Source organism: Rheinheimera muenzenbergensis (assembly GCF_036984005.1).
Classification (GTDB): domain Bacteria; phylum Pseudomonadota; class Gammaproteobacteria; order Enterobacterales; family Alteromonadaceae; genus Alishewanella; species Alishewanella muenzenbergensis.
The window spans coordinates 115,344-340,967 of sequence record NZ_JALAAR010000004.1 but is presented as its reverse complement, the minus strand read 5'-3'; the positions used below and the strand labels follow the sequence as shown (position 1 = coordinate 340,967).

The following is a 225,624-nucleotide window of genomic DNA, read 5'->3' as shown; positions in this document are numbered from 1 at the left end:
TTTCATGCAGAATCTCCTGCGTTTATGTTACGAGAAAATTCTACTTTTGACGTCAGTTATTTTTAGGGGGTATTACCGAAGCCCGTGCCCGCAACACTGGCGGCACTGGTCTGGGCCTGGCGATAGTGAAACATGTACTATCGCGCCATAACAGCCGTTTAATGATCTTTAGCGAGCCGGGTAAAGGCAGCAGTTTTTCTTTTACCCTGCCGGCTGAGCTGGTACTGGGCAGTACGCCGAAGCGGTCACGCAGCTAAGCGTTAGCGCGCTGCGTTCAGGCTCAGGCACATATTTAGCTGGTCGCACAGAAAGCAAAACTGGCGGTAGTCATCCTCATCAATGCTGTTACGCTGTTGCAAGCGCTGCGCACTGATAACGCCTATAACCTTGTCATGAATTTTCACCGCAGTCAGCGCCATAGCGCCGCGTTGCAGCAAGCTTTCAGTTTGTTCATCAACGTATTTGCGCCACTGCGGTTGCGTAGCATCATTTACCAGCACAGCTTGCGCCTGGGTTACCACCAGGCTAAACAGGTTTTGCGCCGGCACTATGCTAACCGAGCGGCGGGCGGTGTTGGGGGCACCGGCACTGTCATAGGCCGAACGCGATTCCAGCCGGCTTTTGTCAGCAGACAAGATCCAGAAGGCGCAGTTATCAAAAGCAAAAATGGCCGCAGATTGTTGCAACATAGCACTGAGTAACTCACTGATATTGCCGCGACGCATGGCTAATTGCTGCAGCTGTTGCATCAGTTGTAACACGGCGCTGTCGCGGTTTAGAGGCTGCACCGGCGTGGCCAGATTTACAAAGTCGGCGTCGGTCGGCAGGGCGCGGATATGGCTTTGCAGTACATCGGCGCCATAGGAGTGCAGCATATTCAGCGCCAGATCACGGCATTGTTTAATCCGCTCTTTTAGTTGCCGTGGCTCTATCTTCATTAGCCGGGCAATATCCTGCAGCAGCTTGTTAAAGGCCGCTTTGTTTGGCGGTGGGGTATGGATTGCCGCGCTTAGCTGGTTTGCCAGACTAATAGTTTGCATTTCCAGCGTGCGGCTTTGTGGTTGATCCAATGCTTTTACCAGCAATTCACCCAGATTCCAGGTTCTGGCTAAGCTGGCGCTGAGTTCAGCAAAATTAATGCCGGTTTCTTCACGGCAATACTGGCTAAATTCTGCCTGTGGCAAGGCGCTGGCTTGACGGATCAGCTCGGCGCACAGCGGTGAGCCGCTACTCCAGAAAGCGGTTTCCCCGATATGGTATAGCATCGCTGCCAGGTAAACCTCTTCTTTGGTATCTTCTTGGTGATCCGGCAGCATCATCCGCGCCAGCAAGCCGGCATAAAACGCATTGGCCATCAACATCAGTAAGCGTTCGTACACCGGCGGCAGTAAATTTTTTGACTGCAGCAACGCATCAAGGATCTTCGAGGTAAGACAAATGTTTTTCACCGCCTGTATACCCAGCACTATAGCCGCACGGGACACCGTATTAACGCGGTTAACCGAGGCGTGATTAATAGTGTTGGCGACCCGGAGCAGGCAGGATGACAGCGCCTGATCATGCAAAATTGTTTGGCTAAGCTGCGGAATGGATGACACATCGTCATTGGCAAACTTGTCCAAAGTACGCGCCATAGAGGTAATAGCGGGCAACTCGTGCTTCACCAGTAACTCGGTCCAGTGCGCTGCGGTCTGCTGCCGGATTTCTGCCATTGCTGTACTGCCATAATTCAGGTTTTCACTGCTAGATCATAGTGCAATACCGCTTAAATGCGAATGTAGCAACATTGTAACTTGTTGTATTAACAGCAAAACCTAATTCAGCAACGGGTCGTGCTAAGGCATAGCGGGCTGCGTCAAGGTTGCAGGCCGGTGCGCTGTCAGCGCCAGTGCGGCAAAGACATAATTTAAGCCGGTGGTGGTTAAATGCTGCTGAAATGTGTCTTTATGTCTGCCGGTGTAAATAGATGTTTTTTAAAGGCTGCCTTTGCGTGAAACTATTTCTATCGCGTTGCTTTTACTGGCATTTGCAGCTTTTTTGACCATACTTGGTCAGGCTTTTCCAGCACGCTATTGGCGTAATAACAGAGCAAAGCAACTCAGGTCATTGTGGATAATCAGGGACTTTTTACCGCACCACCGGCTGCAGATAACACAGTGCTGTCACTTGCCGCACTGCATGCTGGTTTTTGTCTTGGTGAGGTTACGATACTACCGGCTCAGGGCTTTGTGGTGGTGCACGGTGAGCACCGCCATGTGTCTGCCAAAGCGCTGGAGTTACTGCTGCAACTGGCAGTGCAGGCGCAAAATATTGTCAGTCAGCAGCATTTGCTCACCGCTGTTTGGGGTGATGCCAATGCTGCCAAGGTTAATCTTACCCATGCTATTAGTGAACTGCGCCATGTGCTGGGCGATGCCAAAAGCTGTCCGGTATTTATTCAAACTTTGCCCCGGCGCGGTTATCGTCTATTACTGCAACCTGGCCCACTTAACAAAACGGCTGGCCTAGCGCCGCTGGTTGAGCGCCGTGGCCGTGGTGGTGCGGTAACGGCAAAACATCGCTTCTGGTTAATCTCACTCTTTCGCGGCAGTCGTTTGTTTAGTGTCAGCGTGGCGTTTTTGGTCAGTGTCTGGTTATTTATTCAGGTAATGGCCATTACTTTTCCACTGCTCAATATTTCTGCCACCGGTATGAAACTGACGCTGCTTATCCTGCTGATTGTATTCCCGTTGGTATTACTGATCACCTGGATCGTAGATTTGCGCGAGCGGAAAAAGCGCCTGGCACAAGCTGATCATCCGGACAAGCAGCGTTACTGGCGCCGGCAATTGCTGCTTGAACTTGGCTTTTTGTTATTGTCTTTTAGCGCCGTTGGCTTGCTGGCGCATTCGGTTAAATCGGCCATGGAGGCTGACGTAGCGGGGCAGAGCACGGCGGCAATAGTGCCGACAGACAGCGCCGTGATTGCCAATGCGGTGGCAGTGCTGCCATTTCAGTTAACCGCCGGCAGCGAGATTGAAGATTACCTGTTGGACGGTATCCGTCAGGAGTTGTTGTATTCACTGACCCAACTTAACCAGTTTCCGGTGCTGGCCGATCGGGCCATGCAGGCCACTACTGATATCAATAATTATCAGCAACTCGCCGCCCAGCTGCGGGTAGAGTTTCTGGTAGAAGGCCGGCTCAGTACTACTGCAGACCAACTGCAACTGGAAATTTCTGTGATTGAAGCCGCTACCGGCGTACGGCGTTGGTCAAACCGGCTTAGCCATAACCGGCAGGCGTTACCGGCGCTGCAGCAAGAACTGCACCGGCAGGTGCAAAATGCCTTTGCCCTGTTATTGCCGCACAACGGGCCGGCTTATGCCGGTGCCGAATATCGTATTACCGGCAATTTTGCCGCTTTTGATGCTTATATGCAGGCGCAGCAACGGTTAAAAAAATTCGATGATATTGCCAGTTTAGACCAAGCCGAACAGCTGTTGTTACAAGCGCTGCAGGCCGATCCTGATTTTGCGCTGGCGTCTGCCGCGTTATGCAAAGTACATCTTGATAAGTATATGGTCAGCCGCAGTGTGACCGAGTTCGAGCTGGCCCGGCAGGCTTGCCAGCATGCTGGCGGACTGCAGGTTAATCAGGCTGAAGTTGCCGCCATTCTTGGTGATCTTTACCGTGTTAGCGGGCAATACCCCGAAGCCATGGCCCGCTACGAGCAGGCGTTGGCGTTAAACCCACGCTGGGTCGATGCGCTAAGCGGTAAAGCCTTAGTGCTAAAAGCCAGTGGCAATAGTACTGAGGCCGAACAGCAGTTTAAGCGGGCCATCGAGCTGGAGCCCGGCTACTGGCAAAATTATATGCTGTACGGCGGCTTTTTATATGAGGCCGGTCAATTCAGCGCCGCAGCACGTCACTTTGAGCGCGCCGCCCAATTAAAGCCCGGCAGTACTGAGGTGTTAAACAGCCTGGCGGCGGCCTGGTTTTTTAGTGGCCAGTTTGAACAGGCTATTCTGGCCTGGCAGCAGGTAGTGGAGTTATCGCCGGTCGCGCAATCATTCTCTAATCTAGGCACGGCACATTATTTCAATGCCGATTATCAACGGGCAGAGCAGCGTTATCGCCAGGCTTTAAGCAACAGCGGCGATGATTACACCATCTGGACTAATCTTGCCGATGTATTGGCCGTGCAAGCTGGCCGCCGGCACGACGCCTTGCCGCTGTATCAGCAGGCGTTGCAACTGGCGCAGCGTAATCTGGTGGTGGACGCCCAAGCGCCGGCGTTATTGTCACAAATCAGCCGCTTGCAATCTGAGTTACAGCAATGTGATGCCGCGCTGCAAACCGAGCTGCAGGTACAGGCGGCCAATCAGGCCGATTTCTATGTGTTTTACGATCTGGCGATTGCCAACTTCAACTGTGCGCGTAGCGAACAAGGTAGTGCTTATGTGCGGCAAGCGATCAGCCTGGGTTATCCGTCTGAGCTGGTGGCAGTTGATCCAAAAATTCCGCAAGCCGGCTATTAGCCAGCTGGGATAAAAAAGTTGTATACCTATCATTAAAAAGGAGTTTTACGATGAAATTATACCTACTGATACTGAGTTTATCTTGGTCTGGCCTGATTTGGGCAGCAGATAAAGATCAGGCGCTGACCATAGTGGCAGAACAGGTAGACGGCAAACACTGCATTAAAGAAATTGCCGCACCGGCGAACGACAATTGTAAGCAGGCGGACGGCAGTCGTGATAAATGTGACGGCATTAAAAACTGTGTCTGCGGCAAAGCCGATAAGCATATAGAATGGCAAAGTGCCGATATAACTGACTATACGGTGTATTTTTATGCCCAGTCGCCGTTTAAAGACAATTGTAAGTTAACCTCTAACAACAGAGGCAAACTAAAATGCCGCATTAAAGGCGACGCCGAAGGCAGTTACGATTATGGTGTAAAAGTGCCAGGCTGCGCCGATTTTGATCCGCGCATTATCGTTAAACAAAACTAATGATGGCCAGCCTGACAGCGGGTAAAAGCTAGGGTGCTGAGGCGCTGTCAGGGTAAGGAAAGCGTGCTTCAAGCACCTGGCGGGCGTTGCCGATATTAAACCAGAACGCCTCAACCAGTTGTTGGTTTTGCTGATAATACTGCTGATTAAAAACCAAAAACCATTTCTCAACCAATAGGTTATCGCTGCTGGCGGCAATTTTGTCGTCAAGTTGAAGCTGGCGCAGATGATGCATACCAATAAAACGCTCGACGCTGTAGCCATCCAGTTTGCCATCAACCACCATTTGTAGACCGCTATTCAGGGTAAATTTATACGGGCTGAGCCAGCCTTTACTTTTTAACCAGTCTTCAATGATATAACCCAGTGGCGCGCCAATACCGAACTCAGGTTGGTAGTGTTGTAACGAAAACGGTCTGGCAATGAGGCTAAACACCGGATACTGTGCTCGCCACAGATAGCGCTCAGATTGTTGTACGCCGCTTTCTTCATCCGGAAAGCGAAACTGCTGCGCCCGTTGAGCTGACCAAATCATCGCCAGCGTGGCGTTAAGCTGATTTTCTTGTACCATTTTCTGGCATCTGAGCCAGGGAGCCTGTTGAAACTGCAGGTTCATGTTCAATTGCGATGCTGCAAGCCTGAGCATATCAACCAAAATGCCTTTTGGTTGTGTACTGTTACCTGAAGCACTGATAAAGGGAGCTACATCATCGGTTTCATAGCACACAGTCAGCAAGGGTTGGGCCCGGCTTAACCAAGGCAACAGCAATAACAGCACCAGACAAATTTTCATAACTACCAGCCGGTTAAGTCAGGCCATCAACAGTGGCAGCCCGGTTCTAAAATCAGTTTAGCTGGGCTAAGTATTGTTGCCAGTTGGCAACAGCGCAACAAAAAGCGACCAGTACCGTAGCAGTGTAATAGCACTGTTGCAGCCTAAACTTTGTTTTAACAATACCGCGTAATTAAGTAATATAGCCGGGTGAATAAGCCCCCTTGCGTGCTTTTTTGGGGCTCTGGTAGATAATTTGGATTTGGATATAGAGGCGCAATGGACCAGCAATGTCGTAAAGAATGGTTAGTGTCCTTACTCGGTTGGAGTGGGGTGATCGTGTTCTTAAGCCTGATAGACAAGCTGCATGATCTCTGGGTGCCTGAAGACGATAAGCTGAATAATCATCCACTGTGGGCATTGCAGGAGTGGGGTTTATGGTTGCTGTTTACGCCGTTGTTGTTCCGGTTACTAAGCCAGGCTGCTGATAAACACCAGTTAACCAAGCGCCGTTATCTGCAAATTTGCGCACTACTATTTATCAATGCCATGTGGTGTCAGGCACTGTTTGATTTAATAGTGCTTAACGACAGCATTGCTTACAGTCTGTTGTATTTTGCCCCTGTGCATGCGTTGGCTATTTTTAGCTGTGCGTTTATCTGGCAGCGATATCTGGCCTTGCCACAAACGCAGCTGGTACAGGCAGACAACGCAGATTGCCAAATGCTGACTATTGAGCAGCCAGAGGGGGCTATGCAACTGCGCTTCGACGATATTATTCAGATTAACGCTGCCAGTAATTATGTCGAAGTCTGCACTGCTGAGCGTACCTGGCTTAAACGTGCCACGCTAAAAGACATCGAAACTCGATTACCGCAGCAAATGTTTCTTCGTACCCACCGCGCCCATCTGGTCAATATTCAGCATATCGCCCGTGTACGGTTAAAATCTTCCGGCAGTGGCTATGTCGAGCTTAAAAGTGGCCGGGTGGTTGCGCTCAGTAAAGCGCATAAACACAGCGTCAAGGCCCGTCTGCAGCAAGTGGCTTAATGTCGGCGCTGTTGACGCCCGCTTATCCCAGCCGGTTTTGACGGCTGGACGGGTCTGTCCATTCATCCCTAAAACCGCCCAATTACCCCTTTTAGCTTGAGCTTGCAGTTGGTGCTGCATTTAAATTGCGCTGATTGAAACTTAGTCACAGGATGTTTTGTTATGCGTGTTACACCGGGTCCGGCGTTATGTTTGTCACTACTGCTGTTGGCAACCTGGCCTGATATTACGACAGCGAAGGGGCAGGAAGTAAGCCAGTACAGCCAGGCCGATTTGCAACAGATGCCAGGGCAATCGGCGCTGGATATTATCAGCCATGTCGCCGGTTTTCAGTTTATTAACTCGAATAACCAGCGCGGGCTGAGTAATGCTGCCGGTAATATACTGATAAATGGCCTGGCGGCGATGAATAAATCGCAAAGCCTGGACCAAGTGTTGTCTGGTATTGCCATTGGCCAGATAAGTGCAATGCAGGTGTATTTGGCCGGCCACCCCTTTAACGCGGTAAGCCAGCATACCCAGGTGATTAATCTGCAACTGGATACGGCGGCGCAACCGGTTAACTGGCAAATAGCGGCGATGTCGCATGCTGGCCAGCAGCAGCCTGCTGCGCTATCACTGCAAAGCAATGTGCAGTGGCTGGGGTTTTTACACCAGTGGCAGCTGCGCGGTGAAAAAGCACTGTGGCAGTCTGATAGCGATTACTCTGAGCTGACACCTGCCGGGCAGACGTATTTATCGGGTAGCGAGCGTTATCGTGAAGACTATAACGATGCCAGCATTGGCGTTGTATCAGCGAAAACAGTGGCAGGAGCTCAGTGGCAGTTTAGCAGCCAGCTTATGCAGCAGCGGCAAAAGGAGTACTATTTACAATATTGGTCTGAAGCGGGGCAGCATGACAGCGGCCAGCTATACAATCGGAATAACCTACATCAGCTTGAACTGGGGCTGGATTGGCAGCAGCAACGCGACAGTGGCTGGGTGTGGCAAAGCAATGCTTTGTTTCGCCGCGAACTCAGAGCACATCAGGCAGTAAATGGCGGTGCTGCAAGCGGGCAACCTTATATACAGAAAAAACGCTCGACAGAACAAGCGCTGAAAATCAGTGCCAGCGAGCCCGGCTTAGCCTGGCAACCAGAGGTGGGACTGGAGCTGAGCTATAACCGGCTCAGTGCTAATACGGATAACGGGCAATCAGGATACAGTTCAGTAAATGAAATCCGGGCTGAACCTTACCTTGCCGGTAAAGTGCGTCTGGCACCGCAGTGGCAGTTATACAGCCGGCTGACGGCCGAGCAATCACGCTTGCAAAGCCACAGTACTGAGCGTTATCAGAGCAGCAATTTTTATATTAAACCGCTGCTGAAACTAAGCCACCATGGCGCTGGCGGCCTCAATTCTACCTATACTGCGCAGGTTAAAGTTGAACAATTGGATTTTAACGATTTTATGCCAAGCCAGGATGCGTACTACGACAGACAGCAATCAGGTAATGCCCGGCTAAAACCGGAGCACATAGTAGAGCTGCGCTACGAAGCCAGTTATGACGCGGCGAACAGCTGGGCTGCAAATGCTCAGCTACACTGGCAGAAAATCCGCGATACGCACGAATATGTGCAATTTGCCGATGCGAGCTGGGGCATTGCCAATGCTGGCAGCAGCACCGTAACCGGGGCGGATGTTAAGCTCAATCTGGATACCGGCTGGTTAAGTGACGACAGTGAGCTGATAGCCGAGTATGAATTTCGTCATGCACGCTATGCCGATCCACTGACCGGGCATCGCGGTTTATCCTGGATGCCGCGACATGTCGCCGAGGTTGAGTTCAGACAAACCGCTGCTGGCTATGCCTGGGGGCTGGTGGTTAACCTGGCCGAGCGCGAAACCGCGTTTTATCCGGATGAAATTTATCATGAGCAGCGTCTGGAAGCGGTGCAGCTATATCTGGAATTCGCTCTGCCCAACGGCATCAAGCTTGAGCTGGAGGTAGATGATCTGTTTGGCCGTAAGCGGCGCTATAAGCGTGATGTCTATGCCAGTGATCGCAGCGGAGCTTTAGCATACCGGTACTTCAGTCAGGAAAAAAACGGCACCAGCCTACAGCTGACGCTGAGCGGTGCCTTTTAACCGGCTAGCAGGTGCCTTTACGAAAACAATCATTGTGATGGTCATTCACCATACCGCAGGCCTGCATATGGGCGTAGATAATGGTTGAGCCGACAAACTTAAAACCGCGCTTTTTTAAGTCTTTGCTAAAGGCGTCAGACTCGGGGCTGATGGCGCGGTAATCGCTTGGGCCGGCAATGCTGTTTTGCTGCGGTTTGCCACCAACAAACTGCCATTGGTAATTACTGAAGCTACCAAACTCGCGCTGTACTTCCAAAAAACGCGCAGCATTATTAATAGCGGCCGCCACTTTTAAGCGGTTACGGATAATGCCGGGGTTTTGCAGCAATTCTGCCACTTTGGCGTCATCAAAAGCCGCAACCTTTACCGGGTCAAAATTGGCAAAGGCCTGGCGGTAGCTGTCGCGTTTTTTCAGTACCGTATACCAGCTTAAGCCGGCCTGCGCCGCTTCTAAGGTTAAAAACTCAAACAGCTTGTTGTCGTCATGCACCGGCACGCCCCACTCGGTATCGTGGTAGGCAATATAATCCGGTTTGCTTAAATCGACCCAGTGGCAGCGACACGGTGTATTCATCTTTTGTCCTTAATTTTTGCTTAGCTCTTGTTTAGTTCGGGCGGATTGGCTAAGTAATCCAATGCTAAACCGGTGAGCGCCCGTACGCCGTTTACCAGCGCCGCTTCGTTTACATCAAACATCGGCGAATGATTTGGCGGTACTTCACTCAGTGGCTTGCCCTCGGGCGAGATACCGAGAAAGAAAAACACGCCGGGAATTTGCTGCTGATAAAACGAGAAGTCTTCTGCGCCGGTTATCGGCTTAATGGCGGCTACGCCTTTGTCGCCGGCGGCCCACTGCAGGCTTGGCATGGCCCATTCGGTTAACGCCGGATCGTTCCAGGTTACGGCAGCAAAGTTGTGGACATGAAAGTCGGCTTCAGCGCCACTGGCTTTGGCAATATGTTCACTGGTATGCGCCATACGGGCGATTAAATCTTCGCGCATCTCGCTGTCAAAGGTACGAATGGTACCCTCAAGCTTTACGTCATCGGGAATAATGTTCCAGCGAATACCACCATGCACCTGACCAAAGGACACCACCGCCGGTGCTTTGGTGACATCAATTTGCCGCGCCGGGATCAGGTTTATCGCGTTAATCAGCTGGCCGGTGACATTGATAGGGTCGATACCGCGCCACGGGCTGGAGCCATGCACCTGTTTGCCCTTGACGGTGATCTGGAAACTGTCTGCCGCCGCCATAATGCCTTCGGTTTTTACCTGCAACTGGCCGCTCTCGCCGGGCCAGACGTGTAAGCCAAAAATGGCTGACGGGCTGGGGTTAGCAAATAAGCCCTCGGCCAGCATCATCTTAGCGCCGCCTTCTTCACCGGCCGGAGGGCCTTCCTCAGCAGGCTGAAATACAAACATAATGGTACCGGCAAGTTCGGCTTGCTGTTTGGCCAGCACTTCGGCAGCGCCCATCAGCATAGCAACATGGGCATCGTGGCCGCAGGCGTGCATCACACCGGTTTGTTGGCCGTTAAATTCGCTAACCACCTTAGACGCAAACGGCAAGCCGGTTTGTTCGGTTACCGGTAGCGCATCCATATCAGCGCGCAGTGCTACCACAGGGCCGGGTTTGCCGCCTGTTAAAATACCGACCACACCGGTATGGGCGATGCCGGTGCGTACTTCTAAACCGAGTTTTTCCAGGGGCGCTGCTACCTTGGCGGCGGTACGCACCTCACGGTTGGACAATTCCGGGTGCTGGTGAATATCGCGGCGCCAGCTAATCACTTTTGGCATCACCTGTTCTATGTGTTTCGTTAGCTCTGCTCGTGCTTCGGCTGAGACGACGGGGGAATGTAGTAAGGGCAAAAGTGCCAAGCTGACTTTTGCCAAACGTGCTCTTGTCAAACTTACTCTTGTCAAACGTAGAGGTGACCAGCGCATAGTGACTCCGGATGATTGCATTGCGTACTACCATAAGCGCCGTTTAACAAAATGGCAATTGCTGCTGGATAATTGCCGTCAGCTTAGGTAATGTCGGACCAGTTGCTAACGTTAAGGCTTAATGCAAATTAATGCAGTTACATATTCTTAAGGGCTATATTCAAAACGTTTATCTTGCGCAGCAAGGCGACAGCTTACTGCTGCTCGATGGCTGCAGCCGGGCAGATATTGCAACAGTGTGTGATTACATTCAGCAACAATTAGCGTTGCCGTTAACTGCGCTAAAGCTGATTATGGTGACCCATATGCATCCGGACCATGCCGGTGGCGCACATAAACTCAGACGTTTAACCGGAGCCCGCATTGGCTGTCACCCGAAGGCCAGGCGCTGGTATGGCGGCTTACTTGGCCGCACTGCGCATCTAATCGATGTTGGCTTAACCTGGTGGGTAGCCAGCCGGCTGGGCAAACCGAAGCGGCATATCTGGTATAACCCGATTTTAAAGCCAGACTTGTTGCTACTGGATGAGCAACCCCTGCCGGGTTTCCCGGACTGGCAGGTGCTGTATACACCGGGCCATACCGATCATGATATTTCGCTGCTGCATACGCCGACTAAACAGCTGTATATTGCCGATTTAATAGTGTCGGTGAAGAAACGCCTGGTACCGCCGTATCCGGTGTGTCATCCGAATCAATACAAGCAATCGCTGAAACGGGTCAGCGAGCTTGCACCCAACCAGCTGTATTTTGCCCATCTGCCGCCGCGCGCCGCCGACAATATCAACTTTGATGCCATTTTGGCCCAGGCACCGACGTTGCCAAAAAACCACTGGCACTCAATGCGCAACCGCATTGCACATGCGCTGGGTCGGCAAACCCGCTCGCACTGAAATACGATTAGGTTTACCGTCGGTTAGCTGTGGTTAATTGGCTGGTTTTCTGAACTTCAACACCATCTGGTTTACTTCGCCAATGGCAATATACCTGGCTTTATCTTTTTCACCGCCAGCCAGGGTGGGAGGTAAAGACCAGATCCCCGCCGGGTGGTCGGCGCTATCTTGCGGGTTAAGCAGCATATCGCTGCGCGCTTCAAAGCTAAAGCCGGCTTGTTTGGCCAGATCTAACCATAGCTGCTCCGGCACATAGCCCGTTTTTTTCCAGTCGCTATCCAGCAGATGATCCGGCAGTTGTGGTGCCACTACGCCCAGCACGCCGCCCGGTTTCAGCGCCTGATAAAAGTTGGCTAAGGCGTGCTTAATTGAGGTTTCGCCGTCAAAGATGTAAAACTGATTACGGATAGACAACACTACATCGGCGCTGCCAGCCGGGGCGATAGCAATATCGGCCAGCGGCGCAAACTCAGTAACGCTGACATTTTTGTACACCGGGTGTGAGGCCAGTTTATTTTTATAGTCGGAGCGGCCTTTTTGCATATAGTCGGCCGGTAACAGGCTGAACTTGTCAGAAAAATGTGCGGCATACAATTTACCCTGCTCAGCCAGTAGCGGTGCCAGCACCTCGGTATACCAGCCAGCGCCGGGCCACACTTCCACTACAGTGCTTTGCGGTGTTACCTGAAAAAACGCCAGCGTTTGCTCAGGTTTGCGCGCGCCATCGCGTAGTTTATTCGCTTCGGTACGGGCTTCATGTTGCAACGCCTGGCTAATATCAGCGCTGGCAGTAAAGCTGGCCTGGCTTGCCAACAGTAACAAACTTACCCCTAACAGTTTAGTGAGCATCTGCAGTTCCTTTTGTGTGTCTGATCTATGTGAAAGGTAAATAAAATGTAACGTTATAAGCCTGTTTTTAAAAGTGATTTATACACTTGAACACTGCTGCAGGTAGTAATTAAGCATATTGGAACAAGCCCGGCGGGTGCCGGGCTTGGTAAATTTTGCCAACTGGATTAATGGCCCATTAACTTTTCCACATCCGGACGGTTGTGGATAGCAAACTTATCCACCAGGGTAGCGCTGGCTTCGTTTAAGCCAAGTAGCTCTACTTCGGTGCCTTCGCGGCGAAGTTTCAGCACTACCTTATCCAGTGAACTGATGGCAGTAATATCCCAAAAATGTGCTTTGCTGACATCAATAGTCACTTTTTCTACCGCTTCTTTAAAATCAAAAGCGCCGACAAATTGCTCGCTGGAGCTGAAAAACACCTGACCGACCACGTTATAAGTACGCTGCTGATTATTGTCAGACAAGCTTGAGCCAATATATAAAATCTGGCCGATTTTGTTGGCAAAAAACAGCGCACTTAACAGCACACCAACTAACACGCCGTACGCCAGGTTGTGGGTAAATACCACGACGATAACCGTGGCTATCATCACAATGGATGAACTTTTGGGGTTCTTGCGCAAATCTTTTACCGATGACCAGCTGAAGGTACCAATGGACACCATGATCATTACTGCTACCAGCGCTGCCATTGGGATCATGCCGACGTAGTCATCTAAAAACACCACCATCACCAGCAGCAAGCTGCCGGCCAGCAAAGCCGATAAACGGGTGCGGCCACCGGATTTAACGTTGATGACCGACTGGCCTATCATGGCACAACCGGCCATACCGCCAATTAGCCCTGAACCGATATTGGCAATGCCCTGGCCGACACATTCGCGGTTTTTGTCGCTGCTGGTATCGGTAAAATCATCCACTATGGTGGCGGTCATTAATGACTCTAAAATTCCCACTATCGCCAGCGCTAAGGCATAAGGGAAAATAATTTGCAGAGTTTCCAGAGTTAACGGAACGTCCGGCCAGAGGAAAATTGGCAGGCTGTCAGGCAGTTCACCCATATCGGCTACCGTGCGGATATCCAGGCCGAAATATACTGCTATGGCGGTTAGCACCAGAATACACACTAGCGGTGAAGGCACTTTTTTTGTGACATAAGGAAACAGGTAAATAATTGCCAGCCCCAGCGCCGTCATGCCGTACACGGTAGCTGTGCCGTAAGTGCCGCTAAGTTCGGGTAGCTGCGCCATAAAAATCAGTATCGCCAGGGCATTAACAAAGCCGGTTACCACAGAGCGTGAGACAAACCGCATTAAATTGCCAAGCTTAAACAGACCGAAAATAATCTGAATGACACCGGTGAGCAGGGTGGCCGCCAGTAAGTACTCCAGGCCGTGCTGCTTTACCAGCGTAATCATTAACAGCGCCATAGCACCGGTAGCGGCTGAAATCATACCCGGGCGGGCACCGGCAAAGGCGATAATGACACAGATAGCAAAAGAGGCGTACAAGCCAACTTTAGGGTCAACACCGGCAATGATGGAAAACGCAATAGCTTCGGGGATTAACGCCAGGGCAACGACGATGGCAGACAGGATGTCACCGCGCAGGTTAGACAACCAGTGTTGTTTCAGATGGCTTAGCAGCATAGCTTAAAATATCGGCAAATAAAAAGGCTGCGCAGTATACCGATTCAGCCCGGCCTTTGCCAGTAAAGGCCCGGTTAAGCCGGTATTGCGTCGCTAAGGCCCGGGCAATCCAGCACAAAGGCAATTTTTTTCAGGGCTTTTTGCTCCAGCTGTAAATCCGCCGCCAACAGACTTTGCTGTGCCAGCCAGTCGGCCGGCAGTTGTAATTGCAGATATTGATGGCCGGCCGTGGCCAATAAATCCGGCAGTAAATTATCACGCCGCTTCTGGTTTAACAGCACAGCTAAACGCAGTAACACTAACAGGTGTATTACCTGAGGTAACTGATACAAACTAAAGGCCGGTATTTCATCGGCACGTATTTTACGCCGGTGAAACCGCACCAGCGTTGCAATAAGCTGTTGCTGCTCCTGGTTAAAGCCGGGCAAATTAGCATTGTGCAGTATATAGGCCGAATGCTTTTGTACGCCGGACGAATTAATGTGCAGGCCGACTTCGAATAAGGTGGCGGCCCAGCCCAGCAGCATGGCATCTTCGTCGGCGAGCTGCCAGCTGTGGCGTACCTGGCTGAATAATGTCAGCGCGGTATGGCTAACGCGCTCGGCCTGTGCCATATCGACATCATAACGCCGTTGCAGGCTGGCGACGCTGTGCTCGCGAATATCCAGATGCTGCAAACGGTCGCTCATTTCGTACAGCACACCTTCACGCAAAGCGGCGTCGATATAAATCATCTGCTCTATCTGCAGTAAATTAAAGGCAGCAGTTAAAATAGCCAGGCCAGAGCACAACAGCAATTTACGATCGTCGGTTAAGCCTGGCAAATCTAACTGATAGCTGTTTTCCTGCGCCACCAGATGATCTTTTAACGCCAGCAATTGCGACAATTCCAGCGCGTTAGTGCTAAGGCCTAAGCCAACAATAATATCGCGAATGGTTTTAACGGTACCTGAGGTGCCTACTGCTTGCTGCCAACCCGCGGCTTTAAAGCTGCTGACAATAGGCTCAAGCTCTTGTTCGGCCTGCAAAATGGCGCGACTGAAGCGTTTTTCACTGATGCGGCCCTGCGGAAAATGCTGCAACGCATAGCTGACACAACCCATATTGCGGCTGCTTAGCCTAAGCGGGTGCAGGCCTTCGCCAATGGCAAATTCTGTGCTGCCACCACCGATATCCATAACCAGCCGGCGGCCGCTAAAATGCTCAAAATGCGCGACACCCTGATAGATAAAGCGCGCTTCTTCCTGACCGGATATGACTTCTATCGGAAACGGAAACACGGTTTTGGCGCGGCGTAAAAAGGTGGCGGCATTGCGTGCCCGGCGCAGCGTGTAGGTGGCGATAACCCGTACCGATTGCGGTGCAAACGGCGTTAAGGTATCGGCAAACTGCGCCAGTACACTTAAGCCGCGCTCTATCGCTTCTTCGCTCAGTACCAGCTGCTCGTTTAAGCCTTCGGCTAACTGGACTTTTTGCTTTTCACGATGCAGTAGCTGTATATCACCGTCTACCACCCTGGCTATAACCATATGAAAGGAATTGGAGCCAAGATCAACTGCGGCCATATAGGCCTGAGCTGGGTCGATTAATTGCTCTGCTGCATCATTCATTCTTCGGTGCTGTCTATTTGCTGGGTGCCGGGTGTAATACGGGCAAAGTAGTCATATATTTGCTGCTGCGAGCGAATACTGCGCTTATTGCCGCGTTTAACATAAGCATTGCTTTGTTTGGCATCAATGATACGAGCCTTTACGTTATCGCGCCACTGAATATCCAGGGTGTCTAAAATTTGCTGCTTTAACCGCACGGCGTAAATAGGTACACCTACCTCAACCCGCTGATCGATATTGCGCGTCATCCAGTCGGCAGATGATAAATACACATCTGTTTCACCGCCATTGTGGAAGACGTAAATCCGGGCGTGCTCTAAAAAGCGATCCAGTACTGAGATGATCTTAATATTCTGGCTTTTACCACTTAGGCCGGGCATCAGTGAACACATTCCCCGCACAATAATGCGAATTTTTACCCCGGCCTGGCTGGCGCGATACAGCAGGTCAACAATTTGCTGATCAACCAGGTTGTTTACTTTAAGAAAGATCTCGGCTTTGCGTCCGCTTACGGCAAAGTCTATTTCGCGTTGAATCAGCGCTAACAGGCGTGGCCGGCTCCAGGTCGGCGATACAATTAAATGATTAAACTGATAAGGTCGGTAGCTGTATTCAATAAATTCAAATACCTGGTCAATCTCGCTGGTAATTTCCGGATGGCAGGTAAACAAGCTCATATCGGTATAGATGCGGGCGGTTTTTTCGTTAAAGTTGCCGGTGCCAATATGGCCATAATGCATCACTTTACCGCGCTCGAGCCGGCTTATCAGGCACAATTTCGAGTGAATTTTAAGTGTGGTTAAGCCAAACACCACCTGGATGCCGGCTTCAGTCATTTTACGCGCCCAGTTGATGTTGTTTTCTTCATCAAAACGGGCTTTCAGCTCTACCACTACGGTTACTTTTTTACCGTTACGTACCGCATCTAACAGCGAGTGGATCACCCGCGAATGCTTGGCCACCCGGTACATGGTCATTTTTATGTGTGTCACTTTCGGGTCGAACGAGGCCTGGCGCACCCACTCAGTAAAATAACCGAAATTATGGTAAGGGTAATACAGCAGGATATCGCCGGCACGAATGGCATCAAAGCTGGTAGTGTATTGCTCAAACTCCAGGCTTTTCAGTGGCGGCATGGCCGGAAATTCCAGGCTTTGATGGCCAATATTGGGAAAGCCGATAAAGTCTTTAAAATTACGGTAACGGCTGCCAGGGATCAGTGAATCTACTGAGCTGGTGCCGAGTTGTTTGCTTAGTACTTTCAGCATTTGCTCGGGCATAGCAGCATCATATACCAGCCGCACCGGTTCTGATTTTAAGCGCTGGCGAATGCCCTTGGACATTTTGTCTATCAGGCTTTGGTCCAGCGTATCACTGATATTGTATTCGGCATCACGGGTCAGTTTTAACGAGTAAGCCTGGATCTGATCAAATTCAAAAAAGCCGGCAAATAAGTCGGCAATACAATGCACTATGACATCGTCAAGCAGCAGGATCTGACGGCGGTAATGGCCGTTTTTCTTGCGGGTATTTAAATGCAGCGGCAGTTCGATAAAGCGCGATAACTCATTAGTGGGCACCTGCACTATGGCGTATTGCGGCTTGCCGCTACCGGTCATTTCTACCATCAGGTAGGTGGTGTTATCTTCCAGCGCTTTGGGCAGGCTGACTTCTTCACCGGATAAAATCATCGGTGAGATATGTTTAATAACTTCATCGCGAAAATAACTTTTTACCCAGCCGGATTGCAGCTCACCCAGCTTAAAGTTATCAATTAATTCGATATTGTGTTTACGCAGCTCTAACTGAATATCCAGATAGATAGCATTAAAACGTTGGCCCAGTTGCAGCACCTGTTGCTGAATTTCCTGCAGCAGGTCTTCGGCGTCTTCCTGCTCGCTCGGCTGGTATTTTTTTAGCAGGATGCGCCGTTTTACGTCGGCCACCCGCACACGGAAAAACTCATCCATGTTATTGGAGTAAATACCCAGAAAACGCAAGCGCTCTATAGGTGGGTTGCGCTCGTCGGCCGCCTCCTGCAGCACCCTGCCGTTAAATGCCAGCCAGCTAAGTTCACGTGGGTAAGACGGGTATTCATTGACGGTGGTGACTTCGCGTAATTCCATAATCCAGCTCCCTGACTACTACTGGGTATTACTCTATGGCATTTTTATGACAGCAAGATGAATGCTGCCAGCAGCTGGCAGCAATTTACGCTTAGTTACTGTTTTCAACGTCAACGACGATATCGGTGGCAATAGCTTCCAGTGCTTTTACCACTTCGTCGCGGCTAAGACCGGGCGGCAGCTCAACAGTCGCCACCGCATTAAACAGCGGCACGCCCCAGTTAGGTGCGCTTTGTTTGCTACTTTCGAAGTGAATAATATTGGTGCCTTTGTGCTTAATTACCGATGATAACTCGCGTACTATACCTGGCCTGTCGTTGCCGGTAATAACAAACTTAAGTTGTTGCAAAGGATGTTGCTCAGCGGGCAGGCCGTGTTGAATGCGGATGTCCAGCTCATTGATAGACTCCAGCGCTGCCGTTAAGCCGGGTAAATCCTGTTCGGCAACTTCTACCTGCAAGATACCGGCAAAGTAGCCAGCCAGATGACTTAAATTACTCGCCATCCAGTTGCCGTTGTGGCTGCTAATTACTGTGGCCAGTTGTTCAACCAGGCCAGCCTGGTCACGGCCAATTAACGTAAGTACTAACTGCTTCATGTATTATCTTCCTGTAGTGCAACACTTAAGGAGTGCCTTTAGCGCGTTATGTAATAGTAGATGAAACTAACAACAGCAGAGTGTAGACCTGACTGTAACATTTTTAAATCAGTAACCGGCATTATTTGTAAATTTAATGAGTTAAGCGGGACTTTTTCGCTGCTACCAGACAACAGGCCGGGCGCTGGAAAAAAATCATCGCGCTGAGCTTAACTGTAAGTAGTACAGCATGATAGTTTTTGCCTATACTGCAGTTATTAACACTACTGCAGTTGAGTGTAGTGCGTAACCCCCCGGAGAGCCCTGTGGATAAACTAAATTTAACAAAACATATTTCCAGCTCCTTTAATGAAGAAATTGAAGAAGTGCGCAACCATGTCATGGCGATGGGTGGCTTGATTGAGCAGCAGCTAAATAATGCTCTGGCAGCTATTGCCAGTGCCGATGCTGAGCTGGCCCAATTGGTGATCGACACGGATTTAAAAGTTAATGACTGGGAGCTGCAAATCGATAAAGAATGCACCAGCATTATTATTAAACGCCAGCCCGCAGCCAGTGATTTACGCCTGATTATGGCCATTATGAAAACCATTGCCGACTTAGAGCGCATTGGTGACGAAACCCGCCGCATCGCCCGGGTGGCCCTGGAGTCATTTAACAGCGAACAGCAGGATTTACTGGTTAATTTGGATAATCTTGGCCGCCACGTTGGCCAGATGTTGCATGATGTACTGGATGCTTTCGCCCGTATGGATGTCGAAACGGCGGTGGCCGTACACCAGGAAGATAAAAAAGTTGACCGTGAATACGAGGCGATTACGCGGCAACTTATGACCTATATGATTGAAGATCCGCGTTCAATACCGAAAATTATGAATGTGCTCTGGTCGGCCCGTTCACTGGAACGTATAGGTGATCGCTGCAAAAATCTGTCTGAATACATTATCTTTTTTGTCAAAGGTAAGGTCGTGCGTCACAGCAGTGCCGAAAAACTGGAACGCGAAGCACGTAGCTAATTTAACGCCAGCTTTACTGTACATCTTTAACGCCCTGACTAGACTTCTGTGCAGGGCGTTTTCATTGTCGGTTCATTTTTCGTTTTTCTTGCGCTTTGAATGCCGTTACAATGCGCGCCGACTATCGTCAAACCAACTTACGGGGCCAGGCTATGCCAGCTAGTACTTTTTTGTCCGTGTTTGCCAAATCACCTATTAAGCCGATAGAAGAGCATATCCGCAAGGTGCATCAGGCAAGCGAACTGTTATTGCCATTTTTTGACGCTGTATATCAGCAGGACTGGGCAGCAGCTGCGGATGTACGTAAACAAATCGTGGCGTTGGAAAAGGAAGCCGACAAATTAAAACGCGAAATTCGTATCAACCTGCCGCGCGGACTGTTTTTGCCGGTAGATCGTACCGACATTTTAGAGTTAGTGTCGCAGCAAGATAAAATTGCTAATAAAACCAAAGATATTACTGGCCGGGTATTGGGTCGTGAATTGCTGATCCCGGCGAGTTTGCAAGACGGCTTTAAAGCCTATGTACAGCGTTGTATTGATGCTACAGCACTGGCCAGTGAAGTAATTAACGAGCTGGACGAGCTACTGGAAACCGGTTTTCGTGGCCGCGAGGTAGATCTGGTTATTAAAATGGTTGAACAACTGGATACCATTGAAGGCGACACCGATGACATGCAAATTAAACTGCGCAAAGCTTTACGCCTGGCTGAGCAGGAACTGAATCCGATAGACGTGATGTTTTTATATCGCACCCTGGAATGGGTAGGTGACCTGGCCGACGTAGCGCTTAAGGTTGGTTCACGTCTCGAAATCATGCTTGCCCGATAATTATAAAAGGTTTTCCAGATGGATATTTTACAATCATACGGTTTAATTCTGGTTATTATTGCTGCCGTATTCGGTTTTATGATGGCCTATGGTGTGGGTGCTAATGATGTTGCCAATGCCATGGGTACCTCAGTGGGCTCTAAAGCCCTGACGATTAAACAAGCGATATTTATTGCCGCCATTTTTGAGTTTGCCGGTGCTTATTTAGCCGGTGGCTCGGTTACCTCGACTATCCGTGGTGGTATTACCGACGCCAGTTTCTTTGTAGATACGCCGGAACTGATGGCCTACGGCATGATAGCCGCGTTACTGGCAGCCGCTACCTGGCTGATTGTCGCCTCATACTTTGGCTGGCCGGTGTCTACTACCCATTCTATTGTCGGTGCCATTATCGGTTTTGCTGCCGTTGGTGTCGGCATGGAAGCGGTGCACTGGGATAAAGTCGGCGGCATCGTTGGTAGCTGGATAGTTACCCCGATGTTGGCTGGTGTGCTGGCTTATATGTTTTTTATGAGCGCACAGCGGCTGATCTTTGATACCGACAATCCACTGGCCAATGCCAAAAAGTACGTGCCTTTTTACATGGCATTTGCCGCCTTTGTAATGACATTGGTAACGGTACAAAAAGGCTTAAAGCATGTAGGTTTACATATCAGCACGGCTGAAGGCTATTACATTTCGTTGGCGATAGCGCTGGTAATTGGCGTGCTCGGCAAAATGGTGATCAGCAAATTAAAGTTTGACCCGGCAGCCGATAAAAAAATGCAGTTTAATAATGTTGAACGCATTTTCGGTGTGTTAATGATCACTACAGCTTGTTGTATGGCTTTTGCGCATGGTTCTAATGACGTGGCCAATGCCATAGGGCCTTTGGCTGCAGTAGTCAGCGTGGTAAGTAGTGGCGGTGAAATTGCCAGCAAAGCACAGTTAGCCTGGTGGATCTTACCTTTGGGTGCTGTCGGTATTGTTATTGGCCTGGCGACCCTGGGTGCCCGGGTAATTAAAACGGTAGGCACGGCTATTACCCATTTAACGCCAAGCCGTGGTTTTGCTGCTGAGTTATCTGCAGCCTCAACTGTGGTTATTGCTTCAGGCGCTGGTTTGCCCATCTCGACTACTCAAACTCTGGTGGGGGCGGTACTGGGAGTCGGTTTAGCCCGAGGTATCGCAGCACTTAACCTGGGGGTAGTGCGTAATATCTTTATCTCCTGGATCATTACATTGCCGGTTGGTGCCGGTTTGGCAATCATATTCTTCTATATTCTTAAAGCCATATTCAGCGTCTGACGCTGTATGGATTGAGTAAATAAAAAGCCCTCATACCGAGGGCTTTTTTGTGCCTGTAAGTTGCTTAAGGCTGGTATTCACTTACCAGAGTAAGGCCGCTAACCGCGCGGAAGCCATATAATGACATATGCCAGACACCGGCTTGCGGGTTGTTAATGACGCAGGTTTCATTGTTGCCGTTTTTATTTGGCCGGCAATCGTAGCTGCTGCTACTTGGCTGGCTGCCATGCTTGAGGTATAAGTCGGCATCACCTTTGCCACCGCTTATGGTTACGGTTAACTGTGCCATACCGGCCGGTACGTCCAGCGTATAATGCTGCCAGCTGCGGCGCGCTATGCTGATATTGCTGATGGTTTCGCCACCGGCATCAGGCACATCGGGCGCGGTAAAGCTGCCGGTCAGATTAACGTCGGCAAAGTCGGTGTAACCAATCAGTTTGACAAAGTAACTGCCTGCCTGCACCGGATCGATGACACAGCTTTCGTCGTTACCTGCCTCATAAGGCCGGCAATCCCAGTCTGACGCTGTTGGCTCGCTGCCAAACTTAACGTACATATCGGCATCGCCGCTACCGCCATTCATCACGAAAGATAAATTGGTTGCTCCTGCCGGCACGGCCAGCGTGTACAGCAGTTCTTCGCCGCCAGCACCGGCAATACCGCTTTGGGCTTCACCGTTTAGCAGTTCAGTAGCACCCGGTGGTGGTGGTGGATCAACAATATCGCCGTCACAACCAAATTGCGTTAGATAATCGACTGCGGCTTTGCTTTGTACCAGACCGTGGCCATAGGAAGTATCGCGGCCCGGCGTGCCCAAATCTTCAGAGCTGGCTGCCAGTGCACTGCGAATTTGCGCATTAGTACATTGTGGGAAATGGCTCCATACCAGAGCAGCGACAGCGGCTACGTGCGGCGAAGCCATCGAAGTACCGCTCATCAGGCCATAGTTGGCCGCGCCGGAAAACAGACTGGCATTGTTGCCCAACTCGGTCATCAACACTGCACCATCTTCCTGCGATATGCTCACTGCCGCAATGCTGGTAGTAGGGGCATCGCCTAAAGTACCGCTGAAATTGCCAGGTTCATTGTTATAAATAATGGCACCAATGCCGCCACCGGCTTCACAGGATTCGACTTTTTGGCTAAAGGCCACTTCGCCGCGCTGGATCAGGCAAATTTTGTCGGTGACGTCGCTGCAGCTGGTTAAGCCTAAACCGCAATCTGCCAACTCTGCCGTTAAGTCGGCAGTACCTGAGTTTTCCAGCGGATTGGCGCTGTAAGCCATACCGTTAACTGTCAGGCTGGCGTCCAAAGCGGTGCCGGTTGGGTAGGTACTGCGCACATCTACGCCGGGGCCGGCCAGCTCAACCTGAGCATTGCGCTGGGAAAAGTCAGCATGGGTTTTAGTGTCATCAACTGCTGCTACAGAGACCACCGAATCGTACGAGGCCGGGTACGACAGCGAAGTATTACCGTCGTTACCGGCTGCGGCAATCAGCAATACGCCGGCGTCAAAAGCGGCTTGCATCGCATTGCGCTCGGTGGCGTTAGAACCGGCACCACCTAAGCTCATATTGATTACCGTTGAGCCATTTTGCACGCAGGTGTCTACCGCCTGAGCCAGGGTAGAAGAGTAGCCCCAGCCATCATCATTAAACACTTTAACAATATGCAATTTGACGTTGCCATTGGGTAACACACCCAGTACGCCCACATCGTTATTTAATGCCGCTATAGTGCCGGCTACATGGGTACCGTGTGGGCCGCCGGCGTCAAACCAGTTGCCGGTGCCAATATCGTTACTGCCGCTGATGTTGGCGTCGTTAAAATCTTCATGCGGCAAGCCCAGACCAGAGTCAATTACGCAGACCGTCTGGTTGGAAGCGAATTGGTCACTAACCTGATCGGCCTGCACCATGGTGTAGCCGTACGGCACTTGCTGCGCCATCGGAAAGCGTGGTAAATCGGCTTCAATAAAGTCTACTGCTGGATCTGCCTGCAGTTTTTTTAATGCTGCAGCAGGCAGGTCGGCGGCGATAGCATTACGCTGGGTTAAAACATGGTGCACTTTGGCACCCTGCTGGCTTAACTGCAGGCTGATATTTTTCAGTGTGGTTGCTCTGGCCTGCTTAGCGGCGCCGGCCAGCTGAGATTTGCTTTGCTGTTGATCTTTATAAGTCACGATATAGCGATGTTGGCTGGCTTGTTCTGCCGCCTGTTTAACCGTGTCGTTCGCCAATGCCTGATTGACAGACAGTGCCAGCAAACTTAAGCCTGCCAGCAGTAAAGTGTTATGTGTTCCGGACATGTTCACCCTCCAGGTGATTGTTATAGTTGTAGCCAGGGTTCCTGCTGCATGCGTACGGCACGGCTCGCCTGCGTGGAGTGGTTAACTGAAAGGTATACTGCTGAACAGTACCCGCGGTGAGGTTACCGCGATGGGATATGTTGAATACATTTCGGTTATTACGTTATAACAAAAAATTACAGTATTCAAACCTATATTAATTATGTATTTAAAATGGGTTGTTTTGTTAATTTTTAATGTTGCTAAAATGGGTTTCGCTGTCGGCCACCTGTGGCGACTGCTTGCAATCTGCGCTGGCTGCAGGTAGTTTTAACCACTAATTTTAGTTTTAATTCGTATTTTTAATCGGAATAAATAATGAAGCGTCTGCCCAGTATTAAACAGCTGCAGTATCTGTTGGCATTACATGAGTATCAGCATTTTGGCCGCGCAGCCGAGGCCTGCTACATTGGCCAGTCGACACTGAGTGCCGCTATTGCCAATCTGGAAGAAACCATGGCAGCGCAGTTACTGGAGCGCGATCACAAAACCTTTATTTTTACTCCGCTGGGGGAAGATGTCGTCCGCCAGGCCCGCTATATTATTGAGCAGTGTGAAGAGCTTACTGATTTTGCCAAATGTCAGGGCAAGCCGATGGCGGGGCCATTCCGGCTGGGGTGTATTCCTACCATAGCGCCCTTTGTACTGAGTGAAGTGATGGCGCAATGCCGTCAGCAATATCCTGAGCTGCAGTTGTTGTTGCGTGAAGACACCTCAGACAATTCATTACATGCACTGGCCGAAGGCCGGTTGGATATGGTGCTACTGGCGCTGCCGTATGAAACCGGCGCTTTTCATACCGAGGTGCTGGCGCAGGACGCATTTAAACTGGTACTGCATAAAGACTGGCTCGACCGTGGTTTTAATCAGGATATCAGCCAGTGGCCGGATGAAAGTATCTTTTTACTCGAGCGCGAACATTGTTTAACCAACCATGCAGTAAAAGCCTGTGAGCTGGAAGACAGCCGCAAAGTTAACCCGTTTTTCGCCACCAGCCTGCATACGCTGACCCAGATGGTAAACAATAAATTAGGCGTAACCTTTATGCCGCAAATGGCAATTAACAGTGGCGTGCTTGATGGCACTGAATTACTGGCGCAGTCGCCGGGTACCGCGGCCGCCTATCGTGATATAGGTGTGGCCTGGCGACCTACTTCTACTAAGGCCCGCAGTTACCGTTTGATGGCGGATCTTATCGCTGCAGTGCTGGCAAATAAGTGCCGCTGATCTGTACTTTCTGCTAAAATGCCGGCTGTTTTTATACAGCCGTGCCCTCTGGTCGGTAAAGCCAAGGATCCCTCTATGTCAGTAAAAAGTATGCAAGTTAAAGATTTCTCATTTGAGCTGCCTGAGCAGCTGATCGCCCGTTTCCCCAAAGCTGAGCGCTCGTCCAGCCGATTGCTGGCGCTGGATAAACACAGCGGCGCGTTACAACATCATATTTTTAAAGATCTGGCAGACTTTCTGCAGCCTGGAGATTTGCTGGTATTTAACAATACCAAGGTGATACCTGCCCGTTTGTTTGGCCAGAAAGCCTCTGGCGGCAAAGTTGAAGTGCTGGTAGAGCGCATGCTGGATAATAAACGCTTTTTGGCGCACGTGCGGGCCAGCAAGGCGCCTAAGCCCGGCACTGAGTTAGTGCTGGAAGGCGCCGCCAAAGTCATAATGAACCAGCGACATGACGAATTGTTTGAGTTAGAGGTTATCGGCGATGAGCCGGTATTAGACATGCTGGAACGGTTAGGCCATATGCCGTTACCGCCTTATATCGACCGGCCGGACACCGAAGAAGACAAAGCGCGTTACCAGACGGTGTATAACGAAAAGCCAGGTGCGGTAGCGGCACCTACCGCCGGTTTACACTTTGATCAGCCGCTGCTGGATAAGCTAGCAGCCAAAGGCATTGAATTTGCCTATGTTACCTTGCACGTTGGTGCCGGTACCTTTCAGCCGGTACGGGTAGACAACGTACTGGAGCATAAGATGCATGCCGAATATATCGAGGTACCACAACAGGTGGTCGATGCGGTAGCTGCCTGTAAAGCGCGTGGCAATAAAGTTGTGGCTGTGGGCACAACGTCGGTGCGCTCACTGGAGTCTGCCGCACAGCAGGGTGACGGTAAGCTGATTGCTTACAATGGCGATACACAAATTTTTATCTACCCGGGTTACAGCTTTAAGGTGATAGATGCGTTAATCACTAACTTTCACTTGCCGGAATCTACATTGATTATGCTGGTATCTGCATTTAGTAGCCGCGAACATGTAATGAACGCCTATCAAACAGCGATTGCTGAACAGTACCGGTTTTACTCTTATGGCGATGCGATGTTTATTCGCTAACTGGCTAGTTTGATTCAGGTGTAGGCCCTGCGGCCGGGATATGCTAACACGACGTCGACGAAGCCGGTGCCGGGTGTTCTTATGTAGCAGCGGCAGGGATGCCGAGCAGGCTGAGACAGCACAGGGATGTGCTGTTGAAGGCGGCGAAATAAGAATTTCCCGGCACCGGCTTTTGCACCAGGTTAGACACATTCATAGTCGTTTAGCTTATCGCGTTTAAGCTGCTATAATCGCGGCGCAAAAAAGCCGGACTGTTTCTCCGGCGTATGAGGATAGCAATGAAATTTGAATTAGATACCACCGATGGCAAGGCCCGCCGTGGCCGGCTGATATTTGACCGTGGCGTGGTAGAAACGCCAGCCTTTATGCCGGTAGGCACCTATGGCACGGTAAAAGGCATGACACCGGAAGAGCTTGAAGCCACTGGTGCGCAAATTTGCTTAGGCAACACCTTTCACCTGATGCTGCGCCCTGGCACCGAGATCATCAAAAAGCACGGCGATCTGCACGACTTTATGCACTGGCATAAACCTATTCTGACTGACTCGGGCGGTTTTCAGGTATTTAGCCTGGGCGAGCTGCGTAAAATTACCGAAGAAGGCGTTAAATTCCGCTCACCGTTAAACGGCGAGCGCATCATGTTAACACCGGAACGTTCAATGGAAGTGCAGCGCGATTTGGGCTCCGATATCGTGATGATATTCGATGAATGCACGCCGTATCCGGCCACGGAGCAGGAAGCGAAAAAATCAATGGAAATGTCGCTGCGCTGGGCCAAACGCAGTAAAGATGCGCATGGCGATAACCCATCGGCCTTGTTTGGCATTATTCAGGGCGGCATGTACCCGAACCTGCGCGATGTATCATTAACCGGCCTGGAAGACATTGGCTTTGACGGCTACGCCATTGGCGGCTTGTCGGTGGGTGAGCCGAAAGAAGACATGATCCGCATTTTAAACCACACCACCGATAAAATGCCGGCACACAAACCGCGCTATTTAATGGGCGTGGGCAAGCCGGAAGATATCGTCGAAGCGGTGCGGCGTGGCATCGATATGTTCGACTGTGTGATGCCAACCCGTAATGCCCGCAACGGTCATTTATTTGTCAGTACCGGCGTGGTAAAAATCCGCAACGCCAAATACAAAGACGATATTGGCCCATTAGACGCAGAATGCGATTGCTACACTTGTAAAAATTATTCCCGTGCATATTTACACCATCTGGACCGCTGCAATGAAATTCAGGGCGCCCGGCTTAATACCGTGCACAATCTGCATCACTATCAGAAGCTGATGCAAGGATTGCGTGATGCCATAGCCGCTGGTAACTTGGAGCAGTTTGTCGCACAGTTTTATGCTAAGCGTGATATGGCTGTACCGTCATTGCACGCTGTTGATACCAATAAAGAACAACATTAATCACAATTAAGGGGACACTTATGAGTTTATTTATCAATAATGCCTATGCTCAGGCAGCTCCGGGCGCACAACCACAAGGTGGTGGCTGGGATCTTATTATCATGCTGGTGGCCTTCGGTCTGATTTTCTACTTCCTGATCTACCGTCCGCAGGCAAAACGGGTAAAAGAGCACCGTAACCTGATGTCAGCACTGGCAAAAGGCGATGAAGTGTTAACCCAGGGTGGTTTAGTGGGCCGTATCAGTAAAATTGCTGACGATAAAGACTTTGTTGTTATCGCCCTGAACGACACGACTGAAGTTACTGTACAAAAAGCCTCGGTCAGCGCCGTGCTGCCAAAAGGCACGTTAAAATCTCTGTAAGCAGCAAAAGGACCGCAAGGTGTTAAATCAAAACCCGTTGTGGCGTTACTTAGTGGTAATCAGCGTTTTGCTGGTTGCCCTGTTGTATGCGCTGCCCAATTTATATCCGGAAGATCCGGCGCTGAACATCAGCGCTACCCGTGGTGGCGTGGTAAGTGAGCAAGCCCGTACTGAGCTGGCGCAGAGCTTTGCTGCGGCCAATATCGGTGTCAAATCGGTTGAGCTTAATGATGGCCAGATCCTGGCGCGCTTTAGCAGCACTGAAGATCAACTGCAGGCTCGTGAAATTGCCGCGCAAACGCTGGGTGCTAACTATGTTACTGCGTTGAATCTGGCACCGGCAACACCAGACTGGTTAACAGCCATTGGCGCCTCGCCAATGAATCTGGGCCTGGATTTACGCGGTGGTGTGCATTTCCTGATGGCGGTGGATATGAAAGCCGCGCTGGATAAAAACGTCAACGATATGGTGCAAACCTTTCGTGCCGATCTGCGTGAAGATAAAATTCGCTACCGTAGCGTGCAGCCAGATCTGGCCAATAGCCGGGTTATTTTAACCCTGCGTGAAGCTGCCGATGCCGTTGCTGCCGAAGCCGCGTTAAAACAGCGTGATCGCGAACTGGTATTCAGCCAGGGCAGCGATGAGCTGACATTGTTGGTCGGTATCAGTGAAATTCGCTTAAAAGAAATCCGCGAATATGCGCTGGAACAAAACATCACTATTATCCGTAACCGGGTTAATGAAATTGGTGTGGCTGAGCCGTTGGTGCAGCGTCAGGGCGCCGATCGCATCGTCGTGCAACTGCCGGGCGTACAGGATACTGCTACTGCGAAAGAAATTCTCGGTGCTACCGCATCACTGGAGTTTCGTTTAGTAGATGAAGAGGGCGATTTAGCCGCCGCGCTGGAAGGCCGGGTGCCGCCTAATGCCGAGTTGTACTACACCCGTGATGGCCGGCCTTTATTGCTGGAAAAACGCATTATGTTAACCGGTGAGCATATCACTGGCGCTAACTCAGCGTTTGACGAATACAGCCGGCCGCAGGTAAGCATTAAACTGGATGCCAAAGGCGGCAACATGTTGTCGGCGGCGACGCGCGACAGCATTGGCCGACGCATGGCATCGGTGTTTATTGAATATAAACCCGGCACCGAAATTGGTGCAGATGGCAACCCGGTGCTGATTAAGCAGCAGGAAGTGATCAACGACGCCACTATTCAGGCGCGCCTGGGCCGTGATTTCCGCATTACCGGTATCGACTCACCAGGTGAAGCACAAAACCTGGCTACTTTACTACGCGCCGGTGCGCTGATTGCACCAATTCAGATCATAGAAGAACGCACCATAGGCCCGAGCCTGGGTAAAGAAAATATCGATCTTGGTGTAACTGCTATTCAGTGGGGCATGATCGCCGTGCTGGTGTTTATGGTGATTTACTATAAAGCCTTCGGTATGGTTGCTAACCTGGCCCTGGTAGCAAACCTGGTACTGATTGTTGGTGTAATGTCGATGATCCCGGGCGCAACGCTAACCTTACCGGGTATGGCGGGTATTGTCTTAACGGTAGGTATGGCAGTAGACGCTAACGTGCTGATATTCGAGCGTATTCGTGAAGAACTAGCCGAAGGCCGCTCAGTGCAGCAGGCCATACATCAGGGCTATGATCGCGCCTTTGCCACTATTGCCGACTCTAATATCACCACTTTGTTGGTGGCGTTAATTTTGTTTGGTATTGGCACCGGCCCGGTTAAAGGCTTCGCGGTAACACTGGCTATTGGTATTTTAACCTCGATTTTCACGGCAGTAGTGGGTACCCGCTTGCTGGTTAACCTGTTCTGGGGCGGTCGCCGCCTGCAGTCATTGCCGATATAAGGATTTCAGCATGCAAGTATTTTCGTTTACCCAGCCGCTGAACTTTATGCGGTTAAAATGGCCAGCCATAGCGCTGTCTGTGCTGCTGATTATTGGCTCTTTAGTGTCTTTTGCCACCAAAGGCATTAACTGGGGCCTGGATTTTACCGGTGGTACTGTTATTGAAGTCGGCTTTGCCCAACCGGCAGACTTACCGGCTGTGCGCCAGACACTGACAGCCGCCGGCTATGGTGATGCGGTAGTACAGTTGTTTGGTACCAGCCGTGATGTGTTAATCCGGGTGCCGCTGCGTACGGATATTGATCAGTCTACGCTGGGCGATAGCGTCATTAAGGCGTTAAACGCCGCCCAGGCTGAACCGGTGACCATGCGTCGTATTGAGTTTGTTGGCCCCAGTGTTGGTCAGGAACTAAAAGAAGACGGTGGCCTGGCAATGCTGGTGGCACTGATCGGCATCTTGTTATACGTTACGATGCGCTTTGAATGGCGTTTATCGGTGGGTGCAGTAGCGGCGTTGTTTCACGACGTCACGCTGACCATGGGCTTGTTCTCGGTGTTGCAACTGGAATTTGACCTGACAGTGTTAGCGGCAATACTGGCGCTTATTGGTTATTCAATAAACGATACCATCGTGGTGTTTGACCGCATCCGCGAGTGCTTTCGTAAACTGCGTGATACCAGTGTCGACGACACCATTAACGATGCCATTACCGCAACGTTAAACCGTACTGTCATTACCTCTTTAACCACAGTGTTGGTGTTGGTGGTGCTGTTTTACATGGGCGGGGCGCTAATTCATGGTTTTGCTACGGCCTTGCTGTTTGGTATTGCCATTGGTACTTACTCATCGGTGTATGTCGCCAGTGCGATAGCGGAAATTCTCGGCATTAGCCGTGAAGATATGCTGCCACCGCCGCCGATTGAGAAAGAAGGCGAAAATACTGACGCCTTGCTGTAATTACGCGGCTAAAGATGCTAAAAATGCCAGTCACTGACTGGCATTTTTTTTGGATAACGCAGATGAGTAAACAGCACGCCCCCGGTTTTTTAGCCCTGGTAGAGCAAGCCAAAGCGCAGATTAACGAAATTAGCATTACCGAGCTGCAACAGCATAATCAGCCTTATGTGTTGCTGGATATCCGCGAAGATCATGAATGGGCTGCCGGCCATCTGCCAGAGGCAATGCATTTGGGTAAAGGCATTATAGAGCGCGATATCGAGCAAACCGTGGCGGATAAAAAGCAGAAAATCGTGCTGTACTGTGGTGGCGGTTACCGCTCGGCTTTGTCGGCGCAAACGCTGCAGCAGATGGGTTATCAGAATGTGTTTAGCTTAATGGGTGGCTATCGGGAGTGGTGCGAGCGTAAGTTACCGGTAGAAGTGCCAAAGTAATTAGAAAGTCTTGTGGTGCAAAAAAGGCGTGATGCTACACGCCTTTTGCTGTTGCTATAGTCTGGAACCCCGATGCGCAGCCACAGAGTGTCTGAGCAAGCCAGGGATGGCTTGCGAGTTGCTGTGGCGAGCACAGCGGGTGTTGCAGACTATGCGGCCTTACATCAAAACCATCAGGCGTGATTAGCGCGATAAGGCTTCAGTCAGGTGTGGCCGGATACCTTTTAACATCGCTGCCAGTACTTTCGGGCTGGCTGCAACAATATTGCCACTGCGCATCTGGTTGCTGCCACCTACGAAGTCAGATACCAAACCACCGGCTTCACGCACAATCAGCTCGCCGGCAGCAATGTCCCATGGCTTTAAGCCAATTTCAAAGAAACCGTCAAAACGGCCGGCAGCAACATAGGCTAAATCCAGCGCGGCAGAGCCGGTACGACGTACATCGGCCGCATCGGCTAATAAGCTGCTTAACATAGCAGCGTGCGCCGGTAAGTGCGTTTTGTTTTTAAACGGAAAGCCGGTAGCTAAAATAGTGCCTTGCATATCAGCCAGGTTGGTTACCCGAATACGGGTACCGTTTAACTGGGCGCCACGGCCACGGGATGCGGTAAATAGCTCACCGCGCAGTGGATCAAAGATCACTGCCTGGTCTAGTTTACCCTGATGTTTTAACGCGATAGACACCGCAAAGTGCGGAATGCCTTTAACAAAGTTGGTGGTGCCGTCCAATGGGTCAATGATCCATTGAAATTCACTGTCGCTGTTGCCGTAATCACCATGCTCTTCGCCAACAATACCGTGGGTCGGGAACGATTTTTTCAACACCTGAACAATGGCTTGTTCAGCTTCTTTGTCAACGTTGGTGACAAAGTCATTAGTGCCTTTCTGAATTTTCTGAACCATATCTAACTGGCCACAGGCACGAGCGATCACGTTACCCGCGCTACGGGCAGCGCGAACCGCGATGTTTAACATCGGATGCATAGTAATTACCTTATTTGAAAAGAGCAGTGTAAAATTTGGTCAAAACAGCGGCGCACATTGTAGCGGCTACGCAGCAAAAGTAAAGGTAAAAGCAGGCTGCACGGCAAAACAGTGGCATAAAGTTACGCTTGCTTACAAAAATTGCCGCAGCTAAAGCATGCTATTGCTATAACATTGGTGACAATATTCACAGTCCGTTCAGTAAAAAACGCCTAATTTAACGCTATTCACCTGCTATTAAGGATGCCAAACCATGAAAACCTTGCTGATGTCGGCTATTGTTGTTACCACGCTGAGTTTATCCGGCTGTGGCGCCATGCATACCGCAGTGGCCAAGCGTAATTTAGATGTGCAAACCAAGATGAGCAGCTCAATCTTTCTCGATCCGGTCGAACCAGAGCAGCGCACTATTTATGTTGATATTCGCAATACCTCAGATAAACCCGAGTTTGATTTAAAACCGCAAGTCATTCAAAACCTGCAGGCGCGCGGTTATCAGGTAATTGACAGCCCGTCCCGCGCCAATTACTGGCTGCAGGCCAATGTGCTACAAGTGGGCCGAAGCAACGCCCGTGATACCAATGGTGCGCTGGCTGCCGGCCCCGGCATCGCCGGTGGTGCCGTTACCGGCTATGCTATTCACCGGGCTACCGGTGGTAGTTCAGGTGGCGCTGCCATAGGTGCTGCTGTGGGTGGTGCCGTAGTGGGCACAGTGGTGGATGCGATGGTAGAAGACGTGTACTACAGCGTGATAACCGATATTCAGATCATGGAACGTTTTGATGGCAAAGTCAGCGAAAGCTCACAGCATCAGTTATTGCAGGGCGACAGCGGCAGCACGACGTCAAGTTATCAGCGCAGCAGCGACATGCGCAAATATCAGACCCGGGTAGTCAGCTTTGCTAATCAGGCAAATTTAAAGTGGCCTGAAGCCGAGCCGCAACTTACCCAGGGTATGGTAAGGGCACTGGCCGGGTTATTCTAAATGCGGCTATTGCTGTTACTTTGCCTGTGTAGCCTGCTCGGCGCTTGTACTGCTGTACATACGTCGGTAGCCAAGCGCCATTTAGATGTGCAGACCCGCATGAGCCAGACGGTGTATCTGGACCCGGTAGAGCCTGAGCGGCGAACTATTTATTTAGATATCCGCAATACCACGGCCGAATACCAGTTGCCGCTGGCAGAAGATGTACGCCAGTTTATGCAAAGCCGCGGTTACACCCTGACTGACTCGCCGCTGGGCGCGCAATATTGGCTGCAGGTTAATGTGCGCACGGTGTTAAAAGAGCAGCCAGGCAAAGTACTGATGCAGGAATACGGCATGACCGAGCGTGAAGTGCATGAGCTGCTGCAACCTGGCATGGCACCGCCACCGGAGCCGGAAACCGCAGAGCAGCGTACCGAGCGTTATAACCGCAATGCGGCAGTCTTTGTTGATACCAGTATTGCCACCGATTTGGATGGCAAAGACGTGGCCCGCGCGCTGCTGGTGCTGGCGGCTTTTGCCGGCGCCGAGTATATCGGTAATCAGCTGGTGCAGGATAAGTACTACACCATGCTGACCGATATTCAGATCGCCGAACGTATTGCGCCTGACAGTGAACAAAAGGTGCAGGAGTACAGTGAGCACCAGTTGCGACAAGGTGACAGTGGTGCGATAGAGCAGTTATGGCAACGAGATACGGATATGCGCAAATATCAGCTTAAAGTAGTCAGCTTTGCCAATAAGGCCAATTTGCAATGGCAGGATGCCGAGCAGCCACTGCATCAGGGGCTGCTGCGTTCACTGGCCGGTATTTTTTAACCGGCCGGTTTTAGTACCTCACTCAGCGCCCTGACATCCATGCCACTGGGATGTTGATACACCCTTAAGCCAAACTCCGGCAGAATAGCCAGCAAATGGTCAAAGATATCAGACTGAATACCCTCGTATTTCAGCCAGGCGGTGGTATTGGTAAAGCAGTACAGTTCCAGTGGCAGGCCATCGGCAGTTGGCGGTAATTGCCGCGCCATCAGCGTCATATCCTGATGAATACCGGGGTGGCTTTGCAGATAACGTTCGACATAAGCGCGAAAAGTACCAATATTGGTAATACGGCGGGTATTCACCGGCTCTTTACCGGCGTCGGCCAGCTTATCATTCCAGTCGTCAATTTCGCTCTGGCGGCTTTGCAGGTAGTCCTTTAACAACTTAAACCGGCCCAGCCGCTGCTTCTGCTCGGCATCTAAAAAATGCACACTTTGCTGATCCAGTAACAGGCTGCGCTTAATGCGCCGGCCACCCGACTCCTGCATACCTCGCCAGTTTTTAAACGGATCGGTCATAAAACGGCGGGTCGGAATAGTGGTGATAGTTTTATCCCAGTTTTGAATTTTCACCGTATGCAGCGCAATATCTATTACATCGCCGTCAGCATTCAGTTGCGGCATTTCAACCCAGTCGCCAACCCGTAACACATCGTTAGACGATATTTGTACGCTGGCCACCAGCGACAATATCGTGTCCTGAAATATCAACATCAGTACGGCGGCCATCGCACCCAGGCCTGAGAGTAAAATCAGTGGCGAGCGATCAAACAGCGCGGCAATTATCAAAATTAACGCAACGGCATAGATAGCGATTTTTATCACCTGGATATAGCCTTTAATTGGCTTTATCCGCGCATCAGGCCGCTCTTCATAAATGGAGTTTACTAAATCCAGCAGGCTGCTAAGCGCCAGTGCTATGGTCAGGATGACAAAGGCGTTGCACACATTAACGGTGACGGCGGTAAGGGCAGGTGGTACGCCGGCAATATGCACTATACCGGTAGAAATGATGAGGGCCGGCACTACATTAGACAGCCGTGATACAAAGGTAAACTTTTGTACCACCAGTTGCTCGTCTATGGGGGTGGAGCGTAAGGCTCTGAAGATACCGGCAATTAAAATGCGTTTTACGACAAAATTACCCAGCCAGCTAAGCAGTAACAGCGCACTGAGCCAGAATGCCAGCGCCATATCCGGATGTTGCTGCAACGCAGCCTGCACCGGTTGTATTAATTCTTCCACACTTGTCCTCCGTAATCAGTGGCATAGCGTGGCATAGCTTACCCTGATGTAAGCTGAATGTCGTTGAAAAAAGCCTCTGCAGCCAGGTAATTGCAGTTACCAGTATTGCTCTACGGTGATATTGCCGGGGTCGCGGCGCAGGTTTTTTTTCAGGCCCAGGTTTTCCAGCGCGGCTTTAGTGTCTTTTATCATCTCAGGGTTGCCGCACAGCATTACCTGAGAGCGGTTAGTCAGGCCTTGATGGCAAACACTTTGCAGCTCACCGGTTTGTATCAGCTCAGGCAGGCGTTTACTCAGCGCACCACTTAGTGCTTCGCGGGTCACGACCGGTTGATAATGCAATTGGCCCGGATATTGATGCTGGCAGTGGCTAATTAATTCGCGGTATACCAGATCGCCAATGGTGCGCACACTGTGCACCAATACTATATGAGCAAAGCGCTGATACAGCTGATGCGTGTTCAGCATCGAGATATAAGGGCCAATACCGGTGCCGCTGGCAATCAGCCATAAATTTTCGCCGGCCGGTACTTCATCCAGCACAAAAAAGCCTGATGCCGGCTGGCTTATCTCAATACTGTCGCCCATTTTAAGCTGCTGTAGCAGTGGTGACAGCTTGCCTTCAGCCACAGTGCTGACTAAAAACTCCTGTTCGGTACTGCCCGGGCTATTTACCAGTGAATACGCGCGCTGCAGCCGGCCGTCTGCTGTGTTTAGTGCCAGCCGGACAAACTGGCCGGCGATAAAATCAAAGGCAGCGGTTCGCACTTTCAGGCTAAATAAATTTGCATGCCAGTGATGATTATCGGTAACGGTGCCATTAATCCATTGCGCCATGGTGTTATCCTGTTGCTTTAGCCTAGCCCAAGCCTAGCAAAGCCATCGGCTAGTACAAGTACTGTTTGGCGTAATGCACTGTCAAAATATTTTACACTGCCCACATCGGGTTGGCTGTGGCACTAATAAAGTTGTTGAATACTAACAATAAAAAATAAAGGCATAATTTTTGCTGGGCGGTTACAGGAAAGCAGTTAAAGGAAGTGTGTAGTGAAGCAGTCAGTCGTAGCCTTATTTGTTTTTGTTTCCTGGTTTAGTAGTATTGCCGCCCACGCCGGTATTATCAGCTTCACCGATCGCAGCTTGTTTGAAAGCTTTATCAACGACTTTGTGGTCGATGAATTTAATGATATTAATTTAGGGCCGGCTTTTGGCCGCAGCCGCGCCGGTTATAGCTGGACGATGGATGATTATGGCTGTGTGGACAGTTTAGGTTGTACTTCGCCAAACTCTGTTAATCCTTTTGTCGGCAACAACAATAACTGGATTTGGACCTACGGCAGTGGCAGTTTTAACTTTAACTTTGGCATTACCGCTTTTGGTTTTGACTACGTAAACCCCTATAACAGTAACACGGCACAATTGGGTCTGAACACTATGCTAAGCGGTGTGCAGAGCAACGGTGCATTTTTTGGTATCGCCAGTACTGATGGCAGTTATTTACCTGCTATAGCCTATCTGCAATCTCAAAGCTTTATGGGCTTTGACAACCTTACCTATTCCATCACGGCTAATGGTAGTTCAACACCGATCCCCGAGCCCTGGCCACTGGCCGTATTTGCGCTGGCTCTGGTAATGTTTACTTTACAAGCCCGCAAAAAACGTAGCTGAGCTTAGCTTAAGCGAACAGACTAAACTAATGCTGCAGTGCGTGTTATGGTAGCCTTATGTTATTCGTTTAAGCCTTTGTATGCGTGATACCTTTTTCTTTGCCGACTGGCAGGTAGACCCTGCCGCCAATACCTTGCGCCGCGGTAAACAGCAACAGCAGCTGGAACCCAAAGCCATGGATGTGCTGGTATTGTTATGCCGCCACGCCGGCGAGGTACTTAGCAGCGATGATATCGTGACGCAGTGCTGGCCGGGCATCGAAACCGGCGACAACCCGCTGCACAAAACCTTAACCCAGCTGCGTAAAGCGTTGGGTGATAGCGCCACAGCTCCAACCTACATTGAAACCATCCGTAAGCGCGGCTACCGCACCTTGGCTGAAGTGCGCTTTCCGCTCGGGCAGGAGCAAAGCGTACAACAGCAAAGCTGGCAGCAGGGATCGCCATTCCCCGGTTTGCAGGCCTATGATGCGCGCTATGCCAGTGTGTTTTTTGGCCGGGGCGCGCAAATTGATACCTTGCTTAGCCGCATCGCCCAGCAAATTAAATTCGGCCGCGACTTTTGTTTATTGCTTGGGCCCAGTGGCAGCGGTAAATCGTCGCTAATTAACGCCGGGGTTATGCCCAATTTAATGCAGCCAGGTGGTTTTAACGGCATAGAGGTAGTGTCATTCAGCAGCCTGGATTTAGCCGATGTCAGTGCCGGCCAGTTATATAGCAGCCTGGCCAGTACCTTATTAGACTGGGAAATAAAAGACGCGCCGGTGTTTGCCGGCGACAGCGCCGCCAGCCTGGCAGACAAACTGCAGCAGGATCCACAGCAAGTATTGCAGCACTGCGTCAGGCTACTGGCCAATAACCGCCAGCACTGCCGCCGTTTTGCCATCTTTGTTGATCGCTTAGAGGTGCTGCTGTCTTCGCCGCTGTTTAGCGAGCCACAGCGCAGCCAGTTTGTTAGCCTGCTCGAGCAGCTTGCCACCAGCTCAGCTGTGCTGGTGATTAGCGCCTGTCGCAACGAGTTTTACCCCGATCTGGTCGACTACCCAAGCTTAATGGCCGGTAAAGCTAAAGGCGCCCATTTTGACTTAGCCGCGCCCGGCCGGGCCGATTTACTGCAGATGGTGCGCTTGCCAGCATTGGCTGCCGGGCTCAGCTTTGACAGCGATGCAGCCACAGCGCTGGCGCTGGATGAAATTCTGGTGCAGGAAGCCGCCAGCAACCCCGACGCCCTGCCAATGCTGCAATACACGCTGCAACAGCTGTACCTGCAGCGCAGCAGTGACAATAAACTATTGTTTTCAGTCTATAACGCCCTGGGCGGTATAGAAGGCGCCATAGGCAAAAACGCTGAACAGGCAATTAAAGGCTTAAGCAAAGCCGAGCAGGACAGCCTTCCTAAGGTATTGTCGCTGTTAGTTACGCTGCGTGAAGACGAGCAAAGCATTACCAGCCGCAGTGCGCGTTTAGCGCAATTACAAACCGATGCTGAGCGCGCCCTGGTCAATACCATGGTAGAGCAGCGCTTGTTTGTGTCGCACCTGCAACACGGTGAGCCCTGCTTTAGCATTGCACACGAGGCACTGCTGCGGCGCTGGCCGCGCGCCACCGCCTGGATAACAGAGCATCACGACAGCTTAAGTGTAAAAAGCCGGCTGTTGCATTTAAGCCAGCGCTGGCGTAGCGAGCAACAAAACAGCGCTTATTTACTGGCCGAAGGCAAACCACTGCAAGAAGCGCTGTTGCTACAGCACAACCGTTTATTTCAGCTGGAGGCAGAAGAAACCGAGTTTATTCAGGCCTCGAATGCCAAAGCGCGGTTAAAACGCTGGAGCCGCCGCGGCACCTTCGCCATCTTATGTTTACTTACTGTAGCCGCGGTAACTATGGGTATTCGCAGCTTTCAGGCTGAGCAACAGGCACAGCAAAAGCGGCTGGCGGCAGAAAACCTGCTCGGCTTTATGGTCGGCGACTTTGCTGACAAGCTGCGCAGCATCGGCCGCATGGACTTACTCGACGGTATCAGCAATAAAGCGCTGGAATATTTTACCGACTACAGCAGTGACGACAGTAATTTAAGCATTGAAGCCCGCTTGCAGCACGGCCAAACGTTAGAAGCCATGGGTGAGGTAGCTTACTCGCGCGGTAAAACCGACGAAGCCATAGCCGCATTGCAAGCGGCCCGGCTGCAGTTAGAGGCCGTACTGGCGCAGCAGCCGGATAATTTAGAGCTGTTAAAAACCTTAGGTGCCAATGCCTTTTGGCTGGGGCAAATACAGTACGACGCCAGCAACTGGCAAGGCACCCAGCCGGAGTTTGAGCGCTATTACCAGTACAGCGAACGGATGTATGAACTGGCACCGGAGAACCTCGACGCTATTATGGAGCTGTCCTACGCCACCAATTCGTTAGGCTCACTGGCAATGAAGCAGCAGCAGTTTGATAAAGCGCGGCAGAATTTTGAAGAGTCGCTAAAGCTTCGATTGTTGGTTCAGAGCCGGCAGCCAGACAATAAACAATTGCTGGCGGATATTGCCAATACGCGTTCATGGCTGGCAAATATTGCCCTCGCTGAAGGTAATGTGCATTTAGCTATTGAAATCCATCAGAAATTGCAGGCTGAACTGGTTAATGCGAAAGCGAACCCGGAACCTTATTTACTTGATATTCTGTCAAGCAGCTATCAAAGGTTGGCAGATTTAATGATTTTTCAAGGGAAAGTCGAGGAAGCGCAAATAGCCTCTGCACGTGGACTGCGCGCATTGTCGCAGGCGATAGAACAAGATTCCGCAAACAGCAGGTGGCAAAGAAACAAATACTTTCTGGATTATCAACAATTTAATATAAGTTCGGGTTCAAGTGTGTGGCAGATTGAAAATAATTTAATAGCGCTTATCGAAATGCTGGATGAACAGAAAAATGTACTTTCAAGTAATAATCGTAAAGATATTACAGCTATGTTGTGGCTATCTACCGCTAGGCAACTACAGGACATTGGTCAAATAAAAAATAGTAAAAAATACATTGATTTGGCGATTCGCTCTTTCACTGAGCTGAGCGAACTGTACAAGCAAAATAGTGTTTACAGTGTAGCATTGGCGGAAAGTCAGCTACTACAAGCTAAGGTGTTATTTGCAACCGGTAGCACTGATATGGCGGAACATCTATGTGGTCAAATTGGAGACTCTTTGATTGGGATTACCGAAAAAAACAAAGAGCCAAGATACCTTGTTGCTTATGCAAAAGCGCTGGATTGTCTGGGTGAACTAAGCAACGAACAAGAACTTATCACTATGTTGCAGCAAAATGGCATAGTAAGTTACAACTTTTAACCCACAACCATAAGGAAATATATTATGCCTTTAACCCAAGCCGCCAGCTTAATTCAGGTGGTAGTTCACCTGGAAAATGGCGAGCCGGTATTTAGTTACCAAACTACATCTGGCCAACCCTTAGACAATGGTGATGTTACCGTCACTGAAGCCGGCACCATTACCTATCAGCTTATTGATAATACTGGCAAAGGATTAAAGTTTACAGGTGTTGGTTTTATCACCCCGTTTGACGGCATTATCGATGCAATTACTATAAGCAGTGATGGCCAGCTGGTGCAAATGCTGGATATGGATCGCAGTGCCGGTACAACTAAATTCCAGTTTGTACTAAGCAATGCTGCAAATACGCTGTTGGTGCTAAGTCCGGATCCTGAAGTTAAAAATGATCCAACCCCTTAAAGTAATTTAAGCCCCGCAAGGGGCTTTTCTTTAACTGCAAAAAACCTTTTAAACGCGATTTGTATCGCTTTCTGCACATCCTGGATTATCACAAGTTACTAACAGCTTGCCGCTGCGCGTTAAATACGAAATAATCCGCTAAATGCATGATTTCAATATTTTTAAAACCAAAACTCAATATAAGTAAGGATAGTGCGCTATATGCATGTTAAAAAAACACTATTATGCAGCTGCCTGCTAACGGCTTTTAGCAGCCTGGCGACTGACAATTTAACCGGCGGTGATCCGCTAACGCCATACCAATGGCATTTGCATAACAGCGGCCAGCAAGGCCTTGGCGCAACAGCGGGTAAAGCGGGTGCAGATTTAAACCTGCTAACCACCGACTTGCTGGGCATTAAAGGTGCAGGTGTTACGGTAACGGTTATTGATAGTGGAGTAGAGCTTACCCACCCGGATTTAGTTAACAACATTGCGCCGGGCTCGCTAAACCTGCTTACCGGCGGCACTGAACCAGTCGACAACAGCGGCCACGGTACGGCTGTAGCCGGTATTATTGCTGCCGGGGCTGATAATAACTTGGGCGGTCGTGGCGTTGCGCCAGAGGCCAGTATTGTTGGCTTTAATTATCTGGACGCGCAGTCGATGAGCGGCTGGTTGCAGTCGCATGGTTTGCCAGTTAACGGCGCTGCCAGCTCGCGCGTGTATAACCAAAGCTACAGTAGCAAACCAGCTATGTTTGCCGATTCTGACGGCGAGCTAAGCCTTAGTTTGCAGTTAAAAGAGCAGGTAATGCGCAATGTTAGCCTTAGTAGCAATAATGGCTTGGGTGCCTTATTTGTAAAATCGGCCGGTAACGCTTTTAAATACTACGATACCTTTATTGGCGATAGCGAATTTCGCGTCTTGCCGTTTGAACAGCAGCAGCGTTTTAACAACGCCGGTTTGCCATTTCATAATGCTAATTTAAGCGCTGATAACAGTAGTTTCTGGAATTTAGTGGTGTCGGCTTACAACTCCAATGGCCGTTTGGCGTCGTACTCCTCTGTTGGGGCTAACGTGTTGTTAACCGCACCCGGTGGTGAGGCGGCTGGCCAGCAAGCTGGCATTATAACCACCGATCTTAGCGGTTGTGAAAACGGTTTTAATAGCACTTTCAGCAATACCGATCAGGCGCTACAAGTAAGTGGCTTAGACGCTAGCTGTGAAGCCACCGCGGCCATGTATGGCACTTCTGCGGCAGCGGCTGCAGTATCTGGTGCGGCTGCGCTTGTAATGTCGGCCAATCCGCAACTGGACGCAAGAACGGTAAAACATATTCTGGCAACAACAGCGCGTAAGATTGATGCCAACCACAGTGGTATTGACCTTAGCTTTACTGACAACAGTGGCAATCAGCTTAGTTACAATGCTATACCGGGCTGGCAGCAAAATGCAGCCGGCTATAACTTTCATTATTTTTATGGCTTGGGCACGGTAGATGTGGATGCGGCGGTAGCCATGGCATTGCAAACCACTGCGTCGTTACCGGCGCTGCAAATAGCCGGCTGGCACAGCAATAATACAGCGCTGACTATTCCGGATGCCAGTGTCGCCGGTGTGCAGGACAGTATGCAACTTACAGACAACCTGACTATAGAAGCGGTGCAGCTTAAGTTCAGCGTAACACATCAGCGTATGCGCGATTTAGCCATAGAGCTTATCTCTCCGGCCGGTACCCGCAGTGTGCTGCTAAGCCCGCGTACCGGTGTATTAAATGTCACCGGTGATACTGTGCATAACGCTGTGCTGCTAAGCCAGCATTTTTATGGCGAACCCGCTGCAGGCGAGTGGCAAATCCGCGTGCTTGATACCGACAGCGGCAACAGCCAAACCCTGGTGTACAACAAAGACACCGGTTTGCTGAGTATGAATGACACTAACAACAGCACCGACGGCATACTGCAGTCCTGGTCGCTGCGTGTGTATGGCCATTGATTAAGGAGCTTTTATGAAACCTGTTTATTTTTTATCTGCCTTAACTTTGGCATTTAGCATTACAGCGCCACTGCAGGCGCAGGCTGCCAGCGCCATTCAGCCCGGCAGTGCTATTTTGGCCAACCTGGCCAGCCAGCACAATAACGCAACTGCTTTACAGCCGGGCGATATACTCAGCGACAGCCAGAATGCAGCAGGTTATCAGCTAACCGGTGAACTGCTATTGCAACTGGCCCCCGATGCCGATTTTACGGCTCTTGCTGCTGGTTATAAGCTGCAGCTTAAGCATAGCTTTGGCGATATAGTGGTGGTGACATCACAAAATATAAACCTTACACAATTGCTGGCGCAGTTAAAGCAGGAATCAGGAATATTGCAAGTAAGCTATGACCTGCGGGAGTTGGGGTTAAGCCCAGATCCAGAAGTGAAAAACTTGCCTCCAATACCTTAAGCAGTAATTACACTGTTAGTGCTTTGCTCCAATACGTAACTTCACAGGCAAATTCAAGCCCCGCAAGGGGCTTTTTAGTCTTTATAAATCAATAGATTAAATCAGAAGGTTGTCGAAAGGTTTGCCCGTGTATAAGTAGCTAAAGTTGGCAGCAGTTAAGTTAGCTCAGCGAGACAGCATAATGACTACTGCACAACGACACAGCCAGATACCCGCTCATGCGTTAAACGATGACAGCCCCTGGGCAGATGAAAACAGTGCAACAGCAAGCCTGGATGTTGGTGGTTTTATTCAGTACCTGGCCGAGGCTGTTTTAATTGTCAGCCCGGATGGGGTGATTGAATGCGCCAATGCCAAGGCGGCGCTGTTGTTAAATTGTGTCGGAGCACCGCTTATAGGCCGCAAGTGGCAGCAGTTTTTAGTTAGCCGCTGCCAGCAGCAGTACGACGGCCTGGTGAATATGGTGGCCAAACGTATTTTGTCGCTGCAGGCGGGGCCGAGCGAAATGGCGGTGCGCTGTGCTGATGGCGAGATAAAAGACATTGAATTGTCGGTGTCGTTTTTACCTGAACCGCAGGCACATTTAGTGCTGGTAATGCGCGATTTAACCCGCTACAAAGCTGAATGTGAGCTGCTTAGGCTGCAGGCGTCTACCGACGCGCTAACCGGCCTGGCTAACCGGCGTGGCTTTGACGAGCAGCTGCAGCAGCAATGGCAACAGTGCACTGATGCCCGCCGGCCGCTAAGCGTCGTTATTATTGATATCGACTTTTTTAAACAGTTTAACGACCGCTACGGCCATATACAGGGCGATGCCTGCCTGCGTAAAGTCGCCGGTGCCATAGTGCAGGCGATGCCGGTGGATGGCAAAATGGCGGCGCGTTATGGTGGCGAAGAATTCGCGCTGATATTGCCAAACCACAATGAGATTAATGCATTAAAAGTTGCGCGGGACGTGCAACAGGCAGTGCGTCAGTTGCAGTTTACCGATGCCGGTTTACCGGCCACGCTTAGCGTATCGGTAAGCCAGGGCATAGCAACTGAAACCAATGGCCAGTACCGTACCAGCACGGCACTGTTGTGCGCCGCCGACACCGCGCTGTACCGTGCTAAAGCCGATGGCCGCGACTGTATTAATACCAGCAGCTAACCAACTGCCAGAGCTAGCCTGGCAGTTGACATCAGGCCCCTGTAGCGCCGTGCTACAGGGTGTTTTTGTATATCTTACCGTCTTTAATGATCAGTTTTAGGTTTTGCTGCGGATTAGCCAGTAGTTGAATATTGGCTAGCGGATCGCCGTCAACCAGTAATAAATCAGCCAGGGCGCCAGGCTCTACTACACCCAATTTACCTTTGTAAGGACTGCGCGGGCCGGATAATGCAAGTAGCTCTGCATTGACGCTGGTAGCCATTTTTAGCACTTCTGCTGCTGTGTACCAGCGGGTCATTTTTGCCAGTTGTGCGCCCTGGCGGGTTGTCAGTTTGGCATCGAATAACGAGTCGGTACCCCATGCTGTTTTCAGTTTGTATTTTTTCGCCAGTGCGATAGCGTTTTCGGTGCCCTGGGTCATTTGTATCTGTTTTGCCCGGTTTTCTGAGCCTGGCGGGAAAGGGTTGGCATCTTCATCATCTAAAAACGGTTGAATACTTAGCCAGGTACCGTTTTTTGCCATCATTTTTGCCGTGGCTTCATCAATTAATTGGCCATGATCGATCACTTTAACACCGGCTTTAATGGCGGTTTGGATTGCCCGCGGTGTATAGGCATGCACAGTAACGTAAGTACCCCAGTTTTCTGCAGCATCAACGGCAGCTTTAAACTCGGCTTCGGTATATTGTGCTACATCCAGCGGGTCATAGTTTGATGACACGCCACCACCGGCTGCCAGTTTAATTTGCGATGCACCCAACATCAGTTGCTCGCGCACCCGTTTTAATACCTCATCGACACCATCGGCAATGGCTGCGCCGCCAACCCGTTCAGAGTAATGCAGGTGATCGGAAGAGGCGCGTGGTAGCTCGTGTAATTGGCGGTAGTCACCATGGCCGCTGGTTTGTGAGATCATCGCACCAGAAGGCCAGATACGCGGCCCGGCAATCAGGCCTTCGTCTATGCCGCGTTTAATACTGAACACCGGGCCAGCCAGATCACGCACACTGGTGAAACCGCGCATTAGGGTGTTATGCGCTTCCCGTGCGGCTAGCAGGTTAACATAGCCCTCGGCACCGTTTAGTGCCACATGCAGTGGTGTCGCTGTCATCATCATATGAAAGTGCGCGTCAATCAGCCCTGGCATTAGGGTGCGGCCACCGCCAGAGATTACGGTAGTCGTAGCATCCGCCTGTATTGGTGAGGTAGATACGTGCTGAATTACGTTGTTTTGGATTAACACATAAGACAGCTCGGACAAACGGCTATTTTTACCATCAAAAATTCGCACTTCTTGTAGCAGAATGTTGTTGTCCGCAGTCTGCTGTGCTGCTGGCTGAAAACTTAATATACTGCTTAAGCATAACAATAGTGAGCTAAACGAGCGGCTGATCAAGTGCATGAATGCCCTCCAAGGCGGGTTGAAAAGAGATAGGGTAGTGATGTTTTGCCTGTCACTAACAAGCAGTGTAGACAGTAAAATCAGGCTGCGTTTCTGATTTTGCTGTCGTTGAGCCGCCAAACCTTGCACTGCTTACTGAGTTTGTTCACTACTTATTTCGGCCGGTGCGGCCTAGCCGCTATCCCTAACCTTTTACAGTTAGCTACTGATTAGCTGCTGGTATAGGTAAAAATTCCATTTTCAGCACGTCAGTCTAATGCTATATTCCTGCAAAAATTGTTTATAAGGATGCGAACTTTGTTAAGAATAGTATTAGCGCTGGCGTTGTTGACGCTGCCTGCTGCAGCGACAGAGATCTACCGTTGGGTAGATGATAAAGGCCAGGTGCATTTTACCAGTAGCCCGCCACCCGAAGCGGCATCACGGGCGGAAGAGATAAATGTTAATTTCAACGTTGATGCACAAAGGCCGGCTGCCAGGGCCTCTTACGATGACGTTGATGACTACGACGGTGATGAAATGGATGACGCTGAGTCAGAAACAGAGCGGCCAAAAACGGCAGCAGATTTAAAGCGTGAGCAGCAGGATGAATGGCGCTACCAGTGCGAAAAAGCGGTAAAAACGGCAAAGTCAGAGTATGAGGTTGGCGTTGATGTGATTAAACGTAATCACAGCGGTGGCTATATTTCTGCAGATAAAATGAAACAACAGATTGATGGCCTGAGCGCGGCCAGTAAAAGTGTGTCGATGCACGAGTGTATCGGTAGTACGGGCGACAGAAAACGTGCTTATCAGTGTCTTGCTGATTACAAAGGCCTGAACAACTGCGGTTTTGGCTCTTTCCTTTGACACCGCCAGTTGCTTAATTGTCTTTGTCATAAATTTGTCTTGCGGCCGTGGTATAACTGCGGCCGCTATGACTAAAACCCTATATTTTTTACGCCACGCCACCGCAGACGTTATCCGGCCGAACCAGCTGGATATTGACCGTTGCCTGGTAGAGAAGGGCCGTTTACAGGCCCGCCGCGTTGCAGCTTTTATGCAGCGGCATAATCTCAGTGTGCAGCAGGTACTTAGCAGCCCTTACCCAAGAGCCATGCAAACTGCTGCCATTGTCTGTAAAGAGGCCGGTTTTACCGGTGCCAGCGAGCAAGCCTGGCTGGCGCTGGACACGCCTACCGCAGTGGCACTGGCCGAACTAAGCCGGCAATTACCTGAACTTGCTGAACATATCTTACTGGTAGGCCACGAGCCGGATTTTTCAGCTCTGATAAGCCGTTTGCTAAAGGTTGATACAGCAATACTGAATGTACGCAAGGCCTCGCTAAGCTGCATTAGCCTGAGGGCCAATTGCCAGCAAGCCCAGCTGCAATGGTCTGTTCCGGCGCGTTTTATGTAACCGGCTTTTTGCCGTAAGGCACCTTGCCTTTGTGCCACCGCTTAGGCACAGTGGACAAAACCGTTAACGCTTATTGCTATGCCTGAGTATCTGTTCGTTTATGGCACCTTACGTCAGGGTGCCAACCATCCCATGCACCAGCAGCTTATTGCACATGCCCGCTACGTTGCTATGGCGCGCTATCAGGCGTTGTTATATCAGGTTAGCTATTATCCCGCTGCTGTACCCTCAGATGATGCGGCGGCACAGGTAATAGGCGAGCTATATCAGCTGCTACAGCCAGAGCTATTACTGCCGCTGTTGGATCAGTACGAAGAATGCGGCCCCGGCTTTGCCCAGCCACAAGAGTATCGGCGTGAATTACAGCAGGTGACACTGGCTAACGGCGCTAGCCATAGCGCCTGGGTGTATATCTATAACCGCAGTACAGCCGGGCTGCGGTTAATAGCATCGGGCGATTTTCTGCATGCAGCCAAGCGCATGACTTAACCGGCTTTAAGCTGGATTTCAACCGAACGGTAGTACAGGGTGGTTAGCCCTTCAAAGCCGGAGTCGGTGCCAATAAATAACCAGATAGTGCCGTTGGCATCAGAAGTAAAGTTCAATGTTTGCACGCTGCTGGTTTCGATGGTTTTATCTTTGTACAGCGTAGCCTCGCAATTGGCTCCCTCAGTGGCAAGATTACCGATAACCTTAGCCTGGCTGCCGTTTTCTGCCTGATTGCCTTTGGGCACATTAAGGTAATAACCCACTTGCTTGGGTTCAATGTCGGCGTAACCAAACTTCAGATACACGGATTCACCCGGCGAGCCGCCAATACCCATGCAGCCGACACCGGCGTTAGATAACAGGTTTAACTTAAGCTTTGCCGTGTAACGGCTTGATGGCTGCAGGCCGCTGATTTTTCGCTTCATAAACATAAACAAATCATCACTGCGGTTATGGCCACTGATCATCAGGCCTTGCCCGCTAAAGCCTTGCGGCAGCGGCCTGATGCCGTGCTGCAATTGGTATATTTCGATATTCTCATAGTCGGCGGGGTAATCTGAGTAGCCGACCTGCCAACCGTGACTGCCAAGATTAAAATCGTAATGGTAGTTATCGCCGGACAGATCATCTATTTCGCAGCCTGTCATTAGTGCCAGGCAGCAGGCTAAGCTGGTAGTGCGCAGTAGTTGTTTCATATAAGCTTCCTGATTGTTGTTTTCAGTAGCCTATCGAGTTGTTATCGCAGCGGTTGTAAGAAATGGTGAGCTAACTGTGATAAGGCGTTACCAGCGGTAAGAATTGGTGCATTGTTGCTGTAATAAGGTATAAAAAAGGCCGCGACGCGGCCTTTTTGCATAAAAACAAGCGTTTGCTGTTAATGTCTGAAGTGACGTACGCCGGTAAATACCATTGCCATACCGTGCTCGTCTGCAGCGGCGATGACTTCAGCGTCGCGCATAGAGCCACCTGGCTGAATAACGGCGGTTATACCGGCAGCCGCTGCGGCGTCGATACCGTCGCGAAACGGGAAGAACGCATCTGAAGCCATTACCGAGCCTTTTACTTCCAGCTTTTCATCGGCCGCCTTAATGCCAGCGATTTTGGCGCTGTATACGCGGCTCATCTGGCCGGCGCCGACGCCAATGGTCATGCTGTCTTTTACATAAACAATAGCGTTGGATTTAACAAACTTGGCCACTTTCCAGCAGAACAGTAAGTCTGTTAACTCTTGCTCGGTTGGCTGGCGCTTGGTGACGACTTTTAAGTCGCTGGCGGCAACTTTGGCCTGATCGCGGTCTTGCAGCAGCATGCCGCCGTTTACCTGTTTGATATCCAGTGCCGGTGCAGCAGCGCTGAACTCGCCACATACCAGCAAGCGTACGTTTGGCTTGGTGCCTACCACGGCAACTGCCGCGTCGGTCGCTGATGGCGCAATAATTACCTCAACAAACTGACGGCTGACAATTTCTTCTGCCGTGGTTTCATCCAGCTCGCGGTTAAAGGCGATAATGCCGCCAAAAGCCGAGGTTGGGTCGGTCTGGTAGGCGCGGTTGTAGGCGGCAAGAATAGACTCGCCAATGGCCACACCGCACGGGTTGGCGTGTTTAACGATAACACAGGCCGGCTCAGCAAATTCTTTTACGCACTCCAGTGCCGCGTCGGTATCGGCGATATTGTTATACGACAACGCCTTGCCCTGCAGCTGCTTAGCTGTAGATACGCTGGCTTCAGTAGCGCCGTCCTGCACATAAAAGGCCGCACTCTGATGGCTGTTTTCGCCGTAACGTAAGTCTTGTTTCTTCACAAACTGGCTGTTAAAGGTGCGCGGGAACTTAGACGCAGGCTCTGTTGGCGTGTCGTAAGCGCTTAACATAGTGCCAAAGTAGTTGGCGATCATGCCATCGTACTGCGCAGTGTGTTCAAAAGCGCTGATTGCCAGGCTAAAACGGGTTGCGTGCGTGGTTGCGCCGCCGTTAGCCTGCATTTCGGCCAGCACCAGCCCGTAGTCTTTGGCATTAACAACAATGGTGACATCTTTATGATTTTTTGCCGCTGCGCGCACCATAGTCGGGCCGCCGATATCGATATTCTCTACCGCGTCTTCCAGCGTACAGCCGGCTTTCGCCACCGTGCTGGCAAACGGATACAGATTAACCACCACTAAGTCGATTGGGCCTATGTTGTTGTCGGCCATTACCGCTTCATCGACACCGCGGCGGGCTAAAATGCCACCGTGAATTTTCGGATGCAGGGTTTTTACCCGGCCGTCCATAATTTCCGGATGACCGGTATAATCAGAGACTTCAGTTACCTTAATGCCTTGCTCGGCCAGCAGTTTTGCCGTACCACCGGTAGAGAGGATATCAACCTGGGCCGCTTCAAGGGCGCGGGCAAATTCTACGATACCGGTTTTGTCGGACACACTTAGCAGTGCGCGGCGGATGGGTCTTAATGTCGTCATGCTTAGACTCTCATTTAGCTTGCAGAAATCGGTTAACCTTTTTACTGTCCTGAGTACCGAAGTTAATGCGGAATTAATGCGTAAAATTCCTCAGGTGCAGCCAATAAAAAAGCACCCGAAGGTGCTTAGTAGCGGGGCGAACCCCGCGTTGGCATTAGCTCATGCCGTACTGTTTTAATTTTTTACGCAGCGTACCACGGTTAATACCCATCAGATTAGCGGCGCGGGTTTGGTTACCGCGGGTATATTTCATTACCTCTTCCAGTAACGGACGCTCTAATTCTGATAACACCAGTTCGTACAGGTCATTCACGTCCTGACCGTTTAATTGCTGCAGGTAGTTAGCAACAGCTTTTTGAGCGGCAGTGCTCAAAGCCTGCGGCTTTTCCTGTGATTGTACGTTAGCGTTAGTAATAAATGGCGAAGTAACGTTCGAATTAAACATTGCTTTTCTCTTTTACGTTAGGTTGCTGCTAGTTGATAAAAATAGTCATTTAATGCATCAAGCTGCTGCTGAGCTAGCTCGATACCATTGAACTCACTACGAAACTGTCCGAGCGTGTCGTGCTCGGCTAAATACCAGCCCACATGTTTGCGGGCAATACGGGAACCGGCATGCTCACCATAAAGCTGGTGTAAACCCTGCACATGTTCCAGCATGATCTGGCGCACTTCGGCTATGCCGGGGGGCGCCAGTTTGTCGCCAGTGGCCAGGTAATGCGCCACTTCACGGAAAATCCACGGCCGGCCCTGTGCGGCTCTGCCAATCATAATGGCGTCAGCACCGGTGTAATCCAGCACATGGCGCGCTTTTTCCGGCCCGGTAATATCGCCATTGGCAATAACCGGGATCGACACACTTTGTTTAATGGCGCGGATGGTGTCATATTCCGCTTCACCTTTGTACATGCAGGCGCGGGTCCTGCCGTGTACTGCCAGCGCCTGTATGCCGTTATCTTCGGCAATACGGGCGATCTGAATACCGTTTCTGTGCTCAGGATCCCAGCCGGTGCGTATTTTTAAGGTCACCGGTACCTTAACCGCCGCCACCACAGCGCGCACAATCTGCTCAACTAACTCCGGATATTGCAACAATGCCGAGCCAGCCAGCTTCTTGTTCACTTTTTTTGCCGGGCATCCCATGTTGATGTCGATAATATCGGCACCGATATCAACATTGTATTGTGCTGCCTCAGCCATCTGCTGTGGATCCGCTCCGGCAATCTGCACCGAGCGAATACCAGATTCCTGACGGTGGCCCATGCGATTTTGTGATTTTTCGCTTTGCCATACCAAAGGATTGCTCGACAGCATCTCTGATACAGCTAAAGCGGCACCAAAGCGGCGGCAAAGCTCACGAAAAGTGTGATCTGTTACGCCAGCCATCGGAGCACAAATTACTTTGTTCGCTAATTGATATGGACCTATGCGCACCACGTAATCCAAGGCTCTACCCGTAAGGGGCGCTAAGTTTACGGATTTTTGCCGGCAAAGCAAAGGTTATTATTTAAACAAAAATGCAAATTTAACCGGCTTTGCGGTCTTGACATTCGCTAAACGGCTGAAAAATGGTGTTTTGTAAAGTTAGGATAACGCTTAGACGGCAGAATCAGTAAAGATAAATAGTCGGCTGTGTGTTTTGTAACCATAACAAAAAGGCCTTGCCAGGGGTTTGGCAAGGCCTTATAGCAGTAATAATTGCAGTTGTATGAGCGTTATTTGCGCTCGATACCGCTGCTACCGGCGACTGAAGAATGAATACTGTTCATAGTATTGCGGGCTTCTTCGCGGTCTGCTTCAATTTGTTCCCGGGTGCGGCAACGCTTGTTTTTCAGCATGCTGCCGGTGCTGCGGGTGTTTTGGCAGATCAGCTCAGCGTTATCTGAGCTACCTGTTGAGGCAGTTTGCGTGCCATCGCTGTTAGTTGCTGCAGTATTTGCTGAGCCTGCGCATCCTTGTGTGAGTGCCGCAAGCATAGCGGCTAATAGTATTTTCTTATACATTGGTTTGGCTCCTGTGGTTAAATTGTGAACAAGGTCAAATTACCCGTAACCGCACTTTATTGCAACCGCCACATTGCCGGATTGTAAAATTAAATTGTAAAAATTCGTTACTCTGCTTAAGTGCCCAACCAATCGACCTGGCCGCGCGCCTGACGCCGTTTGATCATCAGTTCTTCAATAAGCGGCGTTAATATCAGCTCCATGGCCAGGCCCATTTTGCCGCCGGGCACCACCAGCGTATTGACCCGCGACATAAAAGAGCCCTGGATCATTTGCAGGTAATAGGGGAAATCGACATGTTTAATGCCGCGAAAGCGGATCACGACAAAACTTTCATCCAGCGACGGTATGTCTTTGGCGCTGAAGGGGTTAGAAGTATCAACCGTAGGTACGCGTTGAAAATTAATATGGGTACGGGAAAATTGCGGCGTAATATGATTGATATAATCGTCCATGCTGCGCACTATGCTGGCTTGCACGGCCTCGCGACTATGACCCCGCTGCGAGGTATCGCGGATAATTTTTTGGATCCACTCGAGGTTGACAATAGGCACCATGCCTATTAGCAAGTCGACATGCTGGGCGACATTGTGCTCGTCTGTTACCGCGCCGCCATGCAGGCCTTCATAAAACAGCAGATCGGTGTTTGGCCGCAAATCCTGCCAGGGGGTAAAGGTACCGGGTAGTTGATTGTACGGCACCGCTTCATCAAAGGTGTGCAAATAATGGCGGATCTTGCCACTGCCGCTATCGCCGTAACTGGCAAAAAAAGTCTCCAGCGCGCCAAAGTCATTCGCTTCCGGGCCAAAATAGCTGATGTGGCGGCCTTCGTCTTTCGCTTTACGGATCGCCACTTCCATTTCCGGCCGGCTAAAACGGTGAAAGCAGTCGCCTTCAACAAAGGCGGCATCAATACCCAGAGTACGGAAGATATGCTGAAAAGCGATAGTCGTAGTAGTAGTACCTGCACCAGAGGAGCCGGTAATGGCAATAATCGGGTTTTTATGAGACATAGCGTCGGCTCGGTAACTTAACTGAACCTCACCTTAAAGCAACAGCTAAAGCCGGCGCAATAGTTTTTGTTATTCAGTTGCCGGCAGACAGGCTTACTGCCTGCCAGCGTTGTTGCTTAAAAGCTAAAGGTGGCCAGAACCGGATCATGATCGGACGAGCGGTACGGTGTCGGCGCATACAGCTGCTGTTGCTGGGCCGGGCTCTTGTATTCCAGATTGTAATCCAGTATCGCGGGCTCATCAGCATTGATGGCCCAGTGCTGCAGCTGTATCAGCTTTGCAGCCAGCGCCGGGCTGGCCAGTGCATGGTCGAGCGAGCCGCTGCGGCCACGATAAACGTAAGAATACTGTTGGCCATCAGCTGCGCTTAAGTACTGCCAGTTTTGTTGTTGTAGCGCCCGCAGCGGATCTTCCTGCCGATAGGCATTTAAATCACCCAAAATAAGCTGTTTATCTGTTTTAACTCCGGTGGGGGCTGTCGCCAGCCACTGGCTGAGTGCTTTAGCCGACACTGTACGCAACTGGTTCCAGCAGGCCTGGCCATCCTGCTGATCAGCATTGGCATCGGAGGGGTTTTTCGGACAGCTACCCTTAGATTTAAAGTGGTTAATGCTAACGGTTACCAGCTCGTTTGATGCCAGATGGCGAAAGCTTTGTGCCAGTGGCGGCCGGCTACCCCAATCAAAAGGTTTGTCCAGTAACATCGCCGCTTTGCCCTCAACACTGACGGTGGACGGCCGGTATAATAGTGCCACTTTAATCGCATCGTTACCGGGTTGTTCGCTGGTGATAATAAAGCGGTAAGGTTTTGCTGCAACTTTATTCAGTGCTGCAGTTAGCTGGGCTAACGCGCCTTTGGGGCTGTAGCCGTTGTTTTCTACTTCCAGCAGACCGATTACATCGGCGTCCAGCGCCGCCAGAGCGCTAATGGTTTTGGCTTGCTGACGCTCAAACTCAGTCGCATTACTGGCACCGCGCCGGGTTGGAAATACCGGCTGTTGACCTTCGCCATTAAAGTAATTCAATACGTTGAAGCTGGCGACACGTAATGCCTTGGCTGGTTTGGCCTCGGGGGCACCAGGCCTTGGGTTAGTCTGGCTAAACTGTGGTGTCACGGTTGGCACCAGGCGGTAGCCGCGTGCATCTTGCAGCAGGACGCCGGTTACGCCAGACACGCTGTCACCTACCCGTAAGCTTTGATTGGCCGTCAGGCTGAATTTGCCGAAGGTTATCGGGTCCGGGTTTTGTATCGTCGAGGCATCGTCCAGCACCAACATGTGGCGCTGTTGTTGCGTCTGGTAAAGCCCGGCAGCCGCTTTGCCTGGCAGCATAATATCGGTTGGCACCATTAAGCGGCTGGCGGCCAGTGTGATTTCGCCGTAACGGGCCAGGTCGTAGCTATCGTTTACTGTCAGTGTCTGTTCAAGCTGGAGCAGGGCACCTTCTAGTTGCTCCCAGTTTTGGCCCTCAGGCAGCGGCATGCGCAGTGTTGCCGGTTGAACGGGCAGCCCCTGCTGACAGAGTTTAATGTCGGTGATCTGGCTCAGGCTGGTTAAGTTATTGTGCTCAACCACTGTACCTTTAATTTGCAGCAGTTGTCCGGTTTGATAAATGGCTGCTGCGGTTGCATCGGCGATAAACAGACTGTTGGCTGTGCTGCTATGACGGTTGTCTGTGACATTGTTCTCTGTGACATTGTTCTCTGTGAATTTGTTGTCTGCGCCGCGCAGCACAATGCCGGCAGCGGGGCTGTTTTGAAACAACACCGCTGTTACCACACCCTGAGTGCTCAGTTGTTGTCCGCTAAGCGGGCTGCTGTCGCCGGTACCCTGAATGTCACGAATCGCCGTAAATTCGGCGTCACAGATCGCCAGGGCTTGAGCGCTGCACAGCAGGGCAGCAAGTGCAGATAAAGAAAAGCAGCTGAATTTCATGAGGATATTTCCGGGCTAAAATTGCAGCCTAGCCTGCGGCGATGAACTGCAAATGACAATAACAATACGTTGGTTAACCGGCTTGTCGCGCCAGAACAGGCTGTTACTGCGAACAGTAACAGCGCTTAAACATTAGTTTTTTTCGCGGGCAATGGCACGGTAGCCTATGTCGGTGCGGCAAAACATGCCGTCCCAGCTTATTTTATCTGCCAGTTGGTAAGCCGCCTGCTGCGCAGCGGTCACGTTGGCACCTAAGGCCGTGGCGCAGAGTACCCGGCCACCATTGGTTACGACCTGGCCATCTTTTAACTCTGTACCGGCATGAAATACCTTGGCTATAGCCGAGTCGGCGCCATCCAAACCTGTGATCACTTTACCTTTGGCATAACTGTCAGGATAACCACCGGCAGCCAGCACCACGCCAATAGCGGCATCCTGCGTAAAGTTAATCTGTTTATCTGCCAAGGCAGTCTTGGTGGCCGCTAAGCACAGCTCTACCAGGTCTGACTGTAAACGCAACATAATCGGCTGGGTTTCCGGATCGCCGAAGCGGCAGTTAAATTCCAGCACCTTGGCGCTGCCATCGGGCGCTATCATTAAACCGGCATATAAAAAGCCGGTAAAAACGGTGCCTTCGCTGGCCATGCCGTTCACTGTTGGGTAAATCACGTGTTGCATCACCCAATCATGTACTGCAGGCGTAACCACCGGAGCTGGCGAGTAAGCGCCCATGCCGCCGGTGTTCGGGCCTTTATCGCCATTGTCACGGGCTTTGTGATCTTGCGATGAGGCAAACGGCAGGGCCGTTTTGCCATCAACCATCACGATAAAGGACGCTTCTTCTCCGGTTAAGAACTCTTCAACGACCACCCGGCTGCCGGCATCACCAAACTTATTGCCGGATAACATATCGTCAATGGCGGCGTCAGCTTCCTGCTGGCTCTGCGCAATAATTACGCCTTTACCTGCCGCCAGGCCATCGGCTTTAATTACTACCGGCAGGCCCAGGGTTTGCGCAAAGGCTTTAGCCGGCGCAGTGTCGGTAAATGTCTGGTAAGCGGCGGTGGGGATTTGGTGGCGGGCTAAAAAGTCTTTCGCAAAAGCTTTAGAGCTTTCCAGCTGGGCTGCAGCCTGGGTTGGGCCGAAAATGGCCAGACCTTCGGCGCGAAATGCATCTACCACGCCTTTTGCCAGAGGGGCTTCCGGGCCAACAATAGTCAGCGCTATGTCTTCAGCTTTAGCAAACGCCAGCAGCGCAGCAACATCATCCGCGGCGATAGCGACATTGTGCAAATTAGCTTCGCGGCCGGTGCCGGCATTTCCCGGCGCGACAAATACCTGACTCGCCAGAGGAGACTGTGCTGCTTTCCAGGCCAGAGCATGCTCGCGGCCACCGCCGCCAATTACCAGTACTTTCATTTAACTTTCCGTCAATTATACAAAATATTATTTAGCCATTGGCTTACGAAACTTCAGTGTCATGCGGTCGCTTTCGCCAATCGCCAGATATTTTTCTCTGTCCTGCTCTTTTAACCGCAGCACAGGGGGCAGGCTCCAGACACCGCCAGGGTGATCAGCACTGTCTTTCGGGTTAGCATTGATATCGCTTTGTGCTTCTAAAACAAAACCGGCCTGCTGTGCCAGTTTCACCGTCAGTTTTTCCGGGAAATAGCCGGACTTTATCCAGTCACCAACCATTTTGTCCTCTGGCAGCCGATGCTCTACTACGCCCAGCACACCACCGGGTTTAAGCGCGCTGTAAAACTGTTTAAAGCTGTTGAGCAAGGCGTCTTCACCACCCTGGTTATACCAGTTATGCAAGTTACGGAAGGTCAGCACGACGTCAGCACTACCTGCCGGTGCTATGGTATTACTATTGGTTGGTGCAAATTCAGTTAGCTGCACACGGCTAAATACCGGGTTGGCAGCCAGTTTTTCTACAAAGCCGGCGCGGCTGCGTTTGTAGTAGTCTGATGTGCTGTCGGCCGGAAAGTGCGCAGCATATAAGGTGCCATGTGCTGCCAGTAACGGGGCCAGAATTTCGGTATACCAGCCGCCGCCGGGGGAAATTTCAACAACGGTGCTGTTTGGCGTTACGTCAAAAAACGCCAGCGTGGCGGCCGGGTTACGGTATTTGTCGCGCTCGGCGTTGGCAGCAGTGCGGCTGGGATGATCAACCGCCAGTTGTAAGGCTTCGGTGTTGCTGTCAGCGCTCGACAGCGGGCTTAACAGTAAAGCAGATAACGCAACGGCAAGTTTTATTGTTTTCATGTTCGCGGTTCCCTGTTGTTAAAGTGGCGCTAGTGTAGCAAAACAAAGCAGAAAAAGCAGGCGGGCTGATCGCTTAATCGGCCACTGTTAGATGGCCAGACTGCTATTTTCTCATCAACAATTGCTTTTGGCTGTGGTAGAATGCCCGCCCTTTAACGCGGGAAGCCTTATGTTAGACCAGATCCGAATTATTCTTGTTGGCACTACCCACACCGGCAATATTGGCTCGGTAGCCCGTGCTATGAAAACCATGGGCCTGTCACAACTGTATTTAGTGGCACCTAAAGAGCTGCCCGATGGCCAGGCCTATGCCTTATCTGCGGGTGCCAGTGATATTCTGGCCAATGCCAAAGTATTTGATACCCTGCAACAGGCTATAACAGATTGCCCGTTAGTGGTTGGCAGCAGTGCGCGTTCACGCACCTTAAGCTGGCCAATGCTGGAGCCGCGTGAATGTGGCATTAAAGCCGTGCAGGAAGGCGCAAAGCATCCGGTAGCGCTGGTGTTTGGCCGTGAAAGCAGCGGTTTAACTAACGAAGAGCTGCAGCTGTGCAACTATCATGTCTGCATAGCCGCCAACCCGGAGTACAGCTCATTAAATCTGGCGATGGCGGTGCAGATCGTAACCTATGAAGTACGTATGGCCTGGTTGCAACAGCAGTCGCAGCAACAATCGCAGCCTGTGTCAGACGACGAGGTGGCTTATCCGAGCAATGAGCAAATGCTGAATTTTTATCAGCATTTAGAAGATACGTTAAATGAAACCGGCTTTATTATTAAGCAACACCCCGGCGTAGTAATGACCAAACTCAAGCGGCTGTTTACCCGGGCACGGCCGGAAGAAGCCGAATATAACATACTGCGCGGCATCCTAACCTCGGTGCAGCGTTTTGGCCGCAAGGCTCAGGGCGAGAAGGAGTAAGGCATGTTTTCTGGTATCAAAGAAGATATCAAAAGTGTGTTTGAGCGTGATCCGGCCGCGCGCAGCAGCTTTGAAGTTTTAACCAATTACCCCGGCCTGCATGCTATCTGGTGGCATCGCGTCAGCCATAAATTGTGGCGGGCCAACTGGAAATGGCTGGCACGCTTTTTAAGCACCATAGCGCGCTGGTTAACCGGGGTAGAAATTCATCCGGGCGCCAAAATTGGCCGGCGCTTTTTTATTGACCACGGCATGGGCGTTGTCATCGGTGAAACAGCTGAGATTGGCGATGATGTTACGTTGTACCATGGTGTCACGCTGGGCGGTACCAGTTGGAACCCGGGTAAGCGCCACCCTACTTTAGCCAATGGCGTAGTTATTGGTGCCGGTGCCAAAGTACTGGGGCCGTTACAGGTTGGCGAAAATGCCCGTATTGGTTCTAATGCGGTGGTGGTTAAAGATGTACCGGCCGGCGCTACTGTAGTCGGTATTCCCGGCCGTATTGTCGCCAGGGCAGACGCTGAGGTGAGTGCAGAGCGCAAACAACTGGCGCAGAAGTTTGGCTTTGATGCTTACGCCGTTTCGGCCGACAACCCGGACCCGGTAGCCAATGCTATTGGCCGCATGCTGGACCATATCCAGTTGCTGGATACCAAAGTAGGTGAGTTGTGCCACAGCGTAAACCAGCTCGGTGGCAATGTCTGTGAAGAAGTCCCTACCGTTACCATTGATGAAGAAGATTTTAAGCTGGCAGAAAAGCGCGCGGCAGAAGCACGCAAACGTGACGTTGAAGCCTTCGATCCTAACATCTAGTTAAACACCGGATTGAACCTTAGCGCACAATACCCGACTAAAATACTAGGCTATTAATACTTGACTAAAATAGTCAGGAAAGTACAATAGCGCCAATATTTTCGGGGGGCAAACTATGCGACTGACATCGAAAGGCCGCTACGCGGTAACGGCTATGCTGGACGTGGCTTTGCATACCAGCAGTGGCCCAGTGCCGCTGGCTGATATTTCCGAGCGTCAGGGTATTTCGCTGTCCTATCTGGAGCAACTGTTTGCCCGTCTGCGTAAGCAAGGGTTAGTCAGCAGCGTACGTGGCCCGGGTGGCGGCTATCAGTTAGGCCGTGAAGCTGGCCAAATCTCAGTGTCGGACGTGATCAGTGCGGTAGATGAGTCGGTCGATGCCACCCGCTGTCAGGGCAAGTCAGATTGCCATAGCGGTACCCGCTGCTTAACCCACACGCTGTGGAGCGATTTAAGCAACCGTATTGAAGATTTTCTTACCAGTATTACGCTGGGTGAGCTGGTTAACCAGCAAGATGTACAACACGTGGCAAAGCGGCAAAAAAACCGCATTGTGAAAAACCCGGCAACTGATATCGAAGTCAGCTGCCAGCTGTAGGCAACACGGAGCAAACAATGAAGCTACCTATTTATCTGGACTATGCTGCAACTACCCCGGTCGATCCGCGGGTAGCAGAGAAGATGATGCAGTTTTTAACGATGGACGGTGAGTTTGGTAACCCGGCCTCGCGCTCGCATCGCTTTGGCTGGCAGGCAGAAGAAGCGGTAGAAATTGCCCGTAGCCAGATTGCTGAACTGGTTAACGCTGACCCGCGTGAAATTGTATTTACCTCCGGTGCGACAGAATCAAATAACCTGGCAATTAAAGGCGCTGCCGACTTTTACCGTAAAAAAGGCAAACACCTGATTACGGTAAAAACCGAGCATAAAGCGACCTTAGATACTATGCGACAGCTGGAGCGCGAAGGTTACGACGTAACCTATCTGGAGCCGCAAACCGACGGTTTGATCACCCTTGCCATGCTGGAAGCGGCCATTCGCCCTGACACCAGCGTGATTAGCGTAATGTTTGTAAATAACGAAATTGGTGTGGTGCAGGACATCGCCGCTATCGGCGAGCTGTGTCGTAGCAAAGGTATTATTTTTCATGTTGACGCTGCTCAGGCGGCCGGCAAGATAGATATTGACCTGCAGGCATTAAAAGTCGACCTAATGTCATTTTCAGCCCACAAAGCCTACGGCCCTAAAGGTATAGGTGCTCTTTTTGTGCGCCGTAAACCACGTATCCGCTTAGAAGCGCAGATGCACGGTGGTGGCCACGAACGTGGTATGCGCTCAGGTACGTTACCAACGCACCAGATCGTGGGCATGGGCGAAGCATTCCGTATTGCTAAGCTGGAAATGCATGACGAAATTCAGCGCATCAGCGTACTGCGTGATCGTTTATTAAACGGTGTTAAAGATATCGAACAGGTATTTTTAAACGGTAACCGCGAACAACGCGTACCGCAGATCACCAATATCAGCTTTAACTACGTTGAAGGTGAGTCACTGATAATGGCTTTAAAAGATATCGCTGTGTCGTCAGGTTCGGCCTGTACCTCAGCCAGTTTAGAGCCATCTTATGTATTGCGTGCTTTAGGCATGAGCGACGAACTGGCACACAGTTCTATCCGTTTTAGCATTGGCCGCTTTACGACTGAACAGCAGATCGACCATACGATTAAAATAGTGCATCAGGCGATAGAAAAACTGCGCGCAATGTCACCGTTGTGGGATATGTACAAAGACGGTATCGATTTAAACACTGTGGCCTGGGTTGCGCACTAAGCGCACTGGCTGCATAAGAGGTAACTATCATGGCATACAGTAATAAAGTCATCGACCACTATGAAAACCCGCGTAACGTTGGTTCTTTTGATAAAGACGAAGCTGGTGTAGCGACTGGTATGGTTGGCGCTCCGGCGTGCGGCGATGTAATGAAACTACAAATTAAGGTTAATAATCAAGGCATTATTGAAGATGCCAAGTTTAAAACCTATGGTTGCGGCAGTGCCATTGCCTCCAGCTCACTGGTAACTGAGTGGGTAAAAGGCAAAAGCCTGGATGAAGCTCAGCTGATTAAAAATACTGACATTGCTCAGGAGCTGGCATTGCCTCCGGTAAAAATTCACTGCTCCATTTTAGCAGAAGATGCCATTAAAGCCGCTATTGCCGATTATAAGCAAAAGCAGGGGAGTTAAGGGTTTATGGCCATTTCGATGACAACGGCTGCTGCTGAACGGGTACGCAGCTTTTTGCATAACCGCGGCAAAGGTATAGGTTTGCGGGTCGGCGTAAAAACCACCGGCTGCTCTGGCCTGGCGTATGTGCTGGAGTTCGTTGATACATTGAACGACGATGATCAGGTGTTTGAACATGACGACCTGAAGTTAATTGTTGATGGCAAAAGTCTGGTGTATATCGACGGTACACAACTGGATTTTACCAAAGAAGGTTTAAACGAAGGCTTTAAGTTTAACAACCCGAACGTCAATGGCGAATGTGGTTGTGGCGAAAGTTTTACCGTATAAAACTGTAAGGGCCGGATGAACTATTTTCAGTTGTTTCAGCTGCCGGAAAAATTCGATCTCGATTTAACCGAGCTCGGATCGCGCTATCTCAGATTGCAAAAGCAGTTTCATCCCGACCAGCATGCTGCCGGCTCAGAGCGCGATAAACTGCTGGCCGTGCAGCATACGGCCAATATCAACGATGCTTATCACAGCCTTAAGCAGCCGTTATTGCGGGCTGAACACTTGCTGGCGCTACGCGGGCTAAAAATCAGCCAGGAGCAACGCAGCTTTACCGATCCGGCCTTCCTGATGCAACAGATGGAACTGCGTGAACAATTGGCAGACATTGAACACAGTGATGATGCCGACGCCGTGATAGTGAATATTGGACAACTGCTACAGCAACAAAAAAAACAATTACAGCAGCAGTTAGCAACGGCGCTCGATGCCGTCAGCCATGAGCAGGACCAGTTGGCTGCCGAGCTTATTCGTAAACTAAAATTCTTTTATAAGCTTGAGCAGGAGCTTGAGCTTATCGAACAGCAACTACAAGACTAAACAACACTATGGCGTTATTACAGATCGCAGAGCCCGGACAAAGCGCTGCGCCGCATCAGCACAAGCTGGCGGCCGGTATTGATCTTGGCACCACCAATTCATTAGTCGCTACTGTGCGCAGCGGCGAAGCTAACACGCTGAAAAATACCCAGGGCCGCGATATGCTGCCCTCAGTAGTGCGCTACAGCGCTGAAGGCGTAACCGTGGGTGATGCGGCTATGCAGGCCGCCGACAGCGATGCTGAAAATACCATAGTGTCGGTGAAGCGCTTAATGGGTAAAGGCTATAGCGAAACGCTGGCGCTAAATGACAAAGTTCCTTACCGGCTGGTTGATCAACAGGGATTGGTCGCGATAGACACTGCACTGGGCGTAAAAAATCCGGTAGAGGTGTCGGCTGAAATTCTGGCTACCTTGGCTAATACTGCCAGTGCAACCCTCGGTGGCGAGCTAAATGGTGTGGTGATTACCGTGCCGGCTTATTTTGATGATGCCCAGCGCCAGGCCACCAAGGATGCCGCTAAGCTGGCAGGTTTAACCGTATTGCGTTTGCTGAACGAACCCACAGCCGCTGCACTGGCCTACGGCCTTGATTCTGGCCAGGAAGGCGTTATTGCCGTGTACGATTTAGGCGGTGGCACCTTTGATATTTCTATCTTACGGTTGCGTCGCGGCGTATTTGAAGTGCTGGCTACCGGCGGTGATTCCGCGCTGGGTGGGGATGACTTTGATCATGCGTTGGTTAGCTGGATGCAACAGCAAGCCGGTGTCAGCAACCTTAGCCATCAACAAATGCGCCAGTATTTAACGCTGGCCCGTTCGGTTAAAGAGCAACTTAGTGCCACCGACACAGTAAACTTTAGCCTGCCTGGCACGCAGCAGCAGGCTGAGCTTAGCCGGGCTGAGTTTAACCAGTTAATTAGCCCCTTAGTGAAGAAAACCAGCCGGGCTTGCCGTCAGGTACTGCGGGATGCCGGCTTAACGGCTGTTGATATTGCTACCGTTGTAATGGTTGGCGGTTCAACCCGGGTGCCTTTAGTGCGCAGCGAAGTGGCAGCATTTTTTGGCTCTGAGCCACTGACGTCAATAGACCCGGATAAGGTCGTGGCGTTGGGCGCAGCTATTCAGGCTAACGTACTGGTGGGCAACAAAGCCGAAGCTGACACCCTGTTACTGGACGTGATCCCGTTGTCGCTGGGCCTGGAAACTATGGGCGGGCTTACCGAAAAAATTATCCCGCGTAATACCGTGATACCCGTGGCACGGGCGCAGGAATTTACCACCTTTAAAGATGGCCAGACTGCGATGGCGCTGCATGTGGTGCAGGGTGAGCGTGAACTGGTAGAGAACTGTCGTTCTCTGGCGCGCTTTGAACTGCGGGGTATACCGCCAATGCCGGCTGGTGGCGCTCATATCCGCGTCACCTTTCAGGTTGATGCAGATGGCTTACTCAGTGTCAGCGCTCAGGAAAAGTCGACCGGAGTGCAGGCCAATATTCAGGTGAAGCCGTCATACGGCCTTAGCGATGATCAGGTGGCTGACATGCTTAAAGGCTCAATGCAGTATGCCCGTCAGGACATGCAACAACGGCTGTTGCGTGAGCAACAAGTCGAAGCCGAACGGGTACTTGAAGCTGTGGGCCAGGCGTTAAAAGCCGATGCAGCACTGCTTAGCGCAGCAGAATTTGCCAGCATTGAACAGGCACTGGCGCAACTGGCAAAAATTAAGCAAGGTGACGATACGGCTGCCATTAAAGCCGCCATTGAACACACCAATACATTAACCGATGATTTTGCCGCCCGGCGTATGGACCAATCTATCCGTCTGGCGCTAAAAGGCCATAACGTGGACGAGGTATAACAGATGCCACAAATCGTATTTTTACCCCATGCCCAGCTGTGCCCTGAAGGTGCCGCACTGGAGGCGAAAACCGGTGAAACAGTGTTGGATGTGGCGCTGCGTAACGGTATCTCTATTGAACATGCCTGTGAGAAATCCTGCGCCTGTACTACCTGTCACGTTATCGTGCGGGAAGGTTTTTATTCGCTGAATGAAAGTGAAGAACTGGAAGACGATATGCTGGATAAAGCCTGGGGGCTGGAACCTGAATCGCGGCTGGGCTGTCAGGCGCGGATCGCCGATGAAGATCTGGTGGTCGAAATTCCAAAATACACCGTAAACATGGTCAGTGAAGGCCATTAAGTACAACAAAGTATAAAAAAACGGCCAGCCTGGCCGTTTTTTTATGCAATTAACTGATCTAACTTAATAAAAAACTAATGTTGGCTGGAGAATCAGCAAAATTCAGCTAGGATCAGTAAGACATCGATAACGTACGGAGTAACTATGATAAAAAAATCTGTTCTGGCACTGGCACTTGCCGGGCTACTGAGCTCCCCGGCTTATGCCGACGTGACTATTAACGGTTTTGCTTCAATCAAAGCGGGTATGACAACCGGTAGTAATGACACTTTGTACGGTTATGCTGATGATCTCGATTTTAAAAATGAGAGTTTAATGGCATTACAGGTACGCTCTGATCTGGGCGAAAAGCTGTCGGTGACGGCGCAATTAATGGGGCGTGGTAACAACGATTTTGACATTGGCTTTGAATGGGCATTTTTAACCTATGAGCTGACCGACAATATGCGTATTAATGCCGGTCGGTTGCGCACACCGTTTTATAAATACTCCGACTATATGGATGTTGGCTACGCTTACGACTGGAGCCGGGTGCCGCAAAGTGTTTACAGTCTGGGTTTTGACAATATAGAGGGCATCTCGCTTTATCGTACCGCGCAGCTCGGCAGCTTTGACTCCACATTACAACTTATTTTTGGTGCCTACAGCGGCAATATCAGTTTGGCGGGCAGTGCAGCCAGTGCAAAAATTGACAGTATAGCCGGTATCACCTGGGAACTGGGACAGGACTGGTTTAATTTACGGGCCGCATACCTGAGCGGTAAAGTGACGATTGATGCGCCGGCATTACAGCCATTATTGGGTGGTCTGCAGCAAGTAGGCTTACCGCAGGTCGCAACATCAGTAGACTTTGCAGATGATAAAGGCGTATTTATTGGCTTGGGTGCGACTATTGACCGGAACAACCTGATTGCGGTATTCGAATTTAACAAAGTAGATGTTGAGGATACCTTCTTTGCGGAACGGGAAAACTATTATCTGTCGGTAGGTTACCGGTTTGACACTATAACGCCATATGTGTCGTTTGAGCGCGAAGAGCATAGCAGCAAAGCTGAGATCTATCAGCCGCTAACCACGGCATTGCCACCACAGTTGTTATTGCCGTTGATTGGCACGGTAGAATCTTTAGCCTTTGAAGCCGACACTTTTAATATTGGTATGCGCTATGATTTTCATCCGTCTGCCGCTTTTAAAGCGCAGTTCAGTTCACAAAAAGACAAAATCCAAAATGACCGCAGTGGCTTAATCACTGTTGGTGTTGATCTTGTGTTCTAAGGAGCGACTATGCGATTTCTGACTACTTTTGTTCTAATCCTTGGTTTCACAACGGCACTGGCACAGGCTGAGATTGCTGTTGTGGTTAATCCGGCTAATGCCAATGCAGTATCTACCGATGATTTAAACCGGTTGTTTTTAGGCCGGGCGTCCAGCTTCGCTGATGGCAGCAAGGCAACGCCGTTAAATCTGGCAGAGGGCCAGGCAGCCCGTGAAGAATTCGATAGCAAGGTACTTAACCGCTCGTCAGCGCAGCTGAAAGCCTACTGGTCAAAACTGGTGTTTACCGGCAAGGGCACGCCACCAAAAGAGCTGGCAGATGATGCTGCCGTTAAAGCTGCCGTGGCAGGCGATAGCACGGCAATTGGTTATATAAGCAGTGGTAGCGTCGACGGTAGCGTCAAGGTTGTCGCAACCTTTTAAATTGCTGCCTTAATCTGCTAAAACTGTCATCTATAGCCGCAACACTAAGTTGCGGCTTTTTTATCGGCAAAAATAGGTTTTTTAATACAACTAGCGTATAATTTGCCGCCTTAAAATTTAATCAGTTAGTTTAACTAATCTTTTAATCAGGAGCCTGTTATGGCGTTAGAACGCACTTTTTCAATTATCAAGCCGGATGCTGTTGCAAAAAACGTAATCGGTGCGATTTACAACCGCTTTGAATCTGCCGGTTTACGTATCGTTGCAGCTAAGATGCTACACTTAAGCCGCGAACAGGCTGAAGGTTTTTACGCTGAACACAAAGAGCGTCCGTTCTTTGCTGCTTTAGTATCTTTCATGACGTCTGGCCCGGTAATGGTTCAGGTGTTAGAAGGTGAAGATGCGGTACGTAAGAACCGTGAAATCATGGGCGCAACTAACCCTAAAGATGCGACTGCCGGTACTTTACGCGCAGACTACGCTGCCAGCATTGACGAAAATGCGGTACACGGTTCAGATGCAGCAGCGTCTGCGGCACGCGAAATTGCTTACTTCTTCACAGAAGCTGAGCTGTGTGCCCGTACCCGTTAAGCGTTAATCGCCTGCGGTAACGGACTAAGGGGGCAGCAGCCCCCTTAGTGCATGTTGGTACAGTGTTTTATGGCTATTGTTTATAGTAGTAAGGAGCGGTCGGCTAATGACTGAACAGCAAAACAAAATTAATTTACTCGATTTAACGCGCAGCGAGATGCAGGCGTTTTTTGTTGAGCTGGGTGAAAAACCGTTCCGCGCTGATCAGGTAATGAAGTGGATTTACCACTTCTGCGTCGATGATTTCGACAAGATGAGCAATATCAATAAAGTACTGCGTGAGAAACTCAAAGCACGTTGCGTGATTGAAGCACCTGTCGTGGTAACCCGGCAAGATAGCAGTGACGGCACCATCAAGTTTGTTATGGGCCTGAGCGGTGGCCAGGAAGTTGAAACGGTGTGGATCCCGGAAAAAGACCGCCGGACTCTGTGTGTATCTTCACAGGTTGGCTGCGCGCTGGATTGTTCATTTTGCTCTACGGCGCAGCAGGGGTTTAACCGCAATCTTACCGTATCTGAAATTATCGGTCAGGTCTGGCGGGTGGCGCAGATTATCGGCAGCTATGGCGATACCGGTGATAAACCTGTCACTAACGTGGTGATGATGGGCATGGGCGAGCCGTTACTTAATTTGAATAATGTCGTTCCGGCCATGGAACTGATGCTGGAAGATTTCGGCTTTGGCTTATCCAAGCGCCGTGTCACCTTAAGTACTTCTGGTGTAGTACCGGCCTTAGAACTATTACGGGATAAGATCGATGTTGCCCTGGCAATTTCGTTACATGCACCCAATAACGAACTGCGTAATGAGCTGGTGCCGGTTAACCGCAAATATCCGATGGAAGAGTTTTTAGCGGCTTCAAGGCGTTATGTGGCGAACTCTAAAGCCAATGACAAGGTCACAGTAGAGTATGTCATGCTGGACGGTGTAAACGACAGTATGGAACAGGCGCATGAGTTGGCGCAGGCATTAAAAGACACGCCGTCGAAGATTAACCTGATCCCATTCAACCCTTATCCGGGGTCGCCGTACAAACGTTCGAGTAATTCGCGGATTGACAGATTTAACAAAGTCTTACAAGAATACGGCTTTACTGTTATTGTACGCAAAACCCGCGGTGATGATATAGATGCCGCCTGCGGCCAACTGGTTGGTGATGTGATTGACAGAACAAAACGCCTTATTAAAAAGCAGGAAAAAGGTCAGCCCATCACCGTTAAATTGTTGTAATAAATCAAGGATGTGCGTGTTGTGAAGCAAAAAGTTCTTCTTGGTATATCACTTTGTAGTGTGCTGGCTCTGACCGGTTGTGTGTCGGAGCAAAGCTATGTTGGCAGTGATAAACCAGTGTCCGACCGTACCTTTGACAACATAGAAGCTGCCCGCACCCGTATTTCTTTGGGGCTGAATTATCTGCGCCGCGGTGACACATCGCAGGCCAAATATAATCTGGAACGGGCACGCAGTTTTTCGCCAAATTCAGCCGAAGTGCACAGTGCGCTGGCTTATTACTATCAAAGTGTCGGTGAAAATAAGCAGGCTGAGGAGTATTTTCGCAATGCTATCAGCAAGGATGCCAATTACGCTGATGCTTACAACAACTACGGCGCGTTTTTATGTCAGCTGAACCGCTATGATGAAGCTGAGCAGTTATTACTAAAGGCAATTAGCAGAGCCGGTTATATCCGTGTTGCTGAAAGCTATGAAAACCTGGCGCTGTGTCAGTTGCAGCAAAACCACTTTGTTAAAGCCAGCACTTATTTAGAAAACTCGATAAGCCACAATGCTACCCGCATCACATCGTTAACGCTGGCCGCTGGCTTAGCCTATGCGATGGGAGATAACCGGTCGGCTAAAGAGCGGCTTGACCGCATCCAGCGTCTGGGGCGGGTGTCTGCGCGTACTGTGTTGTTAAGTTATTTGATAGCCGAGAAAAACGGTGATGTGCAAACCCAACGCAATGCTGAACAACTGTTACTGACGCTGTACACCGAAACACCGGAAACCCGGTTGTTGTTGCAGAATAAAACGCAGGACAGTGAGTTTGAACAGTTACGCGAGCGCTATAAAGACAGCTTGATGGCCAACATTGTCACACCAGACCCTTCTGCGGATAAGTTACCGCTGCCAGCTAAACCGGTAGCTAATCCTAAATTGAAAGTGGTAAAACGAAAAACTGCTGCAGACGATGAAGCCGCTGAGACATCTTTTAACCGGCCGCGGACAGAATTAAGCAATACCGCCAGCGGCATTGCTGGTGCATTGGCGGCTAACACCGCAGCGGCAACAAAAACGCCGCCGCTACCGGTTGAAGCTACAACCACACCACAAACAGCTGAGCCGGAGCCGATGCCGGCAGAACCAGAGCTGAGCGCCGACGCAACGGCGACAGCCGAAGAAACCGTGACAACTGAACCTGAAATGGCGACGGAAACTGAACTCGCTGCGCTTGAGCCGGAACTTGCACCAACTGAACCTGAAATGGCCGCCGAAACTGAACTCGCTGCGTTTGAGCCGGAACTTACGCCAACTGAGCCTGAAGCCGCCGTTGACACTGAACTCGCTGCCACTGTGCCGGAACTTACGCCAACTGAGCCTGAAGCCGTCGTCGACGCTGAACTCGCTGCCATTGAACCGGAACTTGCGCCAACTGAGCCTGAAGTTGCCGTTGAAACTGAGCTGGCGAACGAGGCTATATCAGAACAGGCCACGCCAGAACAGGCAATGCCAGAACAGCCGATGCCAGAAGAATCTACGCTGACTTTGGCGCAGCCAGAGACTGCCGGGAACGATACGGCTTCTGCAGCAGAGCCGGCCTTTCATCTGGTGCAGGCGGCAGAATCGCTGTACGCCATTTCAGTAAAACATAATATCCGTTTGCAAAAGCTGATGGAGTGGAACCAGCTGACACCGGAGTCGGTAATTAAAACCGGCCAGAAAATATGGCTGGAGCCGGTATCGGCGCAACAGCTTGAAGCTGCTGTCACCGTCGTAGCCGAGCGGCAGCAGACAGCAAGCACTACCGATGTACATATTGTTGCCAGTGGCGAAACGATGTTTGGTATTTCATACCGCTACAATATAAAGCTGGACAAATTTATGAGCTGGAACGGTTTAACCGAACACAGCACCTTACAGGTAGGGCAAGCAGTTTATGTTGTTGACCCGGCAAGTGTAACGCAATGACAGCTGAAATACCGGCCTTAACTGTAGGGCAGCAACTGCAACAAGCCCGCGAGCAGCGCGGTTTAAGCCAGCAGCAGGTCGCGGTGCAGCTAAACCTGAAACCAGATGTGGTGGTTAAGCTGGAATCAGATCAGCTAGACGGTACCCTCGAGACCTATGCCCGTGGCTATGTGCGTGCCTACGCCCGGCTGATGAAGTTACCAGAACAAGAACTGTTAGCCGCCTATGGTAAGCACGGCGACGAGCATAATACGGCTAAACCGATGCGGACCTTTTCTAACCGGGCTGCCCATCAGGCCACTGAAAACCGCTTTATGTGGCTGACCTACGCCATCATCGCTTTATTACTGGTATTGCTGTTTATCTGGTGGTGGCAAAGCGAACGAAATGTTGTGCAACCTGCCGCAACGCCGCAAGCCGAGTTGTCCACTGCGGTAACGGATATTGAGTTACCCGCTGAAGCACCTTTAGAAGGCGTCGAAGCAGAGAATAGCAGCATTGAGCCGACAGCGGACCAGATAGTGTCGATGCTGGCGCAGTTGGCCGAAGAGCCAGTGCAACAGTCCGACAGCGGGCCGCTAACGACAGAGCCGTTACTGGACGAGCTGGAAATGCGTTTTAGTGCCAATTGTTGGGTCAATGTGGTGGACGCTGCCGGTAATAGGGTGGCCTATGGCACCAAGCAAAGCGGTTATGTTATGCAATTGCAGGGCAAAGCGCCATTTGAAGTGACATTGGGCAACCCCAGCGTAGTACAAATTAACTTTAATCAGCAGGCCGTAGATATGTCGTCGTTTCCCGGTGGCAGAGTGGCAAAGTTTAGTATTCCAGAGTCAGAATAAGCATGTTTGCAGAGAATCCGATTAAACGGCGTGAAAGCACGCAAATTCGTGTTGGTAATGTGCTGATCGGCGGCGATGCACCGATCGCTGTACAATCGATGACCAACACCCGTACCACCGACGTAGCAGCAACAGTGGCACAAATTCAGGCAATTGCTAAAGCCGGTGCGGATTTAGTCCGTGTTTCGGTACCGACAATGGAAGCCGCAGAGGCGTTTAAACTGATTAAGCAGCAGTCGCCTATTCCTCTGGTGGCCGATATTCATTTTGATTACCGTATTGCACTTAAAGTGGCAGAATACGGCGTAGATTGCCTGCGGATAAACCCGGGTAACATTGGCCGCGAAGACCGTATTCGTGCCGTGGTAGATTGCGCGCGCGATTACAATATTCCCATCCGTATCGGCGTCAACGGTGGCTCACTGGAAGCAGATATTCAGGAAAAATACCGCGAGCCCACACCAGAAGCGCTGGTTGAGTCGGCGATGCGTCATGTTGAAATTCTGGATCGGTTAAACTTTGATCAGTTTAAAGTCAGCGTTAAAGCTTCCGATGTGTTTTTGGCAGTGGGTGCTTACCGGTTGCTGGCAAAACAAATTAAGCAGCCGCTGCATTTAGGCATCACAGAAGCCGGTGGCGCCCGGGCTGGTGCGGTAAAGTCGGCTATTGGGTTAGGCATGTTACTGGCCGAAGGTATCGGCGATACGCTACGTATTTCATTGGCCGCCGATCCGGTAGAAGAAGTAAAAGTAGCCTTTGATATTTTAAAGTCACTGCGTATCCGCTCACGCGGTATTAATTTTATTGCCTGCCCCAGTTGCTCGCGGCAGGAGTTTGATGTGATCAAAACCATGAACCAGCTTGAAGAGCGGCTGGAAGATGTGATTGAGCCACTAACGGTATCGGTGATTGGCTGCGTGGTAAATGGCCCGGGCGAAGCACTGGTGTCAGATTTAGGCGTGGCCGGTGCCAGTAAAAAAAGCGGTTTCTATATTAACGGCCAACGGCAAAAACTGCGGTTGGATAACGAGCAGGTCGCCGAGCAACTGGAACAACAGGTGCGCGACTATCTGCAACAAAAAATTGCAGTACGCCAGCTGGATTAAACCAGTACGGGCTTGGTGTTTAGGCGCCTTGCGCCTATAATCGCCGCTGCTTTTTAACTTAAACCGATGGAAATTTCATTTTGTCGAAGCAAATTCAGGCCATTCGCGGCATGAACGATTGCCTGCCGCAGGATACTCCGGCATGGCAATACGTAGAGCAGATACTGCGCCAAACGGTTGCCAGCTATGGCTACAGCGAAATTCGTTTTCCGATTGTGGAAATGACCGAGCTGTTTAAGCGCTCGATCGGTGAAGTCACCGATATTGTCGAAAAAGAAATGTACAGCTTTGCCGATCGCAATGGTGACAGCTTAACGTTGCGCCCGGAAGGCACCGCCTGTTGTGTGCGGGCCGGCAATGAGCATGGCTTACTGTATAATCAGGAACAACGGCTGTGGTACACCGGGCCAATGTTTCGCCATGAACGGCCACAAAAAGGCCGCTACCGGCAGTTTCATCAGTTTGGCCTGGAGGCCTTTGGCATTGCTTCGGCCGATATTGACGCTGAAGTTATCATCCTGACCAGCCGGTTGTGGCAACAGTTAGGTTTAACGCCCTATGTTAAGCTGGAACTGAACTCTTTAGGCTCAAGCGAAGCACGTGCCGCTTATCGCGACGCACTGGTAGCTTATCTGGAGCAGCACAAAGCCGCACTGGATGAAGATAGCCTGCGCCGCATGTATACTAATCCGCTTAGGGTGTTAGATAGCAAAAATCCGGCACTGGCCGAGATATTAGCCGCCGCGCCTAAGCTGGCCGATTATCTGGACGACGACTCGGCGGCACATTTTGCCCGCTTGCAACAGTTGTTAACGCAGGCCGGTGTAGAGTTTAGTTTAAACCCACGCCTGGTACGCGGGCTGGATTACTATAACAAAACCGTATTTGAGTGGGTGACCACTGAGCTGGGTGCCCAGGGCACTGTCTGTGCGGGTGGCCGTTATGATGGTTTAGTCGAACAACTTGGTGGTAAAGCCACGCCTGCAGTGGGTTTTGCTTTAGGCCTGGAGCGGCTGGTGCTATTGCTGCAAACGCTGAATTTACTGCCAGCCTTACCGGCTGCGGCCGATATTTATCTAATGGCGCTGGGCGAAGCAGCGGAACTTGCCGCCTTGTCTGTTGCCGAAAGGCTGCGAACTGACTTGCCGGGCAGACGCATTATGGTGCATTGTGGCGGCGGTAATTTAAAGAAGCAGATGAAGCGGGCTGATAAATCCGGCGCCGACATTGGCTTAATTTTAGGGGAAGAAGAACTTGCGCGCGAAGAAATCACCGTTAAATGGCTGCGCGCTGATAAACCCCAACAGACAATCTTATTAACTGAACTGGCTAACGCACTGGCTGAACAAGCATAACAGGCCTGTGCCGCACCTTGGAGTAATGCAGTGGAAATTTACAGCAGCGAAGAACAACAGGTAGAAGCAATAAAACGGTTTTGGCATGAGTACGGCAAAGCTATTGTTGGCGGTGTCGTACTGGGTCTGGCAGTGCTTTATGGTTTTCGTTTTTATCAGGCAGAGCAGCGCGGTAATGCGGAGCAAGCCTCCAGCCGTTTTAGTCAGCTGGTAGAGCAGCGTACAGACAATGCCAGCGAAGACTGGATAGCCCAGGCACAGGGTTTTATTGATGCGGGCAACAAAGACAGCTATGCCGTAATGGCGGCCTTGCTGGCAGCCAAAGATGCGATAGCGTTGCAACAGTTTGATAAAGCCGAAACTCAGTTGAACTGGGCTCTGGGCCAGATAAAAGAACCGGCACTGGCGGCTGTGGCGCAACTGCGTTTGGCGCGCTTACAGCGTGAGCAGGGTAAATTAGATGCGGCTCTGGCTACGTTAGCCAAGCCGGTACCACAGAGCTTTATTGCGTTACAAGCCGAACTGACCGGTGATGTGCAATTGCAGGCGGGTAAATTGGCAGAGGCGAAAGCCGCTTATCAACTGGCGCTGAAAAACGCCGGTGAAAACAGCCAATTGTTGCAGGTAAAGCTGGATGACTTAGCACACGTCACAGCAGTATAACGAGGTGAGTGTGAATTTATCAGTAAAACCGCTGTTACTTCTGGCCGCTGTGGCGTTGTCAGCCTGTTCCAGCAAAGAAGAGTTAGTGTTACCGCCGGTAACGAACATTATTGCACCCAAGGTAGTGTGGGATCAGGATTTGGGCTCGGGCGTAGCGCATTATGAGTCTAAGCTGACACCGATTATTGTGAACGATACCGTTTATGCCGCCGGCCGCGAAGGCTTAGTCAGCGCTTACGAGCTGCAAACGGGTAAGCGCAAATGGCAATTCGATCTACGTAAACCTGATGGCAGCTCGATGTGGAGTAGCATCAGTGATGTCTGGTCGGGTGATAACGCGCGGATTTCCGGCGGCCTGAGTTACGGCTACGATAAGCTGTATTTTGGTACTGAAAATGGCGATGTTGTTGCACTGTCTGCTGCCGGTGAGCTGGTATGGCGGGTTGAAGTTAAAGGTGAAGTGCTGGTAAGCCCTGCAGTAGGTGAAGGCCTGGTTGTAGTGGCAACCGGCGCCGGTACTCTGGTGGCATTGCACCCGGATAGCGGCGAACAGCGTTGGCAGTTTGAAAATGAGCAACCAGCTTTAACACTGCGCGGTGTCAGTGAACCACTGATCCAGGCTGGTGGTGTGATCTATGGCTCCGGCAGTGGTCATTTAGGCGTGCTGATAGCCGATCGTGGTTATCAGGCCTGGGAAGAAGCTGTTGCTGTACCCAAAGGAAGCACGGATTTATCGCGTTTAGTTGATGTTGACGCCAAACCTGTAGTACGTGGCGGCACCGTGTACAGCATTGCCTATAATGGCGAGCTGGTAGCGATGGAGTTACGCAGTGGCCGTCAGCTATGGAAGCGCGATTACGCCAGCTTTCGTAATTTAACCGCTGCCGGCGATATTCTGTATCTGGTTGATTCTACCGGCCGGATCTACAGCATAGACAGTCGCAATGGTACTGAGCTTTGGTCGCAGCTGGCATTAAATAAGCATTATCTGACGGCACCTGTGGTGTACAAAGATTATCTGGTAGTAGGCGACAGCGAGGGCAATCTGCACTGGCTAAACCGCAATACCGGTGATTTTGTAGCCCGTCAGAGTATGGACAGTTCAGGGTTTTATACTGAAGCGGTAACCGACGGTAGCTATTTGCTGGTGCAAAGCCGGAACGGTGAGCTAGTCTTATTACAAACACCCTAAGCCTTAAACGCGGGTGGATGTGTTGTTAAACAGGCCAGTACTTGGCCTGTTTTGTTATTTTTGAGGTGCACCTAATGTTGCCTGTCGTTGCCCTGGTAGGGCGAGCCAATGTCGGTAAGTCGACACTTTTTAACCGTTTAACCCGCACCCGCGATGCGTTGGTAGCCGATTTTCCCGGCCTGACCCGTGACCGTAAATACGGCTCGGTAAATTATGAAGGGCTGGAATTTATTGTAGTGGATACCGGCGGTATCGACGGCAATGAGCAGGGCATTGAAGTCGAAATGGCCGAGCAGTCGCTCAAAGCTATCGACGAAGCCGATGTGGTATTGTTTATGGTGGATGCCCGGGTTGGTGCCACTGTTGGCGATGAAGCCATAGCGGCGCACATCCGTAAGGTAGAAAAGAAAGTTTTTGTTGTAGCCAATAAAACTGACGGTCTTGATGCTGATACTGCCATTGCTGATTTTTACAGTTTAGGTTTGGGCGAAGTGTATGCCATAGCGGCGGCCCATGGCCGTGGCGTGTCAGTGTTGTTAAACCAGGCGCTGGTGCCGCTACTAAGTGAAGAGCAGCAAAAACGGCTGGCTGGCGAGATTGTCGACGACGAAGGCCCGCAGCTAGAAACGCTGACCGAAGAGCAGGCCGATGCCGAAGCCGCCCGGCTGCGCAGCGAGCATATTAAACTGGCGATAGTGGGCCGGCCCAATGTGGGTAAGTCAACGCTAACTAACCGTATTCTGGGCGAAGAGCGGGTAGTGGTATTTGATATGCCGGGTACCACGCGTGACTCTATTTATATTCCAATGCAGCGTAACGAGCGTGATTACACCCTGATTGATACTGCCGGTGTGCGCCGCCGTGGCAGAATTGACGATATGGTGGAAAAGTTTTCGGTAGTTAAAACGCTGCAGGCGATTGAAGACGCCAACGTGGTGATCTTAGTGCTGGACGCCCGCCTGGGTATTTCTGATCAGGATTTAAGCATTTTAGGTTTTGTGCTTAATTCCGGCCGCTCGCTGGTAATAGCGGTAAATAAATGGGATGGCTTAAACGATGGCATTAAAGATGAAGTAAAACGCGAATTAGATCGCCGTTTAGGCTTTATTGACTTTGCCCGGTTACACTTTATCTCGGCACTGCACGGTTCAGGCGTGGGTAATTTATTTGAATCGGTAGAAGAAGCCTTTGACAGTGCAACCAAGCGCCACAGTACAGCACTGTTAACCCGTATTATGAAAATGGCGCAGGAAGATCACCAGCCGCCGCTGGTGCATGGTCGCCGGGTAAAACTGAAGTACGCCCATGCCGGTGGTTATAACCCGCCGTTAATTGTTATTCATGGCAACCAGGTGGATGATCTGCCGGATTCTTACAAGCGCTATCTGATGAATTACTTCCGCAAAGCGCTGCAGATGATGGGCACGCCAATACGCATCGAATTCCGCGAAGGCGAAAACCCGTTTGCCCCAAACAAAAAGAACACTGAAACACCGCTGCAAAAATACAAACGCGAGCGGTTGATGAAGGCACGTAAAAAGCTGGATCAATAAGGATACAGGCATGAATTTTCGTTTCCCGGTAATTGTTATCGATGAAGACTTCCGCTCGGAGAATATCTCCGGCTCCGGCATTCGGGATTTGGCGGAAGCAATCAGTAGCCATGGCTTTGAAGTAGTGGGTTACACCAGCTATGTCGATTTAAGCGCCTTTGCCCAGCAGGCCAGCCGGGCGTCGTGTTTTATTTTATCCATAGACGATGAAGAATTTGGTAGCGGCAGTGCCGAAGAAGTGGCGCTGGCACTTGGCGAATTGCGCACCTTTATTAAAGAAGTACGCAAACGCAATGCCGATATTCCTATCTTCTTATACGGTGAAACCCGCACCACACGCCATGTACCGAATGATGTGCTGCGTGAGCTGCACGGCTTTATTCATATGTTTGAAGACACGCCGGAATTTGTTGCCAAGCACATAATCCGCGAAGCGAAAAAGTACCTGGATGCGTTGGCACCGCCATTTTTTAATGCACTGATGGATTACGCCTCCGACGGCTCTTACTCCTGGCACTGTCCGGGCCACTCTGGTGGCGTAGCCTTTTTAAAAAGCCCGGTTGGCCAGATGTTTCACCAGTTTTTCGGCGAAAACATGCTGCGCGCTGATGTCTGTAACGCGGTAGACGAGCTAGGTCAGCTGCTGGACCACACCGGCCCGGTGGCGCAAAGTGAGCAAAACGCCGCGCGCATTTTCAGCTGCGATCATTTATTTTTTGTTACCAACGGCACCTCTACCTCGAACAAAATGGTCTGGCACTCGGTAGTGGCACCCGGCGATATCGTGGTGGTAGACCGTAACTGTCATAAGTCGATACTGCACTCGATCATTATGACCGGCGCTATACCGGTGTTTTTAATGCCAACCCGTAACCATTACGGCATTATCGGCCCGATCCCGAAAAGTGAGTTTTCACCAGCCGCGATTGCGAAAAAGATTGAGGCCAACCCCTTTGCCCGCAATGCAAAAAACAAAAAGCCGCGCATTTTAACCATTACGCAAAGTACCTATGACGGCATTTTGTATAACGTGGAAGAAATTAAGCAGGAACTGGGCTCCACTATCGATACGCTGCATTTTGATGAAGCCTGGCTGCCACATGCCAGCTTCCATGATTTCTACAAAAATATGCATGCTATCGGCAAAGACCGGCCGCGTTCTGAAGACACTCTGGTATTTGCTACCCAGTCGACGCATAAGTTACTGGCGGGTTTATCGCAGGCTTCGCAAATTCTGGTGCAAAATGCCGAAAAACGCAGCCTGGATACGCACCGCTTTAACGAGTCGTACCTGATGCACAGCTCAACCAGCCCGCAGTATGCCATTATTGCCAGCTGCGACGTCGCGGCGGCGATGATGGAAGCACCGGGTGGCACGGCACTGGTAGAAGAAAGCTTAATGGAAGCGATCGATTTTCGCCGCGCTATGCGTAAAGTTGACGACGAGTTTGGTGATGACGACTGGTGGTTCCGTGTCTGGGGCCCGGACGAATTACCGGAAGAAGGCCTGGGCACGCGCGATAACTGGACGTTGCATGCTAAAGACAGCTGGCATGGTTTTGGCGCTATCGAGTCGGGCTTTAATATACTCGACCCGATTAAAGCCACCATCATTACACCGGGTTTAAACCTGCATGGTCAGTTTGATGAGCAGGGCATACCGGCTGCTATTGTCAGCAAATACCTGGCTGAGCACGGTATTATTATCGAGAAAACCGGTCTGTATTCGTTCTTTATCATGTTTACCATCGGCATTACCAAAGGCCGCTGGAACTCCATGGTTACCGAGCTGCAGCAGTTTAAAGACGATTACGATCAAAACCTGCCAATGTGGCGCGTACTGCCGGAATTTGCCAAAAAGCACCCGCGCTATGAAAAAGTAGGTCTGCGCGATCTGTGTCAGCAAATTCACAATATGTACCGCAAGTTCGACGTGGCCAAGGTGACCACTGAGATGTATTTGTCGCATATTGAAACCGCGATGACGCCAGCTGATGCCTGGGCCAAAATGGCACATCGCGAAATAGAGCGCGTATCCATCGATGAAATTGAAGGCCGTGTTACCGCTATGCTGGTAACGCCATACCCGCCGGGTATACCGCTAATGGTGCCGGGTGAGCGCTTTAACAAAACCATTATTAACTACCTGCAGTTTACCCGCGCCTTTAACAGCGCCTTCCCCGGTTTTGAAACCGACGTGCACGGCTTAGTACGTGAACTGGTAGACGGTGAAGTGAAGTACTTTATTGATGTGGTGAAAGAGTAAGTGCTGAATGCTTAGAGCTAAATTGGTCGGGTTGGGTTTTTAATGCCGCAACTACGTTAAGCGTCCTAAAAACCGGGTTGGTGTTATGCCTTCCCGGTTTTTTTATGCTTAATTACTTTTCGATAAAGGCTTGCTCTATAACGTAGTGGCCCATAGAGCGTGAATTGGCTTTAGAAAAACCATACTGATCCAACATGGCCATCAGCTGTTGCAGCATGGCATCGTTGCCGCATAGCATAAACCTGTCGTGCGCCGGGTTAAGCGCAGGCATACCAATATCGGCAAGTAACTTACCACTTTGTTGGAAAATGGCGGTGGCAAACGATAGAAGAGCAGTGAGCATTGATTCTACCTTCGCAGTTGATAGAGGCATGGTTTTTTTTTGGCGAACGAACAGATCGAGAACGGCCATGAATGTTTCCTTTATTTCTAATTATTAGTTTTATCTGCGGCGTTCGCTCGAAAAATTTGTTGATAAATGACAATTAAGGATAATAATATGTTGTTAAAAGTTAACAAAAGGTGGGAATGTCAATGAAAGGTATAATGGATGAAAATTCAAAGATGCAAAATGCATCTTCAAAAAGCTCAACTGTTATCTTGTCATTTGTTACAATGCTAGTTTGTATTGGTTTACTTATGAATCCTTCTGTTTCATTTGCATCATGGGATGCGGAATGGGACTCTGACGAACCAGATGATGAGATTGAGGAAATCATAGTCGAAGGACCAAATTATTTCGATAGGTATGGCTGGAGTACAGCGTGCACAGGGATGGGGTGTCAAGAATATCTTAGTGATTTGCAGAATCAGTTAAATGAACAGATTATTACTATGAATAGGCAAGCTGTTGAAGAAATAGGAGAAGAATTTTTTAATAGCTCTGAAGATGCCGAGAATGAAGAAACTTGTGCTAATGGTTACACTCAAAGAGAGATAGCAGACCATATGGTTGAGGCTTTAATAAATGTGGCGGAAGCAGAAAGTGCCTGGGGGAGCTATATTGACTTAGAGGCGACAGTTCTGGTTGGTTACTTCACCTTTACTGGTCCTGGCGGTAGTGGTTTTGGTGCAACTGTTGGAGCTGCTTACAAGATAATAATGAGCACCATGCTGTCCAGTGTTTCAAATTCGGCTAGAGAACGTCTTTTAAGTGAATACCAAGCGGCTAATGCAACCTGTGGTTAAATATCGCAGAAATATTTGCATCGGAATCAGATTGGGGGGGCAAAATGGCTAGTAATTTTTCTTTATTTCCTAACTCAAAAGAATTAACAAATTCAGTTGCTATTCGTTTAATTGAACGTGTTTCCGGTAAAACACTAACTGGGTACATGCTGAACTTAGGGTACGCTGCCGGCACTGGAATTATTGTAGGTTTATTTCTGTCTGTGATGGAAGTAGCGTTACATGTTTTAGTGTTTGGCCCATCAAGCATAGGTGTGGTAGCAGTAAAAGCAGTTTTTACATTTTTCATATTCTCTTTATTGATTTTCTTGGTGTGTTTATTAGTAGTAATGACAGATGGATGGAAAGCTAGTTTACTAGCTGAAAATAAACAATATGAAAAATTCATTTCGTTTGCTTCTCAATTGACTGTTGCAGCACTTATCTGTCTGATTGCTCTGTTTTTTTTCTCTTTGCATCCATTTCCTAAGTACTTCGAGGTAAGTCAGTCCGATGGTATAAAAAGTACATGCGATGGGTGTAGTCAAGCAGCATTGGCTTCAGAAAATATTTCTAACGCGAGTAGTATATTTTCGGCAAGTGCAAATGAAAACTTAAAGAGTGAGTATTTAATTAATGAGTTGAATCTTAAAGTAGTCGAAAGCATGACAGCCCAAGAGTTTAACGAACTACTTGAGAGGCACCAGTTTAGAAGTTTTAATACTGAAAGTAAAAAAAATGAAGTAATGTCCACATTAGGAAATATTAGTCTATTTCCAAAAGATAGAAATATAGATTGGGAAAGATTTCTCGTTGAATTAGATAATGTCGCGAGTGAAAATACTACTTATATAGCTAGTAAAATCAACAGCGCGCTAATAAACGGAGCTCCGTTTAATATTGTTGTTGACATCTTAAATAGGGGGCATCAACTCAATGGTACTCATCTTGCATCTCTTGCGACGAATTTAAGTGTAGACGAATTAAAAAAACTGGAGAATTATGGTGTCGATTGGTCCCTGACATCTTCCGCTGGTAGTAACGCACTTGTCAGATCTATACTAAATAAAGGTGGGCCGGATGTTTTTGAATATTTGTTGAACAAAAATAGTTTGGTTTTTTCGGAAGATGTTGACGTGGTTAAAGAAGTTCTAAGTCTTTCAAGTGCTCTAAATCGACCTATTCAATATACTCAAAAGTTAATTGATAGAGGCGCACTTGTAACAGAAAAAACTAAAGAGTGGATAGAGCATGACTTACGCAAAAATAATCCGAGATATTATTCACTTGTAAAATCCAAGCTGTCATACAATTAGAGAATATAATGATATTAAGCTGAGGGGATGCTCAAGAATTGCCATCGGGTAATCTTCAGCACTCTGTCTGAGGGATCCCCACGAAATCTTGCTTAAAGGTTGAGAGGATAGCGCCAATGCTTTACCATAAGCTCCGTAAACTTCAGAAAATGTAGTCGTAACTAATAATTGCCATTTCCTGTAAGCCTTCGAAATATAGTGGATTACGCGAAATTGACTTTAATTGGAATTTTAGGGTCAGAACAAAATAATCTTGTGATGTTGCTCTGATAATTATCTGGCTTCTGCTCTTTAGTAACGTACGCGGCCATTTGGTAGCTGAAAGGCTAGAGTATTAATTAAGTGCCGCCAGTACATTCTCTGGATCACGCTCAATAGCACGTAGCAAAGCTTTAGCCGGGCCGGTAGGCTCGCGGCGTCCTTGTTCCCAGTTGCGCAGCGTACCCAGCTGTACATCAATCAGATCGGCAAATGCTGCTTGTGTCAGGTTCGTTTTCTGGCGAATTTCTTTCACTTTTACAGCCGCAACGAAAGTTTCACGCGATGGCTGGCGTTCACCGCGCACAATCTCACCCATTTCTTCAACGCTTTCCAGTAGTTGCTCAAACAGTTTATCTTTCATCATGCCACCTGTTTACTGCTGCAACTAATTGCTTTAGTTGCTTGTCGGTTAAATTGTCTTGCTCGTTCTTTGGGTATATCAACAGCATACGTAAATGGCTGTCAGGTTGTACGTAGTAATAAATTACCCGCACGCCACCGCTTTTTCCGTGTTTTTCTAAGCCCCAGCGAACTTTGCGTAACCCTTCACCACCTTTTATCAATTTGCCACTTTCGGGATTATTTGCCAGGTACTGCTGAAACTCGCGATATTCGTCGTCGCGCATCAATTCTTTCAGGAGTTTTGTAAAAATGGTCGTTTCAACAAATATCACACTTAGTCCAAGTTGGTGCGTCATTGGCGTAGTTTTGCCTAAGTATGCTGCAAAAGAATACCTCCGTCAATTGCAGCAAAGTGGATCTAAAAAATATAAATAAACCCAATACCTATTTCGGCTTCATAGTTGCTGCGGGCGACGGGGCTATTGCGCACGTCGCTGCTGAAATGCTCGTACAAAGCCTCTGCGAAAATCTGCCAGTTGTCGTTGATATTATGCCGGTAGTTGTAATCAATGCCGATTGAGCGTAAGCCGCTACTTGGAGAATGGGGTCGTAGCTAACAATCGCAACCCCATGTAAACCACTGAAATATAGTAGCTTATTTGAAGTTAACTTTAATAATCTCCGCCCCCTTTTCATAATGCTTGATTAAACCGGGATGGTGTAGCTTACATCGCCCGGTTTTTATGGGGGCTGTCTAGTTTTTTACCAGATAAATGCATCTGACTTGTAATCAAGCCTTCTGTTAAAGCCCAAGCATGGTATGCCAGGCCACAGTTTTAAGCGTGTTGATAAACTCGGGCAGTGCCGGGTGCTGCCAATCTGCCATACCTCCGGTATTGATAAGAACAATCAGCGCGTTTTGTGATGCTGGCTGCAGCAATAACAAGGTTTCCGTACCAGGATCGCTACCGTCATGGTAGATGTAGCCACCTTCTGTTATCCACTGATAGCCAACCTGCTTGCCGGGATATATGCTCACTAAAGGTTCTAGCATGCGTTGGCGCACTTTATTGCTTAGTAATGGGTGATTTGGGCGCATTACCGCCTGGGCGAATTTGGCTAAATCTTCGGCAGAGGATGCAAGAAAACCATCGGGCCAGGTGGCGGCCCTGTAGTGAGGTAGCGGTACTAAGCCACTTGTTGCATCCTGCCATATAAAGCGGGTTGCTGTATCAGGTAGTTGGGTACCGGGCAAGTCCCATTTTGTCTGGTTCAAGCCCAGGGGCTGTAATAATTCGTCTGTCATTATGCTGTTAAAGGGGCTTGCTAAATGACAGGACATCATCTGTGCAGCGAGGGCGCTGCCGATGTTGGAGTAATGATATTGCTTACCCGGTTGCACACCGTCTGGTAGCTGGTAGTTAGCGGCCGAATATAAGCTGCCGCTGCTATTGAGGTAGTCTTGCAAAAACTGCTCTAGTTCGGGTTGCACAGGATCAGGGCAGCTGTTTTCTGCTTGCAACGTATTGAGCATGCTTTGGCCGCCTTCACTGAAATAATAACCACAGTGATAGGCGTCACTGTCTGCAATACCGCTGGTATGTGACAGCAAATGCCACAGCCTTACCGGGGTTGTAACATGCTCAGGCAGCGTCATGCTGATGCCGATGTCATCACGCACTTCTGTGTCTGGATTGAGTCTGCCCTGCTCAACCAGCAGCGCGGCGAGGGTGCCGTTAAACACCTTGCTAACCGATGCCAGCACAAAAGGTGTTTTGGCCGTTACCTGAGTATTTTCACTGGCTTTGCCAAAGCCTTGGCTGTATTTCAGTTCGCCTTGCTTCACCATGGCCACGGCAATGCCGGGAATGATATTGCCGGTTATTGCCTGATTGATAATGTGCTCAAGATCTTGCGTGCTGACATCCTGCCGGTAAGATTTTTCCAGTAAAGCCAGTGCAGTATCGTAGGCGCTGACTTTTTGTAGTGCTAAATCCAGTTGAGAAAATACCGGTGTTTCGATATCAACAGGTATGCCGCTTACTTCAAAAGACTGTCTGTGCTGATCCAGATAGGTTTCATTTGATAGGGTGAGCAGCCAACCATTGGGAAGCGGCTTCTGCAACATATCGGACAAAGCGCCGTTGCTCGGCTGGCCCAATAAGGTAACCTGTGGTTGATCTTTTAGCATCAGACTGAATGTTTCGGCAGCGGAGACCGTTACTTCGCTGTTTATCAGAAACAGCGGGCCGGTATATACCTGTGCAACCGGGCTAAGCTGCAGCGTTTGTTCGACCTGGTGTGCCTGAAGATTATTCACCTTTTTAGTCAATACAGTCTGGCTTTGCGCGATAAAAAAGCGTGCCAGCTCAGCGGCAATATCATCATAACCGCCAATATTAAACCGGTTGTCGAGAATAATAGCGTCAGCACCGGCCAGTGCTGCCATCATTTGTGAAAATGCCTGCCGGGCAGCGGCGACATCAGCCTGAATATCCTCAGAGTCGGCACTAAAGCCTGCTAAACCCTGCAGCATTATATAACCTACGTTGTCTTCGCTTAGTCCCCACCATAGCGGTTGTGCGGCACCGCTTGTCTGTAATGGTGCAGTACCGGCATAGTGCTGCATCAGAGCTAACGAAGTTTGCTGCAAGGCGGTTTGCATTTCAGTGTCAGTAAGCTCAAAGTGCGGGGCCATTTCTGCCAACACTGTGGAGCGTGCAGCGCTAAAGTACGCCGCCTCGCCTTCAATTTCTGCGTGTAGCGTAACATGGCTGTCGGCAAAATCGGCCAGCATAGCCGACAGCAGGTCGAAGAGTTCAGCGTCAGTCAGGTTATCGGTGATTTGATGTTGATATTGCTGATAGCGCTTATCCCAGTCAATATTCCGTTGCGGAAAGAAACCATAAAGCTCATTTATACTGTGCCAGAAATAGTCGAAGTTGAGGCGGACATTTTGGCTATCTGCTAGCGGCTTGGTGCAACTGTCAGGCAGTTGGTTTAGTTTGCGCAATTGCACCGGAAACGCCGTGCTGCCAGGTAATGCAGCAGTGATGGTCTGGCCCTTTTCGCTTATCTGCAGTGTTTTTATCTCAAGCTCTGCAATATTGCCTTGTTGCTCTAAACGGCAATATTGGCTGGTTGTGCTGTAAAGCCGGTAATGCTGCGCGGAAAAATCAAACACCTGGCCATAACCGGATCGGGCAAATATGCCCTCAAGTTTAGCTGGCGCCAATGGGCCATCTGTTAACTTGTTGTTATCGCTGTGGCATGCTGTCAGCAGTAAAGCAGCACTAAGTATTGTGGTAGTAATCCTTGTCTTCATAGCAGTGTCCTCTGGTGGAGTAATAACTGCCGCTAATTTATAAGTAACGGCCAACTATAGCTGTCAGAGGTTTGTGCGTAATTTGTACAACTTATGTCAGGCTTGTATTACAGCTGCCATTTGCCGATGAGCTTAAAATGCTAGCTGCAGAGCTTAAGGTAAATACTGAAGCGGGCGCCGGCGAGCGCGGGGTCGCGGTCGACAATAATACTGCCGTGATGCCACTTAATAATTTCTGCCGTGATAGCCAGCCCCAGGCCAAAGTGCGGTGAGGTATCCTCTGTTGCGGTGTCCAGTTTAACAAAGGGCAGCAGGACATTTTTTTCCTCGGTAATGGCTATACCGGGGCCATCGTCACTAATGGTAATAACCAGCTGCTGTTGCTTAACGGATAAGGTTATTTGCAGCTGGCTGTTAGCAAAACGGCAGGCGTTGCTAATAATGTTGCTTAGTGCCCGCTCCAGCCAGTGCGGGTTGATCTGGCTGTGCAGTGGCGGCGCGGTCATTAACAGGGAGAAACGCAATTGCTGTTGCGCCAGCAAAGGTTCGACACTGTGACAATAGTGCTGTAACCAGGGTTGCATATGCTGACGGCTAAACTCCAGGCTAAGTGCGGTACGGGATAAGCTGGCAAATTGTAAAAACGAGTTAACCATAGCCTCCATCCGGTCGACATCTTGCTCCATGCGCTGCAGCAACTGCTGTTTTTTCTCGCTGCTGCTGACGTCGAACAAGGCGTCCAGGCCAAAGCGCAGGCACGCAATGGGGGTACGTAAGTCGTGTGACAGGCTTTTCGCCAGCAGTTGGTTTTCATGCAGCAACTGGCTTATTTGATCGGCCATCCGGTTAAAACTCTGCTCCAAACCGGGGATATAGCTAAATTTGGATAAGCGTAAACGGCTGCTATGTTCACCACGGCCAAAGCGCTCGGCAGCGCGGGTTAGCAGTTTTAACCGGCTGACTAACGGCCACTGCCACAACAGCAGCAACAATGCCATACCCAGATACAACGCTAAGGTCAGCCATAAACTCAGCGGATGGTGCTCGTCGGTATTAGGCAGTGTCATTTTTAACAGCCACTGCGGATATGCCGGTAATTGGCGTAACAAATACTGCTGTTGATCACCTGCCAGGGCTAAACCACTGGCCGAGCTTAGTAATGGCATCAGCTCGGTTGGCAGCGCCAGCGCCTGATAGGGCTCCAGTTGCAGGTCAATATCCAGTTGCGAGGCCTGTTGCTGGTAATAGCCGGTTAACTCTGCTTCGCTTAGATGCTGGCTTTGCTGCACCAGATAATGCAGTAACTTTGCTGCCAGCGGCTCGGGCGTGGCCGGCAGCGGCTGAGCGGCCAGGCGATCGAGCAGGTAACCTAAGCCAAATAGTGATATCAGGCAGGTAAGCAGTAAGCCAAGAAAAATACGCGTCATCGGCTTATTGCCAGGCGTCGGCAACAAACAAGTAGCCTTTACCCCAGATGGTTTTTATCCGCTGAGGCTGGCTGCTGTTATCGTGTAATTTACGCCGCAGTACTGAAATTAGCATATCTATGCGCCGGTCCAGCCCGTCATAATCGCGGCCTGTCATATGTAAAAACACCTGTTGCCGGCTAAGCACTGTGCCGGCATGACTGGCCAGTAACCAAAGCAATTTAAATTCGGTGGCAGACAAGCTGATTTCAGCCTCAGCCAGGCTTACCCGGTGCGACACCTTACTAAGGGTGAGTGCACCAAACTGCAGTTGTTCTGCTTCGGTTGTGCTGTGCTGCGGCAACTGAAGCCGGCGCAGCACATTTTGGATCCGTGCCAGTAAAGCCCGTGGTCGAATAGGTTTGATCAGGTAATCGTTGGCGCCACTTTCCAGTGCCAGCACCTCATCCAGCTCTTCGCCCTGCGCTGTCAGCATTAGTACCGGGATGTCTGACTGTTGGCGGATCTGCCGGCAAATTTCCAGGCCGTTAACGCCGGGCAGCATCAGATCAAGCAGTATTAAATCTGCCTGGTGCTGTTGCCACTGCGCCAACGCAATGTCACCACGGTTAAAATGGGTGACCTGAAAGCCACGTTGTTGCAGGAAATCGCTTATCCATTGCGCCAGTGCCATGTCATCTTCAATCAGCAATAAGTTAGCCGTGTCTGCTATCTGCATGGTGTTCAATTTGCCGTTCCCTGAGCTGGTGCAAGCTTGCTACTATATCGCAGCAAGCTTGACAATTTTGTATCAAAAATGTCAAAACCAAATTTTAACACCGGCGTAAGGGAAAATCCCCAGATCTTCTTCTTTGTCGATACGATAGCTTTGTGAATCAGGCGTATTTAGCAGATAGTAACCGCTGATGTTTTCCCGGTTGTAGAGGTTGCGTACAGCAAGGGTGTATTCGGCCGGCCGGCCAAACAGCTGGCTGCTGCGCTTAAATTCGACATCGAGCCGGTGATAAAACGGCAAGCGCTCGCTGTTTAGCTCGCCATAAACCGGCAGCAAATAGTCCGGGTGATGAGGGTTCGGCCGGGCGCCAATAATGGGCGAGTAGCGGTTGCCGGAGCGGCCGGTAAAAACCGCACCCATTGTCCAATGCGGGTTTAGTTTGTAATTCAGTACGGCATTAACCACCAGCGGCGTATCCAGCCGGTATTCAGTGCTGACTGCAGTAACGGGATCTTTGCGCTCGGACTGTGAATAGCTAAGCGATACCCAGCCAGACCAGTTGTCTGTCAGCTGTTTTTCCAGCATCAGTTCTACACCGCGGGCGCTGCCGCTGACATCGCTGGCGTAGTGTTGGCCGCTGCTATCCTGAGCGGGTGCCAGGGCTCTGGCCAGATGCCATAGCTTTTTATAGTACAACTCAAGTTTGAGCCGCCAGCCGTCAAACTGGTAACTGCCGCCTGTGGCGTAGTGGTCTGCTTTAGGGGAGTCTAACTGGCGGTTACCGACTTTGGGCAAAATTTGCTCCAAATCAGGTGTTTTCTGGTGACGTCCGGCACTGGCAAACCAGGCTAACGTATCGCTTAACTGCCAGTGTAGCTGCGTACGGGGCGCCAGCATAGCGGCGTTGGTATAACGCTCTTTGTCATAACGTAAGCCCAATTGCCAGCGCACGTTGCTACCCAGTTGCCAAATGCTGTCGATAAAGGCCGAGTGGTAACGCTGGGTTAAGCCGTCGTTGTCCTGCTCGCGTTCGCCGCGGTTGGCCTGGCAATCCTGTTGATGGTCGGTGCAGTAATATGGAATTAAATCATATTCATAGCTTACATCCAGCTCACCGGCTTCAGCACCGGCATGCAATGACAGTGCGGCGTTGAGCCGTTGTTGCCAGCTTATTTGTATTTCACGGTAATGCTGCTTTAGCTGATAAAACTGCGCGTCGCCAAAGGAGGCTTTTTCGTTTTGCTGCAGGTTTAACGCTGCCAGATTAAGTTGCTGGCCGTGGTTGCCAAAAAACTGATAGCGTAGTTGTTGGCTGTGCCAGTTTGTATTAAAGGCGGCATCGCCAATATTTTCCGGGTCTATCCGGCCGGCATCAGAGGCGGCAGACAGGTTTATACCGGCTTTTTCCGCCACGCCCAAGCTGGTTAAGGTGAACTTATGCCGCTGGCCTGGCCGCCATTGATAGCGCAGTTGGTAGTCGCTTAATTGGGGTGGTTTGGTTACTGTTACGCCATCTTCCAGCTCATCATCTTTAGCGACAAAATGCTGCAATGTACTTAAGCGATAGGCGGCATAAAACGCCTGATTTTCTGTCAGGGCTCCTTCTGCCAGTACTGAGGTGCGGAGCATATTTAAGTCGACTACCGCGCTAAGCGGCTGCGCTTTAGGGTCGCGCAGGCGCAAATCAAATACGGCGCCGGTGGCATGGCCAAAAGGTGCGGCAAAGGCCGCAGGGTATAAAGAAAACTGCGCCAGCAGCTCCGGGTTGATAGCACTGCCGTACAGGTTATTCAGCACAGGCCCGCTGCGCTGGCCATCCAGCATAAAATGATTATCAAACGGCGATGAGCCCCGTACTGCCGGGGCGCTTTCCGTGCTGTCGTATATTACGCCGGGCAGGGTATAAACGGCCTGTATCGGATCGCCCATCACGGCGGCAACATTCAGCAGCTTTTGGGTATCTTCGTCCACCTCTGTCTGCGGCATATTGCGCTGGCCTTGTATGATCAAACGCTCGACCTGGCTGTTATCAGCGTTGGCTTGTTGCGTGCTTTCAGTCTGCGCCAGCGTAACAGCCGGCTGGCAATAAAATGCTAAGCTGCTAAACAGGATTAATTTAGTGTGTTTCACGGTTTTGCCCATCACTGAGTTATTAACGGTGATGGTATTCTGGCGCAGTGCTGTGCAGCATGTTGTACAAGGCTTGTCAGCAAAATGTCAGCAAGTGTCAGAAGCGCCGCCACAGCCGCTTTTTCTGCGCATTGTGTACCCAGTTCACTTCTACGCTGGCGCTGTCGAGCAACACTGATGGCTGGCCGTTGGTATCCAGCCGCCATAATGTCAATTGCTGACTGTTGGCATGCTCAAAGCGCCAGCGCCACTGCGCACCGGTGCTGTTTTGCCAGCATTGTAGAACCTGCTGTTGCAGGTACAGGCAAACGTTATCGGCCTTGGGCAGTTGCCAGCTCACCTGCACCTGGGTGTGACAACTGCGGCCCTGTTGTAAGGTTACGCAGGTTGCCGGGGTAAGTTGCAGCAATTGGTCAGCGGCAGCGCAGCCGGACCACAGACAGCCAGCAAGTAGCAGGATATAGCAGTAGCTTTTATTTATACACATAGCGGAATATAACAAAAGACTGCCATTCGGGTTTATCCCGGGTTAGCGGGCTTTGAGTATGGGCGCGACTATACCAGTTTATGCCCGAACCCAGCTCCATTACCCATTTGGTATGCAGCGGATAAACGCCAACCAGGCCAAAGTGCTGACGCCAGCCGCTGCCTGTCTGATACGCAGGCCGATCGGGCAGGCTTTCGGCAGCGGTAACGCCGTAATAGTAATTAATCAGCTTAGCGCTGTGCCAGCTAAGTTCGGTATTAAGGTAGAGATCCCAGTTGTTGTATTCAAAGCGATGGCCATAAAACAGGCTGACTATTTCACCGTGGTGGGCAATAACATCTTTGCTAAGCTGCACAGCAAGCCGTTGGTTTTCGCTGAGTTGTTGCTGATAGCGCAGCCCCGGTAGCAGATCGTGTTTCCGGTTGTTCAGGCCTTCCAGGCTTGTTAGCCGCAGGCCGTCGTTGGAAGATAGGGTAGGCCCAAAACCATAGTGATAGTTGGCGGCGATCAGGGCAATATTGTAATCGTCGTTTTTGACTAAACGATATCCCAGCGTCGGGTCGCCAAATACATAGCCACTGCGCACACTGTCGGTTTCGGCAAACCAGTTTTTGTATTCAAAATCAAAGTGTATCTGTACCTGCGGTAAGCCGTTTAACTTGCTATCAAAGTCCGGCACAAGGTTACGGCCATGGCCGATGCCAAAACCGACGCCCAGTTGCCAGTTAAATGTTGACTCCTCCCCGGCAGCGCTGTTGCCGGTTAGCAGAGCAAGGCCGAAATACAGCAGCAGTTTACGCACAGCAGTACCCTACATCAGATAAAACACTACTGTAACGGCTTAATTGTGCCGAAACTGTATAAAAAATGTCAGCGATAGTGTCAGTTGCTGCTGTGCTCAACTCTTGCATCAAAACCGCCTTCAGCCAGTTTAATGGCCACCTTATCGCCGGCTTTTAGCTGGCTGGCAGAGGTTACCACCTGTTGTTTCTCGTCAAAGGTAATACTGTAACCGCGGGCTAAAGTGGCCAGCGGGCTGACAGTATTTAACTGGCTGCTTAACTGGGCCAGACGCAATGTATGCTGCTTTAACTGCTGTTGCTGCGCTTGTTTCAGCCGCTGCTCCAGCTGGCGGACATGCTGCTGTTGCTGGGTAAGCACTTTGGCAGGGGAGAGCTGGCGCAGGCTTTTATCTAAGTAAAGCTGCTGTTGCTGCGCGCCTTGCAGTGCACGTTTGGCGCTGGCCCCTAAACGCAGTTGCAGCTCGTCCAGCCGTTGCTGCTGTTGCTGCAAACGCCGTTTAGGGTGCAGAGCTAACAGGCGCTGGCTAAGGTTTAGCAGCTTGGGCGCAACCTGTTGCATGCGGCTGCGCTGTGCTTGCAGCAAACGGTTTTTTAGCTGCAATATGCGATCTGACAAATGCGACTGATCCGGTGAAACTAACTCTGCCGCTGCCGAAGGGGTTGGCGCGCGCATATCGGCAACAAAGTCGGTAAGGGCAAAATCAATTTCATGACCGACGGCGCTGACGATTGGAATGGGGCAGGCTGCTATTGCCCGGCATAAGGCTTCATCGTTAAAACACCATAAATCTTCTAATGAGCCACCGCCGCGGCCAATAATTAATACATCTACTTCATTGCGCCGTATCGCAGTACTTAGCATATTTCTAAGCTGGGCGGCGGCGGTGTCGCCCTGCACCTGGGATGGATAAATAATCACCTCTATACCAGGTGCGCGGCGCGCTAACACGGTAACGATATCGCGCACGGCGGCGCCGGTGGCCGAGGTAATTACCCCGACGCGCTGCACCTGCGTGGGTAGCGCTTTTTTCCGTGCCGGGTCAAACAAGCCTTCGGCCTGTAATTTGGCCTTTAGTTGTTCAAACTGCTGTTTTAATAAGCCGGCACCGGCGCTCTCGATAAATTCGGCCAACAGTTGATACTCGCCACGTGGCTCGTACACACTTATACGGGCGCGGATAAGCACTTGCTGGCCATTTTGCGGCCGAAAGCTGCTGCTGCGGTTAGCCATTTTAAACATGGCGCATTTGACCTGGGCGGCGCTGTCTTTTAACGAGAAATACCAGTGGCCGGAGGCGGCAGCGACAAAATTAGACACTTCACCCTGCAACCACAGCGTTTGAAACTGCAGTTCCAGCGTCAGGCGTACTTCACTGTTTAAGCGGGAAACACTATAGATATCGGGGTTTTGCATAACACTCACAACAGGGCGCGATAACAACCAGAGCCACAGAGTAACATAAAACAAAAAAAGCTTTGTGATACGCCGACAAAACCGTTAAAATTGCGCCGCAACATTCCCTATCTTTTCAGCCACAGCGAGATTGTTGCAATGCTCAGGATCAAACAAGAAGCCCTTACCTTTGACGACGTGTTACTGGTACCGGCGCACTCTAGTGTTCTACCTCACACCGCCGATTTACGCACCCGACTGACCAAAAGCATCACGCTGAATATTCCTATGGTTTCTGCCTCTATGGATACCGTAACCGAAGCCCGCTTAGCCATAGCGCTGGCGCAGGAAGGTGGTTTAGGTTTTATCCATAAAAACATGACCATCGAAGAGCAGGCTGCAAACGTTCGTAAAGTTAAAAAATACGAAAGCGGTGTAGTGTCAGACCCGGTAACGGTAACGCCGGATATGAGTATCCGCGAAGTGCAAACCCTGGCGCAGCAGTGCGGCTTTTCCGGCTTCCCGGTAGTGGATGCCAGCAATAATCTGGTTGGCATGTTAACCAGCCGCGATATGAGCTTTGAAGCCAACAACAATGAAAAAGTCTCCAGCCTGATGACGCCACGCGAGCGTTTAGTGACAGTGCTGGAAACGGCACCGCGTGAAGAAGCTTTTAAAAAGATGCACCAGCACCGCATTGAAAAAGTGCTGGTGGTCGATAACGACTTTAAATTAAAAGGCCTGATCACCGTACGCGATTACTACAAAGCCGCCAGCAAACCTAACGCCTGTAAAGACGAATTAGGCCGGTTGCGGGTAGGCGCTGCTGTTGGCGTAGGCCCGGGCACGGACGAACGTATTGCCGCCTTGGTTGAAGCTGGCGTCGACATCTTGCTGATTGATACCTCGCATGGTCACTCGCAGGGCGTACTGGACCGGGTTAAGCAAACCCGTGCGCAGTACCCTGATTTGCAAATTGTGGCCGGTAATGTGGCTACCGCCGAAGGCGCTAAAGCGCTGGCTGAAGCCGGTGCCAATGCGGTGAAAGTGGGTATAGGCCCGGGCTCTATCTGTACTACCCGTATTGTTACCGGTTGTGGTGTGCCGCAAATTACTGCTATTTCTGAAGCGGCGATGGGCGTGGCCGGCACTGATGTCACCATTATTGCCGACGGTGGTATCCGTTTCTCCGGCGATATCGCCAAAGCCTTAGTGGCGGGTGCTAACTGCGTGATGGTTGGTTCAATGTTTGCCGGTACCGAAGAAGCGCCGGGCGAAGTTGAGCTGTATCAGGGCCGCTATTATAAATCTTACCGTGGTATGGGCTCGTTAGGCGCAATGGCGCAGCGTAACGGCTCGTCAGACCGTTACTTCCAGGGCAGCAACAATGCCGAGAAGCTGGTACCAGAAGGCATTGAAGGCCGTGTTGCCTACAAGGGCCCGATGGAAAACATTATTCACCAGCAAATGGGCGGCTTGCGCAGCGCCATGGGCTTAACCGGTTGCCCGACGATTGATGAGCTGCGTACCAAGCCGCAGTTTGTCCGGGTAACCTCTGCCGGTATGGGCGAGTCGCACGTGCACGATGTGCAAATTACCAAAGAAGCACCCAACTACCGCTTAGGCTAAACTGTTTACTGTTAATGCGGCTGGGTGATACCGGCCGCTGTACTTTCTAAAGGTCGCTATGAACAAAAACATTCATCACCACCGCATATTAATTCTGGATTTTGGTTCGCAATACACCCAGCTGATTGCCCGCCGTGTACGCGAAATAGGCGTGTACTGTGAGCTGTGGGCCTGGGACGTTAGCGAAGCGCAAATTCGTGACTTTAACCCCACCGGTATTATTTTATCCGGCGGGCCGGAAAGCGTACACGAGCAAAACTCGCCACGGGCTCCGCAGTATGTGTTTGAAGCCGGAGTACCGGTGCTGGGCATTTGCTATGGCATGCAAACCATGGCCGAGCAACTGGGCGGCAAGGTGCAGGGTTCGGACATGCGCGAGTTTGGCTATGCTCAGGTAGAAGTGGTAGCTGAAAACGACCTGTTTGCCAAAATTGAAGATCATGTGGGTGGCAACGGCAATGCGCTGCTTGATGTGTGGATGAGCCATGGCGATAAAGTGGTACAGGTACCAGAAGGTTTTATTACCTGTGCCAGCACCACCACCTGCCCGCATGCCGGTATGGTTGATGAAGCCCGCCAGTTTTACGGGGTGCAGTTCCACCCGGAAGTTACCCACACCCGTCAGGGCCTGCGTATGCTGGAGCACTTTGTGGTGGACATCTGCGGTTGTGACAAGCTGTGGACACCAGCGTCGATTATCGAAGATGCCATTATCCGCTTAAAGCAGCAAATTGGTGACGACCAGGTAATATTAGGCTTATCCGGCGGTGTAGACAGCTCAGTAGTAGCCATGTTGTTGCACCGTGCTATCGGTAAAAACCTGACCTGTGTATTTGTCGATAACGGCTTGCTGCGTTTAAACGAAGGCAAGCAGGTAATGGATATGTTTGGTGACCATTTCGGCCTGAACATTATCAAAGTTGATGCCGAAGAGCGTTTCCTGTCGGCACTGGCCGGCGAGAATGATCCGGAAGCCAAGCGTAAGATCATCGGCCGCGTCTTTGTTGAAGTATTCGACGAGCAATCGCAGCTGCTGGAAAACGCCAAGTGGCTGGCGCAGGGTACCATTTACCCGGACGTTATCGAGTCTGCAGGTTCTGCTACCGGTAAAGCACACGTAATTAAATCGCACCATAACGTCGGTGGTTTGCCGGCACATATGAAGCTGGGCTTAGTAGAGCCGCTACGCGAGCTGTTTAAAGACGAAGTGCGTAAAGTCGGCTTAGAGCTGGGTTTGCCATATGACATGCTGTACCGTCACCCGTTCCCGGGCCCGGGTTTAGGTGTGCGCGTACTGGGCGAGATCAAAAAAGAATACTGCGATATTTTGCGCCGCGCCGATGCGATTTTTATCGAAGAGCTGCACAAGGCCGAGCTATACCATAAAGTCAGCCAGGCCTTTGCCGTGTTCCTGCCGGTAAAATCGGTGGGCGTAATGGGTGATGCCCGTAAGTACGACTGGGTAGTATCACTGCGCGCAGTAGAAACCATCGACTTTATGACCGCGCACTGGGCACACCTGCCGTATGATTTACTGGGCAAGGTATCTAACCGTATTATCAATGAGATCAACGGCATATCCCGCGTGGTATACGATATCAGCGGTAAACCACCAGCGACGATTGAGTGGGAATAATATCCCTTAGCTAAAGTCAGCTAAATAAAAAGGCCAGCGCAATGCTGGCCTTTTTTATAAGCGGTTTATCAAGTTGCGGTTCAGCTGGGCTCTGGCATCATAGGCCGGTAATTTTAAGCTGAAGGAGTGGGTTAATATGAAAAAACTGGGATTATTGCTGGCGTGTTGTGCTGTTTTAACTGCCTGCGCACCTGAGGTGGGCAGCAAAAAATGGTGTGACAATATGAAAGAAAAGCCCAAAGGCGATTGGACAGCGAATGAAGCCGCCGATTTTGCTAAACATTGTGTGTTTAAAACCGAAGAGTAATGCGAACAGAGCCGGCGCTGCGCCGGCTTTTTTATGCCTGGCCTGGTTTAGGCGGCAAACTTCGTGATCAGCAGTCATTTATGCTGCCGCAGTGTCATGCTTAGCTATTGTTGCGCTGTGTTGGGCCCAGCAGAGTCTGTCAGATGGGCTAAATGCAATTTTAGCTGGCTTGATACCGGTTCAAACAAGGCCTGATGGCGTGAATGTAAAATATGATACAACTTAAAGGGACCAATGCGGGTTGCCGTTTTGTTGGCATGTGCAAAGGTGGGCGGCGTTAGTAAGCGGCTTTCTATCCATAGCAGGTAGTCTATTTTACCGGCATTAAACATAGTTATTATGCCGTCCCAGTCATTATTAAAATAAGGCTTAGCTTTAATCTCCCTGGTTAGAAGTTGCAGCGTAGCATCCTGAGTAGGAATTAAAATGCGGGCTCTGGCGTCGTCCAGTACATCATGTCGGCATGGCAGCTCAGATCGGCAGTACAGCACTACGCTGACGCTATCTAATAATATCGCTGGCATTGCAGTATCCAGGCTATGCAATATCGGCGCTAGTCTGCCAACATCGCCATCTACCACACCATCATTTAACAGCTTTATTGCCCGGGCGCCTTCTGCTTCCTGAAAGCTTAGCTGATAACCGAGCTCGCCATAAATCTGCTGCAGCAGCGGAATTAACACCGTTTTGCTAACCGGATGGCCGGAGTGGCTGAACAGTAACTCGTCCGCCTGGCTTGGCAGAGTTAGCAGGCTGCAGCAAAACAAGCAAAACAGTTTAAATCTGAGATACATAGTTGGCTCCTATGCCTTTTATCGCTACAGTATAAGTCAGCCTTAAGGTGTTAATACGGCCGTGTTTAACATTTACCCTAACATCCCAAACGTAAGAGCAACAATATTATGCGCAATATAAAACCGCTCAACTTCAGTATTGTTATTAACGCGCCGGTGCAAACGGTATGGCAGCGCATGTTTTCAGACGTTGGTTACCGCAACTGGACCTCGGCATTTTGCGAGGGCTCTTATTTTGTTGGCAGCTGGCAGCAGGGCGAAACGATACGCTTTTTATCGCCGTCCGGTGATGGCATGGTGGCGACGATTGCTGAACATATACCCTTGGAGTTTATGTCAATTAAACACCTGGGTTTTATCGTCGCCGGCGTGGATGATTTTAGCAGTGATAATGTCACCAGCTGGGCACCGGCGTTTGAAAACTACCGGTTTCGCACAGTAGCAAACGGTACTGAAGTCAGCATAGAGCAGGATATCGCACCAGAGTACGAGCAATATATGCAGGACACCTGGCCTAAGGCATTGCTGAAACTTAAAGCTTTGTGCGAACAGTGCTGAACTCTGTGCTTTGAATTCGGTCATACCGGCTGTTGAAACTGAAATGGAGCTGGTATGACAAAATTTCTGCAGCTGTGGCGTGACAATCGCGGTGTTATCGTATTTATCAGTCTGATGTTTGTGTTTAGAAGCGCAGTTGCTGACTGGAACGATGTACCTACCGGCTCAATGCAGCCGACAATTCAGATTGGCGATCGTATTTTGGTGAATAAAATGGCCTACGATCTGCGCATTCCTTTTACCACCACCTCATTAATTAAGCGTGCCGATCCCAAGCGCGGTGATATTGTTATTTTCACCTCAAAAGCAGCCGACAACCGGTTGGTAAAACGCGTTATAGGCGTGCCGGGTGATGTTGTTGCGATGCAACACAATGTATTGACTATCAATGGCAAACAACTGGCGTATAGCGAACAACAGCCAGTGACAGCCGACGCGACTGAAACTGCAGACGCCAGCCTGCTGCTAAGCGAGCAACTGGGAAGCGTTAACCATGTGATTAAGCTGGCGTCTTACACCACTGGCCGCGACAGCTTTAACCCGGTAACAGTACCCGCCGGCCATTATCTGGTACTGGGAGATAATCGCGATAACAGTGCTGATTCCCGCGTAATTGGTTTTGTGCCACGGCATGAAATCATCGGTCGTGCCGGTAAGGTATTGTTCTCGTTAGATCACGATAATTACTACCTGCCACGTAGTGAGCGTTTTTTGGCGGCGCTGTAACTAACTGCGTGGTAGTGAACAAGTTGCAAGCAGTAATAGGGACATATTTGCCCACTATGGCGGGTGATGGTAGTTTTAACATCAGCATTACAATAGCAGGGTGATCGGTATTATGGATGACATATTAAAAGAGCTGACAACATCAATAGAAGGCGATGGTCTGGAACAGCAGGTTAGAGCACTGATCCAGCTGCTACAGCATTCTACCGGTTTGGAGTCAGCGTATTTCACCCGTATTGATTTAACGAAAGGCGTGCAGCACATAGTGTATTCATTAAATACCGGCCGGCTGCAGCTTAATGAAGGCCTGGCCGTTAACTGGAATGATACGTTGTGTAAAAGGGCACTGGAACAAAAGCAGTTTGTTACCAGTGACGTTGCTGCCTGCTGGGGAGATTCAGCCGCCGCAGCAGAGCTGGGGATAAGTACTTATGTCAGTGCACCGGTGCAGCTTTCTGACGGTATGCTGTACGGTACAGTATGCGCTGCCAGTACAGCAAAAACCGTGGTGTCGGCTGCCAGCGCGACCTTGTTGCAACTGATTAGCCGGATTATTGCTATGCAGGTAGAGCGCGAACAGCTGCTAATGCAGCTGGCGCAGGAAAATCGCCAGTTTCGTAATGTCGCCCTGTCTGATCCGTTAACCGGCTTAGGTAACCGGCGGGCGCTGGAGCAGGAATTGCTGCGCATCTTAGCCAACAGCCAACGCAATGGTAGCGCAGTATTTGTCGCCTATATTGATCTTGACGATTTTAAACGCATTAACGATCAGTATGGCCATGATGCCGGTGACCGGTTCTTACTGGCCATCAGCGCCAGATTGCAACACGACAGACGCGAAGGTGATTTTATCAGCCGCATAGGTGGCGATGAATTTGTGATCTTTGGTTTGTTAACCGGCAATGATGTCAGCCATGCTGCCCGGGCCTTGCGCGAGCAAATCTATGACAGTACCCGCGGCAGTTTTGATATTGCCGACACCGTATTGCAGTATCAGGGCGCCAGCGTAGGTTTAGTGGTGGCTGCACCGGGCGAGCCGATGAAGGAGCTGCTTAAACGCGCCGACAGCGAAATGTACCTGCAAAAAAAGCAGCGTGCCAGCCGGCGCTAGGTGATGTGCTGTTAGCGCTGTTTATTCGCGCTCAGTCGCACCCACTCATCCTGCACAGCTATTGGCTCAAAGCTGAATTCATCGCTGTAAGCATCTATTACGCTTTGTGCCTGACTGGCCAAAATGCCAGACAACGCCAGCTTGCCGCCGGATTTTACATAGGCGCTAATTACGTGTTTCAATTCTGCCAGTGGGCCGGCCAGAATATTGGCTACCACGACGTCGGCTTTAAAGTCAGCCGGCTGATCTTTGGGCAAATACAACTCTATCTGGCCTTCGACATTATTACGTTTGGCATTTGCCAGGCTGGCTTCTATCGCCTGTGGGTCTATATCAACACCGATAACGCGTTTTGCGCCCAGTTTCAGCGCTGCAATACCCAGAATACCTGAGCCGCAACCGAAATCGACCACGGTTTGCTCTGGTTGAATAACCGCGTCCAACCACTGCATGCATAAGGCCGTGGTGGGATGGGTGCCGGTACCAAAGGCCAGGCCCGGGTCCAGCATCACGTTTACTGCTGTCGGATCTGGGATCTCGCGCCAGCTTGGGCACACCCATAGCCGCTGACCAAATTTAATCGGATGAAAGTTATCCATCCATTCGCGTTCCCAGTCTTTATCTTCCAGCTGCTCCAGTTTGTAATCTGGCTGGCCTTTAAAAAACGACACTTGCTCAAGTTGCTTAAGCACTTTATCCATCGGGTGCTCTGCATCAAACAGGCCTACTACTACAGTGTTAGTCCAGTAGATCACTTCGCCTGGCATCGGTTCGTATATCGGCGTATCCTGTGCGTCAATAAAGCTGACTGCCTGGGCGCCCCAGCCCATCAGCATATCGCTGACTTGTTCGGCTTTTTCTTCAGTGGTGCTAACACGCAGTTGGATCCAGGGCATAAACAGTCTCGCTCGAAAAATTTTGCCGCATTATAGCAAAAAGGCCGCAAAAGCGGCCTTTAATCTACAGTATGCTGGCTTACTTAATACCCAACTTGTGTTCCAGATAGTGGATATTGGTACCACCTTTACAGAAACCTTCGTCACGCATGATGTCTTTGTGCAATGGAATGTTGGTTTTAATGCCTTCAACCAATAATTCGTCCAGCGCGTTACGCATGCGGGCAATGGCGATATCACGACTTTCACCATAAGTGATCAGCTTACCTACCATTGAATCGTAGTTTGGCGGTACGCTGTAATCGGCATAGATATGCGAATCCCAGCGGATACCGTTACCACCTGGCGGGTGGAAGCGGGTGATCTTGCCCGGTGAAGGCATAAAGGTTTTTGGATCTTCCGCATTGATACGGCATTCTACGGCATGGCCGCGAATGACAATATCTTCCTGCTTAATGGTCAGTGGCATGCCCGAGGCAATACGCAACTGCTCTTTAATCAGGTCAACGCCGCTGATCATTTCGGTTACCGGGTGCTCTACCTGAATACGGGTGTTCATTTCAATAAAGAAGAATTCACCGTTTTCAAATAAAAACTCAAAAGTACCGGCACCACGGTAGTTCATCACCTTACAGGCATCCACACAGCGGCCGCCGATAAAGGCGCGTAGCTCTGGTGTAATACCCGGCGCAGGTGCTTCTTCTACCACTTTTTGATGGCGACGCTGCATCGAGCAGTCGCGTTCACCTAAGTGAATCGCATTGCCCTGGCCGTCGGCCAATACCTGAATTTCGATATGACGTGGGTTTTCCAGGAATTTCTCCATGTACACCATGTCATTACCAAAAGCCGCTTTAGCTTCAGCCTTGGTCATCTCAACCGAGCTAACCAGTTCTTCTTCGCTGCGCACCACACGCATACCGCGACCACCGCCGCCGCCAGCAGCTTTGACGATGATTGGGTAACCGATACGTTTGGCAATGGCTTTGTTGGTGTCAGCATCATCGCCGACAGCGCCGTCAGAGCCTGGTACACAAGGTACGCCGGCTTTTTTCATCGCTTCAATCGCTGATACCTTGTCACCCATTAAACGGATAGAGTCCGGGTGCGGGCCGATAAATACCAGGCCGCTTTCTTCTACCTGCTGGGCAAAGTCAGCGCGTTCGGCTAAGAAGCCATAGCCTGGGTGGATAGCCTGGGCGTTGGTAACTTCAGCCGCGGCAATTAATGCCGGTATATTTAAGTAGCTTTGTGGTGATGGCGCCGGACCAATACAAATGGTTTCGTCAGCCAGCAGCACATGTTTTAAGTTGCGGTCTACGGTGGAGTGCACCGCCACCGTTTTAATACCCAGCTCTTTGCAGGCACGCAGTATGCGCAGTGCAATTTCGCCACGGTTGGCAATCAGTACTTTTTCTAGCATCAGTCTGCCTTTTGCGTTATTCAATCACGAACAGAGGCTGGTCAAATTCGATCGCGTCGCCGTTCTCTGCCAGAATTTCTTTTACCACACCGGCCTTGTCAGACTGGATCTGGTTCATCATCTTCATTGCTTCAACGATACACAGCGTATCGCCTACTTTTACGCTCTGTCCTACTTCTACGAAGGCTTTGGCGGTAGGTGAGGCGGCACGATAGAAAGAGCCTACCATAGGTGATTTAACCACATGACCACTGATGGCCTTAGGTGCGTCAACCGCAGGTGCGGCCGATGGTGCGGCTGGTGCCGGCGCTGGTGCCTGGGCATACTGCTGTGGTGCGGCTGCATAATGCTGCATTGGTGCATAGTGTTGCGCCGGGCCATTGCGGCTGATGCGCACTGACTCTTCGCCTTCGGTGATCTCAAGCTCAGAAATGCCTGACTCTTCTAACAGCTCGATCAATTTTTTAATCTTTCTAATATCCATGTCTTTTTAGCCTGATTTAGTTATTACTGTTTGGTTGTTTGTAACGCTGCTACCGCCGCATCAAGAGCATAGTGGTAACCTTTGGCCCCCAGACCACAGATCACCCCTTTGGCGATATCAGATAAATACGAGTGGCGGCGAAAACTTTCGCGCGCATGCACATTAGATAAATGCACTTCAATAAAAGGTATGGCAACCGCTAACAGCGCATCCCGAATGGCTACGCTGGTATGGGTAAAAGCAGCGGGATTAATCAGAATATAATCCTGCTGGCCCAGGCTTTGCTGAATGGCCGTAACCAATTCGTGCTCGGCATTCGATTGTAAGTGCGTTAATTCGACACCCTGCGCCGCTGCCTGTTCCGTCAGGTCGGTAATTATATTTTCCAGCGTGGCCGCACCATAGACTGCTGGCTCACGTACACCCAGCATATTCAGGTTGGGGCCATTTAAGACCAAAATTCGATAAGTTGCCGCCATTTGTGCGTTATTCCCGCTAATTGTTGTGATCCGGCACTATCTTGCCAAAGCTAAGCGGTAATTGCATCTGTTTGACTAAAATCAGTCATTGGCAGTGCCATTGGCTTAACGATAGCGCCTTATTATAGTGAAATCGTGACAAATGGCAGCAAAATACTGGTCTTATCAGCCAGAGGGCAGGTGGTTGCAGGCGGCGCCCGACGAAAGCGCCGCCTTAGCGTTAGCGTTGCAGCTGTTGCAGATGGGCGGCAAAGTCGGTGGCGTTCATAAAACCGGTAACGCGGGCACTGCTGAGCTCTTCGCCCTGTGGGCTGAAAAACAATAAGGTAGGCAGGCCTAATACCTGATAGTTATCCAGCAGCGCCTGATCTTTACGCGTCATTTTAGTGACATCCACTTTAATCAGCTGCATTTTCTGCATCTGCGCCTGCACTTCTGCTTTAGGAAAGGTGAGGTGCTCAAATTCTTTACAGGCGATACACCAGTCGGCATAGAGATCAACCAGGGTATAGCGCTGATCACTGGCGGCAATTTTTTGTTGCAGCTCTTCAAGACTGTTTACCAGCTCAAAGCCAGTTTGTTGCCCGGTTGCCTCGGCAATGGCGACAGAAGCATCAGTTGCTGGCCACCAGAAACGGAAATTAACCAGCAAAACAGCCAGCAGCAATAACTGGCCGGCAACTAACACCACAGCTTTGGCCGCGGTGCTGTGCAAGCTAAACATGGTGCGGTACAAATACACCACAAAGCACAGCATTAACAGCGAGCCGGCGGCCAGCACATAGCTAAACGGCAGTATGCGTTCAAGTAAAATCAGTGGCACGGCTAGCAGTAAAAAGCCAAAACTGGTTTTTACCGCATTCATCCAGTTGCCGGCTTTGGGCAGTAATTTACCCCCCGAACTGCCCAGTAATAACAGAGGCAAGCCCATACCCAGGCTTAAAATGTACAGGGTGATGGCACCAAGCAGTAAATCGCCACTTTGTGCGACATACAATAGCGCCGCCGATAACGGAGCTGTAGTGCAGGGGGAAGCAATCAGCCCGGACAATGCGCCCATAGTAAAGGCACCCTTGTGTGAGCCACCTTGTTGCTTATTGCTTACATTGCTGATTTTTTCCTGCCAGCTTGACGGCAGGCTTAAGTTAAACACACCAAACATTGCCAGCGCCAACAACACGAAAATGATGCTGGCAACAATTAACACTGCCGGGTGCTGCATATAACCCTGAAATTTTACCCCCAGACTGGCGATGATCAGGCCCAATAGCGAATAGGTAATGGCCATACCCTGCACATAAGAAAACGACAGCGTAAAAGCACGTTTATTCGATAACTGCTTACCCTGGCCAACAATAATGCTGGTTAAAATTGGATACATCGGAAAAACGCAGGGGGTAAAGGCCAGGCCTAAGCCCAATAGAAAAAAACCGGCCAGAGTGGCTAAACTGGCACCATCACTCAGTTTGGCGGCCAGCGTATTTTGGCTTGATACCGGAGTGCTGCTTTGGCTATTGCTGTCTGAAATATTTACTGCTTTTAAGGCAGATAAAGGCAACTCTTTAGTCACCGGTGGGTAGCAGAGGCCGGCTTCGGCACAGCCCATATACTGCAGTTTAAAGATGGCATCGTCACTGACATCGGTCAGTGGAATGCGCAAGGTCAGCTGATGAAAGTAGACGTCTGTTACACCGAAAAATTCATCTTCTATCGTCATACTGGCCGGGTAACTGGGGTGAGAAAAGCTCACGGCTATGCCACCGAGCTTTATTTTATCTTTATATAAATAGTAGCCATCGGCGATGGTCCAGCTTACAACCAGTTCGTTGTCGCGTTGGACAAAATCAAATACAAAGGCTTGTTCGACCGGCAAAAACTGATCGTTGGGCTTTAATAGACTATCCAGTACGGAGCTCTGCTGGGCCTGCAATGATGGTGCAAACAACGAAACACAGAGTAAAAACGGTAATAAAAACACTTTAAACATCAGCTTATACTTCCTGAAAAACGCCGCGGCGTTGTTATGGCATACACTAGCACGACATAGCTATACGACGATAGCCAGGCTCTGGCTCGTCAGTTGCGACCAGCTGCTCTTTGCCACAGACCAGTGTCGGGCGCGCTATCTTTCACCCGGCGTAAAAAATAACGCCTTTGAGCTGGCAGTAAACTAAGAAAATTTCAGATTGCCCCTTGGATTTTTTTCCGCCTTGCCCCATATACCGACCAGACAATTTAACACCCATGTTAAAACACAAAATAGCTTTAGGAGATAGAGCATGAATATTCGTCCATTACATGATCGTGTCATCGTTAAACGTTTAGAAGCTGAAAGCAAATCAGCAGGTGGCATCGTGTTAACTGGCGCATCGGCAGAAAAATCTACTCGTGGTGAAATCCTTGCTGTAGGCAATGGTCGTATTTTAGAAAATGGTACTGTTAAACCACTGGATGTCAAAGTGGGTGACGTGGTGATCTTCAACGAAGGTTACGGCGTTAAGAAAGAAAAAATCGACGGTCAGGAAGTTCTGATCCTGTCTGAAGCTGACCTGATGGCAGTTGTGGGTTAATCCTCAGCATCAATTCGACATTCCAATTAATCATTTAGAAATTTAAAGGATAATCAAAATGGCAGCAAAAGACGTACGTTTTGGCGATGAAGCCCGTAATAAGATGCTTAAAGGCGTTAATATTTTAGCAAACGCTGTGCGCGTAACCTTAGGCCCGAAAGGCCGTAACGTTATTCTGGACAAGTCGTTTGGCGCACCATTGATCACCAAAGACGGTGTATCGGTAGCGAAAGAAATTGAGCTGGAAGACAAGTTCGAAAACATGGGCGCGCAAATGGTGAAAGAGGTTGCCTCTAAAGCCAATGACGAAGCCGGTGACGGTACAACAACGGCGACAGTTTTAGCGCAAAACATCATCAACGAAGGTGTTAAAGCGGTAGCAGCCGGCATGAACCCTATGGATTTAAAGCGCGGTATCGACAAAGCGGTTATCGCCGCTGTTGCCGAGCTTAAATTACTGTCACAACCTTGTGCCGATAGCAAAGCTATTGCCCAGGTTGGTACTATTTCGGCTAACTCTGATGACGAAATTGGCCAAATCATTGCCAGTGCAATGGACAAAGTAGGCAAAGAAGGCGTAATTACCGTTGAAGAAGGCCAGGGTTTAGCTAACGAGCTGGACGTGGTTGAAGGTATGCAGTTCGACCGTGGTTACTTATCACCGTATTTCATCAACAATCAGGAAGCCGGCCAGGTTGAACTGGAAAACCCGTACATTCTGACTGTGGACAAAAAAATCACCAACATCCGTGAGCTGTTACCAGTACTGGAAGGCGTAGCGAAATCTGGTAAGCCGTTACTGATCATCGCTGAAGATGTAGAAGGCGAAGCGTTAGCTACGTTAGTAGTAAACAATATGCGCGGCATCGTGAAAATCTCTGCGGTTAAAGCGCCGGGCTTCGGCGACCGTCGCAAAGCTATGCTGCAAGATATCGCTACTTTAACTGGCGGCATTGTGATTTCTGAAGAAATCGGCATGGAGCTGGAGAAAGCCGGTTTAGAAGAGTTAGGTACTGCTAAGCGTGTGGTGATCACTAAAGATAACACGACTATCATCGATGGTGCCGGCGAACAAGCGGGTATCGATGGTCGCGTAAAACAAATTCGTCAGCAGATTGAAGAAGCGACTTCAGACTACGACAAAGAGAAACTGCAAGAGCGTCTGGCCAAACTGGCTGGCGGTGTGGCGGTTATCAAAGTTGGTGCTTCTACTGAAATTGAGATGAAAGAGAAAAAAGCCCGCGTTGAAGATGCGTTGCATGCAACCCGTGCTGCAGTTGAAGAAGGCGTGGTACCTGGCGGTGGTGTGGCACTGGTACGTGTTGCCGCTAAGCTGGCCGAACTGCGTGGTGTTAACGAAGATCAAAACCATGGTATTAAAATTGCGCTGCGCGCGATGGAATCACCACTGCGTCAAATCGTTGATAACGCCGGTGAAGAGCCATCAGTCGTAGTAAACAACGTCAAAGCTGGCAACGGTAACTACGGTTATAATGCGGCGACAGGTGAGTACGGCGATATGCTGGAAATGGGTATTCTGGACCCAACTAAAGTGACCCGTTCTGCGCTGCAATTCGCTGCTTCTGTTGGCTCACTGATGATCACTACCGAAGCAATGGTTACTGAGTTACCGAAGAACGATGCCCCGGCAATGCCTGATATGGGCGGTATGGGTGGCATGGGCGGCATGATGTAATTGCTGCTGTAAGTGCTTACTTACTGATAAACCCCGGCTAAATGCCGGGGTTTTTGTTTTTTAAGGCGATAGATACGGGCTGGCTACATTTTTATACAAAACAATTCAGCTGAAGCTCAGGCATTAGCGGTATAGTGAGCTATGTTAATTAAACTTATTGTTGCTGACTGCTTCTAACCGTAGAGGCAGTTATGGTTGTAACAGATGAGGAGACTGGCAATGCGTAAGATATTACTGTTGTGTGGTTTGACGGTGTTCGCTGCGGCTACAGTGCAGGCCGGCGAGGTAAAAGTAGAATGGCAGCAGCCGGAAAAATTTACCGATATTCGCCCTGCCAATGATAGCCGTAAGGCTTATCGTGAGCGGGTGTTGCGTAAATTCGACGGCATTTTTCAGGATTTGGCGGCAAAATTGCCTGAAGGTTATCAGTGGCAGGTAACAGTAACCGATATCGACCTGGCTGGAGATATCGACTATTTTGCCAGCGGCAGTGGCCAGGCACTGCGTATTATTAAAGACATACACTCGCCGGCAATTAAATTTAGCTATGTGCTGCGCGATAAATATGGTGAAGAAGTTACCAGTGGTGAAGAAAAACTGCGTGATATGGGCTTTATGCAATCGCTGGGTTTGGTTAATAACAGCGATGAATTCCGCTATGAGCAAAAAATGCTGCAAAGCTGGTTCAAACAAGAGTTAGAGCCGAAAGTTGAACAGTATGCGCAATCGTTACCTAAGGTGAGCGGGCCGACACCTTAATGGCGTTTTACAGCAAGCTGGCAATTTGCCGGTAAATATCTACTGCTTCCTGCCGGCTTAATTGGCCGGCAGTAGCTGCCCTGCCGATACTACTGCTTACCCGAATAAAATCACGTTCACTTTGTGTTTCAGTTGCTGTTGTTGCTGTGGTGGTTGCTGTCGGCAGTGTATTGCTATTGGCAGCCTGAGCCAGCTCAGCGCTGCGGCTAAGTTGGCGGCCAATATCTGTGGTAACCTGGTTAACGTTGCTGACGTTACTGCTTATTGCTGACATGTCATCCTCCGCATAGTTTTAGATTAGTGGAGTCAGTTGTCAGCGTTAGATTATTTTTTGAACGATTAATTCGTCTTATTTTATTTTGTTATAACAGCACGGAAAGTGGCCAGCGTTTGATGTAGTTGTTTTAGCTGCTTAACAACCCGCTGCAAGGTTGCAGTATTAAACTGCTGACTTTGCCGCATTGCTGCGATTTGCTCTGCGGTTTCAGCCAGGTATGGCATAAACCGGTTGCTGCTGGCCTGAAATAAACTGTTGTCAGCAAAAATACGTTGATGTTTAGCATGGCCTTGCTGTTGCAGGTTATCGAGCAAGGCATCGGCGTCTAAGGCTTTGCGGTACAGCTCTTTTAAATTGTCATCAAGTTGAGTAAGTAAGGTATCCATAACACGCCTGCGCGGAAAAAAGTGGCGCTATTATGCCACAAAGCTGGCGTGGCTTCAGCTGCTTCATAAAGTGCGGCACCAGCTTTATTTTTGTCACTGCCCATTCCTTTGGCAAATGTTTTGTTATATTATCTCGTTTCTCGCAATTCGGTTTTCAGAGTATGTAACGTGTTAGCCATCGTAAGAAACGTATTTGATAAAGTCGGCATTACAGTAACGTCGTTGTGCGCTATTCACTGCATTATGCTGCCTATTATTTTACCGGTGCTGCCGCTGTTAGGCCTTAGCGTGGGCCATAATCATGCGTTTGAGCGTGTGATGTTGCTGGTAACTATCGTACTGGGCTTTGTGGCATTGTTTATTGGATTTCACCGTTATCATCGCAAACTGTATCCGTTTTACTCATTATTTTTAGGTGTGTTTATTTACTGGCAACGCGATGTGTGGGGCCACGAATACGAGCATGCCGTGTTGATTGTTGGCGCCTCGTTAGTGGTGCTGGCGCACGTAATGAATATGCGGTTATGCAATAGCTGCAATACCTGCGAAGACGACCACTAAATTGCACCTGATACAAAAAATCCCGCCACGGCGGGATTTTTGCATTTAAGGCTGACTGTTTAGCCGCTGTTGGCTGCGGGCCGGATAGTTGCTGAAAATGCCATCAACGCCATATTGTGCCATGCGGGCAATATCATCCGCCTGATCTACCGTATACACATACACTTTTAAACCTCTGGCTTTGGCGTCATCGACAAAGGCCTGGTTGATAAAGCTGACATCGCAGTTTACTGAGTAGGCCTGCAGTTGCTGCGCGAACGCGGCGTAGTCAACCGGCATGCTGGCGGTCAGGGCGCCCAGTTTTAATGCTGGCAATTGTAGCTTTAGCGCTGCTAGCAGATGATGATTAAACGAGGAGATCAGCAGACGGCTCAGGTCAAACTGCAGTTCGCGCTTGGCGCGTTCAAGTAAGGGCAATAACGGCGCGACGGTATTGTCGCCTTTCAGTTCGATGTTAAGCCACAGTGTGGTGGGAGCCAACAGTTGCAGTACTTGCCACAAGGTTGGAATGCGCTGGCCTAAACCTGCGTCGAGCTGTTGTAATTGCGCCAGATTGTGCTGATAAAGGCTGCCGCTGCCGTTGGTAGTGCGCGCTAAGTGATGGTCATGAATAACGATCAGCTCGCCATCTACCGAAAACACGTCGATTTCAACGGCATCAGCACCTTGAGCTATGGCCTGCTCAATAGCCAACAGGGTATTTTCCGGATAGTCGCCACTGGCACCACGATGAGCAATGATTTGCATGTTTACTCCGTTTTAAGGCTGGATGTTAAACAGATGAAGTGAATGCAGAGTATTTTTTTCGGCGACCGTTGCAGGCCAGGGTGCTGACAAATTCGCCTGGAGCGAATTTGAACAGCCGCGCTGGTCCGTGGGATAAACTTCATGGATGAAGTTTATAATCGAGCCCCCTGGGAGGGGTTCACGGCGTGTCGCAGAAAAAACATACGGCGCATTCACGTTGTCGAAGCGCCGTAGTTGAAGGATAGCGTTAGTTATTAATTTCAGCAAAAGGCGCACCCATGCGGGTTACTGTGCCAGGTTGCTGGTCATCCAGAAAAGATAGCTTATCGGCAGCAAAAGCCAATACTACGGTTGAGCCTAACTTAAAGCGGCCCATCTCAGCGCCTTTTTCCAGTGTAATGGCGTTTTTGCCATGTGCCGGGTAAGTCCAGCGGAATACATTTTTGCCGGCTGGCGGCGTAACAGTTCCAGCCCAAACGGTTTCGATGCTGGCGACGATCGTCGCACCCACCAGAACCAACGCCATCGGGCCCAGTTCGGTATCAAAAATAGTAACTACGCGCTCGTTACGGGCAAACAAATCCGGCACATTTTCTGCTGTTAACGGGTTAACCGAAAATAAATCACCTGGCACGTAAATCATCTGACGCAGGGTGCCGCTAACCGGCATATGAATGCGGTGATAATCTTTGGGCGCCAGATAAATAGTGGCAAAGTCGCCGCCGATAAAAGGCTCTGCGGTGGCTATATCACCGCCTAGTAAGGCTTGCAGCGAATAGCTGTGGTTCTTCGCCTGTACTAACTGGCCTTGTACTATCGGACCTAATTGGCTGATGCAACCGTCTACCGGATGAGCAACGACATGGCCGTCGGTTGCCAGTGGCCGGATGCCGTCTTTTAGCGGCCGGGTAAAAAACTCATTAAAACTGGCGTAATCCTCTGCCCGCTCAAATTGTGCTTCACTCATATTAATGCCGTAAGCTTTAATAAAGCGGTTAATTAAAAAATGGGTAAACCAGCCTAATTTAGCGGCGGCCAACTTGCCCACCAGGCGGGAAATAAAATGCTTCGGCATCAGGTATTGCAGGGTAATTTTTAAATTATCCATGTTGTTCTCAGTAAAAAGTTAATCGTAGTAAAGGTTAAAAATGGTTTGGCTTATCCTGTGCCATACTGGCTAGGATTTTCAGATAACTGTCGTAGCGTTCCTGGCTTACGGCACCGCTCTCTACTGCATGCATAATAGCGCAGCCCGGATCACTTATGTGCTTACAATCGCGGAATTTGCAACGGCCAAGCCAGGGCGTAAATTCAGTAAAGCCACGGGTGACTTCTTCCGCAGTCAAATGCCACAACGCAAACTCGCGGATACCTGGCGAGTCAATTAAATCGCCGCCGTCGGGTAGGTGATACAAACGCGATACCGTTGTTGTGTGCTGGCCAAGGCCAGAATTGCTGGAGACTTCCTGCGTCAAGGCTTCGAGTCCTGGCATCAGGTTATTCATTAACGAAGATTTGCCGACACCGGACTGACCAACAAAGATACTGGTACCACTGTGTAAGTAATCCAGCAGTTGCTGCATGCCCATGCCATTTTTAGCGCTAACGGCTAAGAAGTCGTAGCCCAGCTGCTGATACAGTGCCAGTTGCTGCTGTACCGCAGCTAACTCGGCGGTGCTGAGCAAATCTACTTTGTTAATCACCAGCAATGGCTTAATGCCGGTCATCTCTGCCGCCACCAGGTAACGGTCAATAATATTCAGCGATAACGCAGGTAACACTGCAGAGACGATAATCATTAAATCGATATTGGCGGCAACCGGTTTTAAGCCGTCGTAAAAGTCTGGCCGTAACAGCACCGACCGCCGCTCTTCTACCGCATCAATTACACCATCTACACCGCCGGTTGGCTGTAAAGAGCGACGCCAGATTACCCGATCACCGGTAACCAGGGATGCCACTGAGCGGCGCATATTGCAACGTATTACGCTGCCCTGGCTATCTTCAACATCAGCATGTTGGCCAAAACGGCTCAACACCAGTCCCGGCTCAACCGCGGCAAAGCTGGCGTCATCGACGTTGTCGACACCTTTGTTTTTTGCGTTGCGCAGTCTTTTCCCGGCGTTATCGGCAATACGTTGTTGCTGGCGCTGGGTAAGATGTTTTTTCTTTGTCACTGCTATTGTTATCGCTCTGAGGTAAAGGATGCTATTACTGCTAAGCTTAGGGCGTGTATGATACCCGTATTCTGTAAATGAACAAAGCAGCACACTACGTAAGGGCTTTTAATGAGTATAAATGACACCCATTTAATCTGGCTTGATTTGGAAATGACCGGGCTGGAACCTAAAACCGATGTTATTCTGGAAATGGCTACTATTGTCACTGACAGTCAGTTAAATATTTTGGCCGAAGGGCCGGTATTTGCCATTAAGCAACCAGACGAAGTGCTGGACAATATGAGTGCCTGGTGCGTCGAGCAACACGGTAAAAGTGGTTTAACTGCCCGTTGCAAAGCCAGCACGACGTCTTTGGCCGATGCTGAGCAACAGACTATCGCCTTTTTAAGCCAGTACGTACCTAAGGGTAAATCGCCGATGTGTGGCAACAGCATAGGCCAGGACCGGCGTTTTCTGGCGGAATATGCTCCGGAGCTGGAAGCGTTTTTCCATTACCGTAATTTAGACGTCAGCACGGTAAAAGAGTTGGCGCGGCGCTGGCATCCGCAGGTGCTGAAACAAGTACAAAAAGCCGGCAGTCATTTAGCATTAGACGATATTCGTGAGTCAATTGCTGAATTAGTAACCTATCGCACGCATTTTTTCAGATTACCGTAAAAAAACACTTGCAACGGCCAACTGATTTTGTAAAATGCGCGCCATCACGACGTAACAACGTTAGATGATGCGAGTATAGCTCAGCTGGTAGAGCGCGACCTTGCCAAGGTCGAGGTCACGAGTTCGAACCTCGTTACTCGCTCCAAATTCGACAGAAACCGCACTTGGGAAACCAGTGCGGTTTTTTGTTGTCTGCGATATAGTCACTGTAACAAAACCTAAACGGCGTAACAGATGGCAGATTCTCCCTGTGTACGAAATTGTTGTCTGGATCAGCAGGATATTTGTCTTGGCTGCGGCCGTAGTGTTGAAGAGATAATTGAATGGCACAGCGCGGATTTACTGCGACGGACGCAGATTTTGCAGCTTGCGCAAGCCAGGTTAGCGCAGCGTAACAGTGCAGATAGCGTTAAGCATCGCGCGGTAAACCCTTCTGAATAATCCGTACTAGTCGCTCGGTACTGCGTGGCAATAAGGATTCTGCCTGCCAGCTTTTGCGTTTTTGCTGCTGTAATGCCCAGTCTATATGCTCTGCCAGCAGGTCACTGGCGTGCTCGCGCTTTGCGTTTAACGCCGCTACGATTTCCGGCTGATAGGGCGCGTTCCCCAGGGCGACCGCAATATTGCGCTGCCAACGCTCAAAGCCAATCCGGCGAATGGCACTGCCTTCGGTATGGCTTAAAAACTCATGCTGCTGCCAGGCAAATAAGCTAAGTAAACTTTGGCTTTGCCACTGTTTGCGCCGTTGAAAATCGCCTTCGATCGACAAAGGCGCACCGCGGTTTTCCGGACATACCAGCTGGCAGTCATCACAGCCATAGATACGGTTGCCAATAAGTGCACGAAATTGTTCTGGTATCGCACCTTTAAGTTCTATGGTCAGATAAGAAATGCAGCGTCTGGCATCAACCACATAAGGTTCGACTATAGCGCCGGTAGGGCAACTGGTTATACAGGCCACACAGTTGCCGCAATCACCCTGATGCGGGCTATCAACGGGCAGAGGTAAATTAACCAGCAATTCACCCAAAAAGAACCAGGAGCCGGCTTCATGGTTAAGTAATAAACTGTGTTTGCCTACCCAACCCAGGCCAGCTTGTTGTGCTAAGGGCCGCTCTAATATCGGTGCCGAATCGGTAAAGGGGCGGTAGCCGAGATCGCTGACGTGCTGGTTAATACGCTCGCCCAACTGCTTTAGCCGGTTACGGATCAGCTTATGATAGTCGCGCCCCAGTGCGTAGCGACTGATGTAGGCCTGAGTCGGGTCCGCCAGGTTAGTGGCAAAGCCAGCGCCTTCAGGCAGGTAATTCATCCGGACACTTAGTACACGCAGAGTGCCGGGTACCAGTTCTGCCGGGCGTGCGCGCAGCATGCCGTGGCTGGCCATATAGTCCATTTCGCCGTGATAGCCGGCTTCGAGCCATTTTTGCAATTGCAGTTCGGCATCTGGCAGGCTGACGCCGGTAATACCCAGTTGGGCAAAGCCGAGTTCAAGTGCCCATTGCTTTATTTGTAGCGCCAGCGCCTGATAGTCAATACTCATGTTAACCGTACGTTTTTAGAGACAGGCTAATTTAGCATAAGGCTGCCCGGTACGCCTAGCCGCGGCATTGGCTCTGTGGTGCAAATGAACCGGGATAAGCGGCTGTTTTTGCTGGCTCAGAGCGTGGCTAATTTGTTAACATAGCGGGGTATTTAGTCAGATGAGAGTTGTAACCGTGGCTACTGAGCACTTTAGCTTACCCGATGAAGAAGCAACGCTGGCCTTTGCCGGCAAGATTGGCCGCGTGGTTGCTGGCGGCCAGATTCTATTTCTACGCGGTGAGCTCGGCGCGGGTAAAACGACCTTCAGCCGCGGGTTGCTGCACGCGCTGGGGCATCAGGGCAAGGTTAAAAGTCCTACCTACACCCTGGTAGAACCCTATCAGCTAGATGGCTTAACGGTGTACCACTTTGATTTGTATCGCTTGCGCGATGCGGAAGAACTGGAGTTTATGGGCATTCGTGATTATTTCCGGCCCGACAGCCTCTGTTTGATTGAATGGCCGGAACAGGGAATGGATTATTTACCTGTTGCCGATCTCGACATACACTTAACTTTTGATCAGCAGCAACGGCAGCTCAGTATTTGCGCCAATACGGCCGCCGGCGCCACTATAATTAAAGCCATAACAGACGATGAAAAATAATTATTACAAACTCAAAGGCTGTTTATTGTTTATCCTGAGTGGGCTGTGTATTGCCGCTCAGGCCAGCAATGAAGTGCAAAGTGTCAGGGTTTGGCCGTCGCCGGACAATACCCGGGTAGTTTTTGATCTAACGGCAGCACCTGAACATAAATACTTTGCGTTAGACAAACCCGATCGGCTGGTTATAGACCTGCGTAACATTAAAAGTGGCAGCAACCTGCCGGCGGTTTCTGGCGACACCGGCTTAATTAAGGCTATACGTAGCAGTAGTGATAACAATAGCATGCGCATAGTGTTGGACCTGGACAAAGCCAGTAAAGCGACAGTCTTCGCCTTGCCACCAACTCCGCCATATGGCCACCGTTTAGTGGTTGATTTGCCAGATAGTCAGCCACAACACAGTACCCCGGCAATAACACCGACCATTCGTACGGCGCGCGATATCGTTATCGCTATTGATGCCGGTCATGGTGGTGAAGATCCGGGATCTATTGGCCCCAGCGGATTTTATGAAAAAAACATTACCCTGCCAATTGCCCGCCAACTGGCACAAATGATCGATCGCCAACCGGGTATGAAAGCAATGATGGTACGTACTAAAGACTACTATCTGCACGTAAACCGGCGTACTGAAATAGCCCGCGGCCAACAGGCTGACTTGCTGGTATCCATCCATGCTGATGCTTTTACAACGCCGCAACCGCGTGGCGCCTCAGTATGGGTGTTGTCGCTGCGCCGTGCTACTACGGAAGTTGGCCGGATGCTGGAGCAGACCGAGCGCCACTCTGAGCTGCTAGGTGGTGTGGCAGAAATTATCAAAGACTCAGCCAACGAGCGCTATCTGGCGCAAACTGTGCTGGATTTATCCATGAATCATTCGATGGTTACTGCCTATCAGGTAGCAAACGAAGTACTGAACGAGCTTGGTAAAGTGGCGCATTTACATAAAAAAGAGCCACAGGCGGCCAGTTTAGGTGTGTTGAAGGCACCGGATATTCCGTCGATTTTAGTCGAAGTCGGTTTTATCTCTAATCCGGACGAAGAGAAACAACTGAAAGCTGCGGCACACCAAACCCGGCTGGCGCAATCATTATTTACTGCGTTAAAGCGGCATTTTGAACAATCCCCACCTGCCGACTCCTTATTTGCCCAGCAGCGCGCCCGTGAACACCGGGTTAGTGCCGGCGAATCATTATCTTTGCTGGCGCAGCGTTATAATGTGTCAATTGATGATCTGCGTAATCTGAACCAGCTGTCATCTGACAGTATCCGTGTTGGTCAGACGCTGCGGCTCCCCTGATTATGACTATCCGTATACTGCCACCGCAACTGGCCAATCAGATAGCGGCTGGCGAAGTTGTCGAACGTCCGGCCTCAGTGGTTAAAGAGCTGGTTGAAAATAGCCTGGATGCCGGCGCTGACCAGATTGATATTGATATTGATAAGGGCGGCAGTAAGTTAATCCGGGTGCGCGACAATGGTAGCGGCATCGCCGAGCAGGAATTAGTGCTGGCGCTAAGCCGGCATGCGACCAGTAAAATTACTAATCTGACCGATTTGGAGGCTATTACCAGCCTGGGGTTTCGTGGTGAGGCACTGGCCAGTATCAGCTCGGTATCACGGCTCACACTAACGTCGCGCACAGCAGAACAGGATGCAGCCTGGCAGGCAAATGCCGAAGGCCGTGATATGCAGGTCACGGTCAAGCCGGCGGCTCATCCGGTCGGTACCAGTATTGAAGTGTTGGATTTATTTTTTAATACCCCGGCGCGGCGCAAGTTTTTGCGTACTGACAAAACCGAATTTGGTCACATTGACGAACTGATAAAGCGGCTGGCGCTAAGCCGGTATGATGTAAGCTGGCAATTAAACCATAACGGCCAGACCGTACGCCGGCTTAAAGCGGCGACAACGGATGAGCAGCGGCATAAAAGGGTAGCAGCATTATGTGGCCGGGCCTTCGCTGAGCAGGCTGCTTTTATTGAAAATCAGTACGGTGAGGTGAAGATTTGGGGCTGGCTGGTACACCCTGCCGCCTGCTCGGCGTCGTTACAATGTCAGTACAGCTATGTTAATGGCCGGATGATGCGGGATAAGCTGCTCAATCATGCTATCCGACAGGCGTATGGCGATAGTTTAACTGCTGAGCAACAACCGGCCTTTGTGTTGTATCTGGAACTGGACCCGCATCAGGTTGATGTAAACGTACACCCGGCAAAACACGAAGTGCGCTTTCATCAGGCCCGTCTGGTGCATGATTTTGTCGTATCGGCTTTGTCAGATGCATTACGTCAGTTACAAAGTGCTGCACCGCCATTGCCGGCGGCAGTGGCAGAACCGGCGGTCCGGCAAACTGCGGCCGCTTATCAACCGGTGTCTGGCCGCGGCAGTGGTTATCGAGCTGGCCAGACGGCGCATCCTGGTGCTGCAGCTGTCAGCAGAGAGCTGTCATACTGGCACAGCAGTTTAGACAAGCAACAGACCACAGAGGCCACAGCCGCCGTAGCGCTGCCCGGCGCACAGCACCATACTGCCGGGCCAGCTGCGGCCTTGCTGATTAGTGACAACCGTTATCTGTTAACCCGACAAAGGGAGGGTAGTGGCGACATTATCGTATTGGATTTGCTGGCAACGTTAAGCCACTTTTTGCCAGCCAACCCACAGCCGGCAGTGTCGTTGTTATTACCACAGCGTATCCGCATTTCTGCCGCATTATTGCAGTTGTTAACCGATAATGCCGGCACGCTCAGCCAGGCCGGGTTTGATTTGTTACTGACAGATTTAACCGCCATAGTGCGCGCTGTACCGGCCTGGCTGCGACAAACCACGCTAAGCCAGTGGCTACCGCTTTGGCTGGCGCAGTTAGAGCAGCAGCCAACAATGGAGCCGCTAAATTGCTTAGTGTCTATGCTACTTAAAGATAATGGGCTGGACGCGTATGCATTGCTAGAATGCCTGCCCGACGTCATGCGCCAACCTGAACACTGGCGTTATGTGCCGCTGCAACTGGATGCGGCGATCAGGCAATTACAGGAGTGCACTAATGAGCCGGCCTGACGTTATTTTTCTGCTCGGGCCGACGGCCTCGGGTAAGACCGCATTGGCCAGCGCTTTGTATCAGCATATGAATGCTGAGCTTATCAGTGTTGACAGTGCACTGATCTATCGCGGTATGGATATTGGCACGGCGAAGCCCACGGCGGCTGAATTGCAGTTGGCACCGCATCATCTGATTGATATTCGCGACCCGGCGCAGAGCTATTCTGCGGCAGATTTCCGCACTGATGCGCTGAGATTGATTGCCGAAATTCAACATCGTGGTAACATTCCCATTCTGGTTGGTGGTACCATGCTGTATTTTAAAGCTTTACTGCAGGGTATTTCGCCCTTACCAGAGGCTGATCCGGCAGTACGATTGCAACTGGAACAGGAAGCTGCGGTAAAAGGCTGGCCAGCACTGCATCAACAGCTGGCTGACGTTGACGCCGTGTCAGCCGCGCGTATTCATCCCAACGATCCGCAGCGGATTAACCGCGCCCTGGAAGTGTATCGTATTACCGGGCGCAGCCTGACGGAATTAACTGCTGAAAAAGGGGAACCTTTTGCTTATCCGGTACACCAATTTGCCATAGCGCCGGATGAGCGTGCGGTATTGCATCAGCGTATTGCCCAGCGCTATATGTTGATGCTGCAACAGGGGTTTGAGCAGGAAGTGAGCTGTCTTAGACAGCGTGCGGACCTGCACCTGGATTTACCGTCGATGCGCTGTGTGGGGTATCGCCAGATGTGGCAGTATCTGGACAATGAATGTAGCTACGAGCAGATGGTAGAACGCGGTATAGCGGCTACGCGGCAACTTGCTAAACGGCAGCTTACCTGGTTACGCAGTTGGCCGGATCTGCAGTGGTTAAGCAGTGATGCCGCAGCCGAGGAAAACTTGCAAGCCGTTTTATCTTCGCTAAGCTAAATACGCTGGATAAAAAAGACGTTTTAACAACTTGAAATAAAAAAAATAATACTTATATAAGTCGGACTAATAAAAAAAGGAAATCGGCAAATGGCAAAGGGCCAATCTTTACAAGACCCATTTTTAAACACCTTGAGACGGGAGCGTATTCCGGTATCAATTTATTTGGTGAATGGTATTAAATTGCAGGGTCAAATTGAATCTTTCGATCAGTTCGTTATTCTGCTGAAAAACACAGTAAGCCAGATGGTCTACAAGCATGCTATCTCTACTGTGGTGCCGGCGCGGGCGGTCAACACTATGGTCAGCCACAGCAATGGACAGAGTGACGAAGACGATTCGGAATAACAACAGGGGTTATTCGCTTGTCTGATACTAGCGCATTTGTTGAACAAGCGATCCTTGTCCACGTCAACTTCTCACAGCATCACAACAGTGAAGACTTAGGTGAGCTAAGGTTGTTGGTGTCTTCTGCCGGCGTTAATGCGGTGCAGGAAGTCACTACCAATCGTAGCGCACCGGACGCAAAGTTTTTTGTCGGCTCGGGTAAAGCTCAGGATATCGCCGATCTGGTTGAACAGACCGGTGCTACTTTGGTGATATTTAACCATGCATTAAGCCCGGCACAAACGCGTAACCTTGAGCGTTTATGTCTGGCCCGGGTGATAGATCGCACTACCTTAATTCTGGATATTTTTGCACAGCGCGCCCGTACTTTCGAAGGTAAGTTGCAGGTAGAGCTGGCACAACTGCAGCATCTGGCGTCACGCCTTGTACGCGGTTGGGATAGTCTCGACCGGCAAAAAGGTGGTATTGGCCTGCGCGGACCGGGTGAAACCCAACTGGAAACGGACCGGCGTTTGTTGCGGGAGCGGGTTAAAGCCTTGCAAAACCGGCTGGCAAAACTGGAGAAACAGCGTGATCAGGGACGCCGTGCCCGGCTGCGGGCTGAAGTCCCGGTAGTGTCGGTAGTCGGTTATACCAATGCCGGTAAGTCAACGTTGTTTAACCGTATTACCCGTGCCGATGTTTATGCTGCTGATCAGCTATTTGCAACACTGGACCCTACACTGCGTAAACTCCCCCTCAAAGGCGTTGGCGATATAGTGCTGGCCGATACAGTCGGGTTTATCCGCCATTTACCGCATGATTTAGTCGCTGCCTTTAAGTCTACCTTGCAGGAAACCCGTGATGCCGATTTGCAATTGCATGTGGTAGATATCAGTGATGCCCGCCGTGATGACAATATGCAGCAGGTGGCGGCAGTACTGCAGGAAATAGATGCCGATGCGATACCACAGTTGCTGGTATACAACAAAATCGATCTGTTGGGGCAAGCCGCCCGTATTGAATACAATGAGTTTAACCTGCCGGTGGCGGTGTATCTGTCTGCCTTTACCGGCGAAGGTATTGCGCTATTGCAGCAGGCGATAACCCAATTGCTCAGTGAGCGCTATATCGATGTTGAGCTGAATTTACCACCGCAACAGGCAATGTGGCGGGCTCGCTTTCATCAACAGCATTGCATCGCTGGCGAACAGTTTGATGCTGACGGCTACTGTCAGCTGAAGCTCAGGTTAAGTGAGTCTTTCTGGCAACGCTGCCTGAAGCAATCAAACGGGGTGCTGGAAAACTGTGTCGTCAGTGCCCCTGTTATCTGATACATTAACGCTTATTTTATAACTATAAACGGAGTAGAGCATGGCTTGGAATGAGCCGGGCAACAACGGCAAAAAAAATGATCCCTGGAAGCAGGGTGGCCGTGATCAGGGCCCGCCAGATTTAGATGAAGTGTTCCGCAATCTGGGTAAAAAGTTTGGTGGTATTTTCGGTGGCGGTAAGTCGTCAGGCAATGGTGGCGGCTCGTCAGCTGCGCTGGTGGTGGTACTGGTTGTTGCTGCCCTGGTGTGGGCTATCAGTGGTTTTTATACCATTAAAGAATCGGAACGCGGCGTAGTATTGCGTTTTGGCCAATATCATACTGAAGTGGGGTCAGGTATTCATTGGAAACCTACCTTTGTTGATACGGTAGAACCGGTAGATGTTACCAGTGTGCGTACCTTGCGTAGCGATGGTTTTATGTTGACGCAGGACCAGAATCTGGTGCGGGTAACCTTTGAAATCCAGTACCGGGTGTTTAACGCCCGCCAATACAAATTCTCGGTTGTTGATGCAGATAACAGCCTGCACCAGGCGACAGATGCAGCACTGCGTTATGTTATTGGTCATTCGATTATGGATGATGTGTTAACCCGTGGTCGTGAAGTGGTGCGGCAAAATACCCGCCAGGAACTGGAAAGTATTATCGAGCCTTACAAAATGGGTATCGCACTGGTTGACGTGAACTTCCGCGATGCACGGCCGCCGGAAGAAGTGCGTGATGCCTTCGATGATGCCATTAAAGCGCAGGAAGATCAGGAGCGTTTTATTCAGGAAGCCCAGGCTTATGCCCGTGAACTGGAACCGCGTGCCCGTGGCCAGGTTAACCGTGTAATGCAAGAAGCCGAGGCTTACAAGCAACAAACGGTGTTAAAAGCTCAGGGTGAAGTAGCCCGCTTTGAAAAACTGTTGCCAGAATATATCGCGGCGCCGAAAGTGACCCGTGACCGTATGTATCTGGAGACGATGGAACAGGTATATAGCAATACATCAAAAGTCCTGGTTGACGTTAAAAATGGTAATAACATTATGTATTTACCATTGGATAAAATGTTGGGTTCAGGTGCTACAAGCAGCAGCTCAAACAGTATTCCGCTGATGCCACAACGCAGCAGTACAGACAACAACAGCCAGAGCCGCAGCACAGACACCAGTCGTAATACGTCGGTGCGCAGTGGCGGTAGGGGGTAACCATGAAAAACTTTACTATTATCACCCTCATTGTAGTGGCCTTAATCTTTGTCTCGGCGCTGTTTGTTATTCCTGAAGGCCAGCGCGGCATAGTGATCCAGTTTGGTAAAATTCAGCGTGACGCTGAACAAAATGTAGTGGTGTATGAGCCGGGCTTACATTTTAAACTGCCAATGATTGAAACCGTGCGCAAACTTGACGCCCGGGTGCAAACGCTGGATGACGCTCAGGATCGTTTTGTTACCGCTGAGAAAAAAGACTTGCTGGTAGATAGCTATGTAAAGTGGCGCATCAAAGATTTTGGTGCCTACTTCCTGGCGACCGGCGGTAATACGGCTCAGGCGGAAGTGTTGTTAAAGCAATATATCAACAACGGTTTACGCACCGAGTTTGGTGCCCGCACTATTCCTGAGATTGTATCCGGTGAACGTACACAGCTGATGCAAAGCGCACTGCAGCAAGCCGGTGAAGCTTCAAAAGAGCTGGGTATCGAAGTGGTAGACGTGCGCGTTAAGCAAATTAACCTGCCGCAGGAAGTGAGCAGCTCGATATTTGCCCGGATGGAAGCAGAGCGTCATGCCGTAGCCCGTGAGCATCGTTCACGCGGGATGGAAGAGGCTGAAATTATCCGCGCCGATGTCGACGCCCGGGTTACCGTTATGCTGGCGGACGCTGAGCGTAATTCGCGTACCGTTCGGGGTGACGGTGATGCGCAGGCGGCCAAAGTCTACGCTGAGGTATACAATAAGAACGCTGAGTTCTATTCGTTTATCCGCAGCCTGGATGCTTACCGTAATAGCTTTAAAAATAAAGACGATATTATGGTGATACAGCCGGACAATGACTTCTTTAAGTATATGAAAACAGACAAAGTGCAGAACTAAAGGCTGCATCTGTTAAAAGGCCCGTCAGGGCCTTTTTTGTCGGTAGCAGCCAATAACCGGGGGGATTATGTATCAGCAGTTTTATCAGCGGTTTCTGAGCGCTAATCAGGGCAAGCAACATTTTGCCTGCCACTCGCACCATTACTGGCCTGATGTTAGCCGCGAAGCTATGTTGCAATATTGGGATGACAGCGCCCGTTTAGTCGATGACAAATGGCACTATATATTTGCCGAAAAGGTACCGCAGACTCAGCAGTTAATCGCCGATGTGTTGCAGTTGCCGCACCCTGGCCAAATTGTGTTTGCCCCTAACACCCATGAATTGGTAATGCGGTTACTCAGTTGCTTTGATTTGCGCCAGCCGCTGCGTATTCTGACTACCGACAGTGAATTTCATAGTTTTTCCCGCCAGGTAAAACGGCTGGCCGAATACGACAATGTGTCGGTTGATATTGTTGCCACAGAGCCCTTTGCCAGCTTTGAACAACGTTTTGCTGCTGCGGCAGCGGCGCAACAACATCAGTTGATTTTTTGCAGTCAGGTATTTTTTAACTCCGGTTTTGCCATCGCCGATTTGACGGCCTTTGTACACCAGTTGGCTGAGGTGTCTGATGCCATGATAGCGATTGATGGCTATCACGGCTTTATGGCACTGCCAACCGACTTATCGGTGATTGCAGAGCGTATTTTTTATCTGGCAGGCAGCTATAAATATGCCGGCGGTGGCGAAGGTTGTTGTTTTATGGCGGTGCCGCTTAGCAGCGAACACCGGCCACTGTACACCGGCTGGTTTGCTGAGTTTGGCACTTTGGCAGCAGAAAAGTCTGCCACGGTACTGTACAGCGAGGATGGGTACCGTTTTGCCGGCGCCACCATGGACTTTTCGGCACTGTACCGGCTAAATGCGGTGTTGCGTTTGTTTAAACAACAGGGCATCAGTGTGGGCCGCATTCATCAGTATGTCCAACAGTTACAGCAGGCCTTTTTGCAGCAGCTGGCTGGCACTCAGCATGCGCGGCTTAATATGACTAACCTGCTGCATGATAATCTTGACTGCCATGGTCATTTTTTGACGTTCCGTTTTGGTACGCCTGCTGAAGTGGCTGAATTAGCGGCGCAGCTAAAACGCGCTGGCATCGAAACCGACTATCGCGGCGACCGCTTGCGTTTTGGTTTTGCCTTATACCATAACAGCGCTGAATACGATTTAAGTAGTCTGACTAACTGAAAACCTAAGTTGTTGATTGAATTGAATAGATTAAGCCGCAGCGAAAAATGCGGCTTTTTTTCATCCAGACGGCTGAAACTTGGCTGGCTATTTGGTAGAATCCACGCCTAATTTTTTCCATGATGTGGGAACCATGGCCAAAAACGTCGTAGTGCTCGGCACCCAATGGGGTGACGAAGGTAAAGGTAAGATTGTCGATTTATTAACGGATAAAGCCAGTTATGTGGTGCGCTATCAAGGCGGCCATAATGCAGGCCATACTTTGGTTATCGACGGCGAAAAAACCGTATTACATTTAATTCCATCTGGCATTTTACGTGCAAACGTAAAGTGTGTGATTGGAAATGGTGTAGTGTTATCACCTGAAGCGTTCTTAAAGGAAATGACCATGCTGGAGCAGCGTGGTGTGCCGGTGAAAGAGCGTTTGTTGCTGTCAGAAGCTTGTCCGTTAATTCTGCCTTTCCATGTTGAATTGGATAAAGCCCGTGAATTAGCGCGTGGCGATAAGCCTATCGGTACGACCGGCCGTGGTATTGGCCCGGCTTATGAAGATAAAGTAGCGCGGCGCGGTTTACGCGTAGGCGATTTATTTAACCCTGAGCTGTTTGCTGAAAAGCTGAAAACGGTGATGGAGTTACATAACTTTACCTTGACGCAATACTACAAAGTGCCGGCAGTGGACTACCAGACCACGCTGGACAATGCCTTAGCTATTGCTGAAATTTTAAAGCCGTTGGTGGTAGATGTAACTGATTTACTGGACCGCGCGCGTAAGGCCGGCCAGGAAATCATGTTTGAAGGTGCGCAGGGCACGTTGCTGGACATCGATCACGGTACTTATCCTTATGTAACGTCGTCTAATACTACTGCTGGTGGCGTTGCTACCGGTGCTGGCTTTGGTCCCCGTTATCTTGATTACGTACTGGGTATTGTTAAGGCCTATACCACCCGTGTTGGTTCAGGCCCGTTCCCAACCGAACTGGGCTGCGCTGTTGGCGAACACTTAGGTGTTAAAGGCCATGAATTTGGTGCCACCACCGGCCGTAAGCGTCGTTGTGGCTGGTTTGATGCCGTAGCGGTTAAACGTGCCGTACAGTTAAACAGTATTTCTGGTTTTTGTTTAACCAAGCTGGATGTATTGGACGGCCTGGACAGTATCAATATCTGTGTTGGTTACCAAGACGCCGCAGGCAATGTTACTGACGTGCCGCCATTGGCTGCAGAAGGTTTTGATCTGGTAACGCCGGTATACGAAGAAATGCCAGGTTGGCAAGAGAGTACTTTTGGTGTGCAGCAACTGGAGCAATTGCCGCAAGCAGCGCGCAATTACATCAGCCGGTTAGAGCAATTGACCGGTGTACCGGTTGATATAGTGTCTACCGGACCAGATCGGGTACAGACCATTGTATTACGGCATCCATTTGCCAGCTAACAGCTGATACATTCGCGTCAACGTATAAAAAAACGCTGCCCACAGGCAGCGTTTTTGTTTTATGCTGATTGAAAAATAAGCGGGGCATAAATTATGCGTATCTTGGTATTGTGTTTAGCCTTTTCACTAGCTGCCTGTGGTGGTGGGGGCAGCAGTGATAGCAACGATAGTGGTAGTGTAAATATCTGCCAGCGTCCTGATGTTAATTCGCAGCTATATTGCGCAATGCAGCAGGATTACCTGTGGTATCGCGATATACCCGTTGGTATTAATCCCGCCAACTACAGTTCGCCGTCTGCACTGCTGCAGGCCATGGCGGCACCGCAAGATCGTTACAGTTTTGTCCTGACCCGACAGGAGTACGACGACCGCTTTATTAATGCGACATTTTTTGGTTACGGTTTTTCCAGTGTGCGGGTCGACAATAATACTGCGCTACAGGTTGCTTACGTGTACGACGATGGTTCCGCTGGGCAAAACGGCCTGCGCCGTGGTGACAAAATCATCGAAATCGAAGGCACCAGCGTAACAGAATGGCTAAGCCGGCTTGATGCAGGCAGTGCCAACAGTGATGACATTTACGGCCCGAATGAGGCAGGCGTAGTACGTAATTTTGTCTGGCGTAAACCGGACGGCACGCAGCTAACTTCAGACTTTATTAAAGCAGCAGTGACGACCAATACCGTTTTACATCGCTCGGTTAGCACTGTGTCAGGAAAAAACGTTGGTTATCTGGTGTTTAACAGCTTTATAGAATTGTCTGAAACTGAGTTGCAACAGGCCTTTGCTTACTTCGCCAGCCAGAATGTTGACGAGCTGGTATTGGATTTACGCTACAACGGTGGCGGGTTAATCCGCGTGGCGAATCAGCTGAGTACACAGGTAGCAGGTAACAATGTGCTGGGTCAGGCCTTTGTGAAGTATCAATTTAACGATAAGAACAGCGGTAAAAACAATACCACCTTATTTTCTGCCGGTGCCGGTAGCACGGTGTTAAATTTAGACCGGTTGTTTGTGCTGACAACGGCCGCAAGTTGCTCATCCAGTGAGCTGGTGATCAACTCCTTGTTGCCATTTATTGACGTGGTGCAAATAGGCAGCACCACCTGTGGCAAACCGGTTGGCCAACAGCCGGATATTATTGCTGATTACGTATTATTTGCTATCAACTTTCAAACAGTAAACGCCCTGGATCAAGGCGCGTATTTTGACGGTTTACAACCTAACTGCCCGGTTAGTGACGTCATTACCGGCGACTGGGGAGTCGCTAACGATCCGTTATATGCGCAAGCCATTAGTTATCTAGTCAATGGCAGCTGCAGCGATGTGGCAGTAAGCAGCGCTACAATACACAGCAAAGTACTGAAACCGCAGCTGGCCGCCCCCTGGGTGCTAAACAATGAGCAATAACAGGCGCGAAACTTGCTTTATTAATACAGGTAGCGGCCGATAAGGCTAAAGTGACAATTTACAGGCGCACAAGATGAGTAAAAAATATTGGTTTATAGCGGCATGGTTGCTGATGCCGGCATTCGCACAGTTACAGGCACAGGAACTGGAAGCAGTGCAACTGTACAGCCAGGACGAACTGCTGGCGTTGATCCAAACCAATAGCCATTTGAAGCGAGTGCGTGATGATGATTGCCAACTGGTACGCGATATCGACGCCCGTGCCGATATAATGCAGTTACCGGCTTATCAGTTTTTGTATGGTGATATGCTGGCCTATGGCGTCTGTGTTCCACGCAATGTTGAACGTGGCTGGGATCTGATGCTGCAAGCCGCGGGCCAGGGCCTGCCCGAAGGTTTGGAACAAGTCGGTCGCTATTATCATATTGGCCGCTTTGTACAGCCAGATGTTGATAAAGCCATTATCTATTTACGTGAAGCCTCAGCATTAGGTAATTTAAAAGCGCAATTGCGCTTAGCGCAAATATTGCTGGATGGCCACGGTAGCCCGGTTGATTTTGAACAAAGCTACCGCTGGTTGCACCATGCAATAACTGCCGATAGTGCCACCCATAACCAAATACAGCAGCTGCTGGCGCAGTTAGAGCAAAAAATGCCGGCGCGGGTAGTTGCTAGTGCCAGAAAGGCGGTAAAATGAAGTTCATACTCATAATGCCGTTTAGCTGTTACACTTAGCACAATTTAGGACACAAAAGATAACTTAATGACGGTAAATGATCCGCATCTTGCGCGTGAGCAGGAAAAATACGACAACCCTATCCCCAGCCGTGAATTTATTCTCGAGCATATCGAAAAACGCCAAAGCCCCGCTTATTTTGAAGAATTAGTCGCCGAACTGGGCTTGTCTGATGACGATACTATTTTTGCGTTAAAAAAACGCCTGCGCGCCATGGAGCGTGACGGCCAGTTAATCTATACCAAAAACCGCCGTTATGGTCTGGTTGATAATATGGACCTGGTAAAAGGCACGGTATTAGGCCACCGTGAAGGCTTTGGTTTTTTAAAATTAGAACAGGGCGGGCCGGACTGGTTTATCCCCAATTTTGAAATGCAGCGTTTGCTACACGGTGATATCGTGCTGGCTACCGCGCAAAGTATTAACAGTAAAGATAAAGTAGAAGCCCGTGTTGTGCGGGTGCTAGAGCCACGCAGCGAACCCATTGTTGGCCGCTATTACAAGGATTTCGCCTTAGGTGTAGTGGTACCGGATGATCCGCGTATTACGCAGGACATTGTAATTCCAGACGGTGAGCAGGGCGAAGCCCGGCATGGTCAGGTCGTGTTGGTTGAGATCACCCAGCGGCCATCGAAACGGGTTAATGGTATAGGCAAAGTAACCGAAGTACTGGGCGAGCATATGGCGCCGGGTATGGAAATTGAAATTGCTATTCGCAACCATCAAATTCCGCATGTGTTTTCCGATGCTGTGCTGAAACAAGTGGCTAATTATGGCGAAGAAGTACCCGCAGACGCCAAACAAGGCCGGGTTGATTTAACCCAACTCGGTTTAATTACCATTGATGGTGAAGATGCGCGCGACTTTGACGACGCTGTGTACGCTGAAGCCAAAGACAATGGTGGCTGGCGCTTATGGGTGGCGATTGCCGATGTCAGTGCCTACGTCTTGCCTTATACGGTATTGGATAACACTGCGATAGAACGCGGTAACTCAGTGTATTTCCCTGACCATGTGGTGCCAATGTTGCCTGAGGCGTTATCTAACGGCCTGTGCTCACTTAACCCGCATGTTGACCGCTTATGTTTAGTTGCGGATATGCATATCAGTGCCAGCGGCAAACTCGACAGCTATCAGTTTTATGAAGCGGTAATGCATTCCAGTGCGCGCTTAACTTACAACAAAGTGCATAAGATCCTGCAGGGCGATCCGGAATTGCGTCAGCAGTATGCCGCGAATTTAACCAATATCGAAACATTGAACAGCCTGTACAAAAAGCTGGCCAAGGTACGTGGCCAACGTGGTGCCATTGAATTTGAGACGGTAGAAACGCGGTTTATTTTTAACAGCCACCGTAAAATTGAGCAGATAGTGCCGGTACACCGCGTTGAGTCACATAAGATCATCGAAGAGTGCATGATCATGGCCAATGTGGCGGCAGCCCGTTTTATTGAAAAGCACGAAGCGCATACGCTATTTCGTGTGCACGAGCGACCAGATGCCGATCGCTTTGATAACTTTCGCCGATTCCTGGCCGAGTTGGGTATCGATGCCAATTTGTCGGCAGAACCGACCCCGCTTGAGCTAACGCAAACGCTGGAAAAAATTGGCGACCGGCCGGACCGTGAGCTGATTGAAACCACCATGTTGCGCTCAATGAAGCAGGCCGTGTACCAGGGCGATAACCAGGGACACTTTGGCCTGGCGCTGGAAGCCTATGCCCATTTTACCTCGCCCATCCGTCGTTACCCGGATTTAGTGCTGCACCGCGGCATTAAAGCCTTACTGGCCAAGCAAGGGCAGAAGGTTACCGGAGCGCGCGAATACACCGAAGCCGAGATTAACCCGCTGGGCGAGCAATGCTCAATGACCGAGCGCCGCGCCGATGACGCCACCCGCGAAGTGGCCGACTGGTTAAAATGCGAATATATGCAAGACCATTTAGGCGCAGAGTTTGACGGTGTGGTGTCTACAGTAACCAGCTTTGGCTTATTTGTACGCTTAACTGAGCTATACATCGAAGGTCTGGTACATGTCACCTCGTTGCAAAACGACTATTACCATTTTGACGCCGAACGTCATACGCTAAGCGGCGAGCACGGCAAAGTAACTTACCGCATGGGCGATTTACTGAAAGTAAAAGTGGCTGCAGTAAATCTGGAAGCGCGCAAAATTGATTTAGTGTTAGTAGGCGAGCCCAAACGTGTGGTGAATAAAGCTGATATTAAAGCTTCTAAACAAGCTGCGGCTGACAAAGGCGGCAAGCGCGGTTCGGCAAAGCCAGGCAAAGCACCAGCCAAAGCGGACGCAAAGCCCAAAGGTGCACGTAATATTACCGCCCGTAAAAAGCCACGGCGTAAAGCTAAGTAATAAGGTAAACTGCCGGCCATTTTTAAATGTCGGCATTAAGGATTAACAATGAACGCAGATCTGGTTTTTGGTATTCACGCGGTTGAGGCGTTTTTACAGCGTGCGCCGCAAGATGTGCTGGAATTGTTTGTGATGAAAGATCGCGACGACAAACGCATGCAGCCAATCATTCAGTTAGCGCGTCAGAACGGCGTGTCGGTGCAGTTTTGTAACCGTAAAACTCTGGATGATATGGTTAGCGGTCAGCATCAGGGCGTGGTGGCTAAAGCGCGTTTACAGAGCAGCGGCACTGAAGCTGATTTGGCCGCTATTGTTGCAGCCAAAGACAAACCGTTTATTTTGATCCTCGATGGTGTTACCGACCCGCATAACCTGGGTGCTATTTTACGCAGCGCCGACGCCGCCGGTGTGCATGCGGTGGTGGCGCCCAAAGATCGCTCGGTAAAACTCACCTCAGTAGTGCGTAAAGTAGCCTGTGGCGCAGCTGAAAGCGTACCTTTTATTACGGTTACCAACCTAGCCCGCACTCTACGTGAGTTGCAAGATGCCGGAGTCTGGATAGTTGGCACTGCCGGTGAAACTGACACCTTAGTCTACGATGCCGATTTAAAAGGCCCACTGGCGCTGGTATTGGGCGCCGAGGGCGAAGGTCTGCGCCGCTTAACCCGCGAAACTTGTGACAGCCTGGTAAAAATTCCGATGTTTGGTGCTGTATCCAGCCTTAATGTATCGGTCGCAGCAGGAATTTGCCTGTTCGAAGCTGTGCGCCAGCGCAGCTAATGAAATATCTGCTTGTTATTTGCCCGCTGAGTCCGTAAAATACGCGACCTTCGGCCATACACTAACGTTCCTTGCCTCCATGAGAACCCCGGCCGAGTTCCCCCGAGGCTTACTAACCGTAAGGAGCTACAATGCGTCATTACGAAATCGTTTTTATGGTTCACCCTGATCAGAGTGAACAAGTACCTGGCATGATCGAGCGTTACACTGGCGCGATCAAAGAAGCGGGTGGTTCTATTCACCGTCTGGAAGATTGGGGCCGTCGTCAACTGGCTTACCCAATCCAGAAGTTGCATAAAGCTCACTATGTTCTGATGAACGTAGAAGCACCACAAACTGTGATTGATGAGCTGGAAACTAACTTCCGCTACAACGACGCGGTATTACGTAACCTGATTATGCGCACTGACAGTGCCGTAGTTGAGCCATCACCAATGGCAAAAGTACGTGATGAACGTCGTGAACGTGCTCCTCGTGAACATGAAGAGCAAGTAGCAAACGAAGAGTAAGTTGTTGTTAATGGACAATTGCACCGTACTGGTTGGCAGTATCTGCCGTCAACCGGAGCACAGCGAAAGTCCGGCGGGCATACCGCATACGGTTTTGGTGTTAGAACATCGCAGTAACCAGATGGAAGCCGGCTTAAACCGCCAGGCCTATGTCAGGATACAGGTAGTACTGACCGGAACCGCACTAACACAACATACCCGACAGTTAACGTTGGGCAACATGGTAAAGGTGACAGGTTTTTTAAACCGCCATCAAAGCCGCAGCGGACAAGCCAAGCTGGTGCTGCATGCGCAACAAATTGAACATATAAGTTAGGAGACAGGCAAATGTCACGTTTTTTCCGTCGCCGTAAATTCTGCCGTTTTTCTGCAGAAGGCACTGTAGAGATTGATTACAAAGATACCGCTGTTCTGAAAAACTACGTTACAGAAAGCGGCAAGATCGTACCTAGCCGTATTACTGGTACCAGCGCTAAGTATCAGCGTCAATTAGCCCGTGCTATCAAGCGCGCACGCTACCTGGCTCTGCTGCCGTACAGCGACTCACACAGTTAATACAGAAGGGGTATAAGCAATGCAAATTATTCTGTTAGACAAAGTCGCTAACCTGGGTGGTTTAGGTGACAATGTAGCTGTTAAGTCTGGCTATGCCCGTAACTTCTTATTCCCACAGGGTAAAGCGGTTCCGGCTACTAAGGCTAACATCGAGAAATTCGAAGCCCGTCGCGCTGAATTAGAAGCTAAATTAGCTGCTGACTTAGCTGCTGCAAACGACCGTGCTGCTAAAGTTGCTGCGCTGGGTGAAGTGACTATCGCTTCTAAAGCTGGTGATGAAGGCAAACTGTTCGGTTCAGTTGGCACCCGTGATATCGCTGATGCGATCACTGAAGCCGGCGTTAAAGTATCTAAAGCAGAAGTTAAACTGCCAAACGGTACTTTACGTGAAACTGGCGAGTTCGATATCGACGTTCAGTTACACGCTGAAGTTACAGCAACAGTTAAAGTTGTTGTAATCGCAGAAGCTTAATTGCTGGAAGGCGCACTGCGTTGGCAGTGCGCTTTTTCTGTTGTTAGTCCCCGCTGTTATTTAAATCCCCCGATAAAAATTTCTCTGACTTTGCTTTGTGATCTGCCTGCGGCGGGTTAGCATTATGCTGTTTTCGCTAACTGAAACAGGTGTTATGAGTAGTATCAAAGACAAACAGGTTGCCGCGGTTAAAATGCCGCCACATTCGATAGAAGCTGAGCAATCCGTGCTTGGCGGCTTAATGCTGGACAATGAAGCCTGGGACCGGGTGGCCGAAAAAGTGGTCGAGCAGGATTTTTACCTACGCGCACACCGCTTTATTTTCGCTGCCATGTCGCGTCTGGCCGAAGCAACTCAGCCCATTGATATTATTACCGTATCTGAAGATTTAGAAGCCAATTTACAACTGGACGACGTAGGCGGCTTTGCCTATTTGGGCGAAATCGCCAAGAACACCCCCAGCGCGGCAAACATTTTAGCCTACGCCGAAATTGTGCGTGAGCGCGCCGTCGTGCGCGATATGATTTCAGTGGCGCATGACATTGCCGATGCCGGCTACGACACCCAGGGCCGCACTTCGGCTGAATTGTTAGACTTTGCCGAAACCAAAGTATTTAAAATTGCCGAGCAGCGCACCAATGCCAATGAAGGCCCGGAGCCAATCAACAGTATTCTGGCGAAAACCATTGAGAAAATCGACGAGTTGTTTCGCTCGCCGCATGACGGTGTTACCGGTGTATCTACCGGTTATGTCGATCTGGATAAAATGACCAACGGTATGCAACCATCAGATTTGATTATCGTGGCCGCGCGGCCATCGATGGGTAAAACTACCTTTGCGATGAACCTGTGTGAGCATGCGGCTATTACCTCCGATAAGCCGGTGCTGATTTTCAGCTTAGAGATGCCGTCAGAACAAATTATGATGCGTATGCTGGCCTCCTTAGGCCGTATTGACCAAACCAAGGTCCGTACCGGTCAGCTGGAAGATGAAGACTGGGCACGTTTGTCATCTGCCATTGAGCTTCTCAACACTAAAGGCAAAATGTATATCGACGATGGCTCGGGTTTAACGCCAACGGAAGTGCGCTCGCGGGCACGACGGGTGGCACGCGAGCATGGTGGTTTAAGCATGATCATGGTCGACTACTTGCAGCTGATGACAGTGCCGGGCTTAAGTGAGAACCGTACCTTGGAAATTGCCGAGATTTCCCGCTCGTTAAAAGCTTTGGCAAAAGAGCTGAAAGTGCCGGTAGTGGCGCTGTCGCAGCTTAACCGTTCACTGGAGCAACGTGCTGATAAACGGCCGGTTAACTCAGACTTACGTGAGTCTGGCTCTATCGAGCAGGACGCCGACTTAATTATGTTTATCTATCGCGACGAAGTGTACAACGACGACAGCCCGGATAAAGGCACCGCTGAGGTTATCATCGGTAAGCAGCGTAACGGCCCGATAGGCCGGGTGCGGCTAACCTTCCATGGCCGTTATTCGCGCTTTGACAACTACGCCGGTAGCGCCAGGTTTGAGGAAGATTAATGCTAAGCCGCCGGCCGCAGGCTACCATAGACTTAACTGCGCTTGAGCATAACTTTACCCGGGTAAAGCAGCTGGCGCCAAATAGCAAAGTGTTGGCGGTATTAAAAGCCAATGCTTATGGCCATGGCATGCTGGCGGTGGCGCAAGCACTGAAACAGGCAGATGCGCTGGGGGTAGCAAGGCTGGATGAAGCGTTGACGTTGCGTGCCGGGGGCATTGCCAAGCCAATCGTATTGCTGGAAGGTTTTTTTCATCCCGATGAGCTGGCACAAATTGTTGCCTCTAATCTGCAACTGGTAATACACCATCGCGAGCAGGCAGAAGCTTTATTGGCGGCAGCGCTGGATGCGCCGGTGCGGGTCTGGTTAAAAATCGACACCGGCATGCACCGGTTGGGTATTTATCCGGATGAGTTTAATGAGTTATATCAGCGCCTGAGCCAAAGCTGCAATGTGCAGGGACCACTGCGACTGATGAGCCACTTTGCCAGCTCAGATGAGCTGGATAAGCCGGCAACAGCCAGGCAATTAGCGTTATTTCAGCAGATCACTCAGGGGCGTGCCGGTGAGCATTCACTGGCCAATTCCGGCGCGGTATTAAACTGGCCACCAAGCCATGCTGATTGGGTGCGGCCAGGTTTAATGTTATATGGCGTTTCGCCAATGGCAGAGGCTGTAGGCTGTGAGCATGGTTTAAAACCGGTTATGACATTAAGCAGCAGTGTTATTGCCGTACGTGAAGTGAAAGCCGGTGATGCGGTAGGTTACGGTGGCAGCTGGATAGCCGCGCACAACACCCGCCTGGCGGTGGTGGCTATGGGCTATGGCGACGGCTATCCGCGAGCGGCTGGCAACAATGCCGATGTATTGATTAACGGTAAGCGCCTGCCTATCGTCGGCCGCGTATCGATGGATATGATCACTGTCGATATCGGCAGCGAAGCGGTAGCCGTTGGCGATAAAGTGATCCTGTGGGGTAATGACTTACCGGTAGAGCAACTGGCACGCTGTGTCGATACTATTCCTTACGAGCTGTTGTGCAATATTACCAGCCGGGTGCAGTTTAATTATCTTCATACTGCTGGCGCAGTTCTTTAGTTATCACCACGGTACAGTGGCATTATCGTCTGCAGAATGCTGGCTGCCTGTTCAAAGTCATAGGCTTCTATAGCCTGCTGTAGCTTGTTTAGCCCGGCGCGCTGCGGCGTATGTTGCAGCAAGTGTTGCAGCTGCCCGGCTATATCGGTGGCATCGGTATCATAGTCATTGATCAGCGCTTGCAACTCTGTCAGCAAGGTCCTGATCTGCTCTGCATCTGCCTGTTGAGGTTGTGCTGTAACAGCCTCTGCCGGCTCTGGCAGTAACGCCAATCCACTTAGCACTATCGCCAGCTCAGCCTCAACCTGTTGCAGCGCTGCCCTGACATCTCGCTGGGCGTCACAGCAGTGCTCAAGCCCGGCAGCGGCGGCTTGCAGCGCTTCAGCACCAATATTCGCTGCCGTGCCTTTTAACGTATGCGCATAACGCATAGCGGCGCTGTCATCTTCATCCTGTTGGGCGGCATGAAAATCCTCCGGGAAATTGGTGTAGCTGCTGGCAAAACGTTTGAGCAATTTGCGATAAAGTTTTTGATTATGTTGGGTGGTAGCAAGACCGCGGGCGGTGTTAATGCCGGGGAGTGAGGGTAATTCGGTATCCGGCGCGGCAGAGGCGGGTTCAGCATTTGCGTCATCTGGCTGCGGATTGGCCGGTACTATCCATTTTGCCATAGTGTTAAACATCGCATTGACGTTTATCGGTTTGGCGATATGGTCGTTCATCCCTGCGGCCAGCGCCTTTTCCCGATCGCCAGCCATCGCATTGGCCGTCATTGCTATAACCGGCAGATGTTGAAACTGTGGCTTGGACCTTATAGCCCGGGTGGCAGTGTAGCCATCCATCACTGGCATTTGGCAGTCCATCAGCACACCGTCAAAGCTGGCTAAGTCCAATTGTTGCAGCGCCTGTTCGCCGTTAGCCGCTATCGTTACCTGCATGCCATTGCTGCTGAGCAGTTCGCTGGCCAGCTCCTGATTCAGTTCATTGTCTTCAACCAACAAGATACGCGCACCTCTAAGCTGTCTTAAGGTATCTGGCGTTAATTGTTGTCGTTGCTGCTCGTGTTTGCTGCGGAAGCTGTCGTGCCCTAAGGCCATCATCATGGCATCGAACAGGCTGGACATCGTAACGGGCTTACTCAGATAGCTACTGATATTGAGCCCGGCTGGCGTATGGTCGATGACATCCCGCCCAAACGCCGTAACAAAAATCACAGCCGGCTGTTGCTGCAGCGGCAGTTGCTGCAACAGACGGGTGGTTTGCATACCGTCCATTTGCGGCATTTGCCAATCCATCAGTACCAAATCGAATGGCTGTTGTGCTGCATCTGCCTGTTGCAGCAAATCCAATGCAGTCTGGCCGCTTTTTGCTACTTCAACCTGCATATTTAAACTTTGCAGCATGCCGGACAATATTTCCCTGGCGGTCGCGTTATCATCTACCAGCAGTATGCGTAGCGTTGATATTTGTTGGCTCAGCTGATGCCGTTTCGAGGATTCGCCTGGCTGAACCGCCAGATTCACATTAAAGGTAAAGGTGCTGCCTTTGCCGGCTTCGCTGTGCACGCTGATCTGCCCGCCCATCAGTTCGGTCAGTGTTTTGCAAATAGCCAGCCCCAGCCCTGTACCGCCGTACTTGCGGGTAGTGGAGCTGTCGGCCTGACTAAAGGAATGAAACAAGCGTTGCTGCTGTTCGCCGGTCATGCCAATGCCGCTGTCTTTGACGCTAAACTGCAGGTTGATGTTGTTGTCATCCTGCTGCAGTATTTGCGCACCGATGACAATTTCGCCGGCCTGCTCGGTGAACTTTATCGCATTGTTGCACAGGTTAGTCAGGATTTGCCCCAGCCGTAACGGATCGCCCAGCAATGCCATCGGAATGTCCGGTGCTATAGCAAAATGTAATTCAATGCCTTTTTCTTCCGCTTTTAGTCCGACCATGTTAACCAGATTGTCCAATACATCGTCGAGCCGGAACGCAATGTGTTCAATGTCCATTTTGCCGGCTTCAATCTTACTGAAGTCTAGAATGTCATTAATTATGCCCAGCAATGCCTCAGCGCTGCGGTACACTTTTTCTATATAATTTCGTTGCTTACGATTTAAATCAGTTTGCAGCGCCAGATGGCTCATACCAATAATGGCATTCATAGGCGTGCGGATCTCGTGTGACATATTGGATAAAAAGTCAGATTTGGCTTTGGTAGCCTGTTCGGCTTTTTCTTTCGCGTCGGTAAGCTCGGCTTGCATGGCTTTGCTGTCGCTGATATCCAGATTGATGCCAAACACCCGTTGCACCGACTGCCCGCCACTGCGGTTTGTATCGTCTGTAATGGCTTTACCGATGCTGAGGATCCACTTCCATTGCTGCGCAGCGGTTTGCATTCTGAATTCTGCCCGGTAGATGTCGCTTTCGCCACGTAAGTGCTGGCGTAGCGTCTGGCTTGCTGCTGGGGCGTCATCCGGGTGCATCAGTTGTGCTAACCTGGCTAACCGGTTACCAAATAAATCTGCCAGCTGGCTTTGGTTGTAGCCCAGCATGGCGGGCCAGATGTCGTTGGTGATCAACTCGTCGCTTTGTACGTTCCATTCCCAGGTGCCGGCATTAGCGCCTTGCATTGCCAATTCAAGCCGTTGTTCGGTTTTGGCCAATTCATTAAAAAACAGGCAATTGGATATGGCGACAGCAGCATGGCTGGCGATTACCCGGGCAATAGTAATTTGCGCACTGTCATAGGCATTAGCATGGTCTGTTTGCAGGGTGAGTAAACCGAGCGTTTTACTGCCGGCTAACAGCGGAAAACATAACATACTGCCAGTTTTGCTGCCATTAAGGCTGTCGGCCGGGGTTAACTGCGCTGCTGTCCAATCGTCAGCAGAAATGGCAATAACCTCCTGTTGTTGCCGGATACAGCGGGCTTCTGCACTGTGACCACTATCGACGCTGACAACACGCTTTGGCTGACGCTGGCCAAGGTGCTGACTGAATACTAACTCCAGCTCAGCGGCTGTCGGTTGCCACAGGCCAATGGCAAAATAGTCAGTTGCTAATAAGTTGGTGAGATGGTTATAAATTAGCTGGCAGACCTGCTCCAGTTCAAAGGTTGCAGCGATATCTTTACCGACATCGCCCAGTACAAAAATATCCCGGGTACGCTGTTCTATTTGTTCCGACAGGTAGCGTTCAGTAGCTTTATGCTGCCGCACCCTGGCCAGGTAAAGCAGGCCCAGTATCACTGCCAGTGTCAGCGGGGCTAAGATACGGAACCACAAGCTTTGGTACCAGGCTGGCAACACAATAATACGCAATGACTGACTTTGCCGGTTCCAGACGCCGTGATTATTACTGCCAATAAATTCAAACTGGTATTCGCCTGGTGGCATGCGGCCATAGGATACCTGATTAGCGGCAGTGCTATGCCCCCAGCTGTCATCGTAGCCAGCTAAGCGGGTGCGATAACGGTTGTCGGCACTGGCCTGAAAATCCAGCGCGGCAAAGCTGATACTGATGTTTTTGTAATCTGGTTTTAATGTCAGCACGTCGGGAAGCGGAAACTGACTTTTGCCGTCTATGCTCAGCGCCGTGATCACCAGGGGCGGTATCACACTATTAACCTGTACTGCAGCCGGGTTGAAGGCCGTAATGCCATCTATGCTGCCAAAATACACGCGGCCATCACGCATTTTCAGTGCAGAACGAGCCTGAAAACTGTTACTGACTAAGCCATCATTAGTGGTGAAATGGTGAAAGCTGCCGGTGTCTGGTGCCAGGCGGAAAATGCCACTGCTGGTGGCCAGCCAAATCATGCCGTTGTCGTCACTGGCCAAAGCCTGTACAGTAAGGCCTTGATCTTCTGTAATATTATTAAAGTGGGTAAATTGTTGCTGGCTTTTACTGTAGCGGTCGACCCCATTGCGGCTGGCAAACCATAAGGTGTCGGCATCTGTCTGGATAACGGCATTAATATAACCATTGCCGGGACCGGCATTGCCGTTACCGGGTAAAAATTGTTGTACTGTACCGCTTGCCGGCTGTAACCGCTGAATGCCCTGGCCTTCAGTGCCAACCCAAATGTCGCCATCACTGTCGGCAAAGCTAAATACCGGATCAATATCTTGCAGGAAATAACTCACCTCATTGCTGTGTTCGTTCCAGCGCACGACATTGTTGGCAAAGGAAAACACGATCCAGATATTACCCTGCTGATCGGTGCTCAGCGATTCAATTGAATCATGCTGCTCTGGCCACCAATCCAGTTCCAGCTGGATTATGGTGTTATTTTGCAGAGCAAAAATGCCTGAATCTGTGCCCATCAGCAAGCGTCCGTCCGGCAGGTAAGCCATACTCTTGATGCGAAATCTGGCTAGGCCTTGCGGCATATCCTGTTCCGTCAACGGGGTAAAGTTGCCATTCATATCAAAGGCAACCAGGCCTTTGCCGGTGCCCAGCCACAATCCACCATCCGGGTTTTCAACTATAGACAACACCTGTGAATACAAACCTGACAACGCATACTGCGGCAGGTAATTGCTCCATGACTGAAATGCGGCATGCTGTGGGAATACTTTAATAACACCGGAATAGCGGGTCGCGGCCCATAACACGCCGGTCGAATCAATTAATAATTGCCGCACATCTCTATTGCCAAGCAATGCCCACTCGCCATTACTACCGACAGGGTCAAATTGCCAGGCTTCAGGATCAAACTGGTAAATACCGGCCAGCGTGGCCAGCAGTAAACGCCCCTTGTACGGGGTAACGCTGGTTACGGTAGGAGAGCTGCCCTCTGGTAACGTTATACTGGTATACAGGCCTGTGGTCGGTTCAAAATAACCAAAACTCAGTCGGGTTGAGATCCAAATCCGATCAGCTGCATCGATATACAAAGTGCGGATTTCAGGATGATCCAGACCATCGGCGACGGTGCCCAAACGTTGCAGTTTATCTTGCTGTCGATCTAGTTTCAGCAGGCCATCTGAGGTGGCAGCCCAGATATTACCCTTACTGTCTTCGGCAATACTCCAGATGCGCTGGCTGCCTTTGCTGGGCTGCTCTGGCAGGTAACGCTGAAAAGTACCGCTTTGTGCAATATAACGATTCAGACCACCGCCGTTAGTGCCAACCCAAAGCTGCTGATCACGGCTTTCATATAGTGATTGAATTTTGTCTGTGCCAATACTGTCGTTTTGCTCGGCCTGATGCCGAAATACCTGAAACGACTGACTACTGCGCTGATACAAATTCAGGCCGCCGCCCCAGGTTCCGGCCCATAAACGGTTTTGCGAGTCATTTAAAATAACGCCAACATTATTATGTGACAAACTGCCAGCTAGCTGTGCGTCGTGCTGAAATGAGGTAAAACTGTAGCCATCATAACGTTTAACACCGTCTGAGGTGCCGAACCAGAGAAAACCCGCCTGATCTTTGGTTAGTGCATAGATTTGTGGATTGGCTGCCCCGCTGTAAACCGACAGCACTTCTATTTTCTGCTCCGCCGCCTGTACCTGAGCCGTTAAAGTTAGCAGCAGGCTAACAAGGCCGCTGATAAGTCTGACAAGTACAAGCTTTGGCATGTTGATTGGCTCCCTGACTAATCGGTACTGTGGCACTGTTCCTGATACTGCTGTTGAATTTGCCGGATGCGGGGCAAGCACGCAATAAACAATGGCACCAGCTCCGGATCAAAATGGCGGCCAGCTTGTTCCTGTAATAAATTCACAGCTTCCTGCTCGGGCCAGGCTTTTTTATAAGGCCGTTCACTGGTCAGGGCATCGAATACATCCGCCAGCGCGACGATGCGGGCAGATAGCGGTATGGCGGTACCCGTTAATCCTTGTGGGTAGCCTGATCCATCCCATTTCTCATGATGAAAAATAGCAACTTCGCGGGCCATTTGTAACAAGGGTGAGCTGTGCTCACCAATGATATCTGCACCATACTGCGCATGGCGCTGCATAATGTGCCATTCATTGGCGTCCAGCTTGCCTGGCTTTAGCAATACCTGATCCGGTATACCAATTTTGCCGATATCATGCATAGGCGCGGCGTGATACAGCAGGTCACACCAGGCTTCATCTTTACCGGCGGCTTCTGCCAGAAAGCGGCTAAACCAGCTCATACGAATAACATGCAGGCCGGTTTCATTGTCTTTGTATTCAGCGGCGCGGCCCAAGCGGCGGATAATTTCGATACGGCTGTCGTGCAGTTCCTGTGTGCGTTGTTGCACCAGATTTTCCAGATGCTTAGCCTGGTCCCGCAGCGCCAGATGGCATTTGACTCTGGCTAACACTAACGGCGGGCTGACGGGTTTAGTGATATAGTCGACAGCACCTAAGGCAAAGCCTTGTGCCTCATCGGCCTCTTCGGTTTTTGCTGTAACAAAAATGACCGGAATATGGTGTGTATCGGCATCTGCTTTTAACTGGCGGCACACTTCATAGCCATCCATATCCGGCATCATCACATCAAGCAAGATCAAATCGGGTTGCGGCAGGCTGCGGGCTATTTTCAGCGCCAAAGCGCCATTTAACGCCGCTTTTACCTTATAGTCATGACGTAAAAGACCGCTTAGAACGTCGATATTTTCTGCTGTGTCATCAACAACCAATATCGTGGCTTTATTTCCAGCTAATGCGTCAGGCTGCCTCATCGCCGCTATTTCCTATGTTTATTCGCCGGCATAAACAATTCTGTTTGCAGGCGACTATAAAGTAGTTTACAGCTGTTCCAATAGGGTTAACATAGCCTTAGTATTAGCCAATGTATATTGCCATTTCAGTTTATTGTTCTAAATAAACAATCCGGGAACTTAGTATGATGATGGAGCTAAACACTGATGACACGTCCAGCCCGCACAAAAAGTCGTACAGTGCTATGGTGGTGTTGGTTGTCGATGCGGCCGGAAGTATCAGAGATATTGTTAAAGCCATACTCACTGAGATGGGTTTTAGCCATATTATGGCGGCAAGCAACGGTGAGCATGCGCTGCGTATTTTGACAGAAGGTATCAGGGTAGACTTAATCATTTCTGAAGCACAGATGCCAAAAATGGACGGCATCAGTTTATTGCAACGTCTGCGAGCTGATAAAAAGTATGCAATGACGCCTTTTATTATTATTTCTGCTGCTATTGAACAAGCCAGTGTACTTAATGCTATTCGTAGCGGGGTGTCAGATTATATCGCCAAACCATTCTCGGCAAAGATCCTCAGTGCCCGTATCCGCCGGGCTATTGAACAACCGGTAAAAGCTGCCAAAGTAATAGCGCCAACCACCGCTGGTACGGATGACAGTGCTGTGGCGAAAAATACCAAACAACAAAGCCGCATTCTGGTGGTGGACGATGTCGCCGACAACATTCAGTTGCTCAGTGAAATATTGCGGCCAGACTACATAGTGAAAGCGGCAACGAATGGCGCTACAGCGCTGAAGATTTGCGCTACTGAGCCACAACCGGATTTGGTGCTGCTGGACGTGATGATGCCACAAATGGACGGATTTGAAGTTTGCCGGCGATTAAAGGCGGATCCTAATACCCAGCATATAGCGGTTATCTTTTTGACTGCAATGGATAAAACCGAAGACATGGTGCAGGGGCTGGAGCTCGGGGCGGTCGATTATATTACCAAGCCGGTAAACCCACCTGTAGTGAAAGCCAGAGTGAATACACACTGCCGCTTGCTGAATGATCAAAAAGCCTTGCGTGATCAGGTGGATACTTTAATGGAAAATGTGCACTTAAAGCAAAAAATTGAGCGGATTTCGCAGCAGGATTTTTCTCGCCCACTTAGTGTGATTCAGGCCGGACTGGCCATACAGTTAACACCAGCAGCAAATAATCTGCCAGCAGAAGTGCTGGCAGCGCAAAATGCCTGTGCTGAACTTAAATCAATGTTAGAACCGCTGATTGAACCGCCATCTTAACTGCTTTGACAGCTAACCTGGGCAACAACGTCAGTTATTTATCAAAGCTGACTTCGATATGCACCTTGCCAAAGTCTGAATCGAACGGCATTAATATTTTCGCACCTTCGGATTTATGCGAAATAGTATGGTTTTTACCCGATACCACCACTGGGGTGGCCATAGTAAAGTCATAACCTTTTTCACCGAGTATGCGCTTAGCACCACCGGTAACCATATTGGTAATTTCACCTACCATGTCGGTAACATCGGCAGTAATGCCTTTTGGCCGCTCGCCCAGCATGCGAAACATTATTTCTACCGCCAGCGACTCTTCAAATGTAATAGAAAATGAGCCTTTGGTCTGTGGGCTAACCATACCAATTAAGCCTGACACGTCGCCACGGGCAACTTCGTCTTTTTTAATTCGTGGCTGGCCCGGAACGATAGTGGTATTGGCCATGGTGCTCAGAACATTTACCAAAGAAGAAAGAAACGGGTTTATAAATTCAACATTCATGTTAATGCCTATAAAAATACGGATACCGATGGCCAAGCCAGTATAAGCTTAGAAAGCTTTTACTAAATACACAAGCCAGCTTGTTGATCCAACTGGTTTTTATTATTGCAGTTTGCAGCTTTTACATAAACCGTGTGCTTCGATGGTTTGCTGTTGGATAGTGAACCCCTGTAATACCGCCTGACGGTTAAATTCGTCATGTAATATGTGCGCATGTAATTCAGTTACGTTGCCGCACTGGTCACAGATCAGCAATTGTGCCGGATGATGATGGCCAAAATGATGACAAAGCAAAAAGGCGTTGCTTGATTCAATTTTATGAATAAAGCCTTGCTCAGTAAGAAATTCCAAAGCCCGGTATACGGTAGCAGGTTTGGCACCAGGCTCGGTTTGTTTTAATTGCTCCAGCAACTCATAAGCGCCAATGCCGCCATTAAGATCGGCCAGCAGGCGGAATACTTTTTCCCGGATAGCAGTAAAGCGGGCGCCATTTTGTTCACATATAATACGGGCACGGTTAACCAGAGTTTCCGTCGACATTGTCAGCTCCTGTCAGCAGTTGCTGGCAGTGTACCATATCAATGCTGAACTGCCACGCTGTCGACTATGCAAAAACAACCGCGATTATAAGCGGTTGATTTGATCTTTCAGTTGATATGACTTGTCAGTGACAATGCTTTCCAGTGTGGCAATGCGTTGTTTAAGCTTTTCCTGCTCTGCTTTAAGCTGCTCCAGCTCTGCGCTACCGGCTTTGCCCTTATTATCGTGATACACCTTAAAGGCCGATAATCCTATGCCGCCGACAATAGCCAAAGCTGCTATTTCAAATGGTCCCATGCTAATTTACACTCCGTTACAGCTGATTAATTTGTTGTTTTAATTGGTAAGGTTTATCGGTCACTATGCTTTCTAGTGTCGCAATACGTTGCTTTAGCTCAGCTATTTCCTGTTCAAGTTTATCGACGCCTTTACCTGAAGCAAGTTGCTGGTATTTATAACGCATTTTAAGTGCGTCGTAGCCGATGCCACCAATAATAGCCACTACGGCAATAATAACTACACCCATATCCATAATGTGTCTCCTTTAGTTGTGCAGGCATAATAAGCAAGGCCGATGCCAGTTAGTTAATGGTGATATTAATCAAGGCATTAAAATTTATTGGCCTGCTTTGTTTGCGCTATATAAACAAAAGATTAGCTAAATACACCAAAATATAGTGGTAAACTCAGCACTGGAGCTAGCAATTAATTGTAAACCATTATGACAGATGAAGACTGGATGCAGTATGCCATCAATCTGGCAGCCAGAGCTGAGCAGCAAGGCGAGGTGCCGGTTGGGGCTGTACTGGTAAAAGACGGCCAGATAGTAGGTGAGGGCTGGAATCAGATGATTAGCCTGAATGATCCGTCTGCACATGCAGAAATGCAGGCGATACGTGCTGCCGCGGGCACTCTGACGAATTACCGCCTGCCTGGCTGCACCTTATACGTTACGCTGGAGCCTTGCAGCATGTGCGCCGGTGCTATGGTGCACAGCCGGATCCAGCGTCTGGTATTTGGTGCGCCGGACGCTAAAACCGGTGCTGCAGGCTCCGTATTGAATTTATTGCAGCACCAGCGTTTTAACCATCAGGTCGAGTTATCGGGCGGGGTGTTAGCTGAGCAATGTGCTGCGCAGTTATCCGGCTTTTTTCAGCGTCGCAGGGCGGAGCAAAAAGCGCTTAAGCGGGCTCAGCCGGCAAGTTAAAAAAGCCGAGATAGTGGCGCCGGCGTTGATGCAGTTTCGTCACAGCCATATTACGTTTAATGCGCCGGCGGCCGGATGCAACGTCGAGCAGCCGGCGACGTGTTTTAGCGCGCTGAGGTTTTTTCCGTTTTAACATGTCACACCTGTATTCGTTAGCTGTTGCCTACTATGGGTGTCAAGGTTGCTGCTTTCAATAGCTTGCTAAAGCTACTGCGGTTGCTGCTCTGGCAAGTTTTCTGTACTGACTTGTTCTGATAAGCGTTGTTTCTGTTGTTGCAGCCGGATGTCTGCCTGTTGGCGTTCATCTACCCAAAGTAAGGTGTCATAGTAGCGGCGGATATTTTCGACATAGGTTACCGCTTCATCGCCACGGGCATAACCGTATTTTGTAGTTTGGTACACGCTTTTTTGCCGTAGTAATGGCAGGCGCTGTTTAACGTCGAGCCATTTATCCGGATCCGCCCCTTGTTGCTGGGTAATAATGCGGGCGTCTTCTACATGACCCCAGCCAACATTGTACGATGCTAAGGCAAACCAGAGCCGGTCTGGCATACTAATACGCTCTGGTATACGGGTAAGCAACCGGTGCAGATAACGGCTGCCGCCCTGTATGCTTTGCTCGGCATCCAGCCGGCTGCGAATACCCATTTGCTGCGCAGTAGGTAAGGTTAGCATCATTAAACCTCGCACACCGGTAGGGCTTTTGGCTTTAGGGTTCCAGTGCGATTCCTGATAACTCAGTGCTGCCAGCAAACGCCAGTCAAGTTCGCCGGCGTATTGCACAAACCAGTCTTTAAATTCCGGTAAGCTTTGTTCAATCGCTTCGATATAAGTCAGGGTATCGACATAATCAAACAGCTGAATATGGCCAAAATACTTATCTTCCAGTGTGATCAACTCGCTGTTTTGGTACATAGCGCCAAAAAATTCGATGAGTACGGCGTAAAGTGAATCATCAGTGTTGTCGGCCAGCAGCCAGCTTACCGGCAGGTTGTCGCGTACGGTAAAAGCAATGCTTAAGTTCGGATAAAAACGCCGGTTGAGCGCCAGTTGATTCGAATCTGTTACGGTGTAGCTGATATTGCCATCTACCACCTGTTGCAGAATTTCGTCGGCATCCAGAGTCGGGTGCTGCTGCCATTGCAAAGTCGGGTGCTCAAACTGCAGCTGTTGTAGTGTCTCAGCGTGGCTACTGTCTTTTACTACCACTATAGTGTCACTAAGCTCTTCCAGGGTTCTGGGCCAGGTATTGCCTTGTTTAAACACCAGCACTTCATTAATCCAGCGATAAGCCGGCGAAGCGCGATAGCGGCTTTTACGCAATTCGGTTTGGGTTAATCCGCCGGCGATATAGTCTACCTGACCGGCATCCAGCTTTTGCAGCAACTCATTTAAATGATAACTGGGGTAGAGCTCAAGTTTTACCCCGAGTTTATCTGCCAGCGCCTGACTAAGCTCCAGCTCGAAACCGACCGGCCCATCTACGCCAACATAATAGCTGGTGGGGCCGTGCAAAATGCCGACCTTAATGCTATCACGCTGATAAATATCGTAAAGTTGGCTTGACTCTGGCGCCGGGGTACAACCGGTCAGCCAAAATAACCAGCACAACCAAAAGCCGATTTTGTGCATTCACTCCAACCTGCAATGCTGTGTTCTGCGCTGTTATAACAAACTTCTGTCGTACAGTCAGTGTTTACTCATACCACTTAGGCAGAAATTTCTTTATAATGGCGCGCCGATCAGGGGCTAAGCCCAGGTACCATCTTTGACAAACCCACGGGAAAAAAAACTATGTTGATCCTGCGTGGTGCGCCAGCACTGTCCGAATTCAGAATTCAAAAGTTACTCGACCAAAGCGCCCAAAGTGGCTTAACGCTAAGCAGCCTGTATGCTGAGTTTATGCACTTTGCTGATATCAGCAGCGCCTTGACTGACGCCCAACAGCAAACGCTGGATAAATTGCTTACCTATGGCCCGGCTATTGCCAGCCATGAACCACGTGGCCAGTTAATTCTGGTAACGCCACGGCCGGGCACCATATCGCCCTGGTCTTCTAAAGCAACCGACATTGCCCGCAACTGTGGTTTAAGTCAGGTTACGCGGTTAGAGCGTGGTATCGCCTATTATGTTGAAGCGGCAGAAGCACTGAGCAGCACTCAGCTTAGCCAGCTGGCCAGCCTGCTGCATGATCGCATGATGGAAGCGGTGTTTACCGAACTGAACCAGGCGCAGGCACTGTTTGTGAAAGCCGAACCGGCGCCATTAAGCTCGGTTGATATTATCAAAGGTGGCCGGGCTGCGCTGGTGAATGCCAATATAGAAATGGGCCTGGCGCTGGCTGATGATGAAGTAGACTACCTGTTTGACAACTTTACCGCACTGGGTCGTAATCCGAACGATATAGAGCTGTATATGTTCGCCCAGGCTAACTCCGAGCACTGCCGGCATAAAATCTTTAATGCCGACTGGACTATCGACGGCGTACAGCAGCCTAAGTCGCTGTTTAAAATGATTAAAAATACCTTTGAGCAAACACCGGACTATGTGTTGTCAGCCTATAAAGACAATGCCGCGGTAATGGAAGGCTCTGTTGCCGGCCGTTTTTTTGCTCAGGCGGCGGACAATACTTATCAGTATCACCATGAGCCTATCCATGTACTGATGAAGGTAGAAACCCATAACCATCCAACCGCTATTTCACCTTATCCGGGTGCTGCGACAGGCTCTGGTGGTGAAATCCGTGACGAAGGTGCAACAGGGGTAGGGTCTAAGCCTAAAGCCGGTTTAGTGGGCTTTTCGGTGTCTAATTTACGCATTCCTGGCTTTGAACAGCCGTGGGAAACTGATTTTGGCAAGCCGGACCGTATCGTATCGGCACTGGATATTATGCTGGAAGGTCCTTTAGGTGGGGCGGCCTTTAATAATGAGTTTGGCCGGCCGGCGATTAACGGTTATTTCCGTACCTATGAAGAAAAGGTGCCAAGCCATAACGGTGACGAAGTACGTGGTTACCATAAGCCAATTATGTTAGCCGGTGGTTTAGGTAATATCCGTGCGGAACATGTGCAAAAAGGTGATTTACCGGTAGGCGCTAAACTGGTGGTGCTGGGCGGCCCGGCGATGAATATCGGTCTGGGCGGCGGTGCAGCATCGTCGATGGCATCGGGTCAATCGGCAGAAGATTTAGACTTTGCCTCGGTACAACGCGAAAACCCGGAAATTGAACGCCGTTGTCAGGAAGTTATCGATCGCTGCTGGCAGTTGGGTAAGGACAACCCGATAGTGTTTATTCACGATGTCGGTGCCGGTGGTTTATCTAACGCTTTCCCTGAGCTGGTAAATGATGGCGGCGTTGGTGGTAAGTTTGAACTGCGTAATGTACCTAACGATGAGCCGGGTATGTCGCCGCTGCAAATCTGGTGCAACGAATCGCAAGAGCGTTATGTGATGGCAATTCCGGCCGACAAAATGCCGGTATTCGAGCAGATCTGTAAACGTGAGCGTGCGCCCTTTGCCGTTGTAGGTGAAGCCACCAGTGAACAGCATCTAACGCTGACCGACAGCCACTTTGGCAGCACGCCTATTGATTTGCCATTAAATGTATTGCTGGGCAAAGCGCCGAAAATGCACCGTGACGTGCAAAGTGCGCAAACCGCCGGTAAAGCACTGGATTTAACCGGTGTCACGTTGATAGAGGCTGCTGAACGTTTATTACGCTTGCCGACTATTGCCGAAAAAACCTTCCTGGTAACCATTGGCGACCGCAGCGTAACCGGCTTAATTGCCCGTGATCAAATGGTTGGCCCCTGGCAGGTGCCGGTAGCGAACTGTGGTGTTACCGCAGCCAGCTATGATACTTATCACGGCGAAGCGATGGCGATGGGCGAGCGTACACCGGTTGCCCTGCTGGATTTTGCCGCTTCAGCGCGTTTAGCGGTAGCAGAAGCCATTACCAATATTGCCGCCACTGACATTGGCGATTTAAAGCGGGTTAAGTTATCCGCTAACTGGATGGCCGCTGCCGGCCATCCGGGTGAAGATGCCGGCTTGTACGCGGCGGTTAAAGCGATAGGCGAAGAGCTTTGTCCGGCGCTGGAAGTGACTATTCCGGTAGGTAAAGACTCGATGTCGATGAAAACCAAATGGCAGCAAAACGGCGAAGAAAAAGCGGTAACATCACCGCTGTCTTTGGTTATTACGGCGTTTGCCCGGGTAGAAGATATCCGTAAAACGGTAACGCCACAACTGCGCACTGACAAAGGTGACAGCAGCCTGTTGCTACTTGACTTAGGTCAGGGCCAGAACCGCCTGGGCGCTTCTTGTTTAGCGCAGGTTTATAAACAACTGGGGCAAACACCGGTCGATTTAGACAGCCCGGAGCTGTTAATTAACTTCTTCAATGCGTTGCAACAGCTAACCCGTGAGCAAAAGCTGCTGGCCTACCATGACCGCTCTGATGGTGGCTTGTTTGTTACCCTGGCTGAAATGGCTTTTGCCGGTAAGGCCGGTGTACGCGCTGATATCAGTGCCTTGGGTAGCGATGATATGGCGGTGTTGTTCTCTGAAGAGCCGGGCGCGGTAATTCAGGTCAGCAACAGCGAGCTTCAGTATGTTCAGCAAGTGCTGGCACAGCATCAGTTATCGGCCTGCAGCCATGTTATTGGTACAGTGACAACGGCAGACGAGTTGGTGTTCAGCCGTGGTGCTAAAGTGGTGTTAAATGATAGCCGCACCCGTTTACGCTGTATCTGGGCAGAAACAACTTACCAGATGCAGGCACTGCGCGATAACCCGGCCGGTGCCAAGCAGGAATTTGCCGCTAAAGCTGATGCTGCCGATCCTGGCTTAAACGTTAAACTAAGCTTTGATATCAACGAAGATGTGGCTGCACCTTATATTTTAAAAGGCGCTGCGCCGAAAGTGGCCATTTTGCGTGAGCAGGGCGTGAACTCGCATGTCGAGATGGCGGCTGCCTTCAACCGTGCCGGCTTTAGCACGGTTGATGTGCATATGAGCGATATTTTAGCCGGTCGCGCTAAACTGAGCGATTTTAACGGCTTAGTCGCCTGCGGTGGCTTCTCTTACGGTGACGTGTTAGGCGCCGGCGAAGGCTGGGCCAAATCGGTATTGTTTAACGATATTGCCCGTCAGCAATTTGCCGATTTCTTCGCACGCCAAAGCACCTTCTCACTGGGCGTGTGTAACGGTTGTCAGATGATGTCTAATCTGAAAAGCCTGATCCCGGGTGCAGAATTGTGGCCGCATTTTGTGCGCAACAAGTCTGAGCGCTTTGAAGCGCGCTTTAGCCTGGTCGAAATTCAACAAAGCCCGTCGCTGTTCTTTGCCGGTATGGCCGGTTCACGGATGCCAATTGCTGTTTCGCACGGTGAAGGCCATGCCGAATTTGCCAATAGTGAAGCCTTTGCTAAGGCCAATCACAGTGGTACGGTAGCGATGCGTTTTATTGATCACTATGGTAAAGCGACTGAGCAATATCCGCACAACCCGAACGGTTCGCCGGCAGGTATAACCTCACTGACCACCACTGATGGCCGGGTCACTATAATGATGCCGCACCCGGAGCGGGTGTTCCGTGCAGTAGCTAACTCCTGGCAGCCAGATGGCTGGCAGGAAGACAGCCCCTGGATGCGGATGTTCCGTAATGCCCGTGTCTGGTTAGGCTAAGTAAGTTAACCGCTACGTAAAAAACCTGCTACGGCAGGTTTTTTATTGCTTGAAAGCCAGTGAAAATGTCCGGTTAAGCCCAGGAAGGTTAAGCCAGCAGCCGTTGCTGCGCCTGATTACGCCCTTGCTGTTTGGCTTGATACAACAATATGTCAGCTTGTTGCATCAGTTCACCAGAACCGCTTACGTGCGTCGGATCTGTCAGCGTTACTACACCAATAGAGGCCGTTACGACGCCAAACGGCGATGCTGCGTGTGGTATGGCCAAACTGGCCAGTTGCGTTGGTAGCTGCAGTAGTGCAGCAGCTTCTGTAGCGGCATGTTGCTCGATCAGAATAAATTCTTCACCACCAAAACGTACTACGGTTAATGCCGGATTGGCAGACAGCAAGCGGGCTATTTGCACCAATACCAGATCACCGTCTAAATGGCCGTAGTGGTCGTTATAGCGTTTAAAATAATCAATATCCAGCAAGCCCAGTGACAGCTGTTGCCCGCTGCTGAGCTCTGTTAGTTTTTGCATTAAACGCTGTTCAAAACTGCGCCGGTTTAATAGACCCGTTAGCTGATCGGTTTCGGCTTTTTGTTGTTCTAACCGCACAGCTTTAAACTGGTTGCGTAGTAGCTTATCAAACTGGCGCTGCCAGCTCAGACATAAGATTATGCTAATCAGCAGGTAAAAAATGCCCCAACCGGTATCAGTGCTGCTGCAGTATTTAATAAACAGCAGGTTGCTAAGTAACAACAGCCACAGCAGCAGCTTTTGCTGTAAATGAAAAATAGGCATAGCAGCGATGGCAAAGGCAACCAGCATCGGGCCGCCTTCACCCAGTTTGCCAAAGTATTGCCCGCTGGCATAAAAGGTTACGGCAAGCAGTACTATTACCACCGCACTTACCGCCAGCCAGCCCTGCAACCAGTTATTGGCATTTAGTCGCACTGAGTACATTAAATACAGCCAGATAATAACAGCGGCTGCATAGCGGGCCAGATTATTAAGACTGTGCCAGCTGTCGCCCAGCAATATATCGGTGGCACAGAATACCAACATCAGGCCAATACATATCAAGGCTAAGCGTTTAGTGCTGGTGCGGGTTTTTTGCACCAGATGATGGCGAAACTCGGCTTCACTGGCCGGATCCAGGTAGCTGGACGCCGGAAAAATGGGTTTTATCAGCGGCATATAGATGAACAATTATGACAATAGCCCTAAGCATAGCAGTTTAACGCTTTGTTACATCAGGCCTTTTAAAAACGCCACTACACTGCGGCCTAAGGCACTCAGGGCATAGCCACCTTCCAGCGTGGCAACAAGCCGGCCGGCACAATGCTGGTCGGCCAGTTGCTTCAGCTGCCCGGCTATCCACTGATAATCATCTTCTGTCAGTAAAAACTGCGCCATATCGTCTTCACGGTGGCCGTCAAAGCCGGCCGATACCAGTATCAGCTGTGGCTTAAAGGCATGAATTCGGGGTAGCCAATGTGTCAGGATCTGTTCGCGCCAGATCGCTGGCTGACATAAAGCAGGTAACGGCAGGTTTTCAATATTCGCCGCCATTGGTATGTCACCGCTATTGGGGTATAGCGGAAACTGAAAAGAAGAGCAAAACAGCACCCGCTCGTCACCGGCGAAAATATCTTCGGTGCCGTTGCCATGGTGTACGTCAAAATCGATAATAGCCACGCGCTCAAGGCCATGCTGTTCCAGTGCATGCAAAGCGGCAATAGCGATATTGTTAAAGATACAAAACCCCATAGCCTGATCGCGGGTGGCATGGTGGCCAGGCGGGCGCACGCTGCAAAATGCCTGCTGATTTGTCTGCTGAAGGACTAAATCTACCGCATTAATTCCCGCGCCGGCGGCATGCACGGCAGCGTCCAGGCTGTGCTGCATCATCTGGGTGTCGGGATCAAGCCAGATATAGCCATTAGCCGGTGCTTTGGCATAAATTTCATCGACATATAAATTACTGTGCGCCTGATAAAGGTGTTGTTTGCTGGCGGGCGTGGCGTCGCGCTGCTGGACAACAAACTCCATGCCTGAGCGGATCAGCTGATCATTAATCGCGCTTAAACGCGCCGGTTGTTCCGGATGGTCGTCACCGGCCAGATGACGATAGCAGTTGGGGTGACTAAATAAGGTGATGGCCATTAACTGCTTTCTCCATTGTGTGCGGCGCGAGGCAGACGCAGTTGTAAGTACACCTCTGTTGGGTCATCGCCCGGTAAGCGGCTAAAGCCCGCTTTTTGAAACACGGCCAGCATCGCTTTGTTTTCAGCCCGGACAAAGGCAACCATGCGGGTTAAACCGCGCAGCTCTGCTATAGCGATCAGCTCTTGCAGCAGGCGCTTTGCCATACCTTTACCCTGATACTTTTCTCTGGTGACAAAAGCGACTTCACAGCCGCTGCCATCATGTAACAGATAGTAACGGCCTACCGCCTGAATTTGTACTGCAGAGCCTTTTTGCTTCACTATGCACAGTGCCAGATCTTTAGATTGATCAACACCGACTAAAGTGCAGGACTTTTCCCTGCTCATTTGGGTGGGAACGGCACTGTAGCGCAATTGCAGTGTTTCTTTGGTGTGCGAGTAAAAAAACTCCTGCAACCTGCGTTCATCTGATGGGTTAAGCGGCCGCAGGTCAAACTCTTCACCGTCGATATGCAACTCTTTAAAGCCGACACTGCCAAGCTCAGGCACTTCTGTTGGCGTATGCAACTGATAATGCGGCACCCAGAAATGCTGGCGGATTTGCTCCAGCAACTGCTGGCGAAACTTAGGATGCGCCACCCGGATAAGCTCGAGTGCGCGCTCGCGGATACTTTTGCCACGCAAAGACGCGACGCCAAATTCCGTTACTACATAGTGCACATGGCCGCGCGACGTTACGACGCCGGCGCCCTGGCTTAAATGCGCCACTATGCGCGAGACAGTGCCGTTTTTCGCCGTGCTGGGCATGGCGATAATCGGCTTGCCGCCATTACTCATCGAGGCGCCACGGCTAAAGTCGACCTGTCCGCCAATGCCGCTGTAAAACATATGGCCGATTGAATCTGATACGATCTGGCCGGTTAAGTCGACTTCAATGGCACTGTTAATCGATACCATATTATCGTTGCGGGCAATGTTTGCCGGCGAGTTAACATACTCGCTGGGGTAAAAGCCCATATGCGGATTACAATGTACAAAGTCATACAAGGCTTTGCTGCCAACACAGAAACTGGCCACAGTTTTACCCGGGTGAAAGGTTTTTTTGCGGTTGGTTACCACGCCTTTTTTAATCAGCTCCATCATGGAGTCGGTGATCATTTCGCTGTGAATGCCTAAATCTTTATGATTGCCCAGATAACGCAACACGGCATCACACATCTTACCCACGCCAATCTGAAGAGTGGCACCATCTTCGACCAGTAACGACACATATTGGCCAACCCGTTCAGTTACCGTATCCAGCTTTACCACCGGCATTTGTGCCAGCGGCTGTTCGGCATAAAAATAAGCACTGATCTGATCTTTATGTATAAAAGCCTGACCGTAAGTGATGGGCATTGATGGGTTTACCTGGGCGATAACTTTCTTTGCCGCTTTGGCTGCGGCAGAAACAATATCGACAGACACGCCCAGTGAATGATAGCCATGTTCGTCAGCCGGACTGACCATAATCAGCGCGGCGTCCAATGGCAAAATGCCGTCGCTGAACAACGACGGAATATCCGACATAAAGCAGGGCGTATAGTCGGCGCGGCCTTCCGCTACCGCGCGGCGCACCTGGTCGCCACCAATAAATAGGGCATTAATTTTAAACAGCTGCTGGTGCTGCGGCTCGGCCCATTTGTTATCTGATAAGGAATAAACCTGGACGATTTCGATATCATGTAACTGTTTGGCGTTATTAATCAGATCATCAATCAACAAAGTAGGGGTGGCCGCATGTGAGCCAATAAAAATGCGATCACCGGATTTAAGTAACTGCTGCCAGTTTAACTTGTTGCTGTTTTTGCTCATAGCTGACCTGACTGTGCCTTGGTCTGCATAGTGTAAAACAAAAAGGCGACCGCTATGCAGTCGCCTTTAGTCTTAATCAATATTGAGGTTGGCTGTTACAAAGTCCAGCGTAAGCCAAGCATGGCGACATAAGGATCGATGTTAACAGCAACGCTCTGCACCGTGTTGCCGTTTACCCGGACCCGGCCAGAGGTGTCGATATCCATTTTGCTCAGCATCAGATGCAGGCCTAAGCTATCGGTTAATTTAACATTAACGCCAGCCTGCAGCGCCAGGCCAAAAGAGCTTTTTAGTTTCAGGCTTACTGCATCCGTAGCACCGGTTACATTTAACGCATCCAATGCGCCTTCCAGCTGGCCGTCCACCTGCTCATCAAAAAATACCGTGTAGTTCAGGCCTACGCCAACAAAGGGATCAAAGGTCTGTTGCTCTGGCATAAAGTGATACTGCGCCAGCAATGTTGGTGGCAAATGTTTGGTTTTACCCACTTTTAAGCCATCTATGGCCGAGCCGTTAACTTTGATTTCATGGCTAAACGGCGTGGCCGCAATTAACTGTACTGACCAATTAGGTGTCAAGGTGTAATCAAATGTCAGGCCTAGCTGAGTATTGTTATTTACGCCAAGCGCCGTTGAGCCAGCGGGTAAACCGGCAACCTGTTCAATCACATTCAGGTTTGAGCTGCTGTCATCCGGTGCAACGGTAATAGCGCCAATGTTAACCGCAAAATCGGCGCTGGCCGGTGCTGCAAGTAGTAACGAGGCCAGAGTAAGTACAGATAGGCTGGTTTTCATAAAAATCTCCGCAGTTAAGGTCTGCGGCAATTGTCCACTTTGGCATACCGGCCATATTGGCCTGGATCAATAAAAAGCCGGGGCTGCGATTACAGCAACCCCGAAGTTTGTTTTATATCAATAAAGTGCTAGTTAGTCGATCTGTCTGGCACTGTGCCCTTGCCGTTGCACGGTAACGTCGCGTTGCGGCGCGCGATATTCACGGGCCGTTGCAGCCGGGCGGGGTTGTGGTGTGGCCCTTACTGGTTCGGCGGCTTGACGCTGAATTTTTGTCACCTGCTCTCTGGAAGCTGGCGCTGCCTCACGTCTTACTACCGGTGCCTGACGCTGAGCCGGTGCCGGCTGTTGTACATTACGCTCCCGTAACTGCTCGGTGCTGACATGGCGCTGCGTTACCGGCTTGTCGTGCTGTTGCCGTTCGTACCGGCGCGTACTTTGCTCTGGTTGCAGGCGCTGTGATTGTTGGCTCTGCTCCGTTGTACGCATACGTTGCTCGGACATCACCGGCCGGTGTTGTCGTGGCAAAGTGTCATCGGTTTGCTGCCGTAGTTCACGGATCCTGACTTGTTCTGCTGTTTTGCGTTGATACTGTGCTTTGTTTTCCCGCACTGTTACGCTGTCATTGCGCACCTCACGGCTGCGTCGTGCCGGGTCGGCTTTTAGCTCACGACTGGATTGCTGATAACCATAGCCTGAGTTGTAGTGCCGGTTCAAGCGTTCCTGACGGTAGTGCACGCCACGGCGGTGCTCAGTGTTATGTTGCCAGCGCCGGGCGTCGGCATAATGTTTATGCCGCTTTGGATAATAACGTGGTGGCTTATGGTAATAATGATGGTGTACCACGACATGGCGGTGTTGCCAGTCGAAAATACCAAAGTAAAACCAGGGCCGCACTCTGACACTGATACCCCAGTGGAACGGGTTATGCCGAAAATGCACGCCGGCAGTGTGCCAGTATACCGGTGGATGTGCCGGCCACCACCAGTCGCCATACACCACTCGGGTGTCATATACCGGTACATAAACAACTTCCTGGCGGGCCGGTTCTATTACTATCACTTCACGTTCGCGTTGCACCACAACCTGTTCATTGTCGCGCAGGTTGCCATTGCTATAGGCTTTTTCGCGCAATTGCTGAATGCTGGCCAACACGGCTGTTTCATCGGCTAAAAAGGCTTCACCCAGTTGTTGCGTCCAGTCCAGATCTTGGCTTAAACGCTGCAGCAGCTGTGGAAAGGCCACCAGAGCTTTGACGCTGGGATCCCAGCTTTTACTTTCAACCGCTTGCAATGCGTCTTCGCCGCTAATGCCCGGATTGTCTTCAAGCCAGCGCGATGCCTGCACCACTTCCAGCGGATAGGTGGCAGCAATCAATACATGGGTTAGTACGGTGTCAGGATATAACGCCACTGGTGCCAGCATTTGGTCGAGTTCGGCTTGCGTTATATTGTTGCTGGCCTGCACTGATTGACTGAGCAATAGTGTGCAAATGGCCAGTACCTGAGTTAGTTTCAGCATCAGATGTTTCATCTTGCTACCCTCGCTTACCGCCGTTGCCTGAATGGGCTGACGGTTTTTTAAACAGTGTATAGCTTATAGGTGGCTGCGGCTGAATTGAAACTGAACTTTACTGAACCTTTACATAGCAAAAATGGCAGCTAAAGCTGCCATTTTTCTGATACAACGGGGTTATTCGGTACCGAGATAACGCGCCTTTTTATTGGCTTTAAGTTTGTGCATATCAACCAATACCAGGCCGTCAACGCAGTTAGCAAAATCCGGATCTGTGCCAAAGGCCAGAAACCTGACGCCGCCGGGTTCGCATAACTCACTGTACTGCTTATACAAAGTAGGCACGCTAAGCCCCATATTGGCTAACAGGTGCTTCAACTGGGTAAAGTCGGCCAGATAGTCCTTGCCAGTAAAATGTGATTGCAGCTCAGTTAAAATAGCCTGCGGCAGTTGATATGGCTGTTTTGACACTGCGCTTATCTGGGTGTCACTAAAATACAGGCTGTAAAAGTACACCATCAGATCACGTGCGGCCTGCGGATAGCTGCCGGATAAACTGACGCCGCCAAACAGGTAACGAATATCCGGGTTGCGGCGCAAATAGGCACCTATGCCGTACCAAAGGTATTCCAGGCTGCGCTTGCCCCAGTAACGCGGTTGCACGAAACTGCGGCCCAGTTCCAGCCCGGCGTCTAAATAGGTATTCATGCTGTGATCAAACTGGAACAGCGATGCGGTATACAAGCCGTTTTCGCCATGTTCTGCCAGCACCTTTTGCGTATTAGCGAAGCGATAAGCGCCGACGATTTCCAGATCGTCTTTGTCCCATAAAAGCAGTTGCTCATAGTGGCTGTCAAAGCGGTCGATATCGCGGCGCAAACCGCTGCCTTCTCCTACAGCGCGAAAGGCAAATTCACGTAAGCGGCCAATTTCGCGCAGTATCGGCGAGCTTTGCTGGTGCCGGTACAGGTAAATTTGTTTACCGTCACCGGTTTGGCCGAGTAATTCACAGTTTTCTACCGCTTTTTTCAGTGTCACCCGATCTTCCGGGTGGGCAATAGCGCTTTGGGTAAGAAACAGTGCCGGTTTGTCTTTCGCCAGCCGGTACAGATGTTTTTTAAACAACTTAACTTTGGCCTGGGTTTCCAGTGCCAGGTTGGCAAAAGCGTCGTAAGGAATTTGTTCGCCAATACGCATTTCCAATTTTTTGCGTTGTTGATTAAACATCTCCTGCACCAGCAGCATCGTCGCCAGTGGTTTGTAAAGCATAGAGGCGCCATAAAACAGGGCGGAATTGCGGCCATCAATGAAAATAGGCAGTATCGGCGCTTTGGCATTACTGGCAAAACGTAAAAAACCGCTGTGCCATTTACCATCGCGAATGCCCTCGGGCCTTAGCCGTGACACTTCGCCGGACGGAAACATGATCAGCGCGCCTTCTGCGGCTAAAAGCTGTTGGATGTTATCCAGTGCGCGCCGCTCGGTGCCGCCGCTCATGTTATTTACCGGTAACAGCAGGTTGTGTAACGGCTTAAGTGCCATTAATAGCTGGTTAGCGACGACTTTTACATCCGGCCGGATATCACTGACCAGTTTTAACAGCGCCAGACCATCCAATGAGCCAATAGGGTGGTTGGCGATAATCACTACCCGGCCGGTTGCCGGAATGCGCTCAATTTCGTTGTCGCGCACTGAATAGCGGAAGTTAAAATAATCCAGTACCTGTTCAACAAATTCCAGCCCCTGCAGGTGAGGGTAGCGGGCGGCAAAGTCAATGAAGTCCTGCTCATGTAACAGCCGGCGCAGCGCGCCTTTTACCGGCTTATACAGCCAGGGCTTATTGGTTAAGCCTGGAAGGTTTTGGGACAACACCTGGTCAATACTGATCATATTTCGCTCCGGTAACACAGCATTAGGCTGGGCTCAGGCTAAAGCGCTTGTATGACATTCAGGTGTCGGTTTTATGGCAGTTTGCTGAAATTTCAGGCGGCTTTTTTTCCGCTCTCTGCCAGCGGCAAGGCGGCAATTTTTTCAGCCTGTTCAGTGCAATGGTATAGCGCCAGGCTGCCATCATGTTGTTCAATTAAGGCGGTGCAGCTATCTATCCAGTCGCCATCATTGCAATAAATAATGCCTTGCTGCAGGCGAATTTCCGGATGATGTATATGGCCGCATACGACACCGTCAAAACCAGCCCGTTTGGCTTTGGCTATTGCTGCGTCACGATAACGGGCAATGGCCTTTTGTGCACCGGGTACCTTACTTTTTATGTAGGCGGCCAGGCTAAAGTAACCACCACCGCCAAGACGACGTAAACGGTTATACCAGCGGTTTAAAAACAGCAGCAAGTCATACAAATTATCGCCCAGCCAGGCATGTAAACGGCCAAAGTTCACTTCTTTGTCGAACTCGTCACCGTGTAACAGTAGTAATTTTTTGCCCTGTGCGGTGGTATGGCTGGCGCGCAGTGCTATGCGGATATTACCGAAGCTTTTACCGGCGTATAGCCGCAGTGCTTCATCATGGTTACCTGGAATATAGACAATAGCGGTGCCTTGTTCGGCTTTATCCAGCAAGCAGCGGATGATTTTGTTCTGGCCGCTTTTCCAGTGCACTTGTTTGCGCATGGCCCATAAATCGACTATGTCACCCAGCATGTAAATGGTATCGGCCTGGCTTTGTTGTAAAAAGTCTAACAGGTAATCAGCCTGGCAATCTTTACAACCCAAATGTACGTCAGATAAAAAGATAGTGCGGCAGTTTAGCATCAGTAAGTACCATGTTATCTTTAGCCGCCATCAGCTTGCTGGCTGGCTATGTCAGTGGTGTGACGATTTATTGAAGCTTTGGTGACTTATGAGCCTTGTCCTGATTATTCCCGATCGAAAACTTGAAGACTTACAACAACGTTTGCAGCAAGCGTTGCCGGATACGCCAATTGAGATCTGGCCGGATATTGTTCAGCCTGATGACGTTGAATTTGCCGTAGTGTGGAAACAGCCACCGGGCAGCCTGACGTCTTTGCCAAATTTAAAGGCTATTCAGTGCTTTGGCGCTGGTGTAGATGCAATTATTGCAGATCCAACCTTACCGGCGCTGCCAATAGCGCGGATTGTTGACCCGACACTTACGCAAACCATGGTGCGCTATTTAGATGGCGTGATAAGCCATTACCGTTTGCGTCTTGACCTTTTTGCGCAGCAACAGCAGCAGCTGCTATGGCGGCCTAAAAGCCCCCGTCGCTTAACGCATATTTGTCTGCTGGGGTTAGGGGAATTGGGTGCAGCTGCCGCCAGCCATTTTGCGGCGCAGGGTTATCAGGTCAGTGGCTGGGCCAGGACCGCAAAGCAGCTTGACGCTGTCAGCTGTTATCACGGTGTGGACGGCTTAGCGGCTGCGGTAGCGCCGGCCGATGTCGTGATTTGTTTGTTACCTTTGACAATGGCAACTGAATCGCTGCTCGACAGTGCTTTTTTTCAGCAACTGAAGCACGGCGCTATTTTCGTTAACGTGGCCCGTGGCGCCATAGTAGATGACGCTGCTTTGCTCGCTGCGCTCGATAGTGGCCAGCTGCAAGCCGCTTGTCTGGATGTATTCCGGCAGGAACCACTGCCAGCTGAACATCCATTCTGGCGACATCCGGCAATTTTAATTACGCCGCATGTGTCTGCAGTAACCAATGTCAGTACTGTGGTTGAGCAAATTGCCGACAATTACCGGCGCAGCCAGCGTGGCGCCAGGTTGCTTAATCTGGTTGATGTAATTAAGGGCTATTAATATGAGTGCAGAACTGAGCCAAACCGCAGTGACAACCTGGTTTTTGCAGTTTACCGGGCAGGTAAAACAGCAAATTTGCTGGCCTGCCGGCGTTCAGCTGGTTGAGGCTGAGGTTGCCTGTCCGGAGCTTAATCAGTTTATGTTTCGGGCCGTTGGTGGGCGCTGGCGCTGGTTTAGCCGGCTAAGCTGGGATTATCAGCAGTGGCTGGATTACCTGACATCGCCAAATGTACGCACCTGGTTGCTGTGGGTAAAAGGCACGCCGGCCGGTTATGTTGAACTAGTGAAACATGCGGATTTGAGCGTAGAAATTAAGTTTTTCGGTTTATTAACCCAGTTTACCGGACAGGGGTTAGGTCAGAGGTTGGCTGATGCGGCGGTACAGCAAGCGGCAAATTGGCAGGCCGCTAAAATCTGGCTGCATACTTGCTCTGCCGACCATCCGGCGGCACTGAAAAATTATCAGCAAGCCGGCTTTGTTATAACGGATATTCAGCACAGTACCGAAGCTTTACCCGGGCTGAATGACCCACGTTTATTAACGCCGGAATTTGTTTATTCTGCTTTGGCGTACCAGGCTAAAAGTGCTGTTTAAATAAACAGTTATTGTAACTTTGTTACAACTTAACTACACTCAGTGACGGTTTGGGGAAACGTAAACCAAGCTGCTAATTAAAATAATAAAATGCGTTATTGAGGTTAGTTATGAGTAAAGCGTCCAGTCGTGGTTTTGGCTTTACCGCAATCGCCGTTGTGGTGTGTTTAATGGCGTTATCGGCATTTTTAACCAAAGCCGAAGCTATCTGTATGTTATGCGGATAGCAGGAGTCGATGAGCGTCAATGGAACTGACCAACAAAAACCCCCGTTGTTACTAGCGCAATGCTGTTCACTTAAGCGGTGACGCTTTGTGATTAACTGGATAGCGGGTCTTTGATATCTTAACCGCCCTGGGTCGTGATGGCCTAGGGCGTTTTTCTATAAAGAGCACTGATAAATCTCCACGTAACGCCTGCAACCTCTTCGGTGTGTTGCCTGGTGACAGGGCTTTACTCATTACGCGCAATTGGCTGGCAATGTACTGGCAGGCATATTTAAAACTGATTTCATTTGGTGCACGGCCATGTGCAATAGCTGCCTGACTCGCTTCCCGCCTCACCAAGTTATAACCTAATAGTAATCCCCATAACTCCTGATACACCAGCTCTACTGTTTTGCTGCGCAGTGTCATCGCATTATGTTGCATTGAACTCTTTATATCCCTGTAGCCCAGTTCGATTTCCCAACGTTCATGGTATAGCGCCGCAACATCCTCTGCGCTGTATTGCTCTTTGGGCAAAGATGTAAACACCGTTTTCTCTTTGTTTGCGACTTCATAAGTCACTGCTCGCACTTGCCAAGTTGCAGGTAAATCCGGGTTTTTCTTTCTCGCCTGCGGCGAGACCGTCATTTCGATGTATTTATCGTTACTATCTCGCGCATCAACTACCCGGTAAACGACGCCTTTCTTGGCCGGAAGTAGCCAATGCCGGTTGCTCCCACCGAGGGTAATGTTCATTAACAAGTTGGCCCCATAAAAGCCTTTATCCAACAAAGTAACGGAGTTATTCGGCAGGGAATCAATAAAAGGTTGTGCCAACGGGATTTCGCCTTTGCGGTAAGGACTAATATCTGCGTCCATAATGATGTGCGAACGCACATTCATTAGTGTAACCAGCCGTAAAACAGGGTAAGGGGTTTGCCTTGGCCCTACGGTATTACCTGATCCAAAGTGTTCGCGCAGTTCGGTATTTTCTTGTGTTCTGAACAAAGCGCCGTCTATCGCAAACACCTGAAGCCCCTGCCAGTTGTCATCAGGGTAACGTTCAGCGCCCCATCTCTGAGCGCATTGCCTGAACAGCCATTTAAGCGCCTCTTTACCCAAACGTTGGCGGGCTTGGGTCAAGGCGCTTTTAGCCAGCAACGCTTCATCTGCTAAACCGTCAGCACAAATATTTAGTCGTCTTGCTACTTCAGCAATCGGCTCGTTACGAAAGAAGGCCATGCCTACTACCAGCCATAGCACCATGTCATTGGGTAAGCGCCGACGACGGATTGTCGCCTGCGAAGATAATGCGGCTGCGCTTTGCACCCATTCATCTGGAATATGCTCTGAGAAAGTCGCTAGCTGTGACACATCGCTTTGGGCATTCTCCAGAAAATCAGTTAGCGCATGTTGAACAGACATAAAAAAATCCGGTGGCTCTAAGACCACCGGATTTTGTCACCCTGGGAAGATCGGTCAACTGATCACTAAAATATTTCTTAACTGATCAGCATTGCGTTGTTACTAGCGGGGGTTTTGTTTATTACCAGCTTGCAGCCGAACAGTTCTGCAGATCAGAACAATTCTATGTCCTCTTTGGTTTCGCTATCTGGTTGTTTCTGCTGCAATGTATCAAAACTAATTTGCTGAATGTCTGCTGTAGCATATTGGGTAGGTTCAGTACCGGGTTTAAAATACTCAAAGCTGGTTTGGTAATCATTACGACGGCTAAGTAAGCCGCTTTGTAGATCAATGCGTACTGATGATAAGCCAACCGGCACCGTTAATGGCGTTTCGGCCACGCCATTGAGGGCGGTGCGCATAAAGTCCAGCCAGGCCGGTAGGGCTGTCCGGGCGCCTGACTCTGCACCGGCGCTCTGTTGCTGGCCCATATTAGCATGCCAATTGGCCACTCCCAGGCTACGATTTGCATCATCAAAGCCTACCCATACTGTAACCGCCAGATTAGGTGTAAAACCCGATAGCCAGGTATCCTTAAAGTCGTTAGTGGTGCCGGTTTTTGCCGACAGATCACGCCGTTTTAAACTTTGTAGACGCCAGGCCGTGCCGTTCCAACCGGTTCCGTGTTTCCAGCTACCACCGCCCCAGACACCGCTGGTCAGCGCATCGGCAATTAAAAAGGCGTTATGCTCAGAGATCACTTGTGGTGCCAGTACTTGATCAGCCAGATCCAGTTCATCCTTAGTTGGCTGCTCAGGTGTATCTGCAGCTTGCAATTCGTTAAATAACTGGCCCAGTTGGGCTTCGGCATCTTCTGGCAGAACTTCAGCGGCTTGTTCTGGTTCAGTTTTATGGCAGGTGTTACAGGCTATCGCAGCATTATGCTGATAAATCACCTCGCCATCTGCAGACAGCACTCTATCTACCACAAAGGGGTTCACCAGATAACCGCCATTGGCAAAAACGGCATAGCCGCTAACCAGTTCAAGTGGCGTTAACGAAGCTGAGCCTAAAGACAGGGTTTCATTACGCGGCAAGTCAGAAGCACTAAAGCCAAAACGCTGTAAATGTCTGATAGCGTTATCAATGCCTACACCGCGTAGCAGCCTTACTGACACTACGTTCTTGGACTTGGCCAAGGCTTCGCGTATTCGTATAGGCCCGTCATAAACAGCCGGTGAGTTTTTTGGCCGCCAGGCAATACCTGCGTTGTTGTCCCATTGATGAATAGGTGCGTCATTCATAATCGACGCCAGGGTATAGCCGTGCTCGAGCGCAGCAGAATAAATAAAGGGCTTGATGTTAGAGCCGACCTGGCGTTTTGCCTGCGTAACCCGGTTAAACTGACTCTGGTTGAAACTATAGCCGCCCACTAAAGCGCGCACAGCGCCATTGTGAGGGTCTAGTGCAACTATGGCACTGCTGGCCAGTGGTACCTGCGATAAACGCCAGCTGTCATTGTGCAGCCTCACCGTAATATGCATGCCTGGCGCGACTATGCTGGCAGCGGATTTAGGCGCGGCGCCCTGGCGGTCATCGCTGATAAAGCTGCGGGCCCACTTCAGCCCATCCCACTCTAATGTAATATCTGAACCATCTGCCAATATTGCCGTTGCAGTTTGCTCACTGACCGAAGTCACGACAGCATGGTGCAAATCTTCCAACCCGCTATGGTTGCTAAGGTAATTGACGATAGCGTCGCGCTGCAAAGGTTCTTGCTCTACAAATTGGACGCCGGAGTCGTCAGTTTCCGCTAACGTGGCTTGCCACAGTCTGCTTAGCGGGCCGCGGTAGCCGTGACGTTCGTCATAATTGTACAGATTTTGCTGTAAGGCTGCTTTGGCAGCTGCCTGCTGCGAGCTATGTACTGTGGTGTATACCTGCAGGCCTTCGGAATAGGCGACTTCCTCGCCAAAACGGCCAACCATTTCCTGGCGCACCATTTCGGCGATATAAGGCGCCGAAGCGGTAATTTGTGCACCGTGTAATTTGCTGGTAACCGGTGCGGCTATAGCCTGAGCATAACTTTCTTTATCAATGACGCCGGTATCCAGCATTCTGCCCAGCACGATATTGCGCCGTGCCCGGGCATTGCTGGCAGAACGCACAGGATTAAGTGCTGACGGTGCTTTTGGCAGGCCAGCGATAATGGCAATTTCGTCAACAGTGAGTTCATGTACGGTTTTGCCAAAATATACCTGTGCTGCTGCGCCAACACCAAAGGAGCGTTGGCCCAGTTCAATCTTGTTCAGGTACAGTTCGAGGATTTGGTCTTTGCTTAGCAATTGCTCTATATGGAAAGCTAAAAATATTTCTTTGATTTTTCGCATTATTTTCTTCTCCCTGCTAAGGAAGAAGTTACGCGCTAATTGCTGGGTTATCGTACTGGCCCCCTGGCTGAAATCACCCGAGGTGGCGACGACAGTTGCTGCACGAAAAATACCGATAATATCTATGCCGGGGTGTTCATAAAATCGAGTATCTTCAACGGCTAAAAACGCCTGTACTAATAAAGGCGGCATTTCTGTCAATTTTAATGGGATCCGGCGCTTTTCACCAAATTGGGAAATCAGCTCGGCATCAGCAGTGTACACCTGCATAGGCGTTTGCAAACGAACGTCCAGCAAGGTACTGACATCAGGAAGATCGTCTTTAATGTAAAAATAGATCCCGCAGATCGTTAATAGACCGAGCAGGATCGAGATCAGACTGAGAATTAAAAGTTTTTTAACCCAAGACACTGAATAACCCCAATTTATACTCCCAATTCCTTTACAACGCTGCTAGTATATATTTATTAGCTTTAGAGTGAACGCTTTTTCTTGCCAAAAATTAGCGACTAAGCTAACAATGAGACAATAATCATAACTATAAAACCGGTCGCAGGAAGCTATGATAAATCGCCTGTTTAGTAAACAAACACCGATAATGGTGGGAATTGACGTCGGAGCACACTCTGTAAAGGCTGTGCTGCTTAGTCAGCATCATGGCATTTGCAAAGTTGAAGCTTTCGCCGTTGAGCCCATGGTTAAAGGTGCAATGTCTGATCGCGAGATCCAAGACATTGAAGCTGTCGGCAATGTGCTGGCAAAAATTCGGAAAAAGATCCCGCGTGCTGTTAAGTTTGCTGCTTCGGCGGTATCCGGATCCACCGTGATCAGCAAAGTCATTTTTATGGATGTGTCCTTAACTGATGCTGAACTTGAAAGTCAAATAGAAGTTGAAGCCGACACCCTGATCCCTTACCCGTTGAATGAAGTCAGTCTTGATTTTGAAAAACAAGACGTGAATGAAGCGGATCCTTCTAAAGTAAACGTCTTACTTAGTGCCGCCCGTACCGAGAGTATCGAAGCCCGGGTTGCGGCGCTTGAAAACGGTAGCTTTACGGCAAAAGTGGTGGATATTGAAAGCCACGCTTTAAGCCGGGCTGCGCAGTTGTGTCTGAAGCAACTGCCAGATGATGCCGATAAAAAAGTGGTTGCCATGGTTGATATCGGCGCCACTATGACGCTGCTCAGTATTGTCGAAAACGGTAAGACTCTTTATACCCGTGACCAGGCGTTTGGTGGTGACCAATACACCCGTAGTATTTTGTCGTATTACAACAAAAACTATGAAGAAGCTGAACTGGCTAAAGTCAGTGGCGATTTGCCGCCTAACTATACCTTTGAGGTGTTAGCGCCATTTCAGACGATGTTGTTGCAACAAGTTCGCCGTGGTATTCAGATGTATCTGACCAGCAGCGGCAAAGACGCTGTAGATTATCTGGTTATTTCCGGTGGTACAGCGTTAATCGAAGGCATTGACAAGTTATTGATTGATGAACTTGGTATCCATACCGTTGTAGCCGATCCGTTCAAGTCGATGGAAGTGGCCACGTCAGTTGATCGTGAACAACTTAGCCGTTATGCACCACAGCTGATGGTTGCCAGCGGGCTTGCATTGAGGAGCTTCACGCCATGGCATATATAAACCTGTTGCCGTGGCGTGACGCGGCACGAAAAGAACGGCAAAAGCAATATCTGACCATACTGACAGCAACCGCTGTGATCAGTTTTTTTCTGATCTTTATGGTCAACATGTTGTACAGCGCCAGAATAGACGGACAAATGCAACGCAACAGTTACCTTGAAAACGAAATTAAGGTATTGGATCAACGTATTGCTGAAATCCGGACACTAAACGAGCTGAAGAAAAGCCTGCAACAACGGATGTCGCTGATATCTCAGTTGCAGGGTAGCCGTAATCTGGGAACCCAGATTATGGACGAGATTGCGCGCATAGTGCCTGCTGGTGTTTATCTGAATCAATTGGAAAAGAAAGGCACCTCGCTGCTACTGATTGGCAAAAGCGAGTCTAACAACCGCCTGTCGAACATGCTGAGGGAAGCCGAAGAGTCAGAGTTGTTGTCTGGCCCCTATCTGGAGTTTATTGAAGCAGGTAAAGATTCAGTCAGTTTACTGAGTAATTTTAAAATGCATCTTACTGTTAAAGGGTACGAAGCGGTTCAGGGTAATGATAGCCCTGCGACACCTGCCGGTGGGAGAGCGCAATGAATCTGAACTTCAATTTATCTGAGATCGATGTCAATGATCTGGACTTGGAGAATATGGGCTCATGGCCCGTTGCCGCCAAAGTGATCTTTGCTGTGATATTGGCCGTTGCCGTTTCAGCCTTAAGTTATTTTATGTTGGTAGACAGCAAAATTGACGAACTTGAGGTCGCACAAAAGAAAGAAATTGAGTTGCGCCAGTTATACAGAACCCGGTATGCATCTGCTGTAAACCTTGATCTGTATAAACAACAAATGGTTGAAATGGAGCAGACATTTTCATTTTTATTAAAGCAGTTGCCGACAACTCACGAAACACCAGGCTTGTTAGATGACATTACCTATGTGGGTACCACCAGTGGTCTGACGTTTATTCGCATCAATTGGGAGCCGGAAATAGAGAAAGAGTTTTATACCGAGCTGCCGATAAAAATTGAAGTGATAGGTGATTACCATCAATTTGGTAACTTTGTCAGCGAAGTGGCAAAATTGCCGCGGATAGTCAGTTTGCATGACTTTGCTATTCAAACTGAGAAAGACGAGCGTCTGCGTTTTAACGTTGTTGCCAAAACATACAGATATAAAGAGGTGCAGCCATGATGAGACGGTTGTCCCTAGTTGTCGCCGCTTTACTGTTAAGCGGATGCTTTGATGATATTAGTGATGTGCAGAATCACATTGCTGAAGTAAAATCTAATACACGTGCCAGGGTTGAACCTTTGCCTGAGATTCAAGAGTTTACGCATATCCCGTATAGTGCACAGGATGCCAGGAGCCCCTTTTCAGCACCACGGCCAGAAGCCATACAGGACAGGTTTTTACAGACTCAGGATTGTTTACATCCAGATCCCAGGCGCAGAAAAGAACCACTGGAAAAATATGCACTGGATAACTTAAAAATGCGTGGCACTTTGGGTGAAATTAGTAAGATCTGGGCGCTTATTGAAGCGTCAGACCGAACCTTACACAAAGTTACGTTAAATAATTATGTCGGCTTGTTCCATGGCAGGGTAATTAGTGTGGAACCAACACACATTGAATTGCTGGAGCTGATTCCGGATGGCGCCGGTTGCTGGAAAGAACGGACGACCATGTTGCAGATGACGGGAACGTCGTCTACTGCAAGAAATTGACAGGTATGCGAGTAAATCATGGATAAAATTATCAAAACAATGTCTGGCAAAATCCAGCGCACTTTACTGTGTTTAGCAACCTTTACACTATTTTCACTGCCGGCAGCTGCAGTACCGCTACTGTATGATGTGCGGTATAACCCTTTGCTAACCGGTGAAACCGAAATCGAGTTTGTGTTTGATGAAGAACTCTATGCTGATCCCAGCATACAGGTATTCAATGAACCGGCCCGGATAGAATTATTCTTTAACGAATCTGATTACGAAGAAAAACTCAACGAAGTGCTGATTAATAAAGCCGGCGTTAAGCGGGTAACATCAGAGTTTGTTGACGATGGCTTTAAAACCGTTATCTACCTGGATTATCTGAAAATCTACCGTACCAAGGTTCGTGGCAATGTGTTTTATATCCACATATCTGATAACCCGACATCTGATGACGTTGGCCAGGCAGCTGACGTAAAACCCACTTATATTAACCGGGTCAATGCACTTGATTTTCGCCGCGGCGATAAAGGTGAAGGCCGGGTGTTGGTATTCCTGCGGGATAACACCGCTGCTGTTGATGTTTCTGAACGTCTCGGTAAGTTGGAAGTGGAGTTTCATAACACCGATATTCTTGACGAATTGCTGTATCAATTGGATGTGGTAGATTTTGGCACTATTGTCAAAGGCATCGAAACCTTTAAAGAAGGTTCTTCAGCACGGTTGGTCATTGATACCACAGCGGAGTTTACCTATACCTATCAGCAAATTGATAATATCTTCACTCTGAACATTGAGCGTGACACCACAAATCGCAGCATTCTTGGTGGCGGCAAAGAGTACAAAGGTCGGGCTATATCGCTAAACTTCCAGGATATCCCGGTTAGAACGGTACTGCAGATTATCGCAGACTATAATGGTTTTAACCTGGTAACCAGCGATTCAGTCAGAGGTAACATTACACTGCGGCTTGATGGCACCCCTTGGGATCAGGCGCTGGACATAGTGCTGCGAGTTAAAGGTCTTGATAAGCGGATGGAAGGCAACATTTTAATGGTTGCACCAACTGATGAATTGGCTGCACGCGAAGCGCGCGAATTAGAAGCTAAGCAAACGGTTGCCGATTTAGAGCCATTGTATTCTGATTTCCTGACGATTAACTATGCGAAAGCGGCAGATATAGCACGCTTACTGGGTAACTTTGATGCCCGTATGCTGTCCATCCGTGGTTCAGTTAACGTCGATGAACGTACCAACACTATTCTGATTAAAGATACCGCGGTCAACATTGAGAACGTGCGTAAACTGATTGAACGACTTGATGTGCCAGTGCGCCAGGTACTGATTGAGTCGCGTATGGTTACGGTGCGTGACAGCGTCGCCGATGAGCTGGGTATTCGTTGGGGTTTCACTGATCAGCAAAGTAGCGGCAGCTCTAATCAGGGTACCTCTGGTTCTGCCGGTGGCGCCAACAGCATAGCTAATGGTTCTATTCCGTCGCTGGATGATCGTTGGAACGTGAATTTCCCAGCCAGTAATGCTGCTGGTAGCATTGCCTTTCACATTGCCCGCCTGGCGGATGGGACCTTACTGGATTTAGAGCTATCTGCTTTAGAGCAAGAGAATAAAGGTGAAATTATTGCCAGCCCACGTATTACTACGGCCAACCAAAAAGAAGCCCGTATTGAACAGGGTGTCGAGATCCCATATGTTCAGGCAGCTTCCAGTGGTGCGACAACAGTAGAATTCAAAAAAGCGGTGCTTAGCCTGACGGTTACGCCGCAAATTACACCGGATAATAAGATCATTATGGATTTAGTGATCACGCAAAATACCCGGGGTGAAACAGTGCAAACGCCAACTGGCCCGGCAACGGCGATAGATACGCAACAAATTCAGACCCAGGTTCTGGTAGATAATGGTGAGACAATAGTGTTGGGTGGTATCTATCAGCAGCAAATATTGTCAACGGTAAACAAAATACCGTTCTTTGGCGACATTCCTTATGTTGGCGCTTTGTTTAGGTCGACCCGCGAAGTTAACGAAAAAAATGAACTGCTTATTTTCGTTACGCCAAAAATAATCACTGACGGCTTATAACTGATATTGGCTCTGCTGTAGCGTAACAGCAGAGCCAACTCAGAATTCACTTGCCAGCAGCTGACGATTCCTGACATAATTCAGCGCTTCAAATTTTCGTGGGAGCCTTGTGGTCCTGAATGTAATTTTCATCGAGTTAGCTGATTAATAATACGACTTATGGCAGAAAAACGTAATATCTTCCTCGTCGGCCCAATGGGTGCTGGCAAAAGCACAATTGGCCGTCATTTAGCAGACATGCTTCATCTGGAGTTCTACGATTCAGATCAGGAAATCGAGCGACGCACTGGTGCGGATATCGCCTGGGTATTCGATCTGGAGGGCGAAGAAGGTTTTCGTGTTCGTGAAGAGAATGTTATTCAGGACTTAACCGAGCTGCAAGGTATAGTGCTTGCCACTGGTGGTGGTTCTGTAATAAGCAAAGAGACACGCAATCGCTTATCGGCCCGCGGTATAGTGGTGTATCTGGAAACGCCAATTGAAAAACAAGTAGCCCGTACTCAACGAGATAAGCGCCGGCCGCTGCTACAAACTGAAGAGGCACCGAAAGAGGTTCTGGAGCGTTTGGCCGCTGAGCGTAACCCTTTGTATGCTGAAATCGCAGACTTTACCGTACGCACCGATGAACAAAGTGCCAGAGCGGTAGCCAGCCAAATTATTGAACAATTAGGTTTCTGATTTAAATTCTGACAAGGAGCTGCTATGCATAAAGTTGACGTCCAACTTGGCGACCGCAGCTACCTTATCTGTATCGATGACAAATTTAGTCCACTGCAGCCATCGCTGGCTGCGGCGCGACAAGTTGTTATAGTGTCCAATCCTACCGTAGCGCCTTTGTATTTACAGCAAGTTAGTCAACTTTTTGCGCAGGCTGAGGTTAAGCACTTTTTACTGCCGGACGGCGAAGCTTATAAAACCCTGCAGTCATTCGAGCAGGTATTGAGCTTTTTGCTGCAGCAAAAAATGTCCCGTGATCTGGTGTTGGTGGCATTGGGCGGTGGCGTTATTGGAGATCTCACCGGCTTCGTTGCTGCCTGTTATCAGCGCGGCGTCAGTTTTGTTCAACTGCCGACAACGTTATTATCGCAGGTCGATTCCTCTGTTGGCGGCAAAACTGCAGTCAACCACCCGTTAGGCAAAAATATGATTGGCGCTTTTAAGCAGCCAACCCAGGTTTTGATTAATACCAGTGTATTAAAGTCGTTACCGCCGCGCGAGTTTGCTGCCGGCATGGCCGAAGTTATTAAGTATGCACTTATTGCCGACCAGGCGTTCTTTCACTGGTTAATGCAGCATACCGACGCCATTCGTGCCCAGCGGCCTGACACCCTGGCGACGATGATTCAGTATTGCTGCCAGATGAAAGCAGATATCGTCAGTCGTGACGAAACAGAGCAGGGCGAGCGCGCCTTGCTTAATCTTGGGCATACTTTTGGCCACGCTATCGAGGCCTGGTTAGGTTACGGGGTTTGGCTGCACGGCGAAGCCGTTGCCGCAGGTATGGTTATGGCCGCTCAGCTTGCTGTGGCGCGCGGGAATTTGCAGCCGCAGGATTTGCAGCAGATAAAAACGTTACTAAGCGCCTTTGACTTGCCAACTGCAGCACCAGACACTATGACTATTGCTGACTTTATGCCGTTTATGAAAACAGACAAAAAAGTTAAGCACGGCAAGATGCGGTTCATCCTGCCAGTGGCTTTTTGCCAGACAGCAATTGCTGATGACGTAACAGAAGCAGAACTTTATGAGGTATTTGCCGATGGACACCGCTGAACTGCAAACAAAATTAACTCAACTGACGCAGTTACTACCGTCGCAACGCGAGTGCCTGGACAGGTTGTTGTTTCAGCTGGCATTTAATCAACACAAAAGCATTCGTATTGTCGGCTCGCCTGGTAGCGGCAAATCTGTTATGGCATTGGCAATGGCCGAACTGTTTTCGGACAAGTTTAATGTTGCCTTGTTAGACAATAAAATCCAGCCAGCCGATGTTGGCACACAGTTGATGAAACAGTGGTTTAATCGCGCCGTGCAAACAGAAGTGTCTTTGGCCGAGCAGCTCGAATCAGCCGTGTCGGTGTTGCCTTTGCTGGTAATAATTGACGATGTTGAACGCCTGTCAGACAATCAATTGCAACAACTGCAAGCAGTAGATTGTTTGCTTTTATGTTTTGCCAGCGAAGAAGGTGAAAATGATGATATTACCTTATTGCTGAGTAAAGTAACCGCCGAAGATGCCAGCCAATTATTGCAGCAGCAAAAGTTAAATACGCTGGAAATCGCCCAACGACTGGCACAGGCGGATGGCAATATGCATCTGTTATTACAAGCCGCTGAAAACAGCGTAGCAACTGAACCTGAAGCACAAGCTTTAGCCCGCAAAGGCTATGCACCCTGGCTTTATGCGGTTGCCGCATTGTTATTAGTAAGCCTGTTGTGGTGGTTAAACGCCGGTGATGAAACAAAACCGGTGCAGGCCGCTAAAAGCAAAACGCAAGCTGTGTCAGTAAAGACTGCTGAAACGCCGCAGCCAAAGGCAGACCTGTCGGCTGAGCCAGAGTTGCAGGCAACTGCAGCGGAGCCCGCAAACGTAATAACGGATGCCAATCTAAGCGAAACTACCGTTGCTGAAACCGAGGCTGAACCGCAAAGCGAACTCGAGCCGCTCGAGGCGGACACTTCGGAACTCAGCAGCGCAACTGGCACTGAAGCTGATACAGATGTAACCGCCGGGCAGGAGCTATCTGAAGCTGAGGTTGATGTTGTAGCAGATGCAGTTAAGCCAGCGCCTGGCGAAGCTGCTACTGAGAATTTATATAGTGAGTCTGAGCTGCTGGCGATGGATAAACAGTCTTATGCGCTGCAATTGGCTGTTCTGTCCAGTGCTGCTGCTTATCAGAGATTTCAGCAGGCTTATCCGGAGTTGCCGGTTTTAGCCTATTCACGTAGCTGGCAGGGGCAAGCGCAAATTGTGCTGTTGCTGGCCTCATTCAGCGATAAAGCCACGGCTAAAGCACAGCTGGCTACCTTGCCGGCAGCGATAACGGCCACCGGGCCTTTTATTAAACCCATGCAGGCGGTGCAAACCGAAATTAAGGTGCGCCAGTCAGTAAATTCGGCATCAGCCCCGGACTAACCTGCCAATGACCAACAGCAAAAGATGTCGTGCCTTTTTAAAATGGGCCGGCGGTAAGTACAACCTGGTTGAGGCAATTGGCCAGCATTTGCCAGCAGCAGACTTATTGATAGAGCCTTTTGTTGGTGCCGGCTCAGTGTTTTTGAACACCGATTATCCACGATATCAGCTGAATGACATCAATGCCGATTTAATCAATCTGTATCAACTGCTGCAAACGGCGCATCAGGGTTTTATAACCGACGCCAGAGACTTTTTTACGCCCAGAACCAATCAACGTGATTGTTATATCAGCTTACGCCAACAGTTTAATTTAAGCGTTGATCCGTATGAAAGGGCATTATTGTTTCTCTACCTTAACCGGCACGGCTACAATGGCTTATGCCGATATAATCTGTCCGGTAAATTTAATGTCCCCTTTGGTAGCTATAAGAAACCCTATTTTCCGGAAGCTGAATTACACTTTTTCGCCGAAAAGGCGCAGCGTGCCACCTTTAGTTGTTACAGCTACCAGCATCTGATGCAGACGGCAGCTTCAGATAGCGTTATCTACTGCGATCCGCCATATGTGCCGCTGAGTAAAACAGCCAGTTTTACCAGCTATGCCAGGCAGGGATTTGATTTAGATGATCAAGCGCAGTTGGCAAACCTTGCCGAGCAGGCACAACAACGCGGTATTACAGTGGTGATCAGCAATCACGACACGACCTGGACACGCAAGATCTACCAACAAGCTAAGTTATACAGTTTGCAGGTTGGCCGTTCTATCAGTCAAAAAGGCGCAAGCCGGGGCAAGGTTGCTGAGTTGTTTGCGGTGTATCAGCCTAAGCCAATACCCAAAACACAATCAGTAACAGTGTTAAGACAAAAAACAGGGTAAAAATAATACCGGCAATAATAAAGGGCACAGGGCTGCTTGCGGAGAAGTCTTGCTGGCGTTGCTTTTCTGATTGTACGCCCACCATAGCACCGATAACGGCTTTAACGATCTGCAACAAAGAAGGGCGTTGTGTCATGCTACGGGTTATTTTGCCGGACTGAGTCGATTCAACAACTCAAGCAAATCGACAAAATGAAACTGGGTAGACCGGCTTTCGCCGCGGATCCAACTAAACCAGCTTTGCTGTTCACCCTGAACACACTGCGCAACTAGCTGACTTTCTGAGTGCTGGCAGGCAATATCTGATTGAGTGATATAAGCTGACACCAGCACAGTGCTGCTAAGCACGGCTGCACAAAGAAAGAATATTTTATAACCGCTGGTAAGTTTCATGTTAATTCCATTTGTCTGATCCAGACTAGGTGGATAATAAAACATCCGGCGACAGGATACAAGCTGCTTATTTATTGCGCAGCTATTGGAGTAAATATAAAAAGGCTGCAGTACTTATACTGCAGCCGGTTGACATCAGAAACTTTTAGAAACGGATAAAATTACCCGGCTGTCTGCCAGATAAGAGCCGTCAATGTCAGTATCGACATAGGCCAGGCTGACACCTGCACCCATAACTTCTGTGCTCAGGCCAACACTCCAGTCCATATAGCTGGCGCTGCTATCGTCATATTCATTCTGGCCAAGTTGCATATCAAGGCTAATTGAATCCGTTAATGCATAAGAATAGCTGGCGTACAGGTAAATAAAGTTTCCGCTATTGGCATAGTAGTCGTCGCTGTAAGCCAGACCAAAGGTCAGATCTTTATATGATAAAGAGCCGTAGATTTCCCAGAAGTTAGAGCCATCAATCTCAGCATTCGGATAGCCGTAACGCATAATACCGACGTCGGTTGACCAATCGTCATTAATAGCGCCACTCCAGCCCAGCATAACATCCAGCTCCAGTGTGCCTTCTGCCAGAAAATCTACGTTAGAACCCCATACCGACACATAGAAGCCGGACTCGGCGCTAAGCGTCAGACCTCCCTGTAAGGCAGGTGCCTCTTCAGTTTGTGAGATACCGCGAAAAGCATAATCAGATGTAAAGGTAATGTCTCCGCTTAGTTCGGCTGCCGCTGCTTTGCCGCTGGCTAGCGCTAAACCGAGTAACACTACCGTTGTTGCTAATGTGGTTCTACCTAAATTTTGCATGTTTTCTGCCCTTTTTTGTGTTCCCTGACGTTAGCTTTCCAAGATATGTGCCATAACAATTTCACGATTAATATCAGTAATATAACTGGCTGATACTTTTGATATTGCAACCGTCTGTACGTTATTGGTGCGTAACTGCCTGTTTTTTGTGCGTGTATTGCGCCGTGCCACAGTGCAATTGCTGATAATATTCAGTAAAGTCACGCTTTGATAAAAAAGGACCAGTTGATGCAACCTTATTTAATCGCACCCTCGATCCTGTCCGCCGATTTCGCCCGTCTCGGTGAAGATGTCGCGGCTGTGTTAAAAGCCGGCGCCGATGTCGTACATTTTGACGTCATGGACAACCACTATGTGCCTAATCTGACGATGGGCCCCATGGTGTGTAAGGCATTACGAAACTACGGTATTACCGCGCCAATAGATGTGCATTTGATGGTTGAACCGGTTGATGCCCTGGTGCCGCAATTTGCTGACGCCGGTGCCAGTATTATTACTTTTCATCCGGAAGCGTCCCGGCACATAGACCGCACTTTGCAGTTAATAAAAAGCCATGGCTGTCAGGCCGGTTTGGTGTTTAACCCGGCAACGCCTCTGAGTTATCTCGATTACGTGCTGGATAAAGTGGACGTTATTTTGCTGATGTCAGTAAACCCCGGCTTTGGCGGCCAGGCATTTATCCCGGCTACGCTGGAGAAGCTGGCCGCAGCACGTAAGCTAATCGACGCCAGTGGCTTGCCGATCCGGTTGGAAATTGATGGTGGCGTAACACCGGATAACATTGCCGACATCGCTACGGCCGGGGCTGATATGTTTGTTGCCGGCTCAGCCATTTTTAATACTGCCGATTACGCCGCAGTGATTAACAAGATGCGGCAGCAATTAGCAAAAGTGCCGCGTTAAGTGGCTTTTTTACTGTTGCAATGCGCTGATATGGTTATAATGCTGCTCTTCAAACCGGTCTGCACGGCCTGTCATTAACAATACTGTCTTTAAAGTGGATACAACTATGAGCAATAAGCCAATTGTGCTAAGTGGTGCACAGCCGTCCGGACAACTTACCATAGGTAATTATCTCGGGGCACTACGCCAATGGGACAAAATGCAGGATGACTATGATTGCTTATATTGTATTGTTGACCTGCATGCTATTACCGTGCGGCAAGATCCGACAGCACTGCGTAATGCCTCGTTAGACAGCCTGGCCTTGTATCTGGCTTGTGGCATAGATCCAAAGCGCTCGGCGGTATTTATGCAATCACATGTGCCGGAGCACAGCCAGTTGGCCTGGGTACTGAACTGCTATACCCAGTTTGGTGAGCTTAGCCGTATGACGCAATTTAAAGATAAATCTGAGCGCCATACTCACAATGTGAATGCCGGTTTATTTACCTACCCGGTGCTGATGGCGGCGGATATTTTGCTGTATCAGGCTAATCAGATCCCGGTCGGACATGACCAAAAACAACATCTGGAATTAGCCCGTGATGTCGCGATGCGATTTAACGCGTTACACGGTGACATTTTTAGCGTGCCAGAACCTTTTATTCCACCGGTAGCGGCGCGGGTGATGAGTTTGCAGGACCCAACGAAGAAGATGTCTAAGTCGGATGAAAATCCGTGGAACTTCGTCGGTTTACTCGAAGACCCAAAAATGATCAGCAAGAAGTTTAAAAAAGCGATGACCGACTCAGAAGATCCGCCACGAGTGCGTTTTGACCTGGATACCAAGCCAGGCGTCGCTAACCTGTTAAGTATTCTCAGTGGCGTTACCGGTAAAACCATTGCTGCGCTGGAAGCCGAATATGAAGGCAAAATGTACGGACACTTAAAAGGCGATGTTGCTGATGCGGTTATTGCTTTATTAGAGCCGGTACAGAAAACCTTTACTGAGCTGCGTGCCGACCAGGCTACCTTGACGGCGGTAATGTGCGCCGGGGCTGAAAATGCCCGGAGCCGGGCCGCAGTAACCCTGGCAAAGGTGAATGATGCGGTGGGCTTCGTGCTGCCATAACCGCGTTAACACTCCTGCCAGGCAAAACATGTTATTACTGATCGACAATTACGATTCTTTTACCTACAACCTGATGCAGTATTTTGCTGCATTGGGTCAGCAGGTTGTCGTGCGGCGCAACGATGATATTAGTCTGGCGCAAATTTCTGCTCTGGCACCAGACTATCTGGTGATCTCGCCGGGGCCAAAATCGCCGTCTGACGCAGGTATCTCGTTAAAGGCAATTGAACAATTTGCCGGCACGTTGCCGATCCTCGGCGTGTGTTTAGGTCACCAGGCTATTGCTCAGGTCTATGGCGCCAAGGTAGTTCGGGCCCGCAAAGTTATGCACGGCAAAAACTCGCTGGTGCAGCACAACGGCCAGTCGGTATTTAGTGGCTTGGTTAATCCGTTAGATGTGACCCGTTATCATTCGCTGGTGGTACAACGCGATTCTTTGCCAACCGAACTGAAACAGACGGCCTGGACAATGGATGCTGACGGCCAACCAGACGAAATTATGGGTCTGATGCATGCCAGCGCAGGGCTGCACAGTGTGCAATTTCATCCAGAGGCAATTTTAAGCCAGCAAGGCAGGCAACTGCTGCAGAATTTTCTGCAACTCGGGCTAAAATAGTGCACTTGACTGCTTCAGGCTCTGGCCGCAGTATGTTAATGCCAGTCATTAGTTAACAACGGAATACCCTTACAGTGAGTAATGAGTTAAATCAGCCATCTGATTCTTTAGTACAGCGCTTTGTGGATCAGCTGGTTGGTGTGGATCCGGCGCATAAGCGGCTTGGTTATCAAATTCGTACCGGGCAATTGGCGGCTGAGCGTACCTTGTTGGATGTTGAAGCTAAAGCCCAGCGCTTACGTGCCGCCGGTGCGGAGGCAAAAGCGCAGTTTGCCGAATTTGCTCAGGCCCATCTGCACGATCAGGTAGCCGACGAGCTGGTGCGTAAACTGCACAATATTGATCTGGTTAGCTCGACATTATTTGACCCGGGTGATGCTTATTATGCTTTGCTGGATACCTTAGCTGGCAAGGTAGTAACAGTGAATAAACTGGATCCGCTGATCAGCAGTGTCAGCTGGTTAACAGAAGATTTGCTGCGGCTGGTTAATCAACCGCAATACCGAAATCGTACTTCATCCGGCGCCATGGTGAAAGATATCAAAACCGCGCTCCGTTATTTAGGTGTAGAAAGCCTGCAACTGATTGTACCGGTATATGCGATGCGTCGAATGATGCCGCATTCAACAGAGCCTTTTCTGGCATTGAAAAATAAACTTTGGGATTATTCTTTAGCGGTAGCTATTGCGGCCAGACGGTTGGCGCAAGACAGCGCTGAACATCCGTATAATGCGTTTTGTGTAGGTTTGTTTCACACGCTTGGGCATGCGGTAGTAACACGTAATTATTTACGTACTTACCAGCAGGTCAAGCAGGCGCAGTTATTACTTGCCCGTGAGAGCCGGGATGTACAGTTAACCGACGCGCTGGACAACCTGCAGCCGGATGCCAGCTTTTTGTGTGAGAGTTTGCAGGAGTTTGCTGGCGTACTCAGTGCAGATGTGACGTCGCGCTGGCAGCTGCAAACCTTGCCTCTGTGTCAGACCTTAGATCAGCTGGCTGAAGGTTTGGGCTTTGCCGGTAGCAGTCCACTGGCGCGCCTGGTGCAGCAGGCTCAGGTTTATGTGCAGTGGCAAGAACTGAAAAGCACACAATTTATCAGCGCTAACGAGACAAAAAGCTGGTTTAGTAGTGTGCAGCTGAGTGAAGAAGCAGTACAAATACTGTCTCAAACCAATCTGAAGCGGCTTGGCGTCGATATTTAGCAAAAAATTTACGCCATATCCATGCAAGCAGCTTTGCGCCAGCAGCGACATTGTATTAATTGCCGCCCCAGTGCTGGCTTACGCTGCTGCTTGCTGGCGCGCCATTGGTGCTTTGCCACTGTTGCGTAGTTATTCAGTTCAGCTGAGAATCTATCTGCAGGCCTTGTCAAATCAGGCTTTTAAGGCTTTTTAACCGCAAGACAACACCGTTTATATCTGCAATAATGCCGCTGTGATTATCTCTGATAAACCTGATTGTTGATGCAAAACAGGTTAAACCAATAACAAGAAGGAGCGAAGTATGACCGGCCAGTTGCAGGTAAATCGTGCGTTGTTTGACGAAGTAATGGTACCTAATTATGCCCCAGCCGGGATTATTCCGGTGCAAGGCAAGGGCTCTCGTGTATGGGATCAGCAAGGTCGGGAATACATCGATTTTGCCGGTGGTATTGCCGTAAGCAGCCTGGGCCACTGTCATCCTGCACTGGTTAACGCTTTAAAACAGCAGGCAGACAAACTTTGGCATCTAAGCAATGTAATGACCAACGAACCGGCGTTGCGTCTGGCAAAAAAGCTGGTTGATGCAACTTTTGCCGATAAAGTCTATTTTGCCAATTCCGGAGCCGAGGCAAATGAAGCGGCTTTTAAATTGGCGCGGCGGTATGCGCTGGACAAGTTTGGCGCCGACAAAGATCAAATTATTTCTTTTAGCAAAAGTTTTCATGGCCGTACCTTCTTCACTGTAACGGTTGGCGGTCAGGCAGCCTATTCAGATGGCTTCGGGCCTAAACCGGGTGCAGTTCTGCATGCGGAATTTAATAATCTGGATAGTGTCAAAGCGTTAATCTCAGATAAAACCTGTGCAGTGGTATTAGAGCCGATTCAGGGCGAGGGCGGTATTATTCCGGCCACGGCCGACTTTATCCGTGGTGTGCGTGAGCTTTGCAACAAACACAATGCGCTGTTGGTGCTGGATGAAGTGCAAACCGGCGTAGGCCGTACCGGCAAACTGTACGCCTATATGCACTACGGTGTGACACCGGATATTCTGACAACGGCTAAATCGCTTGGCGGTGGCTTCCCGGTAGGGGCCATGTTAACCACTAACGAGATTGCCAGTCATTTAAAAGTCGGTACCCATGGCAGTACCTATGGCGGTAATCCACTGGCCTGCGCGGTGGCAGAAGCGGTACTGGACACTGTTAACACTGCAGATGTGATGCAGCAGGTACTGGAAAATGAACAACTGTTCCGTGACGAGCTGCAACGCATTAATGCGAAGTACCAGGTGTTTAGTGAAGTACGCGGTCAGGGCATGCTGCTGGGCGCTGTACTGAACGATAAGTTTAAAGGCCGCTCACGCGACTTCTTCCTGGCAGCAGCAGAGCATGGCTTAATGGCCTTGGTTGCTGGCGCTGATGTGGTGCGTTTTGCGCCTTCGCTGGTTATTACTGGCGACGATATTCGTCAGGGCATGCAACGCTTTGAACAAGCGGTACAACAGGTCGTAAACGCCTGAGCATTGAATTAAGCAGCATTAAGACTGCAAAAATGAAGCAAGGGGCCGTTAAGGCCCCAAAAAACTATAAAGCAAAAGTGGAGTAAGCGACGATGATGGTGATTCGCCCCATCCGAGCGGATGATTACCCGGCACTGTATGCCATAGCGGTAGAGTCTGGCCATGGCTTTACGTCTTTGCCGGTAAATGATGAGCTGCTGATGCGAAAAATCAGCCGTTCTGAGCAGTCATTTGCTAAAGCCGTTACCATGCCCGGTGATGAAGGTTACCTGTTTGTACTGGAAGACAGTGAAACCGGTGAGGTTTGTGGTACCAGTGCACTGGAAGCCGCAGTTGGCCTGGATGATGCCTTTTATCACTACCATTTAGGTAAGGTAGTACACAGCTCACGTTCACTGGGCGTCTATAAAACAGTGGATATTCTGACGTTATGTAACGATTACACCGGCGTAAGCGAGCTTTGTACTTTGTTTTTACGCGAAAGCCGGCGTGAGAAAAACAACGGCCGTTTGTTGTCTAAAATGCGCTTTTTATTTATGGCTGAGTTTGGGCAACGTTTTGCCGAGCGGGTCATTGCCGAAATGCGAGGCATTTCTAATGACGATGGCAGCTCGCCATTTTGGCAATGGTTGCAGGAGCATTTTTTCTCGCTGGATTTTCCTACTGCAGATTACCTTACCGGCATAGGTCAGAAAGTGTTTATTGCTGAATTGATGCCAAAGTACCCGATCTATGTCAGTCTGCTGAGTAAACAGGCACAGGCGGTTATTGGAAAAGTGCATGACAAAACCAAACCGGCGCTGGCTTTATTGCAATCTGAGGGGTTTTCAAACCGCGGCTATGTCGACATCTTTGATGCCGGCCCAACGGTCGAAGCCCGGGTTGAGCATATTCGTAGCGTGCGCAATAGCCGGCGTTTGCGGGTGAATATTGGTGCACAACGTAGCGGTCAGCCGTATCTGGTTTGCAATACCCGGCTGGCAGAGTTTCGTGCCACCTGGCTGACGCTTGATATTAACGAACACGAAGAAGAGGTAACACTGACAGCAGCTGCAGCGGCCATATTGTTGGTCGATGCCGGAGATTGGGTCAGGGTTAGCCGGATATAACAGGGGAGACGAATGAAACACGCAGAACAATTTATTAATGGTGCCTGGGTACAAGGTGAAGGCAAGGCGTTCACTTCACTGGACCCGGCAAAAAACCAACAACTGTGGCAAGGCCAGGCCGCCACGGCAGAGCAGGTGGCAGCTGCCGTTTCTGCTGCCCGTACTGCCCAGTACCATTGGGCTGGACTGAGCTTTGAGGAGCGGGTTGCCGTAGTGAAACGCTTCGCTGAGCAGCTGACTGAACACAAAGAAGCCATGGCGCAGTCAATTGCCGAAGAAACCGGTAAAGCATTGTGGGAAGCCCGCACTGAAGTGGCAGCAATGATCGGTAAAATTGATATTTCTGTGCGGGCTTATCAGGAGCGCACCGGCAGCAAAGAAAACCCGATGCCACAAGGCCGGGCGTTTATCCGCCATAAGCCGCACGGCGTGGTAGCGGTGTTTGGCCCTTATAACTTTCCTGGTCACTTACCGAATGGCCATATAGTGCCAGCCCTACTGGCCGGTAATGCGGTAATATTTAAGCCATCGGAACTCACGCCTAAAGTCGCTGAAGATACAGTTAAACTGTGGCAACAGGCCGGCATACCTGCGGGCGTACTCAGCCTGTTGCAGGGCGAAGTGGATACCGGCAAAGCCATAGCTGCGCATGACGGCATAGACGGTATTTTCTTTACCGGCAGCTCGCGCACCGGCCACTATTTGCACCAGCAGTTTGCTGGTCGTCCAGACAAAATCCTGGCGTTGGAGATGGGCGGTAACAACCCGTTAATTGTGCAGGACGTCAGTAATATTGATGCCACTGTCCACGATATCGTGCAATCGGCCTTTATTTCAGCCGGTCAGCGCTGTACCTGCGCCCGTAAGCTGTTCTTGCCGGTGGGTGCTTTAGGTGATGCGATTTTGCAGCGTTTACTGGATGTGGCGGCACAAATCAAAGTAGGCGTGTATGACGCGGCTGAGCAGCCGTTTATGGGCTCGATGATTTCCGTTGCCGCAGCCAAAGCTATGCTGGCAGTAGAGCGCCAGTTGGTTGAACTGGGTGGCAAAGTGTTACTGCCAATGCGCCATTTGGATGAAAACACCGCTTTGGTTACCCCGGGTATTATCGAATGTTCTGCAGTAACAGACTTCCCGGATGACGAACACTTTGGCCCGCTGTTAAAGGTGTTCCGCTTTAGCGACTTTGATCAGGCGATTGATGCGGCTAACAGCACAGACTTTGGCCTGTCGGCAGGTTTGTTAAGTGATAGCGCTGAGCTATACCAACATTTCTTCCGCCGTATCCGTGCTGGCATTGTTAACTGGAACCGGCCTATTACCGGCGCCAGCTCGGCCGCTCCTTTCGGGGGTATTGGCGCCAGCGGTAATCACAGAGCCAGCGCTTACTATGCCGCAGATTACTGCGCTTATCCGGTGGCATCGGTTGAACTGGAGCAGGTCGTGATGCCAGAGCAACTGTCACCAGGTTTGCAATTCTGAGGTTAAAAAAATAAATCTTGTCGGGGCTTAGGCCCCGATTTGTTTTATGCAGCAGTTTTTGCTTAAATAACTAATACTTATTTGTGCTGCATCAGCAATCAGGCGTAATTAAACCTATGGTTACCGATAAACCAGGATATGAGCATTTAATCCAGTTTCTGACCGAACATCTGGCGTTATTCGAACAGCGCAGCGGTAATGAAAGCGGCAAAACCATTGGTGAGTTGCTGGAAGAGTCAATTGCCGAGCAAATTATTACCCTTTGCACCCAGCACACCGAGTTGGAAATGAACCATCGCAGTATGATTATTCGCGAAGTTGACGGCATTATGTACGATTTTCAGGAAGTACTTGCCAGCGTGCTGGAAAAAAATGCCACAGCGCAACAGGCCGAACTAATCAATGAAATCTCTCTGCTTATCAAGAACCTGTTTGATACAGCTATCGCTGATCTAATGGATTAGCCCCCGATTTGCTGCAATTTTGCTAGATACCGCGAGCACTTTTACGTAGAATACCCGCCTTATTTTAAAAGGGGCAGGGTAATGCAGGCAAAAGTCAGCTGGCACAACGACAATACCTTTATTGGTACCTCCGGCAGTGGCCACAGCGTCGTGTTTGATGGTAACAAAGACAACAGCAGTGCACCCAGCCCGATGGAAATGGTGCTGATGGCAGCTGGCGCCTGCTCTTCGGTGGATGTGGTGAGTATTTTAAAGAAAGCCCGTCAGCAAGTACTTGATTGTGAAGTGCAATTAAGCGGCGAGCGCGCAGACAGCGTACCTAAAGTATTTACCAGCATACACCTGCATTTTGTTGTTACCGGTATCGATTTAAGTGACAAGCAGGTAGAACGGGCAGTTAAGCTGTCAGCAGATAAATATTGTTCAGTGTCTATCATGTTGTCCGGCAGTGTTAAGGTGTCTCACTCTTTTAGTGTGAAGGCGGCACAGCTTAGTACAACAGCATAGCAACTGTTATTTAGTTAGTGACAACCGGTGAGCGGTTATTAGCGGAGACAATGTAATTGGTTAAACCATTTGAAAAATTGAAACTACATGGCTTTAATAATCTGACGAAAAGTCTGAGTTTCAGTCTTTATGACATTTGTTATGCCAAAACTGAGCAGCACCGGCAAGAGTATATCGAATATATCGACGAGCAGTACAATGCTGATCGCCTAACCGATATACTGACTGAAGTGACCGACATTATCGGTGCCAATATCCTTAACGTTGCGCGGCAAGATTATGATCCACAGGGGGCCAGCGTAACTATCCTTGTTAGCGAAGAGCCAGTGCTGGTAGATCCGGACAACTCAGAAAACCCGGGACCACGGCCTGATGCGGTTGTAGCTCATTTGGATAAAAGCCATATTTGTGTGCATACCTATCCGGAAGTGCACCCACACGATGGTATCTGTACTTTCCGTGCCGATATTGAGGTGTCTACCTGCGGTATTATATCGCCACTGAAAGCGCTGAACTTCTTAATTCACAGTTTCGAATCTGACATTGTTACGGTCGATTACCGCGTTCGGGGTTTTACCCGTGACATCAGCGGCACCAAACATTATATCGATCATCCGATTACCTCTATTCAGAACTTTATGGACGAAGATACGAAACGTGCTTTCCAGATGATTGACGTTAACGTGTATCAGGAAAACCTGTTTCATACCAAGATGATGTTAAAAGAGGCAGATTTAAACAACTACCTGTTTGGTATGGGAACCGACTCAATGACTGCAGAAGAGCAAAAGGTCATAAGCAAGAAAGTGTTCCGTGAAATGCGCGAGATTTTCTATGGCCGCAACCTGCCGGATATGAAGTAGTTGAAAAATAACGCGGTACTGTTAGGGCACCGGTTTTCTATAGCGCCAATGCTCGATTGGACAGATAAGCATTGCCGCTATTTTCACCGTTTGCTTAGCCAGCATGCGGTGTTGTATACCGAAATGGTCACCACCGGCGCCATTATTCATGGCAGTGGTGACTATTTAGCTTTCAATGAAGAAGAGCACCCACTGGTATTGCAATTGGGCGGCTCTAACCCGGTTGATATGGCACACTGCGCCAAACTGGCACAGCAGCGTGGCTATGATGCGGTGAATATTAATGTCGGCTGCCCGTCAGACCGGGTGCAAAACGGCATGTTCGGCGCTTGCCTGATGGCCCAACCACAGCTGGTGGCCGACTGCATTAAAGCCATGCAGGATGCGGTAGATATTCCGGTGACAGTAAAAACCCGTATCGGTATTGACGATTCTGATGACTATCAGTTTTTGCAGGACTTTGTCGCCGCTGTAGCCGATGCCGGCTGTCAACAGCTGATCATTCATGCCCGTAAAGCCTGGCTAAAAGGCTTAAGCCCGAAAGAAAATCGTGAAGTGCCACCGCTGAATTATCAGCGAGTCTATCAGTTAAAGCAGGATTTTCCGCAGCTTGATATCAGCATTAATGGTGGCATAAAAACGCTGCAACAGGCGCGCGAACAGTTGCAATACCTTGATGGCGTGATGGTAGGGCGTGAAGCTTACAGTAACCCTTTGCTACTTAGCGAAGTTGATGCGTTGATTTATGGCAGTACTGCACTGCCACTGACGCCACAACAAGTTGTGCAGCAGATGTTACCTTACATCGAACGGCAAATGCAGCAAGGCGCCAGGTTTTGGCATATTGCCCGGCATATGCTGGGCTTGTTCCAGGGCGTGCCCGGTGCACGGCAATGGCGGCGTTTACTTAGTGAAAAAGGCCATTTGGCTGATGCAACACCAGAGTTAATGTTACAGGCACTGGCATTAATTAAGCCGCTTGATAATTTGACTAATTAGTTAGTTAAACTCACTACATTTTAGTTTTATAAAAAAGGCGCTTGCAGTTAACTGTAAGTGCCTTTTTTATTTGTTATTTAGTTTCAATGTCTTACATTTGTTTTTATGGTTGGCACAGAGCTTGAAATACCTTGGTGGTAGTTAACACTAATTTATTTCAAGGAGCTGATAATGAAAACGCTAACTTTACTGTCTGCCACCACTTTACTGGCCAGTGCGGTATTTTGTTCTGCTGGCCATGCCGGCGAGCTGAGCGCAGAGTTGCAAGCAGCAACAGCGCAGCACGTCGCAGCAGAAAAAGCCAAGGTGGCACAACAGGCCCATTTAAGCATGCTGCATACTGTTATTGACATTAAGGCCCGCCTGCAAGCTGAACAGGATGCATCACAGCTATTAGCGTCGCAAACCCAAGTAGTTCAGGTGGCTGAATAACATGATGTTTTCAACAGGCTGGTTGTTTGTTATGTATTTAAGCCCGGTGCTTAGCCTGATCCCGGTGATGCTGTTGTGGCAATGGCTTGCTGCAATCGCCGGCATACGTGATCAACTGTAACAGGAGGTATTATGCACTGGGCCAGTACAGAAATTTTAACCTTTGCCGTGTTCAGTTGCCTGCTGCTACTGGTAAAACGCAGCAGTAAAATTAACGTTATGCAGGAGTGTGAAGATGGCGAGCTATGATACCGATCGCTGGTACTGTGCCAGGGCGTTTCGCAAAGTTAGCGGAGTCTGTGCCGGTGTTGCCGGTTACTATCAGCAGCCACGCTGGCTGATACGTATATTGGCGGTTGCGCTGTTACTGATGTTTCCTATAGCAACAATAGTGGCTTATCTGGTGGCGGCTGTTGTTTTACCAGACCGTTAAGGCACAGGTGCGCGATAGCGGTTTAGGGTTTCAGGCTGTGAAGCGGGTAAAACTGGTGTAAGATAAGGCAATAACTTACAAGGAGATACCAGATGCGCGCTTTCATCGCAGCGGTTTTGTTGACTGCCTCCCAGCTTGCGGCGGCAGAAAATATCAGTATTGCAGAGGCACAGATCCGTCAGCCAATGCCAGGGCGAACTGTCACGGCTGGTTACCTGACATTACATAATCATACCGCGGCGGAGCTGCAGCTGGTTGGCGCCAGCAGCGCATCTTTTGGCCGGGCCGAATTACACCAGCATAGCCATCGCGATGGTATGATGCGGATGGAACAGGTCAGTGCTATCACTATTCCAGCCAAGGGATCGGTAACCCTGGCTCCGGGTGGTTTACACCTGATGTTATTTGAACCCGCATCAGCGCTGGAGCCTGGCCAGTCTGTACCCTTGACCCTGATGTTTGCCGATGGCGAAAAGCTGTCGGTTGACGTGCCTGTGGTTGCAATGCCAAAACGATAAGGAAAACTTATGTTTAATACGAAACTGCTGAGTGCAGCGGTATTAGTGTTGCTGGTGTTGCTGTACATCACTGGCTGGTGGGTTAGCCGTGAACCTGATCTGCTACCAGAGGCGAACCCGCAGAGCCAACTGCAACCGGCCGACAAAGCCGTTGTCGGCTATGCTACCACTACTGCTCTAATCCGTGTCAGTGAGACCTTGTTAGACAAAAGCGGTGGCTACCTGTCAAATGACATTTTGCCGCCCTTTAGTTTGTTAGACAACATGCCGGCCTGGGAGCTGGGGGCGCTGGAGATGTCACGTGATTTGGCGCTGGCGCTGCGGAAAGATTTAAGCCGGTCGCAGTCACAGTCGACAGAAAATCCGTACCTTAAAGTCGCACAGCCGATGTTTAATATTGATCACCGCAGCTGGGCTATTCCCAGTGCCGAAGCAGAATATCGTAAGGCTATAGCGCAGTTATACCTTTACCGGCAAGAGCTGCTGGAACCATCCCGGCCCGACAGTCAGTTTTACGCCCGCGCCGATAACCTGCGTGACTGGTTAAAAGCGGTAGAAAAGCGTCTTGGCAGTTATTCGCAGCGCTTAAGTGCCAGTGTTGGCCAGGACCGGCTAAATACCGATTTAGCCGGCGATGCAGGTGCCAGACAATCAACAGATGTACCCGGCCAACGTTTGGTAAAAACCAGCTGGTGGAAACTGGACGACGAATTCTATGAGGCGCGTGGTGCCAGTTGGGCTTTGCTGCATTTCTTAAAAGCCGTTGAGCAGGACTTTGCCGATGTGTTGCAGCGCAAAAATGCCATGGTAAGTTTGCAGCAGATCATTCGTGAACTGGAAGCCACGCAACAGGCGATTTGGAGTCCGATGATCCTTAACGGCAGTGGCTTTGGCTTAATGGCGAATCATAGCTTGGTAATGGCGAACTACATTTCGCGTGCCAATGCTGCATTAATTGACCTATCTGAATTATTAACACAAGGGTAAACACGGGCATGAAAAAAACAGCATTGCTTTTATCGCTGAGCACTGTGCTGCTGGCAGGCACGGCTCAGGCAGATACTTTGCTTGGCATTTATTTAGGCGCTGATGCGTGGCAATCGTCGGCAGAAGGCAGTTTTGCCGCAACAGATATGCGGCAGAGTTTTAATTTTAACGATAAAACACAAACATCCTACTATCTGACTTTAGAACATCCACTGCCGCTATTGCCGAATGTGCGGTTACAGCGTAATCAACTGACGTCAGCCGGAATAAGCGATATCAGTGCCGGCTTTACTTTGGCTGGTGCAACCTTTGCCAGCAACACTGAGGTAAGTAATCAGCTTGAACTGAGCAATACCGACTATGTGCTGTACTATGAACTGTTTGACAACAGTTTGCTGAGTCTGGATTTGGGCATTAATGCCAAACACATAAAAGGACATGTATTAGTTACAGAAACTGCAGCTGATGGTATGTCAGTGCGGCAGAATATCTCTCAAATTATCCCTATGCTTTACACTTCTGCGGCTGTCGGCTTACCTTTAACCGGGTTGGAATTTTTTGCCGGCGGCAGCATAGTGTCTTACGATGGCAGCCGGGTGTATGATGGCCAAGCCGGCATAAGCTATGCTTTTATGGACAATCTGGTGCTTGATACAACGTTAAAGCTGGGCTATCGCGCAGTGAATATGCGTCTGGATGATGTTGACGATCTGTATGCAGATCTAACGTTTAACGGTGTTTTCGCCGGTATTGAAATCCATTTCTAAACCATTTTGTAGTAACGGCTGGCGCAGGTTTTTATAATGTGCCAGTTGTTATTGCACACTAACCTCCTTGAGACCCTGAACAATTCGTTTTATAGTTGAAACATTCCGGCTTTGTTCAGGTTTCATTTTGCTAAATTCTTTCAGACAGTTAACCAGGTTCTGGTTAATCGCTGTCATTGTCATGGCATTGTTCACCGGCTGCTGGCATTACTATGACAGGACAACTCAGCAACAAGCGCAGCTGCAACAATTTGCCGGTACGGTGCAGTTAGGCGTAGTGCCGTTATTGAAAAATCGTGATCAGGCTTTGGTGCAGGCGCAGTTAAATCATCTGCGCTACGTCAGTGCGCTGCCTATCACCGCTATGGCAATTTACGATCAGCAGCACCGCCTTCTGGCAGCGACAGATTCGGCTGACACTTTGTTCAGCTTTAAGCCAGAGCAGGCCGTAACGGCCTTTGCTATCCAACGGTACGGCCAGCAATGGCTGGTGCAGCAACCTCTGACTGACAGCCTCAGTAACAAGCAACCACCGGCTTCGGAGCAGGAACGGGCCTATTTACTGTTGCTGGTGGCTTATCAACTGTCTTATACGGACTGGCTGATACCGCTGCTGATAGTGGGGTTTATCGGCCTGATGGTGTTAAAGGCGCTACACAACACGTTACAGCAGGCCGCTTCGCGCCAGCATACGGATGTTAGTTTACTAACCCATAAGTTATCGCAGCTACGCCAGGGGCAGCTTGGTATTCGCATTGATGAGGAGCTGGTACCTGAGTTGTCGCCGCTAAAGCAGGCGTTGAATGAATTTGCGGTGCAGTACGATAGCTCAGGCCTGCAGGCCAAAGCAGAATTGAAACAAATGGCGTTACGCTGTACGCAGGAAGAAAGTCGTCGCCAGCAACTACAGCAGCAGCTGACCGACTTGCAGCAAGACCGCCAGCGTTTACAGCAATTGCTGAAGCTACGTCTGACAAACCTACGCCAACTAAGCCAACATAGCGCTGATATGGAAGCCGAGCAGTTGCAAAGTGCCTTAACCGGCCTGACCAATTTACTGTGCCTGGAGCACAATATTGCCTGCGACGAGGCCAAACCGTTGCAGTTAACTAAATTAGTTGCCGCCGCTGTCGCCACTGTGCAGCACCGACTGGTGGCGCAGCGCATAGACTTACAGATCATTGAATCTGACGGTTTGGCGGCGCATCAGATTGAGCTGGCTGAAACACAGTTGCATATGCTGCTGGTGGCACTGTTGCAATTAACTGCCAGAGTGTCGGCTGCATCAGAGTTGGTGCTGCGGTTAGGCTTAGGCGGTGATGCCCAGGCGATGCTACAAATCAGTGTTACCTGTAATGGCAATGGTATTCCGGCCAGAGTAGTGCAGTTGCTTAATGCCGCTGACGTTAAGCCGTTGCAGTGGCACGAAGCTGATATAGGCTGCATTATCGCCGTACGTCAGCAGTGTGCGGCCAGTATGTCGGTGCAGTCGCTGGAAGGTCTTGGCAGCACGTTGACGCTGGAGTTGCCGGTTAACCTGACAGAAGTGGCCAGCCGCCAGTTTCAGCATCTGTTACTGTTTGACAATAGTGCCTTGTTGCCAGAGCGGGTTCATAGTTTAAATACTGTGGCTCAGAACGTGGTTAGCTGTGCCGATATCGCAGAATTGCGGCGCAAAAGTAAGCAGCATAATTATGATCTGACACTGATCTTTTTGCCGGAACCGGCCGAGTTGCTGCAGTGGCAGCAGTTGTTAGCAGATAGCGTCGTCAATGGACCTTGTCTGTTTTATGCCAGAGTAGCCGAGCAAGGCATTTGGCAGGAAACATTAAAGCAGACAATCCAGCCTGCGGCCTTTTGTCTGCAGCATTTGGCTGCTTTAGACCGGCAATCAGAGCTACCGCAGTTGCTGGTTGTGGACGACAATCCAACTAATCTGGCCTTTGTCAGAGTGTTACTGCAGTCGCAACCAGTGCGGCTGGTTACTGCAGCCTCGGGTAATGACGCACTGCAGCTATGCCGGCAACAGCGCTTTGATATAGTGCTGCTGGATATCCAACTGCCGGATATCAGTGGTATTGATGTTGCTATGCAATTGCGTCAGTTGCCGGGCTATCAGCAATTGCCGATCCTGGCTTTTACCGCTCATGCACTGGAGCAGGAAATTGCTACCTTTAAACACGCAGGTATGAACGACGTGATTTTAAAACCACTTGATGCCACCAAGCTGGAACAAATTATGTATTGGTGTTCAAAGGTTAAACTCGATAACGTCAGCCAGGAGTAGTTTTATCGCCTGCAGGTATGCCTGATTGGGCTGCACACTAAGTAGGGGTAATAACTCTGCACCGCTGGCCGTGTATTTGTAATATTGCAGCACAACATTCTTAGTGACTTTGCCGCTGAGTAACTGCTGTTGATATTGCCAGTTCAGGCTAAGGCCCGACGCTAGCTCACCGGTTTCAATTTCGGCACTATGCAGTAAACCAATATCTGTCAGGCTGAGAATTTGTGGGTAGGATAAACCAAACTGGCTCAGGTTTAGTACGGCTCTGCCGCGGCCGGTCAGCCATTGCCAAAGTGATGGCCGGCGAATATAGCCAAAGTAAATTCTGCCGCTGGGATCCTGCTTACTACGACAGCTAAGATTGGCTGCCTGTTGCAACGCTATGGCTTCTTTGTAGCTCATGCGTTTAAGGGCATGCAGTGTTTTTAGCGAGAATTTTCCCGGGCTGGCAATTTCGCCAGCCAGTATTTTGGCCCACAATTGCTGCATGTTGCCATTGGATACATCCAGTACCAACTGACAGTACTGCTGAAACCAGTCAGGGTCGACTTCCTGTGTGGAAACCTGCTCCGGGCAGTAATCCTGAGCCAGAAGTATAATTCTTTCCAAATTAAGCTGTTGCCGCTCCTTTTGCATCAATAAACGCCGGTCTGCCCGCTCTGCTAACGACAGGCCGGTTTGGTTGATGCCGGCGCCGGATCTTGCCGCCAGTTGTTGGTGTTTATCGGCAAAGGGGCTGGCATCGCCGGTGTCGGCTTTTGTCTGGCTGACTTCTTCAATGCGCACCGCAGTACCCAATTGGCTTCTGGCCAGCTGGCGTAAGCGTTGTTGTCCGGATAAGGAGCTGATTTTTGTCATAATTTAAACAACAGCCTGGAGTCGGGTTAGTTGCTATCTTGGCATCTGAGTGCAGTTAGCAGCAAGCAGATGATTATACTTTGCGCAAAATAAAATATGTTATACCTTACGCTAATATGCATTAAGCATGTATATTTAAACGGAATGATTAAGAAAAGGCAGAGCAATGGTGTCAAAGGAAACAGATGAAGATTTTCTGTTTTTAGCAGAAGACGAGCCGGCCGAATCCGGTGAAGGACACAAGCTGGGTGAATGGCATCTGTTAATCGTCGATGACGATGAAGAAATTCATACCGTAACCAAGCTGGCGTTAAGCGACTTAACCGTATTGGGCAAGCAGCTGGTGTTTCATCATGCCTATTCCGGCGCTGAAGCCATTGCCTTTCTCAGCCAGCATCCTAATACTGCCCTGGTGTTACTTGATGTTGTTATGGAATCGGATGACGCTGGTTTGTTGGTGGTGCAGCAAATTCGTGATCAGTTGCAGATGGATGAAGTTCGCATAGTACTGCGTACCGGCCAGCCGGGCTATGCGCCGGAAGAAAGCGTTATTAAAGAATACGACATCAATGATTATAAAACCAAAACCGAGCTGACCCGCAGCAAGTTGGTTACGTCAATCATTGCCTCGCTGCGCTCATACCAGCAAATTCGTACTATCAATCAAAGCCGGCGCGGTTTGCAAAAGATTATCAATGCCGGCGCCAATTTGCTTGAGCAACACTCATTGCATGAGTTTTCCGAAGGTGTCGTCACGCAAATCTCGTCGTTGATTGGCCTGCATGCCGAAGGTGTGCTGTGTGCGCAAATTGAAGACGACGGCAGTACCAGCGACAACATCTATGTGTTAGGTGCCGCCGGGCACTATGCCCCCTATATTAAGTGTCAGCTGGATCGTCTGGACAATCAGCGTATTGTCAGTCAGATCACCAAATGTCTGCATAGCCGCCAGCACCTGTTTACCGATCAGGATACAGTGTTGTACCTGGGTAACGATAAACATTGCGCAGCGGTGTATATCGAAACCAACCGGCCAATTGAAGATTTAGACCGGCAGCTGATAGAGGTCTTTCTCAGCAACATCTCTATTGGTTATGAAAACGTTACCTTGTTTCAGCAGTTAAAACACGCAGCCTACATCGACCCGCTGACCAAAACCCCTAACCGCAATGAGTTTATCCAGATACTGCAGGACACCAGACGTTACGAAGCGCTGCACAGTGTCGCTGTACTGATTGATATCGATCATTTTTCTGATGTAAATGACGGTTTAGGCCAGGATGTTGGTAATGAACTGCTGATAGCCGTTACCTATCGTCTGATCGAACAATTTGGTGCCTGTGCGCAACTGGGGCGAATTGGTGCCGATGTGTTTGGCTTGGTCGGGCCTGAGCATGAGCTGACGCCGGAACGTCTGCAGGACGTATTTGCTGAGCCCTTCCAAGCTTCAGAACATGCGTTGCAGGTTAATGCCACCTTTGGTTTGTGCCGCTTAACCGATACGGCTGAGCAGGGGCTTACCATTCTAAAACATGTTTATATTGCGCTTAATAAAGCGAAAAAACATTATGGCCAGAATTATCAGTACTATCAGGCTGATATGGAAGATGAAATGGCCGAGCGTCTGGCAATGTTGCGTATGTTGCGACAGGATTTTGCCCAGGGCCAGTTACAATTGTGGTATCAGCCACAAATATCCTTGCAGACCAAACAGGTTGTTGGCATGGAGGCATTGCTGCGCTGGCCGCAGGGGGATGGCCAGTATGTGTCGCCGGCAATCTTTATCCCGTTGGCGGAGTATTCCGGCCTGATTGTTGAAATTGGTAGTTGGGTACTGGAGCAGGCCTGTCTGCAAATTAAACAGCTTGAAAAACAAGGTTTTAGTGGTTTGCGCATTGCTGTGAATGTGTCAATGCCACAGTTTCGTAATCAGGGTTTTGTGCAGTCTGTTATCGACTGTGTGGGCCGGTATCAGATCAAGCCTGAATTGCTGGAATTGGAAATTACCGAGTCGGTGGTGATGGATGAGCCGAAAATAGTGATTGAAGCGCTGCAAAAGCTGAAGAGTTTTGGCATTAAGGTGGCGATCGATGACTTTGGTATTGGCTTTTCATCGTTAAGCTACTTACAGCAGTTGCCGTTGGATAGAATTAAAGTCGATCGGGCGTTTATCCGTGATATCGATCAGGCTGCCGGTGAGGTTATTGCTGAGACCATTATCAGTCTGGGTAAGCGGCTTAATCTGTCTACTATTGCCGAAGGCGTTGAGACTGCAGCGCAGGAAAAAGCCATACTGGCAATGGGCTGTGATGAGGTTCAGGGCTTTATGTATGCCAAACCTATGCCGCCTGCTGACTTACTGCAGTATCTACAGCAATCCGCAGCGAAGCCAGGCCAGGGTTAAGCTCATCCCGGCCTGCTTAAACTACAGCAGCTGCCGATACACATAGCGCGCCAGTGGATGTTGCTGGCGCGCTAACTCCGCGACAAAGAACTGAGCAACCTTAGTAGCACCCTGCAAAGTAAGGTGGGTATTGTCGGTTTTGCCATCGGGAAACTTTTGATATAGCCCGGCTGGCACCTGAATAAAGTAAGGCTGGCTGCCATCTGTGCCCAATTGTTGCCAGAAATCACAACTTAGCTGCTGTAAATCAAAAAAACTAACACCAGCTGTAGCCGCTACCTGAGCTGCGGCCTGGGCATAAGCGGCTAAATCACGCTTAAGGCGGCCATCTGCAGCAAAATTACGCCGGCAAATTGAGCTGACCAGCATAGGCGTGGCTCCCCGCTTACGCACATCGGTAATAAATTGGTTTAAAAACGTCTGATAATCGCTGTCGGCTGCGGCAAAGCGCGCCGGATCGGATTGTTTGGAGTCATTATGCCCAAACTGGATCAACACATAGTCACCTTCGGCCAGTTCACTTAGTAATAACTGCCAGCGGCCTTCATTAAGAAAGCGCCGGGTACTGCGGCCATTGGCGGCGTGATTGATAACCGTCAATTGCGGTAGTAAAAATTGCGGTAATAGCTGGCCCCAACCGCGCTCGGGGTAGGCCAGGTTGGTTTTATCTGACATGGTCGAATCGCCAACCAGGTGCAGGGTTAACGGTGGCGGCTCTGCAGCCTGAGTGGGTAGCAGCAAACTTAAGCCCAGTAAAAATAGTGCTTTCATTGATACGCCTCTAGTTGTTGTAATAGCCGTTGTAGCTGTTGTTCCGGGTCCCAGCGGCCGGCAAAGGTCCATTTTGCGGTGATCTGCTCTGGCTCTAGTTTTGCAGGTAAGTGGCTTTGCAGCCACGGATATAGTATCTGCCGGCTATCAGCATGGCTAAAGTAATACCTGTCGCCCCAGACATTAGCCCGGTTGCGTTCTGGCTCGGCCGGGTAGGTGTGGCGGAAAATCGGCTTGTCGGCCATATTGCTGCTGTACCGGTTATTAATCAGATAAAACTGCGCGTCATAGTGGCGCCGCCCCAGCATAAAGCCCGGCACGCCGTCAAAGTGTGAGTCGCGCACCACCATTTTTTGCTGCTCATTTAGCTCGCCGTCATGCCACAGCGTGGCGTAGGCCTTTTTATTAATAAAGGTAGAATTACTGAAAAACGCCCAACCACGCGGGCACACCATATCGGTATGGCCTTCAAAGTAACAGTTGTCGTGGTAATACATACCGTCAGTTTTATTCCACAGGCTTAGGGTGTCGGCCCCGCCGGCAATAATGCGGCAATTAGCGGTGATAATGCGCGTGGCCTGCTCGAAGCCGCGTACAGCGAATTGATGTTCGTTGTCACCGGTCTGCTCGCCATAGCTGTTAACTATGCTGATATTCAGCAGTGCGATGTCGCTGGCGCGGATATTTACCACAGCCGCGCCCCAATCGCTGGGATGCTGCTTTAACCAGTTGCTTCTAAGCTCTGCTACGCGGATTTCGGTGTTATCCATTCCGGCGCCAATCAGTGCGACGTTATTGCGGGTCAGGTAAATCTTCTCGGTATAGACACCGGGGCCAATCTGAATAATGGCCTGCGCATCGTTGTCGGGCAGGCTGTTAATCGCCTGCTGAATACTGCGAAACGGCGCGTCACCGTTTTGCGCAACCTGTAAGCGAATGATATTGGCGCAGCTGGCTGTGCTGATAAACAGCAGCAGAATGCAGAACAGCAAGGTTTTTTGCATATTTTTGATTCCAAAAAAAGCCGGGACCACGAGATTGCCGAGCGGCATAGCGAGAATCGACTTGCTCTAAGCTAACCGTTGAAGGCATGGATGCCTGAGTCGAGCCCCCAGGGATGGGTTCACGGCGTGTTAGCGTGGGCAAGCCGGTTCGTGCCGAAGCATCAAAACCGGCTAAACGCAGGAAGAAAACTTAGTTGGTAGCAAGCAATTTCGCTATTTGCACCCCTGCCATAATAAAAGGCCCGTTAGCTTTGGCGTCGTTACGAAACACCGGCTCGCTCATGTAGTATTCATAGCTGCCATCGCGGCCAAAGCCTAAGCCGGCTACCTGGCAAGTATTAACCAGGCTTACGCTGTTATCCGGATGCAACAGAATAAATTCATCTACCAGCCCCTGATACGCTTTGATAGCAGTCGCTTTGTAACGCGGCGGCAGATAGCCGTTGTTTACCCCCTTGGCAAAGAAGTAAGTAAACATACTGCTGGCTGACGACTCTAAATAGTTACCCGCTGCCTGGGGCTTATCCAAAATCTGATACCAGGTGCCGGTGTCATGATCTTGCACCTTCACCAGGGCGTCGGCCAGTTCAGCGCTCATATCCAGCAGTGGCTGACGCAATTCGGTTTGCTGCTCAGGAATAATCTCCAGCACATCCACCAGCGCCATCGCCAGCCAGCCTAAGCCGCGGCCCCAGAACTGACTTGCCAGACCTGTGTCCTTATCGGCCCAGGCTTGCGCACGGGCTTCATCCCAGGCGTGGTAATACAAGCCAGTGTTAGGGTCACGCAGTTTCGCCCGGCTGATGCTGAATTCCTTTACCACCTCGTCAAAAGCATGGCCTTGCTCAAACGTTTTGGTGTAATTGGCCAAAAAGGGCATGCCCATATAGACGCCATCTAACCACAGTTGATGCGGGTAGATTTTTTTATGCCAGAATGCACCCTCTGCAGTGCGTGGGTGTTCGGTTAACTGTTTACGCAGCAGATCCAACGCCTGTTTGTATTGCGGTTTGGGGTTGCGCTGGTATTCGCGCAGCAGCATATTGCCGCTGTTTAAACTGTCGATATTGTAGTTGCTCAGCTTGTAGGTGCGGATATCGCCATCTGCGGTAATAAACGAATCGATAACCTCGCTCAGCACCTGCTGCCACTTTGGATTGGGCCGCAGCTTGAGCAAATCATCATAGGCTTGCAGCTGCAGGCCGGTGGTATATTCCCACTTGCTGGGCCGCTGGCGCTCATAATCCCAGCCACCGTAGGCATAAAACGGCGTTTGCCGGCTCATTTCGCTGGCGGCTAAACGCTCACTCCAATCCAGAGCCACTTCGGCTGTCAGCGGTTGGGCTTTTTGCTGTTCAGACAAGGTAGTTTTTAACCTTAACCTGGGTGTCAGTGTAAGTTGTTCCACCGTCTGCTGCAGATAAGCGACAAACTCGGCTTCAGTTTGAATGCCACCCGGTTCGCCGTCCCAGGCTGACAAAAAGTAATACTCCAGTGCACTACCTGATGGCGTCAGCACGGCGACGTGGCTGTTATCATCACTGGTAATGGTTTTTTTTGCACTGTGTTTAAATAAAATCGCCATACCCAGCTTGTCGTTGCCACCGGTCAGGGTTTGCTCGCCCCAGGTTGCCAGGTAAGTCCAACTATGGCCCGGAATATCCTGTTTGCCCTGGAGCAATGTGGTATTAGGCAGCTTAACCAGGCCAATGGCAATATTGTCCAGCGGCTCGCTCAGTGACAGCCGGGTATGTACCAGCCGGCTACCGGCGGTCATCGACAAGTTAGCCGTTAATTGGGTGGTTTTGCCGGCAATTTGCCAGTCTTTGTATTGAATTTGCAGCGCTGAATACAAGGCGCCGTTTTCAATGACTTTAGCACTATGGCCACTGACGCTGGATACCAGCTGGACTTTGTCACCGTCCCAATAGCCAAAGCCGCCAGCCCCGAGTGATTTGCCAACTTTTAGCAAATCCATGCCCCAGTCGGCCATTGCATGGTATGACTTATAACCATCCAGCCCGACCTGCTGCAGCACCGGCGCGCCGGTTTTATTGCCAAAGACGTCAAAGCCGTTGCGCCAATCGAGGTAAATACGGTAGCCGACTTTATCGGACTCTATGCCCGGGCCTTCGTAGCGGATCCATTCCGAATGATCGGTATATTGCGGCGGTGGGGTCAGCTCAGTGACGTTTTGAAACTGGCCGCCGATATACTTAGCGTCTTGCCATTGGCCGCCGACCTTATGTGAAATTTCAGCCTGGGTGCGCTTAGGCAACTGCTGATCGTTAAAGCGCGCCCTATCGTTAACAATACGCAGTGGCTTGTGCTCAGCGGCGGTTAATTCAAACTGTAATAACAGGGTATCTTTAGTGCCATCGCCGCTATGGTCTATCAGTTGTGATGCGACAGCCGTGTCGCCGGCAAGCGCCACTAAAGCCTGTGCCTGCTCTGCGCTGACACCAAGATCGCTAAAGGGCAACAGCAATGTTTGCTGGTGTCGCGCGAAGTTGGATGGATTGCTGACACTGAGGTTGGCAATCTGGTTTGTGTTGTCGGCTGCAGCGGGTGTTTTAACAGCAGGTTGTGGTGAGCAGGCGCTGACAACAGCGGCGATGCTGAGGCTTAACAAGGTTTTGCCAAAAAGAATGCGGGCCATAAAATACCTGTTATTACAATTGGTACGTCCCTGCTAAAAAACCGGCCTTCCGTGGCTCAGGGTTTAGCAAAAATAAAGCCGCCATGGCTAAACATGGCGGTGTCTGGTTTAGAACTTATACTGGGCGCCCAAATAGTACTGGCGGCCGGTGGCATGGTAGTAGGTTAAGCGGTTGCCGCTGGAATCTACCCATTGATCATCCACTTCGTCAGTCAGGTTCAGCGCTTCAAAACTGAGTTTCCATTTTTCAGTTAACTGATATGACACTGAAGCATCAATATTACGGGTGGCGTTAGTGCCTTCCATATCGTTGTTATTGCGGCCGATAGCGTTGGTCAGGTAGTCTGAGCGGTCAGCCAGCGATATGCGCGCACTGAACTTATCGTCTTCGTAATACAGCGTAGCACTGCGGGTTGATTCAGATAAGCCCTGTAAGTCACGGGTGGCCAGGATGCGACCGTCGGCATTGATGTAGTCCATCTGCGCTTTAACGTAGGTGTAGTTACCGATAAAGCCAAAGCGATCCCAGCCCTCAGGCAGGAAGGTAAACGGCATCTGGTATTGCACTTCAAAGCCATACAGGTTGCCACCTGGTGCATTAAGTGGCGTATTGGTTTGCCACTCGATGTTTTCGTTACAATCCGGGCCATAACCCGGGCCGGCATTACAGGCATCAATCGCCGCCTGCACCGGCAGGCCGGTTTCGGTAAACAGTTTGGTTTCACGCAACCCCTGGACATAACTGTCAATATCTTTACGGAACACCGCTACACCCAGCAATGACTCATTGTCAAAGTACAGCTCTAAACCCAGATCATAGGTTTTTGCTTTGGTCGGCTCTAATGTCGGGTTGCCACCGCTGACGCTGCGGGCGCCACCGGATACCGATACCGACACATTTGGCCGGATACTGCCCAGGCCGGCACGGGCCATTACTTCGGCATAACCAAAGCGGATAATCACATCGTCCAGCGGTTCAAATACCAGATTTAAAGACGGCAGGAATTCCTTGTAGTCATGCTTGGCAGTAATTTGTTCATTGCTGCCACCCAGCGTCGCCCAGGCAGTGGACGATTGTTCGGTTTTAACATAGCGGCCACCAATGTCACCGCGAACAGTGGTATCGCCAAATTCGGTTTCAAATGCCAGTTGCAGATAGGCACCCAGGGTTTTTTCTTCGGCGGTGTAGTTATCTACCCGACGGTTGTCGGCGCTGACCGCAAAAACACCGCTGTTACTGTAAATATCATAGGCAGCATCGATGGCAGCCAGATCCGGCACCAGCCAGGCGCCTTGTGAGCCTAAACCGGAGTTGTAGCTCATGATTAGATCCGGTGTCATTACTATGCCGGCATTATTTTCGCTGGAGCGCCGAGCCTCGTAAGTTTCAAATTCAAAGGCTTTGTAGTGCAGGCCGCTGCGTAAGGTCAGGTTTTCGTTAAGTACATATTCCAGATTCAGCGCGGCGTTATCAAAGGTGTTTTCTGCGCCGAGCGGACGTAGGCGTACACTGTTGGTGCTCCAGCCGTTAGGATCGAACACGCCGGCACCAAATACCAGCTCCGGAGCCTGGCGTTTGGCACCGCGGTAGTCGTAGCTAAAATCGACACCGGTTTTTTCCATCACGACTGTGGTTTGAATTGGGTTATCAAACTCAGACTTGGCGCGGCCAATCATGCCATCAATTTTCAGGTTGTCACTCAGCTGATGCTGGCCACTTAAACTAAATTGTAAAAACTCAGTACCCAGTTCGTCGTAACGGTTTTCGTTACGTACCGTAGCGTTCTCAAACGAGGCGTAAGTAACGGTATTGCTGCCATCCACCTCGTAGTCCAACACGTTCATCCGGCCGGCCTGGCTGTTACCATTGAGGATACCCTGGGTAAAAATTTCATTGCGGCTAGAGTCATCTTTTGAGTACAGAATATCCAGATTAAAACGGGTTTCCATACTGGGGCGGAATTCAAAAGCGGCAGCGGCACCGGTGCGTTTTACATTGTGAGTGTAAGAGTCGTAGCGCGGTAAACGCGGCCGGAAACCATCATTAATGGCAGCCAACTCGGGGGCATCAGCATCGCCACGGTAGCTGCCAAAGTCGTTTACGTTGTCCCAGCGCACTGTGCTGGCGCCTTCATCTTTTACATTGCGCTCAGACATCGCCAGGGAAAACAGTGCACCAAATTTGCCGTCGGCAAAGATATTGCTGACTAAAAACGAAGCTTTCGGATCCACTTCTTCAGATAAATCGTTGTAACCGGCCTGCATATTGGCTGCAAAAGTGAAGCCGTCATAGTCAAACGGGCGCGCGGTGCGCAGGTCTACCGTGGCACCGAGTGAGCCTTCTTCCACGTTGGCCGACGCCGTTTTGCGCACTGTTAGCTCACTGAATAAATCCGATGAAAAGGTGTTAAAGTCGAAACCCCGGCCGCGGTTGGCACCGCCAATGGCATCAGTGCCGCCGCTGGTAGACTGGGCTTCCATACCGTTAATGCGAACCCGGGTAAAATCCGGACCCAGGCCGCGTACCGAAATTTGTCGGCCTTCACCGGCAGCACGGCTGATTGCCACACCCGGAATGCGCTGTAAAGATTCGGCTAAGTTAAGATCGGGGAAATCGGCAATATCTTCGGCTTTAATGGTATCGGTAGAGCCGGTTTCAAAGCGTTTTTGGTTCAGGGCGCTGGCTAAACTGCCGCGAAAGCCACCGGTAACGGTGATCACTTCGATCTCTTCTTCCTGCACTTGCGCCGTTGTTTGTGGCTCTGCCTGCTGTGCTTGCAGTGCCGGTGCTGTGCCAAGAATAGTTGCTAAACCGGCCAGTGTAAGCGCCCGTACCAGTTTAGTCGGGCGAAATTGCGTGTTGCGATAAGCCATCTGTGTTCACCTCGTCCTGAATTGACTTGTTGTCGTAGCCGGAGTCATGCCCGGCTTTAAGTATTTTGTCGGAGCAAAGTGTGTCTGCTCCCTGTCGATTTGCTTGTTTTGTATTCAGCTTATATGCTTTGTCTACCGGTGGCAAAAAAAACTTGCAATTTTGTGCCACCGATGGCAAAAAGCTAACACCATCAACTAAAATCTGTCAATTATTGATAGAGTTTAAATCGGTGCAATTTGTAACTGAATAGTGCCGCTTTTTTCTAAGTTACTAATTTTAAAGGTTTGTTGCTTGGTTTTATTTTTCGGATTGTTCCATATTTGAACAATTCTAGCGCGGCAGCACGCTAAAAGAGCTAACAGGAGAGCCCTATGACAAGCTTATTTTCACTGGCCGGACAGACCGCTTTAGTTACCGGTGCCAGTCGTGGTTTAGGCCGGGCCATTGCCCTGGCGTTAGCGGATGCCGGTGCGACTGTACTGTGTGCCAGTTCCACGGCAAATGGCAGCGCCAGCACTGTGGCTGCGATTCAACAAGCTGGTGGCCAGGCCCGGGCCTTGGCCGCCGATTTAACTAACGAGGCGGCTGTAGAGCAATTGGCAGCAGAAGCGCTGGCACAAGGGCCGGTGCATATATTAGTTAATTGCGGCGGCACCATATTTCGTGCGCCAGCGCATCAGTTTCCGATGAGCGAATGGCATAAGGTGATCGCAGTTAATTTAGATGCGGCTTTTTTGCTAAGCCAGCGCCTGGGGGCTGAGATGATTGACCGCCAACACGGCAAAATTATCAATATTGCCTCCATGCTGTCTTACAGTGGCGGTATTACTGTGCCGGCTTATACCGCCAGCAAGCATGCTATCGCTGGCGTGACCAAAGCGCTGGCCAACGAATGGGCGCAGCACAATATTCAGGTTAATGCGATAGCACCGGGTTATTTTAGTACAGACAACACCGCCGCACTGCAGGCTGATATGGCCCGCAATGCGGCTATTACCGCGCGTATTCCGGCCGGACGCTGGGGCGAGCCGGAAGATTTAGCCGGCGCAGCGGTATTTTTGGCGTCCAAAGCCAGTGACTATGTCAACGGCCACGTACTGGCGGTTGATGGTGGCTGGCTGGCGCGTTAAACCGATTTATTCACAGAGGTTATTTATGACAGTTTTATTTGACAGCCGTTATCCGACGCATCCGGACGACGTTAAGCACTACGACACCGATGAGTTACGCCAGCATTTTCTGGTCGACAACCTGATGCAGGCCGACAAGCTGGTGCTGTGTTACACCCACTATGAGCGGGTGATTGTTGGCAGTGCGGTGCCGGTAAAGGGGCCGGTTAAGCTGGCAGCGCCAGAACCACTGAAGGCGCAGTTTTTTTTACAACGGCGTGAGCTGGGGATTATTAACGTTGGTGGCACTGGCACAGTAACGGTTGATGGTACGGCTTATGAGCTGAAAAATACCGAAGCGCTGTATGTGGGGATGGGCGCGCGCGAGGTGAGCTTTCACAGCCTGGATAGCAGCGCACCGGCGAAGTTTTATTTAAATTCGGCACCGGCACACCACAGTTATCCGACTAAACATCTGACAATGGACAACTGTACTGTGCTGCAAATGGGCGCGCAGGCAACCTCGAATGAGCGCGCTATTCACCAGTTAATGATTAACGACGTGGTTGAGACATGTCAGTTACAAATGGGCTTAACGGTGCTAAAGCCGGGCAGTGTATGGAATACCATGCCGGCGCATCAGCATGATCGGCGGATGGAAGCGTACTTCTATTTTAACCTGGCTGACGATCAGCGCGTCTGTCATTTTATGGGCCAGCCGCAGCAAACCCGGCATATCTGGGTTGCCAATGAGCAGGCGGTAGTATCACCTGCCTGGTCTATTCACAGTGGCTGTGGCACCAGCAATTACGCTTTTATCTGGGGTATGGCCGGCGAAAATCTGGACTATCACGATATGGATAAATTTCCGGCCAGTGCGATGAAATAGCATCTGCTGTCAGGCTGCCAGTGGCAGCAGGTTCTGAGTAAGGCATGCAGTTAGATATGCCACTTTAGCAACAGGGTAGGACGAGTGATGAAAAATATAACCCGGCAGACATGCGGTCTGCTGTTTGGTTTGCTGCTGTTGACTGGCTGTAAGCCACAGCAGGACGTTACCACGTTACGGCTGGCACATGCGCTGGATCAGCAACATGTGGTACACAAAGCCATGGTGCTGATGGCAGAGCGGCTGCAGCATTATTCCAACGGCAGCATGCAAATCGAGATTTACAGCGGCGGCCAGCTTGGCAATGAACGCGAGTTAGTCGAGTTGCTGCAAATTGGCAGCCTGGCTATGACCAAGGTATCGGCCAGTTCGGTAGAAAGCTTTGTACCGCAAATGCGCGTATTTAGTGTGCCCTATATTTTTAACGACAATGCGCATTTATGGCAGGTGTTAAACAGCTCCACCGGGCGGCAATTACTGCAAGGGCTAGACACCGCCAGGCTGCATGGTTTGGGTTATTACGATGCCGGCAGCCGCAGTTTTTACTCTACCAATACTGAAATTCATAGTCCGGCCGATTTGCGAGGCAAAAAATTCCGCGTGCTGGCCAGCCAGACCGCGGTGCGGATGGTAGAGGAACTGGGCGGGGCTGCCACGCCGGTCGACTGGGGCGAGCTGTACACTGCCCTGCAGCAAGGCGTAGTAGATGGTGCTGAAAACAACCCGCCGAGTTTTTACCTGTCGCGCCATTATGAGCTAAGCCAATATTACACCCTGGATGAGCACACTGCGGTGCCGGATGTGCTGATTATGAGCCTGCCGGTATGGCACAGCCTGACACCACAGCAGCAACAATGGTTGCAGCAGGCCGCCAATGATTCGATTGCGTTTCAGCGCGCGGCCTGGCAGCAGGTGTCGGATGATGCGTTAGCCGCAGTAAAAGCAGCGGGTGTTAAGGTAATTTATCCGGATAAACAGCCGTTTCGTGATGCCGTAGCGCCATTTCATCAGAGCCTTAAGCAAACCGATATCGGGCCTTTATTGCAGCAAATTGCCGATATTGGCAGCCAGATGGAGCAACACCATGACTAAGCTTTTGCATTGGGTCGACTGCGTCCTGAAGTGGTTTCTGGCGGCATTAATGGCCGCCATAGTGCTGGTGGTGTGCTGGCAGGTGGTGTCACGTTTTGTACTAAATGCACCCAGTTCAATTACGGAGGAGCTATCGCGCAGCTTATTAATCTGGATTGGTATGGTGGGCGCAGCCTTTGCCTACCGCACCGGCGTGCATCTGGGGCTGGACATAGTGACACAAAAATTCAGCCCGCCGGTGCAGCGGCAACTGGCCATGGTGCTGACAGCAGCAGTGGTAATTTTTGCTTTCGCCGTGATGGTGGTAGGCGGCGGTAACCTGGTGGCGCTGACCTGGGAGCTAAACCAGATGTCGGCGGCGCTGAATATTAAGATGGCGTATATCTATATAGCGCTGCCGTTATCCGGGCTGCTGATTGCCTTTTATGGCGTATGCCAGCTGTATTTTATGCTGATAAAAAAGCCGCTGCAGCCGGTTAAGGGGATGCACTGATGGAAATGGCTATTCTGGTTTTACTGCTGGTGTTTTTTGTTTTATTGCTGCTAAACGTACCTATTTCATTTTGTATCGGTTTAGCCACGTTGGCCACCATGCTGCTAAGTGTCGACTTTATGCCGGCAGTGACCACTATGGCGCAGCGCATGGCCGGCGGTATTAACAGCTTTGCGCTGCTGGCGATTCCGTTTTTTGTGTTGTCCGGGCTTATTATGGGCCGTGGCGGTATTGCTAAACGCTTAATTGAATGTGCGATGGCGTTGGTGGGCATGCTGCCAGGCGGTTTGGCGCTGGTTAATGTGGTGTCCTGCATGTTTTTCGGTGCTATCTCCGGCTCGGCCGTGGCGGCCACCTCGGCAATTGGCAGCTTTATGCTGCCAGAGATGAAAAAGCAGGGCTACGATGTCAATTACAGTGCCGCTGTTACCGCAGCGGCGGCCACTACCGGCATGCTGATCCCGCCAAGCAATATTTTAATTGTCTATGCAATTGCCAGCGGCGGGGTGTCGATAGCAGCACTGTTTATTGCCGGCTATTTACCGGGTATTTTATTGGGTGCCGCGCTGATGCTGGTGTGTGCCGGTTATGCCAAACTTAAAGGCTATCCGGTAGGTGCGCGTCTACCTTTAAAGCTGGTAGTACAAAAAGTGGCAGCCGCCTTACCCAGCCTGTTTATGATTTTTCTGGTCATTGGCGGTATTGTCAGCGGCGTCTTCACTGCTACTGAAGCAGGCGCCATTGCGGTGGTGTATTCGCTGATTTTGGCGGTCGGCTGTTACCGTGAGGTTAAAACCAGCGAATTGCCGGCCATTTTAATGAAGTCGGCAGAAACTACCGCCATCGTTATGGCATTAATCGCAACATCGTCCGCGATGTCGTGGATTTTATCTTACGAGCAAATTCCACAAAGCATCAGCGCCGCTATGCTGGCACTGAGTGATAACCCGCTGCTAATTCTGCTGATGATTAACCTGATCTTGCTGTTGGTTGGTGCCTTTATGGATATGACGCCAGCGGTGCTGATTTTTACGCCGATTTTCTTGCCGGTAGCGGTAGAGCTGGGCATGAGCCCGCTGCATTTCGGCATTATGATGGTGCTGAATTTATCCATCGGTCTGGTATCACCGCCGGTGGGCAGTGTGCTGTTTGTCAGTTGCGCGATAGCCAAAACTAAACTGGAAGCCATTATCCGGCCATTAATGCCGCTGTATCTGGCGATGTTTGTCGTGCTGATGCTGGTAACTTATGTGCCGGCGATCAGTGAATGGCTACCGGCGCAGTTTGGTTTTTAACGGTTTATCAGCTCAGGAGCAATGCTATGGTAAGCTACGTGATACCGAATCTGGCTAATGCATGTCGCATTTTGTCACTGGTGACAGAGTCCGATCAGGGCCTGAGTTTAACTGAGCTGGAGCAGCGCCTGGCGGTACCGCGCACCACGGCCTTTCGCATACTACAAACGCTATGCCAGCAGCAGGTGCTGGAAAAACACGGCAAACGTTATCTGGTGGGGGCCCAGCTGTTTAAAATGGGCTTAAATTTGCTTAGCTCGCAGCGTTTACAGCAACAGGCTTTGCCGATGCTGCAGCAGCTGGCGCTGAGCACTGGGTTAACTGCGCATCTGGCCTTGCCACACAGCGCAGGCGCCTTACTGGTAGAGGTATGTGACAGCCCGAATCCGCTGCGGTTGGCCGCGCGGCCCGGCACCCTGGCCGACTTTAATTGCTCGGCTGCCGGCAAGGTCTTTTTGGCATTTTTGCATTTTGATCAGTTACAACAGCTCAGCGATGCCGGTTTGTTTAAACGACGTACAGCACGCAGTCTGTTGCAACCAAATGAGTTAACAACAGAGTTGCAGCGGATACTGGCTCGCGGTTATGCTAGCGACGAAATGGAATACCATGATGACGTGCGTTGTCTGGCGGTGCCGGTACGGAATGCGCAGGGTTGCGTGGTCGCCGCCGTTGGCATTACCGGCCCGCTGCAATTGTTTGCCAAAAAAGTGCAAACCGATCTGATTGCCAGTGTAAAACAAACGGCAATAGATATTGCGCTTAGCACCTACCGGCCGCAACTGGTCGCTAACAGCGCGCGTGGTCAATAAGATGAGACTTATGCAAAAACAAGCCACGATAAACGATGTCGCCCGCATAGCCGGTGTGTCCAAACGCACGGTATCGCGGGTGATCAATGGCTCGCTCAGTGTTGGCGATACCACACGCACCCGGGTAGAAAAAGTGATCAGCGAGTTAAAATATTCGCCCAATACCCAGGCGCGTGGCTTGGCGTCCAGCCGCTCTTATTTGCTCGGCTTAATTTACGACAATCCCGATGCACTCTATCTGGATGACGTACAGCGCGGCGTGCTGGAAGTCTGCTCAAACCTAGGATACGAACTGGTCGTGCATCCGTGCCGTTACCGCAGTGAAACTCTGGTAAATGACTGCCTGCGCTTTATGCAGCGCTCCAAGTTAGATGGCGTTATTGTATTACCGCCGGTGTCGGAATCGGAAACTCTGGCACAGGCGCTAAAAGACTCTGGCAGTGCTTATGTGCGGTTAAGTTCAGTAGCGCTGGATGAAGCTAAACATATAGTAGTGTCGGACGATCGCGCAGCAGCAGCTGAGATGGCGCGCTATTTTGCCCAGCTAGGCCATCAGCATATTGCTTTTATCAGTGGGCCGCAGCGCTATAAATCCTCTACCGAGCGGATGGAAGGCTTTCAGCTTGGCTTATCCGCTTATGGCATTAAATTGCGACCAGAGTGGATTATCGAAGGTAACAACACCTACGAAACCGGTATTGAGTGCGCCCGCCAACTGCTGCAAATTGAAAATAAACCAACGGCTATTTTTGCCAACAATGACCAGATGGCCGCCGGGGTACTTAAAGTCGCCCATAGTCTGGGGATCAAAGTGCCGGAGCAATTATCGGTAGCCGGCTTCGACGACAATATGCTGGCCTCCAGGGTGATCCCAGCGCTGACTACGATCAAAAGGCCGGTACGGCAAATGGCGCTGTTGGCTACCAGTAAGCTGATAATGTCGATTGAAAACAATGAAAAGGCCGCTGGTAATGTTGGTGCGAAAGTTGCGCCAACCCTGGTAGTACGTGAGTCTACCGCCAGAGCACCAGACAGTAGCGATTAGGTTGCAGGCCTGATACAGATAAATAAATTCCACTGGTAAAACTTTTGTGCCACCGTTGGCAAAAAAAATGTCGAATTGCTTGCCACCGGTGGCAAATTGGTTATTATAGTAACAATTGCTAACGGAAGCCGGCTGAACATGCCAGCTTAGCTTCACCAGAGGTAGCCGATGACAGACAGACAAAAGCGACAACATTTAAAAACCTTAAGCCTGGCCACAATGGGCTTATCTTTATGGTCATTAAATGGTTGCTCGTCGGTCGCGGCACTCACTACCCCGGCCAGCGATGCCGCTGATGCTGTGCTGTGGCAGCAGGCTGACGACATTATTGCCGGTATCGCCCTTACCAGGTTTGCACAGCGTGATTTTGTTATTACGGAGTTTGGCGCCAAAGCGCTGGCAGATTTTGATAGCAGCGCAGCCATTAACGCCGCTATTGCCGCCTGTGCCGCTGCCGGCGGTGGCCGTGTCGTCGTGCCGGCGGGGCGCTTTAACACCGGGCCGGTGCAGTTAAAATCTAACGTTAACCTGCACTTGCAAAAAGATGCGCTGTTATCGTTTTACCCTGAACCAGAGCGTTATTTACCGGCGGTGCACACCCGCTGGGAAGGTGTTGAGCTAATGGGCTATTCGCCGCTGATTTACGCCTTTGAGCAGGAAAATATCGCCGTGACTGGCGAAGGCATTTTGGAAGGCAATGGCAGCAATGCGCACTGGTGGCCGTGGAAAGGTAAATGGAAACATACGCCGTGGCCGTTAGACGCCAAAACCGATCAGAGTAATACCCGTAATCCGCTGTTTGAGATGGCCGAAGCCGGGGTACCGGTTCGCGAGCGTGTGTTTGCTGAAAATTATTTACGGCCGCCGTTTATTCAGCCGTATCGCTGCAAGCGGGTATTGATAGAAGGTGTAACCATTCGTAACTCGCCGTTTTGGCTGGTTAACCCTGTGCTGTCTGAAGATGTGATAGTGCGCGGCGTAAACTGCGTTAGCCACGGACCAAATTCTGATGGCTGTAATCCGGAGTCCAGCAACCGGGTATTAATTGAAAACTGCCTGTTTGATACCGGTGATGATTGTATTGCGCTGAAATCCGGCCGTAATAACGATGGCCGCCGTTTGGCTACCCCGGTGCAAAATGTGGTGATCCAGGATTGCATTATGCGTGCTGGCCACGGCGGAGTGGTGCTGGGCAGTGAAATCTCCGGCGGTGCGCGCAATATTTTTGCCCGCCGCTGCCGTATGAGCAGCCCCGACTTAGAGCGTGGTATTCGTATTAAAACCAATTCAGTACGCGGCGGTTTAATTGAAAATATCTCTATCCGCGATATCGATATCGGCGAAGTTAAAGACGCTATTGTGATTAATTTCTTCTACGAAGAAGGTGATGCCGGTAACTACTTGCCGCAGGTAAAAAATCTGCATATCAGTAACTTACGCGTGCAAAAAGCACAGCGGGCGTTTTTGCTGCGTGGTTTCGAACGGGCGCCAATCAGTGGTGTAAGTTTGCATCATCTGCAGTTTAACCAAACCGGCAGCCTGGGGGTGCTGGAGAATGTGGCGCAGATTGATGCGGTCGATCTAACCTTAAATGGTGAGATATTGCAGTTATAGATGCTACGTGAGGTATCGCGGTACTTTATAGGGAGAATCGACTTGCCCTAAACCAACCGTTGAAGGCATGGATGCCTGAATCGAGCCTACAGGGATGTATTTACGGCGTGTTGGTGTGGGCAAGTCGGTTCGAGCAAACCATATTAGTGGACTGTATTTTTTTAAACCCAGTTTGCCACCGCTAGACAAGGGGCAGGAAGGCTGAATATGAGCACAGAGCAAAAACCCGGTTGCAGTACCAAACTGGCTACACCGGCAGATATCGGCGAGCAGCTGCAGGTGTTGCAGGTGCACCCGCGTGACAACGTAGTGGTGGCACTGCAGCCGCTAGCGCAGGGTGCCGCCTTGCCCGCGCCGTTCGCCCAGCTCACTGCACAGCAGGCCATACCGGCGGGGCATAAAGTCGCGCTGACCAACATCGCCAAAGGCGAAAGTGTTATTAAATATGGCTTTGCCATTGGTGCGGCAACGGCTGATATCAAAGCCGGCGAGCATATTCACTCGCATAATCTGGCCACCAAACTCAGCGGCCAGATTGATTATCGCTATGATGGCTGTCAGGCGCAGCCACTGCAATTTCCCTCCGGTTTACCTGCAGAATTTATGGGCTATCGCCGTGCTAACGGCAAAGTCGGTACCCGTAATGAGCTGTGGATCATCAACACCGTAGGCTGTGTTAACCGCGCCGCGATGCGGGTGGCCGAGCAGGCCCGCAAGCGCTATGGCGATGATATCGAAGGTATTTATGCCTTTACCCACCCGTTTGGCTGCTCGCAGCTGGGTGATGATTTAGATCATACCCGCCGCTTACTGGCTGGCCTTATTCAGCACCCCAATGCCGGTGGCGTTTTGGTCATGGGCTTAGGCTGTGAGAACAATCAGCTAAGCAAGTTATTAGCCGCCAGCCCGGGCGTTGATCTACGCCGCATCCGCTCTTTTAATGCCCAGCAGGTAGAAGATGAGATAGAGCAGGGCCTGGCAGCGGTAGATGAGTTAGTCGCACAGATGCGCAGCGATAAACGCACGCTGTGCCCGGTGTCAGATTTAGTTATGGGCATGAAATGCGGTGGCTCGGATGGTTTAAGTGGCTTAACCGCTAACCCGCTGGTCGGTCGTATTGCCGATTTAGTCGCTGCCGGCAACGGCAAAGTGGTGCTGACCGAAACGCCGGAAATGTTCGGTGCAGAGCAGGTATTTATGGCACGGGCGAAAAACGAGCAGGTGTTTAGCGATATCGTCAGCCTGGTGAATGACTTTAAGCAGTATTTTATCGACAACAAACAACCGGTATATGAAAACCCCAGTCCGGGCAATAAAGACGGCGGCTTAACCACACTGGAAGAAAAATCGCTGGGCGCCATTCAAAAAGGCGGCTCGGCGATAGTAAACCAGGTGATCCGCTACGGCGATCTGGCCAGCCAGAGTGGCTTAACGCTGCTGGAAGGGCCGGGTAATGATGCAGTGTCATCCACTGCCTTAACCGCTGCCGGTGCGACCTTGCTGCTGTTTACCACTGGCCGTGGCACGCCGCTGGGCTTTCCGGCACCGACGGTAAAAATATCATCGAATTCATCGCTGGCCGCCCGTAAGCCACAGTGGATTGATTTTGACGCCGGCGGTCTGCTGCAACAAGGCCAGGACGCTGAGCAGTTTAGCCATGACTTTTTCCGTTATCTGATTGATGTCGCCTCCGGCAAAGCCACGCGCAACGAAGTGTCGGATAACCGTGAAATTGCCATCTGGAAAAACGGCGTCACGCTTTAATAAAACATATTGAATATTAAACACTTTTTAGAACAGGACTTGAATATGGCACAGAGTCGTCGCTTAGAACTGCACCCGGACCGGTTATTTCCGTCAGATCCTGTGGTGCGCGATATCGCCCGGCGTTTATATCTGCAAATTAAAGACTTGCCGATTGTCAGTCCGCACGGCCATACCGATCCACGCTGGTTTGCCGAAGACGCCAACTGGGATAATGCCACTGCCTTATTGCTGCTGCCGGATCATTACGTATTTCGCATGTTGTACAGCCAGGGTATTGCGCTGGAACAGCTTGGCATCCGCCGTAAAGACGGCGCCGTGGTAGAAAGTGATTACCGCAAAATCTTTCATATTTTTGCCAAACACTATTACCTGTTTCGCGGTACACCGTCGCGCATCTGGCTGGATACGGTATTTCACGATGTATTCGGTTTAACCGAAACCCTGTGTGAAGACACCGCCGATCATTATTACGACAGCATTAACGCCCAATTGGCTAAGCCAGAGTTTAAGCCGCGCGCGCTGCTTGAGCGTTTTAATATCGAGCTGATTGCCACCACTGAAGGCGCGTTAAACGATTTAAAACACCATGCCAAACTAAAGGGCAGCGGCTTTGAACGCCGCGTTATCACCACTTTCCGCCCCGACGATGTGGTAGATGCTGACCGCGCTGATTTTGCTGCTAACGTAGCAAAACTGAGCGAAATTACCGGCGAAGACACGAAAAGCTGGCAAGGCTACCTGGCCGCGCTACGCAAACGCCGTAAAGTGTTTCGCGAACATGGCGCTACTGCGACTGATCACGGCCACCCGACGGCAATAACGGCCGATTTGCCAATGAAAGATGCCGCTGCGCTGTTTCAGCGCTGCTTAAGCGGTAAAGCCACACCAACTGAGACCGAGCTGTTCCGCGGCCAGATGCTGACCGAAATGGCCGGCATGAGCCTGGAAGATGGCATGACCATGCAAATTCACCCCGGCGCGCACCGTAACCACAACAAGGTGATATTCGAGCGCTTTGGTGCCGATAAAGGCGCGGATATTCCAAGCCCGACCGAATACGTGCAGGCACTAAAACCGCTGCTGCAGAAATACGGCAACGAGGCCAGCCTGAACATTATTTTGTTTACGCTGGACGAAACCACCTATGCCCGCGAACTGGCACCATTAGCCGGCCATTATCCGGCGTTAAAACTCGGCCCGGCCTGGTGGTTTCACGACAGCCCGGAAGGCATGCTGCGCTTTCGCCATCAGGTAACCGAAACCGCTGGTTTTTATAACACTGTGGGCTTTAACGACGATACCCGGGCGTTTTTATCTATACCGGCGCGGCACGATGTAGCGCGGCGCATCGACTGTCGCTTTTTGGCAGGCTTGGTGGCCGAGCACCGCTTAAGCGAAGAAGAGGCCGGCGAATTAGCCTACGAGCTGACTTACGGCCTGGTAAAGAAAGCGTATCAATTAAAGTAAATTGCTTTGTGGGCAACACACGGACTTAACTGCGAAGCTCAGTAACAGCTAAACAAAGCGTCTGCCGCATGGATGCGGCAGAGACAAATTCGTCGGGAACGAATTTGAATGGCGTAGCCACCCGAAGGGCAAACTGCACGAGGCAGTTTGTCAGTCAACAGGGAAGGGTCTACGGCGTCTTTGTGTGCTGTTTCTGAGTGAAGCCGCATAGGAACGAGTCTTTATGTGCTGTCTGACCGCAAAGCCAAAACCTGACTGCGTCCAGATAGGGCGGGTAAGGCAAGGATACAGATGACACAACTAAACAATCAGACGCTGGCAAGCCTAAACGGCAAGTTGCCAATTCCGGCTTACCGGCTGGCAGAGCAAAAGCCGCAAATCGGCATAGTACATTTAGGCCCTGGCGCGTTTTTCCGCGGCCATCAGGCCTGGTATACCGAACAGGCACTGCAATTTGGCGGTGACTGGGCCATTAGCGCCGTGTCCATGCGCTCGCCCGATGTCAGCCAGGCGTTAACGCCACAAGATGGCCTCTATACGCTGGCCGTGCTGGATGCCGTGCAAAGCTATCAGGTGATCGGCTCGGTGCAGGAAGTGCTGATTGCCAGCGAACAGTACAGCCAGGTGTTAGCGCGCTTAACCGCCGCCAGCACCAAATATGTCACCCTGACTATTACCGAAAAAGGCTACTGCTTAAATAGCAGCGGTAAGCTGGATTTACAGCACAGCCAGATCCTGCTGGATTTAACCGGTAGCAGCCAGCCCGTTACCGCTATTGGCTTGCTGTTTACGGCGCTGGCCGCGCGCTATCAGGCCAATATAGCGCCGTTTTGTCTGATTAGCTGCGACAACTTAACTGACAATGGCCATAAACTGCGTAATGCGCTTATTGCCTTTGCGGAGCAAAAAGACCCGGTTATTGCCAACTGGCTAAGCCAGCAGCTGCTAAGCCCTTGCACTATGGTCGACAGCATTACGCCGGCCACCGACGATGCCATTAAAGCCCAGGTTGCCGGGGTGTTGGGCGTGCAGGATAACTGGCCGATTAAGCGCGAAGCCTTTGTGCAGTGGGTAATTGAAGATATTTTACCGGCCGATAGGCCGGCCTGGCAGCAGGCCGGGGTGATTTATGCCCAGGACGTTACGGCGTTTGAAAAAGCCAAATTACGTTTACTTAATGCGCCGCATTCCACCCTGGCTTATGTCGGTTGTTTGCTTGGTTATGAGACCGTATGCGATGCCATGCAGGATAAGGTGTTAACGCAATTTATTCAGCAAATGATAAACGATGAGATCATGCCATCCTTTACGCCACCGGCTGAGCTCGATGTCAGGCAATACAGCAACGATATATTGGCGCGCTTTCGTAACCCGGCTATCCGCCATCTGCTGGCGCAAATTGCCTGGGATGGTTCACAAAAGCTGCCAATGCGCATACTGCCCGCCATTAGCGACAACTTAGCCGCCGGTCAAGCTATTGATAAACTAGCCTTTGCCATCGCCGCCTGGTGCCGTTTTATTGTTAAGCGGTATAGCGAGAATGAAAAACTGATCGACCCGCTTGCTGAGCAATTACTGGCCGTAGCCGCGCAGTGCAGCGGCAATGCCGATACCGACGTGGCGCTGTTTTTGGCCGTTGACGCCGTATTCCCACCCCAGCTTAGTTTAAACAAAGCCTTTTTTAGTGCAGTGCATACTGCGTATCAGCAACTTGTTACCCGGCCCGCCGCTGCGCTGGCGGCCTATGCAGGAGTTATTTAATGTCGTCTTTACCTCCGCTGTTGTCGTCTGAGCCGTCGTCAACGCTGTCTTCAGTAATCAAGGGGCCGGCGTTGTTGCCGATAATTCAGGCCGACACGCCACATGAAGCTGTCGCCATTGCCAAAGCGCTGGCCGATGGCGGTGTTGGCTCGGTTGAAGTAGTGCTGCGCACCCGCCAGGCGCTTGCTGCCATTACCGCTATTCGTACCGCCTTGCCCGACTTATTGGTTGGTGCCGGTACCGTGTTATCAGCCACCGATGCTAACGCCTGTAAAGCGGCCGGCGCCCAGTTTCTGGTTAGCCCGGCCAGCACAGCAAAGCTGTTAGAGGCGATGCTGGCCAGCGGCTTGCCATTTGTACCCGGTGTGGCGACGCCGTCGGAAATTGCCATGGCGCAGGAATATGGTTTGCGTGAAGTGAAGTTTTTCCCGGCGCATTTATCCGGCGGCATTGAGATGCTTAAAGCACTGAGCGGTGTATTTCAACAGATGAAATTTTGCCCCACCGGCGGTATTGGCCAGCATAATCTGGCTGAATTTTTAGCCTTGCCGAACGTATTTGTCGCTGGCGGTTCCTGGCTGACACCGGCTAGTATGGTGCAAACCCAGCAGTGGAGCCAAATTACGGCATTAGCTGCTGCGGCAACCGCCATAGCCAGGCAAATTAAAACCGCAGCTTAAGGAGAGGGCATGAGCAAACGTATTGTCATTATGGGAGAGTGCATGGTCGAGCTGTATCAGCTGGTCGACAATGTCTATCACCAGAATTTTGCCGGTGACGTTTTTAACACCGCAGTGTATTTAAAGCGCACCTGTGAAAACCCGGTTGATGTGCAGTTTTTTACCGCCGTCGGTACCGATCTGATCAGTGACAAACTGGTGCGGGCAGTCGAGCGGGAAAAAATAGATACCAGCCTGATGCTGCGCACCAAAACTGCCCGGCCTGGCCTGTATATGATTAATACCGATGCTTTTGGCGAGCGTAGCTTTGTGTACTGGCGCGACAGCTCGGCGGCAAAACAGGTACTGCAGTGTTTTAATGCTCAGCTTAGTTACGACGCCATTAAAGGCTGCGATATGTTTTATTTTTCAGGTATTACGCTGGCGATTTTGTCTGATAGCGACCGGGAACAGTTGTTCGGGCTGGTTAAGCAGCTAAAAGCTGACGGCAGCCAGATAGTGTTCGACCCGAATTACCGCCCGGCGCTGTGGCCGCATGCTGAAGCGGCCAAAGCCGCTTTTATTCAGGCCTATAGCTTGGCTGATGTCGCGCTGCCGGGGCTGGACGATCATCGTGTGCTGTTTGAAGCGCAAACCACTAACGATGTAGTGGCACAGCTGACCGAGCTGGGTGTAAGCGAAATTATTGTCAAAGATGGTAAAAACGGTATTAACGGCCGTTATCAGCAGCAAGCGTTTACCGCGCTGGCGCATCCGGTGAAGAAGGTGGTAGATACCACCGCCGCCGGCGATTCGTTTAACGGCGGTTATCTGGCAGCGCGCTTGGGTGGTATAGCACCGCAGCATGCGGTGAAGTTCGCTGCCCGCCTGGCTGGTTTTGTCGTAGAACACACCGGCGCTATTGTCAGCAAGGAACACTTTAACGGCTTTTGGGCGCAGAACCGGCCTTCTGTGTTTGTGAAGTGATGATTGGGCCGGTATTGGTGGTTGGTGACGCCGCAATAAAACACGCAGACACGCCGTAAACCCATCCCTGGGGGCTCCTCTCCCGCATCCTTGCGGGAGACGGTCTGCTTAGTTTATTCCGGCATCACTAACGTAGCAGGTTGGAACCCCGAAGCGCACAGCCACAGAGTGTCTGAGTGAGCGAAAGCGAGCGAGTTGCTGTGGCGAGCACGTCGGGTGTTGCAACCGGAAACAGTTAACGGCACAAAAATGCAGAAATAAATAACAAGATCCGGCTTAAGCCGGGCAAGCGTCGCATCTGACCCTGACTAACAACCAAGTCAATTTTGTTAGAAGGAGCAAGGCATGAGTTTAGCAACAGTTTTTCCGCAAGCCGCTGATATACCGCCACAGTTTGCCCACAAGGGCGAAATAACCCAGCGCGAGTATTTAGTAAATGGCGAGTTGGTGCAGTGGCCTGGGGATCTAAGCCCGGTTGTTAGCCCGGTGTATTTACGTAGCGCACCCAATGATGAGCTACAGCAAGTCGTGCTGGGGCATACGCCGTTACTGGATGCCGACACCGCGCTAAAAGCGCTGGACAGTGCAGTAAACGCCTATGATTTAGGCCGTGGCGCCTGGCCAACCATGGCGGTGCTGGAGCGTATCCAACATGTAGAGAAGTTTCTGGGTTTAATGCAGTTGCAGCGCGATGAAGTGATCCGCCTGCTGATGTGGGAAATAGGCAAAACCTACCCCGATGCGGCAAAAGAATTTGACCGCACCTGCGACTATATCCGCGACACCATTGAAGCATTAAAACAGCAGGACAGAGACGCCAGCCATTTTATCATCGAGCAGGGCAGCCTGGGCAAAATCCGCCGTGTGCCGGTGGGGGTGGCGCTGTGTATGGGGCCCTTTAACTATCCGCTCAATGAAACCTTTACCACGCTGATACCGGCGTTGATCATGGGTAACACCGTGATTTTTAAACCGGCTAAATACGGCGTTCTGCTTATTCAGCCGCTGTTGCAGGCATTTTTGCAAAGCTTTCCGCCTGGGGTGATCAACATTATTTACGGCCGTGGCCGCGAAACTGTTGGTGTGCTGATGGAGAGCGGTAAAATCGACTTGTTCGCCTTTATCGGCACCAACAAAGGTGCCAGTGATCTAAAGCGGATGCACCCTAAGCCGCACCGGCTGCGCGCTGTGCTGGGGCTGGATGCGAAAAACCCGGCTATTATTCTGCCTGATGCTGATATGCAGCGCACAGTGAAGGAATGTGTCGCCGGCAGTTTGTCGTTTAACGGTCAGCGTTGTACTGCCTTGAAAATTCTGTTTGTGCACTACAGCCGGGCCGCCGAATTGGTAGATAAACTCGCCAGTGCTATCAGTGCGTTAAAAGCCGGTATGCCGTGGGAGCAAGGCGTGGCAATTACGCCGCTGCCGGAGCCGGGTAAAACGCAGTTTTTAGCTGAACTGCTTAAAGACGCGTTGGATAAAGGCGCTGCTTTGCAAAATCCGGACGGTGGGCAAACGACTGCATCCTTGTTTACCCCGGCGCTGCTGTATCCGGTTAACAGCAGTATGCGGCTGTATAACGAAGAACAATTCGGCCCGCTGGTACCGGTAGTACCTTACTCTGATATCAGCGAAGTGATTGACTATGTAGTTAATGCTAACTTTGGCCAGCAGCTGAGTATCTTTGGGCAGGACGCGCAGCGGGTTGGCGAGCTGGTGGATATTTTCGCCAATCAGGTTGGCCGTATTAATATCAACAGCCAGTGTCAGCGCGGGCCAGACAGCTTTCCGTTTAACGGCCGCAAAGATTCGGCCGAAGGCACCTTGTCGGTGGTAGATGCGCTGCGGCAGTTTTCCACGCCGACCTTAGTGGCTGCGAAATATCAGCAAGATGATATCGACTTTGTTAAGCAGATGGTCAAGATGCGTAGCTCACACTTTCTGGCGACGGACTTTTTGTTCTGATGCCGTTTAATGCTTTAAAACAAAAATAGCTACTGCGACGGCCTGATATAAATTATGTAAGCCGTCGTCACTGCGTTAGCGCTGCTTGCGTTGCTGCCTTAGCCAGGCAGTGAGTTTCTGGTAGGGTACGACAAAATACGGCGTGAATAAATTATACTTTAATGTGCCGTGATTAGAAAAATATTTATGCAGGCTGCTGCTGAATACCGTATTATCGGTTAATCTAACTTCAGTGTTTCCAGCCAGAGGTTTGCATGCACGCGCAGTTTATTCACGCCGCTAAACAGCTTATTGCGGCAGATCGCTATTTTGACGATCCGCTGCACACTTTAGCTTTTGGCACCGATGCCAGCTTTTACCGCTTGCTGCCCAAGTTGGTATTGCGCGTTGAAAGCGAAGCTGAAGTGGTAGCGCTGTTAAAGCTGGCGAGTGAATATCAGGTGGCAGTGACCTTTCGGGCTGCCGGCACCAGTTTATCTGGCCAGGCAGTTACCGATTCGGTACTTTTGGTACTGGGCGAAAACTGGCAGCAGCGTGAAGTGCGCGGCCTGGGGGAGCAAATCCGGCTGCAACCGGGTGTAATAGGTGCGGCTGCCAATAAAGTGCTAAGCCCTTTTTCGCGCAAAATCGGCCCGGATCCGGCGTCAATAAACAGCTGCAAAATCGGCGGCATAGTAGCGAATAATGCCAGTGGTATGTGCTGTGGCACGGCGCACAACAGCTTTAACACGCTGTCAGCGATGCGCCTGGTGTTGTTCGACGGCACTGTACTGGATACCGAAGATAGCCAAAGCGTGGCGGCATTTCGGCAAAGTCACGCGCAGTTGTTGGCAGAGCTTGAAGAGCTGGGCGCACAAACCCGCGGCAATAGCGCGCTAAGCGCTAAAATCCGCCATAAATACCGCTTAAAAAACACCACCGGTTTTTCGCTCAATGCGTTAACCGAATTTACTGATCCGATAGATATTCTCACCCATTTAATGGTGGGCTCCGAAGGCTGCCTGGGTTTTATCAGCGCGGTAACCTATAACACTGTGCCGGAGTATCCGCATCGTGCCAGTAGCTTGTTGGTGTTTCCCAGCGTCGACAGTTGTTGCCGGGCCGTTACCGTATTAAAACAACAACCGGTGTCGGCGGTGGAGCTATTGGATCGGCGCAGCCTGCGCTCGGTTGAGCATAAAGCCGGCATGCCAGCTTGGGTAAAGAGTTTATCTGATCAGGCCTGTGCCTTACTGATAGAAAGCAGCGCATTAACCGCCAGCCTGCTGCAGCAACAACTGACGCAGATTGTAGCCAGCCTGGCTACATTTGCGCTGGAGCAACAGGTTGAATTCAGCACTGATCCGACGGTGTATAACCAGTTATGGGCGATACGCAAAGGCACTTTTCCGGCGGTAGGCGCAGTGCGGCAAACCGGCACTACGGTGATCATTGAAGATGTCACTTTTCCGCTGCAGCAATTGGCCGATGGTGTGTCGCGCTTGCAGCAGCTGTTTGATAAATATCACTATGATGAGGCGATTATTTTTGGCCATGCGCTGGAAGGCAATCTGCATTTTGTCTTTACCCAGCGCTTTGACGCGCCGGCAGAAGTCGCCCGCTATGATGCCTTTATGCAGGACGTAGCGCAGCTGGTGGCGGTAGAGTTTGCTGGCTCATTAAAAGCCGAGCATGGCACCGGCCGAAATATGGCGCCCTTTGTTGAGCTGGAGTGGGGCAGCGAGGCGTATGCGTTAATGTGGCAAATTAAACGTTTGCTGGATCCCAATAACATCCTCAACCCAGAGGTGGTGCTAAGCCATAATCCGCAGTTACATCTGCAAAACTTAAAACCTCTACCGGCGACAAATCCGCTGGTTGATAAATGCATAGAATGCGGTTTTTGTGAGCCGGTCTGCCCGTCGCGCAAATTAACCTTAACGCCACGCCAGCGTATTGTGGCGCAGCGCGAAATATCACGTTTAACCTTGTTAGGCAAAGCGCATACGTCAGACGAAGACGCCAAGCGCTTAAAGCAACTTAGCCAAACTTACCAGTATGCCGGCACCGATACCTGTGCTGCCTGCGGCATGTGCAGCACGGCCTGCCCGGTGGGCATTAACACCGGTGACTTGACCCGGCAACTGCGCGCTGTGAACAACCGGCCATGGCAGAGAACTGCGGCGTTTATCGCACGCCACTTTAGTGTTGCTGCCGCAATCAGCCGGTTGGGTTTGCGTGTTGGCAGGGTAGTTGGCAGGGTAGTGCCGCGCTGGCACAAGGCTATGCCGACAGCAAATGGCCATAGTGTGGTAAATCAGTATGCTGCAGATCAGGCGTTAAAGCCGCTGATTTATCTGGCGTCATGCTCAGGCCGGGTTATGGCGCCGCAAGCCAACAGCAAAGATCCGCGTAGTTTGCAGCAGGTAAGCGCCAGCTTACTGCAAAAGGCCGGATATCAGCTGATCGTGCCGGACGGTATAAGCAACCAATGCTGTGGTATGCCGTTTCAATCTAAAGGCCAGTTTGCTGCAGCAGCACAAAAGCAGCGCGAACTGGAACTATGGCTGCTTGACGTTACCAATAACGGTGATATTGCCGTGTATTCTGATACCAGCCCTTGCAGTTTAACGCTGCGCGGCAAGCTGGACCCGCGGTTGACTATTGTCGACAGTGTCGATTTTTTGCATGACAAGGTGCTGCCCAAACTCAGGATTACGCCACTTAATGAACCGGTAGCGCTGCATATTACCTGCAGTGCCAGCCAGTTGGGGCAGGCCGATAAACTACAGCGTTTGCTTAGTGCCTGCAGCAGTAAAATTGTAGTGCCAGAGGGCATTAGCTGTTGCGGCTTTGCCGGCGATAAAGGTTTTGTACTACCAGAGCTGAATGCTTCTGCGTTATCGGAGTTAAAGCAGCAAGTGAGTACTTGCTCACAAGGGGTGTCGACCAGCCGCACCTGCGAGATCGGCTTATCGCAGCATAGCGGCATTGAGTATCAGCATCTGGTGTATCTGCTGGACCATCTGGCAAAGTAACCTGTCTTTTAGCTGCATGATACGTCAGCCAGGTATTAGTTCGCTTGCAAATGCTTAGCAGTTGGTTGATGCTGAAACATCATAACAACGCTGCAATTATCACGATTTCGTGATGCCGGCAGGGAGTCGACTGTTGAGTAATGTTAATTCTAAGCCTGATTTATCGGCAGCTTTTGCTACCTTGCGCCGGCGCTTTGAACAAGGTTTGTCTGAGCGATCGGCAAAAATGTTGGCATTAACCGCAGCATCCGATAGCAGTTTCTTACCGATGCTGATTACCGAAGCGCACAAGCTGGCAGGGGCTTGCGCGACTTTTGGCCATGCTGCCCTTGGTAGTTATGCCAGACAAATAGAGCAGCTTGCCAAAGATATCCGCAGTAAAACAGACGTTGAACGTCTACATGCACTACCGGGCTTGCGCCAGACAGTGCTGGAGTTTGATGTGGCGGTAAATCTGGCTCTACTGGAAATTGACAGTTCAGCTGCAGAAGTCACAACTCAACTGCATCAGGCAGATACTGTCTGGCTATTATTACCCTCGCCGCAGTTAACTACCGAGCTGGTTAGCCAACTGCAGGCTTTTGGTCACCATGTTGAATGTTTTTCGGACTACGCCAGTTGCCTGGCGCGTTTGCAACATACTGCCCCGGCTGTGCTGTTAGCGGCAGCGAATCTGAAAGATGGTGCTTCACTGTTTGCGCAGAACTTATTGTTACAACAGTTGAAAATACAAGCTTCGCGGTTATTAGTGTTTTCTGAAAAGGACGAGTTTGATTTACGCATTAAAGCATCGCAGCATCGTGCAGAAGCCTTTTTTGTCTCACCGCTTGATGTTGCGGCTATGATTTCAACCATCAGCGAATTACTGGAATTAAGTGCTAAGTATGCCGGCAAGGTGTTTATCGTTGATGACGATAAGTTATTGGCGCAACATTTTGCTTTGGTGCTAAATAATGCCGGCATCACAACGCAGATCTTAAGCAATGTCCGGCATATCGTTGCTGAAATTATGCGCTTTCAGCCAGATCTGTTGTTAATGGAAATGTATATGCCTGATTACTCCGGCATCGAGCTGGCGGGTTTAGTGCGACAGTACCAGTCGTTAAGGCGTTTACCCATTGTATTTTTGTCATCCGAGATAAATAAAACGCTGCAGATTGGCGCCATGGCGCTTGGCGCTGATGATTTTATCAGCAAACCCATCGACGATACGCAGTTGGTACTGGCCGTAAAGGCACGGCTAAAACGCAGCCTGCAACTTAAAAACCTGATTGAAAAAGACAATCTGACGGCGTTGATAAAACACAGTGCGATCAAAGAACTGGCCGAGCTGGAGTTTGAACGTAGCCAGCGTTACCAGCACACCTTTAGTATCGTGATGCTGGACATCGACCACTTTAAAGCGGTTAATGATAATTATGGCCATGGCATCGGCGATATGGTTATTACAGCTTTAGCCACGTTGCTGCGTAAACGTATTCGAAAATCAGACCGGGCCGGACGTTACGGCGGAGAGGAGTTTATGCTGGTGTTGCCTGAATGCAGTGGGGCTAAGGCGCGGGAATTAACCGGGCAGATCCTGCAGGCGTTCCGGCAATTGCATTTTACCGCTAATGGTGAGCAGTTCAGCTGTAGCTACTCTGCCGGTGTTGTCGCCTATGATGAAGCTGATTTTAGTAATGCTGAGCAAATGATAGCGGCGGCCGATAAGGCGATGTACAAAGCTAAGCGGGCGGGGCGAAATCAGGTGTATTAACAAAAAGCCCGCAATAAAGCGGGCTGATATCTGCGAACGGGGTTTAAAGCTTATTTAAAATCTCAGCCGGCAAGGCCAGCTCGTCATTGCGGTTAACGCCGACACCACGCTCAAGGATGTTTTTTGCAATTTGCTTGGCTTCTTCCAGCGAGTGCATTTGCGCCGTGCCGCACTGGTAAATATTCAGCTCCGGAATATCGCTCTGGCTGGCAACATGCAATACATCGTCCATCGCGGCTTGCCAGGCCGTAGCCACCCGCTGCTCGTCTGGGGTGCCAATTAAGCTCATGTAAAAGCCGGTACGGCAGCCCATCGGCGAAATATCGATAATCTCGACATCAGCACCATTTAAATGGTCACGCATAAAGCCGGCAAATAAATGCTCCAGCGTATGGATACCTTTTTCTGACAGTATTTCTTCATTAGGCACGCAAAAACGCAAATCAAATACCGTAATGGCATCGCCTTTAGGCGTATTCATTTTCTTTGCCACACGCACAGCCGGGGCTTTCATAATGGTATGGTCAACGGTAAAACTGTCGAGTAATGGCATAACAAACCCTGAAAATTTAAGCTACAGATGGCGACTATTATAGGCAGGTAAAGCGCAATAAGTTAACCGTTATTGGCGCTCAATAGCGTGAAAAGCGCGGTAAAACAGGAAAAAGTTCCCGGTTGGCAAAATTTTTAATTGAATAACCTTGAATGGATCAGGGCTAATCCCCATTAATCGCTCAACGCAATTTGTGATTGTTCAGAATATTAACTGGAGTGTAGTTATGGGCAGAATTATTGGTATTGACTTGGGTACAACCAACTCTTGTGTAGCAGTATTAGACGGCGACAAGCCTCGCGTATTAGAAAACGCTGAAGGTACCCGTACTACGCCCTCTATTATTGCTTATGCTGAAGACGGCGAAGTGTTAGTGGGCCAGCCGGCGAAACGTCAGGCGGTGACTAACCCTAAAAACACCTTATTCGCGATTAAGCGTTTAATTGGGCGTCGTTTTGAAGACGAAGAAGTACAGCGCGACATTAAAATTATGCCTTACGCTATCGTTAAGGCTGATAATGGTGATGCCTGGGTTGAAGTAAAAGGCAAAAAATTAGCTGCACCGCAAATTTCAGCTGAAGTGCTGAAAAAGATGAAGAAAACCGCCGAAGACTTCTTAGGTGAAGCGGTAACGGCTGCAGTAATTACCGTACCTGCGTACTTTAACGATGCGCAGCGTCAGGCAACCAAAGATGCCGGCCGTATTGCTGGTTTAGACGTAAAACGTATTATCAACGAGCCAACTGCTGCGGCGCTGGCCTACGGTATGGATAAAAAGAAAGGCGATACCAAGGTTGCGGTATATGACTTAGGTGGCGGTACTTTCGATATCTCTATCATTGAAATTGACGACGTAGACGGCGAGCAAACGTTTGAAGTACTGGCGACCAACGGTGATACTCACTTAGGTGGTGAAGACTTCGATAACCGTTTAATCAACTATTTAGTTGAAGAATTTAAGAAAGAGCAGGGCATTGACCTGCGTAACGACCCTCTGGCCATGCAGCGCTTAAAAGAGTCTGCGGAAAAAGCCAAGATTGAGCTGTCGTCAGCGTCACAAACTGAAGTAAACCTGCCGTACATTACTGCTGATGCTTCAGGCCCGAAACACCTGAACATCAAGGT

At 50.2% G+C, this 225,624-nt stretch carries 201 protein-coding genes, 1 tRNA gene and 1 pseudogene (1 of these 203 cut by a window edge); 132 read left to right on the top strand and 71 right to left on the bottom strand.

The annotated features are described in order from the left end of the window. Positions 1-71 precede the first annotated feature (71 nt). On the top strand, positions 72-257 hold the full coding sequence (locus MN202_RS07175; protein WP_418334106.1) for an ATP-binding protein: 186 nt from the start codon (positions 72-74) through the stop codon (positions 255-257). A gap of 3 nt (positions 258-260) precedes the next feature. Here the strand turns inward: MN202_RS07175 and MN202_RS07170 are convergent, their stop codons facing one another. Continuing rightward, positions 261-1,712 (bottom strand): HDOD domain-containing protein, encoded by a 1,452-nt coding sequence (locus tag MN202_RS07170; protein WP_335735413.1) that lies wholly within the window; start codon positions 1,710-1,712, stop codon positions 261-263. Between the two features lie 396 nt (positions 1,713-2,108). Between MN202_RS07170 and MN202_RS07165 the strand changes: the two genes are divergently transcribed. Continuing rightward, positions 2,109-4,520: a tetratricopeptide repeat protein gene (locus tag MN202_RS07165; protein ID WP_335735412.1), complete on the top strand. Its 2,412-nt coding sequence runs from the start codon at positions 2,109-2,111 to the stop codon at positions 4,518-4,520. 50 nt (positions 4,521-4,570) lie between these two features. Then, positions 4,571-4,996, top strand: a complete 426-nt coding sequence (locus MN202_RS07160; protein WP_335735411.1) for a hypothetical protein — start codon at positions 4,571-4,573, stop codon at positions 4,994-4,996. 28 nt (positions 4,997-5,024) lie between these two features. Here the strand turns inward: MN202_RS07160 and MN202_RS07155 are convergent, their stop codons facing one another. Continuing rightward, complete coding sequence (locus tag MN202_RS07155; protein WP_335735410.1) at positions 5,025-5,789, bottom strand: substrate-binding periplasmic protein; 765 nt, start codon at positions 5,787-5,789, stop codon at positions 5,025-5,027. 258 nt (positions 5,790-6,047) lie between these two features. Here MN202_RS07155 and MN202_RS07150 point away from each other — a divergent pair, with 258 nt between their 5' ends. Then, positions 6,048-6,818 carry a LytTR family DNA-binding domain-containing protein gene (locus tag MN202_RS07150; protein WP_335735409.1) on the top strand — a complete coding sequence of 257 codons (771 nt, stop codon included), beginning with the start codon at positions 6,048-6,050 and terminating at the stop codon, positions 6,816-6,818. A gap of 162 nt (positions 6,819-6,980) precedes the next feature. Continuing rightward, positions 6,981-8,945 carry a TonB-dependent receptor gene (locus MN202_RS07145; protein ID WP_335735408.1) on the top strand — a complete coding sequence of 655 codons (1,965 nt, stop codon included), beginning with the start codon at positions 6,981-6,983 and terminating at the stop codon, positions 8,943-8,945. Between the two features lie 4 nt (positions 8,946-8,949). Here MN202_RS07145 and MN202_RS07140 read toward each other — a convergent pair whose 3' ends face one another. Continuing rightward, a complete protein-coding gene (locus MN202_RS07140; RefSeq protein WP_335735407.1) occupies positions 8,950-9,519 on the bottom strand; it encodes a DNA-3-methyladenine glycosylase I in 570 nt (189 codons plus the stop codon). Between the two features lie 20 nt (positions 9,520-9,539). Next, positions 9,540-10,748 (bottom strand): amidohydrolase, encoded by a 1,209-nt coding sequence (locus tag MN202_RS07135; RefSeq protein WP_335735406.1) that lies wholly within the window; start codon positions 10,746-10,748, stop codon positions 9,540-9,542. A 278-nt stretch (positions 10,749-11,026) separates the two neighbouring features. Here MN202_RS07135 and MN202_RS07130 point away from each other — a divergent pair, with 278 nt between their 5' ends. Then, positions 11,027-11,788, top strand: coding sequence for an MBL fold metallo-hydrolase (locus MN202_RS07130; RefSeq protein ID WP_335735405.1), 762 nt, complete (start codon positions 11,027-11,029; stop codon positions 11,786-11,788). 33 nt (positions 11,789-11,821) lie between these two features. Here the strand turns inward: MN202_RS07130 and MN202_RS07125 are convergent, their stop codons facing one another. From MN202_RS07125 to MN202_RS07105, 5 genes are all read right to left on the bottom strand, one after another. Continuing rightward, positions 11,822-12,637, bottom strand: a complete 816-nt coding sequence (locus MN202_RS07125; protein ID WP_335735404.1) for a class I SAM-dependent methyltransferase — start codon at positions 12,635-12,637, stop codon at positions 11,822-11,824. A gap of 167 nt (positions 12,638-12,804) precedes the next feature. After that, a complete protein-coding gene (locus MN202_RS07120) occupies positions 12,805-14,289 on the bottom strand; it encodes a SulP family inorganic anion transporter (RefSeq protein WP_472511565.1) in 1,485 nt (494 codons plus the stop codon). Positions 14,290-14,363: 74 nt separating this feature from the next. Beyond that, positions 14,364-15,899 (bottom strand): Ppx/GppA phosphatase family protein, encoded by a 1,536-nt coding sequence (locus MN202_RS07115; protein WP_335735403.1) that lies wholly within the window; start codon positions 15,897-15,899, stop codon positions 14,364-14,366. Continuing rightward, complete coding sequence (gene ppk1, locus MN202_RS07110; RefSeq protein ID WP_335735402.1) at positions 15,896-18,025, bottom strand: polyphosphate kinase 1; 2,130 nt, start codon at positions 18,023-18,025, stop codon at positions 15,896-15,898. The genes MN202_RS07115 and ppk1 overlap by 4 nt, the downstream gene beginning before the upstream one ends. A gap of 91 nt (positions 18,026-18,116) precedes the next feature. Further along, positions 18,117-18,623 carry a glycine cleavage system transcriptional repressor gene (locus tag MN202_RS07105; RefSeq protein WP_335735401.1) on the bottom strand — a complete coding sequence of 169 codons (507 nt, stop codon included), beginning with the start codon at positions 18,621-18,623 and terminating at the stop codon, positions 18,117-18,119. Between the two features lie 305 nt (positions 18,624-18,928). Here MN202_RS07105 and phoU point away from each other — a divergent pair, with 305 nt between their 5' ends. From phoU to MN202_RS07090, 3 genes are all read left to right on the top strand, one after another. Beyond that, the gene (gene phoU, locus MN202_RS07100) at positions 18,929-19,639 is read left to right on the top strand and encodes a phosphate signaling complex protein PhoU (RefSeq protein ID WP_335735400.1); all 711 of its coding nucleotides are present in this window, start codon (positions 18,929-18,931) and stop codon (positions 19,637-19,639) included. Positions 19,640-19,791: 152 nt separating this feature from the next. Then, a complete protein-coding gene (locus MN202_RS07095) occupies positions 19,792-20,469 on the top strand; it encodes a TIGR00153 family protein (RefSeq protein WP_335735399.1) in 678 nt (225 codons plus the stop codon). Positions 20,470-20,487: 18 nt separating this feature from the next. Next, complete coding sequence (locus MN202_RS07090) at positions 20,488-21,756, top strand: inorganic phosphate transporter (RefSeq protein WP_335735398.1); 1,269 nt, start codon at positions 20,488-20,490, stop codon at positions 21,754-21,756. A 64-nt stretch (positions 21,757-21,820) separates the two neighbouring features. Here MN202_RS07090 and MN202_RS07085 read toward each other — a convergent pair whose 3' ends face one another. Further along, positions 21,821-24,064: a S8 family serine peptidase gene (locus MN202_RS07085; protein ID WP_335735397.1), complete on the bottom strand. Its 2,244-nt coding sequence runs from the start codon at positions 24,062-24,064 to the stop codon at positions 21,821-21,823. A 357-nt stretch (positions 24,065-24,421) separates the two neighbouring features. Between MN202_RS07085 and MN202_RS07080 the strand changes: the two genes are divergently transcribed. The 7 genes from MN202_RS07080 to MN202_RS07050 all read left to right on the top strand — a co-directional run bounded on the left by MN202_RS07080 (position 24,422) and on the right by MN202_RS07050 (position 31,494). Continuing rightward, positions 24,422-25,330: a hydrogen peroxide-inducible genes activator gene (locus tag MN202_RS07080; protein ID WP_335735396.1), complete on the top strand. Its 909-nt coding sequence runs from the start codon at positions 24,422-24,424 to the stop codon at positions 25,328-25,330. A 90-nt stretch (positions 25,331-25,420) separates the two neighbouring features. Then, entirely contained in the window at positions 25,421-26,446 is a 1,026-nt protein-coding gene (gene queA, locus MN202_RS07075) for a tRNA preQ1(34) S-adenosylmethionine ribosyltransferase-isomerase QueA (RefSeq protein ID WP_335735417.1), read from the top strand. Between the two features lie 278 nt (positions 26,447-26,724). Further along, positions 26,725-27,867, top strand: coding sequence for a tRNA guanosine(34) transglycosylase Tgt (gene tgt, locus MN202_RS07070; RefSeq protein WP_335735395.1), 1,143 nt, complete (start codon positions 26,725-26,727; stop codon positions 27,865-27,867). 20 nt (positions 27,868-27,887) lie between these two features. Further along, positions 27,888-28,229 (top strand): preprotein translocase subunit YajC, encoded by a 342-nt coding sequence (gene yajC / locus MN202_RS07065; RefSeq protein ID WP_335735394.1) that lies wholly within the window; start codon positions 27,888-27,890, stop codon positions 28,227-28,229. Positions 28,230-28,248: 19 nt separating this feature from the next. Beyond that, entirely contained in the window at positions 28,249-30,102 is a 1,854-nt protein-coding gene (gene secD, locus MN202_RS07060; protein WP_335735393.1) for a protein translocase subunit SecD, read from the top strand. A 10-nt stretch (positions 30,103-30,112) separates the two neighbouring features. Continuing rightward, positions 30,113-31,060, top strand: a complete 948-nt coding sequence (gene secF, locus MN202_RS07055; RefSeq protein WP_335735392.1) for a protein translocase subunit SecF — start codon at positions 30,113-30,115, stop codon at positions 31,058-31,060. Positions 31,061-31,122: 62 nt separating this feature from the next. Further along, positions 31,123-31,494 (top strand): rhodanese-like domain-containing protein, encoded by a 372-nt coding sequence (locus MN202_RS07050; RefSeq protein ID WP_335735391.1) that lies wholly within the window; start codon positions 31,123-31,125, stop codon positions 31,492-31,494. A gap of 183 nt (positions 31,495-31,677) precedes the next feature. Here MN202_RS07050 and suhB read toward each other — a convergent pair whose 3' ends face one another. After that, a complete protein-coding gene (suhB, locus tag MN202_RS07045; protein WP_335735390.1) occupies positions 31,678-32,481 on the bottom strand; it encodes an inositol-1-monophosphatase in 804 nt (267 codons plus the stop codon). Between the two features lie 253 nt (positions 32,482-32,734). Between suhB and MN202_RS07040 the strand changes: the two genes are divergently transcribed. After that, positions 32,735-33,466, top strand: coding sequence for a complement resistance protein TraT (locus MN202_RS07040; RefSeq protein WP_335735389.1), 732 nt, complete (start codon positions 32,735-32,737; stop codon positions 33,464-33,466). Further along, positions 33,467-34,285 carry a complement resistance protein TraT gene (locus MN202_RS07035; RefSeq protein ID WP_335735388.1) on the top strand — a complete coding sequence of 273 codons (819 nt, stop codon included), beginning with the start codon at positions 33,467-33,469 and terminating at the stop codon, positions 34,283-34,285. It abuts the gene before it with no gap. Here the strand turns inward: MN202_RS07035 and MN202_RS07030 are convergent. Both MN202_RS07030 and MN202_RS07025 read right to left on the bottom strand, forming a co-directional pair. Further along, the gene (locus MN202_RS07030) at positions 34,282-35,532 is read right to left on the bottom strand and encodes a mechanosensitive ion channel family protein (protein ID WP_335735387.1); all 1,251 of its coding nucleotides are present in this window, start codon (positions 35,530-35,532) and stop codon (positions 34,282-34,284) included. The two genes, MN202_RS07035 and MN202_RS07030, sit on opposite strands and share 4 nt — an antisense overlap. Before the next feature lie 96 nt (positions 35,533-35,628). Then, positions 35,629-36,369, bottom strand: coding sequence for a ferredoxin--NADP reductase (locus tag MN202_RS07025; RefSeq protein ID WP_335735386.1), 741 nt, complete (start codon positions 36,367-36,369; stop codon positions 35,629-35,631). Positions 36,370-36,579: 210 nt separating this feature from the next. Between MN202_RS07025 and MN202_RS07020 the strand changes: the two genes are divergently transcribed. From MN202_RS07020 to MN202_RS06995, 6 genes are all read left to right on the top strand, one after another. Continuing rightward, positions 36,580-37,200: a hypothetical protein gene (locus tag MN202_RS07020; RefSeq protein ID WP_335735385.1), complete on the top strand. Its 621-nt coding sequence runs from the start codon at positions 36,580-36,582 to the stop codon at positions 37,198-37,200. A 79-nt stretch (positions 37,201-37,279) separates the two neighbouring features. After that, entirely contained in the window at positions 37,280-40,528 is a 3,249-nt protein-coding gene (locus tag MN202_RS07015; RefSeq protein ID WP_335735384.1) for an nSTAND1 domain-containing NTPase, read from the top strand. A gap of 24 nt (positions 40,529-40,552) precedes the next feature. Beyond that, positions 40,553-40,930, top strand: a complete 378-nt coding sequence (locus tag MN202_RS07010; protein WP_335735383.1) for a DP-EP family protein — start codon at positions 40,553-40,555, stop codon at positions 40,928-40,930. A 201-nt stretch (positions 40,931-41,131) separates the two neighbouring features. Then, positions 41,132-42,907, top strand: a complete 1,776-nt coding sequence (locus MN202_RS07005; RefSeq protein ID WP_335735382.1) for a S8 family serine peptidase — start codon at positions 41,132-41,134, stop codon at positions 42,905-42,907. 13 nt (positions 42,908-42,920) lie between these two features. Continuing rightward, positions 42,921-43,358, top strand: a complete 438-nt coding sequence (locus tag MN202_RS07000) for a hypothetical protein (RefSeq protein ID WP_335735381.1) — start codon at positions 42,921-42,923, stop codon at positions 43,356-43,358. Between the two features lie 181 nt (positions 43,359-43,539). Next, positions 43,540-44,508, top strand: coding sequence for a sensor domain-containing diguanylate cyclase (locus MN202_RS06995; protein ID WP_335735380.1), 969 nt, complete (start codon positions 43,540-43,542; stop codon positions 44,506-44,508). Between the two features lie 52 nt (positions 44,509-44,560). Here the strand turns inward: MN202_RS06995 and MN202_RS06990 are convergent, their stop codons facing one another. Further along, positions 44,561-45,910, bottom strand: a complete 1,350-nt coding sequence (locus MN202_RS06990; RefSeq protein ID WP_335735379.1) for a metal-dependent hydrolase family protein — start codon at positions 45,908-45,910, stop codon at positions 44,561-44,563. Between the two features lie 297 nt (positions 45,911-46,207). Between MN202_RS06990 and MN202_RS06985 the strand changes: the two genes are divergently transcribed. The 3 genes from MN202_RS06985 (at position 46,208) to MN202_RS06975 (ending at position 47,798) form a co-directional block, all read left to right on the top strand. Then, positions 46,208-46,759: a DUF4124 domain-containing protein gene (locus MN202_RS06985; protein ID WP_335735378.1), complete on the top strand. Its 552-nt coding sequence runs from the start codon at positions 46,208-46,210 to the stop codon at positions 46,757-46,759. Between the two features lie 67 nt (positions 46,760-46,826). Next, complete coding sequence (locus tag MN202_RS06980) at positions 46,827-47,309, top strand: SixA phosphatase family protein (protein WP_335735377.1); 483 nt, start codon at positions 46,827-46,829, stop codon at positions 47,307-47,309. A 78-nt stretch (positions 47,310-47,387) separates the two neighbouring features. Next, positions 47,388-47,798, top strand: coding sequence for a gamma-glutamylcyclotransferase family protein (locus MN202_RS06975; RefSeq protein WP_335735376.1), 411 nt, complete (start codon positions 47,388-47,390; stop codon positions 47,796-47,798). Here the strand turns inward: MN202_RS06975 and MN202_RS06970 are convergent. From MN202_RS06970 to MN202_RS06930, 9 genes are all read right to left on the bottom strand, one after another. Further along, entirely contained in the window at positions 47,795-48,493 is a 699-nt protein-coding gene (locus tag MN202_RS06970) for a hypothetical protein (RefSeq protein ID WP_335735375.1), read from the bottom strand. The two genes, MN202_RS06975 and MN202_RS06970, sit on opposite strands and share 4 nt — an antisense overlap. 179 nt (positions 48,494-48,672) lie before the next feature. Beyond that, a complete protein-coding gene (gene purH / locus MN202_RS06965) occupies positions 48,673-50,259 on the bottom strand; it encodes a bifunctional phosphoribosylaminoimidazolecarboxamide formyltransferase/IMP cyclohydrolase (RefSeq protein WP_335735374.1) in 1,587 nt (528 codons plus the stop codon). 154 nt (positions 50,260-50,413) lie between these two features. Next, positions 50,414-50,704: a DNA-binding transcriptional regulator Fis gene (gene fis / locus MN202_RS06960; protein ID WP_335735373.1), complete on the bottom strand. Its 291-nt coding sequence runs from the start codon at positions 50,702-50,704 to the stop codon at positions 50,414-50,416. Positions 50,705-50,721: 17 nt separating this feature from the next. Then, a complete protein-coding gene (gene dusB, locus MN202_RS06955; protein ID WP_335735372.1) occupies positions 50,722-51,693 on the bottom strand; it encodes a tRNA dihydrouridine synthase DusB in 972 nt (323 codons plus the stop codon). A gap of 281 nt (positions 51,694-51,974) precedes the next feature. After that, positions 51,975-52,262 (bottom strand): hypothetical protein, encoded by a 288-nt coding sequence (locus tag MN202_RS06950; protein ID WP_335735371.1) that lies wholly within the window; start codon positions 52,260-52,262, stop codon positions 51,975-51,977. 116 nt (positions 52,263-52,378) lie between these two features. After that, positions 52,379-53,275, bottom strand: a complete 897-nt coding sequence (locus MN202_RS06945) for a phosphoribulokinase (RefSeq protein ID WP_335735370.1) — start codon at positions 53,273-53,275, stop codon at positions 52,379-52,381. A 116-nt stretch (positions 53,276-53,391) separates the two neighbouring features. Further along, positions 53,392-55,209, bottom strand: coding sequence for an ExeM/NucH family extracellular endonuclease (locus MN202_RS06940; protein ID WP_335735369.1), 1,818 nt, complete (start codon positions 55,207-55,209; stop codon positions 53,392-53,394). A gap of 132 nt (positions 55,210-55,341) precedes the next feature. Continuing rightward, entirely contained in the window at positions 55,342-56,628 is a 1,287-nt protein-coding gene (gene purD / locus MN202_RS06935; protein ID WP_335735368.1) for a phosphoribosylamine--glycine ligase, read from the bottom strand. Between the two features lie 27 nt (positions 56,629-56,655). Then, positions 56,656-57,480, bottom strand: a complete 825-nt coding sequence (locus MN202_RS06930) for a class I SAM-dependent methyltransferase (protein WP_335735367.1) — start codon at positions 57,478-57,480, stop codon at positions 56,656-56,658. Between the two features lie 169 nt (positions 57,481-57,649). Here MN202_RS06930 and trmJ point away from each other — a divergent pair, with 169 nt between their 5' ends. From trmJ to MN202_RS06825, 21 genes are all read left to right on the top strand, one after another. Next, positions 57,650-58,402: a tRNA (cytosine(32)/uridine(32)-2'-O)-methyltransferase TrmJ gene (gene trmJ, locus MN202_RS06925; protein ID WP_335735366.1), complete on the top strand. Its 753-nt coding sequence runs from the start codon at positions 57,650-57,652 to the stop codon at positions 58,400-58,402. Between the two features lie 3 nt (positions 58,403-58,405). Next, positions 58,406-59,215, top strand: a complete 810-nt coding sequence (gene cysE / locus MN202_RS06920) for a serine O-acetyltransferase (protein WP_335735365.1) — start codon at positions 58,406-58,408, stop codon at positions 59,213-59,215. A gap of 115 nt (positions 59,216-59,330) precedes the next feature. After that, positions 59,331-59,813, top strand: coding sequence for a Fe-S cluster assembly transcriptional regulator IscR (iscR, locus tag MN202_RS06915; RefSeq protein ID WP_335735364.1), 483 nt, complete (start codon positions 59,331-59,333; stop codon positions 59,811-59,813). A 17-nt stretch (positions 59,814-59,830) separates the two neighbouring features. Then, positions 59,831-61,045, top strand: coding sequence for an IscS subfamily cysteine desulfurase (locus MN202_RS06910; protein ID WP_335735363.1), 1,215 nt, complete (start codon positions 59,831-59,833; stop codon positions 61,043-61,045). 29 nt (positions 61,046-61,074) lie between these two features. Beyond that, a complete protein-coding gene (gene iscU / locus MN202_RS06905; RefSeq protein WP_335735362.1) occupies positions 61,075-61,458 on the top strand; it encodes a Fe-S cluster assembly scaffold IscU in 384 nt (127 codons plus the stop codon). A gap of 6 nt (positions 61,459-61,464) precedes the next feature. Beyond that, positions 61,465-61,788 carry an iron-sulfur cluster assembly protein IscA gene (gene iscA / locus MN202_RS06900; protein ID WP_335735361.1) on the top strand — a complete coding sequence of 108 codons (324 nt, stop codon included), beginning with the start codon at positions 61,465-61,467 and terminating at the stop codon, positions 61,786-61,788. Positions 61,789-61,803: 15 nt separating this feature from the next. Continuing rightward, positions 61,804-62,328, top strand: a complete 525-nt coding sequence (hscB, locus tag MN202_RS06895) for a co-chaperone HscB (RefSeq protein WP_335735360.1) — start codon at positions 61,804-61,806, stop codon at positions 62,326-62,328. A gap of 8 nt (positions 62,329-62,336) precedes the next feature. Further along, the gene (hscA, locus tag MN202_RS06890; protein WP_335735359.1) at positions 62,337-64,187 is read left to right on the top strand and encodes a Fe-S protein assembly chaperone HscA; all 1,851 of its coding nucleotides are present in this window, start codon (positions 62,337-62,339) and stop codon (positions 64,185-64,187) included. A 3-nt stretch (positions 64,188-64,190) separates the two neighbouring features. Continuing rightward, the gene (gene fdx, locus MN202_RS06885) at positions 64,191-64,529 is read left to right on the top strand and encodes an ISC system 2Fe-2S type ferredoxin (RefSeq protein WP_335735358.1); all 339 of its coding nucleotides are present in this window, start codon (positions 64,191-64,193) and stop codon (positions 64,527-64,529) included. A gap of 144 nt (positions 64,530-64,673) precedes the next feature. Beyond that, positions 64,674-65,804, top strand: coding sequence for a porin (locus MN202_RS06880; RefSeq protein WP_335735357.1), 1,131 nt, complete (start codon positions 64,674-64,676; stop codon positions 65,802-65,804). Positions 65,805-65,813: 9 nt separating this feature from the next. After that, a complete protein-coding gene (locus MN202_RS06875) occupies positions 65,814-66,227 on the top strand; it encodes a type 2 periplasmic-binding domain-containing protein (RefSeq protein ID WP_335735356.1) in 414 nt (137 codons plus the stop codon). Between the two features lie 159 nt (positions 66,228-66,386). Further along, positions 66,387-66,818, top strand: coding sequence for a nucleoside-diphosphate kinase (gene ndk, locus MN202_RS06870; RefSeq protein WP_335735355.1), 432 nt, complete (start codon positions 66,387-66,389; stop codon positions 66,816-66,818). A gap of 106 nt (positions 66,819-66,924) precedes the next feature. Beyond that, complete coding sequence (gene rlmN / locus MN202_RS06865; protein ID WP_335735354.1) at positions 66,925-68,049, top strand: dual-specificity RNA methyltransferase RlmN; 1,125 nt, start codon at positions 66,925-66,927, stop codon at positions 68,047-68,049. A gap of 21 nt (positions 68,050-68,070) precedes the next feature. Then, the gene (gene pilW / locus MN202_RS06860) at positions 68,071-70,005 is read left to right on the top strand and encodes a type IV pilus biogenesis/stability protein PilW (RefSeq protein WP_335735353.1); all 1,935 of its coding nucleotides are present in this window, start codon (positions 68,071-68,073) and stop codon (positions 70,003-70,005) included. Next, entirely contained in the window at positions 70,002-70,847 is an 846-nt protein-coding gene (locus MN202_RS06855; protein WP_335735352.1) for a RodZ domain-containing protein, read from the top strand. The genes pilW and MN202_RS06855 overlap by 4 nt, the downstream gene beginning before the upstream one ends. Positions 70,848-70,849: 2 nt before the next feature. Beyond that, a complete protein-coding gene (ispG, locus tag MN202_RS06850) occupies positions 70,850-71,953 on the top strand; it encodes a flavodoxin-dependent (E)-4-hydroxy-3-methylbut-2-enyl-diphosphate synthase (protein ID WP_335735351.1) in 1,104 nt (367 codons plus the stop codon). A gap of 80 nt (positions 71,954-72,033) precedes the next feature. Continuing rightward, positions 72,034-73,308: a histidine--tRNA ligase gene (gene hisS / locus MN202_RS06845; RefSeq protein WP_335735350.1), complete on the top strand. Its 1,275-nt coding sequence runs from the start codon at positions 72,034-72,036 to the stop codon at positions 73,306-73,308. 30 nt (positions 73,309-73,338) lie between these two features. Continuing rightward, positions 73,339-73,971, top strand: coding sequence for a YfgM family protein (locus tag MN202_RS06840; protein WP_335735349.1), 633 nt, complete (start codon positions 73,339-73,341; stop codon positions 73,969-73,971). Between the two features lie 10 nt (positions 73,972-73,981). Beyond that, positions 73,982-75,163, top strand: coding sequence for an outer membrane protein assembly factor BamB (gene bamB, locus MN202_RS06835; RefSeq protein WP_335735348.1), 1,182 nt, complete (start codon positions 73,982-73,984; stop codon positions 75,161-75,163). A 74-nt stretch (positions 75,164-75,237) separates the two neighbouring features. After that, entirely contained in the window at positions 75,238-76,716 is a 1,479-nt protein-coding gene (gene der / locus MN202_RS06830) for a ribosome biogenesis GTPase Der (RefSeq protein ID WP_335735347.1), read from the top strand. 10 nt (positions 76,717-76,726) lie between these two features. Next, complete coding sequence (locus tag MN202_RS06825) at positions 76,727-78,982, top strand: arginine/lysine/ornithine decarboxylase (protein ID WP_335735346.1); 2,256 nt, start codon at positions 76,727-76,729, stop codon at positions 78,980-78,982. A 112-nt stretch (positions 78,983-79,094) separates the two neighbouring features. On the opposite strand, the gene MN202_RS06820 is transcribed toward MN202_RS06825, so the two are convergent. Beyond that, positions 79,095-79,325, bottom strand: coding sequence for a ferredoxin reductase domain-containing protein (locus MN202_RS06820; RefSeq protein ID WP_335735345.1), 231 nt, complete (start codon positions 79,323-79,325; stop codon positions 79,095-79,097). Positions 79,326-79,516: 191 nt separating this feature from the next. Here MN202_RS06820 and MN202_RS06815 point away from each other — a divergent pair, with 191 nt between their 5' ends. Continuing rightward, the gene (locus MN202_RS06815; RefSeq protein ID WP_335735344.1) at positions 79,517-80,170 is read left to right on the top strand and encodes a hypothetical protein; all 654 of its coding nucleotides are present in this window, start codon (positions 79,517-79,519) and stop codon (positions 80,168-80,170) included. Between the two features lie 44 nt (positions 80,171-80,214). Next, a complete protein-coding gene (locus MN202_RS06810; protein WP_335735343.1) occupies positions 80,215-81,465 on the top strand; it encodes a hypothetical protein in 1,251 nt (416 codons plus the stop codon). A gap of 334 nt (positions 81,466-81,799) precedes the next feature. Here MN202_RS06810 and nadS read toward each other — a convergent pair whose 3' ends face one another. The 10 genes and pseudogenes from nadS to xseA form a co-directional block, all read right to left on the bottom strand. Continuing rightward, the gene (gene nadS / locus MN202_RS06805) at positions 81,800-82,087 is read right to left on the bottom strand and encodes a NadS family protein (RefSeq protein ID WP_335735342.1); all 288 of its coding nucleotides are present in this window, start codon (positions 82,085-82,087) and stop codon (positions 81,800-81,802) included. After that, the gene (locus MN202_RS06800; RefSeq protein ID WP_335735341.1) at positions 82,077-82,424 is read right to left on the bottom strand and encodes a type II toxin-antitoxin system RelE/ParE family toxin; all 348 of its coding nucleotides are present in this window, start codon (positions 82,422-82,424) and stop codon (positions 82,077-82,079) included. Before MN202_RS06800 ends, nadS begins: the two co-directional genes overlap by 11 nt. A 62-nt stretch (positions 82,425-82,486) precedes the next feature. Continuing rightward, positions 82,487-82,663 (bottom strand): annotated as a pseudogene (locus MN202_RS06795) (MipA/OmpV family protein); the annotation flags it as partial. A 207-nt stretch (positions 82,664-82,870) separates the two neighbouring features. After that, the gene (locus tag MN202_RS06790; RefSeq protein WP_335735340.1) at positions 82,871-85,393 is read right to left on the bottom strand and encodes a serine hydrolase; all 2,523 of its coding nucleotides are present in this window, start codon (positions 85,391-85,393) and stop codon (positions 82,871-82,873) included. Positions 85,394-85,533: 140 nt separating this feature from the next. Then, on the bottom strand, positions 85,534-86,820 hold the full coding sequence (locus MN202_RS06785) for an ATP-binding protein (protein WP_335735339.1): 1,287 nt from the start codon (positions 86,818-86,820) through the stop codon (positions 85,534-85,536). Positions 86,821-86,824: 4 nt separating this feature from the next. Further along, positions 86,825-87,538: a response regulator transcription factor gene (locus MN202_RS06780; protein WP_335735416.1), complete on the bottom strand. Its 714-nt coding sequence runs from the start codon at positions 87,536-87,538 to the stop codon at positions 86,825-86,827. 81 nt (positions 87,539-87,619) lie between these two features. After that, on the bottom strand, positions 87,620-89,665 hold the full coding sequence (locus MN202_RS06775; protein WP_335735338.1) for a TonB-dependent receptor plug domain-containing protein: 2,046 nt from the start codon (positions 89,663-89,665) through the stop codon (positions 87,620-87,622). 97 nt (positions 89,666-89,762) lie between these two features. Then, positions 89,763-90,074 (bottom strand): DUF3019 domain-containing protein, encoded by a 312-nt coding sequence (locus tag MN202_RS06770; protein ID WP_335735337.1) that lies wholly within the window; start codon positions 90,072-90,074, stop codon positions 89,763-89,765. Between the two features lie 64 nt (positions 90,075-90,138). Then, positions 90,139-90,954: a MipA/OmpV family protein gene (locus MN202_RS06765; RefSeq protein WP_335735336.1), complete on the bottom strand. Its 816-nt coding sequence runs from the start codon at positions 90,952-90,954 to the stop codon at positions 90,139-90,141. 80 nt (positions 90,955-91,034) lie between these two features. Next, positions 91,035-92,369, bottom strand: a complete 1,335-nt coding sequence (gene xseA / locus MN202_RS06760; protein WP_335735335.1) for an exodeoxyribonuclease VII large subunit — start codon at positions 92,367-92,369, stop codon at positions 91,035-91,037. A 138-nt stretch (positions 92,370-92,507) separates the two neighbouring features. On the opposite strand from xseA, the gene guaB reads away from it, so the two are divergent. The 3 genes from guaB to MN202_RS06745 all read left to right on the top strand — a co-directional run bounded on the left by guaB (position 92,508) and on the right by MN202_RS06745 (position 95,920). Then, complete coding sequence (gene guaB / locus MN202_RS06755) at positions 92,508-93,977, top strand: IMP dehydrogenase (RefSeq protein WP_335735334.1); 1,470 nt, start codon at positions 92,508-92,510, stop codon at positions 93,975-93,977. Positions 93,978-94,035: 58 nt separating this feature from the next. Beyond that, positions 94,036-95,613 (top strand): glutamine-hydrolyzing GMP synthase, encoded by a 1,578-nt coding sequence (gene guaA, locus MN202_RS06750; RefSeq protein ID WP_335735333.1) that lies wholly within the window; start codon positions 94,036-94,038, stop codon positions 95,611-95,613. Positions 95,614-95,749: 136 nt separating this feature from the next. Beyond that, entirely contained in the window at positions 95,750-95,920 is a 171-nt protein-coding gene (locus tag MN202_RS06745; protein WP_335735332.1) for a DUF3012 domain-containing protein, read from the top strand. 104 nt (positions 95,921-96,024) lie between these two features. Here MN202_RS06745 and MN202_RS06740 read toward each other — a convergent pair whose 3' ends face one another. After that, entirely contained in the window at positions 96,025-96,714 is a 690-nt protein-coding gene (locus MN202_RS06740) for a hypothetical protein (RefSeq protein WP_335735331.1), read from the bottom strand. A gap of 108 nt (positions 96,715-96,822) precedes the next feature. Here MN202_RS06740 and MN202_RS06735 point away from each other — a divergent pair, with 108 nt between their 5' ends. The 3 genes from MN202_RS06735 to MN202_RS06725 all read left to right on the top strand — a co-directional run bounded on the left by MN202_RS06735 (position 96,823) and on the right by MN202_RS06725 (position 99,109). Further along, positions 96,823-97,272 (top strand): SRPBCC family protein, encoded by a 450-nt coding sequence (locus MN202_RS06735; protein WP_335735330.1) that lies wholly within the window; start codon positions 96,823-96,825, stop codon positions 97,270-97,272. Positions 97,273-97,326: 54 nt separating this feature from the next. After that, on the top strand, positions 97,327-97,998 hold the full coding sequence (gene lepB, locus MN202_RS06730; protein WP_335735329.1) for a signal peptidase I: 672 nt from the start codon (positions 97,327-97,329) through the stop codon (positions 97,996-97,998). Between the two features lie 112 nt (positions 97,999-98,110). After that, positions 98,111-99,109 carry a sensor domain-containing diguanylate cyclase gene (locus MN202_RS06725; RefSeq protein WP_335735328.1) on the top strand — a complete coding sequence of 333 codons (999 nt, stop codon included), beginning with the start codon at positions 98,111-98,113 and terminating at the stop codon, positions 99,107-99,109. Between the two features lie 11 nt (positions 99,110-99,120). On the opposite strand, the gene prmA is transcribed toward MN202_RS06725, so the two are convergent. The 5 genes from prmA to MN202_RS06700 form a co-directional block, all read right to left on the bottom strand. Beyond that, on the bottom strand, positions 99,121-100,005 hold the full coding sequence (gene prmA / locus MN202_RS06720) for a 50S ribosomal protein L11 methyltransferase (RefSeq protein WP_335735327.1): 885 nt from the start codon (positions 100,003-100,005) through the stop codon (positions 99,121-99,123). Positions 100,006-100,084: 79 nt separating this feature from the next. After that, entirely contained in the window at positions 100,085-101,428 is a 1,344-nt protein-coding gene (gene accC, locus MN202_RS06715; RefSeq protein WP_335735326.1) for an acetyl-CoA carboxylase biotin carboxylase subunit, read from the bottom strand. 16 nt (positions 101,429-101,444) lie between these two features. Continuing rightward, positions 101,445-101,912: an acetyl-CoA carboxylase biotin carboxyl carrier protein gene (gene accB, locus MN202_RS06710; RefSeq protein WP_335735325.1), complete on the bottom strand. Its 468-nt coding sequence runs from the start codon at positions 101,910-101,912 to the stop codon at positions 101,445-101,447. Positions 101,913-101,935: 23 nt separating this feature from the next. Beyond that, a complete protein-coding gene (gene aroQ, locus MN202_RS06705) occupies positions 101,936-102,391 on the bottom strand; it encodes a type II 3-dehydroquinate dehydratase (RefSeq protein ID WP_335735324.1) in 456 nt (151 codons plus the stop codon). A 220-nt stretch (positions 102,392-102,611) separates the two neighbouring features. Next, positions 102,612-104,378: a protein-disulfide reductase DsbD gene (locus MN202_RS06700; RefSeq protein WP_335735323.1), complete on the bottom strand. Its 1,767-nt coding sequence runs from the start codon at positions 104,376-104,378 to the stop codon at positions 102,612-102,614. 292 nt (positions 104,379-104,670) lie between these two features. Here MN202_RS06700 and MN202_RS06695 point away from each other — a divergent pair, with 292 nt between their 5' ends. From MN202_RS06695 to MN202_RS06685, 3 genes are all read left to right on the top strand, one after another. Then, entirely contained in the window at positions 104,671-104,961 is a 291-nt protein-coding gene (locus MN202_RS06695; RefSeq protein WP_335735322.1) for a co-chaperone GroES, read from the top strand. Between the two features lie 58 nt (positions 104,962-105,019). Continuing rightward, the gene (groL, locus tag MN202_RS06690; protein ID WP_335735321.1) at positions 105,020-106,657 is read left to right on the top strand and encodes a chaperonin GroEL; all 1,638 of its coding nucleotides are present in this window, start codon (positions 105,020-105,022) and stop codon (positions 106,655-106,657) included. Positions 106,658-106,876: 219 nt separating this feature from the next. Next, the gene (locus tag MN202_RS06685) at positions 106,877-107,416 is read left to right on the top strand and encodes a DUF3016 domain-containing protein (protein ID WP_335735320.1); all 540 of its coding nucleotides are present in this window, start codon (positions 106,877-106,879) and stop codon (positions 107,414-107,416) included. 7 nt (positions 107,417-107,423) lie between these two features. Here the strand turns inward: MN202_RS06685 and MN202_RS06680 are convergent, their stop codons facing one another. Further along, on the bottom strand, positions 107,424-107,690 hold the full coding sequence (locus MN202_RS06680; RefSeq protein WP_335735319.1) for a hypothetical protein: 267 nt from the start codon (positions 107,688-107,690) through the stop codon (positions 107,424-107,426). Between the two features lie 80 nt (positions 107,691-107,770). Beyond that, on the bottom strand, positions 107,771-108,079 hold the full coding sequence (priC, locus tag MN202_RS06675; RefSeq protein WP_335735318.1) for a primosomal replication protein PriC: 309 nt from the start codon (positions 108,077-108,079) through the stop codon (positions 107,771-107,773). A 168-nt stretch (positions 108,080-108,247) separates the two neighbouring features. Between priC and MN202_RS06670 the strand changes: the two genes are divergently transcribed. Then, positions 108,248-108,640 carry a MerC domain-containing protein gene (locus tag MN202_RS06670; RefSeq protein WP_335735317.1) on the top strand — a complete coding sequence of 131 codons (393 nt, stop codon included), beginning with the start codon at positions 108,248-108,250 and terminating at the stop codon, positions 108,638-108,640. Positions 108,641-108,685: 45 nt separating this feature from the next. Here MN202_RS06670 and MN202_RS06665 read toward each other — a convergent pair whose 3' ends face one another. The 3 genes from MN202_RS06665 to rsgA form a co-directional block, all read right to left on the bottom strand. After that, positions 108,686-109,387: a glycerophosphodiester phosphodiesterase gene (locus tag MN202_RS06665; protein ID WP_335735316.1), complete on the bottom strand. Its 702-nt coding sequence runs from the start codon at positions 109,385-109,387 to the stop codon at positions 108,686-108,688. A gap of 247 nt (positions 109,388-109,634) precedes the next feature. Then, positions 109,635-110,495 carry an archaetidylserine decarboxylase gene (gene asd / locus MN202_RS06660; RefSeq protein ID WP_335735315.1) on the bottom strand — a complete coding sequence of 287 codons (861 nt, stop codon included), beginning with the start codon at positions 110,493-110,495 and terminating at the stop codon, positions 109,635-109,637. A gap of 34 nt (positions 110,496-110,529) precedes the next feature. Then, positions 110,530-111,564, bottom strand: coding sequence for a small ribosomal subunit biogenesis GTPase RsgA (rsgA, locus tag MN202_RS06655; protein WP_335735314.1), 1,035 nt, complete (start codon positions 111,562-111,564; stop codon positions 110,530-110,532). Between the two features lie 111 nt (positions 111,565-111,675). Here rsgA and orn point away from each other — a divergent pair, with 111 nt between their 5' ends. The 3 genes from orn to MN202_RS06640 all read left to right on the top strand — a co-directional run bounded on the left by orn (position 111,676) and on the right by MN202_RS06640 (position 112,665). Continuing rightward, the gene (gene orn / locus MN202_RS06650; RefSeq protein ID WP_335735313.1) at positions 111,676-112,224 is read left to right on the top strand and encodes an oligoribonuclease; all 549 of its coding nucleotides are present in this window, start codon (positions 111,676-111,678) and stop codon (positions 112,222-112,224) included. A 69-nt stretch (positions 112,225-112,293) separates the two neighbouring features. Further along, a tRNA-Gly gene (locus MN202_RS06645) sits at positions 112,294-112,369 on the top strand. Between the two features lie 89 nt (positions 112,370-112,458). Beyond that, entirely contained in the window at positions 112,459-112,665 is a 207-nt protein-coding gene (locus tag MN202_RS06640; RefSeq protein WP_335735312.1) for a DUF1289 domain-containing protein, read from the top strand. Here the strand turns inward: MN202_RS06640 and queG are convergent. Next, complete coding sequence (queG, locus tag MN202_RS06635) at positions 112,634-113,767, bottom strand: tRNA epoxyqueuosine(34) reductase QueG (protein ID WP_335735311.1); 1,134 nt, start codon at positions 113,765-113,767, stop codon at positions 112,634-112,636. The two genes, MN202_RS06640 and queG, sit on opposite strands and share 32 nt — an antisense overlap. Positions 113,768-113,927: 160 nt before the next feature. Between queG and tsaE the strand changes: the two genes are divergently transcribed. From tsaE to alr, 20 genes are all read left to right on the top strand, one after another. Beyond that, the gene (gene tsaE / locus MN202_RS06630) at positions 113,928-114,413 is read left to right on the top strand and encodes a tRNA (adenosine(37)-N6)-threonylcarbamoyltransferase complex ATPase subunit type 1 TsaE (RefSeq protein WP_335735310.1); all 486 of its coding nucleotides are present in this window, start codon (positions 113,928-113,930) and stop codon (positions 114,411-114,413) included. Then, a complete protein-coding gene (locus tag MN202_RS06625; protein WP_335735309.1) occupies positions 114,403-115,713 on the top strand; it encodes an N-acetylmuramoyl-L-alanine amidase in 1,311 nt (436 codons plus the stop codon). The genes tsaE and MN202_RS06625 overlap by 11 nt, the downstream gene beginning before the upstream one ends. Positions 115,714-115,715: 2 nt before the next feature. Beyond that, on the top strand, positions 115,716-117,470 hold the full coding sequence (mutL, locus tag MN202_RS06620; RefSeq protein WP_335735308.1) for a DNA mismatch repair endonuclease MutL: 1,755 nt from the start codon (positions 115,716-115,718) through the stop codon (positions 117,468-117,470). Next, positions 117,457-118,380 (top strand): tRNA (adenosine(37)-N6)-dimethylallyltransferase MiaA, encoded by a 924-nt coding sequence (gene miaA, locus MN202_RS06615; RefSeq protein ID WP_335735307.1) that lies wholly within the window; start codon positions 117,457-117,459, stop codon positions 118,378-118,380. Before mutL ends, miaA begins: the two co-directional genes overlap by 14 nt. Positions 118,381-118,470: 90 nt before the next feature. Next, complete coding sequence (gene hfq / locus MN202_RS06610; RefSeq protein WP_335735306.1) at positions 118,471-118,728, top strand: RNA chaperone Hfq; 258 nt, start codon at positions 118,471-118,473, stop codon at positions 118,726-118,728. A gap of 17 nt (positions 118,729-118,745) precedes the next feature. Next, complete coding sequence (gene hflX / locus MN202_RS06605) at positions 118,746-120,041, top strand: ribosome rescue GTPase HflX (protein WP_335735305.1); 1,296 nt, start codon at positions 118,746-118,748, stop codon at positions 120,039-120,041. A 40-nt stretch (positions 120,042-120,081) separates the two neighbouring features. After that, positions 120,082-121,230 (top strand): FtsH protease activity modulator HflK, encoded by a 1,149-nt coding sequence (gene hflK / locus MN202_RS06600; RefSeq protein WP_335735304.1) that lies wholly within the window; start codon positions 120,082-120,084, stop codon positions 121,228-121,230. A 2-nt stretch (positions 121,231-121,232) separates the two neighbouring features. Then, a complete protein-coding gene (gene hflC / locus MN202_RS06595; protein WP_335735303.1) occupies positions 121,233-122,114 on the top strand; it encodes a protease modulator HflC in 882 nt (293 codons plus the stop codon). Between the two features lie 67 nt (positions 122,115-122,181). Next, a complete protein-coding gene (locus MN202_RS06590; RefSeq protein WP_335735302.1) occupies positions 122,182-123,342 on the top strand; it encodes an aminotransferase class V-fold PLP-dependent enzyme in 1,161 nt (386 codons plus the stop codon). A 133-nt stretch (positions 123,343-123,475) separates the two neighbouring features. Continuing rightward, the gene (locus tag MN202_RS06585) at positions 123,476-124,774 is read left to right on the top strand and encodes an adenylosuccinate synthase (protein WP_335735301.1); all 1,299 of its coding nucleotides are present in this window, start codon (positions 123,476-123,478) and stop codon (positions 124,772-124,774) included. 93 nt (positions 124,775-124,867) lie between these two features. After that, positions 124,868-126,184, top strand: a complete 1,317-nt coding sequence (locus tag MN202_RS06580) for a S41 family peptidase (protein ID WP_335735300.1) — start codon at positions 124,868-124,870, stop codon at positions 126,182-126,184. Between the two features lie 73 nt (positions 126,185-126,257). Continuing rightward, positions 126,258-126,881 (top strand): tetratricopeptide repeat protein, encoded by a 624-nt coding sequence (locus MN202_RS06575; RefSeq protein ID WP_335735299.1) that lies wholly within the window; start codon positions 126,258-126,260, stop codon positions 126,879-126,881. Between the two features lie 66 nt (positions 126,882-126,947). After that, positions 126,948-129,290: a ribonuclease R gene (rnr, locus tag MN202_RS06570; RefSeq protein WP_335735298.1), complete on the top strand. Its 2,343-nt coding sequence runs from the start codon at positions 126,948-126,950 to the stop codon at positions 129,288-129,290. Positions 129,291-129,338: 48 nt separating this feature from the next. Beyond that, positions 129,339-130,070 carry a 23S rRNA (guanosine(2251)-2'-O)-methyltransferase RlmB gene (gene rlmB, locus MN202_RS06565; protein WP_335735297.1) on the top strand — a complete coding sequence of 244 codons (732 nt, stop codon included), beginning with the start codon at positions 129,339-129,341 and terminating at the stop codon, positions 130,068-130,070. A gap of 131 nt (positions 130,071-130,201) precedes the next feature. Next, complete coding sequence (gene rpsF, locus MN202_RS06560; RefSeq protein ID WP_027672333.1) at positions 130,202-130,579, top strand: 30S ribosomal protein S6; 378 nt, start codon at positions 130,202-130,204, stop codon at positions 130,577-130,579. A gap of 10 nt (positions 130,580-130,589) precedes the next feature. Beyond that, the gene (priB, locus tag MN202_RS06555; protein WP_335735296.1) at positions 130,590-130,895 is read left to right on the top strand and encodes a primosomal replication protein N; all 306 of its coding nucleotides are present in this window, start codon (positions 130,590-130,592) and stop codon (positions 130,893-130,895) included. Between the two features lie 11 nt (positions 130,896-130,906). Then, the gene (gene rpsR, locus MN202_RS06550) at positions 130,907-131,134 is read left to right on the top strand and encodes a 30S ribosomal protein S18 (RefSeq protein ID WP_008218940.1); all 228 of its coding nucleotides are present in this window, start codon (positions 130,907-130,909) and stop codon (positions 131,132-131,134) included. 19 nt (positions 131,135-131,153) lie between these two features. Continuing rightward, positions 131,154-131,606, top strand: coding sequence for a 50S ribosomal protein L9 (gene rplI, locus MN202_RS06545; RefSeq protein WP_335735295.1), 453 nt, complete (start codon positions 131,154-131,156; stop codon positions 131,604-131,606). A gap of 154 nt (positions 131,607-131,760) precedes the next feature. Further along, positions 131,761-133,143 carry a replicative DNA helicase gene (gene dnaB, locus MN202_RS06540; protein ID WP_335735294.1) on the top strand — a complete coding sequence of 461 codons (1,383 nt, stop codon included), beginning with the start codon at positions 131,761-131,763 and terminating at the stop codon, positions 133,141-133,143. After that, on the top strand, positions 133,143-134,240 hold the full coding sequence (gene alr / locus MN202_RS06535; protein WP_335735293.1) for an alanine racemase: 1,098 nt from the start codon (positions 133,143-133,145) through the stop codon (positions 134,238-134,240). Before dnaB ends, alr begins: the two co-directional genes overlap by 1 nt. Here alr and MN202_RS06530 read toward each other — a convergent pair. Next, positions 134,237-139,813 carry a response regulator gene (locus tag MN202_RS06530; protein ID WP_335735292.1) on the bottom strand — a complete coding sequence of 1,859 codons (5,577 nt, stop codon included), beginning with the start codon at positions 139,811-139,813 and terminating at the stop codon, positions 134,237-134,239. The two genes, alr and MN202_RS06530, sit on opposite strands and share 4 nt — an antisense overlap. 17 nt (positions 139,814-139,830) lie before the next feature. Next, positions 139,831-140,889 carry an HD-GYP domain-containing protein gene (locus tag MN202_RS06525; protein ID WP_335735291.1) on the bottom strand — a complete coding sequence of 353 codons (1,059 nt, stop codon included), beginning with the start codon at positions 140,887-140,889 and terminating at the stop codon, positions 139,831-139,833. Between the two features lie 164 nt (positions 140,890-141,053). Between MN202_RS06525 and MN202_RS06520 the strand changes: the two genes are divergently transcribed. After that, positions 141,054-142,163, top strand: coding sequence for a response regulator (locus MN202_RS06520; protein WP_335735290.1), 1,110 nt, complete (start codon positions 141,054-141,056; stop codon positions 142,161-142,163). Between the two features lie 34 nt (positions 142,164-142,197). On the opposite strand, the gene MN202_RS06515 is transcribed toward MN202_RS06520, so the two are convergent. The 4 genes from MN202_RS06515 to MN202_RS06500 form a co-directional block, all read right to left on the bottom strand. Further along, positions 142,198-142,662 (bottom strand): chemotaxis protein CheX, encoded by a 465-nt coding sequence (locus MN202_RS06515; protein ID WP_335735289.1) that lies wholly within the window; start codon positions 142,660-142,662, stop codon positions 142,198-142,200. Positions 142,663-142,764: 102 nt separating this feature from the next. Continuing rightward, complete coding sequence (locus MN202_RS06510) at positions 142,765-143,202, bottom strand: transcriptional repressor (protein ID WP_335735288.1); 438 nt, start codon at positions 143,200-143,202, stop codon at positions 142,765-142,767. Positions 143,203-143,286: 84 nt separating this feature from the next. Continuing rightward, entirely contained in the window at positions 143,287-143,499 is a 213-nt protein-coding gene (locus tag MN202_RS06505; RefSeq protein WP_335735287.1) for a hypothetical protein, read from the bottom strand. 16 nt (positions 143,500-143,515) lie between these two features. Beyond that, complete coding sequence (locus MN202_RS06500; protein WP_335735286.1) at positions 143,516-143,734, bottom strand: hypothetical protein; 219 nt, start codon at positions 143,732-143,734, stop codon at positions 143,516-143,518. A gap of 189 nt (positions 143,735-143,923) precedes the next feature. Between MN202_RS06500 and tadA the strand changes: the two genes are divergently transcribed. After that, positions 143,924-144,409: a tRNA adenosine(34) deaminase TadA gene (gene tadA / locus MN202_RS06495; protein ID WP_335735285.1), complete on the top strand. Its 486-nt coding sequence runs from the start codon at positions 143,924-143,926 to the stop codon at positions 144,407-144,409. A gap of 207 nt (positions 144,410-144,616) precedes the next feature. On the opposite strand, the gene mltF is transcribed toward tadA, so the two are convergent. Next, positions 144,617-146,041 (bottom strand): membrane-bound lytic murein transglycosylase MltF, encoded by a 1,425-nt coding sequence (gene mltF / locus MN202_RS06490; protein WP_335735284.1) that lies wholly within the window; start codon positions 146,039-146,041, stop codon positions 144,617-144,619. Between the two features lie 162 nt (positions 146,042-146,203). On the opposite strand from mltF, the gene purL reads away from it, so the two are divergent. Then, positions 146,204-150,097 (top strand): phosphoribosylformylglycinamidine synthase, encoded by a 3,894-nt coding sequence (purL, locus tag MN202_RS06485; protein ID WP_335735283.1) that lies wholly within the window; start codon positions 146,204-146,206, stop codon positions 150,095-150,097. Positions 150,098-150,185: 88 nt separating this feature from the next. Here the strand turns inward: purL and MN202_RS06480 are convergent, their stop codons facing one another. The 7 genes from MN202_RS06480 to MN202_RS06450 form a co-directional block, all read right to left on the bottom strand. Next, positions 150,186-151,280 (bottom strand): GGDEF domain-containing protein, encoded by a 1,095-nt coding sequence (locus MN202_RS06480; RefSeq protein WP_335735282.1) that lies wholly within the window; start codon positions 151,278-151,280, stop codon positions 150,186-150,188. Positions 151,281-151,331: 51 nt separating this feature from the next. Beyond that, on the bottom strand, positions 151,332-152,249 hold the full coding sequence (locus tag MN202_RS06475; RefSeq protein WP_335735281.1) for a histone deacetylase family protein: 918 nt from the start codon (positions 152,247-152,249) through the stop codon (positions 151,332-151,334). Next, the gene (locus MN202_RS06470) at positions 152,249-154,105 is read right to left on the bottom strand and encodes a GNAT family N-acetyltransferase (RefSeq protein ID WP_335735280.1); all 1,857 of its coding nucleotides are present in this window, start codon (positions 154,103-154,105) and stop codon (positions 152,249-152,251) included. Before MN202_RS06470 ends, MN202_RS06475 begins: the two co-directional genes overlap by 1 nt. A 95-nt stretch (positions 154,106-154,200) precedes the next feature. Then, positions 154,201-154,899: an OmpW/AlkL family protein gene (locus MN202_RS06465; RefSeq protein WP_335735279.1), complete on the bottom strand. Its 699-nt coding sequence runs from the start codon at positions 154,897-154,899 to the stop codon at positions 154,201-154,203. 132 nt (positions 154,900-155,031) lie between these two features. Further along, complete coding sequence (locus MN202_RS06460) at positions 155,032-156,429, bottom strand: DUF3300 domain-containing protein (RefSeq protein ID WP_335735278.1); 1,398 nt, start codon at positions 156,427-156,429, stop codon at positions 155,032-155,034. A gap of 159 nt (positions 156,430-156,588) precedes the next feature. Beyond that, positions 156,589-158,301 carry a bifunctional ornithine lipid synthase OlsF gene (gene olsF, locus MN202_RS06455; RefSeq protein WP_335735277.1) on the bottom strand — a complete coding sequence of 571 codons (1,713 nt, stop codon included), beginning with the start codon at positions 158,299-158,301 and terminating at the stop codon, positions 156,589-156,591. 92 nt (positions 158,302-158,393) lie between these two features. After that, positions 158,394-159,179, bottom strand: coding sequence for a UDP-2,3-diacylglucosamine diphosphatase (locus tag MN202_RS06450; RefSeq protein ID WP_335735276.1), 786 nt, complete (start codon positions 159,177-159,179; stop codon positions 158,394-158,396). A gap of 88 nt (positions 159,180-159,267) precedes the next feature. Between MN202_RS06450 and MN202_RS06445 the strand changes: the two genes are divergently transcribed. Both MN202_RS06445 and MN202_RS06440 read left to right on the top strand, forming a co-directional pair. Further along, positions 159,268-160,188 (top strand): 2-hydroxyacid dehydrogenase, encoded by a 921-nt coding sequence (locus MN202_RS06445; RefSeq protein ID WP_335735275.1) that lies wholly within the window; start codon positions 159,268-159,270, stop codon positions 160,186-160,188. Position 160,189: 1 nt separating this feature from the next. Continuing rightward, positions 160,190-160,783, top strand: a complete 594-nt coding sequence (locus tag MN202_RS06440) for a GNAT family N-acetyltransferase (protein ID WP_335735274.1) — start codon at positions 160,190-160,192, stop codon at positions 160,781-160,783. A 293-nt stretch (positions 160,784-161,076) separates the two neighbouring features. Here MN202_RS06440 and MN202_RS06435 read toward each other — a convergent pair whose 3' ends face one another. Both MN202_RS06435 and MN202_RS06430 read right to left on the bottom strand, forming a co-directional pair. Continuing rightward, complete coding sequence (locus MN202_RS06435; RefSeq protein ID WP_335735273.1) at positions 161,077-162,414, bottom strand: IS4 family transposase; 1,338 nt, start codon at positions 162,412-162,414, stop codon at positions 161,077-161,079. Between the two features lie 152 nt (positions 162,415-162,566). Beyond that, complete coding sequence (locus tag MN202_RS06430) at positions 162,567-165,194, bottom strand: penicillin-binding protein 1A (RefSeq protein WP_335735272.1); 2,628 nt, start codon at positions 165,192-165,194, stop codon at positions 162,567-162,569. Between the two features lie 151 nt (positions 165,195-165,345). Between MN202_RS06430 and MN202_RS06425 the strand changes: the two genes are divergently transcribed. The 9 genes from MN202_RS06425 to MN202_RS06385 all read left to right on the top strand — a co-directional run bounded on the left by MN202_RS06425 (position 165,346) and on the right by MN202_RS06385 (position 174,239). Then, positions 165,346-166,425, top strand: coding sequence for a pilus assembly protein PilM (locus MN202_RS06425; protein WP_335735271.1), 1,080 nt, complete (start codon positions 165,346-165,348; stop codon positions 166,423-166,425). Continuing rightward, complete coding sequence (locus MN202_RS06420; RefSeq protein WP_335735270.1) at positions 166,413-167,009, top strand: PilN domain-containing protein; 597 nt, start codon at positions 166,413-166,415, stop codon at positions 167,007-167,009. The genes MN202_RS06425 and MN202_RS06420 overlap by 13 nt, the downstream gene beginning before the upstream one ends. Continuing rightward, positions 167,006-167,605: a type IV pilus inner membrane component PilO gene (locus MN202_RS06415; protein WP_335735269.1), complete on the top strand. Its 600-nt coding sequence runs from the start codon at positions 167,006-167,008 to the stop codon at positions 167,603-167,605. The genes MN202_RS06420 and MN202_RS06415 overlap by 4 nt, the downstream gene beginning before the upstream one ends. After that, entirely contained in the window at positions 167,602-168,138 is a 537-nt protein-coding gene (locus MN202_RS06410) for a pilus assembly protein PilP (protein WP_335735268.1), read from the top strand. Before MN202_RS06415 ends, MN202_RS06410 begins: the two co-directional genes overlap by 4 nt. Positions 168,139-168,156: 18 nt before the next feature. Further along, positions 168,157-170,223 carry a type IV pilus secretin PilQ gene (locus MN202_RS06405; RefSeq protein WP_335735267.1) on the top strand — a complete coding sequence of 689 codons (2,067 nt, stop codon included), beginning with the start codon at positions 168,157-168,159 and terminating at the stop codon, positions 170,221-170,223. 159 nt (positions 170,224-170,382) lie between these two features. Continuing rightward, positions 170,383-170,901: a shikimate kinase AroK gene (aroK, locus tag MN202_RS06400; protein ID WP_335735266.1), complete on the top strand. Its 519-nt coding sequence runs from the start codon at positions 170,383-170,385 to the stop codon at positions 170,899-170,901. Positions 170,902-170,925: 24 nt separating this feature from the next. Further along, positions 170,926-171,996 (top strand): 3-dehydroquinate synthase, encoded by a 1,071-nt coding sequence (gene aroB, locus MN202_RS06395; protein ID WP_335735265.1) that lies wholly within the window; start codon positions 170,926-170,928, stop codon positions 171,994-171,996. Continuing rightward, a complete protein-coding gene (locus MN202_RS06390) occupies positions 171,968-173,359 on the top strand; it encodes an SPOR domain-containing protein (protein WP_335735264.1) in 1,392 nt (463 codons plus the stop codon). Before aroB ends, MN202_RS06390 begins: the two co-directional genes overlap by 29 nt. Before the next feature lie 7 nt (positions 173,360-173,366). Further along, the gene (locus MN202_RS06385; protein WP_335735263.1) at positions 173,367-174,239 is read left to right on the top strand and encodes a Dam family site-specific DNA-(adenine-N6)-methyltransferase; all 873 of its coding nucleotides are present in this window, start codon (positions 173,367-173,369) and stop codon (positions 174,237-174,239) included. Here the strand turns inward: MN202_RS06385 and MN202_RS06380 are convergent. The 3 genes from MN202_RS06380 to MN202_RS06370 form a co-directional block, all read right to left on the bottom strand. Further along, positions 174,184-174,324, bottom strand: a complete 141-nt coding sequence (locus MN202_RS06380; protein WP_335735415.1) for a DUF2970 domain-containing protein — start codon at positions 174,322-174,324, stop codon at positions 174,184-174,186. The two genes, MN202_RS06385 and MN202_RS06380, sit on opposite strands and share 56 nt — an antisense overlap. A 59-nt stretch (positions 174,325-174,383) precedes the next feature. Then, complete coding sequence (locus tag MN202_RS06375; RefSeq protein WP_335735262.1) at positions 174,384-174,632, bottom strand: hypothetical protein; 249 nt, start codon at positions 174,630-174,632, stop codon at positions 174,384-174,386. Positions 174,633-174,767: 135 nt separating this feature from the next. Beyond that, positions 174,768-175,445 (bottom strand): TorF family putative porin, encoded by a 678-nt coding sequence (locus MN202_RS06370; protein ID WP_335735261.1) that lies wholly within the window; start codon positions 175,443-175,445, stop codon positions 174,768-174,770. A 225-nt stretch (positions 175,446-175,670) separates the two neighbouring features. Between MN202_RS06370 and rpe the strand changes: the two genes are divergently transcribed. The 17 genes from rpe to MN202_RS06285 all read left to right on the top strand — a co-directional run bounded on the left by rpe (position 175,671) and on the right by MN202_RS06285 (position 191,647). Beyond that, positions 175,671-176,348 carry a ribulose-phosphate 3-epimerase gene (gene rpe, locus MN202_RS06365; RefSeq protein WP_335735260.1) on the top strand — a complete coding sequence of 226 codons (678 nt, stop codon included), beginning with the start codon at positions 175,671-175,673 and terminating at the stop codon, positions 176,346-176,348. Positions 176,349-176,454: 106 nt separating this feature from the next. Further along, positions 176,455-177,459: a tryptophan--tRNA ligase gene (gene trpS / locus MN202_RS06360; protein WP_335735259.1), complete on the top strand. Its 1,005-nt coding sequence runs from the start codon at positions 176,455-176,457 to the stop codon at positions 177,457-177,459. Between the two features lie 28 nt (positions 177,460-177,487). Continuing rightward, positions 177,488-178,075, top strand: a complete 588-nt coding sequence (locus MN202_RS06355) for an anthranilate synthase component II (RefSeq protein WP_335735258.1) — start codon at positions 177,488-177,490, stop codon at positions 178,073-178,075. A gap of 74 nt (positions 178,076-178,149) precedes the next feature. Next, positions 178,150-179,280 carry an HDOD domain-containing protein gene (locus MN202_RS06350; RefSeq protein WP_335735257.1) on the top strand — a complete coding sequence of 377 codons (1,131 nt, stop codon included), beginning with the start codon at positions 178,150-178,152 and terminating at the stop codon, positions 179,278-179,280. 301 nt (positions 179,281-179,581) lie between these two features. Continuing rightward, positions 179,582-180,799, top strand: coding sequence for an aspartate aminotransferase family protein (locus MN202_RS06345; RefSeq protein WP_335735256.1), 1,218 nt, complete (start codon positions 179,582-179,584; stop codon positions 180,797-180,799). Between the two features lie 92 nt (positions 180,800-180,891). Continuing rightward, the gene (gene astA / locus MN202_RS06340; RefSeq protein WP_335735255.1) at positions 180,892-181,908 is read left to right on the top strand and encodes an arginine N-succinyltransferase; all 1,017 of its coding nucleotides are present in this window, start codon (positions 180,892-180,894) and stop codon (positions 181,906-181,908) included. A 12-nt stretch (positions 181,909-181,920) separates the two neighbouring features. After that, positions 181,921-183,390: a succinylglutamate-semialdehyde dehydrogenase gene (gene astD, locus MN202_RS06335; RefSeq protein ID WP_335735254.1), complete on the top strand. Its 1,470-nt coding sequence runs from the start codon at positions 181,921-181,923 to the stop codon at positions 183,388-183,390. 116 nt (positions 183,391-183,506) lie between these two features. After that, on the top strand, positions 183,507-183,854 hold the full coding sequence (locus MN202_RS06330) for a DUF3802 family protein (RefSeq protein WP_335735253.1): 348 nt from the start codon (positions 183,507-183,509) through the stop codon (positions 183,852-183,854). Positions 183,855-183,935: 81 nt separating this feature from the next. Then, entirely contained in the window at positions 183,936-184,361 is a 426-nt protein-coding gene (locus tag MN202_RS06325; RefSeq protein WP_335735252.1) for an OsmC family protein, read from the top strand. Between the two features lie 56 nt (positions 184,362-184,417). Beyond that, positions 184,418-185,224 (top strand): adenosylmethionine decarboxylase, encoded by an 807-nt coding sequence (gene speD, locus MN202_RS06320; RefSeq protein ID WP_335735251.1) that lies wholly within the window; start codon positions 184,418-184,420, stop codon positions 185,222-185,224. Continuing rightward, a complete protein-coding gene (gene dusA / locus MN202_RS06315) occupies positions 185,225-186,223 on the top strand; it encodes a tRNA dihydrouridine(20/20a) synthase DusA (RefSeq protein ID WP_335735250.1) in 999 nt (332 codons plus the stop codon). Between the two features lie 171 nt (positions 186,224-186,394). Beyond that, positions 186,395-186,655: a hypothetical protein gene (locus MN202_RS06310; RefSeq protein ID WP_335735249.1), complete on the top strand. Its 261-nt coding sequence runs from the start codon at positions 186,395-186,397 to the stop codon at positions 186,653-186,655. Between the two features lie 235 nt (positions 186,656-186,890). Beyond that, positions 186,891-187,088 (top strand): PspC domain-containing protein, encoded by a 198-nt coding sequence (locus tag MN202_RS06305; RefSeq protein ID WP_335735248.1) that lies wholly within the window; start codon positions 186,891-186,893, stop codon positions 187,086-187,088. Between the two features lie 92 nt (positions 187,089-187,180). Continuing rightward, on the top strand, positions 187,181-187,606 hold the full coding sequence (locus MN202_RS06300; protein ID WP_335735247.1) for a copper chaperone PCu(A)C: 426 nt from the start codon (positions 187,181-187,183) through the stop codon (positions 187,604-187,606). 9 nt (positions 187,607-187,615) lie between these two features. Continuing rightward, complete coding sequence (locus MN202_RS06295) at positions 187,616-188,593, top strand: DUF2333 family protein (protein WP_335735246.1); 978 nt, start codon at positions 187,616-187,618, stop codon at positions 188,591-188,593. Positions 188,594-188,601: 8 nt separating this feature from the next. Continuing rightward, entirely contained in the window at positions 188,602-189,360 is a 759-nt protein-coding gene (locus tag MN202_RS06290; RefSeq protein WP_335735245.1) for a TIGR04219 family outer membrane beta-barrel protein, read from the top strand. A gap of 181 nt (positions 189,361-189,541) precedes the next feature. After that, complete coding sequence (locus tag MN202_RS06285) at positions 189,542-191,647, top strand: response regulator (RefSeq protein ID WP_335735244.1); 2,106 nt, start codon at positions 189,542-189,544, stop codon at positions 191,645-191,647. On the opposite strand, the gene MN202_RS06280 is transcribed toward MN202_RS06285, so the two are convergent. After that, entirely contained in the window at positions 191,612-192,505 is an 894-nt protein-coding gene (locus MN202_RS06280; RefSeq protein ID WP_335735243.1) for a TIGR03899 family protein, read from the bottom strand. The two genes, MN202_RS06285 and MN202_RS06280, sit on opposite strands and share 36 nt — an antisense overlap. A 166-nt stretch (positions 192,506-192,671) precedes the next feature. Here MN202_RS06280 and MN202_RS06275 point away from each other — a divergent pair, with 166 nt between their 5' ends. Then, positions 192,672-194,909 (top strand): bifunctional diguanylate cyclase/phosphodiesterase, encoded by a 2,238-nt coding sequence (locus MN202_RS06275; RefSeq protein ID WP_335735242.1) that lies wholly within the window; start codon positions 192,672-192,674, stop codon positions 194,907-194,909. A 21-nt stretch (positions 194,910-194,930) separates the two neighbouring features. On the opposite strand, the gene MN202_RS06270 is transcribed toward MN202_RS06275, so the two are convergent. The 4 genes from MN202_RS06270 to MN202_RS06255 all read right to left on the bottom strand — a co-directional run bounded on the left by MN202_RS06270 (position 194,931) and on the right by MN202_RS06255 (position 202,217). Then, on the bottom strand, positions 194,931-195,680 hold the full coding sequence (locus MN202_RS06270; protein ID WP_335735241.1) for a rhamnogalacturonan acetylesterase: 750 nt from the start codon (positions 195,678-195,680) through the stop codon (positions 194,931-194,933). After that, entirely contained in the window at positions 195,677-196,684 is a 1,008-nt protein-coding gene (locus MN202_RS06265; protein WP_335735240.1) for a pectinesterase family protein, read from the bottom strand. The genes MN202_RS06270 and MN202_RS06265 overlap by 4 nt, the downstream gene beginning before the upstream one ends. A gap of 190 nt (positions 196,685-196,874) precedes the next feature. Beyond that, a complete protein-coding gene (locus tag MN202_RS06260; protein ID WP_335735239.1) occupies positions 196,875-199,343 on the bottom strand; it encodes a glycoside hydrolase family 88 protein in 2,469 nt (822 codons plus the stop codon). Between the two features lie 108 nt (positions 199,344-199,451). Continuing rightward, positions 199,452-202,217: a TonB-dependent receptor gene (locus tag MN202_RS06255; RefSeq protein WP_335735238.1), complete on the bottom strand. Its 2,766-nt coding sequence runs from the start codon at positions 202,215-202,217 to the stop codon at positions 199,452-199,454. Positions 202,218-202,589: 372 nt separating this feature from the next. Here MN202_RS06255 and MN202_RS06250 point away from each other — a divergent pair, with 372 nt between their 5' ends. The 16 genes from MN202_RS06250 (at position 202,590) to MN202_RS06175 (ending at position 223,946) form a co-directional block, all read left to right on the top strand. Next, positions 202,590-203,348: an SDR family oxidoreductase gene (locus MN202_RS06250; RefSeq protein WP_335735237.1), complete on the top strand. Its 759-nt coding sequence runs from the start codon at positions 202,590-202,592 to the stop codon at positions 203,346-203,348. Positions 203,349-203,373: 25 nt separating this feature from the next. Continuing rightward, the gene (gene kduI / locus MN202_RS06245; RefSeq protein ID WP_335735236.1) at positions 203,374-204,216 is read left to right on the top strand and encodes a 5-dehydro-4-deoxy-D-glucuronate isomerase; all 843 of its coding nucleotides are present in this window, start codon (positions 203,374-203,376) and stop codon (positions 204,214-204,216) included. 87 nt (positions 204,217-204,303) lie between these two features. After that, entirely contained in the window at positions 204,304-205,308 is a 1,005-nt protein-coding gene (locus tag MN202_RS06240; RefSeq protein ID WP_335735235.1) for a TRAP transporter substrate-binding protein, read from the top strand. Then, positions 205,301-205,801, top strand: a complete 501-nt coding sequence (locus tag MN202_RS06235) for a TRAP transporter small permease (RefSeq protein WP_335735234.1) — start codon at positions 205,301-205,303, stop codon at positions 205,799-205,801. The genes MN202_RS06240 and MN202_RS06235 overlap by 8 nt, the downstream gene beginning before the upstream one ends. Further along, the gene (locus MN202_RS06230) at positions 205,801-207,096 is read left to right on the top strand and encodes a TRAP transporter large permease (protein WP_335735233.1); all 1,296 of its coding nucleotides are present in this window, start codon (positions 205,801-205,803) and stop codon (positions 207,094-207,096) included. Before MN202_RS06235 ends, MN202_RS06230 begins: the two co-directional genes overlap by 1 nt. Positions 207,097-207,122: 26 nt before the next feature. Continuing rightward, a complete protein-coding gene (locus MN202_RS06225; protein ID WP_335735232.1) occupies positions 207,123-207,908 on the top strand; it encodes an IclR family transcriptional regulator in 786 nt (261 codons plus the stop codon). Between the two features lie 10 nt (positions 207,909-207,918). Continuing rightward, entirely contained in the window at positions 207,919-208,953 is a 1,035-nt protein-coding gene (locus MN202_RS06220) for a LacI family DNA-binding transcriptional regulator (RefSeq protein ID WP_335735231.1), read from the top strand. A gap of 168 nt (positions 208,954-209,121) precedes the next feature. After that, complete coding sequence (locus tag MN202_RS06215; RefSeq protein WP_335735230.1) at positions 209,122-210,567, top strand: glycoside hydrolase family 28 protein; 1,446 nt, start codon at positions 209,122-209,124, stop codon at positions 210,565-210,567. A gap of 207 nt (positions 210,568-210,774) precedes the next feature. Beyond that, complete coding sequence (locus MN202_RS06210; protein ID WP_335735229.1) at positions 210,775-212,331, top strand: UxaA family hydrolase; 1,557 nt, start codon at positions 210,775-210,777, stop codon at positions 212,329-212,331. 45 nt (positions 212,332-212,376) lie between these two features. Continuing rightward, on the top strand, positions 212,377-213,801 hold the full coding sequence (uxaC, locus tag MN202_RS06205; protein ID WP_335735228.1) for a glucuronate isomerase: 1,425 nt from the start codon (positions 212,377-212,379) through the stop codon (positions 213,799-213,801). 291 nt (positions 213,802-214,092) lie between these two features. Continuing rightward, positions 214,093-215,562, top strand: coding sequence for a mannitol dehydrogenase family protein (locus MN202_RS06200; RefSeq protein WP_335735227.1), 1,470 nt, complete (start codon positions 214,093-214,095; stop codon positions 215,560-215,562). Next, on the top strand, positions 215,562-216,242 hold the full coding sequence (gene eda, locus MN202_RS06195; protein ID WP_335735226.1) for a bifunctional 4-hydroxy-2-oxoglutarate aldolase/2-dehydro-3-deoxy-phosphogluconate aldolase: 681 nt from the start codon (positions 215,562-215,564) through the stop codon (positions 216,240-216,242). The genes MN202_RS06200 and eda overlap by 1 nt, the downstream gene beginning before the upstream one ends. Before the next feature lie 9 nt (positions 216,243-216,251). Further along, complete coding sequence (locus tag MN202_RS06190; protein WP_335735225.1) at positions 216,252-217,208, top strand: sugar kinase; 957 nt, start codon at positions 216,252-216,254, stop codon at positions 217,206-217,208. A gap of 345 nt (positions 217,209-217,553) precedes the next feature. After that, positions 217,554-219,173 (top strand): NADP-dependent glyceraldehyde-3-phosphate dehydrogenase, encoded by a 1,620-nt coding sequence (locus MN202_RS06185; RefSeq protein ID WP_335735224.1) that lies wholly within the window; start codon positions 217,554-217,556, stop codon positions 219,171-219,173. A gap of 254 nt (positions 219,174-219,427) precedes the next feature. Beyond that, the gene (locus tag MN202_RS06180) at positions 219,428-222,190 is read left to right on the top strand and encodes an FAD-binding and (Fe-S)-binding domain-containing protein (RefSeq protein WP_335735223.1); all 2,763 of its coding nucleotides are present in this window, start codon (positions 219,428-219,430) and stop codon (positions 222,188-222,190) included. A 133-nt stretch (positions 222,191-222,323) separates the two neighbouring features. Continuing rightward, positions 222,324-223,946, top strand: a complete 1,623-nt coding sequence (locus tag MN202_RS06175; protein ID WP_335735222.1) for a diguanylate cyclase — start codon at positions 222,324-222,326, stop codon at positions 223,944-223,946. 43 nt (positions 223,947-223,989) lie between these two features. On the opposite strand, the gene luxS is transcribed toward MN202_RS06175, so the two are convergent. Further along, positions 223,990-224,499 carry an S-ribosylhomocysteine lyase gene (luxS, locus tag MN202_RS06170; protein ID WP_335735221.1) on the bottom strand — a complete coding sequence of 170 codons (510 nt, stop codon included), beginning with the start codon at positions 224,497-224,499 and terminating at the stop codon, positions 223,990-223,992. Between the two features lie 226 nt (positions 224,500-224,725). Between luxS and dnaK the strand changes: the two genes are divergently transcribed. Further along, positions 224,726-225,624: the 5' end (the start) of a molecular chaperone DnaK gene (gene dnaK, locus MN202_RS06165; RefSeq protein ID WP_335735220.1), read on the top strand. 1,015 nt of this gene lie beyond the right edge of the window; only the first 899 of its 1,914 coding nucleotides appear in the window; it begins with the start codon at positions 224,726-224,728; its stop codon lies off the right edge, out of view.

Excerpts from the sequence above, each read along its gene's own strand:
- MN202_RS06820 (WP_335735345.1), bottom strand. The coding sequence starts at position 79,325 with ATGCTCACTGCTCTTCTATCGTTTGCCACCGCCATTTTCCAACAAAGT.
- MN202_RS06640 (WP_335735312.1), top strand. The coding sequence starts at position 112,459 with ATGGCAGATTCTCCCTGTGTACGAAATTGTTGTCTGGATCAGCAGGAT.
- MN202_RS06235 (WP_335735234.1), top strand. The coding sequence starts at position 205,301 with ATGACTAAGCTTTTGCATTGGGTCGACTGCGTCCTGAAGTGGTTTCTG.
- mutL (WP_335735308.1), top strand. The coding sequence starts at position 115,716 with ATGACTATCCGTATACTGCCACCGCAACTGGCCAATCAGATAGCGGCT.
- MN202_RS07125 (WP_335735404.1), bottom strand. The coding sequence starts at position 12,637 with ATGCTCACTAAACTGTTAGGGGTAAGTTTGTTACTGTTGGCAAGCCAG.
- MN202_RS06785 (WP_335735339.1), bottom strand. The coding sequence starts at position 86,820 with ATGACGCGTATTTTTCTTGGCTTACTGCTTACCTGCCTGATATCACTA.
- MN202_RS06950 (WP_335735371.1), bottom strand. The coding sequence starts at position 52,262 with ATGTATAAGAAAATACTATTAGCCGCTATGCTTGCGGCACTCACACAA.
- MN202_RS06740 (WP_335735331.1), bottom strand. The coding sequence starts at position 96,714 with ATGTATCTCAGATTTAAACTGTTTTGCTTGTTTTGCTGCAGCCTGCTA.
- alr (WP_335735293.1), top strand. The coding sequence starts at position 133,143 with ATGCTAAGCCGCCGGCCGCAGGCTACCATAGACTTAACTGCGCTTGAG.
- MN202_RS06275 (WP_335735242.1), top strand. The coding sequence starts at position 192,672 with ATGGTGTCAAAGGAAACAGATGAAGATTTTCTGTTTTTAGCAGAAGAC.
- MN202_RS06505 (WP_335735287.1), bottom strand. The coding sequence starts at position 143,499 with ATGGGACCATTTGAAATAGCAGCTTTGGCTATTGTCGGCGGCATAGGA.
- MN202_RS06265 (WP_335735240.1), bottom strand. The coding sequence starts at position 196,684 with ATGCAAAAAACCTTGCTGTTCTGCATTCTGCTGCTGTTTATCAGCACA.
- MN202_RS06970 (WP_335735375.1), bottom strand. The coding sequence starts at position 48,493 with ATGAAACAACTACTGCGCACTACCAGCTTAGCCTGCTGCCTGGCACTA.
- MN202_RS06250 (WP_335735237.1), top strand. The coding sequence starts at position 202,590 with ATGACAAGCTTATTTTCACTGGCCGGACAGACCGCTTTAGTTACCGGT.
- MN202_RS06825 (WP_335735346.1), top strand. The coding sequence starts at position 76,727 with ATGAATTTTCGTTTCCCGGTAATTGTTATCGATGAAGACTTCCGCTCG.
- MN202_RS06470 (WP_335735280.1), bottom strand. The coding sequence starts at position 154,105 with ATGAGCAAAAACAGCAACAAGTTAAACTGGCAGCAGTTACTTAAATCC.
- miaA (WP_335735307.1), top strand. The coding sequence starts at position 117,457 with ATGAGCCGGCCTGACGTTATTTTTCTGCTCGGGCCGACGGCCTCGGGT.
- MN202_RS07155 (WP_335735410.1), bottom strand. The coding sequence starts at position 5,789 with ATGAAAATTTGTCTGGTGCTGTTATTGCTGTTGCCTTGGTTAAGCCGG.
- MN202_RS07050 (WP_335735391.1), top strand. The coding sequence starts at position 31,123 with ATGAGTAAACAGCACGCCCCCGGTTTTTTAGCCCTGGTAGAGCAAGCC.
- MN202_RS07025 (WP_335735386.1), bottom strand. The coding sequence starts at position 36,369 with ATGGCGCAATGGATTAATGGCACCGTTACCGATAATCATCACTGGCAT.
- rpsF (WP_027672333.1), top strand. The coding sequence starts at position 130,202 with ATGCGTCATTACGAAATCGTTTTTATGGTTCACCCTGATCAGAGTGAA.
- accB (WP_335735325.1), bottom strand. The coding sequence starts at position 101,912 with ATGGATATTAGAAAGATTAAAAAATTGATCGAGCTGTTAGAAGAGTCA.
- MN202_RS07005 (WP_335735382.1), top strand. The coding sequence starts at position 41,132 with ATGCATGTTAAAAAAACACTATTATGCAGCTGCCTGCTAACGGCTTTT.
- MN202_RS07120 (WP_472511565.1), bottom strand. The coding sequence starts at position 14,289 with ATGCTGCTAAGCCATCTGAAACAACACTGGTTGTCTAACCTGCGCGGT.
- priC (WP_335735318.1), bottom strand. The coding sequence starts at position 108,079 with ATGGATACCTTACTTACTCAACTTGATGACAATTTAAAAGAGCTGTAC.
- tadA (WP_335735285.1), top strand. The coding sequence starts at position 143,924 with ATGACAGATGAAGACTGGATGCAGTATGCCATCAATCTGGCAGCCAGA.
- MN202_RS06290 (WP_335735245.1), top strand. The coding sequence starts at position 188,602 with ATGAAAAAAACAGCATTGCTTTTATCGCTGAGCACTGTGCTGCTGGCA.
- tgt (WP_335735395.1), top strand. The coding sequence starts at position 26,725 with ATGAAATTTGAATTAGATACCACCGATGGCAAGGCCCGCCGTGGCCGG.
- MN202_RS06990 (WP_335735379.1), bottom strand. The coding sequence starts at position 45,910 with ATGCACTTGATCAGCCGCTCGTTTAGCTCACTATTGTTATGCTTAAGC.
- MN202_RS06435 (WP_335735273.1), bottom strand. The coding sequence starts at position 162,414 with ATGTCTGTTCAACATGCGCTAACTGATTTTCTGGAGAATGCCCAAAGC.
- MN202_RS06305 (WP_335735248.1), top strand. The coding sequence starts at position 186,891 with ATGGCGAGCTATGATACCGATCGCTGGTACTGTGCCAGGGCGTTTCGC.
- MN202_RS06510 (WP_335735288.1), bottom strand. The coding sequence starts at position 143,202 with ATGTCGACGGAAACTCTGGTTAACCGTGCCCGTATTATATGTGAACAA.
- MN202_RS07000 (WP_335735381.1), top strand. The coding sequence starts at position 42,921 with ATGAAACCTGTTTATTTTTTATCTGCCTTAACTTTGGCATTTAGCATT.
- MN202_RS07140 (WP_335735407.1), bottom strand. The coding sequence starts at position 9,519 with ATGAATACACCGTGTCGCTGCCACTGGGTCGATTTAAGCAAACCGGAT.
- MN202_RS06390 (WP_335735264.1), top strand. The coding sequence starts at position 171,968 with ATGAGGTATTTGCCGATGGACACCGCTGAACTGCAAACAAAATTAACT.
- MN202_RS06780 (WP_335735416.1), bottom strand. The coding sequence starts at position 87,538 with ATGCAGATAGCAGACACGGCTAACTTATTGCTGATTGAAGATGACATG.
- MN202_RS06625 (WP_335735309.1), top strand. The coding sequence starts at position 114,403 with ATGAAAAATAATTATTACAAACTCAAAGGCTGTTTATTGTTTATCCTG.
- MN202_RS06180 (WP_335735223.1), top strand. The coding sequence starts at position 219,428 with ATGCACGCGCAGTTTATTCACGCCGCTAAACAGCTTATTGCGGCAGAT.
- MN202_RS06380 (WP_335735415.1), bottom strand. The coding sequence starts at position 174,324 with ATGGTGGGCGTACAATCAGAAAAGCAACGCCAGCAAGACTTCTCCGCA.
- hfq (WP_335735306.1), top strand. The coding sequence starts at position 118,471 with ATGGCAAAGGGCCAATCTTTACAAGACCCATTTTTAAACACCTTGAGA.
- MN202_RS06415 (WP_335735269.1), top strand. The coding sequence starts at position 167,006 with ATGAATCTGAACTTCAATTTATCTGAGATCGATGTCAATGATCTGGAC.
- MN202_RS06220 (WP_335735231.1), top strand. The coding sequence starts at position 207,919 with ATGCAAAAACAAGCCACGATAAACGATGTCGCCCGCATAGCCGGTGTG.
- purD (WP_335735368.1), bottom strand. The coding sequence starts at position 56,628 with ATGAAAGTACTGGTAATTGGCGGCGGTGGCCGCGAGCATGCTCTGGCC.
- MN202_RS07135 (WP_335735406.1), bottom strand. The coding sequence starts at position 10,748 with ATGCCAAAAGTGATTAGCTGGCGCCGCGATATTCACCAGCACCCGGAA.
- MN202_RS06520 (WP_335735290.1), top strand. The coding sequence starts at position 141,054 with ATGATGATGGAGCTAAACACTGATGACACGTCCAGCCCGCACAAAAAG.
- hflC (WP_335735303.1), top strand. The coding sequence starts at position 121,233 with ATGAAAAACTTTACTATTATCACCCTCATTGTAGTGGCCTTAATCTTT.
- queA (WP_335735417.1), top strand. The coding sequence starts at position 25,421 with ATGCAAGTTAAAGATTTCTCATTTGAGCTGCCTGAGCAGCTGATCGCC.
- rlmN (WP_335735354.1), top strand. The coding sequence starts at position 66,925 with ATGACTGAACAGCAAAACAAAATTAATTTACTCGATTTAACGCGCAGC.
- MN202_RS06585 (WP_335735301.1), top strand. The coding sequence starts at position 123,476 with ATGGCCAAAAACGTCGTAGTGCTCGGCACCCAATGGGGTGACGAAGGT.
- dnaB (WP_335735294.1), top strand. The coding sequence starts at position 131,761 with ATGAGTAGTATCAAAGACAAACAGGTTGCCGCGGTTAAAATGCCGCCA.
- suhB (WP_335735390.1), bottom strand. The coding sequence starts at position 32,481 with ATGCATCCGATGTTAAACATCGCGGTTCGCGCTGCCCGTAGCGCGGGT.
- MN202_RS06855 (WP_335735352.1), top strand. The coding sequence starts at position 70,002 with ATGACAGCTGAAATACCGGCCTTAACTGTAGGGCAGCAACTGCAACAA.
- MN202_RS06280 (WP_335735243.1), bottom strand. The coding sequence starts at position 192,505 with ATGACAAAAATCAGCTCCTTATCCGGACAACAACGCTTACGCCAGCTG.
- uxaC (WP_335735228.1), top strand. The coding sequence starts at position 212,377 with ATGGCACAGAGTCGTCGCTTAGAACTGCACCCGGACCGGTTATTTCCG.
- MN202_RS06260 (WP_335735239.1), bottom strand. The coding sequence starts at position 199,343 with ATGGCCCGCATTCTTTTTGGCAAAACCTTGTTAAGCCTCAGCATCGCC.
- MN202_RS06300 (WP_335735247.1), top strand. The coding sequence starts at position 187,181 with ATGCGCGCTTTCATCGCAGCGGTTTTGTTGACTGCCTCCCAGCTTGCG.
- MN202_RS07145 (WP_335735408.1), top strand. The coding sequence starts at position 6,981 with ATGCGTGTTACACCGGGTCCGGCGTTATGTTTGTCACTACTGCTGTTG.
- MN202_RS06725 (WP_335735328.1), top strand. The coding sequence starts at position 98,111 with ATGGATGACATATTAAAAGAGCTGACAACATCAATAGAAGGCGATGGT.
- purL (WP_335735283.1), top strand. The coding sequence starts at position 146,204 with ATGTTGATCCTGCGTGGTGCGCCAGCACTGTCCGAATTCAGAATTCAA.
- MN202_RS06685 (WP_335735320.1), top strand. The coding sequence starts at position 106,877 with ATGCGTAAGATATTACTGTTGTGTGGTTTGACGGTGTTCGCTGCGGCT.
- MN202_RS06790 (WP_335735340.1), bottom strand. The coding sequence starts at position 85,393 with ATGAAGACAAGGATTACTACCACAATACTTAGTGCTGCTTTACTGCTG.
- MN202_RS06230 (WP_335735233.1), top strand. The coding sequence starts at position 205,801 with ATGGAAATGGCTATTCTGGTTTTACTGCTGGTGTTTTTTGTTTTATTG.
- rpsR (WP_008218940.1), top strand. The coding sequence starts at position 130,907 with ATGTCACGTTTTTTCCGTCGCCGTAAATTCTGCCGTTTTTCTGCAGAA.
- MN202_RS06255 (WP_335735238.1), bottom strand. The coding sequence starts at position 202,217 with ATGGCTTATCGCAACACGCAATTTCGCCCGACTAAACTGGTACGGGCG.
- MN202_RS06270 (WP_335735241.1), bottom strand. The coding sequence starts at position 195,680 with ATGAAAGCACTATTTTTACTGGGCTTAAGTTTGCTGCTACCCACTCAG.
- MN202_RS06745 (WP_335735332.1), top strand. The coding sequence starts at position 95,750 with ATGAAAAAACTGGGATTATTGCTGGCGTGTTGTGCTGTTTTAACTGCC.
- der (WP_335735347.1), top strand. The coding sequence starts at position 75,238 with ATGTTGCCTGTCGTTGCCCTGGTAGGGCGAGCCAATGTCGGTAAGTCG.
- MN202_RS07035 (WP_335735388.1), top strand. The coding sequence starts at position 33,467 with ATGCGGCTATTGCTGTTACTTTGCCTGTGTAGCCTGCTCGGCGCTTGT.
- MN202_RS06500 (WP_335735286.1), bottom strand. The coding sequence starts at position 143,734 with ATGGATATGGGTGTAGTTATTATTGCCGTAGTGGCTATTATTGGTGGC.
- rplI (WP_335735295.1), top strand. The coding sequence starts at position 131,154 with ATGCAAATTATTCTGTTAGACAAAGTCGCTAACCTGGGTGGTTTAGGT.
- mltF (WP_335735284.1), bottom strand. The coding sequence starts at position 146,041 with ATGCACAAAATCGGCTTTTGGTTGTGCTGGTTATTTTGGCTGACCGGT.
- aroB (WP_335735265.1), top strand. The coding sequence starts at position 170,926 with ATGCATAAAGTTGACGTCCAACTTGGCGACCGCAGCTACCTTATCTGT.
- MN202_RS06240 (WP_335735235.1), top strand. The coding sequence starts at position 204,304 with ATGAAAAATATAACCCGGCAGACATGCGGTCTGCTGTTTGGTTTGCTG.
- MN202_RS06515 (WP_335735289.1), bottom strand. The coding sequence starts at position 142,662 with ATGAATGTTGAATTTATAAACCCGTTTCTTTCTTCTTTGGTAAATGTT.
- MN202_RS07085 (WP_335735397.1), bottom strand. The coding sequence starts at position 24,064 with ATGTCCGGAACACATAACACTTTACTGCTGGCAGGCTTAAGTTTGCTG.
- luxS (WP_335735221.1), bottom strand. The coding sequence starts at position 224,499 with ATGCCATTACTCGACAGTTTTACCGTTGACCATACCATTATGAAAGCC.
- MN202_RS07095 (WP_335735399.1), top strand. The coding sequence starts at position 19,792 with ATGCCAGCTAGTACTTTTTTGTCCGTGTTTGCCAAATCACCTATTAAG.
- MN202_RS06425 (WP_335735271.1), top strand. The coding sequence starts at position 165,346 with ATGATAAATCGCCTGTTTAGTAAACAAACACCGATAATGGTGGGAATT.
- ndk (WP_335735355.1), top strand. The coding sequence starts at position 66,387 with ATGGCGTTAGAACGCACTTTTTCAATTATCAAGCCGGATGCTGTTGCA.
- hscA (WP_335735359.1), top strand. The coding sequence starts at position 62,337 with ATGGCGTTATTACAGATCGCAGAGCCCGGACAAAGCGCTGCGCCGCAT.
- aroQ (WP_335735324.1), bottom strand. The coding sequence starts at position 102,391 with ATGGCGGCAACTTATCGAATTTTGGTCTTAAATGGCCCCAACCTGAAT.
- prmA (WP_335735327.1), bottom strand. The coding sequence starts at position 100,005 with ATGCCCTGGATCCAACTGCGTGTTAGCACCACTGAAGAAAAAGCCGAA.
- MN202_RS06525 (WP_335735291.1), bottom strand. The coding sequence starts at position 140,889 with ATGAGGCAGCCTGACGCATTAGCTGGAAATAAAGCCACGATATTGGTT.
- ispG (WP_335735351.1), top strand. The coding sequence starts at position 70,850 with ATGTTTGCAGAGAATCCGATTAAACGGCGTGAAAGCACGCAAATTCGT.
- MN202_RS06285 (WP_335735244.1), top strand. The coding sequence starts at position 189,542 with ATGGCATTGTTCACCGGCTGCTGGCATTACTATGACAGGACAACTCAG.
- MN202_RS06680 (WP_335735319.1), bottom strand. The coding sequence starts at position 107,690 with ATGTCAGCAATAAGCAGTAACGTCAGCAACGTTAACCAGGTTACCACA.
- orn (WP_335735313.1), top strand. The coding sequence starts at position 111,676 with ATGAGTATAAATGACACCCATTTAATCTGGCTTGATTTGGAAATGACC.
- MN202_RS06210 (WP_335735229.1), top strand. The coding sequence starts at position 210,775 with ATGAGCACAGAGCAAAAACCCGGTTGCAGTACCAAACTGGCTACACCG.
- fis (WP_335735373.1), bottom strand. The coding sequence starts at position 50,704 with ATGTTTAATTCGAACGTTACTTCGCCATTTATTACTAACGCTAACGTA.
- kduI (WP_335735236.1), top strand. The coding sequence starts at position 203,374 with ATGACAGTTTTATTTGACAGCCGTTATCCGACGCATCCGGACGACGTT.
- MN202_RS07115 (WP_335735403.1), bottom strand. The coding sequence starts at position 15,899 with ATGAATGATGCAGCAGAGCAATTAATCGACCCAGCTCAGGCCTATATG.
- MN202_RS06420 (WP_335735270.1), top strand. The coding sequence starts at position 166,413 with ATGGCATATATAAACCTGTTGCCGTGGCGTGACGCGGCACGAAAAGAA.
- MN202_RS06995 (WP_335735380.1), top strand. The coding sequence starts at position 43,540 with ATGACTACTGCACAACGACACAGCCAGATACCCGCTCATGCGTTAAAC.
- MN202_RS06735 (WP_335735330.1), top strand. The coding sequence starts at position 96,823 with ATGCGCAATATAAAACCGCTCAACTTCAGTATTGTTATTAACGCGCCG.
- MN202_RS06945 (WP_335735370.1), bottom strand. The coding sequence starts at position 53,275 with ATGTCTCATAAAAACCCGATTATTGCCATTACCGGCTCCTCTGGTGCA.
- MN202_RS07160 (WP_335735411.1), top strand. The coding sequence starts at position 4,571 with ATGAAATTATACCTACTGATACTGAGTTTATCTTGGTCTGGCCTGATT.
- xseA (WP_335735335.1), bottom strand. The coding sequence starts at position 92,369 with ATGCAAAACCCCGATATCTATAGTGTTTCCCGCTTAAACAGTGAAGTA.
- MN202_RS07150 (WP_335735409.1), top strand. The coding sequence starts at position 6,048 with ATGGACCAGCAATGTCGTAAAGAATGGTTAGTGTCCTTACTCGGTTGG.
- MN202_RS06345 (WP_335735256.1), top strand. The coding sequence starts at position 179,582 with ATGACCGGCCAGTTGCAGGTAAATCGTGCGTTGTTTGACGAAGTAATG.
- MN202_RS06410 (WP_335735268.1), top strand. The coding sequence starts at position 167,602 with ATGATGAGACGGTTGTCCCTAGTTGTCGCCGCTTTACTGTTAAGCGGA.
- MN202_RS06215 (WP_335735230.1), top strand. The coding sequence starts at position 209,122 with ATGACAGACAGACAAAAGCGACAACATTTAAAAACCTTAAGCCTGGCC.
- MN202_RS06465 (WP_335735279.1), bottom strand. The coding sequence starts at position 154,899 with ATGAAAACCAGCCTATCTGTACTTACTCTGGCCTCGTTACTACTTGCA.
- MN202_RS06815 (WP_335735344.1), top strand. The coding sequence starts at position 79,517 with ATGAAAGGTATAATGGATGAAAATTCAAAGATGCAAAATGCATCTTCA.
- MN202_RS06665 (WP_335735316.1), bottom strand. The coding sequence starts at position 109,387 with ATGCAAATCATTGCTCATCGTGGTGCCAGTGGCGACTATCCGGAAAAT.
- MN202_RS06385 (WP_335735263.1), top strand. The coding sequence starts at position 173,367 with ATGACCAACAGCAAAAGATGTCGTGCCTTTTTAAAATGGGCCGGCGGT.
- accC (WP_335735326.1), bottom strand. The coding sequence starts at position 101,428 with ATGCTAGAAAAAGTACTGATTGCCAACCGTGGCGAAATTGCACTGCGC.
- MN202_RS06330 (WP_335735253.1), top strand. The coding sequence starts at position 183,507 with ATGGTTACCGATAAACCAGGATATGAGCATTTAATCCAGTTTCTGACC.
- MN202_RS06575 (WP_335735299.1), top strand. The coding sequence starts at position 126,258 with ATGAGTAAAAAATATTGGTTTATAGCGGCATGGTTGCTGATGCCGGCA.
- lepB (WP_335735329.1), top strand. The coding sequence starts at position 97,327 with ATGACAAAATTTCTGCAGCTGTGGCGTGACAATCGCGGTGTTATCGTA.
- ppk1 (WP_335735402.1), bottom strand. The coding sequence starts at position 18,025 with ATGGAATTACGCGAAGTCACCACCGTCAATGAATACCCGTCTTACCCA.
- MN202_RS06930 (WP_335735367.1), bottom strand. The coding sequence starts at position 57,480 with ATGAAAACAATAAAACTTGCCGTTGCGTTATCTGCTTTACTGTTAAGC.
- MN202_RS06445 (WP_335735275.1), top strand. The coding sequence starts at position 159,268 with ATGAGCCTTGTCCTGATTATTCCCGATCGAAAACTTGAAGACTTACAA.
- MN202_RS06880 (WP_335735357.1), top strand. The coding sequence starts at position 64,674 with ATGATAAAAAAATCTGTTCTGGCACTGGCACTTGCCGGGCTACTGAGC.
- MN202_RS06475 (WP_335735281.1), bottom strand. The coding sequence starts at position 152,249 with ATGGCCATCACCTTATTTAGTCACCCCAACTGCTATCGTCATCTGGCC.
- asd (WP_335735315.1), bottom strand. The coding sequence starts at position 110,495 with ATGGATAATTTAAAAATTACCCTGCAATACCTGATGCCGAAGCATTTT.
- MN202_RS06325 (WP_335735252.1), top strand. The coding sequence starts at position 183,936 with ATGCAGGCAAAAGTCAGCTGGCACAACGACAATACCTTTATTGGTACC.
- tsaE (WP_335735310.1), top strand. The coding sequence starts at position 113,928 with ATGAGAGTTGTAACCGTGGCTACTGAGCACTTTAGCTTACCCGATGAA.
- cysE (WP_335735365.1), top strand. The coding sequence starts at position 58,406 with ATGTTTTCTGGTATCAAAGAAGATATCAAAAGTGTGTTTGAGCGTGAT.
- MN202_RS06530 (WP_335735292.1), bottom strand. The coding sequence starts at position 139,813 with ATGCCAAAGCTTGTACTTGTCAGACTTATCAGCGGCCTTGTTAGCCTG.
- MN202_RS06355 (WP_335735258.1), top strand. The coding sequence starts at position 177,488 with ATGTTATTACTGATCGACAATTACGATTCTTTTACCTACAACCTGATG.
- secF (WP_335735392.1), top strand. The coding sequence starts at position 30,113 with ATGCAAGTATTTTCGTTTACCCAGCCGCTGAACTTTATGCGGTTAAAA.
- nadS (WP_335735342.1), bottom strand. The coding sequence starts at position 82,087 with ATGAAAGATAAACTGTTTGAGCAACTACTGGAAAGCGTTGAAGAAATG.
- hflK (WP_335735304.1), top strand. The coding sequence starts at position 120,082 with ATGGCTTGGAATGAGCCGGGCAACAACGGCAAAAAAAATGATCCCTGG.
- MN202_RS06200 (WP_335735227.1), top strand. The coding sequence starts at position 214,093 with ATGACACAACTAAACAATCAGACGCTGGCAAGCCTAAACGGCAAGTTG.
- astD (WP_335735254.1), top strand. The coding sequence starts at position 181,921 with ATGAAACACGCAGAACAATTTATTAATGGTGCCTGGGTACAAGGTGAA.
- iscR (WP_335735364.1), top strand. The coding sequence starts at position 59,331 with ATGCGACTGACATCGAAAGGCCGCTACGCGGTAACGGCTATGCTGGAC.
- MN202_RS06375 (WP_335735262.1), bottom strand. The coding sequence starts at position 174,632 with ATGAAACTTACCAGCGGTTATAAAATATTCTTTCTTTGTGCAGCCGTG.
- MN202_RS06225 (WP_335735232.1), top strand. The coding sequence starts at position 207,123 with ATGGTAAGCTACGTGATACCGAATCTGGCTAATGCATGTCGCATTTTG.
- MN202_RS06480 (WP_335735282.1), bottom strand. The coding sequence starts at position 151,280 with ATGCCGCTGATAAAACCCATTTTTCCGGCGTCCAGCTACCTGGATCCG.
- MN202_RS06460 (WP_335735278.1), bottom strand. The coding sequence starts at position 156,429 with ATGAAACATCTGATGCTGAAACTAACTCAGGTACTGGCCATTTGCACA.
- MN202_RS07040 (WP_335735389.1), top strand. The coding sequence starts at position 32,735 with ATGAAAACCTTGCTGATGTCGGCTATTGTTGTTACCACGCTGAGTTTA.
- rnr (WP_335735298.1), top strand. The coding sequence starts at position 126,948 with ATGACGGTAAATGATCCGCATCTTGCGCGTGAGCAGGAAAAATACGAC.
- MN202_RS07090 (WP_335735398.1), top strand. The coding sequence starts at position 20,488 with ATGGATATTTTACAATCATACGGTTTAATTCTGGTTATTATTGCTGCC.
- MN202_RS07170 (WP_335735413.1), bottom strand. The coding sequence starts at position 1,712 with ATGGCAGAAATCCGGCAGCAGACCGCAGCGCACTGGACCGAGTTACTG.
- MN202_RS07015 (WP_335735384.1), top strand. The coding sequence starts at position 37,280 with ATGCGTGATACCTTTTTCTTTGCCGACTGGCAGGTAGACCCTGCCGCC.
- astA (WP_335735255.1), top strand. The coding sequence starts at position 180,892 with ATGATGGTGATTCGCCCCATCCGAGCGGATGATTACCCGGCACTGTAT.
- yajC (WP_335735394.1), top strand. The coding sequence starts at position 27,888 with ATGAGTTTATTTATCAATAATGCCTATGCTCAGGCAGCTCCGGGCGCA.
- guaB (WP_335735334.1), top strand. The coding sequence starts at position 92,508 with ATGCTCAGGATCAAACAAGAAGCCCTTACCTTTGACGACGTGTTACTG.
- MN202_RS07130 (WP_335735405.1), top strand. The coding sequence starts at position 11,027 with ATGCAGTTACATATTCTTAAGGGCTATATTCAAAACGTTTATCTTGCG.
- MN202_RS06875 (WP_335735356.1), top strand. The coding sequence starts at position 65,814 with ATGCGATTTCTGACTACTTTTGTTCTAATCCTTGGTTTCACAACGGCA.
- MN202_RS07105 (WP_335735401.1), bottom strand. The coding sequence starts at position 18,623 with ATGAAGCAGTTAGTACTTACGTTAATTGGCCGTGACCAGGCTGGCCTG.
- purH (WP_335735374.1), bottom strand. The coding sequence starts at position 50,259 with ATGACGACATTAAGACCCATCCGCCGCGCACTGCTAAGTGTGTCCGAC.
- MN202_RS06580 (WP_335735300.1), top strand. The coding sequence starts at position 124,868 with ATGCGTATCTTGGTATTGTGTTTAGCCTTTTCACTAGCTGCCTGTGGT.
- MN202_RS06370 (WP_335735261.1), bottom strand. The coding sequence starts at position 175,445 with ATGCAAAATTTAGGTAGAACCACATTAGCAACAACGGTAGTGTTACTC.
- MN202_RS06190 (WP_335735225.1), top strand. The coding sequence starts at position 216,252 with ATGAGCAAACGTATTGTCATTATGGGAGAGTGCATGGTCGAGCTGTAT.
- rlmB (WP_335735297.1), top strand. The coding sequence starts at position 129,339 with ATGAACGCAGATCTGGTTTTTGGTATTCACGCGGTTGAGGCGTTTTTA.
- groL (WP_335735321.1), top strand. The coding sequence starts at position 105,020 with ATGGCAGCAAAAGACGTACGTTTTGGCGATGAAGCCCGTAATAAGATG.
- priB (WP_335735296.1), top strand. The coding sequence starts at position 130,590 with ATGGACAATTGCACCGTACTGGTTGGCAGTATCTGCCGTCAACCGGAG.
- iscU (WP_335735362.1), top strand. The coding sequence starts at position 61,075 with ATGGCATACAGTAATAAAGTCATCGACCACTATGAAAACCCGCGTAAC.
- MN202_RS07010 (WP_335735383.1), top strand. The coding sequence starts at position 40,553 with ATGCCTTTAACCCAAGCCGCCAGCTTAATTCAGGTGGTAGTTCACCTG.
- MN202_RS06440 (WP_335735274.1), top strand. The coding sequence starts at position 160,190 with ATGAGTGCAGAACTGAGCCAAACCGCAGTGACAACCTGGTTTTTGCAG.
- trpS (WP_335735259.1), top strand. The coding sequence starts at position 176,455 with ATGAGCAATAAGCCAATTGTGCTAAGTGGTGCACAGCCGTCCGGACAA.
- olsF (WP_335735277.1), bottom strand. The coding sequence starts at position 158,301 with ATGATCAGTATTGACCAGGTGTTGTCCCAAAACCTTCCAGGCTTAACC.
- MN202_RS06185 (WP_335735224.1), top strand. The coding sequence starts at position 217,554 with ATGAGTTTAGCAACAGTTTTTCCGCAAGCCGCTGATATACCGCCACAG.
- MN202_RS06450 (WP_335735276.1), bottom strand. The coding sequence starts at position 159,179 with ATGCTAAACTGCCGCACTATCTTTTTATCTGACGTACATTTGGGTTGT.
- trmJ (WP_335735366.1), top strand. The coding sequence starts at position 57,650 with ATGTTAGACCAGATCCGAATTATTCTTGTTGGCACTACCCACACCGGC.
- aroK (WP_335735266.1), top strand. The coding sequence starts at position 170,383 with ATGGCAGAAAAACGTAATATCTTCCTCGTCGGCCCAATGGGTGCTGGC.
- MN202_RS06295 (WP_335735246.1), top strand. The coding sequence starts at position 187,616 with ATGTTTAATACGAAACTGCTGAGTGCAGCGGTATTAGTGTTGCTGGTG.
- MN202_RS06590 (WP_335735302.1), top strand. The coding sequence starts at position 122,182 with ATGTATCAGCAGTTTTATCAGCGGTTTCTGAGCGCTAATCAGGGCAAG.
- hscB (WP_335735360.1), top strand. The coding sequence starts at position 61,804 with ATGAACTATTTTCAGTTGTTTCAGCTGCCGGAAAAATTCGATCTCGAT.
- MN202_RS06910 (WP_335735363.1), top strand. The coding sequence starts at position 59,831 with ATGAAGCTACCTATTTATCTGGACTATGCTGCAACTACCCCGGTCGAT.
- MN202_RS06800 (WP_335735341.1), bottom strand. The coding sequence starts at position 82,424 with ATGACGCACCAACTTGGACTAAGTGTGATATTTGTTGAAACGACCATT.
- MN202_RS06700 (WP_335735323.1), bottom strand. The coding sequence starts at position 104,378 with ATGTTTAAAGTGTTTTTATTACCGTTTTTACTCTGTGTTTCGTTGTTT.
- guaA (WP_335735333.1), top strand. The coding sequence starts at position 94,036 with ATGAACAAAAACATTCATCACCACCGCATATTAATTCTGGATTTTGGT.
- MN202_RS06975 (WP_335735376.1), top strand. The coding sequence starts at position 47,388 with ATGCCTGAGTATCTGTTCGTTTATGGCACCTTACGTCAGGGTGCCAAC.
- MN202_RS06405 (WP_335735267.1), top strand. The coding sequence starts at position 168,157 with ATGGATAAAATTATCAAAACAATGTCTGGCAAAATCCAGCGCACTTTA.
- iscA (WP_335735361.1), top strand. The coding sequence starts at position 61,465 with ATGGCCATTTCGATGACAACGGCTGCTGCTGAACGGGTACGCAGCTTT.
- fdx (WP_335735358.1), top strand. The coding sequence starts at position 64,191 with ATGCCACAAATCGTATTTTTACCCCATGCCCAGCTGTGCCCTGAAGGT.
- queG (WP_335735311.1), bottom strand. The coding sequence starts at position 113,767 with ATGAGTATTGACTATCAGGCGCTGGCGCTACAAATAAAGCAATGGGCA.
- MN202_RS06310 (WP_335735249.1), top strand. The coding sequence starts at position 186,395 with ATGAAAACGCTAACTTTACTGTCTGCCACCACTTTACTGGCCAGTGCG.
- MN202_RS06810 (WP_335735343.1), top strand. The coding sequence starts at position 80,215 with ATGGCTAGTAATTTTTCTTTATTTCCTAACTCAAAAGAATTAACAAAT.
- MN202_RS06695 (WP_335735322.1), top strand. The coding sequence starts at position 104,671 with ATGAATATTCGTCCATTACATGATCGTGTCATCGTTAAACGTTTAGAA.
- MN202_RS07080 (WP_335735396.1), top strand. The coding sequence starts at position 24,422 with ATGAAGCGTCTGCCCAGTATTAAACAGCTGCAGTATCTGTTGGCATTA.
- eda (WP_335735226.1), top strand. The coding sequence starts at position 215,562 with ATGTCGTCTTTACCTCCGCTGTTGTCGTCTGAGCCGTCGTCAACGCTG.
- MN202_RS06980 (WP_335735377.1), top strand. The coding sequence starts at position 46,827 with ATGACTAAAACCCTATATTTTTTACGCCACGCCACCGCAGACGTTATC.
- MN202_RS06940 (WP_335735369.1), bottom strand. The coding sequence starts at position 55,209 with ATGAAATTCAGCTGCTTTTCTTTATCTGCACTTGCTGCCCTGCTGTGC.